This window comes from Comamonas sp. Tr-654 (genome assembly GCF_011752915.1).
Classification (GTDB): domain Bacteria; phylum Pseudomonadota; class Gammaproteobacteria; order Burkholderiales; family Burkholderiaceae_C; genus Comamonas.
Genome location: NZ_VWWQ01000004.1, coordinates 1 through 228,729 on the forward strand (window position 1 = coordinate 1; position 228,729 = coordinate 228,729).

The 228,729-nt window shown below is 64.2% G+C and carries 201 protein-coding genes, 1 tRNA gene and 1 riboswitch (1 of these 203 only partly in view); of the genes, 85 read left to right on the top strand and 117 right to left on the bottom strand.

The features are described from left to right. The 8 genes from F3J24_RS13345 to F3J24_RS13380 form a co-directional block, all read right to left on the bottom strand. On the bottom strand, window positions 1-676 hold a 676-nt coding region (locus F3J24_RS13345), incomplete at its 3' end, for an aldehyde dehydrogenase family protein (protein ID WP_167007044.1). A gap of 190 nt (window positions 677-866) precedes the next feature. After that, complete coding sequence (locus F3J24_RS13350) at window positions 867-2,204, bottom strand: enolase C-terminal domain-like protein (protein ID WP_167007048.1); 1,338 nt, start codon at window positions 2,202-2,204, stop codon at window positions 867-869. Window positions 2,205-2,252: 48 nt separating this feature from the next. Further along, entirely contained in the window at window positions 2,253-3,218 is a 966-nt protein-coding gene (locus F3J24_RS13355) for a 2-hydroxyacid dehydrogenase (protein WP_167007051.1), read from the bottom strand. Between the two features lie 92 nt (window positions 3,219-3,310). Beyond that, a complete protein-coding gene (locus F3J24_RS13360) occupies window positions 3,311-4,276 on the bottom strand; it encodes a tripartite tricarboxylate transporter substrate binding protein (protein ID WP_240154330.1) in 966 nt (321 codons plus the stop codon). A gap of 96 nt (window positions 4,277-4,372) precedes the next feature. Next, window positions 4,373-5,332, bottom strand: coding sequence for a tripartite tricarboxylate transporter substrate binding protein (locus F3J24_RS13365; protein WP_167007054.1), 960 nt, complete (start codon window positions 5,330-5,332; stop codon window positions 4,373-4,375). 56 nt (window positions 5,333-5,388) lie between these two features. Next, a complete protein-coding gene (gene kdgD, locus F3J24_RS13370) occupies window positions 5,389-6,300 on the bottom strand; it encodes a 5-dehydro-4-deoxyglucarate dehydratase (protein WP_167007057.1) in 912 nt (303 codons plus the stop codon). A 40-nt stretch (window positions 6,301-6,340) separates the two neighbouring features. Beyond that, window positions 6,341-7,318 (bottom strand): tripartite tricarboxylate transporter substrate binding protein, encoded by a 978-nt coding sequence (locus F3J24_RS13375; RefSeq protein WP_003059547.1) that lies wholly within the window; start codon window positions 7,316-7,318, stop codon window positions 6,341-6,343. A gap of 308 nt (window positions 7,319-7,626) precedes the next feature. Further along, window positions 7,627-8,382, bottom strand: coding sequence for a FadR/GntR family transcriptional regulator (locus tag F3J24_RS13380; protein ID WP_167008198.1), 756 nt, complete (start codon window positions 8,380-8,382; stop codon window positions 7,627-7,629). A 143-nt stretch (window positions 8,383-8,525) separates the two neighbouring features. Here F3J24_RS13380 and F3J24_RS13385 point away from each other — a divergent pair, with 143 nt between their 5' ends. The 3 genes from F3J24_RS13385 to garD all read left to right on the top strand — a co-directional run bounded on the left by F3J24_RS13385 (window position 8,526) and on the right by garD (window position 12,667). Further along, complete coding sequence (locus F3J24_RS13385; RefSeq protein WP_167007060.1) at window positions 8,526-9,821, top strand: glucarate dehydratase family protein; 1,296 nt, start codon at window positions 8,526-8,528, stop codon at window positions 9,819-9,821. 117 nt (window positions 9,822-9,938) lie between these two features. Further along, window positions 9,939-10,940 carry a tripartite tricarboxylate transporter substrate binding protein gene (locus tag F3J24_RS13390; protein WP_167007063.1) on the top strand — a complete coding sequence of 334 codons (1,002 nt, stop codon included), beginning with the start codon at window positions 9,939-9,941 and terminating at the stop codon, window positions 10,938-10,940. A 161-nt stretch (window positions 10,941-11,101) separates the two neighbouring features. Then, complete coding sequence (gene garD, locus F3J24_RS13395) at window positions 11,102-12,667, top strand: galactarate dehydratase (protein WP_167007066.1); 1,566 nt, start codon at window positions 11,102-11,104, stop codon at window positions 12,665-12,667. A gap of 88 nt (window positions 12,668-12,755) precedes the next feature. On the opposite strand, the gene F3J24_RS13400 is transcribed toward garD, so the two are convergent. Next, a complete protein-coding gene (locus F3J24_RS13400) occupies window positions 12,756-14,294 on the bottom strand; it encodes an acetyl-CoA hydrolase/transferase family protein (protein ID WP_167007069.1) in 1,539 nt (512 codons plus the stop codon). A 369-nt stretch (window positions 14,295-14,663) separates the two neighbouring features. Between F3J24_RS13400 and F3J24_RS13405 the strand changes: the two genes are divergently transcribed. Next, the gene (locus F3J24_RS13405) at window positions 14,664-15,644 is read left to right on the top strand and encodes a YihY/virulence factor BrkB family protein (RefSeq protein WP_167007072.1); all 981 of its coding nucleotides are present in this window, start codon (window positions 14,664-14,666) and stop codon (window positions 15,642-15,644) included. Window positions 15,645-15,747: 103 nt separating this feature from the next. On the opposite strand, the gene F3J24_RS13410 is transcribed toward F3J24_RS13405, so the two are convergent. Continuing rightward, entirely contained in the window at window positions 15,748-16,521 is a 774-nt protein-coding gene (locus tag F3J24_RS13410; RefSeq protein ID WP_003059561.1) for a ferredoxin--NADP reductase, read from the bottom strand. Window positions 16,522-16,918: 397 nt separating this feature from the next. Between F3J24_RS13410 and F3J24_RS13415 the strand changes: the two genes are divergently transcribed. From F3J24_RS13415 to F3J24_RS13430, 4 genes are all read left to right on the top strand, one after another. Next, complete coding sequence (locus F3J24_RS13415; protein ID WP_167007075.1) at window positions 16,919-18,121, top strand: ABC transporter substrate-binding protein; 1,203 nt, start codon at window positions 16,919-16,921, stop codon at window positions 18,119-18,121. Between the two features lie 94 nt (window positions 18,122-18,215). Beyond that, window positions 18,216-20,129: an ABC transporter permease gene (locus F3J24_RS13420; RefSeq protein WP_167007078.1), complete on the top strand. Its 1,914-nt coding sequence runs from the start codon at window positions 18,216-18,218 to the stop codon at window positions 20,127-20,129. Then, window positions 20,126-20,887 carry an ABC transporter ATP-binding protein gene (locus F3J24_RS13425; protein ID WP_167007081.1) on the top strand — a complete coding sequence of 254 codons (762 nt, stop codon included), beginning with the start codon at window positions 20,126-20,128 and terminating at the stop codon, window positions 20,885-20,887. The genes F3J24_RS13420 and F3J24_RS13425 overlap by 4 nt, the downstream gene beginning before the upstream one ends. After that, on the top strand, window positions 20,884-21,654 hold the full coding sequence (locus tag F3J24_RS13430; protein ID WP_167007084.1) for an ABC transporter ATP-binding protein: 771 nt from the start codon (window positions 20,884-20,886) through the stop codon (window positions 21,652-21,654). Before F3J24_RS13425 ends, F3J24_RS13430 begins: the two co-directional genes overlap by 4 nt. Before the next feature lie 9 nt (window positions 21,655-21,663). On the opposite strand, the gene F3J24_RS13435 is transcribed toward F3J24_RS13430, so the two are convergent. From F3J24_RS13435 to F3J24_RS13475, 9 genes are all read right to left on the bottom strand, one after another. Beyond that, on the bottom strand, window positions 21,664-22,182 hold the full coding sequence (locus F3J24_RS13435; RefSeq protein ID WP_240154331.1) for a YiiX/YebB-like N1pC/P60 family cysteine hydrolase: 519 nt from the start codon (window positions 22,180-22,182) through the stop codon (window positions 21,664-21,666). 68 nt (window positions 22,183-22,250) lie between these two features. After that, window positions 22,251-22,679, bottom strand: coding sequence for a DUF4878 domain-containing protein (locus F3J24_RS13440; RefSeq protein WP_167007091.1), 429 nt, complete (start codon window positions 22,677-22,679; stop codon window positions 22,251-22,253). An 82-nt stretch (window positions 22,680-22,761) separates the two neighbouring features. Further along, window positions 22,762-23,619, bottom strand: coding sequence for an SDR family NAD(P)-dependent oxidoreductase (locus tag F3J24_RS13445; RefSeq protein ID WP_167007094.1), 858 nt, complete (start codon window positions 23,617-23,619; stop codon window positions 22,762-22,764). A gap of 70 nt (window positions 23,620-23,689) precedes the next feature. Beyond that, complete coding sequence (locus F3J24_RS13450) at window positions 23,690-24,562, bottom strand: CoA ester lyase (protein ID WP_167007097.1); 873 nt, start codon at window positions 24,560-24,562, stop codon at window positions 23,690-23,692. Window positions 24,563-24,639: 77 nt separating this feature from the next. Beyond that, on the bottom strand, window positions 24,640-25,635 hold the full coding sequence (locus F3J24_RS13455) for a tripartite tricarboxylate transporter substrate binding protein BugD (protein WP_167007100.1): 996 nt from the start codon (window positions 25,633-25,635) through the stop codon (window positions 24,640-24,642). A 184-nt stretch (window positions 25,636-25,819) separates the two neighbouring features. Continuing rightward, complete coding sequence (locus F3J24_RS13460; RefSeq protein ID WP_167007103.1) at window positions 25,820-27,184, bottom strand: MmgE/PrpD family protein; 1,365 nt, start codon at window positions 27,182-27,184, stop codon at window positions 25,820-25,822. 34 nt (window positions 27,185-27,218) lie between these two features. Beyond that, entirely contained in the window at window positions 27,219-28,412 is a 1,194-nt protein-coding gene (locus tag F3J24_RS13465; RefSeq protein WP_167007106.1) for a CaiB/BaiF CoA-transferase family protein, read from the bottom strand. A 156-nt stretch (window positions 28,413-28,568) separates the two neighbouring features. After that, on the bottom strand, window positions 28,569-29,735 hold the full coding sequence (locus F3J24_RS13470) for an acyl-CoA dehydrogenase family protein (RefSeq protein WP_167007108.1): 1,167 nt from the start codon (window positions 29,733-29,735) through the stop codon (window positions 28,569-28,571). A gap of 63 nt (window positions 29,736-29,798) precedes the next feature. After that, on the bottom strand, window positions 29,799-30,680 hold the full coding sequence (locus tag F3J24_RS13475) for a MaoC family dehydratase N-terminal domain-containing protein (RefSeq protein ID WP_167007110.1): 882 nt from the start codon (window positions 30,678-30,680) through the stop codon (window positions 29,799-29,801). A gap of 247 nt (window positions 30,681-30,927) precedes the next feature. Between F3J24_RS13475 and F3J24_RS13480 the strand changes: the two genes are divergently transcribed. Further along, the gene (locus F3J24_RS13480; RefSeq protein ID WP_167007112.1) at window positions 30,928-31,824 is read left to right on the top strand and encodes a LysR substrate-binding domain-containing protein; all 897 of its coding nucleotides are present in this window, start codon (window positions 30,928-30,930) and stop codon (window positions 31,822-31,824) included. Window positions 31,825-31,843: 19 nt separating this feature from the next. Here the strand turns inward: F3J24_RS13480 and F3J24_RS13485 are convergent, their stop codons facing one another. Further along, complete coding sequence (locus F3J24_RS13485) at window positions 31,844-32,473, bottom strand: Crp/Fnr family transcriptional regulator (protein ID WP_370527731.1); 630 nt, start codon at window positions 32,471-32,473, stop codon at window positions 31,844-31,846. Between the two features lie 207 nt (window positions 32,474-32,680). Here F3J24_RS13485 and F3J24_RS13490 point away from each other — a divergent pair, with 207 nt between their 5' ends. From F3J24_RS13490 to F3J24_RS13505, 4 genes are read left to right on the top strand one after another with little or no spacing between them, the layout of a single operon-like run. Then, window positions 32,681-33,619 carry a 3-keto-5-aminohexanoate cleavage protein gene (locus tag F3J24_RS13490; protein WP_167007115.1) on the top strand — a complete coding sequence of 313 codons (939 nt, stop codon included), beginning with the start codon at window positions 32,681-32,683 and terminating at the stop codon, window positions 33,617-33,619. A gap of 48 nt (window positions 33,620-33,667) precedes the next feature. Then, the gene (locus tag F3J24_RS13495; RefSeq protein WP_167007118.1) at window positions 33,668-34,876 is read left to right on the top strand and encodes an ABC transporter substrate-binding protein; all 1,209 of its coding nucleotides are present in this window, start codon (window positions 33,668-33,670) and stop codon (window positions 34,874-34,876) included. Further along, window positions 34,873-35,820 (top strand): 3-hydroxyacyl-CoA dehydrogenase NAD-binding domain-containing protein, encoded by a 948-nt coding sequence (locus F3J24_RS13500; protein WP_167007121.1) that lies wholly within the window; start codon window positions 34,873-34,875, stop codon window positions 35,818-35,820. Before F3J24_RS13495 ends, F3J24_RS13500 begins: the two co-directional genes overlap by 4 nt. Window positions 35,821-35,840: 20 nt before the next feature. Beyond that, window positions 35,841-37,646: a feruloyl-CoA synthase gene (locus F3J24_RS13505; RefSeq protein WP_167007124.1), complete on the top strand. Its 1,806-nt coding sequence runs from the start codon at window positions 35,841-35,843 to the stop codon at window positions 37,644-37,646. Window positions 37,647-37,777: 131 nt separating this feature from the next. On the opposite strand, the gene F3J24_RS13510 is transcribed toward F3J24_RS13505, so the two are convergent. Together F3J24_RS13510 and F3J24_RS13515 are read right to left on the bottom strand one after the other, a co-directional pair. Next, window positions 37,778-38,845, bottom strand: coding sequence for a nitronate monooxygenase family protein (locus F3J24_RS13510; protein WP_167007127.1), 1,068 nt, complete (start codon window positions 38,843-38,845; stop codon window positions 37,778-37,780). 34 nt (window positions 38,846-38,879) lie between these two features. Continuing rightward, window positions 38,880-40,061, bottom strand: coding sequence for a YbfB/YjiJ family MFS transporter (locus tag F3J24_RS13515; protein ID WP_167007131.1), 1,182 nt, complete (start codon window positions 40,059-40,061; stop codon window positions 38,880-38,882). Window positions 40,062-40,171: 110 nt separating this feature from the next. On the opposite strand from F3J24_RS13515, the gene F3J24_RS13520 reads away from it, so the two are divergent. Continuing rightward, window positions 40,172-41,101, top strand: coding sequence for a LysR substrate-binding domain-containing protein (locus F3J24_RS13520; RefSeq protein WP_167007134.1), 930 nt, complete (start codon window positions 40,172-40,174; stop codon window positions 41,099-41,101). A 12-nt stretch (window positions 41,102-41,113) separates the two neighbouring features. Here the strand turns inward: F3J24_RS13520 and F3J24_RS13525 are convergent, their stop codons facing one another. Further along, window positions 41,114-42,652, bottom strand: a complete 1,539-nt coding sequence (locus tag F3J24_RS13525) for a YifB family Mg chelatase-like AAA ATPase (RefSeq protein WP_167007137.1) — start codon at window positions 42,650-42,652, stop codon at window positions 41,114-41,116. Window positions 42,653-42,737: 85 nt separating this feature from the next. Beyond that, window positions 42,738-43,286, bottom strand: coding sequence for a MarR family winged helix-turn-helix transcriptional regulator (locus tag F3J24_RS13530; protein ID WP_167007140.1), 549 nt, complete (start codon window positions 43,284-43,286; stop codon window positions 42,738-42,740). 92 nt (window positions 43,287-43,378) lie between these two features. Between F3J24_RS13530 and F3J24_RS13535 the strand changes: the two genes are divergently transcribed. The 9 genes from F3J24_RS13535 (at window position 43,379) to F3J24_RS13575 (ending at window position 53,168) form a co-directional block, all read left to right on the top strand. Continuing rightward, entirely contained in the window at window positions 43,379-44,350 is a 972-nt protein-coding gene (locus tag F3J24_RS13535; RefSeq protein ID WP_167007143.1) for a tripartite tricarboxylate transporter substrate binding protein, read from the top strand. Between the two features lie 128 nt (window positions 44,351-44,478). Then, window positions 44,479-45,471, top strand: a complete 993-nt coding sequence (locus F3J24_RS13540; protein WP_167007146.1) for a Bug family tripartite tricarboxylate transporter substrate binding protein — start codon at window positions 44,479-44,481, stop codon at window positions 45,469-45,471. 112 nt (window positions 45,472-45,583) lie between these two features. Further along, the gene (locus F3J24_RS13545) at window positions 45,584-46,912 is read left to right on the top strand and encodes a sulfatase (protein WP_167007149.1); all 1,329 of its coding nucleotides are present in this window, start codon (window positions 45,584-45,586) and stop codon (window positions 46,910-46,912) included. A 373-nt stretch (window positions 46,913-47,285) separates the two neighbouring features. After that, on the top strand, window positions 47,286-48,038 hold the full coding sequence (locus F3J24_RS13550; protein WP_003059647.1) for a TorF family putative porin: 753 nt from the start codon (window positions 47,286-47,288) through the stop codon (window positions 48,036-48,038). 17 nt (window positions 48,039-48,055) lie between these two features. Beyond that, a complete protein-coding gene (gene glnK / locus F3J24_RS13555) occupies window positions 48,056-48,394 on the top strand; it encodes a P-II family nitrogen regulator (RefSeq protein WP_003059648.1) in 339 nt (112 codons plus the stop codon). 39 nt (window positions 48,395-48,433) lie between these two features. After that, a complete protein-coding gene (locus tag F3J24_RS13560; protein ID WP_167007152.1) occupies window positions 48,434-49,786 on the top strand; it encodes an ammonium transporter in 1,353 nt (450 codons plus the stop codon). 133 nt (window positions 49,787-49,919) lie between these two features. Further along, complete coding sequence (gene glcE / locus F3J24_RS13565; protein ID WP_167007155.1) at window positions 49,920-51,068, top strand: glycolate oxidase subunit GlcE; 1,149 nt, start codon at window positions 49,920-49,922, stop codon at window positions 51,066-51,068. A gap of 17 nt (window positions 51,069-51,085) precedes the next feature. Continuing rightward, window positions 51,086-52,339, top strand: a complete 1,254-nt coding sequence (gene glcF / locus F3J24_RS13570) for a glycolate oxidase subunit GlcF (protein ID WP_167007158.1) — start codon at window positions 51,086-51,088, stop codon at window positions 52,337-52,339. A 76-nt stretch (window positions 52,340-52,415) separates the two neighbouring features. After that, window positions 52,416-53,168 (top strand): ProQ/FinO family protein, encoded by a 753-nt coding sequence (locus F3J24_RS13575; protein ID WP_167007161.1) that lies wholly within the window; start codon window positions 52,416-52,418, stop codon window positions 53,166-53,168. A 54-nt stretch (window positions 53,169-53,222) separates the two neighbouring features. Here F3J24_RS13575 and F3J24_RS13580 read toward each other — a convergent pair whose 3' ends face one another. Together F3J24_RS13580 and F3J24_RS13585 are read right to left on the bottom strand one after the other, a co-directional pair. Then, window positions 53,223-54,653 carry an aldehyde dehydrogenase family protein gene (locus F3J24_RS13580; RefSeq protein WP_167007164.1) on the bottom strand — a complete coding sequence of 477 codons (1,431 nt, stop codon included), beginning with the start codon at window positions 54,651-54,653 and terminating at the stop codon, window positions 53,223-53,225. Window positions 54,654-54,757: 104 nt separating this feature from the next. Further along, a complete protein-coding gene (locus tag F3J24_RS13585) occupies window positions 54,758-56,884 on the bottom strand; it encodes a PQQ-dependent dehydrogenase, methanol/ethanol family (protein WP_167007167.1) in 2,127 nt (708 codons plus the stop codon). Window positions 56,885-57,045: 161 nt separating this feature from the next. Here F3J24_RS13585 and F3J24_RS13590 point away from each other — a divergent pair, with 161 nt between their 5' ends. Further along, a complete protein-coding gene (locus tag F3J24_RS13590) occupies window positions 57,046-58,197 on the top strand; it encodes a helix-turn-helix domain-containing protein (RefSeq protein ID WP_167008205.1) in 1,152 nt (383 codons plus the stop codon). Between the two features lie 117 nt (window positions 58,198-58,314). Continuing rightward, the gene (locus F3J24_RS13595) at window positions 58,315-58,830 is read left to right on the top strand and encodes an AmiS/UreI family transporter (protein ID WP_003071779.1); all 516 of its coding nucleotides are present in this window, start codon (window positions 58,315-58,317) and stop codon (window positions 58,828-58,830) included. Between the two features lie 129 nt (window positions 58,831-58,959). Here F3J24_RS13595 and F3J24_RS13600 read toward each other — a convergent pair whose 3' ends face one another. Both F3J24_RS13600 and lplT read right to left on the bottom strand, forming a co-directional pair. Then, on the bottom strand, window positions 58,960-59,844 hold the full coding sequence (locus F3J24_RS13600) for a DMT family transporter (protein WP_167007170.1): 885 nt from the start codon (window positions 59,842-59,844) through the stop codon (window positions 58,960-58,962). Window positions 59,845-59,925: 81 nt separating this feature from the next. Next, window positions 59,926-61,227: a lysophospholipid transporter LplT gene (gene lplT, locus F3J24_RS13605; protein WP_167007173.1), complete on the bottom strand. Its 1,302-nt coding sequence runs from the start codon at window positions 61,225-61,227 to the stop codon at window positions 59,926-59,928. 132 nt (window positions 61,228-61,359) lie between these two features. Between lplT and alr the strand changes: the two genes are divergently transcribed. Further along, entirely contained in the window at window positions 61,360-62,466 is a 1,107-nt protein-coding gene (gene alr / locus F3J24_RS13610; protein WP_167007176.1) for an alanine racemase, read from the top strand. A 27-nt stretch (window positions 62,467-62,493) separates the two neighbouring features. Here alr and F3J24_RS13615 read toward each other — a convergent pair whose 3' ends face one another. The 12 genes from F3J24_RS13615 to F3J24_RS13670 form a co-directional block, all read right to left on the bottom strand. Beyond that, window positions 62,494-63,447, bottom strand: coding sequence for a porin (locus F3J24_RS13615; protein WP_167008208.1), 954 nt, complete (start codon window positions 63,445-63,447; stop codon window positions 62,494-62,496). Between the two features lie 209 nt (window positions 63,448-63,656). Further along, window positions 63,657-64,853, bottom strand: coding sequence for an 8-amino-7-oxononanoate synthase (gene bioF / locus F3J24_RS13620; protein ID WP_167007179.1), 1,197 nt, complete (start codon window positions 64,851-64,853; stop codon window positions 63,657-63,659). After that, window positions 64,850-65,533 (bottom strand): dethiobiotin synthase, encoded by a 684-nt coding sequence (gene bioD, locus F3J24_RS13625; RefSeq protein ID WP_167007182.1) that lies wholly within the window; start codon window positions 65,531-65,533, stop codon window positions 64,850-64,852. Before bioD ends, bioF begins: the two co-directional genes overlap by 4 nt. Continuing rightward, window positions 65,530-66,873: an adenosylmethionine--8-amino-7-oxononanoate transaminase gene (bioA, locus tag F3J24_RS13630; protein WP_167007185.1), complete on the bottom strand. Its 1,344-nt coding sequence runs from the start codon at window positions 66,871-66,873 to the stop codon at window positions 65,530-65,532. Before bioA ends, bioD begins: the two co-directional genes overlap by 4 nt. Before the next feature lie 131 nt (window positions 66,874-67,004). Next, window positions 67,005-68,078, bottom strand: coding sequence for a biotin synthase BioB (bioB, locus tag F3J24_RS13635; RefSeq protein WP_370527732.1), 1,074 nt, complete (start codon window positions 68,076-68,078; stop codon window positions 67,005-67,007). A gap of 464 nt (window positions 68,079-68,542) precedes the next feature. Then, window positions 68,543-69,538 carry a porin gene (locus F3J24_RS13640; protein WP_167007188.1) on the bottom strand — a complete coding sequence of 332 codons (996 nt, stop codon included), beginning with the start codon at window positions 69,536-69,538 and terminating at the stop codon, window positions 68,543-68,545. A gap of 258 nt (window positions 69,539-69,796) precedes the next feature. Continuing rightward, the gene (locus F3J24_RS13645) at window positions 69,797-70,942 is read right to left on the bottom strand and encodes a Fe-S oxidoreductase (RefSeq protein ID WP_167007192.1); all 1,146 of its coding nucleotides are present in this window, start codon (window positions 70,940-70,942) and stop codon (window positions 69,797-69,799) included. A 188-nt stretch (window positions 70,943-71,130) separates the two neighbouring features. Continuing rightward, entirely contained in the window at window positions 71,131-72,207 is a 1,077-nt protein-coding gene (locus F3J24_RS13650; protein ID WP_167007195.1) for a homocysteine S-methyltransferase family protein, read from the bottom strand. Between the two features lie 66 nt (window positions 72,208-72,273). Further along, a complete protein-coding gene (gene alkB, locus F3J24_RS13655) occupies window positions 72,274-72,948 on the bottom strand; it encodes a DNA oxidative demethylase AlkB (RefSeq protein ID WP_167007198.1) in 675 nt (224 codons plus the stop codon). A 10-nt stretch (window positions 72,949-72,958) separates the two neighbouring features. Beyond that, window positions 72,959-74,428, bottom strand: coding sequence for an efflux transporter outer membrane subunit (locus F3J24_RS13660; protein ID WP_167007201.1), 1,470 nt, complete (start codon window positions 74,426-74,428; stop codon window positions 72,959-72,961). Continuing rightward, on the bottom strand, window positions 74,421-77,615 hold the full coding sequence (locus tag F3J24_RS13665) for an efflux RND transporter permease subunit (protein ID WP_167007205.1): 3,195 nt from the start codon (window positions 77,613-77,615) through the stop codon (window positions 74,421-74,423). Before F3J24_RS13665 ends, F3J24_RS13660 begins: the two co-directional genes overlap by 8 nt. A gap of 12 nt (window positions 77,616-77,627) precedes the next feature. After that, complete coding sequence (locus F3J24_RS13670; protein ID WP_167007209.1) at window positions 77,628-78,827, bottom strand: efflux RND transporter periplasmic adaptor subunit; 1,200 nt, start codon at window positions 78,825-78,827, stop codon at window positions 77,628-77,630. Window positions 78,828-79,168: 341 nt separating this feature from the next. On the opposite strand from F3J24_RS13670, the gene soxR reads away from it, so the two are divergent. After that, entirely contained in the window at window positions 79,169-79,645 is a 477-nt protein-coding gene (gene soxR / locus F3J24_RS13675; RefSeq protein ID WP_167007212.1) for a redox-sensitive transcriptional activator SoxR, read from the top strand. 22 nt (window positions 79,646-79,667) lie between these two features. Here soxR and hutG read toward each other — a convergent pair whose 3' ends face one another. From hutG to F3J24_RS13720, 9 genes are all read right to left on the bottom strand, one after another. Further along, window positions 79,668-80,474 (bottom strand): N-formylglutamate deformylase, encoded by an 807-nt coding sequence (hutG, locus tag F3J24_RS13680; protein ID WP_167007216.1) that lies wholly within the window; start codon window positions 80,472-80,474, stop codon window positions 79,668-79,670. Window positions 80,475-80,515: 41 nt separating this feature from the next. Beyond that, window positions 80,516-81,943 carry a formimidoylglutamate deiminase gene (locus F3J24_RS13685; protein ID WP_167007219.1) on the bottom strand — a complete coding sequence of 476 codons (1,428 nt, stop codon included), beginning with the start codon at window positions 81,941-81,943 and terminating at the stop codon, window positions 80,516-80,518. Continuing rightward, window positions 81,940-83,169, bottom strand: coding sequence for an MFS transporter (locus F3J24_RS13690; RefSeq protein ID WP_167007222.1), 1,230 nt, complete (start codon window positions 83,167-83,169; stop codon window positions 81,940-81,942). The genes F3J24_RS13685 and F3J24_RS13690 overlap by 4 nt, the downstream gene beginning before the upstream one ends. 3 nt (window positions 83,170-83,172) lie before the next feature. Beyond that, a complete protein-coding gene (locus F3J24_RS13695; protein WP_167007225.1) occupies window positions 83,173-84,315 on the bottom strand; it encodes a histidinol-phosphate transaminase in 1,143 nt (380 codons plus the stop codon). Next, entirely contained in the window at window positions 84,312-85,700 is a 1,389-nt protein-coding gene (locus F3J24_RS13700; protein ID WP_167007228.1) for an FAD-binding oxidoreductase, read from the bottom strand. The genes F3J24_RS13695 and F3J24_RS13700 overlap by 4 nt, the downstream gene beginning before the upstream one ends. Window positions 85,701-85,725: 25 nt before the next feature. After that, a complete protein-coding gene (gene hutI, locus F3J24_RS13705) occupies window positions 85,726-86,988 on the bottom strand; it encodes an imidazolonepropionase (protein WP_167007231.1) in 1,263 nt (420 codons plus the stop codon). A gap of 139 nt (window positions 86,989-87,127) precedes the next feature. Then, entirely contained in the window at window positions 87,128-87,694 is a 567-nt protein-coding gene (locus tag F3J24_RS13710; protein WP_167007234.1) for a HutD family protein, read from the bottom strand. Between the two features lie 180 nt (window positions 87,695-87,874). Next, window positions 87,875-89,596, bottom strand: coding sequence for a urocanate hydratase (gene hutU, locus F3J24_RS13715; RefSeq protein WP_167007237.1), 1,722 nt, complete (start codon window positions 89,594-89,596; stop codon window positions 87,875-87,877). Between the two features lie 31 nt (window positions 89,597-89,627). Next, complete coding sequence (locus tag F3J24_RS13720) at window positions 89,628-91,100, bottom strand: cytosine permease (protein WP_167007240.1); 1,473 nt, start codon at window positions 91,098-91,100, stop codon at window positions 89,628-89,630. Between the two features lie 145 nt (window positions 91,101-91,245). Between F3J24_RS13720 and hutC (F3J24_RS13725) the strand changes: the two genes are divergently transcribed. Further along, window positions 91,246-91,962, top strand: a complete 717-nt coding sequence (gene hutC, locus F3J24_RS13725) for a histidine utilization repressor (RefSeq protein WP_167007243.1) — start codon at window positions 91,246-91,248, stop codon at window positions 91,960-91,962. A gap of 93 nt (window positions 91,963-92,055) precedes the next feature. On the opposite strand, the gene hutH is transcribed toward hutC (F3J24_RS13725), so the two are convergent. The 6 genes from hutH to F3J24_RS13755 all read right to left on the bottom strand — a co-directional run bounded on the left by hutH (window position 92,056) and on the right by F3J24_RS13755 (window position 98,282). Then, a complete protein-coding gene (gene hutH, locus F3J24_RS13730; protein ID WP_167007246.1) occupies window positions 92,056-93,615 on the bottom strand; it encodes a histidine ammonia-lyase in 1,560 nt (519 codons plus the stop codon). A 66-nt stretch (window positions 93,616-93,681) separates the two neighbouring features. Then, a complete protein-coding gene (gene hutC / locus F3J24_RS13735; RefSeq protein WP_003059699.1) occupies window positions 93,682-94,449 on the bottom strand; it encodes a histidine utilization repressor in 768 nt (255 codons plus the stop codon). Between the two features lie 10 nt (window positions 94,450-94,459). Continuing rightward, window positions 94,460-95,239: an ABC transporter ATP-binding protein gene (locus F3J24_RS13740; RefSeq protein ID WP_034375140.1), complete on the bottom strand. Its 780-nt coding sequence runs from the start codon at window positions 95,237-95,239 to the stop codon at window positions 94,460-94,462. Further along, window positions 95,239-96,102, bottom strand: coding sequence for an ABC transporter permease (locus F3J24_RS13745; protein WP_043002909.1), 864 nt, complete (start codon window positions 96,100-96,102; stop codon window positions 95,239-95,241). Before F3J24_RS13745 ends, F3J24_RS13740 begins: the two co-directional genes overlap by 1 nt. Before the next feature lie 17 nt (window positions 96,103-96,119). After that, entirely contained in the window at window positions 96,120-97,088 is a 969-nt protein-coding gene (locus F3J24_RS13750; protein ID WP_034363122.1) for an ABC transporter substrate-binding protein, read from the bottom strand. A gap of 261 nt (window positions 97,089-97,349) precedes the next feature. After that, window positions 97,350-98,282: a LysR substrate-binding domain-containing protein gene (locus F3J24_RS13755; RefSeq protein ID WP_167007248.1), complete on the bottom strand. Its 933-nt coding sequence runs from the start codon at window positions 98,280-98,282 to the stop codon at window positions 97,350-97,352. Between F3J24_RS13755 and F3J24_RS13760 the strand changes: the two genes are divergently transcribed. The 8 genes from F3J24_RS13760 (at window position 98,261) to F3J24_RS13795 (ending at window position 108,678) form a co-directional block, all read left to right on the top strand. Then, on the top strand, window positions 98,261-99,550 hold the full coding sequence (locus tag F3J24_RS13760; protein ID WP_205244783.1) for a CaiB/BaiF CoA-transferase family protein: 1,290 nt from the start codon (window positions 98,261-98,263) through the stop codon (window positions 99,548-99,550). The genes F3J24_RS13755 and F3J24_RS13760 overlap by 22 nt on opposite strands. 32 nt (window positions 99,551-99,582) lie before the next feature. Further along, window positions 99,583-100,731, top strand: coding sequence for an acyl-CoA dehydrogenase family protein (locus F3J24_RS13765; protein WP_167007254.1), 1,149 nt, complete (start codon window positions 99,583-99,585; stop codon window positions 100,729-100,731). A 45-nt stretch (window positions 100,732-100,776) separates the two neighbouring features. Continuing rightward, window positions 100,777-101,511: a histidine utilization repressor gene (hutC, locus tag F3J24_RS13770; RefSeq protein ID WP_240154334.1), complete on the top strand. Its 735-nt coding sequence runs from the start codon at window positions 100,777-100,779 to the stop codon at window positions 101,509-101,511. 137 nt (window positions 101,512-101,648) lie between these two features. Beyond that, window positions 101,649-103,559 carry a DNA helicase RecQ gene (gene recQ / locus F3J24_RS13775; RefSeq protein WP_167007256.1) on the top strand — a complete coding sequence of 637 codons (1,911 nt, stop codon included), beginning with the start codon at window positions 101,649-101,651 and terminating at the stop codon, window positions 103,557-103,559. A 250-nt stretch (window positions 103,560-103,809) separates the two neighbouring features. Beyond that, window positions 103,810-105,183, top strand: coding sequence for an aminotransferase class III-fold pyridoxal phosphate-dependent enzyme (locus F3J24_RS13780; protein ID WP_167007258.1), 1,374 nt, complete (start codon window positions 103,810-103,812; stop codon window positions 105,181-105,183). Window positions 105,184-105,371: 188 nt separating this feature from the next. Then, window positions 105,372-106,433, top strand: coding sequence for a peptidogalycan biosysnthesis protein (locus F3J24_RS13785; protein WP_167007261.1), 1,062 nt, complete (start codon window positions 105,372-105,374; stop codon window positions 106,431-106,433). Continuing rightward, window positions 106,430-107,329, top strand: a complete 900-nt coding sequence (locus F3J24_RS13790) for a hypothetical protein (protein ID WP_205244784.1) — start codon at window positions 106,430-106,432, stop codon at window positions 107,327-107,329. The genes F3J24_RS13785 and F3J24_RS13790 overlap by 4 nt, the downstream gene beginning before the upstream one ends. Window positions 107,330-107,376: 47 nt before the next feature. Continuing rightward, window positions 107,377-108,678 carry a cyclopropane-fatty-acyl-phospholipid synthase family protein gene (locus F3J24_RS13795; RefSeq protein WP_167007264.1) on the top strand — a complete coding sequence of 434 codons (1,302 nt, stop codon included), beginning with the start codon at window positions 107,377-107,379 and terminating at the stop codon, window positions 108,676-108,678. A 75-nt stretch (window positions 108,679-108,753) separates the two neighbouring features. Here the strand turns inward: F3J24_RS13795 and F3J24_RS13800 are convergent, their stop codons facing one another. From F3J24_RS13800 to F3J24_RS13840, 9 genes are read right to left on the bottom strand one after another with little or no spacing between them, the layout of a single operon-like run. Beyond that, window positions 108,754-109,971, bottom strand: a complete 1,218-nt coding sequence (locus F3J24_RS13800) for a DegT/DnrJ/EryC1/StrS family aminotransferase (RefSeq protein WP_167007267.1) — start codon at window positions 109,969-109,971, stop codon at window positions 108,754-108,756. A gap of 1 nt (window position 109,972) precedes the next feature. Next, window positions 109,973-110,359 carry a multidrug efflux SMR transporter gene (locus tag F3J24_RS13805; RefSeq protein WP_003069549.1) on the bottom strand — a complete coding sequence of 129 codons (387 nt, stop codon included), beginning with the start codon at window positions 110,357-110,359 and terminating at the stop codon, window positions 109,973-109,975. A gap of 12 nt (window positions 110,360-110,371) precedes the next feature. Continuing rightward, window positions 110,372-110,740: an EamA family transporter gene (locus F3J24_RS13810; protein ID WP_003071857.1), complete on the bottom strand. Its 369-nt coding sequence runs from the start codon at window positions 110,738-110,740 to the stop codon at window positions 110,372-110,374. Next, complete coding sequence (locus F3J24_RS13815) at window positions 110,733-111,641, bottom strand: carboxylesterase (protein ID WP_167007270.1); 909 nt, start codon at window positions 111,639-111,641, stop codon at window positions 110,733-110,735. Before F3J24_RS13815 ends, F3J24_RS13810 begins: the two co-directional genes overlap by 8 nt. Continuing rightward, window positions 111,638-112,351, bottom strand: a complete 714-nt coding sequence (locus F3J24_RS13820; protein WP_167007273.1) for an MtnX-like HAD-IB family phosphatase — start codon at window positions 112,349-112,351, stop codon at window positions 111,638-111,640. Before F3J24_RS13820 ends, F3J24_RS13815 begins: the two co-directional genes overlap by 4 nt. Then, window positions 112,344-113,279: an HlyD family secretion protein gene (locus F3J24_RS13825; RefSeq protein ID WP_167007276.1), complete on the bottom strand. Its 936-nt coding sequence runs from the start codon at window positions 113,277-113,279 to the stop codon at window positions 112,344-112,346. Before F3J24_RS13825 ends, F3J24_RS13820 begins: the two co-directional genes overlap by 8 nt. Before the next feature lie 2 nt (window positions 113,280-113,281). Continuing rightward, window positions 113,282-114,034, bottom strand: coding sequence for an ABC transporter ATP-binding protein (locus F3J24_RS13830; RefSeq protein ID WP_167007293.1), 753 nt, complete (start codon window positions 114,032-114,034; stop codon window positions 113,282-113,284). Between the two features lie 10 nt (window positions 114,035-114,044). Beyond that, the gene (locus F3J24_RS13835; protein WP_167007296.1) at window positions 114,045-115,193 is read right to left on the bottom strand and encodes an ABC transporter permease; all 1,149 of its coding nucleotides are present in this window, start codon (window positions 115,191-115,193) and stop codon (window positions 114,045-114,047) included. Continuing rightward, window positions 115,190-116,566: an efflux transporter outer membrane subunit gene (locus F3J24_RS13840; protein ID WP_167008221.1), complete on the bottom strand. Its 1,377-nt coding sequence runs from the start codon at window positions 116,564-116,566 to the stop codon at window positions 115,190-115,192. Before F3J24_RS13840 ends, F3J24_RS13835 begins: the two co-directional genes overlap by 4 nt. 233 nt (window positions 116,567-116,799) lie before the next feature. Here F3J24_RS13840 and F3J24_RS13845 point away from each other — a divergent pair, with 233 nt between their 5' ends. Both F3J24_RS13845 and F3J24_RS13850 read left to right on the top strand, forming a co-directional pair. Then, window positions 116,800-117,549: a response regulator gene (locus F3J24_RS13845; RefSeq protein WP_003059738.1), complete on the top strand. Its 750-nt coding sequence runs from the start codon at window positions 116,800-116,802 to the stop codon at window positions 117,547-117,549. Then, entirely contained in the window at window positions 117,534-118,706 is a 1,173-nt protein-coding gene (locus F3J24_RS13850; RefSeq protein ID WP_167007299.1) for a cell wall metabolism sensor histidine kinase WalK, read from the top strand. The genes F3J24_RS13845 and F3J24_RS13850 overlap by 16 nt, the downstream gene beginning before the upstream one ends. On the opposite strand, the gene F3J24_RS13855 is transcribed toward F3J24_RS13850, so the two are convergent. Beyond that, window positions 118,681-120,237, bottom strand: a complete 1,557-nt coding sequence (locus tag F3J24_RS13855; protein WP_167007302.1) for a DUF3482 domain-containing protein — start codon at window positions 120,235-120,237, stop codon at window positions 118,681-118,683. The two genes, F3J24_RS13850 and F3J24_RS13855, sit on opposite strands and share 26 nt — an antisense overlap. Next, on the bottom strand, window positions 120,237-121,673 hold the full coding sequence (locus F3J24_RS13860; RefSeq protein WP_167007305.1) for a DUF2868 domain-containing protein: 1,437 nt from the start codon (window positions 121,671-121,673) through the stop codon (window positions 120,237-120,239). Before F3J24_RS13860 ends, F3J24_RS13855 begins: the two co-directional genes overlap by 1 nt. Window positions 121,674-121,858: 185 nt before the next feature. Here F3J24_RS13860 and trpB point away from each other — a divergent pair, with 185 nt between their 5' ends. Both trpB and F3J24_RS13870 read left to right on the top strand, forming a co-directional pair. Next, window positions 121,859-123,061 (top strand): tryptophan synthase subunit beta, encoded by a 1,203-nt coding sequence (gene trpB, locus F3J24_RS13865; RefSeq protein WP_167007308.1) that lies wholly within the window; start codon window positions 121,859-121,861, stop codon window positions 123,059-123,061. 132 nt (window positions 123,062-123,193) lie between these two features. Further along, window positions 123,194-124,558, top strand: a complete 1,365-nt coding sequence (locus F3J24_RS13870; RefSeq protein ID WP_167007311.1) for a glycerophosphodiester phosphodiesterase family protein — start codon at window positions 123,194-123,196, stop codon at window positions 124,556-124,558. A gap of 114 nt (window positions 124,559-124,672) precedes the next feature. On the opposite strand, the gene F3J24_RS13875 is transcribed toward F3J24_RS13870, so the two are convergent. Both F3J24_RS13875 and F3J24_RS13880 read right to left on the bottom strand, forming a co-directional pair. Further along, complete coding sequence (locus F3J24_RS13875; protein WP_167007313.1) at window positions 124,673-124,993, bottom strand: hypothetical protein; 321 nt, start codon at window positions 124,991-124,993, stop codon at window positions 124,673-124,675. Between the two features lie 26 nt (window positions 124,994-125,019). Beyond that, window positions 125,020-126,252 (bottom strand): ammonium transporter, encoded by a 1,233-nt coding sequence (locus F3J24_RS13880; RefSeq protein WP_167007316.1) that lies wholly within the window; start codon window positions 126,250-126,252, stop codon window positions 125,020-125,022. 208 nt (window positions 126,253-126,460) lie between these two features. On the opposite strand from F3J24_RS13880, the gene cls reads away from it, so the two are divergent. From cls to F3J24_RS13895, 3 genes are all read left to right on the top strand, one after another. Next, on the top strand, window positions 126,461-127,906 hold the full coding sequence (gene cls / locus F3J24_RS13885; RefSeq protein ID WP_167007319.1) for a cardiolipin synthase: 1,446 nt from the start codon (window positions 126,461-126,463) through the stop codon (window positions 127,904-127,906). 246 nt (window positions 127,907-128,152) lie between these two features. Continuing rightward, on the top strand, window positions 128,153-129,493 hold the full coding sequence (locus F3J24_RS13890) for a C4-dicarboxylate transporter DctA (protein ID WP_167008223.1): 1,341 nt from the start codon (window positions 128,153-128,155) through the stop codon (window positions 129,491-129,493). 8 nt (window positions 129,494-129,501) lie between these two features. Next, complete coding sequence (locus F3J24_RS13895; protein ID WP_167007322.1) at window positions 129,502-130,194, top strand: GntR family transcriptional regulator; 693 nt, start codon at window positions 129,502-129,504, stop codon at window positions 130,192-130,194. A 75-nt stretch (window positions 130,195-130,269) separates the two neighbouring features. On the opposite strand, the gene metH is transcribed toward F3J24_RS13895, so the two are convergent. After that, a complete protein-coding gene (gene metH, locus F3J24_RS13900) occupies window positions 130,270-133,029 on the bottom strand; it encodes a methionine synthase (RefSeq protein ID WP_167007325.1) in 2,760 nt (919 codons plus the stop codon). A gap of 36 nt (window positions 133,030-133,065) precedes the next feature. Next, window positions 133,066-133,175, bottom strand: a riboswitch (S-adenosyl-L-homocysteine riboswitch). 418 nt (window positions 133,176-133,593) lie between these two features. On the opposite strand from metH, the gene gltS reads away from it, so the two are divergent. Continuing rightward, complete coding sequence (gene gltS / locus F3J24_RS13905) at window positions 133,594-134,832, top strand: sodium/glutamate symporter (RefSeq protein WP_167008225.1); 1,239 nt, start codon at window positions 133,594-133,596, stop codon at window positions 134,830-134,832. A 106-nt stretch (window positions 134,833-134,938) separates the two neighbouring features. Here the strand turns inward: gltS and F3J24_RS13910 are convergent, their stop codons facing one another. Further along, on the bottom strand, window positions 134,939-135,442 hold the full coding sequence (locus tag F3J24_RS13910; protein WP_167007330.1) for a PACE efflux transporter: 504 nt from the start codon (window positions 135,440-135,442) through the stop codon (window positions 134,939-134,941). Window positions 135,443-135,535: 93 nt separating this feature from the next. On the opposite strand from F3J24_RS13910, the gene F3J24_RS13915 reads away from it, so the two are divergent. Beyond that, on the top strand, window positions 135,536-136,459 hold the full coding sequence (locus F3J24_RS13915; RefSeq protein ID WP_167007333.1) for a LysR family transcriptional regulator: 924 nt from the start codon (window positions 135,536-135,538) through the stop codon (window positions 136,457-136,459). A gap of 15 nt (window positions 136,460-136,474) precedes the next feature. Here the strand turns inward: F3J24_RS13915 and F3J24_RS13920 are convergent, their stop codons facing one another. Then, window positions 136,475-137,371 carry a LysR substrate-binding domain-containing protein gene (locus tag F3J24_RS13920; protein WP_167007336.1) on the bottom strand — a complete coding sequence of 299 codons (897 nt, stop codon included), beginning with the start codon at window positions 137,369-137,371 and terminating at the stop codon, window positions 136,475-136,477. A 150-nt stretch (window positions 137,372-137,521) separates the two neighbouring features. On the opposite strand from F3J24_RS13920, the gene F3J24_RS13925 reads away from it, so the two are divergent. From F3J24_RS13925 to F3J24_RS13935, 3 genes are all read left to right on the top strand, one after another. Beyond that, the gene (locus F3J24_RS13925) at window positions 137,522-138,736 is read left to right on the top strand and encodes a muconate cycloisomerase family protein (RefSeq protein ID WP_167007339.1); all 1,215 of its coding nucleotides are present in this window, start codon (window positions 137,522-137,524) and stop codon (window positions 138,734-138,736) included. Between the two features lie 42 nt (window positions 138,737-138,778). Then, a complete protein-coding gene (locus F3J24_RS13930; protein ID WP_167007342.1) occupies window positions 138,779-139,774 on the top strand; it encodes a tripartite tricarboxylate transporter substrate binding protein in 996 nt (331 codons plus the stop codon). Window positions 139,775-139,868: 94 nt separating this feature from the next. Continuing rightward, the gene (locus F3J24_RS13935) at window positions 139,869-140,732 is read left to right on the top strand and encodes a PPK2 family polyphosphate kinase (RefSeq protein WP_167007345.1); all 864 of its coding nucleotides are present in this window, start codon (window positions 139,869-139,871) and stop codon (window positions 140,730-140,732) included. Between the two features lie 166 nt (window positions 140,733-140,898). Here F3J24_RS13935 and F3J24_RS13940 read toward each other — a convergent pair whose 3' ends face one another. Next, window positions 140,899-141,822, bottom strand: coding sequence for a fumarylacetoacetate hydrolase family protein (locus F3J24_RS13940; protein WP_205244786.1), 924 nt, complete (start codon window positions 141,820-141,822; stop codon window positions 140,899-140,901). Window positions 141,823-142,031: 209 nt separating this feature from the next. Here F3J24_RS13940 and F3J24_RS13945 point away from each other — a divergent pair, with 209 nt between their 5' ends. Continuing rightward, window positions 142,032-143,339: a Glu/Leu/Phe/Val dehydrogenase gene (locus F3J24_RS13945; RefSeq protein WP_043003323.1), complete on the top strand. Its 1,308-nt coding sequence runs from the start codon at window positions 142,032-142,034 to the stop codon at window positions 143,337-143,339. Between the two features lie 212 nt (window positions 143,340-143,551). Here F3J24_RS13945 and F3J24_RS13950 read toward each other — a convergent pair. Continuing rightward, window positions 143,552-143,628 (bottom strand) — tRNA-Met (locus F3J24_RS13950). A gap of 181 nt (window positions 143,629-143,809) precedes the next feature. Between F3J24_RS13950 and radA the strand changes: the two genes are divergently transcribed. From radA to F3J24_RS13970, 4 genes are all read left to right on the top strand, one after another. Next, window positions 143,810-145,195, top strand: coding sequence for a DNA repair protein RadA (radA, locus tag F3J24_RS13955; RefSeq protein ID WP_167007351.1), 1,386 nt, complete (start codon window positions 143,810-143,812; stop codon window positions 145,193-145,195). A 180-nt stretch (window positions 145,196-145,375) separates the two neighbouring features. Further along, window positions 145,376-145,831, top strand: coding sequence for a glycerate kinase (locus tag F3J24_RS13960; RefSeq protein ID WP_167007354.1), 456 nt, complete (start codon window positions 145,376-145,378; stop codon window positions 145,829-145,831). Window positions 145,832-145,912: 81 nt separating this feature from the next. Then, on the top strand, window positions 145,913-146,851 hold the full coding sequence (locus F3J24_RS13965; RefSeq protein WP_167007357.1) for a branched-chain amino acid transaminase: 939 nt from the start codon (window positions 145,913-145,915) through the stop codon (window positions 146,849-146,851). A gap of 143 nt (window positions 146,852-146,994) precedes the next feature. After that, window positions 146,995-147,204 carry a zinc-finger domain-containing protein gene (locus F3J24_RS13970; RefSeq protein WP_003059801.1) on the top strand — a complete coding sequence of 70 codons (210 nt, stop codon included), beginning with the start codon at window positions 146,995-146,997 and terminating at the stop codon, window positions 147,202-147,204. 46 nt (window positions 147,205-147,250) lie between these two features. On the opposite strand, the gene F3J24_RS13975 is transcribed toward F3J24_RS13970, so the two are convergent. After that, window positions 147,251-148,216: a glycosyltransferase family 32 protein gene (locus tag F3J24_RS13975; protein ID WP_205244798.1), complete on the bottom strand. Its 966-nt coding sequence runs from the start codon at window positions 148,214-148,216 to the stop codon at window positions 147,251-147,253. A gap of 64 nt (window positions 148,217-148,280) precedes the next feature. Between F3J24_RS13975 and F3J24_RS13980 the strand changes: the two genes are divergently transcribed. After that, window positions 148,281-149,414, top strand: coding sequence for a glycosyltransferase (locus F3J24_RS13980; protein ID WP_167007360.1), 1,134 nt, complete (start codon window positions 148,281-148,283; stop codon window positions 149,412-149,414). Here F3J24_RS13980 and F3J24_RS13985 read toward each other — a convergent pair. Next, window positions 149,404-150,168, bottom strand: coding sequence for a glycosyltransferase family 25 protein (locus F3J24_RS13985; RefSeq protein WP_167007363.1), 765 nt, complete (start codon window positions 150,166-150,168; stop codon window positions 149,404-149,406). The two genes, F3J24_RS13980 and F3J24_RS13985, sit on opposite strands and share 11 nt — an antisense overlap. Window positions 150,169-150,243: 75 nt before the next feature. Between F3J24_RS13985 and F3J24_RS13990 the strand changes: the two genes are divergently transcribed. Beyond that, complete coding sequence (locus F3J24_RS13990; RefSeq protein WP_167007366.1) at window positions 150,244-151,548, top strand: O-antigen ligase; 1,305 nt, start codon at window positions 150,244-150,246, stop codon at window positions 151,546-151,548. Here the strand turns inward: F3J24_RS13990 and F3J24_RS13995 are convergent. Both F3J24_RS13995 and F3J24_RS14000 read right to left on the bottom strand, forming a co-directional pair. Continuing rightward, window positions 151,539-152,438, bottom strand: a complete 900-nt coding sequence (locus tag F3J24_RS13995; RefSeq protein ID WP_205244799.1) for a lysylphosphatidylglycerol synthase transmembrane domain-containing protein — start codon at window positions 152,436-152,438, stop codon at window positions 151,539-151,541. The genes F3J24_RS13990 and F3J24_RS13995 overlap by 10 nt on opposite strands. 32 nt (window positions 152,439-152,470) lie before the next feature. Then, on the bottom strand, window positions 152,471-153,487 hold the full coding sequence (locus F3J24_RS14000) for a glycosyltransferase family 2 protein (protein ID WP_167007372.1): 1,017 nt from the start codon (window positions 153,485-153,487) through the stop codon (window positions 152,471-152,473). Window positions 153,488-153,752: 265 nt separating this feature from the next. On the opposite strand from F3J24_RS14000, the gene F3J24_RS14005 reads away from it, so the two are divergent. Both F3J24_RS14005 and F3J24_RS14010 read left to right on the top strand, forming a co-directional pair. Beyond that, window positions 153,753-155,132 (top strand): glycosyltransferase family 39 protein, encoded by a 1,380-nt coding sequence (locus tag F3J24_RS14005; RefSeq protein WP_167007375.1) that lies wholly within the window; start codon window positions 153,753-153,755, stop codon window positions 155,130-155,132. Then, a complete protein-coding gene (locus F3J24_RS14010; RefSeq protein ID WP_167007378.1) occupies window positions 155,129-156,139 on the top strand; it encodes an NAD-dependent epimerase in 1,011 nt (336 codons plus the stop codon). The genes F3J24_RS14005 and F3J24_RS14010 overlap by 4 nt, the downstream gene beginning before the upstream one ends. 154 nt (window positions 156,140-156,293) lie before the next feature. Here F3J24_RS14010 and F3J24_RS14015 read toward each other — a convergent pair whose 3' ends face one another. The 3 genes from F3J24_RS14015 to F3J24_RS14025 all read right to left on the bottom strand — a co-directional run bounded on the left by F3J24_RS14015 (window position 156,294) and on the right by F3J24_RS14025 (window position 159,747). Further along, window positions 156,294-157,514, bottom strand: a complete 1,221-nt coding sequence (locus F3J24_RS14015) for an ATP-binding protein (protein ID WP_167007381.1) — start codon at window positions 157,512-157,514, stop codon at window positions 156,294-156,296. Continuing rightward, window positions 157,514-158,263 carry a response regulator gene (locus F3J24_RS14020; RefSeq protein WP_003059830.1) on the bottom strand — a complete coding sequence of 250 codons (750 nt, stop codon included), beginning with the start codon at window positions 158,261-158,263 and terminating at the stop codon, window positions 157,514-157,516. The genes F3J24_RS14015 and F3J24_RS14020 overlap by 1 nt, the downstream gene beginning before the upstream one ends. Window positions 158,264-158,388: 125 nt before the next feature. Then, window positions 158,389-159,747 (bottom strand): MFS transporter, encoded by a 1,359-nt coding sequence (locus tag F3J24_RS14025; RefSeq protein WP_167007384.1) that lies wholly within the window; start codon window positions 159,745-159,747, stop codon window positions 158,389-158,391. A gap of 103 nt (window positions 159,748-159,850) precedes the next feature. On the opposite strand from F3J24_RS14025, the gene F3J24_RS14030 reads away from it, so the two are divergent. The 4 genes from F3J24_RS14030 (at window position 159,851) to F3J24_RS14045 (ending at window position 164,171) form a co-directional block, all read left to right on the top strand. Beyond that, complete coding sequence (locus tag F3J24_RS14030) at window positions 159,851-160,546, top strand: AraC family transcriptional regulator (protein ID WP_167007387.1); 696 nt, start codon at window positions 159,851-159,853, stop codon at window positions 160,544-160,546. Between the two features lie 114 nt (window positions 160,547-160,660). Beyond that, window positions 160,661-161,533, top strand: a complete 873-nt coding sequence (locus tag F3J24_RS14035; protein ID WP_205244800.1) for an EamA family transporter — start codon at window positions 160,661-160,663, stop codon at window positions 161,531-161,533. A 37-nt stretch (window positions 161,534-161,570) separates the two neighbouring features. Next, entirely contained in the window at window positions 161,571-162,398 is an 828-nt protein-coding gene (locus F3J24_RS14040) for a M48 family metallopeptidase (RefSeq protein WP_167007393.1), read from the top strand. Window positions 162,399-162,494: 96 nt separating this feature from the next. Continuing rightward, complete coding sequence (locus F3J24_RS14045) at window positions 162,495-164,171, top strand: acyl-CoA dehydrogenase family protein (RefSeq protein ID WP_167007396.1); 1,677 nt, start codon at window positions 162,495-162,497, stop codon at window positions 164,169-164,171. 6 nt (window positions 164,172-164,177) lie between these two features. On the opposite strand, the gene F3J24_RS14050 is transcribed toward F3J24_RS14045, so the two are convergent. Beyond that, the gene (locus tag F3J24_RS14050; RefSeq protein WP_167007399.1) at window positions 164,178-165,080 is read right to left on the bottom strand and encodes a helix-turn-helix transcriptional regulator; all 903 of its coding nucleotides are present in this window, start codon (window positions 165,078-165,080) and stop codon (window positions 164,178-164,180) included. Between the two features lie 167 nt (window positions 165,081-165,247). Here F3J24_RS14050 and F3J24_RS14055 point away from each other — a divergent pair, with 167 nt between their 5' ends. From F3J24_RS14055 to F3J24_RS14085, 7 genes are all read left to right on the top strand, one after another. Further along, window positions 165,248-166,810 (top strand): 3,4-dehydroadipyl-CoA semialdehyde dehydrogenase, encoded by a 1,563-nt coding sequence (locus F3J24_RS14055; RefSeq protein ID WP_167007402.1) that lies wholly within the window; start codon window positions 165,248-165,250, stop codon window positions 166,808-166,810. A gap of 3 nt (window positions 166,811-166,813) precedes the next feature. Continuing rightward, window positions 166,814-168,376, top strand: a complete 1,563-nt coding sequence (locus F3J24_RS14060) for a benzoate-CoA ligase family protein (protein WP_167007405.1) — start codon at window positions 166,814-166,816, stop codon at window positions 168,374-168,376. Between the two features lie 190 nt (window positions 168,377-168,566). Next, window positions 168,567-169,730 carry an ABC transporter substrate-binding protein gene (locus F3J24_RS14065; protein ID WP_003071960.1) on the top strand — a complete coding sequence of 388 codons (1,164 nt, stop codon included), beginning with the start codon at window positions 168,567-168,569 and terminating at the stop codon, window positions 169,728-169,730. Window positions 169,731-169,887: 157 nt separating this feature from the next. After that, window positions 169,888-170,757 (top strand): branched-chain amino acid ABC transporter permease, encoded by an 870-nt coding sequence (locus F3J24_RS14070; RefSeq protein ID WP_043370423.1) that lies wholly within the window; start codon window positions 169,888-169,890, stop codon window positions 170,755-170,757. A gap of 142 nt (window positions 170,758-170,899) precedes the next feature. Then, the gene (locus tag F3J24_RS14075) at window positions 170,900-171,994 is read left to right on the top strand and encodes a branched-chain amino acid ABC transporter permease (protein WP_167007407.1); all 1,095 of its coding nucleotides are present in this window, start codon (window positions 170,900-170,902) and stop codon (window positions 171,992-171,994) included. Then, entirely contained in the window at window positions 171,987-172,757 is a 771-nt protein-coding gene (locus F3J24_RS14080) for an ABC transporter ATP-binding protein (protein ID WP_167007410.1), read from the top strand. Before F3J24_RS14075 ends, F3J24_RS14080 begins: the two co-directional genes overlap by 8 nt. 103 nt (window positions 172,758-172,860) lie before the next feature. After that, complete coding sequence (locus tag F3J24_RS14085) at window positions 172,861-173,562, top strand: ABC transporter ATP-binding protein (RefSeq protein WP_167007413.1); 702 nt, start codon at window positions 172,861-172,863, stop codon at window positions 173,560-173,562. Between the two features lie 128 nt (window positions 173,563-173,690). Here F3J24_RS14085 and F3J24_RS14090 read toward each other — a convergent pair whose 3' ends face one another. The 4 genes from F3J24_RS14090 to F3J24_RS14105 all read right to left on the bottom strand — a co-directional run bounded on the left by F3J24_RS14090 (window position 173,691) and on the right by F3J24_RS14105 (window position 179,534). After that, complete coding sequence (locus F3J24_RS14090; RefSeq protein WP_167007416.1) at window positions 173,691-174,164, bottom strand: PaaI family thioesterase; 474 nt, start codon at window positions 174,162-174,164, stop codon at window positions 173,691-173,693. A gap of 242 nt (window positions 174,165-174,406) precedes the next feature. Next, a complete protein-coding gene (locus F3J24_RS14095; RefSeq protein WP_043003225.1) occupies window positions 174,407-175,921 on the bottom strand; it encodes an acetyl-CoA hydrolase/transferase family protein in 1,515 nt (504 codons plus the stop codon). A gap of 147 nt (window positions 175,922-176,068) precedes the next feature. Next, entirely contained in the window at window positions 176,069-177,391 is a 1,323-nt protein-coding gene (locus F3J24_RS14100; RefSeq protein WP_043003226.1) for a solute carrier family 23 protein, read from the bottom strand. 232 nt (window positions 177,392-177,623) lie between these two features. Further along, window positions 177,624-179,534 carry a radical SAM protein gene (locus tag F3J24_RS14105; RefSeq protein ID WP_167007419.1) on the bottom strand — a complete coding sequence of 637 codons (1,911 nt, stop codon included), beginning with the start codon at window positions 179,532-179,534 and terminating at the stop codon, window positions 177,624-177,626. 142 nt (window positions 179,535-179,676) lie between these two features. Here F3J24_RS14105 and F3J24_RS14110 point away from each other — a divergent pair, with 142 nt between their 5' ends. Further along, complete coding sequence (locus tag F3J24_RS14110) at window positions 179,677-181,842, top strand: acetoacetate--CoA ligase (protein WP_167007421.1); 2,166 nt, start codon at window positions 179,677-179,679, stop codon at window positions 181,840-181,842. Here the strand turns inward: F3J24_RS14110 and F3J24_RS14115 are convergent. After that, window positions 181,839-182,588: an enoyl-CoA hydratase/isomerase family protein gene (locus F3J24_RS14115; protein ID WP_167007423.1), complete on the bottom strand. Its 750-nt coding sequence runs from the start codon at window positions 182,586-182,588 to the stop codon at window positions 181,839-181,841. The genes F3J24_RS14110 and F3J24_RS14115 overlap by 4 nt on opposite strands. 149 nt (window positions 182,589-182,737) lie before the next feature. On the opposite strand from F3J24_RS14115, the gene minC reads away from it, so the two are divergent. From minC to minE, 3 genes are read left to right on the top strand one after another with little or no spacing between them, the layout of a single operon-like run. Beyond that, window positions 182,738-183,472 carry a septum site-determining protein MinC gene (gene minC, locus F3J24_RS14120; protein WP_167007425.1) on the top strand — a complete coding sequence of 245 codons (735 nt, stop codon included), beginning with the start codon at window positions 182,738-182,740 and terminating at the stop codon, window positions 183,470-183,472. 56 nt (window positions 183,473-183,528) lie between these two features. Beyond that, on the top strand, window positions 183,529-184,341 hold the full coding sequence (gene minD / locus F3J24_RS14125; protein ID WP_003059885.1) for a septum site-determining protein MinD: 813 nt from the start codon (window positions 183,529-183,531) through the stop codon (window positions 184,339-184,341). 5 nt (window positions 184,342-184,346) lie between these two features. Beyond that, window positions 184,347-184,613 carry a cell division topological specificity factor MinE gene (gene minE, locus F3J24_RS14130; protein ID WP_003059887.1) on the top strand — a complete coding sequence of 89 codons (267 nt, stop codon included), beginning with the start codon at window positions 184,347-184,349 and terminating at the stop codon, window positions 184,611-184,613. A 100-nt stretch (window positions 184,614-184,713) separates the two neighbouring features. On the opposite strand, the gene gorA is transcribed toward minE, so the two are convergent. The 6 genes from gorA to F3J24_RS14160 all read right to left on the bottom strand — a co-directional run bounded on the left by gorA (window position 184,714) and on the right by F3J24_RS14160 (window position 190,623). Beyond that, on the bottom strand, window positions 184,714-186,078 hold the full coding sequence (gene gorA / locus F3J24_RS14135; protein WP_167007428.1) for a glutathione-disulfide reductase: 1,365 nt from the start codon (window positions 186,076-186,078) through the stop codon (window positions 184,714-184,716). A 129-nt stretch (window positions 186,079-186,207) separates the two neighbouring features. Then, complete coding sequence (locus tag F3J24_RS14140; RefSeq protein ID WP_167007431.1) at window positions 186,208-187,119, bottom strand: TauD/TfdA family dioxygenase; 912 nt, start codon at window positions 187,117-187,119, stop codon at window positions 186,208-186,210. Window positions 187,120-187,250: 131 nt separating this feature from the next. Further along, entirely contained in the window at window positions 187,251-187,775 is a 525-nt protein-coding gene (locus F3J24_RS14145; RefSeq protein ID WP_034406713.1) for a flavin reductase family protein, read from the bottom strand. A 198-nt stretch (window positions 187,776-187,973) separates the two neighbouring features. Beyond that, complete coding sequence (locus F3J24_RS14150; protein WP_167007434.1) at window positions 187,974-188,615, bottom strand: PolC-type DNA polymerase III; 642 nt, start codon at window positions 188,613-188,615, stop codon at window positions 187,974-187,976. Window positions 188,616-188,641: 26 nt separating this feature from the next. Further along, complete coding sequence (hpaR, locus tag F3J24_RS14155) at window positions 188,642-189,133, bottom strand: homoprotocatechuate degradation operon regulator HpaR (protein ID WP_034401205.1); 492 nt, start codon at window positions 189,131-189,133, stop codon at window positions 188,642-188,644. 113 nt (window positions 189,134-189,246) lie between these two features. Then, window positions 189,247-190,623, bottom strand: a complete 1,377-nt coding sequence (locus tag F3J24_RS14160) for a D-amino acid dehydrogenase (protein ID WP_167007437.1) — start codon at window positions 190,621-190,623, stop codon at window positions 189,247-189,249. Between the two features lie 42 nt (window positions 190,624-190,665). Between F3J24_RS14160 and F3J24_RS14165 the strand changes: the two genes are divergently transcribed. Continuing rightward, window positions 190,666-191,580, top strand: a complete 915-nt coding sequence (locus F3J24_RS14165) for a LysR family transcriptional regulator ArgP (protein WP_167007442.1) — start codon at window positions 190,666-190,668, stop codon at window positions 191,578-191,580. Window positions 191,581-191,740: 160 nt separating this feature from the next. On the opposite strand, the gene F3J24_RS14170 is transcribed toward F3J24_RS14165, so the two are convergent. The 3 genes from F3J24_RS14170 to F3J24_RS14180 are packed head-to-tail and all read right to left on the bottom strand — an operon-like array spanning window position 191,741 to window position 194,065. Continuing rightward, window positions 191,741-192,163, bottom strand: a complete 423-nt coding sequence (locus F3J24_RS14170) for a universal stress protein (RefSeq protein WP_167007445.1) — start codon at window positions 192,161-192,163, stop codon at window positions 191,741-191,743. Window positions 192,164-192,192: 29 nt separating this feature from the next. Continuing rightward, complete coding sequence (locus tag F3J24_RS14175; RefSeq protein ID WP_167007448.1) at window positions 192,193-193,071, bottom strand: metallophosphoesterase; 879 nt, start codon at window positions 193,069-193,071, stop codon at window positions 192,193-192,195. A 13-nt stretch (window positions 193,072-193,084) separates the two neighbouring features. Next, the gene (locus F3J24_RS14180; protein ID WP_043003240.1) at window positions 193,085-194,065 is read right to left on the bottom strand and encodes a LysR family transcriptional regulator; all 981 of its coding nucleotides are present in this window, start codon (window positions 194,063-194,065) and stop codon (window positions 193,085-193,087) included. 135 nt (window positions 194,066-194,200) lie between these two features. Between F3J24_RS14180 and F3J24_RS14185 the strand changes: the two genes are divergently transcribed. Beyond that, entirely contained in the window at window positions 194,201-194,629 is a 429-nt protein-coding gene (locus tag F3J24_RS14185; protein ID WP_003059907.1) for a hypothetical protein, read from the top strand. 187 nt (window positions 194,630-194,816) lie between these two features. Here the strand turns inward: F3J24_RS14185 and F3J24_RS14190 are convergent, their stop codons facing one another. From F3J24_RS14190 to F3J24_RS14200, 3 genes are all read right to left on the bottom strand, one after another. Continuing rightward, complete coding sequence (locus F3J24_RS14190) at window positions 194,817-196,673, bottom strand: phosphoenolpyruvate carboxykinase (GTP) (protein WP_167007451.1); 1,857 nt, start codon at window positions 196,671-196,673, stop codon at window positions 194,817-194,819. A 350-nt stretch (window positions 196,674-197,023) separates the two neighbouring features. Next, window positions 197,024-197,161, bottom strand: a complete 138-nt coding sequence (locus F3J24_RS14195; protein WP_167007454.1) for a hypothetical protein — start codon at window positions 197,159-197,161, stop codon at window positions 197,024-197,026. Between the two features lie 90 nt (window positions 197,162-197,251). Continuing rightward, window positions 197,252-198,454, bottom strand: a complete 1,203-nt coding sequence (locus tag F3J24_RS14200; RefSeq protein WP_167007456.1) for a threonine ammonia-lyase — start codon at window positions 198,452-198,454, stop codon at window positions 197,252-197,254. A gap of 304 nt (window positions 198,455-198,758) precedes the next feature. Here F3J24_RS14200 and boxC point away from each other — a divergent pair, with 304 nt between their 5' ends. The 4 genes from boxC to F3J24_RS14220 all read left to right on the top strand — a co-directional run bounded on the left by boxC (window position 198,759) and on the right by F3J24_RS14220 (window position 204,167). After that, the gene (gene boxC / locus F3J24_RS14205) at window positions 198,759-200,417 is read left to right on the top strand and encodes a 2,3-epoxybenzoyl-CoA dihydrolase (protein WP_167007458.1); all 1,659 of its coding nucleotides are present in this window, start codon (window positions 198,759-198,761) and stop codon (window positions 200,415-200,417) included. Window positions 200,418-200,591: 174 nt separating this feature from the next. After that, complete coding sequence (boxB, locus tag F3J24_RS14210) at window positions 200,592-202,016, top strand: benzoyl-CoA 2,3-epoxidase subunit BoxB (RefSeq protein WP_167007461.1); 1,425 nt, start codon at window positions 200,592-200,594, stop codon at window positions 202,014-202,016. 108 nt (window positions 202,017-202,124) lie between these two features. After that, window positions 202,125-203,426 carry a benzoyl-CoA 2,3-epoxidase subunit BoxA gene (gene boxA / locus F3J24_RS14215; RefSeq protein WP_167007464.1) on the top strand — a complete coding sequence of 434 codons (1,302 nt, stop codon included), beginning with the start codon at window positions 202,125-202,127 and terminating at the stop codon, window positions 203,424-203,426. A gap of 138 nt (window positions 203,427-203,564) precedes the next feature. Further along, the gene (locus F3J24_RS14220) at window positions 203,565-204,167 is read left to right on the top strand and encodes an HD domain-containing protein (RefSeq protein WP_167007467.1); all 603 of its coding nucleotides are present in this window, start codon (window positions 203,565-203,567) and stop codon (window positions 204,165-204,167) included. A 127-nt stretch (window positions 204,168-204,294) separates the two neighbouring features. Here the strand turns inward: F3J24_RS14220 and F3J24_RS14225 are convergent, their stop codons facing one another. Together F3J24_RS14225 and F3J24_RS14230 are read right to left on the bottom strand one after the other, a co-directional pair. Further along, window positions 204,295-205,023, bottom strand: coding sequence for an aspartate/glutamate racemase family protein (locus tag F3J24_RS14225; protein WP_167007470.1), 729 nt, complete (start codon window positions 205,021-205,023; stop codon window positions 204,295-204,297). Between the two features lies 1 nt (window position 205,024). Next, window positions 205,025-205,906 (bottom strand): amino acid ABC transporter substrate-binding protein, encoded by an 882-nt coding sequence (locus tag F3J24_RS14230; protein WP_043003247.1) that lies wholly within the window; start codon window positions 205,904-205,906, stop codon window positions 205,025-205,027. Window positions 205,907-206,176: 270 nt separating this feature from the next. Between F3J24_RS14230 and F3J24_RS14235 the strand changes: the two genes are divergently transcribed. Beyond that, window positions 206,177-207,400 (top strand): D-amino acid dehydrogenase, encoded by a 1,224-nt coding sequence (locus tag F3J24_RS14235; protein WP_167008230.1) that lies wholly within the window; start codon window positions 206,177-206,179, stop codon window positions 207,398-207,400. A 12-nt stretch (window positions 207,401-207,412) separates the two neighbouring features. Here the strand turns inward: F3J24_RS14235 and F3J24_RS14240 are convergent, their stop codons facing one another. Further along, window positions 207,413-208,321, bottom strand: coding sequence for a LysR substrate-binding domain-containing protein (locus tag F3J24_RS14240; RefSeq protein ID WP_167007473.1), 909 nt, complete (start codon window positions 208,319-208,321; stop codon window positions 207,413-207,415). Window positions 208,322-208,342: 21 nt separating this feature from the next. Further along, on the bottom strand, window positions 208,343-208,909 hold the full coding sequence (locus F3J24_RS14245) for a cob(I)yrinic acid a,c-diamide adenosyltransferase (protein ID WP_167007476.1): 567 nt from the start codon (window positions 208,907-208,909) through the stop codon (window positions 208,343-208,345). Window positions 208,910-209,093: 184 nt separating this feature from the next. Between F3J24_RS14245 and F3J24_RS14250 the strand changes: the two genes are divergently transcribed. After that, complete coding sequence (locus tag F3J24_RS14250) at window positions 209,094-209,462, top strand: EF-hand domain-containing protein (protein WP_167007478.1); 369 nt, start codon at window positions 209,094-209,096, stop codon at window positions 209,460-209,462. A 24-nt stretch (window positions 209,463-209,486) separates the two neighbouring features. Here F3J24_RS14250 and F3J24_RS14255 read toward each other — a convergent pair whose 3' ends face one another. Both F3J24_RS14255 and F3J24_RS14260 read right to left on the bottom strand, forming a co-directional pair. After that, window positions 209,487-210,458 (bottom strand): BMP family protein, encoded by a 972-nt coding sequence (locus F3J24_RS14255; RefSeq protein WP_167007481.1) that lies wholly within the window; start codon window positions 210,456-210,458, stop codon window positions 209,487-209,489. Between the two features lie 15 nt (window positions 210,459-210,473). Continuing rightward, window positions 210,474-211,472 (bottom strand): tripartite tricarboxylate transporter substrate binding protein, encoded by a 999-nt coding sequence (locus F3J24_RS14260; RefSeq protein WP_167007484.1) that lies wholly within the window; start codon window positions 211,470-211,472, stop codon window positions 210,474-210,476. A gap of 288 nt (window positions 211,473-211,760) precedes the next feature. Here F3J24_RS14260 and F3J24_RS14265 point away from each other — a divergent pair, with 288 nt between their 5' ends. Beyond that, window positions 211,761-213,188 carry an FAD-binding oxidoreductase gene (locus tag F3J24_RS14265; protein WP_167007486.1) on the top strand — a complete coding sequence of 476 codons (1,428 nt, stop codon included), beginning with the start codon at window positions 211,761-211,763 and terminating at the stop codon, window positions 213,186-213,188. A gap of 83 nt (window positions 213,189-213,271) precedes the next feature. On the opposite strand, the gene F3J24_RS14270 is transcribed toward F3J24_RS14265, so the two are convergent. Both F3J24_RS14270 and F3J24_RS14275 read right to left on the bottom strand, forming a co-directional pair. After that, window positions 213,272-214,099: a hypothetical protein gene (locus tag F3J24_RS14270; RefSeq protein ID WP_003059942.1), complete on the bottom strand. Its 828-nt coding sequence runs from the start codon at window positions 214,097-214,099 to the stop codon at window positions 213,272-213,274. A gap of 46 nt (window positions 214,100-214,145) precedes the next feature. Further along, a complete protein-coding gene (locus F3J24_RS14275) occupies window positions 214,146-214,769 on the bottom strand; it encodes a tetratricopeptide repeat protein (RefSeq protein WP_167007489.1) in 624 nt (207 codons plus the stop codon). Between the two features lie 205 nt (window positions 214,770-214,974). Between F3J24_RS14275 and F3J24_RS14280 the strand changes: the two genes are divergently transcribed. Continuing rightward, complete coding sequence (locus F3J24_RS14280) at window positions 214,975-215,727, top strand: class I SAM-dependent methyltransferase (protein WP_167007491.1); 753 nt, start codon at window positions 214,975-214,977, stop codon at window positions 215,725-215,727. Window positions 215,728-215,733: 6 nt separating this feature from the next. Here the strand turns inward: F3J24_RS14280 and F3J24_RS14285 are convergent, their stop codons facing one another. From F3J24_RS14285 to F3J24_RS14305, 5 genes are all read right to left on the bottom strand, one after another. Beyond that, complete coding sequence (locus F3J24_RS14285; protein ID WP_167007494.1) at window positions 215,734-216,069, bottom strand: cytochrome c; 336 nt, start codon at window positions 216,067-216,069, stop codon at window positions 215,734-215,736. An 89-nt stretch (window positions 216,070-216,158) separates the two neighbouring features. Beyond that, window positions 216,159-217,370 carry a sulfite oxidase gene (locus F3J24_RS14290; RefSeq protein WP_167007497.1) on the bottom strand — a complete coding sequence of 404 codons (1,212 nt, stop codon included), beginning with the start codon at window positions 217,368-217,370 and terminating at the stop codon, window positions 216,159-216,161. A gap of 48 nt (window positions 217,371-217,418) precedes the next feature. After that, window positions 217,419-218,006, bottom strand: coding sequence for a hypothetical protein (locus F3J24_RS14295; RefSeq protein ID WP_167007499.1), 588 nt, complete (start codon window positions 218,004-218,006; stop codon window positions 217,419-217,421). After that, window positions 218,003-218,563: an RNA polymerase sigma factor gene (locus F3J24_RS14300; protein ID WP_167007502.1), complete on the bottom strand. Its 561-nt coding sequence runs from the start codon at window positions 218,561-218,563 to the stop codon at window positions 218,003-218,005. The genes F3J24_RS14295 and F3J24_RS14300 overlap by 4 nt, the downstream gene beginning before the upstream one ends. Before the next feature lie 101 nt (window positions 218,564-218,664). Continuing rightward, window positions 218,665-219,558, bottom strand: a complete 894-nt coding sequence (locus F3J24_RS14305) for a helix-turn-helix domain-containing protein (protein WP_167007505.1) — start codon at window positions 219,556-219,558, stop codon at window positions 218,665-218,667. A gap of 78 nt (window positions 219,559-219,636) precedes the next feature. On the opposite strand from F3J24_RS14305, the gene F3J24_RS14310 reads away from it, so the two are divergent. From F3J24_RS14310 to F3J24_RS14320, 3 genes are all read left to right on the top strand, one after another. Then, window positions 219,637-220,914: an MFS transporter gene (locus F3J24_RS14310; protein ID WP_167007507.1), complete on the top strand. Its 1,278-nt coding sequence runs from the start codon at window positions 219,637-219,639 to the stop codon at window positions 220,912-220,914. A gap of 214 nt (window positions 220,915-221,128) precedes the next feature. Continuing rightward, window positions 221,129-222,415 (top strand): M20/M25/M40 family metallo-hydrolase, encoded by a 1,287-nt coding sequence (locus F3J24_RS14315; protein WP_167007510.1) that lies wholly within the window; start codon window positions 221,129-221,131, stop codon window positions 222,413-222,415. Between the two features lie 254 nt (window positions 222,416-222,669). Beyond that, window positions 222,670-223,443: a class II aldolase/adducin family protein gene (locus tag F3J24_RS14320; RefSeq protein WP_167007512.1), complete on the top strand. Its 774-nt coding sequence runs from the start codon at window positions 222,670-222,672 to the stop codon at window positions 223,441-223,443. A gap of 64 nt (window positions 223,444-223,507) precedes the next feature. On the opposite strand, the gene F3J24_RS14325 is transcribed toward F3J24_RS14320, so the two are convergent. The 6 genes from F3J24_RS14325 to mnmG form a co-directional block, all read right to left on the bottom strand. Continuing rightward, complete coding sequence (locus tag F3J24_RS14325; protein ID WP_167007515.1) at window positions 223,508-224,437, bottom strand: ParB/RepB/Spo0J family partition protein; 930 nt, start codon at window positions 224,435-224,437, stop codon at window positions 223,508-223,510. A gap of 15 nt (window positions 224,438-224,452) precedes the next feature. Beyond that, window positions 224,453-225,001: an alpha/beta hydrolase gene (locus F3J24_RS14330; protein ID WP_167007518.1), complete on the bottom strand. Its 549-nt coding sequence runs from the start codon at window positions 224,999-225,001 to the stop codon at window positions 224,453-224,455. Window positions 225,002-225,053: 52 nt separating this feature from the next. Next, window positions 225,054-225,824 (bottom strand): ParA family protein, encoded by a 771-nt coding sequence (locus F3J24_RS14335; RefSeq protein ID WP_003072073.1) that lies wholly within the window; start codon window positions 225,822-225,824, stop codon window positions 225,054-225,056. 12 nt (window positions 225,825-225,836) lie between these two features. Further along, window positions 225,837-226,448, bottom strand: a complete 612-nt coding sequence (locus F3J24_RS14340; RefSeq protein ID WP_167007528.1) for a LysE family translocator — start codon at window positions 226,446-226,448, stop codon at window positions 225,837-225,839. A gap of 144 nt (window positions 226,449-226,592) precedes the next feature. Beyond that, a complete protein-coding gene (gene rsmG, locus F3J24_RS14345; RefSeq protein WP_167007530.1) occupies window positions 226,593-227,255 on the bottom strand; it encodes a 16S rRNA (guanine(527)-N(7))-methyltransferase RsmG in 663 nt (220 codons plus the stop codon). Continuing rightward, window positions 227,252-228,729 carry the 3' portion of a tRNA uridine-5-carboxymethylaminomethyl(34) synthesis enzyme MnmG gene (gene mnmG, locus F3J24_RS14350; RefSeq protein ID WP_167007532.1) on the bottom strand. 487 nt of this gene lie beyond the right edge of the window, so 1,478 of the gene's 1,965 nt are visible here — the last part of the coding sequence; its start codon lies beyond the right edge, outside the window; its stop codon occupies window positions 227,252-227,254. The genes rsmG and mnmG overlap by 4 nt, the downstream gene beginning before the upstream one ends.

The following is a 228,729-nucleotide window of genomic DNA, read 5'->3' on the forward strand; positions in this document are numbered from 1 at the left end:
AGCCCGTGAAGCTGATGGCTGCCACGTCGGCGTGGTTGACCAGGGCTTCACCGATCACACGGCCGCGGCCCATGACCAGGTTGAACACACCGGCGGGGATGCCGCTGCGGTGGATGATGTCGGCCAGAGCCCAGGCGCTGCCGGGCACCAGATCAGCGGGCTTGAGCACCACGCAGTTGCCGAAAGCCAGGGCCGGAGCGATCTTCCAGGCCGGGATGGCGATGGGGAAGTTCCAGGGCGTGATCAGGCCGACCACCCCGATGGGCTCGCGCGTGATTTCCACGCCGATGCCGGGGCGCACCGAAGGCACGGTCTCGCCGCTCAGGCGCAGGCATTCACCGGCAAAGAACTTGAAGATCTGGCCGGCGCGGCCGACTTCGCCAATGGCTTCGGGCAGGGTCTTGCCTTCTTCGCGGGCCAGCAGCTCGCCGAGCTCGGCCTTACGCGCCAGGATTTCCGTGCCGATCTTGTCCAGAGCGTCGGAGCGCGCCTGGATGCCCGAGGTGGACCAGGCGGGAAACGCGGCCGTGGCGGCAGCCACGGCGGCCTGCACGTCGGATGCACCGCCCTGGGCGTACTCGCCGATCACATCGGACAGGTCGCTGGGGTTGGTGTTGGGGCTGTAGGTGGTGGCGGCCGTCCATTGGCCGTTGATGAGGTTGTCGTAGCGGGACATGAAATGCTCCAAAAGAGAGATTCGATAAAAGAGGGTGAGCTAGTTGGGCGCTGCATTTGAAGCAGGCGCGGCCCAAAGCGATGGACACCGAGGAAGGGCCTAAGCCGGCCGCGCCGCCCCGCACCGAAGGTGTCGTCCCCCTCCCGCACAGCGAGAGAGGGGGAAGGCGCGTAGCGCCTCAGGGGGAGCATCACCTCACCATGCAAGGCCGTTTGTTGTCGAACTTCCAGCCGGGGATCAGGTGCTGCATGGCGATGGCATCGTCGCGGGCGCCCAGGCCGTGTTCCAGGTACAGGGCGTTGGCGCGCTTGAGGGCTTCGCGGTCCACGGTCACGCCCAGGCCGGGGGTCTTGGGCACTTCCACAAAGCCGCCCTTGATCTGCAGCGGGTTCTGCGTGAGGTACTGGCCGTCCTGCCAGATCCAGTGCGTGTCGATGGCGGTGACCTTGCCGGGCACGGCGGCGGCCACGTGGGTGAACATGGCCAGCGAGATGTCGAAGTGGTTGTTGGAGTGCGAACCCCAGGTCAGGCCCCAGTCGCGGCAGGTCTGGCCCACGCGCACCGAGCCGGCCATGGTCCAGAAATGGGGGTCGGCCAGGGGGATGTCCACGGACTGCAGCGACAAGGCGTGCACCATCTGGCGCCAGTCGGTGGCGACCATGTTGGTGGCCGTGGGCAGCCCCGTGGCGCGGCGGAATTCAGCCATGACTTCACGGCCCGAGAAGCCGCCTTCGGCGCCGCAGGGGTCCTCGGCATAGGCCAGCACGCCGCGCATGTCGCGCATGAGGCGAATGGCATCCTTGAGCAACCAGCCGCCGTTGGGGTCCAAGGTGACGCGGGCCTCGGGGAAGCGTTTCGCCAGGGCCGTCACGGCCTCAACCTCCTGCTCGCCGGCCAGCACGCCGCCCTTGAGCTTGAAGTCGTTGAAACCGTAGCGGGCATAAGCGGCTTCGGCCTGGCGCACGATGGTCTCGGGTGTCATGGCCGTCATGTGGCGCACTTGGGTCCAGTCGTCCGTGCCCAGCTTGTCTTCGCCGGCCTTGACGTAGTCCATGCCGGTCTTGTCGCTGGGGCCCACGAAGAACAGGTAGCCCAGCATTTCCACGCGCTCGCGCTGCTGGCCTTCGCCCAGCAGTGCGGCCACGGGCACGCCCAGGTGCTGGCCCATCAGGTCCAGCAGGGCAGATTCGATGGCGGTCACGGCGTGTACGCCGATGCGCAGGTCAAAGGTCTGCAGGCCACGGCCGCCGGTGTCACGGCCTTCCAGGGATTTCTGCACCTCTTGCAGCAGCTGCAGGTGCTGGCCGATGGAGCGGCCGATCAGCACCTGCTTGCTGTCCTCCAGCGCCTGGCGGATGCCTTCGCCGCCCGGTACCTCGCCCACCCCCGTATGGCCCGCGCTGTCGTGCACCAGCACGATGTTGCGGGTGAAGTAGGGCGCATGGGCGCCGCTGAGGTTCATGAGCATGCCGTCGCGGCCGGCGACGGGAATGACTTCAATGGCGGTAATGGTCGGGGTAGTGGACATAGGAAGGCTCTTCAACAGACGCGGAGGAAAAGGGGGATCACAGGGCGATCACTGCGCGGCGGACCAGGGCACTTCGGCCGCGGGACGGCCCGTGGCGATGAACTGCTGCAGGTTGTGCAGCACCAGGTCGGCCATGGCGCGGCGGGTTTCGTGGGTGCCGCTGGCGATGTGGGGGGCCAGCACCACGTTGTCCAGGGCCAGCAGGGCGGGCAGGGGGCGGGGCTCATCCTCGAACACGTCCAGGCCGGCGCCGGCGATGTGCTTGTTCTCCAGGGCATCGGCCAGGGCAGCTTCGTCGACCACGCTGCCGCGGGCCACATTGACCAGGAAACCTTGCGGGCCCAGGGCCGCCAGCACCTCGGCATTCACCAGGTGGCGCGTGCCTTCACCGCCGGCTGCGGTGATGACCAGGATGTCGGCCCAGCGCGCCAGCTCCAGCAGCGAGGGCAGGTACTGGTGGGGCGAGCCTTCGACGGGGCGACGGTTGTGGTAGGCCACTTCCATGTCGAAGCCCGAGGCGCGGCGCGCCACGGTGGAGCCGATGCGGCCCATGCCGAAGATGCCCAGGCGCTTGCCGCTGGCGCGGGTGCGGATGCCGAAGCGGCTCTTGCTCCAGTCGCCTCGGCGCACGAAACGGTCGGACTCGCTCAGGCCGCGCGTGGCATCCAGCAGCAGGGCAAAGGCCAGATCGGCCACGCAGTCGTCGAGCACGCCGGGCGTGTAGCCCACACGTGCGCCACGGCGCAGCAGGGCGTCCTTGTCGAGGGCGTCGAAGCCCACGCCGAAGCTGCTCACGAACTTGAGATTGGGCAGGGCGTCGACCACGCCCGCAGGCAGGCCCATGGCGGCTGAGGTGACCGCATATTCGAACTGTCCGCCATGCTCGGCAAGAAAGCGCTCGGGATCGGGCTGCTCGGAGAGGATGCTCACCTCATAGGCCTGAGCCAGTTCGGCATCAAGCTGGGTCAGCGGCATCTTGCCGTATTGAAGAACGCGTGGTCGGGTGGTCGCCATGCCGGGAATTCCTTGCTTTGGTCAATGGTGGAGGCCGCAGCCTCCAGGGGGAGAAAGCGGCCCGCTTGTACGGGCCGCCAGGGGTTTAAAGCTTATTCGGCCTTGATCCCCTTTTCGGCAATGAGCTGGGCGTAGGTCGTGTAGTCGGACTCGATCAGCGCGGCGAACTGCCGGGGTGTGGTGGTCCTGGCGACGGCGCCCTGTTCATTGAGCCGCTGGGCGATGTCGGGCTGGGCCACGGTATCGCGGATGGCCGCTGCCAGACGGTCGATGGTGGCCTGCGGCGTCTTGGCCGGAGCCAGCACGCCCACCCAGGAGATGGACTTGAAGCCTGGCACGGTCTCGGCCACCGTGGGCACATCGGGCAGTGCCGGTACACGCTTGTCACCAGTCACGGCCAGGGCGCGGAGCTTTCCGGCCTTGATGTGACCCAGACTTTCGAGCACGGTGGCAAACGTGATCTGCACGTGGCCGGACAGCAGGTCCACGATGGCCGGCCCGCCACCTCGATAGGCCACATGCTGGATATCGGTCTGGGTGGCGCTCTTGAACATCTCGCCGGCCAGGTGCATGGAGCCGCCCGGGCCCGAGGTGCTGTAGCTGAACTTGCCTGGCTGGGCCTTGAGCAGGGCGATCAGGCCGGCCACGTCCTTGGCCTGTACGCCGGGATGCACCAGCAGCACCTGGGGCAGCTCGGCGACCAGGCTGACGGGGGCGAAAGCCGTCTTGGCGTCGTAGGGCAGCTTCTTGTAGAGGATGGGATTGATGGACTGGGTGCCGATATTGCCCAGCAGGATGGTATTGCCGTCGGCCGGCGCTCGGGCCACCTGGTCGGCACCGATCACCCCCGCAGCGCCGGGCTTGTTCTCGATGACCACGGTCTGTCCCAGGCGGCTGGCCAGGGCCTGGCTGAGCAGGCGGGCACTGGTGTCGCTGCCGCCACCGGGCGCGAATGGAACGACCAGGGTCAGGGGCTTGCCGGACTGTTGTGCGCTGGCGGCGCAGGACAGTCCGGCCAAGATCAGTGTGAGCAGCAATCGGCGGGAAGGGTGTCGCATGCCTTGTCTCCGTTATCGGTTTTGTGGGTGCATGGGCCGCGGTTCGCGGCAGGAAAAGCCGGTAGGCGCAGAGCGCCCGTCGGCGACGGACCGCCTTCAGTCGGCGGTGATCTTGCGGCTCTGGATCAGCTGCTTCCAGCGCTCGTTCTCCTGGGCCTGAAAGCGCGTGAATTCCTCGGGCGTGTTGCCCACGATTTCCAGCCCCTGCTCCACAAAGCGCTTGCGGATGTCGGGTTGCTGCACGGCGACAATGGCAGCCTTGGCCAGTCTGGCCTTGACATCGGCCGGCAAGCCCTTGGGCGCGGCCATGCCTTGCCAGGAGTAGACCTCGGCACCCTTGACGCCGGACTCGGCCAGTGTGGGAACGTCGGGCAGCACGGGCGAACGCTGGCTGCCGGTCACGGCAATGGCACGCAGCTTTCCGCTACGCAGATGGGGCAGCACGGCATTGACGTTCTGGAAGGAGAAATCCACCTGTCCGCCCAGCAGATCGGTGATGGCCGGTGCTCCGCCCTTGTAGGGCACATGCACTGCTTCAGTACCCGTTTGCTGCCAGAACAGCTCGGCCGACAGATGGTCCGAAGAGCCATTGCCTGAGCTTGCAAAACTGATCTTGCCGGGATTGGCCTTGAGCGCGGCAATCACCTCGCTCACGCTGCGGGCCTTTTGCGTCGGGCTGGCAACGAGCACATTGGGCGCCTGCACGGGGATGGTGATGTAGTCGAAATCCTTGCTGGCGTCATAGGGCACGTTCTTGACCATATGTGGGGTGACCACAAAAGGGCCCAGCGAGGCCACCAGCAAGGTGTAGCCGTCGGCCGCTGCACGCTTGACGGCTCCCGCACCGATGGTGCCCGTGGCACCAGGGCGGTTTTCCACGACAAAGGGCTTGCCCAGTTGCTCGGCCATGCTCAGGGCCACCGCACGCGCCACGGTGTCGGTGGAGCCGCCGGCCGGGAACGGCACGATGATGTTGACGGGCCGGTCGGGAAAGTTGCCGGCCGCCTGGGCGGCCAGGGCCAGGGTGGCACCCAGCGTGATCAGTATCTTTTTCATGCTTTGTCTCCTGAAGACGCGGGGCCCGGTTCTTGGCCTGACCCCTGCATCGGGTCTTACTGGGGGCCGAGCTTGTCGATCAGGACCTTGAGCTCCTCCAGCTCGGCAGGCTTGAGGTCGGTCAGGGGAGCGCGCACGGGACCGGCATCGTGGCCGACCAGCTTGGCGCCGGCCTTGATGATGCTCACGCCGTAGCCTTCGACACGGTTGCGGATCTTCAGGTAGGGCATGAAGAATTCCTTGAGCAGCTTGTGCTGCGTGGCCATGTCGTCGGTGCGCACGGCTTCGTAGAACGCCATCGCCGTCTTGGGGATGAAGTTGAAGACGGCGGACGAGTACACGGGCGTTCCCAGAGCCTTGTAGGCCGCGGCATAGACCTCGGCCGTGGGCAGGCCGCCCAGGTAGGCGAAGCGGTCGCCCATCTTCATGAAGATGGAGGACATGGTTTCGATATTGCCCATGCCGTCCTTGAAGCCCACCAGATTGGGGCAGCGCTCGGCCAGGATGGCCAGGGATTCGGGCGTGAAGCGGGTGCGGTCGCGGTTGTAGACGATGACGCCGAACTTCACGCTCTTGCAGACCTGCTCAACATGGGCGATCAGGCCTTCCTGGCCGGCTTCGGTCAGGTAGTGGGGCAGCAGCAGGATGCCGTGGGCGCCCAGGCGCTCGGCTTCCTGGGCATGGGCAATGGCAGTGCGGGTGGGGCCGCCGGCGCCGGCAATGATTGGCACCTTGCCGCGGCAGGTATCCACGGCGGTCTTGATGATCTGGCCGTATTCCTCGCCATACAGCGAGAAGTATTCGCCCGTGCCGCCGGCCGCGAACAGCGCACTGGCGCCGTAGGGAGCCAGCCATTCAAGGCGCGCGGCATAACCCTTGGCATTGAAGTTGCCCTGGGCGTCGAAGTCCGTCACGGGGAAGGACAGCAGGCCGGAGCTCATCACGTCTTTGAGGTCTTGGGGTGTCATGGTAATCCTTGAATAGAGGGGGCAAAAAAGATCTGGCAGCTCAATCCAGCTGCAGTTGGGCGGCTTGCACCACGGCGCGCCAGCGCGCGCGTTCGGCGTTGAAGAATTTGTCGGTTTCGGCGGGCGTCATCGTGACGACCTCGGCACCCTGACCTGTCAGCCGGGAGCGGACCTCGGTGGAGCGGATGGCACCGAGCAGCACCTGGTTCACACGCTGCACCACGGCTTCAGGCGTCTTGGCGGGCAGCACCACGCCCTGCCAGGTGCCCGAGGCAAAACCCTGTGCGCCCTGCTCTGCCAGCGTCGGCACATCGGCAATCAGGGGCATGCGGGTGTTCTTGGAGATGCCCAGCAGCTTGAGCTTGCCGCTTTGCACATGCGGATAGGTGGCCAGCATGCCGTTCATCAGCACCTGGGTCTGGCCAGCCACCGTGTCCTGCACCGACTGCACGCCGCCCTTGTAGGGCACATACACCCACTTGGCGCCGGTGATGCGGGCCAGCTCCACGCCGGCCAGATGGGGAGCACTGCCCGATGCGGTAACGGCAAAGTTCAGGTCCTGCTTCTTGGACAGCTCCACCAGCTCCTTGAGATTGCTGGCCTGGACGGAGGGGTGCACCACCAGCATATGGGGCGAATAGGCCAGCATGGCCGCACCGCGCAGTGCCTTGGACGGATCGAAGCTGAGCTTGGTATAGATCGAGGGAGAGATGGCCAGTGCGCCGAGATCGCAGAGCAGCCAGGTGTAACCGTCGGCCGGCGCGCGGGCGACGAATTCAGCGCCCAGATTGCCATTGGCGCCGGGCTTGTTGTCGATCACCACGGTCTGCTTGAGCTCCTGGGAGATCAGTTGCCCGATGGAGCGCGCAATGATGTCGGAGCTGCCGCCGGGCGGATAGGGAACGACAAGGCGGATGGGCTTGCTGGGCCAGGCATCGGCAGCCAGCAATGTGGACGACAGCAAACCGCCGGCCGCCAGGGCCAGCAGAGAGCGCAGAAAGTGCGAGCGTCGGACCATGGTGAAATGTCTCCTTGTTGTGATCAGTCATCATACAACTAGGTTTTTTTGAACACCAAGACATTTTTTCTAAGGGTAAGCACGGGTCACCGCTGTTGATCAGGCTTCAGCGTGTGCCACTTTCATCCATTGAATATGCTTCAAACTCAATACTGAAGAGCGCTTCAAGCTATTATTTTTAAAGCACCTTCATATGTTTGGCGCAGCGGAGCCACAGCGCCCGCCGCATGCCGCGGGCAGTCCGTCGCCCGTTGCTGCGGTCAGCCTCTTCAATCAAGCGCCCGCCCAGGTGCCTGGGCATGGCGGGCTCAGGACTCGGCGCTCAGGCTCAGACGCTGGGCCAGGCGCAAACGCTCCCGCGAGTTGGTCAGATGGATGCGCATGGCGGCACGGGCCGAATCGGCATCCTGGCGCACGATGGCGGCATAGATCTCCTCGTGCTCGCGGTTCACACGACGCAGATAGTCGGGATCGCGTGCCGGCGTATGCATGGAGGCGATGCGATTGCGCGGAATCAGCAGCGTTCCGAAATGCTGCAGGATGTCCTGAAAATACCGGTTGCCTGTGGCCTGCGCAATGCTCAGGTGAAAGGCCAGATCATGCTCGACGGTGTCGTGCCCCAGGGCGAAATGATGCTCGAACTCCTGCAGAGCCTCGCTCATGACCTGCAGATGGGCTGCGCTGCGGCGCTGGGCAGCCAGACCGGCTGCCTCGGTCTCCAGACTGATGCGCAGCTCCAGCACAGCCAGCACGTCGACGGACTCGCTGAGCTCGCGCGCGCTGAGCATGGGGCTTGCGCTCTGGCGCGCGGGCAGCACAAACGTGCCTATGCCATGGCGGGTCTCGACCAGACCCGCAGCCTGCAATTTTGACAGCGCCTCGCGCACCACGGTGCGGCTGACGTCATAGCTGCGCACGAGTTCGGACTCGGTGGGCAGCTTGTCCCCCTCATGCAGCAGGCCCTGGCGGATCTTGTGCTCGAACTCCTCGGACAACAGATTCGCCAGACTGCGGCTGCCCTTGCTGGTTTTGCTGCGCAGCGCGTACCCCTCCGTCAGCGGCAAAGACGGGGTTGATTGGGGTAATTCCGATGTCTGAGTACTCATGAGCCTGATGATAATGGCTTTCAGTTGTACGACAACATACCACAAAGACTCCCTATTTCAACCTCGGCCCGCAACTCCTGCGCCGCATCAGTCATCTCAAGATGAGCACTTCTCACCAGATCCGCCACATCCGCATCACGCCGATTGCCTTCCGTGATCCGCCGCTGCTCAACGCCGCCGGCATTCACGAGCCCTGGGCGTTGCGCTCCATCATCGAGATCGAGACTGCTTCCGGTCTGGTCGGCATCAACGAGAGCTATGGCGACCAGCCCATGCTGGATGCTCTGGCCAAGGCCGCACCGGCCCTGGTCGGGCTTTCGCCCTGGGCCCTCAATGAAATGGAGGCCCGTGTCGCCGCCCTGGTTACTCCGCCCAAGCTCACGACCTCGGAATTTCTGGGTCAGCAGGTCTCGCTGGCCCCTGGCACCCATGTCTCCAAGACCGTGGCCAAGGTGGTCAGCGCTTTCGAAGTCGCCATGCTGGACCTGCAGGGCCAGATGGCCCAGGCTCCCATCGTCGACCTGCTGGGCGGACCCGCACGCGACCGCGTGCCCTACTCGGCCTATCTGTTCTACAAATACGCCGAGCATGTGGGCCAGCCCTATGCACCCGACGCCTGGGGCGAAGCCCTGACGCCGGCCCAGCTCGTGGCCCAGGCCCGGCGCATGATCGACCAATACGGTTTCCAGAGCATCAAGCTCAAGGCCGGCACGCTGCCGCCCGAGCAGGAAGCTGCCGGCATCCTGGCGCTGGCCGAGGCCTTCCCCGGCACACCGCTTCGCATCGACCCGAATGGCAACTGGACCGTGGAGACCAGCCTGAAGATCGTGCAGCAGTTGCGCGGCGTGCTTGAGTACTACGAGGACCCGGCCCCGGGCCTGGACGGCATGGCCGCCGTGGCCCGCGAGTGCGATGTGCCCCTGGCCACGAATATGGTGGTGACGGACTTTGCCGAGTTCCGCCGCAACGCCGACATGGGCTGCCCCGTGAAGATCGTGCTCAGCGATCACCATTACTGGGGCGGCCTGCGCGCCACACAGCGCCTGTCCACGCTGTGCCGCACCTTCGACCTGGGCCTGTCCATGCACAGCAACTCCCATCTGGGCGTGAGCCTGGTGGCCATGACTCATTTGTGCGCCAGCGTGCCCCTGCTGACCTATGCCTGTGACACCCACTATCCATGGCAGGACGAGGAGGTCGTCGAAGGCGGCCGCCTGCAGTTCGAGCAGGGTAGCCTGCGCGTGCCCACCACGCCCGGCCTGGGCGTGACCCTGGACCGCGAGGCCCTGGCCCGACTGCACGACAACTATCTGCATTGCGGCATCCGCAACCGTGACGACCTGGGCCAGATGCGCAAATACGACCCGGAATTCACCGGCAAGCAACCGCGCTTCTGAACTCCAGCCCCTCCACATAAAGACCGCAAAGAGCAAACATCCAGCCCAAGCCGAGCTGGTTCGATCGCCCCCCTTTCCACAGCGCAAAAAGACGCTTTTCAACCGGAGACAATCATCATGCAACGCCGCACCCTGCTTCAATCCACCCTCGCCGCCAGCGCCCTGTTGCTGGGCACCTCCCTTGTCGCCGCACCGGCCCTGGCACAGGGCAATTGGCCCACGGGCAAGCCCATCACCTATCTGGTTCCGTTCCCCCCCGGCGGCAATACCGACACCCTGGCGCGCGTGATTGCGCAGCCGCTGAGCAAGGCCCTGGGCACGCCCGTGGTCATCGAGAACAAGGGCGGCGCCGGCGGCAGCGTGGGTTCGGCCCTGGCGGCACGCGCCCCGGCCGACGGCTACACCATTCTGGGGGGCACCATCAGCTCGCACGCCATCAATGTCAGCCTGTACTCCAAGCTGGACTATGACCCCGTCAAGTCCTTCACGCCCGTCGCCATGCTCGGCTCCGGCCCTCTGGTACTGGTAGTGCCAGCGTCCAGCCCCTACAAGACACTGGCCGACGTGCTGGCCGGCAGCAAGGCCAAGGCCTCGTCGGGCGGCCTGACCTCGGCCTCTCCTGGCAACGGCACCTCCAACCACATGGCGCTGGAACTGCTGGCATACCAGACCGGCGTGAAGTTCACCCATGTTCCCTACAAGGGCAGCGGTCCCGCCGTGCAGGATGTCATGGGCGGACAGGTGGACATGATGTTCGACACTGCCCTGGTTGTCGGCCCGCACATCCAGTCCGGCAAACTACGCCCCATCGCCGTGAGCAGCTCCAAGCGCCTGGAATCGCTACCCGATGTACCGACGATCGCCGAAGCCGGCGAGAAGGGTTTCGACATGGGCTCCTGGCAGGCCGTTTTCGCCCCTGCGGGCACGCCCAAGCCCATCGTGGACCGCCTGCATGCCGAAATCCTGAAGATCGTCGCCACCCCCGAAGTCCAGGCCCGCCTCAAGAACTTCGGCATGCTGCCGTCGAACATGACGACCGTCGAGCTAGCCGACTACCAGAAGGCCGAGGTGAGCAAGTGGGCCAAGGTGATCAAGTCTGCTGGAATAAAAGCTGAATGACCCCCTGAGGCGCTTCGCGCCGTCCCCCTTCTCACTTCGTGGAGGGGGACAACGCCTTCGCCGCAAGGCGGCTCTTGCTCGGCGTTCCTGAGTTGGGAACCTGAAGTCTGCGAGGGCTGCACTCCGATTGCGACAGGCACCTAGAAAATTGAGACATTGACATGAGTACCCCACTTCCGCTTTCCATCAGCATGCATCCGGCCGACAACGTGGCCATTGTTGCCAACGACGGCGGCCTGCCTGCGGGCACCGTGCTGCCGTCCGGCCTCACGCTGCTCGACAAGGTGCCACAGGCGCACAAGGTGGCGCTGGTGGACATTCCCGAAGGCGGTGAGGTGCGCCGCTACAACGTGATCATCGGCTATGCACTCAAGCCCATTGCTGCCGGCAGCTGGGTGCATGAACGCTTGCTGCAGATGCCCGAGGCACGCTCGCTGCAGGGCCTGCCCATTGCCACCGTCAAGCCGCCCGTGCTGGAGCCGCTGGCAGGCTATACCTTCGAGGGCTACCGCAATGCGGACGGTACGGTGGGCACGCGCAACATCCTGGCCATCACCACCACGGTGCAATGCGTGGCCGGGGTGCTCGACTTTGCGGTGCGCCGCATCAAGTCCGAGCTGCTGCCCCGATACCCTAACGTCGACGACGTGGTGGGCCTGGAGCACAGCTATGGCTGCGGCGTGGCCATCGATGCCGTGGGAGCCGAGATCCCGCAGCGCACGCTGCGCAACATCAGCCGCAACCCGAACTTCGGCGGCGAGGTCATGGTGGTCAGCCTGGGCTGCGAAAAGCTGCAGCCCGAGCGCCTGCTGCCGCCGGGCAGCTTTCCCATCGTCGACGAGCGTGAACCAGCACTCGATGTGGTCTGCCTGCAGGACGAGGCCCATATGGGCTTTATGTCCATGATCGACTCCATCATGCGCCAGGCCGAGCAGCATCTGCGCCGCCTCGACGCCCGCCGCCGCGAGACCGTGCCCGCCAGCGCCCTGGTGGTGGGCGTGCAATGCGGGGGCAGCGACGCCTTCAGCGGCGTCACCGCCAACCCCGCCGTGGGCTTCTGTACCGACCTGCTGGTGCGTGCGGGCGCCACCGTGATGTTCAGCGAGGTAACCGAGGTGCGCGACGGCATCGACCAGCTCACCTCGCGCGCCGCAAGCCCCGAAGTGGCTGAAGCCATGATCGAGGAAATGGCCTGGTACGACGCCTATCTGGACAAGGGCCGTGTGGACCGCAGCGCCAACACCACGCCGGGCAATAAAAAAGGCGGATTGTCGAACATCGTCGAAAAGGCCATGGGCTCCATCATCAAGAGCGGCACGGCCCCCATCACCGGCGTGCTGTCGCCGGGTCAGCGGCTTGCCGATCGTGGCATCAGCCAGGGTCTGGTCTATGCGGCCACGCCGGCCAGCGACTTCATCTGCGGCACGCTGCAGCTGGCGGCCGGCATGAACCTGCATGTCTTTACCACGGGCCGCGGCACGCCTTACGGTCTGGCACAGGTGCCGGTGATCAAGGTGGCCACGCGCAGCGACCTCGCGCGACGCTGGCACGATCTGATGGATATCAACGCCGGACGCATTGCCGACGGCGAGGCCACGATCGAAGACATAGGCTGGGAAATGTTCAGGCTGATGCTCGATGTCGCCAGCGGTCGCAAAAAGACGTGGGCCGAGCATTGGCAGTTGCATAACGCACTGGTGCTGTTCAATCCGGCACCGGTGACCTGAAGCCACGCACTGCACATGCTTCTGAAGCTGTAGCAGCTTGTGCAAGCAATTCCTTGGCAGCGTTTTTCATGGGTGCTTCAGCAAGCGATCAAGCCTGCATGGAGCCCGTCTTCAGATAGCGCTGATGCCAGGCATAGGCTTCATCCAGCAGATGCGGCGTGTGCTTGCCCTGTGCATCGCGCAGCGCGCGCTCCAGATACTCGCTCATCGCGTCCTTGTAGTCGGGGTGCACGCATTTCTCGATGATCAGATGTGCGCGCTGCACCGGCGCCAGGCCGCGCAGATCGGCCAGACCCTGCTCGGTCACGATGACCTGCACATCATGCTCGGTGTGATCGACATGGGAGACCATGGGCACGATGCAGCTGATCTTTCCGCCCTTGGCCGTGGAGGGCGTCATGAAGATGGACAGATAGGCGTTGCGCGCAAAGTCACCGCTGCCGCCAATGCCGTTCATGATGGACGAGCCCATGACATGCGTGCTGTTGACGTTGCCGTACATATCGGCCTCGATCAGCGCGTTCATCGAAATCAAACCCATGCGGCGGATCAGCTCGGGGTGGTTCGATATCTCCTGCGGGCGCAGCATGATGCGCTGGCGGTAATAGTCGATGTTGGCCAGAAAGCGCTCCATGGCTGCAGGGCTCAGCGCCAGCGAGGTGGTCGATGCGGTATCGAGCTTGCCCGACTCCAGCATGTCGAGCATGCCGTCCTGCAGCACCTCGGCATAGGCGTTCAGGTGGTCGAACGGGCCGTTGTTCAGCCCCGCCAGCACGGCGTTGGCGATATTGCCAACGCCCGACTGCAGCGGTAGCAACTCGGGCGGCAGGCGGCCCACTTTCACCTCGTGCTGCAGAAAGTCGATGATGTTCTCTGCAATGCGCATGGAGCCCTCATCGGGTGCCGTGAACGCTGCCAGCCTGTCGCGCTGCGCTGTGGGCACCACGGCAATCACTTTGCTCGGGGCGCAATGCAGATAGGGCTCGCCAATACGGTCGAACGGGTGCTCCATGGGTATGGGCTTTCGCCTGGGCGGCACGGCCGCGCCATAGTAAATGTCGTGCATGCCTTCGAGCTCGGCGGGCTGGGCGCTGTTGACTTCGAGAATGATCTTGTCGGCTTCCTCCAGCCAGGTCTTGTTGTTGCCCACCGAGGTCGATGGAATCAGGCGACCGTCCGGCAAGATTCCCGCCACCTCGATCACCGCCACGTCAAGATGACCGAGGAAGCCGAACCACACATGCTGCGTCACATGCGGGAGGTGGATGTCCACATACTGCATGCCGCCCTCGTTGATCTCCTTGCGCACCGTGGGATCGCTCTGGTAGGGCAGTCGGCGTTCGATGCCATGCACCTTGGCCGGTGCGCCATCGAGTTCGGGAGAGGTCGAAGCACCCGTCCACAAGCTGATACGGAAGTTGCCGCCATCGGCGTTCTGCGCTTCTATCCGGCGTGCCAATGCCTGAGGCACGGCCTTGGGTGCGCCTGCGGGAGTGAAGCCGCTCATGCCCAGGGTCATGCCGGATTGAATCAGGCGGGCGGCCTGGTCCGCCGTCATGATGCGTTCGCGCAAGACAGGGCAAAGCACGCGATCTGCAGGAGAAGCGGTGGTGAAGGAAGTCTTCATGAAATGTGTCTCGTCTCCCCAGCTTTCGTGAAACGAAAGGGATTTTTTTGTAGTTAAATAGTTGCACTTTGACTGGTGCAAACCCGGATCGAACTACGACACACAGAAGGTCTCTAAGCGTAGTTGACTAGAGAAAACCCAACCCCCGGTGCGCTTTCCTGGAGGAAGCCAGCGCAATTGAGCTCATCTTCAAAAAAGTGAGCATTCATCGCTCAGTAGATAAAGGATGAGAACCTGAAGCTGCTGAAGCCCACCGCCATGGCAGAGTTGCCAGAGCCCCGGCGGCAATTACAAAATATTTGCCTATCCTCAATGCCAGCCGACATAGGCTGACAAGCCTTCCGTGTTTCCGCTACCAGAATTCGACACATGGCTTTTGATACCTCCGGCTGGCAGCACAAGCTGCGACGCATCACCCAGCCTCTGCAACCGCTCATTGATTCCGTACAGCTCTGGTTGCAGGCCGATGGTCTGCGCATGAGTGCCGCCATGTCTTTCTACGGCATGCTGAGTCTGGCGCCGCTATTGCTGGCCGTCGTGGGCCTGCTGGGCTGGTGGCTGGACCGCAGCTATGTGGAAAGCACCTTGATCAGCCAGATACAGAGTGTGGTCGGAGAGCGCGCGGCACAGGTCGTCAAGAGCGCGCTGGCCAGCGCCCAGAATGCCAATCAGGGATCGCTCGCCTCCGTGCTCGGTCTGGTGATGATGCTCTCGGGCGCCACGGGCGTGTTTGTGGAGCTGCAGGCTTCGCTGGACAAGCTCTGGTCCATGGGTGAAGAGTCGCGCCCGCAGGAAAACAAGCCGTGGTGGAGCATGGCCATCTCGCGCCTGTGGGGGCTGAGCTATGTTGTGGGTCTGGGCTTTTTGCTGCTGGTGTCCATGGTGCTTTCAACCGCCATCCAGATGATCACCAAATGGGCCAATGACGAGCTGCAGCTTGTACCGCTGGGTCCGCTGATGGGGCTGATCAACGAGGGCCTGTCCTTTGCCATTGCAGTGCTACTGTTCTGGGGTCTGATGCGCATGGGTACCGGCATCAAACCCGTCACCAGATATCTGCTGCTGGGCTCATTGACGGGAGCAGCCCTGTTCACCATCGGAAAGCAGGCCCTGGCCTGGTACCTGTCCACCGCCGCCGTGGTCTCGGCCTATGGAGCTGCCGGCTCGCTGGTGGTGGTGTTGATGTGGTTCTACTTCACCTCGGCCATCCTGCTGTTCTCGGCCGCCACGGCCAAGGCCTGCAGCAAGTCCAAGGTCCAACTGGGCATCCCGTTTGTCTCGCGAAAGCAGTCCAATACCACACTCATGGATGTGCAGCGCCTGCCCGAGAACGCAGGGGAGAACATCTAGGTCAAGCACAACAGCGGCCATACATGGGCTCTCCGCCATCTTCTCCTCAGCGGAAATGCAAAAGGCCTGCGGATGCAGGCCTTTTGTCAGGGACAAGCCGGAATTACTTTTCCACGAAAGCGCGTTCGATGACAAAGTCGCCGGGCGTAGTGGTGTTGCCTTCCTTGAAGCCGCGCTTTTCCAGCAGCTCCTTGAGCTCGGACAGCATGGCGGGGCTGCCGCACAGCATGACGCGATCGGTCTCGGGATTCAGATCGGGTAGACCCAGATTCTGCGGGAAGGTGCCGTTGTTGATCTGGGCCGAGATACGGCCCTGGTTGCGGAAGGGTTCGCGTGTCACGGTGGGGTAGTAGTGCAGCTTGCCCTTGACGATATCGCCGAGGAATTCATGCTCGGGCAATTCCTTCTCGAACAGCTCCTGATAAGCCAGCTCCTGCACCTGACGCACGCCATGCACGACGACCACATTGTCGAAACGCTCATAGGTCTCGGGGTCGCGCGCCACGGCCAGCCAGGGAGCCAGGCCCGTGCCCGTGCCGATCAGATACAGATTCTTGCCGGGCAGCAGATAGTCGATCAGCAACGTGCCTGTAGGCTTCTTGCCCACGATGATGGTGTCACCCACCTGGATGTTCTGAAGCTTGGAAGTCAGAGGGCCCTCGGGCACCTTGATGGACAGAAACTCCAGATGCTCCTCATAGTTGGGGCTGGCGATGGAGTAAGCGCGCAGCAGGTTCTTGCCATCCACCTTCAGGCCGATCATGGTGAAGTGGCCGTTGGAAAAGCGCAGCGATGTGTCGCGGGTGGTGGTGAAGGAGAAAAGACGGTCGGTCCAGTGGTGGACGGACAGCACGCGTTCTTCAAGAAAAGCACTCATGATTCGTCTGAAATAAAAACTCTAAGCAGAAAACCTGCGCGGCAAATGCTGGGCGGTGGCGGGGCACTGCAGGTCAGGGCTGCTAGCGCGTTGGCTGCCGGTTGCCAAGCGGGACAAGACCTATATTGTCCGGCAATTGCACAGAAACGGGGGAATCACCCACCAATGTCTTGAGATCGAATAGTGATAAGCAGAATGAAGCGCTCCGATACCGCCCGAACGCAGGAAAACTGGCTCGCCCTTCTTGACTCAGGGAAAACGCTGTTCTAGGATCAGCCCTCACGCGCTTGGAACAAGCGCTTTATTTGTCTATATAAATGCTCAGATTGAGCATTATTGGTGGCAGAGACCCTGTGTCTCGAACCGTGGTCGCCACCTAGCACCGAGGAGAATGACGATGCAGCTGCGCTGGTCCCTGTCCCTGCTGACACTGGCCGCCCTGCCCGCCTGGGCACAGGGCGTGATCAAGATTGGCGAAATCAACAGCTACAAGGCTCAACCCGCGTTTCTGGAACCCTACAAAAAGGGCATGGAGCTGGCGGTGGAGCAGGTCAATGCCGCAGGCGGCATTGCCGGCAAGAAGCTGCAGCTCATCGTGCGCGACGACAACGCCACGCCGGGCGATGCCGTGCGTGCCGCCGAAGAGCTCTACACGCGCGAAAAAATCGATGTGCTCACGGGCAGCTTTCTCTCGCATGTGGGCCTGGCGCTGACCGACTATGCCAAGCAGAAAAAGCGCTTCTTCCTCGCCTCCGAGCCGCTGACCGACAAGATCGTCTGGGCCGACGGCAATCACTACACCTACCGTCTGCGCGGCTCCACCTATATGCAGACCGCCATGCTGGTGGAGGAAGCACTCAAGCTCAAGAAGAAGCGCTGGGCCATCGTCTACCCCAACTACGAATACGGGCAGTCGGCGATTGCCACCTTCAAGGCGCTGATGAAAGCCAGGCAGCCCGACATCGAGTTTGTGGCCGAGCAAGCGCCGGCACTCGGCAAGATCGACGCCGGCTCCGTCGTGCAGGCACTCGCTGATGCCAAGCCCGATGCCATCTTCAACGTGCTGTTCGCCACTGACCTGGGCAAGTTCGTGCGCGAAGGCAATACACGCGGCTTGTTCAAGGGCCGCGAAGTCGTGGGCCTGCTGACGGCCGAGCCCGAGTACCTGGACCCGCTCAAGAAGGAAGCGCCTACAGGCTGGACCGTGACCGGCTACCCCTGGTATTCCATCAACACCCCTGAGCACGCAGCCTTCCTCAAGGCCTATCAGGCCAAGTTCAAGGACTACCCGCGCCTGGGCACCATCGTGGGCTACAACGCCATCCAGTCGATTGCTGCGGGCCTGCGCAAGACCAAGGGCGACCCCGACACCGAGAAACTGATTGCGGCCTTCAGGGGCCTGGAAGTCGCCACGCCCTTCGGCCCCATCACCTATCGCGCACAAGACAACCAGTCCACCATGGGGGCCTATGTCGGCAAGACCGCCTATGACGAGAAGCTGGGGCACGGCGTGCTGGTCGACTACCGCTATGCCGACGGCAAGAACTACCAGCCCACGGACGAGGAAGTGAAGAAGCTGCGTCCCGCGACAGCGAACTGATTTTGCTTCGGCGAAAATGCCTGGCCACCTGCACTGCAGCAGGTGGCTTTTTCATCTCTGAACACACTATGTCGAGCTTCAGGAGCTACGCAGCATGAGTGCATCCGGCCTGCTGGCCCAGTTGCTCAACGGACTGGCCAGCGCATCGTCGCTGTTTCTGGTTTCGGTCGGGCTGTCGCTGATCTTTGGTGTCACCCGCACCATCAACTTCGCCCACGGCTCGTTCTATATGCTGGGCGCCTTCATCGCCTACAGCAGCGTGGACCGGCTCTCACCCCATATCGGATTCTGGCCCGCGCTGCTGCTGGCTCCGCTGGCCTGTGGCGCACTCGGGGCCCTGACTGAGACACTGCTTCTGCGTCGCATCTACAAGGCGCCCGAGCTATTCCAGTTGCTGGCCACGTTTGCACTGGTACTGGTCATCAAGGATGCTGCGCTGTGGCTGTGGGGCCCCGAGGAACTGTTCGGCCCGCGTGCCACAGGACTTGAAGGCTCGGTGGAGTTTTTGGGCCGCCAGTTCCCCACTTACGATCTGTTTTTGATAGCAGTCGGCCCCTGCGTACTTTTGGGCCTGACGCTTTTGTTGACCAAGACCCGCTTTGGGACCCTGGTGCGTGCCGCCACGCAAGACCGCGAAATGGTAGGCGCCCTGGGCGTGAACCAGGCCTGGCTGTTCACCGCCGTCTTCGCACTGGGTACGCTGCTGGCAGGCCTGGGCGGCGCGCTGCAGCTGCCGCGTGAGCCCGCCAGTCTGGAGATGGACATGCTCACCATTGGCGCCGCGTTTGTGGTGGTGGTGGTCGGCGGCATGGGCAGCATACCGGGCGCCTTCATGGCCGCGTTGCTGGTGGCAGAGCTCAAGGCGATCTGCATCTGGCTGGGCGTGCAGGAGATCGCGGGCTTCGAGCTGTCGTTCTCCAAGCTCACGCTGGTGGTGGAGTTCCTGGTCATGGCCGTGGTGCTGATCTGGCGACCCTGGGGCCTGCTGGGCAAGCCCCAGGCACTGGCACGCAACGCTGGCGAGCCAGAGCAGCCGCTGCGCCGTTCAGGGCGTGGTGCAACGGCCGCATGGCTGGGCCTGCTGAGCGCGCTGGTGCTGCTGCCGCTGACGGCAGGTGCCACCGAAGGCGGCAGCTACGCCACCGTGCTGCTGGCCGATATCTTTGTCGCCGCGCTGTTTGCGAGCAGTCTGCACTTCATACTCGGGCCTGGCGGCATGCACTCCTTCGGTCACGCGGCCTACTTTGGCCTCGGCGCCTACGGTGCTGCACTGCTGGTGCGTATGCTGGATCTGCCCATGGAAGCCGCACTGCTGCTCGGCCCCCTGGCCGCCGCTGCGGGCGCCCTGCTCTATGGCTGGTTCTGCGTGCGGCTGTCGGGCGTCTATCTGACCATGTTGACCCTGGCGTTTGCGCAGATCAGCTGGGCCATCGTCTTTCAGTGGGATGACTTCACGGGCGGCAGCAATGGCCTGACTGGCGTATGGCCCCCCGAATGGGCATCGCAGGGCCCGGCGTTCTACTGGCTGGCTCTGGGCATCTGCGCGCTGGGCATCTATCTGCTGCGTCGCCTGCTGTTTTCTCCTCTGGGCTATGCGCTGCGCGCATCTCGCGACTCGGCTCTGCGGGCCGATGCAATCGGCATCGACGTGCGCCGCGTGCAGTGGACGGCGTTCGTGATCGCCGGGCTGTTTGCCGGCCTGGCCGGGGCGCTATTTGCCTTCAGCAAGGGCGGCGTTGCGCCCGATGCCATGTCGGTCACCAAATCGGTGGATGCACTGGTCATGGTGCTGCTGGGCGGCGTGCAGACGCTGGCCGGCCCCCTGGTGGGGGCGGCAGCCTTCACCTGGCTGCACGACACCGTGGCACGCAACACCGAATACTGGCGCGCGTTGATGGGAGCGACCATGCTGATTCTGGTGCTGCTGGCACCGCAGGGTATTGCAGGCTATGCGCAACTGCTGTGGTCGCGTGTGAGCGCCAGGAACAAGGCAGGAGCAAGAACATGAGCCTGCTGCAGGTACAGAACGTCAGCAAGGCCTTTGGCGGCGTGAAGGCCGTGCAGCAGGTCTCATTCGACCTTCAGGCGGGCGAGCTGCTGGCCCTCATCGGCCCCAACGGCGCTGGCAAGAGCACCACCTTCAATATGGTCGGCGGCCAGTTGCCACCCGACAGCGGCCAGGTTCTGCTCAATGGCCAGTCCATCACCGGCCTGCCGCCGCGCGCCATCTGGCGCAAGGGCGTGGGACGCACCTTCCAGATTGCACAGACTTTTGCCTCGCTCAGCGTGGTGGAAAACGTGCAGATGGCTTTGCTGTCGGCCGATCGCAGGATCTTCAGCTGGTGGCCGCGTGCCGCCAGCCACCGGCGCTCCGACGCATTGGCCCTGCTGGAGCAGGTGGACATGGCGGCACAGGCCGATCGCCCCTGCAGCGCCCTGGCCTATGGCGATGTGAAACGAGTGGAGCTGGCCATGGCGCTGGCCCATGATCCGCTGCTGCTGCTCATGGACGAACCCACGGCCGGCATGGCCCCGGGCGAGCGTGTCGCGCTGATGCAGCTGACCCGCCAGCTTGCGCAGCAGCGCCACATGGGCGTGCTGTTTACCGAACACAGCATGGACGTGGTCTTCGGTCAGGCCGACCGTGTGGCTGTGCTGGTGCGCGGCCAGTTGCTGGCAGAAGGTACACCGCAAGCCATTCGCGACGACGCGCGCGTGCAGCAGGCCTATCTCGGTACCGGCCTCGTTCTTGAAAAACAGCAATGAATCAAATGCATAGCAACCAGCGCTTGATGGATAAGGGCAAGAGCCCAAAATTGCTTGAAGTCCAGGACCTCAATGCTTGGTATGGCGCGGCCCATATCCTGCATCAGGTATCTCTGGCCGTGGGGCGCGGCGAAGTCGTAGCGCTGATGGGTCGCAATGGCGCTGGCAAGTCCACCACGCTCAAAAGCATTGCCGCCCTGGTGCCGCACCGCGAGGGAAGTATCCGCTTCATGGGAGAGGCGATAGAGAAAAAAGCCTCGCACCAGATCGCGCAGCGTGGCCTGGGCTATGTGCCCGAGGATCGCCGCATCTTTACCGAGCTGACGGTGCTGGAAAACCTCGAGGTCGGCAAGCAAAAGCCTCGCCGATGGCCCGATGGCTCCGCCATGCCGCACTGGACGCCCGAAAGGCTTTTTGCGCTGTTCCCCAACCTGGGAGAGATGCCCGACCGTCTGGGCGGGCGCATGAGCGGTGGCGAACAGCAAATGCTGAGCGTGGCCCGCACGCTGATGGGCCAGCCCTGCCTAGTGCTGCTGGACGAGCCCTCCGAGGGGGTTGCTCCGCTGATCGTCGAGCAGATGGCGCGCACGATTCTCGAACTCAAGGCACAGGGCATAGGCATCTTGCTCAGCGAGCAGAACCTGCCGTTTGCCGAGGTCGTGGCCGACCGTGCCTATGTGCTGGAAAAAGGCCAGATCGTGCACACAGCCAGCATGGCCGAACTGGTGGTCGACAAGGCCGTGCGCCAGCAATATCTGGGCGTGTAGAACACGGGTCTAGCGCAAGGACAGCAAGGGCGTCAGCGGGCGCAAACGGGTTGAGCGCAGCAGCGTGCTGGGCAGAAGGTAGCGCCCGCCGAGAATCGGCAGCTCCACCTTGGTGAACACCACTCCAAGATCCATGCCGCCTTGTTGCCAGGCCTGCCAGACCAGCGTGGTGCAGTACAGATCCTCAGTGTCTCCCTGCAGCTTAAACGGCTTGCCCTGCTGCGCCATGGCCCAAGCCACAGCCCGCTCGCGCGTGCCGGGGTCGGCAGCGACCTGATACAGGCGATAAGCCTGAGCGCGCTGCGCGTCCAGAAAAAAGTCCAGCGAATCAAGCACCACGGCATCCGCCTGACCCTGGCGCTCGGACGGCGTGGCATGCAACACCTGCCATTGACCGGGCCGCCCCACCAGCATGCCCACATGGCTGAAGTCTCCATGGTCCACGGCTTGCACCAGGTGGCTGACGTTTTCCGTTCCCCGGCGAAAGATCAGATCGCCCGGCGCAGCCTGCGGCGGCAACGGCGGCATTGCAAAAGCCAGGCCGGCACAGCAGGCCGACAGCACCATTACAGCGGCCGTTGCCAGCCGCCGAGAAATCACAGCTGCACTTTCCAGACGCCGTCTTCCTGGAACAGATTGATGCGCTCTCGGCGACTGCTTCCATCGCGGTAGTGAACCTGAACCCTGAGCTTGGTGACCTGTTCTTTCTGGGACACGGTTCGCTCCAGCACCTCGACCTTGAGCAAGCCGCCTCGGGACTTGATCAACTCCTGGCCGCTGGCCATGATCCGGCGCAGCTTTTTATCGAAACCTGCCAGCTCTTGCTTGGAGATGTTTTGTGCGGAGATCAAACGCATGCAGGCGTCGAAATCGCCTTCGGCAATCAGGTGGTAGAAGCGCTGGATCAGCTCGTCCTGGCTTTGTTCAGGGGTGGTCGTAGCACAGGCCGACAAACCCAGTGCCAGGGGCAGTGAAAAGGAGATATGCAGACAGCAGCGACGGGAAAGGAAGACAGAAGCAGACACGGACCGGGTACAGCAAAAACAAGGAAGGCCGCAGTGTAGTCGCCACGGCGGCCCTGCTCTTGCGTGCTGTCAGTGCGCCGGCTTAATCGACCACCACCGGACTGAACTCCGGTGGCGCGCCGAAATAGGCACGCGGCGACGCAGGCTGCGCGCCATCGATGTCCTGCACTCCATACTCGCTGGCCAGCTCGGCCGTATAGAACACGCCGCCGGAGCGGCGCTCCAGGCAGTCGGCATCGCCATGCAAGGCCAGCACGACCCGGCCAATGAACTGCGGCGTTTCGGCGCTGTCGAAGCTGTTGCCGTACTTTTCGGGTTCGGCCGCGCAGACGCGTTCGGAGCGCTCGGTCCTGACCAGTCCGGGCCAGAGCGAAACCACGCTCACGCCGACAGGCTTGAAATCGTGGGCCATGTCGAAGCTCATCTTGTCCGTGCCGGCCTTTCCCGCGCCATAGGCCGGCCCGTGCATATAGCAGCGGCTGCCGGCTGACGAGATATTCACCACCAGGCCGCGCGCCCCTATCAGCAGGCCGGCCGCGCAATGGCTGGCCACGTAGGTGGAACGCAGGCCCACATCAAGCAGCCCGGTCATCTCCAGCGGCTTTTGCCAGAACGGGCCTGGAACGGTCAGCGGATCGGGAATCGCAATCGCACAATTGACCAGAATGTCGAGCCGGCCATGCTCGCGGCGCACTCGCTCGAACAGCGCTGCCACCTGGGCATCATCGCCATGATCACAGGCCACGGCAATGCCGTTGCCACCGGCTGCCGTCACATCGGCGGCCGTTCTGCCCACCGTGCCGGGCAGCGGCGAGTCGCCCTCCTTCACGCTGCGCCCAGTCACGTAGACGGTTGCCCCCGACGCCCCCAGCGCCAGCGCCACACCGCGGCCCACGCCACGGCTGGCCCCCGTCACCACACATACCAAAGCCTGGTTCATGCCGTCCCCCTGTTTCATGAAGCAGCATGAATCTGAACCAGATGACGGCGCCCGGCAACGTCCGATGAGACTAGGTGTCGCGCTGCATGCGCTGCCGGGCCCAGTCGTGGCGGGCCAGTGTCTGCTGTGCCAGATGGAGCACGGGCGCATCCACCATCCTGCCGTTGACGGTGCAGACGCCGCCGCCAGAGGCCTGCATGGCCTGCACCACCGCACTGGCCTGGGCCACGGCCGGGTCGCAAGGCGCAAACACGCGGTTGACTGGGCCGACCTGGTCGGGGTGTATGCACAGCTTGGCGCCAAAACCCATGCGCAGCGCGCGCCGGGTGTCGCTCTCCAGGCGGGCCGCATCCTTGGTGTCGATGGTGACGCCATCCACGGCGCGGGCCAGGCCCCGCCGGCGCGATGCCAGGATCAGCGCCAGACGCACCGGCAGCAGCTCGGCTTCGTCCGGCTCGCACTGCATACCGGCATCGACCTGGAAGTCCAGATGCCCGAAAGCCAGCCGCACCACCTGCGCGGCACCGGCCAGCGCATCGCAGGCATCGAGGCCAGCCACGCTTTCCACCAGAGGCAGCAGCGCGCAGCGTGGGCCGGCTGCATCTGCAATCTGCTGCAGCACGGCCGCGCTTTCCGCCTTGGGCACCACGGCCCCGGCCACGCCAACGGCCACCAGCCGCGCCAGCGCCTGCAGATCTTCATCGAACCATGGCGTTCCCCAGGCATTGATACGTACCAGCAGCCGTTCGCGCTCGGACATGGAAAGCTGCTGTACGGCCTGCTCCAGGGCCAATCTGGCGGCCGGCTTGTCGCCGGGCGCCACGGCATCCTCGCAGTCGGCAATCACCATATCGGCGCCGCTGGCGAGGGCCTTGGCAAGCCGCTGCGGCCGGGTGGCGGGGACGAACAGAAAAGTGCAGGCGTTATGCAGCAAGGTGCTCATGGCGTCTCTTGGGAATGCGGGATTTCAATCGACTGACGGGGCCCTCGCCGGGCGCGGGCCTCATGCCGTGCGCAGCCTCACTCGGCCGATACGCCGGCGGCCTTGATGACGGTGCGCCAGCGTGTGACTTCGGCTTCCAGGTGCTTGCGCAGTCCTTCTGGTGTGGCCTTGTCGGGCGTGACGAGATCGGAGCTGAGTTCGGCGATGCGCTTTCTGACGTTATCGTCCTTGAGCGCCACATTCAGCGCCTTGTTCAGCTGCTCTAGCGCTTCCCTGGGCGTGCCCTTGGGCGCATACATGCCATGCCAGACCTTGACATCGAAGCCCTTGAGGCCCTGCTCGTCCAGCGTCGGGATATTGGGCAGCGACGACAGGCGCTGAGGTGTGGTCACGCCGAAGACCTTCGCGCGCTTGCCGTCCTGGATCACGGGCACGGTCTGGGTTGTCTGGTCGCACAGCAGGTCGACCTGCCCGCCCATCAGGTCGTTCATGGCGGGACCAGCCCCCTTGTAAGGCACCACGGTCAGCTTCACGCCCGCCTGGTGCATGAACAGCATGCCGCACAGCTGCGACACAGCACCCACACCTGCATTGGCCAGCGACACCTTGTCCTGGTGCTTTTTCACATAGTCCAGCAGCTCGGCAAAGTTGTTGGCTGGAAAGTCCTTGCGCGACAGCAGGGTCATGGGGACATCGAGCACTTGGCCGATGTACTCGAAGTCCTTGAGCGGGTCGTAGGGCAGCTTTTTGTACAGCGAGGGTGCGGTGGCCATGCCCATGTGGTGGATCAATATGGTGTAGCCGTCGGGCTTGGAGCGCACGATGCGCGCCGGCGCCAGCGTGCCACCTGCGCCCACGGTGTTTTCGACAAGCACCGACTGCCCCAGGTACTGCCCCATCGGCACGGCCAGCAGCCGCGCCACCACATCGGTAGGCCCGCCGGCGCTGTAGGGAACGACCAGGGTCACGGGCTTGTCCGGCCAGCTTGCGGCCATGACGCCGCTGCTCGCGGCGAACGCGCAGGCTGCGGCCGCGGCGCAGATCAGGCGGCGGCGGATGGATCGATATGGCATGTTTTGTCTCCTTTGCACTTTGTGGAAGCGGGAGGCGCTCTGTGGTGGCGCCTTTGCCCGAGGGATGCCGGCCTTGCCTGCACCGGCGGAAAGAAACTCAATGAGACTTACGCAAACAAGAATGCAGCAACGGCCTGCCTCCTGCGGCAGTCGTCTGGCCTGAACCTGTTTTGCGTAAGTGGTGTCAATCCAGCAGACGCCGCACCTGCGGCCATTGCGCGACCTGCCACAGCCTTGCCACCGCGTCCTGGGCGCGCTCGGCGGGCACCTGGCCGCCATAGGCGATCAGCCGCAGCGCCTTGGCCGTGATCTCCTCGCGCGACAGCGTGTTGCCGGGGTCGCCCTTGGGTTCGTCGACACGGCCCTTGAGCAGGCGGCCATCCGTGGTCTGCACGCTGACCTTGCCTATCCAGCGCCTGGGATAGGCCTCATCGACCTCGGCATCAAGCTCCATGCTCACCTTGTCGCGCAGCTCCACGGTTTCCTGTGTCAGATAGTCGCGGTCGAACTCCGTCAGACCCGCATGACCGTGACGCGCCGCCAGCGCCAGCACGGTACCCATGGAGAACTTGCTCTGGTGCACGGTGCTCGGCCTGACCACGGGGCCCAGCACATCGATGGCGCCCTGGTGCACATGGCAGGTGATCCGTGCCAGATCGGCAGGCACCAAGCCGTGCTGCTGCATGAGCTGCAGCAGCGCATCGGCGGCAGGATGCGTGTGGCGGCATGAGGCATGCCATTTGAACGAGGTCTCGGCCGTGGCCCAGCGCGTGCCCAGCCCATCGCTGAGCCGGACCGGGTCGGCATCCGTGGACATGCCTGCAGCCAGTCCCTGAGGCCCCGTGAAGATGTCCTGCGCGCCCGTGAATCCATCCTGAGCGAGGAAGGCGGCCGTCAGCCCTGCTGAGGCAGCATGCGCCGTGTGCAGCTGCTTGCTGTCGGCGCCCGTGCGCAGAAACTCCCACAGCCCCGCCGACTGCGTGCCGGCCGAGCCGAAGGCATGCTGCATCTGCTCGGGCGTCAGCTTGAGCAGGCGACCCACGGCAGCAGCCGCCGCCAGCGTGCCGGCCGTGGCCGTGGTGTGGAAGATGCGGTAGTGGCTGCGGCCCAGAAACTCGCCCACCCGGATGCCGACCTCATAGCCGGCCACACAGGCCTGCATGAGCTCGACGCCGCTGGCACCAAGGCTCTGCGCCACGGCCAGCGCGGGCGGGAAGACCACGGCAGCGGGGTGGAAGACCGAACCGTTGTGCACATCGTCCTGTTCGGCCACATGCGAGGCTGCGGCATTGGCCTGGGCCGCCATCAGAGGTGAACTGGTGGCGGCACTGCCCAGTATCTCGCAGGGGCCCGCAGCCGGCCCCTGGGATAGTGCAAAGCGCGCGATGCTCTGCACAGGGCGCGCGTTCTGGCCGGCGAGCGCGGAGCCGAACCAGTCCACCCACAGATCCTCGGCGCGGCGCTGCACCTGCAGCGGGACATCCTCCCAGCACAATGTGGCCGCGAACCGGGCCAGCGGATGAATGCTCACTTGGGTCTCGTTCTTCATGGAATCACTCCCGCGCATACGCTGCGCACAGCTTTCACAGAGTTGCTTCTTCGGCGTACAGAGCACGGATGCGCTCGGCCGACCAGCCCAGCTCGGCCAGGATGGCCGCGCTGTGCTCGCCTACGGACGGCACCGCGTCCATGCGGTAGTCAAAGGCGCTGTTGGCACCGGGCGGCAGCAGCGCCTGCACCGGACCGGCCGGCGTGCCCACGCTGCACCAGCGCTGGCGTGCGGCTAGTTGCGGATGGGCCCACAGCCCCGCCATGTCGTTGACGCGGGCGTTGGCAATGCCGGCCTGCTCCAGGCGCTGCACCACCTGCGGTGCGTCAAGCCCGGCAAACACGCTCAGGATCAAGGCCTGCAACTCCTCGCGGTGTGCATTGCGCTGTGCATTGCTGTCGAAGCGCGCATCGCCGGCCAGCGCAGGCTGCAACAGGACCTGCTCGCAGAAAAGCTTCCATTCACGCTCGTTCTGCAGGCCCAACATCACCGTACCGCCGTCGCCCGCCATGAAGGGGCCATAGGGATAGATGCTGGCATGCGAGGCACCCGTGCGCGGCGGCGGCGGCGCGCCGTCCCAGGCGTAGTACATGGGATAGCCCATCCATTCGCCCAGTGCCTCGAGCATGGAGACATCGATATGACTGCCCTCGCCCGTGCGCCCGCGCAGCAGCAGGGCCGAGAGAATATTCGTATAGGCGTACATCCCGGCCGCGATATCGGCCACCGAGATGCCGGCCTTGGACGGTTCCTGCTCCGTGCCCGTGACCGAGAGAAACCCCGCCTCGCTCTGGATCAGCAGGTCGTAGGCCTTCTTGTCCCGGTAGGGACCGTCTGCGCCGTAGCCGCTGATGTCGCAGACGATGAGTTGGGGGTTGCGGGACTTCAGCACCTCGTAGGACAGCCCCATGCGCGCGGCCGCGCCCGGTGCCAGGTTCTGCACCAGCACATCAGCCGTGGTCAGCAGCTGCAGCAGGGCTTGCAGGGCCTCCGACTGCTTGAGGTCCAGGGCCAGGCTCTCCTTGCTGCGGTTGATCCAGGTGAAGTGCGAGGACTGGCCGTTGACACGCTGGTCATAGCCGCGCGCAAAGTCGCCCGAGCCGGGGCGCTCCACCTTGATCACGCGCGCCCCCAGATCGGCGAGCTGGCGGGTGCAGAAAGGCGCAGCCACCGCATGTTCCAGCGAGACCACGGTGATGCCGTCAAGCGGTCGTTTTCTTTCAGTCATGTCGGTCTTCCATAGCGCAATCCACGGCACGCCGGGCACGGCCCATCTTAGAGACAGCGAGCAAGGGCCGCCCCGCAGCGAGGCTGTCGTCCCCCTGCCCGCGCACAGCGCGAGAGCGGGGGGAAGGCGCGCAGCGCCTCAGGGGGGTGTCGCCCATCAAAACGAACGTGGCAGACCCAGCAGGTGCTCGGCCACATAGGAATAGATCAGATTGGTGGAGATCGGGGCCACCTGATAGAGGCGGGTTTCGCGGAACTTGCGCTCCACGTCGTACTCGCAGGCAAAGCCGAAGCCGCCGTGGAACTGGATGCAGGCATTGGCCGCCTCCCAGCTGGCCTTGGCCGCAAGATACTTGGCCATATTGGCCTGAGCGCCCATGGACTCTCGCGCATCGAACAGCTCACATGCCTTCCAGCGCATGAGATTGGCGGCCTCGACCTCAATGAAGGCATCGGCGATCGGGAACTGCACGCCCTGGTTCTGGCCGATGGGACGGCCGAACACCTGGCGGTCCTTCACGTAATTCGTCACACGGTCCAGGAACCAGTAGCCATCGCCTATGCACTCGGCCGCAATCAGCGTGCGCTCGGCGTTCAGCCCGTCGAGGATGTACTTGAAGCCCTTGCCTTCCTCGCCGATCAGGTTCTCCTCGGGAATCTCCAGATCCTCGAAGAACAGCTCGTTGGTCTCGTGGTTGACCATATTGAGGATGGGGCGCACGGTCATGCCCTTTTTCTCGGCCTCGCGCAGATCGACCATGAAGATGGACATGCCCTCGCTTTTCTTCTTTACCTCGGCCAGCGGCGTGGTGCGCGCCAGCAGGATCATGAAGTCGCTGTGCTGGATGCGGCTGATCCAGACCTTCTGGCCATTGATCACATAGCGCCCGTCCTTCTTCACGGCGCTAGTCTTGATCTTGGTGGTGTCCGTGCCCGTGGTGGGCTCTGTGACACCCATGGACTGCAGCCGCCATTCGCCCGAGGCGATGCGCGGCAGGTATTTTTCCTTCTGCGCCTGCGAGCCATGGCGCAGCAGCGTGCCCATGTTGTACATCTGGCCGTGGCAGGCGCCCGAGTTGCCGCCGCAGCGGTTGATCTCCTCCATGATGACGCTGGCCTCGGTCAGGCCCAGGCCGCTGCCGCCGTACTCCTGCGGAATCAGCGCGGCCAGCCAGCCCGCGTTCGTGAGCGCGTTGACGAAGGCTTCGGGGTAGACGCGCTGCTCGTCGATCTTGCGGAAATACTCGTCGGGAAACTCCGCACACAGCGCACGGATGGCATCGCGGATCTCGTGGTGGTTACTGGAGCTGGTGTGTTCGATCATTTCAAGCCTTTTTGACCTAGAGCGCTTATCCATCAAGCGCTATAAGCTATGGTTTTTAATTCTTCAGGACACCGTGGCCGTAGCCTGCATGGTGAGAAAGCCGTCGTGATCCCGCGCCCACAGGTCGATGGTCCTGCCGTCCTCGCGCGGCTTGCCGTGGACGCTGAAAGGGTGCAGGTCAAAGGTCGGCCGCAAGGCCTTGAAGTCGAACGTGACCACCTTGGCATCGGGCAGCTTGCGGCGCAGCAGATCGAGCAGCAGCGTGGCGATCAGCGGACCATGCACGATCAGGCCCGGGTAGCCCTCGACCTGTGTCACATACTGGCGGTCGTAGTGGATGCGGTGGCCGTTGAAGGTCAGCGCCGAATAGCGAAACAGCAAGATGTCGTCGGGCACGATGGTGCGCGACCAGGCAGCCTGGCCCGCCAGCGGCGGCTGTTGCGGTGGCGGCACCGGATCGCCGGGACTGGCGGCGGCCCGGTAGACGATGTCGTGCTCCTCGACCAGCGCCAGACCATCCTTGTTCGAGAAACGGTGTTCCACCAGCACGAACAGCAGCTCTCCCGAGCGTCCGGTCTTGTGCTGCACGCTGCGGATGGTGGAGACACGCTGCACCTCCTGCCCCAGGCGCAGCGGATTGTCTGTCTCCCAGCGCAGCCGTCCGCCCGCCCACATGCGGCGCGGCAGCGGCACGGGAGGCAGGAAGCCGCCGCGCCTGGGATGCCCGTCGGGGCCGATCTCGCTCTGGCGCGCATGCGGCAGGAAATACAGCCAGTGCCACAGCGGCGCCACAGGCGTGCCGGGTGCGGGAGTCGGGTCGTCCCGGTCCAACGTGGCCGACAGCGCCCGCAGGGGAGCCGCGGTGATGAGGTCGAGCGCGGTTTCGCTTTTTCCCTGCCAGGTCTGCAGGTGATCCAGGGCCGTGGGGTGAATGCTGCCGGTCATGCGCGGCCTGCCCGGTTGACGGCACCAGTTGCAGGTCGGTCCAGGAGCCAGGGACTCAAGAACGGGCGGATGCGGGCTATGTGAAGGGGCACGGGCGAAACGCAGCAGGCATGCACGACAGGGTCTCCTCGTTGAAATCTGTCGCCTATGCTCGCTGCCTCCGGCACACCGCACAATCTGTCATATTGGAAGCGAGACTTTTGTTTTTTCGAAACCTACCCAGATTCAGCACATACCCGAAGGCGCCATGCAGTTCGACCTCAAAGATCTAAGACTCTTTGTTTTGATAGCACAGACTGGAAGTTTGACAAGGACTTCAGAGCAATCACATCTATCTCTGGCGGCCACCAGTGCACGCATCCGGGCGCTGGAGGAACAGGCAGGCATGCCTTTGTTGATTCGAGAGGCTAGAGGGGTACGGCTGTCGGCCCCCGGTGAGGCCTTTCTGCACCATGCACGGGCCATGCTGCAGCAGTCACGCCAGCTTCAAGCCGATCTGCAGGAGTATGGCGCGGGGCTGCGCGGCCATGTGCGTGTGTTCGCCAACACCACGGCAGTCACGGATTTCATGCCCGACATCCTGGCCGCCTACCTCACTGCACATCCCCATATCAACGTGGATCTGCAGGAGCGCCCGAATGCAGGCATTGCTGCCGATATCCGCGACGGCCGGGCCGACCTGGGCATTGTTGCCGGAACCGTGGACACCCATGGACTGCGCGCCATGCATTTCAGCACCGACCGACTGGTGCTGGTAACACCCAATGCGCCACGCTGGGCCGAGCTGGATCACGTGGCTTTCTCCGAGGTACTTCACGAGCGCTTTGTGGGCATGCACCGCGGCAGCACGCTGCAAACCTTTCTCGACCAGTTGAGCCAGCAACTCGGAGCTACGCTGAAGCTGCGCATACAGTTGTCCAGCTTCGACACCATGTGCCGCATGGTCGCTGCCGGCGTAGGCATTGCTGTCGCGCCCGAGACGGCAGCACTGCGCTATCGCGGCACGCAGCGCGTATGCCGTGTGCCGCTGACCGATGCCTGGGCCGTGCGTCCCCGCTATATGCTGGTGCGCGCAGAGCAGCCTGTATCGGCGCAGTTGCAGGAGCTGATGGAGGCCATCGCGGTCTATCACGAGCGCATGTGAAGAAGCGCAGTCCTGGCGGTTAGAACGATGCGGCAGCGAGCACGCGCGTGCGCAGACGCGGCAGCTCGATGACGGTGATGCCACCGTATTCGATCTCGATCAACCCTCCTGCTGCCAGGCGGCGCAGCGCCGCGTTGCAACGCTGGCGTGACAGACCCGAGAGATTGGCGATCTCCTCCTGGGACACACGCAGGCGCGGGTCGCTGCCCGGGTGCAGCCAGGGGTGAAACAGGCCTACCAGTGCACGCGCCACCTGACTGTCGGTATCAAGCAAATGGTGGGCCGCAAAGTTGCCTAAAAACCAGTGCATGCGCTCGTTGATCTGGCGCAGCAAAAAGGCTTCGAAGCTGCGCTCGCTGCCGCGCAGCCATTCGAAGACCTCGGCAGGCATCAAGGCAACGCGGCTGTCTCGCAGAGCGATCACGTCCGCCGTGCGCGCCACTCCGCGCAGCACCGTGCCCTCGCCGAACCAGCTACCCACGGACAGGCCGCCCAGCGTGACAGAGCGGCCGTCGGCGCTGCTCACCGACCATTTGAGTAACCCTTCGATGGCGCCATACCAGTGCCGAGGCGCATCGCCCATACGGCACAGCGCAGTGCCCGCGGGCAAGTCCACCTCGCGCATCTCGGCACGCACGCGTTCGCGCACGGCAACGTCGAGCGCAGGAAACCAGGCTGATCCGGACAGCAGTTCATCGAGGGTGGGACGGGCCGCGGCCGTTGAGCGGTAATGGCGGGCGATGGTGAAGCTCCTTGCGTACTTACCCCGAGGTCAAATGTCATCGCAACGACTGATTCGTGAAGGGGTGAAAAAAAATAATAGCTGACGACCCAACCCCACGCATCAGGAGACGCCATGAGCAAGCGCAAGGTGATCGTGACCATTGCCCCCACGGGCGGCATGGCCCACAAATCGCAGAACCCCTATCTCCCTACCCAGCCTGACGAGATCGCCGAGGACGTGGTGCGCTGCTGCAATGCGGGCGCCAGCGTGGCAGCCATCCATGCGCGCCGCCCCGACGACGGCGCCACCTGCAATGCCGACATCTACCGCGACATCAACACCCGCATCCGCGCTGCGGGCTGCAACATCGTGATCAACAACTCCACGGGCGGCGGCGTGCACGGCGACATGGTGCGCGAGCTGCAGGGCGGGCGCTGGGAAATCGCCTGGGAGGAGCGCATCAAGGGCATGGACGCAGGCGCCGAAATGTGTACGCTGGATGCAACCACGCTGAACCTGAGCTTCGGCGGGCGCGAGATCCTCATGGACACACCGCTGTCCCGGGGCCGCGAGCTGGCCGTAGGCATGAAGGCACGCGGAATCAAGCCAGAGTGGGAGGTCTTCGCCCACACCCACATCCTGCAGGACGTGACGACGCTGATCGAGGAAGACCACGATGCCGCACCGCACTTCATCAACCTGGTGATGAACGTCCACCGCAACTTCCAGAACGCCATGCCGTTCTCTCCGCGCTACCTGCAGCAGATGGTGGACGTTCTGCCCGCTAACAGCATCTTCTGCGTCAGCGGCATCGGTCCCTCGCAGCTGGAGGCCAATGTGGCTGCGCTGCTGCTGGGCGGCCATGCGCGTGTGGGTTTGGAGGACAACCTCTACTACCGCCAGGGCGAGCTGGCCACCAATGTACAGCTGACCGAGCGCATCGTGCGCCTGATCCGCGAGCTCGACATGGAGCCCGCCACACCCGAGGAAGCGCGTCAGATCATGGGACTGCAACGCAGTGGCATGCCCCTGCCCGCGTTCGCACCCGCAGCCATAGCATCGGCGGCCTGAGCCCCACACGACGCAGCACAGTTCGCAAAACAACTAGGAGACAGCATCATGAACTTCGCATTCAAGGCCCTGGCCGGCGCTGTGACGCTGGCCGGCGCGGCCACGGCAGCAGCTCAGATTTCGGACGATGTGATACGCATAGGCTTCATCAGCGACATGTCGGGCGTGTACCGCGACTACGACGGACCTGCAGGCGCAGAGGCCATACGCATGGCCATCGCCGACATGGGCGGTGCCATCAACGGCAAGAAGATCGAGCTGGTGGCGGCCGACCACCAGAACAAGGCCGACATCGCCGCAGCCAAGGCGCGCCAATGGTTCGACGTGGAGCGCTTCGACATGCTGATCGGCGGCGTGAATTCGGGTGCGGCCATTGCAATGGCGGGCGTGGCGCGCGATAAGCGCAAGCCCTATTTCGTGGTCGGCTCGGGCGCCTCCAGCCTCACCAACGAGCAGTGTTCCCCCTACACGGTCATGTATGCCTACGACACGGTGGCCATGGCGCGCGGAACGGCCAGCGCCGTGCTCAAGAGCGGCGGCAAGCGCTGGTTCTTCGTGACGGCCGACTATGCCTTCGGCAATGCGCTTCAGGCCGATGCCGCCAAGGTCCTCGAAGCCGGCAGCGGCAACGTGGCCGGTGCGGTCAAGCACCCGCTGGGCGCCAGCGACTTCTCGTCCTTCATGCTGCAGGCTCTGGCAGCCAAGCCCGATGTACTGGCCCTGGCCAATGCGGGTGGCGACACGGTCAACGCCATCAAGTCGGCGGCGGAATTCGGGCTGGCGCAGAAGATGAAGCTCGCGGGCATGATCATCACCATTCAGGACGTGCACGCCCTGGGCCTGAAAACGGCACAGGGCATGTATCTCACCGACAGCTGGTACTGGAACCAGAGCTCCGAGGCCAGCGCATGGGCACGGCGCTTCTTCGACAAGCACAAGCGCATGCCCACCTCCTTCCATGCGGGCGACTACTCCGCCACGCTGCAGTACCTCAAGGCCGTGCAGGCCGCAGGCACGGACGATGGCACCAAGGTGATGGAACAGCTCAGGAAGACCCGTTTCAACGACATGTTCGTCAAGGACGGCTGGCTGCGCGCCGACGGCCTGATGGTGCATGACATGCATCTGATGCAGGTGAAGACGCCGTCCGAATCCAGAGAACCCTGGGACTACTACAAGGTGGTCGAGACCATCCGGGGCGAGGCCGCCTGGACCACCCGCGCCGAGACGCGCTGCGTGCAATGGAAGACATCATGAGCGCGGCCGCACCCGCGATACGGCGCGTGGCCGTGGTTGGCACTGGCGTGATCGGTGCCAGCTGGGCAGCATTCTTCCTGGCGCGCGGCCTGGATGTGACGGCCACCGATCCCGCACCCGGCGCCGGGCAGCACCTGCACGAAGCGGTACAGCGCCACTGGCCGACCATGCAACGCATGGGGCTGGCGGATGGAGCATCGCCCGAACGCCTGCGCTTCGACACCGAACTTGAGCGTGCACTGGACGGCTGCGACTTCGTGCAGGAAAGCGGCCCCGAGCGCGCCGACTTCAAGGCTGACCTCTATGCGCGCATGGACGCGGCCACGCCGCCGCAGGTGCTGCTGGCCAGCAGCAGCTCGGGTCTGCCGGTCAGCGGCATGCAGGTACGCTGCAAGACGCCGCAGCGCGTGGTTCTGGGTCATCCCTTCAATCCGCCGCACCTGATTCCGCTGGTGGAAGTGGGTGGTGGCGATGCCACCTCGCCAGACAGCATCCAGCGTGCCATGGATTTCTACGCGGCGCTGGGCAAGCGCCCTATTCATGTACGGCGCGAGATCGCTGGTCACATCGCCAACCGTCTGCAGGCCGCGCTGTGGCGCGAGGCCTTTCACCTCGTTGACCAGGGCGTGGCCAGCGTCAGTGACATCGACACAGCCATCGCCCAGGGTCCCGGCCTGCGCTGGGCGCTGATGGGGCCATTCATGAACCTGCATCTGTCTGGCGGACAGGGCGGCATGCAGCATCTGCTGGAGCACTTGGGCGGCCCCATCGAGAGCTGGTGGCGCGATCTTGGCAATCCGGCCATGACAGCGGCGCTCAAGGACAGTGTGGTGCAAGGCGTGACCGAGGCGCGCGGAATGCGCCGCGAAGAGGAGCTGGAGCGCACGCGCGACGAACTACTGTCCGACCTGATACGGGCCAAGGCCCAGGGCTCGCTGTTCTGAGCCCACATGGAGGAGCACCCATGCAAGCCATAGACTTTCTGTCCGACCCGCAGCAGGTCGCCCCGCCGTGCAGCCTGCGCACCGATTTTGACGACGGCAGCTTCGTACTGCGATCACCCGTGGCACTCAAGCCCTATGCACGTTGCGTGGGCGAGTGGGTGGAACGCTGGGCCTGCGAGACACCCGAGGCCCCGGCCCTGGCCGAACGCACACCCGACGGCTGCGGCTGGCGCCAGCTGCGCTGGGGCGAGCTGCGCGAGGCCGTGGGACGCACGGCCCAGGGGCTGCTGGACCTGGACCTGCCTCCCGGCCCGGTGGTCATCCTTTCGGACAACGCCATCGATCACGCGGTACTGATGCTGGCCGCCATGCACGTGGGCCGGGCAGCGTGCTCGCTGTCCAGTGCCTACTCGCGCACGGCGCGCGACTTTGGGCGGCTGCGCCAGATGCTCCTGGTGCTGCAGCCTGCGCTGATCTACGCATCGGACGCGCGCGTGTACGGACCGGCGCTGGCGGCCTGCGAAACCCGCGCACCCTGCGTCTTCAGCGCGCATGCACAGCACTGGCCCGACGGGCTGGATTTCGGAGCGCTCATGGCCAGACCCGAGACGGCCGCCGTGCGCACCGCCTATGAGGCCATCGCGCCCGACATGCATGCCAAATACCTGCTGACCTCGGGCTCCACCGGCACGCCCAAGGTGGTCATCAACACGCACCGCATGCTGTGCGCCAACCAGCAGCAAATGGCGCAGACCTGGCGCTTCCTCGAGCAGGAAAAGCCCGTGCTCGTGGACTGGCTTCCCTGGAGCCACACCTTCGGCGGCAACCACAACCTGCATCTGGTGCTTGCACATGGCGGCACGCTTTACATAGACGAGGGCCGGCCCGCTCCGGGCCTGATCGAAAAGACGGTGCGCAATCTGCGTGAAGTTCGACCCACCCTGTGGTTCAACGTGCCGCGCGGCTTCGACATGGTGCTGCCGCTGATGGAGGCCGACGACGCGCTGGCGGCGGACATGCTCTCGCGCCTTCGCCTGGCCTTCTACGCGGCTGCGGCGCTGGCCCCTTCGACCTGGAAGCGGCTGGAGGCGGTGGCCCAGCGCGTGCGCCCGGGCCGCCCCCTGTGGCTGACCACTTCCTGGGGCTGCACCGAGACCTCGCCCGCGATCACCTCGGCCCACTGGCAGCTCGACGGCGCAGGCTGCATAGGTGCGCCGCTGCCCGGGCTGGAGCTCAAGTTCGTGCCCAACGGCAACAAGCAGGAAATGCGCGTCAAGGGCGTTTCGGTGTTTCCCGGCTACCGCGATGCAGCGCCCGAAACGGCCGCGGCCTTTGACGAGGAAGGCTACTACCGCATAGGCGACGCCGGCTTCATGGTCGACGAGCAGCGGCCCGAGCGCGGCGTCATCTTCAACGGCCGCGTGGCCGAGGACTTCAAGCTCTCCAGCGGCACCTGGGTCTCGGTGGGAACGCTGCGCGTGGAGCTGGTGTCGCGCCTTGCCCCACTGGTACAGGACATCGTCATCGCAGGCCACGACCGCGACGAGCTCGGTTTGCTGGTGTTTGCCGCGCCCGCGGGCGCGGCAGACCCTGCAGCCCTGGCACAGGCACTGCGTCGCGTGATGCACGAGCAGCGCGACGCAGGCGCGGGCAGCTCGCAAAGCCCCGGCTGCGCGCTGGTGCTGGCCGATCCGCCGGATGCGGAGGCCGGAGAGATCACCGACAAGGGCTATATCAACCAGCGCGCGGTGCTGACGCGACGCGCCGATGCGGTGCAACGCCTGTTCGCCCCAGCGGATGCGGCGGTCATCCGCTGGAACAACTAAAACCAGAGCAACCTTCACTGGTCAGCAAACAAAAATTGCCAAAAACAATCCAGATTCGATACATGCAAAGCGACACCAGCTATCAAATCTGATGGCTGCTCCAGACAAATCTCGCCTCTGCTCAAGCCCGCTCAGGTGTGAACCGCATGCTCCAGCTCCTGCGCCAGCGTGTGCACGAGTTCGGCGGCAGGCAGGGCGCGTGCCAGCGGCGCGCCCTGGCCGGCCCAGTGCGCGGCATAGTCGCTGCTGCCCTGTGCGCTGGCTGCCTGGTGCAGCGCCTTGCCTGCGTCATACACCATGGGATAGGCGGGCAGTGCTCCCGCATAGTCTCGTCCCAACTGGTGCAGACGGTTGAACATGCCGCGCGCAGGACGGCCGGAAATGGCGGCGGTGATGGCCGTGTGCTGTGCGCTGTCGCCTTGTAGCTCGGCGCGGTAGGCCTGACTGGCTGCGGATTCCGGGCAGAGGATAAAGGCCGTTCCCATCTGCACGGCACAGGCTCCGAGCTGCAGCGCAGCGGCAATGCCCGAGCCGTCCATGATGCCGCCTGCGGCGACCACGGGCAGGCGGGACTCGCGCGCCAGCAGCCGCACCAGCGCCAATGTGCCCATCAGTCTGTCCTGCTCGGGCACGAAAGCGCCGCGATGGCCGCCCGCCTCCATGCCCTGGGCCACGATCACATCCACCCCGGCCTGCTCGATCTGGCGCGCCTCATCGAGACTGGTGGCACAGGCCAGCGTGGTGATGCCGGCCGCGCGCAAGGCATCGACAAAGCCCTGCTCCGGCAGGCCGAAATGAAAGCTCACCACGGCGGGATGCAGCTCCAGCAGCATGGCCTGCAACCGCGCATTGCCCAGCGCTGACTCGTAGATGCAGCGCAGGCCAGACGGCACGGACGCGCCGTAGCGCTCGAACTCCGGCGCCAGGTAGCGCAGCCACTGCGCTTCGCGCTCTGCATCTGCTGCTGGCGCACGGTGACAGAAAAGGTTGACGTTGAAGGGGCGATTGGTCAGCGCACGCGTCTGTTCGATGTGCTGGCGCGCCTGCTCAAGGCCGTAGGCGCCTATGCCGACCGAACCCAGGGCGTATGCATTGCTCACGGCAGCCGCCAGCTGCGGGGTCGAGGTCCCGGCCATCGGGGCCTGAATGATGGGATGCTGCAGACCCAGGCCTGCCATCCACAAAGGTAGTTTGCTCATCGTGCGTCTCCTGGTTGTCACTTCTCGATATGGATCATTGCGCCGCGCGGGCCAGGCGGCTGGAGGCCACCAGCAGCGCCCCGAGGCCCAGCGCCGCGCAGCCCAGCACGAACAGCTGGCGATAGCTGCCGCTGCTGGCGTAGACAAATGCCATCAGATAGCCGGAGCTGGCCTGCAACAGCGCAAATGCTGCCGTGGCATAGCCCCACATTTTCTTGTGCCGGCCGGGGCCAATGAGCTGCATCAGATAACCCGAGGTGATGGCCGCCATGCCCGGTGACAGCGCCCCCACCACAAAACCCGACAGCGCATGACCGCCGAAACCGGCCCAGACCAGCGGCAGGCCGATGGCCACGGCCTTGAGGGCATAGGCGCCCGTGGTCGTTCCCCACCAACCCCAGCGCGTGGCGCAGTAGGCCGCACACAGCGGCCCGATCATCGCGCCAAGCCCGAAGAATGCCCATTGCGTCGATGCATAGGCGCCGCCCAGCTGCAGCTCGCGATCCAGGTAGTCCACCCAGAACACGGTGTGCGGCACAAAGCCGAAGGCGTCGCAGGCATAGGCGGTCAACACCAGGATCACAGCCAGGCTCCATGGCGTTGCACCGGAAGTTGCGGCCGTCGCCGTGGGCTGGACCGCCACCGGCGCATGCAGCGAGATCTGGCGCGCAGCATGCCAGCCGCTGTAGAGCGCCAGCGCACATAGCGCCGTCAGTGCCCACCAGACGGCGCTCAGGCTGCTGCGCGCAAACATGGGCACCAGGGTGGCGGCCAGCAAGGCGCCCACGCCAATGCCGCAGAACATCAGCGGGCCCAGCGTGGCACGGCGCTGCGGCGCGGCCGCAGCCATGGCCACCGACGGGCCCAGCACCATCAGCGCGGCCCCGGCAATGCCAGAGATCAGCCGCCAGACAAAGAACAGGGCCATGGGCTGGGGCAGGCTGCAGCCGGCAAAGCTCAGCATTACGGCCACCCAGCAGATCACCAGCACGCGCAGCGCGCCCATGCGCTCGGCCAGCGGCGCGGCGACCAGAGCCCCGATCAGATAGCCCAGCAGATTGGCGGCCCCCAGATAAGCCACCTGCTCGCCGCTGAACCAGCCCGCATGAACCATCTGCGGCATCAGCGCCGTATAGGCGAAACGGGCCAGGCCGACGCCGCTCAAGGTGGCCATGAAACCGGTCAACAGCAGGGGAAGTTCTTTGCGCTCGATCACAGCTCGGGTTCCGGAGGGAAATTGGTATCAAGCCTAAACGCTGCGACTCGATCATGTCCAATGATTCAAAATGATGACCTGCATCTCATTTCAAGATATTGGAGCCGCATATGCAACTCAAATCCCTGCGCATGTTCGAAGCTGTCTGCGAAAGCGGCAGCTTTGGCGCCGCTGCCCAGCGGCTGCACACCGTGCAATCCAATGTCACGGCCCATATCAAAAAGCTTGAGGACGAAGCAGGGGTGCAGCTGCTGATGCGGGCCAACCCGGTCTTTCCCACTCCAGCCGGACGCACGCTGCTGGAATCTGCGCGGCAGATGCTGCAGTCGCATGACCAGGTGCTGGCCACGCTGCAAACCCGGCAGTTTGCCGCCGGCCAGGTCAAGGGCGCCTTGCGCATAGGCTCCATGGAAACCACGGCCGCCCTGCGTCTGCCGCCCCTGCTGGCCGAGTTGCGCAGGCTGCATCCGGACATCGACCTGGAACTGGATGCCCAGCCCACGGCCGCATTGCTGATGGAGCTGACGGCTGGTCGCATCGACTGCGCCTTCATCAACGGGGCAGCACCGCAGAGCGAGCTGCATTCCTGGCCGCTGTTCCGCGAAGAGCTGGTGCTGGTCAGCGGACAGCCGCTGACGCGCTTTCCCACCGCTGCGGAGTTCGGCAACGCTGTGTTCCTGGCCTTCCGCCAGGGCTGCAGCTACCGCCAGCGCATTGAGCTGCTGATGGCCTCGATGGGGGTGACGGCGGTGCGCATTATGGAGTTGGGCATGCTGGACACCATCCTCGGCTGCGTGGCCGCCGGCATGGGTTATGCGCTGCTGTCGCGCTCTCTGGTCGAAGCCCAGCAGCAGCGCTTTGGCGTGCACTGGATGACCTTGCCAGGCAGGAGCGGACAGGAGCTGGCCTTTGTCGACACCTGTTTTGTCACCGCAGCCGTTGATGGCTGGTCCCCCGCACTGCATGCGTTTGCCCAGGTGCTGGGCGTCGATCCCCGAACCGCGCAGGCACGGCCCGTGCCGCTGGCCCTGGCTGCCTGAGTACACCAGGCATCACGGCTGCATCAGCGCACGGCGGTATTGCAATGCCTCGGCCAGGTGGGTCTGGGTGATGGAATCGGAGCCAGCCAGATCGGCAATGGTTCGTGCCACCTTCAGGGCCCGGTGCGTGCCGCGCGCCGACCAGCCAAGGCGCGCTGCAGCCTTGTGCGCAAAGGTCAGCGCCTCGGGCTCCAGCTTCAGATGCGTGTCAAGCTGCCCCCCCTGCAACTGATGATTGGGCAGGCCCTGGCGCTGCAAGGCCTTGTCCCTGGCCGCACTCACGCGTTGCTGCACGGCAGCGCTGCTCTCCCCTTCGGGCGCTGCCAGAAGCTCCTCGGGCGACAGTGCCGCCACCTCCACATGCAGATCGATGCGGTCCAGCAAGGGCCCGCTGATGCGTGCCTGATAACGTGCCACTTGATCGGGGGAGCAGCGGCAGGCCCTGACGCGCGAGCCCCAGTAGCCGCAGGGACAGGGGTTCATGGCTGCCACCAGCTGGAAACGGGCCGGAAACTCCGCCCTCTGCACGGCCCTCACGATGGTGATGCGCCCGGTCTCCAGCGGCTCGCGCAGGGCCTCCAGGGCACTGCGTGCGAACTCGGGCAGCTCGTCCAGGAAAAGCGCCCCGCAATGAGCATAGGAGATCTCGCCAGGCCGGGGTGGAGAGCCGCCGCCGACCAGCGCAATGGAGCTGGCCGTGTGATGAGGCGCGGCAAACGGCCGCTGGCGCCACAGCTGCGGCGTGAAACGACCGCTGAGGCTGGCAATGGCTGCTGCTTCGAGCGCTTCCTCATCGGTCATGCCCGGCAGCAAGCTGGCAAAGCGCTGGGCCAGCATGGATTTGCCCGAACCCGGAGGGCCGATCATCAGCACACCATGTGCGCCGGCAGCTGCAATTTCAAGCGCGCGCTTGGCCTGCATCTGGCCGCGCACCTCGCGCAGATCCAGCGACTGCGAAGAGGCTTCGGCAGGTCTGGAGTGCACCCGCTGCCAGCCCTCCGCGTCATCGCCCTGCTCCGCCAGGGTGGCGTCATGCGCGATGAACTGCCTGACCACATCCAGCAGATGCGCAGCGCTGAAGACTTCGATTGCCGGTACGAAAGCGGCCTCCTGCGCACTGTCCGGCGGCAGCACCAGCCGCACGCGGCGCTGCTGACGCTGCAAGGCCAGCGCCGTTGCCAGGGCCCCGCGCACCGGGCGCAGCGCACCGGTCAGGGACAGCTCACCCGCAAACTCATAGTCGGCGAGCCGCTGTGCATCGATCTGCCCGCTGGCCGCCAGAATGCCCAGCGCTATCGGCAGGTCGAAGCGGCCGGAGTCCTTGGGCAGGTCTGCCGGAGCCAGGTTGACCGTGATGCGCTGGTTGTTCGGAAACTGCAGCCCCGCATTGACGATGGCCGCGCGCACACGCTCGCGTGCCTCCTTGACCTCCACATCCGCCAAGCCCACCAGGGTGAACGAAGGCAGGCCGTTGGCCAGATGGACTTCCACAGTGACGCCTGGTGCCTGCAAGCCCAGCAAGGCACGACTTTGAACCAGAGCCAGACCCATCACGCCCCCTCCCCTTCAAGCCGGACTGTAGGGCCTAGCGTATGCGCCAGCGGCTCAAACAGGCAATAGGGGTGTGCGCAGGCCGTCAGCCGGCGGCGTCATCATGGGCGGGCTGCCTGCCGGCGGCCCGGCCACGGCGGCGCTCGGCCTTGGGAAAGCTGCCCTGCTCCTGCATGCGGGCCGCCCGATTGCGCACGCGCTCGAACACCTGCGACAGCACCTGCAGCTCGGCATCGCTGCAGTCGCTCAGCAACTCCTGGTTGATTGCCTGAATCTGCGGAAACAGCTGCACATGCAGCGCCAGCCCGGCGGCCGTCAGCTGCACCATGGCCTGGCGCCCGTCGCCGGCCATGCCCTGCTTGTGCAGCAGCCCCTTGGCAATCAGCGTGGAGATGGTGCGCGAGGTGCGCGTGCGATCGAGCTGTGCCAGCTCCGCGAGCCGGGACGGCTGCATGGCGCCCTTGGTGGCCAGCAGGCCGATCATGCGCCACTCGCGCCGGGTGATGCCGAAGCCGCCCTCGCACAGGCGTACCACCATGGTCCCGGCCGAGCTCATCAGGCGGGCCAGATGGTAGAGGAACAGATCGTCCAGCTCGGACGGCTGCCGCCAGGGGTGGCGCTGCACCTTGGTCATGGGTGTTTGTGGGTTTTCTCTAGGAATGATGGATTAGATCCATTATCGAGTCACTGCTTACAGTGGCTCCAAAGAAAACGACAGGAGACACCATGCCTTGCACCCGTACCGCCCGCCGCACTCTGGCCGGGCTGGCGGCCGCCGCGCTGCTCACGGCAGCCCATGCGGCCGACACCTGGCCCGCCAAGCCCATACGCATCATCGTTCCCTCCCCGCCCGCCGGCCCCTCCGACATCGCCGTGCGCCCGCTCGCGGCTGCCGTGCAGAAGGCACTCGGGCAGGCCGTGATCGTGGAAAACCGGGCCGGGGCCAATGGCAATATCGGGGCGGCCGAAGTCGCCCGCGCCCCGGCCGACGGCTACACCTGGCTGTGGGCCATGGACCCGGTGCTCACCGTCAACAAGCATATCTACAAGAACATCGGCTACTCCAGCGATGCCATCGTGGTGCTCAATGCCGCTGCCAGGTTCTCGCAGACCCTGATCTGCAACCCCGGCCTCGGCTTCAAGTCCGTCAAGGACATGCTGGAGGCCGCCAAGGCACGCGAGCTGACCTATGCCACGGGCGGCGCTGGCTCGCCCGGCCATCTGGTCATGGAGTCCCTGCTGTCCAGCACCGGCGTGAAGATGGTGCATGTGCCCTACAAGGGGCCGGCGCCGGCCATGCAGGATCTGATGGGCGGTCAGGTGGACTGCGGCTTCCTGGCCGCCCCCACGGTGCTGCCCCAGATCCAGAGCGGCCGGGTCACCGCCCTGGCCACCACGGGGCGCACCCGCTCGCCCCTGCTGCCGGCATTGCCAACGATTGCCGAGTCCGGCTACCCCGACTTCGACGGCACCTACTGGCTGCTGCTGGCCGCCCCCAAGGGCGTTCCTGCCGAGATCCAGAAGCGCTTTCTCGCCGCCATGGATGCCGCCATCCGCTCGCCGCAGCAGCAGGAGCGGGTCAAGTCCGTGGATATCGAAATGGTGGGCAGCAGCCCCGAGCAGGCCCAGGCCAGGGTGCGCGAGATCTCCGAAAAATGGGAAGCGCTGGCCCGCAAGATCAATCTGAAGCCCGATTGAGGCCGCGGGCCCGGACGCAGCCCGTCCGAGCTGTCAGGCTTGTGCCGGCACGCACTTACACTGCCCACTTTCCAATCAGCAATGGCGTGAGCCCGCGGCGCGGATCACAGACCAGGAGAGACATGACGATGCAAAGAAGAATCTTCGGCAAGCTCGCGGCGGGGCTCGGCCTGAGCGCAGGATTGCTGGGCAGCGGCGCGCTGCAGGCCCAGGAGACCCATGCCCTGTTTCCCAACAAGACACCGCTGCGCATGGTGGTCGGCTATCCGCCCGGCGGCGCCACCGACCGCGTGGCGCGCATCGTGGCCGACCGGCTGCAGGCCCGGCTGGGCAGCCCGGTGATCGTGGAAAACAAGCCCGGCGCCGGCGGCCGTCTGTCGGCCCAGTACGTGAAGAACGCGCCCGCCTCCCAGCCCGCCGTGCTGCTGGCCAATCCCGCCGTGATGGTGGTGGCGCCGCTGGTGTTCCCGGACTCGGGCTACGACCCGGAAAAGGACTTCCGTCCCATCAGCGAGGTGAACCGCTACGAATTCGGCCTGGCCGTCGCCAGCGCCGTGCCTGTGAAGGAGCTGCCGCACCTGCTGGCCTGGCTCAAGGCCAATCCGCAGCAGGCCAATTTCGGCGTGCCGGCCACGGGCAGCCTGCCGCACTTTTTCGCGCTGATGCTGGGCGAGACCGCCAAGGTGCCGGTCGAGGTCGTGGGCTACAAGGGCTCGGGCCCGCTGCTCACCGACCTGATGGGTGGGCAGATCCCCATCGCCGTGGACACCTTCGACACCCAGATTGCCCAGCACGAAGCGGGCAAGCTGCGCGTGCTGGCCACCTCGGGCGAGCGTCGCAGCACCATGGCGCCCAACATTCCCACGCTCAAGGAGCTGGGCGTGAACCTGGTCGGCACGGGCTGGAACACCTTGTTCGCGCCGCAAAGCATGGCGCCGGCCACGGTGCAGCGCCTGTCCCAGCTGGTGCAGGAGGTGATGAAGGAAGCCGATACGCAGCACAAGTTCGCCGCCTCCAACCTGGTACCTGTGGTCAGCAGCGCGCAGGACACGGAAAAAATGCTCAAGGCCTACCGCGCGCAATGGGCGCCGGTGGTGCAGCGCTCGGGCTTCAAGCCCTGATATTTGAGGAGCGCCTATCGCTTGTTACCAAACATTTTCAGCATCAAAGCTATTCAGAATCCTTTCATAACAAGCGATAGAAGCTCCTTTTTTTGAACGTTCCCGCTCTCCCATGACCGACTCCCGCCCCAATCTGATCTTCATCCTGGCCGATGACCTCGGCTATGCCGACCTGGGCTGCACCGGTGCGCGCGATGCACACAACAACGCCACCGACGTCTCGCCGCGCCTGGACGCCATGGCCGCCCAGGGCCTGCGCTTCACGCGCGGCTACTCCAACTCCTCGGTGTGCTCGCCCACGCGATTTGCGCTGGCCACGGGCCGCTGGCAGTACCGCCTGCGCGGTGCGGCCGAAGAACCCATCGCCAGCGTGCACGGCGACAAAGTGCTGGGCCTGCCGCCCGATCACCCCACGGTGGCCTCGCAGCTGCGCGATGCCGGCTACGCCACGGCCCTGGTCGGCAAATGGCATCTGGGCTACCCGCCGCATTTCGGCCCGCGCCTGTCGGGCTACGAGGAGTTCTACGGCTTTCACGCCGGCGGCGCCGACTACTTCGCCCACTGCGATCCACGCGGGCGCCCCGACTTCTGGCGCAACGAGGAGCCGCACACCGAAGACGGCTACCTGACCGATCTGCTGAGCCGCCGCGCCGTGGACTTCGTCAAGCGCCAGACGGCCGAGCAGCCTTTCTATCTCTCGCTGCACTACAGCGCGCCGCACTGGCCCTGGCTGACGCGCGAGGACCGCGCCGAGTCCGAACGCCTGCAAGGCATGGGCAAGCATATCGACGGCGGCTCCATCGACACCTATCAGCGCATGATCCATCACATGGACGAAGGCATAGGCTGGCTGCTGGATGCACTGGAGGAAAAAGGCATGAGCGAGAACACGCTCATCGTCTTCACCAGCGACAACGGCGGCGAGCGCTTCTCCAATACCTGGCCTTTCGTGGGCCAGAAGATGGATCTGCTCGAAGGCGGCATCCGCGTGCCTTTGCTGGCACGCTGGCCGGCGCGCATGACGGCCGGCGCCGTCTGCGACACGCCCAGCCTGACTATGGACTGGTCGGCCACCTTCCTGGCTGCAGCGGGCGTAGCCGCACATGCCGACTATCCGCTGGACGGCATCAGCCTGCTGCCCTTGATGCAGGATCAAAGCTGGATGCCCGAGCGCGACCTGGCCTGGCGCATGAAGCACCGCGAGCAAAAGGCCTTGATACGCGGCGACTGGAAATATCTGCAGATCGAGGGCTTCGAGTACCTGTTCCACATCGGCAACGACCCGCGCGAGCGCGCCAATCTGCGTGATCGTGAGCCCCGGAAGCTGGCCGAGCTGCGCAGCGCCTGGGAGCTCTGGAATCAAGACTTGCCGCCGATTCCCGAAGAGGCCAAGGTTTCGCTGGTGTTCACCAAGGCAGACCTGCCGCAGGCCAGCTTCTGAGCTGCACGCGACCTGCAAGCCCATCGCCCTGGCGATGGGCTTTTTTGCGCCCGCGCCCAAGCAAAGAGCATGCACTTACTTGCAAATCACCTGTTTGGTGCAAAAAGCCGCGCAAAAGCCGGGCCATGGCGGTGCATCGAAAAAACGCACCATCTTGGTGCAACCCATCCAGCCCGCCAGTCAGGTGGCGAAAGTTGCGCTCAGTGATTGTGAAAATTCGTAGCTTTTTGTACTCGGCAGCTATGGCCCGCTGCCTGTTTTAGACCGATGACTGCGAACCGCGCCGCGGCGGCCGCAGAGACTGGCACGGTCTGTGCTTTGAGAGTTCATCCGAGATTTTTGCCACGAAATTTTCAAACCGGAGGAACCCTGAATGCCCAGTCCCGCTGCTAGCCGTTTCAAGACTTTCGCCAAGACCGCCGCCCTGGCCTGTGCCGTTGTCGCCCCCATGTGGGCCCATGCCCAGCTCTCCGCCAACGTTGCCTTGACCACCAACTACAAGTTCCGCGGGCAGGATCAGGACGCCAGCCGAACCAAGGCCATCAAGCCTGCGCTGCAAGGCGGCTTCGACTACACGTTCGGCGACAGCGGCTTCTACGTGGGCAACTGGAACTCTTCCGTGGACTGGCTGCCCGGCAACTCGCTGGAAACCGACTTCTACGGCGGCTACAAGTTCAAGGCCGCCGATGTGGACTGGGACGTGGGCATGCTGACCTATGTCTACTCGGGCAATGCCAACGGCAACACCACCGAGATCTACGGCTCCGGCACCTATGGCCCGTTCACGGCCAAGTATTCGCACACGGTGTCCAAGGACTACTTCGGCTGGGCCGGCGCCAAGGCGGGTTCGGGTCTCAAGGGTCGCAACACCGGTTATCTGCAGTTCTCCTACAGCCAGGAAGTGATGCCCAAGGTGACACTGAAAGCATCAGTTGGTTACACCCATTTCTCCAGCGACATCAAGGACCTGGGCGTTCCCAACTATGTGGACTACAGCGTCGGTGGTGCCTATGACCTGGGCGACGGCTTCTCTGCAGCAGCAGCGGTGACCGGCGCCAACAAGAAGGCCTACTTCGGCGATGTGAACAAGGCGCGTCTGATTCTGACGCTCTCCAAGACTTTCTAATTTTTCAGGAGCCCGTCATGAAAATGGTGATCGCCATCATCAAACCCTTCAAGCTCGACGAAGTGCGTGAAGCTCTTTCCCAAATCGGTGTCCAAGGCATCACCGTGACCGAAGTCAAGGGCTTCGGCCGTCAGAAAGGTCACACCGAGCTGTACCGCGGTGCCGAGTACGTGGTGGACTTTCTGCCCAAGCTGAAGATCGAGGCCGCGATTGCCGACGATCTGGTGGACGCCGCCATCGACGCCATCGAGGGCGCGGCCCGCACCGGCAAGATCGGCGACGGCAAGATCTTTGTGCAGGCGCTGGAGCAGTCGATCCGTATCCGTACAGGAGAAACCGGCGACGCGGCCCTGTAAAGGCTCAGTCTCTCTGGAACCGTTTTGAGAAAGATTGCCATGACCAAGAAATTATTGAGTGCAGGCCTGGGACTGGGCCTGCTGGCTGCAAGCGCTGCCGGTTTTGCCCAGGAAGCAGCCACCGCTGCCGCCGCCGCAGCCCCTGTGGCCGAAGCCGCAGCCGAGGCCGTTCCCACCCTGAGCGCCGGCGATACCGCCTGGATGCTGACCTCGACCATGCTGGTGATCCTGATGGTCATCCCCGGCCTGGCGCTGTTCTACGGCGGCCTGGTGCGCAGCAAGAACATGTTGTCCGTGCTGGCGCAGGTCTTCGTGATCTTTTCGCTGATCACCGTGCTGTGGGCCATCTACGGCTACTCGCTGGCCTTTGGCGGCGAAGGCAAGTTCTTCGCGGGCTTCGACAAGCTGTTCCTCATGGGCATCACGCCTGACACGCTGTCGTCCATGCTCAAGACCATCCCCGAATACGTGTTCGTGGCCTTCCAGTCCACCTTCGCGGCCATCACCGTGGCGCTGATCGTGGGTGCGTTCGCAGAGCGCATCAAGTTCGCGGCCGTGATCGTGTTCTCCGTGCTGTGGTTCACCTTCAGCTACATCCCCATGGCCCACATGGTGTGGGGTGGCGGTCTGCTGGGTGCCGATGGCGCGCTGGACTTCGCTGGCGGTACCGTAGTGCACATCAACGCCGCCGTGGCCGGCCTGGCGGGTGCCTACATGCTGGGCAAGCGCATCGGCTTCGGCAAGGAAGCCCTGCCTCCGCACAGCCTGACGCTGACCATGGTGGGCGCTTCCCTGCTGTGGGTGGGCTGGTTCGGCTTCAACGCCGGCTCCGCCGGTGCCGCCAACGGCATTGCCGGCCTGGCCTTCATCAACACCATCCTGGCGACCGGCGCTGCCGCCATCTCCTGGATCGTGGCCGAAGCGCTGCTGCGCGGCAAGGCCTCCATGCTGGGCGCCGCCTCGGGTGCCGTGGCCGGTCTGGTGACCATCACGCCCGCCGCCGGCTTCGTCGGCCCCATGGGCTCCATCGTCATGGGCATCATCGCCGGCCCTCTGTGCTTCTGGGGCGTCTCCGGCCTCAAGCACCTGCTCAAGGTCGACGACGTCTGCGACGTGTTCGGCGTCCACGGTGTCGGCGGTATCCTGGGTGCCATCCTGACCGGCGTGTTCTGCGCCAAGGGCCTGGGCGGTATCGAGCCCGAGGGCTACAACATGGCCCATCAGCTGTGGGTGCAGGTCGAGAGCGTGCTGGTGACCATCGTCTGGTCCGGCGTGGTCTCCTACGTGGCCTACAAGATTGCCGATCTGACCGTGGGTCTGCGTGTCTCGGAAGAGTCAGAACGCCAAGGCCTGGACATCACTTCCCATGGTGAGGTGGCCTACACCCGCTAAGCGGCAGGCTCTTCGCAAGTTCAGTTTCATTACGTTGCCCCGCAGTGCAAGCTGCGGGGCTTTTTTTATTCACGCCTGCTTTTCAAAAAAATCAAAGATCGGCCCTTCCTGCTCCGGGGGCGCCCCGGCTACCATGCAGGCCATGGATTCAGCCACCAGCCAAATCAATCAGCTCAGCGAGCGCATTCGCGCCGCTGCCAGTGACAAGACCCCGCTGCGCATCTGCGGCGGCGGCAGCAAGGACTTCTACGGCCTGCGCCTGCAGGGCGAGCCGCTGTCCACGCGCACGCTCAGCGGCATCGTCAGCTACGAGCCCAGCGAGCTGGTTGTCACCGTACGCGCCGGCACGCCGCTGGCCGAGCTGGAAGCGATCCTGGCCGCCCAGGGCCAGTGCCTGGCCTTCGAGCCGCCGCACCTGGGTGCCGGCAGCACCGTGGGCGGCATAGTCGCCGCTGGCCTGTCGGGCCCGTCGCGTGCCAGCGTGGGCGCAGTGCGCGATTTCGTGCTGGGCCTGGAGATGATCAACGGCCAGGGCGAGCGGCTGCGCTACGGCGGCCAGGTCATGAAGAATGTGGCCGGCTATGACGTCTCGCGCCTGATGGCGGGCAGCTGGGGAACGCTGGGCCTGATCACCGAGGTCAGCCTCAAGGTCCTGCCCGTGGCTCCGGCCGAAGCCACGCTGCGCTTTGACGCCTGCAGCCAGGCGCAGGCACTGGACTGGCTCAATCACTGGGGCGGCCAGCCGCTGCCGCTCAATGCCAGCAACTGGCTGGAAGAAGACGGAAAGGGCACGCTGTATCTGCGCCTGCGCGGCGCCCGCGCGGCGGTGCAGGCCGCCACGCTGCGCCTGGGTGGCGAACGGCTGGACAGCGACGCCGTTGCCGCCGACTGGAGCGCCAGCCGCGATCTGAGCCTACCCTGGTTCCAGCAGCGCGCTGCCGATCATTGTCTGTGGCGTCTGTCCGTTCCCGCGACCGCAGCACCGCTGCAATTGCCCGGCGATGCCATCGGTCCCCTGATCGACTGGCATGGTGCACAGCGCTGGGTGCAGGCCCCGCGTTCGGCCGCCGCAGCCTTGCAGCAGCTGGCGCAGGCAGCCGGTGGTTCCGCCTCGCTTTTCAGGGCCGAGGAAGGCAGCCAGACAAGCGCCAACAGCGATCTCGATACGCACGCACAGGCCAGCCCGGCAGGCCGCACAGCGGCACAGCTGCATGCCCGCCTCAAGCAGGCGTTCGACCCCGCCGGCATTCTCAATGTGAACCGTCTCTCGGCGCATTGGTAAGAACAAGGACAGCACCCATGCAAACCAATCTCGCGCCCGAATACCGTGCCACGCCAGAAGGCCAGGAAGCCGAAGCCATCTTGCGCAAATGCGTGCATTGCGGCTTCTGCACCGCCACCTGCCCCACCTACCAGACCCTGGGCGACGAGCTGGACGGCCCGCGCGGCCGCATCTATCTGATCAAGCAGGTGCTGGAAGGGCAAACACCCACGCGGGCCACGCAGCTGCACCTGGACCGCTGCCTGACTTGCCGAAACTGCGAATCCACCTGCCCCAGCGGCGTGCAGTACGGCCACCTGGTCGATATTGGCCGCAAGATCGTCGATGAGCAGGTCGAGCGCCCCACAGGCGAGAAGATGCAGCGCTGGCTGCTCAAGGAGAGCATGAACTCCCCACTGTTCGCCCCCGCGCTGAAGCTGGGCCGCGCCGTGAAAGGCCTGCTGCCCGAGACCCTTGGCGAAAAAATACCGGCAACCCAGGATGCCGGAACCTGGCCCGCGCGGGAACATGCGCGCAAGGTACTGCTGCTGGCAGGCTGCGTGCAGCCGGCCATGATGCCGCGCATCAACTACGCCACGGCCCGCGTGCTGGACGCCGTGGGCGTACAGACCGTGATTGCCGACAAGGCCGGCTGCTGCGGCGCGGTGAAATTCCACCTCAACGACCAGGACGGCGGCAAGGCCCAGATGCGTGCCAATATCGACGCATGGTGGCCGCTGGTGGAGCGCGGCGAGGTCGAGGCGATCGTGATGAACGCCTCGGGCTGTGGTGTCACCGTCAAGGAGTACGGCCATCTGCTGCGGCTGGAGCCGCAATACGCCGACAAGGCCGCGCGCATCAGCGCCTTGACCCGTGACCTCAGCGAACTGCTGCCCGACATGCTGCCCGAGCTGGTGGACAAGCTCAAGGACCGCATCACCGCGCCCCGGGCCCCCGTGGCCTACCACCCGCCCTGCACGCTGCAGCATGGGCAGAAACTGCGTGGCGGCGTGGAGGCGGGCCTGCGCGAGCTGGGGTTTGACCTGCGCGTGGCACGCACCGAATCCCATCTGTGCTGCGGCTCTGCCGGCACCTACTCGGTGCTGCAGCCCGAAATCTCGCACCAGTTGCGCGACCGCAAGATCGCAGCACTGGACGAGCCGTTCGCGCCCGAAAAGCCCGCAGCGATTCTCTCGGCCAATATGGGCTGTATCGTCCATCTGCAAAACGGCACCGAGGTCCCGGTCATGCACTGGGTGGAGCTGCTGGATCAGGCGCTGGCCACCGGCTGACACCCCCGCATGCCACTGCAGTTTGCAATGCTGGCATGATTGGGGGTTTTGTTTTCCCAGGCCCACGGGCTTTGCCATGACTGAAATCGTGTCTGAATCACAAGAGCAGAAAGCCACGCAAGCGGCATCGCAGCACAGCGTGCAGGACTCGCAGCCCGGCTCACGCTCGCGCCGAGGCGGCCGTGGCCGCCAGAACCCGGCTCCTGCAGCCAAAGCCGCCCCGCAGGCCGCACGTCCGCAACACCCCTTGCTGGAGCAGCTAGCGCAGTGGCACCCGGCCTTGTTCGGCGAGCAGTTGCTGCCCTTCAAGCGCGGCATTTTTGAAGACCTGCTGGCCGCCCACCCTGAGCTGGACAAGGACGCGCTCAAGAGCGCGCTGCAGCAGCACACCCGCTCCGGTCGCTATCTGGCCGCCATGGCAAGCGGCCAGCAGCGTCATGACCTGAGCGGCCAGCCCGTGGAAGCCACGCTGCCCGAGCATGTTCACCACGCGCTGATCGAAGTCTTCCGCCGCCGCCAGCAGCGCACGCAGGAAGATCTGACGCCCAAGCTGCGCAACCGCATCGTCATCGCCTACGAGGCCTCCGGTCTCACACGCGAGGAATACGCCGAGCGCGTGCAGGGCCGTGACGAAAAGACCAATGCCCTGGTGGCTGATGCGCTGGCCGAGGCCGACGCCCGCGCCGCCAAGGACGAAGCGCTGCTGCGCTCCTTCCAGCTCAGCGGCCAGACTTCGGAGCAGGAGTTTGCCGAGATGTACGGCATGAATCCGCGCCAGGTCGCCCAGCAGCTGGAACGCGCGCGTCGCCGCCAGCAGAATATTCAATAAAAAAGCTGCTGGTGACCATCAGATGGTCACCAGCAGCTTTTGATTTTGAATAGATCAGGCCGCGCTGTAGCCCATCACGGCCTTGGTTTCCAGGAAATCGCGGAAACCGTGCTCGCCCCATTCACGGCCATTGCCTGACTGCTTGTAGCCGCCGAACGGCGCAGTAAAGTCAGGCCCCGCGCCGTTGAGGTGCACCATGCCGGTACGCAGTCGCGCGGCCACGCGGCGCGCACGCTCCAGGCTGCCTGACTGCACATAGCCCGAGAGGCCGTACACCGTGTCGTTGGCCATGCGAATGGCGTCTTCCTCGTCATCGTAGGGAATCATCACCAGCACGGGACCGAAGATTTCCTCGCGCGCGATGGTCATGTCGTTGCTCACGTCGGCAAACACCGTGGGTTTGACAAAGTAGCCCTGAGCCAGCCCCTCGGGGCGGCCCGTACCGCCGGCCACCAGGGTCGCGCCCTCTTCAATTCCCTTGCGGATCAGGGCCTGGATCTTGCCCCATTGCGCCTCGCTGACCACGGGCCCCATATGCATGCCCTCCGCCAGCGCATCGGCCACGGTCGCTGCTGCTGCGGCGCCACGGGCGATCTCCACAGCCTGCCCATGCAGGGCGCGCGGCACAAACATGCGCGTGGGGGCATTGCAGCTCTGGCCCGAGTTCATCAGCACCGCCTGCACTCCCTGGGTCACGGCCTTTTGCAGGTTGGCGTCGTCCAGCACGATGTTGGCGGACTTGCCGCCCAGTTCCTGGGCCACGCGCTTGACGCTGTCGGCCGCGGCCTTGGCCACGGCAATGCCCGCGCGCGTGGAGCCCGTGAAGGTCATCATGTCTATGCCGGGGTGGGAGGACATGGCCTCGCCCACGCCCGGGCCGTCGCCGTTGACGAGGTTGAAGACACCGGGCGGCACGCCCGCCTCGTGCAGCACCTCGGCCACGAGCAGGGCATTGAGCGGGGCGACCTCCGAGGGCTTGAGCACCATGGTGCAGCCTGCGGCCAGGGCCGGTGCAACCTTGCACATGATCTGGTTGATGGGCCAGTTCCAGGGCGTGATCATGCCGACCACGCCCACGGGCTCATGCACGATGGCCGTGCTGCCCTGCACATGTTCGAAGGCGAAGTTCTTGAGGACCTCGATGGTGGAGCCCAGATGGGCCACCCCCATGGCGGCCTGCGCCGCCTTGGACAGCCACAGCGGCGCCCCCATCTCCTGCGAGATGGTCTGTACAAAGTCGCCGTAGCGGCGCTGGTAGACCTCCAGCACCTTGGCCAGCAGGGCCAGGCGCTCTTCGCGGCTGGTGCGCGAGTAGCTCTCGAAGGCGCGGCGCGCGGCAGCCACGGCCTTGTCCACGTCGGCCGCCGAGCCCATGCTGATGCGGGCGATGGCTTGCTCATTGGAGGGATTGATGACGTCCAGGCTGCGCGGGCTGATCGGATTCACCCATTGGCCGTCGATGTAGAACTGCAGATGGTCTTGCATAAGGCTATTTCCTTGGTATCGAGTCAAAAGAAGAGGTTTGCGATCTGGGACCGCCGGTGCGTGGCTCGGATGCACCAGCGGTCCGGCTGGGTGAAGTACAGGCTTCAGGGCTTAGGCCGGATGGCGTCCGCCGTGCCCTGGATGAAGGCCTTGAGGGACTCCACGTCATCGCCAGACAGCTTGCCCGTGAAGTCCGGCATGCCGCGCGCCATGGCCGGGCCCTTGAAGACGAAGTTGGGCAGGTTCTCGATATAGCTCGCGTCCATATAGCCCAGATTGGGAATGTTGCCGCCACGGTCCACGCCCGGCACGCCGTGACAGAACACGCAGTTGGCTACATACAGCATGGTGCCGGCCTCGACCTTGGCAGGGTCGTATTTCACGCCCTGCAGCAACTGGCCCGTGCGCTGGGCCACAAACTCCGGCATCTTGGCCTTGCCGCCCACGACGAAGGTATAGACCGTCCCCGGGCCCTGGCGCTCGGTGGCGCGCGCAGCCAGACCGTAGACACCGCCCCAACCCACGGCCACCGAGACATACTGCTTGCCGTCCACCATATAGGTGCTGGGCGCAGCCACCACCCCGGTGCCCGTGGGCGCTTCCCACAGCTTTTCGCCGCTGGCCGCGTGATAGGCCACGAGGCGGCCATCAGCCGTGCCCTGGAACACCACATTGCCCGCCGTGGTCAGCGTGCCGCCGTTCCAGGGCGAGACATGCTCCACGCTCCAGGCGGCCTTTTGCGCAACGGGGTCCCAGGCCAGCAGGCGACCGAAAGGCTTGCTCTTGGGCGGCTCGGCATTGAAGAACTTGGCCGTGTTCCAGCCGGTGCCCGACTGGGGCTTGCCCGGTCCGGCCTGGTTGAACTCCCATTTCTTGTCGTCCATCAGGTTGACGGGCACGTTCTGCGCAGGCAGATACACGAGGCCCGTCTGGGGGTTGAAGGACATGGGGTGCCAGTTATGCGCGCCATATGGGCCCGGCACCGCGTCCTGAGGCTTGCTGCCGTCGCGCGCTGCTGCAATGCCGATGGGCTTGCCGTGCTTGTCGTAGCCGCTGGCCCAGTTCACGGGCACGAAGTTCTTGGCCGAGATGAACTTTCCATTGGTGCGGTCGAGCACGAAGAAGAAGCCGTTCTTGGGCGCATGCAGTATGACCTTGCGCGGCTTGCCGGCGATCTTGATGTCGGCCAGGATCATGGGCTGGGTGGAGGTGTAGTCCCAGTTGTCGCCCGGTGTTTCCTGATAGTGCCACTTGTATTTGCCGGTGTCGGGATCCAGGGCCACGATGGAAGCCAGGTACAGGTTGTCGCCGCCCTTGGGGCTGCGCACCTTGTGCGACCAGGGCGATCCATTGCCCGTGCCCACATACATGGTGTTGAGCTCGGCATCGAAGGTCATGCTGTCCCACATGGTGCCGCCACCGCCGGCCTCCCACCATTTGCCGCTGGGGTCCCAGGTCCTGGCGGCGCGTTTCATGGATTCGTCCTCGAAGGGCTTGGACGGATCGCCGGGTACGCTGAACCAGCGCCATTTCTGCTCGCCGGTCTCGGCGTCATAGGCTGTGATGTAGCCGCGCACGCCATACTCGGCGCCGCCGTTGCCGATGATGACCTTGCCCTTGAACACGCGCGGCGCGCCGGTGATGGTGAGCGACCCCTTCTGCCCCTCGAAGGTATTCTTGTGCCAGACCTCCTTGCCGGTGGCGGCGTCCAGCGCAATCAGGCGGCCATCCCATGCGCCCACATAGACCTTGCCCTTCCACAGCGCCACGCCGCGGTTGACGACGTCGCAGCACCCCTTGAAACCGGTGCTGCGGTCGATCTGCGGGTCATAGGTCCAGATCCTGTTGCCGGTACGGGTGTCGATGGCATGCACCACGCTCCATGAGGCGCTGACGTACATGATGCCGTCCACGACGACAGGCGTGGCCTCCACACCGCGCGTGGATTCAAGGTTGTACGACCATGCCAGGCCCAGGTCCTTGACGTTGCCAGCATTGATCTGATCGAGGCGGCTGTAGCGGGTCTCGGCATAGTCCACGCCGATGGTGGGCCAGTCAGGCGTCTTGGCAGCATTGGCACGGATGAAAGCGCCGTCGACGCGCTGCACGGCGGCAGCGGCCTGCGCTGCGGGGTCGGTTTGCGCGAAAGCCGCTGCGCTCCCCAGGCAGGCGGCCAGCATCCAGGCTATGCGGCCGGGCCGTCCATGAGAGTTGTCGATCAGCCGTTCCATCGAGGTCTCCTGTTGTGATTGCTATGCCGCAAAGCATGGTGTATCGACTGTTTTTCTTCATGATCGGGATTTCCCCAGGCTCGAAGTGTTCCATTGCGGAACACATTGACCGCTCCTGCGAACAGCCCGGACATAACATGAGCGTTGATGAGCCACGCGCGATGGACGCGCTACAGCTGTGCTTCTCGAGCACCGGTGCGGAGCGTGCTCTGCAGGCTCGCCGCCAGTTCTTCGAGGCCGGCATACGCCCCTCGGGCCTGGTCAGCGAGGCGGTCATCCAGTCCTGGCTGCGCAGCCAGCGCCAGCACTGCAATGGACGGCGGCTGGCTCTGGCTCCCGTCAGCCCCAGCCGGCTGCATGCCACGCAGGAGCGCTGCCGCGGCCTGCTGCAGGCACTGCAGCACGAGCTGCCGACCCTGGAGCAGGCACTGGCGGGCACCGGCACGCGCGTGATGCTGACGGACAACAAGGGCATCGTGCTCCATGTCTCCCCGGCATCCATGCGACCCCGTGACGAGCGGGTCGGCCTGAACATGTCCGAGCAGGCCATGGGCACGAACGCACCAGGCATCGTCGCCGCCACCGGCCAGGCCTGCACCGTCACCAATGGCGAGCACTATTTCGACGAGCTGCACGCCTTCCGCTGCGCGGCGGCACCCATACGCGACGTGCACGGCCGCCTGGCCGGGGTGCTCAATCTGATGGTGGAGGAGCAGCATTTCAGCTTCGACGCCAGCCCCGTGGTCGGCATGTACGCCACGACCATCGAAAACACCTTGCTGCAGGCGCAGTCCCACGAGCATCTGGTGCTGCGTTTTCAGGTAACGCCTGCCCTGCTGCATACGCCGCTGCAGGCGCTGATGGGGGTGGCTGCCGATGGCCGCGTCGCCTGGATGAACGGCATCGCCGCCCAGCTCATCGGCCAGCCCGGGCATGCAGCTCGCAGCGCGCAAGAGCTGCTGGGCCACGATCTGTCGCGCTTGCTGCAACTGAGCGGCCAGCCCGGCCCCGCGCCGCTGCGCCTGGCCAGCGGCCTGGGCGTCTGGATGCAGGCGCATCTGCAAGCCTCGCACGGCCTTGGCTCGCACCTGGACACCAGCAGCGCGCAAGACCAGGCCAGCCCCGTCGCCACCGAAGCAACGCACGTCGCCGAAGCGCCCACCCTGGCCACGCTGCGCGAGCACAGCACGCAGCTGATCAGGGAGACGCTGGACCAGCATGGCGGCAATGTCTCCCAGGCCGCGCGCGCCCTGGGTATCTCGCGCGGCACGCTTTACCGCCGCCTGCGCGGCGGTCGGGATGGGGGGTTCTGAGCCCATTCCCGACCCATGGCGCAAGACTCTTTTGCGTTCACCCAGGGTTACGCCCCGCCCCGCACGGCCCCACAATCCTCGCCGCGCTGCACCAGCCTGCAGCCAAGGAGCTTTTGTATGTGGTTGGGTTTGTCGCTGTTTTATGTGGGTGCCGTGCTGTTTCTCAACGGCCTGTGGATGCTAGGCAAGATTGCCGACAAGGAAATCTGGGTCATCAACATCTTCACCGGCGTGGTGTCCCTATGCATTGGCCTGGCCAGCATCTTCGGCCCGGCGGCCGACGCAGCATCGGTCAAGAGCGGTGCGCTGACCCTGCTGTTCGCCTTCACCTATCTCTGGGTGGCTTTCAATCGCTTCAGCGGTGCCGATGGCCGCGGTCTGGGCTGGTTCAGCTTGTTCGTGGCGGTCACCGCCGTGCCCGTGGCCCTCGATACGCTGACCAGCGCCAGCTCGGGGCTGGACTGGTGGATGGGCGTCAACTGGGCCGCCTGGGCCGTGCTCTGGGCCTTGTTCTTCGCACTGCTGGCCCTGAGGAAGAGCATTGAGCGCCCCACGGGCTGGCTGTGCATCGCACAAGGCGTGCTCACAGGCTGGGTGCCCGGATACCTGATCCTGGCAGGGAAGCTGATGTGACCCCCTGAGGCGCCGTGCGCCTGGGCGGCCCCGCCTTCCCCCTCTCTCTTCGGGAGGGGGACGACACCTTCGGTGCGGGGCGGCGCGGCCGGCGTAGGCGCTTCCTCGGTGTCCTTGATGTGGTTTGGGCTATTTTTTCGGGGCTCTGCCCAAGGTGGCCAGCAAGGCCGCGCCCATGATGAGCGCGCCGCCGGCCAGCGTGCGCGCCGAAAGCGCCTCATGGGCAATCAGCACCGAGGAGACGCTGGCAAACACCACTTCGCTGAGCATGACCACCGAGGTCACGCCCGAAGGCAGATGAGCGGCACCGAATTGCAGGGCCCAGTTGCCCAGCATCAGCAGCACAGCCAGACCCATCGCCACCAAGGCCCAGCTGCCATCGAAAGCCGGAAAGCCAGGCACCACGCCCAGGCTGCTGGCAGTCAGGGCTGTCAGCAGGCCCATGCTCATGCAGCCGGCAAACATGGCAAGCATGCGGGCCTGGGCCGGAATGCCTTGAAAGCGGCGCAGCAGCACATTGGTCAGCGCAAACATGAAGCCGCCAAACACGGCCAGCGCATCGGCCAGGGTCAGTCCGGCAAAAAGCCCGGAGAGCGAGGCATCGGCGGGCAGCAGCACCAGCACCACACCGCCAAAGGCCAGTAACAGCCGCAGCAGCGCCATTGGCGTGGGTTTTTCTCCCAGCAGCTTCCAGGCCAGCAGTACCGCCCAGGCCGGCATGAGATAGAACAGCAGAATGACGCGCACCACATCGCCCACGGTCACTGCCCAGTTGAAGGCCACGTTGTTCAGGCCCGAGCTGGCCGCCAGCAGCAGGAGCACCGGGTAATGCCAGGCCTGCCTGAGGCTGGCCGGGCGCAGCGTCAGCAGACCGGCCAGCACCAGAGCATACATCAATGCCGTGGCCCATAGCGGATGCAGTCCGGCTTCATGCATGAGGCGAAACGGCCACCATGACAGACCCCAGATCAGGGCATTGAGCAGCAGCGCAAATACAGGCAGTGGACTATGCATAAAAAAGGCTTCTAACGCTTACTCTGCAAGCGTTAGAAGCTATTGATTGTGTAGTTAATGCAGCGCGCAGGCTGCAGGACTTCAATGGCAGTCGCGACGCGCGATGTCCAGCAGTTTCTCGACCTCTATTGGGTGTTTCTTGCAATTATTCCAGTGCCAGAGGCCGATCAGCACCATGGTAGCGGCGACCAGCAGACCGAATACCGTGATCGCACCAAAAGCAGTCAATCCCATTTTGGTGGACAGACTGTAGAAGCCACCCATGGCCAGGATGGCCAGCTGCTCGTTGAAGTTCTGCACCGCAATCGAGCGGCCCGCACCCATGAGGTTGTGGCCGCGGTGCTGCAGCAGCGCATTCATGGGAACAACCAGAAAGCCGCCCAGACCGCCAAGCAGAATGAGGAAGGGCACGGCCACCCAGAGATTGTCGATAAAGATCATGCAGACCACGAGCAGGCCCATGAGCACGCCCATGGGAATCACCCGCGTGGCGTTGTCCAGACGCATGCGCATGGAGGCCAGCACCGCACCGACGGCCGTGCCTATTGCAACCACCCCCACCAGGGCCGATGCCTGGGTGGTGCTGTAACCCAGGGCCGCAGCACCCCAGGCCAGCACGATATAGCGCAGATTGCCCGATGCACCCCAAAACAGCGTGGTCGTGGACAGCGAGATCTGACCCAGCTTGTCAGCCCACAGGCGTTTGCTGCAGCGCCAGAAATCGGGCAGCAGGCCCAGCAGATTGGCCATCAGGCTCTTGCTCGGGTCTTCACGCAGCGGACGCATGGCCACGCCCGTCAACGGGATGTGCAGGTTGAACCAGGCCGCCACGATGTAGATCAGGATCAGCACGGCAATCGCTGCTTCTGCCGGGCTATCCACGCCGGTGTTGAAATACGGGAAGTCAAAGCCCAGCAGATGCTCTGAGATGGTCGGCCCCACCAGTTGGCCGCCCACCAGCACCCCCAAAATGATGGAGGTGATGGTCAGGCCTTCGATCCAGCCATTGGCCTTGACCAGCTGTGAGGCCGGCAGCAGCTCGGTCAGGATGCCGTACTTGGCCGGAGAATAGGCCGCTGCGCCCAGGCCGATGACGGCGTAGGCGATCAGCGGATGATGGCCGAAAAGCATCATCAGACAGCCCACCACCTTGATGGCGTTGCTGATGAACATGACCCGCCCCTTGGGCAAGGCATCCGCAAAGGCTCCGACAAAGGGCGCCAGAACCACGTAGAACAGTGCGAACATGGGCACCAGGGCAGCACGTTGCCACTCGGGGGCACCATTGGCACGCAACAGCTCTACAGCGGTCACAAACAAGGCGTTGTCTGCCAGCGAGCTGAAAAACTGCGCTGACATGATGGTGTAGAAACCGCGCTTCATGAATTAGCTGTAACTGGCACCGGGCGGACCGATGCCAAGAAATAAGAGACCCCGTGGCAAGTGACTGGCGGTTATATCACGCAGGCTCCGGCTGACAGTGCCAGAATCCCACTGGTCTGATTGAGAAAAACCATGCCTCGTCCCATTACTGTCACCATCCATCCTGAAGCCGTTCGCCACAATCTGGAGCGGGTACGGCAAGCCGTCCCGGATGCCAAATTGTGGTCCGTGATCAAAGCCAACGCTTATGGCCACGGTATCGAAAACGTGTTTGAGGGGCTGCGAGCGACGGACGGTTTTGCCATGCTGGACCTGGATGAAGCCCAGCGCGTGCGCCAACTGGGCTGGCGCGGCCCCATCCTGCTGCTTGAAGGCGTGTTCGAGCTGCGCGACCTGGAAATCTGCTCGCGCCTCGGTATCTGGCATGCCGTGCACTGCGACGAACAGATCGACTGGCTGGCCGCCCACAAGACCCAGGTCGGCCACCGTGTATTCCTCAAGATGAACAGCGGCATGAACCGGCTGGGCTTTACACCCGAGCGTTTTCGTGCGGCTTATGCGCGGCTGAACGCCCTGCCCCAGGTCGACGAGATCTCGTTCATGACCCATTTCAGCGATGCCGACGTGGCGCATGGCATCGACCATCAGCTCAAGGTCTTTCACGAAACCACGCTGGACCTGCCCGGCGAGCGCAGTATCAGCAACAGCGCCGCCACCTTGCTGTATGGCGATGAAGGCAATGTGCGCTGCGACTGGGTGCGCCCCGGCATCGTGCTCTACGGCAGCTCGCCCGACTTCCCCGCTCACGACGCGGCCCACTGGGGGCTTGAGCCGACCATGACGCTGTCGTCAAAAATCATTGGCATTCAGGAGCTGCAACCGGGCGATACCGTAGGCTATGGCTCGCGCTTCCAGAGCGACGCTCCGCTGCGTCTGGGCGTGGTGGCCTGCGGCTATGCGGACGGCTATCCCCGCGTCTGCCCCACAGGTACGCCGGTGCTGGTGGAAGGTGTGCGCACCCGCACGCTGGGCCGCGTCAGCATGGACATGCTGGCCGTGGACCTGAGCCCCGTGCCCAAGGCCAGACTGGGCAGCGAGGTCACGCTCTGGGGCCGCGCCAGCAATGGGGTCGTGCTGCCCATCGACGAGGTGGCCGCTGCCGCCGGCACGCTGGGCTATGAGCTGATGTGCGCCGTGGCTCCCCGCGTGCCCAAGCTGGTGGAGGGTGCGGGCAAGTAGGCCGCGGCCAGCAACTTCTTGATGGGCTCAGAAGGCGTGCGACATGCCTGCGCCCAGCGAGGTGCTGCCGCCTTTGTGGTCCGGCCGCTGGTGGCCCAGGCTGAGGTATAGCGTGGTGCGCCTGGACAGCGCATGGTCTGCGCCCAGCGAATAGAACAGACGGGTATCGCCATCGAGCTTCTGCCGCCCCACGCCAACCCTGAGCGTGGTCTGTGCGACCAGCTTGTGCGTGGCACCAACCGAGAGCACGCGCGAGCGCCCCAGGCCGTGTGCCCTGCGGCTGTCGTCGGTCGAAGCCATCAGCGTGGTGTCGCCCAGCGAGGTGACGCCCAGCCGGTACTTGATTGCCCCAAACAACGCACGGTCGCCGCTGCCGTTGCGGTCAAGCGCCAGCAGGCCTGACAGCGGGCCCTGGGCGTATTCCAGCGATGCCGCATAGGGCTTGCCACCGCCCGCGCCCTGGGTATGCTCGGGCGATCCGCTCAGATGCAGGGTGAAGCCGCCAAGCGTGGGCGAATCATAGAAAATGCCGTTCGGCGTACGGCCGAATTCGGGCGCACCGTTGTTGCTGACACGATCCGTGGGCGCGTAATAGAACCACTGGTACCAGGCCGAGGAGGCCACGCGATTGATATGGCCCCAGGGATCAAACTTCCAGTCATGGGCCCAGAGTGCGGACAACGCCCGCCCCATGCGCACATGACCCCAGTCGCCGCGCAGGCCGACAGTGGATTCACCGTGCCAGAAGGGTTTTTGCCCAAAGCCTTCGTTCAGACTGGTGTCCAGATCCAGCCGGTGGCTGAGGCGAAACGTGGTCTTGAGTCCGCTCCCCAGATCCTCGACACCCGAAAACGTGATGTGGCTGCGTTGAATCGTGCCCAGTTGCGCCGTGCCCTTGAAGTCGCGGTAAATGCCCAGATCAAGCAGACCGCTGATCTGAACCTGGGAAGACTGGCCCCATGCTGCACCCAGCGCAAACATGCCCAGCGACGCGGCCAGACCTCGAGAAAAACCTATCAAAATCGCTCCTGACTGCGAGGAGAGAACCAAGAATCCGCACGCACCCAGGCGCAATCGCACCACCAGCCCGTGAATGGGCCACGGGTCGGAAAGTTCGGTTTGATAGCGGTCAAATCGGCGAAGAATGAGGCCAGGGCCTGGTGCGGCACAGGCCCCGCCGCTCGGCAGTGTCAGCCTGCCAGCTCCTGCAGCGCCGCCAGCAGCCGGTTCACGTCTGCCTCGGTGTGCAGCGCCGACAGCGCGATGCGAAGTCGCGCCGTGCCCACAGGCACGGTGGGGGGACGGATCGCCGGCACCCATAGGCCATAACGGCGCAACCCATCCATAAGGCTGAGCGCAGCGTCGTTGCCGCCCACCACCAGCGCCTGCACGGCGGTGTCCGATGGCAAAAGTCGCCAACCCTTGCCTTGCAACAAGGGCTGCAGACCCGCGCGCAACTGGGCGATACGGGCCTGCAGCTGCAGACGCAGGGCGCTTTGCTGCTCTATCAGCTGCAAACTGGTTTGCAATGCACGCGCCAGCATCGCGGGTGCAGCCGTCGCAAAGGTGTAGCTGCGCGTTTTCTGCAGCAGCCACTCGATCAGCAGTTCATGGCCTGCCACAAAGGCACCCGAGACGCCGGCCGCCTTGCTCAGCGTGGCCATGTACAGCACACGTGGCGAAGCCTTGGCCCCCGCCAGTCCTGCGGCTGCCAAGCTGCCTCGGCCTTGCGGGCCGAGCACGCCAAAGCCGTGGGCATCATCGAGCAGCAGCAGGGCGTCGTAGCGCTCGCACAGCGCCAGCAACCCCTCGATATCGGCCACATTGCCGTCCATGCTGAAGACGGCATCGCTCACCACCAGCTTGCGCTGCACCGGGCAAGCAGCCAGCAACTGCTCCAATGCGGCCAGGTCGCCATGCCCGAAACGATGGATCTGTGCGCGCGACAGGCGGCAGCCATCGATCAGGCTGGCGTGGTTCAGAGCGTCCGAAAAAATGGCATCGTCCGCGCCCACCAGCGCCGGGATGATGCTGGCGTTGGTGGCAAACCCGGCATAGAAGTAAAGCGCACGGGGCAGTTGCACAAAGCGAGCCAGCTCCTCCTCCAGCGCGGCATTGGCCGTGCTGTGCCCGTTGACCATGGGAGAGCCGCCCGAGCCCACGCCAAAGTCCTGCGCACCGGCGCAGGCGGCCTCAATCATGGCTGGGTGCTGGGCCAGCCCCAGATAGTCGTTGCTGCAGAACTGCAGCATGGGCTGCCCGTCAACCAGAATGCGCGCACCTTGCAAGGGCGCCACGGTACGACGGGTGCGGCGCAGTGCGGCGGCGTCCAGGGCAGCCAGCTGCTGCGGAATATCCTGCAGCCAGAAATTGGAAGATGTGGTCATTGCCATTCCTTGGGCAAAGAGAAGCTGGTCAGGCGAGGATCGGGATTGGTCTGCCAGGGAATATCGGCCAGCAGCGGCGCGCCCAGCCTTCCCAGCTGATGACGCAGCCAGTCCATGTTTTCCTCGGGCACCAGCATCTGCGGCTCCACGCGGCTGGCCACCCAGCCCGCCAGCGGCAAGCCGGCCGCACGAATCGCCTCGGCGGTCAGCACCGCATGGTTCAGGCAACCGAGCTTGAGGCCCACCACCAGCACCACTGGCAGCTGCAGCGCCACGGCCAGATCGGCAATGCAAAGAGTCTCCGACAGCGGCACACGCCAGCCGCCCGCGCCCTCGACCACCACGGCATCGGCCTGCGCGGCCAGTTGCCGGTAGGCGTCCAGAATCGGCGCCAACGTCACCTCCACGCCCGCGCGCCGGGCCGCGATATGCGGCGACATGGGGTCTGGCAGCAGCACGGGGTTGTCCAGCACTGCCGGCACGGCCAGCGTGGAGGCAGCGCGCAAGGCCACCGTGTCTTCGTTGACCCAGCCGCCCTGCCCGTCGGGATCGGCGCCTGCGGCCACGGCCTTCATGCCCACCACGCGCGGATGATGGGCTGCCAGTGCGTGCAGCAGCGCACAGCTGGCCAGGGTCTTGCCCACACCGGTATCGGTGCCCGTGACGAAACAGCCGATCATGCTTTTCCCTTCTTGGCGGCAAGCTCCGCTTCCTGCTGCAAGGTGGTGTTCAGCGCGACCAGCGCGGCCTGACCCAGGTGGGTGATATCGGCATCGTCCAGCACATAGGGCGGCATGCAGTACAACGTGCGTCCTATGGGGCGCAGCAGCAGGCCCAGATCCAGCGCTGCCTCGTGGTAGCGCTGTGCAAAGTCCGGCAAGGCTGTATCGATGTCCCAGGCCCAGATCATTCCCTGCTGGCGCGCGTTGCTGACGCGGGGGTGGGCATTCAGCCCGGCGAATGCAGCACTGATCTTTTCAGCCAGTTGCCGGTTGGCAGCCAGCTGATCCAGTTGCTCGAACAGCTCCAGCGTGGCCACGGCAGCGCGGCAGGCTAGCGGGTTGCCGGTATAGGAATGCGAGTGCAGAAAGCCGCGCGCAGCATCGTCGTCATAAAAAGCGGCATAGACCTCATCGGTCGTCAGCACGGCAGACAAGGGCAGCGTCCCGCCCGTCAGGCCTTTGGACAGGCAGATGAAGTCCGGCCTGATACCTGCCTGCTGATGGGCAAACAGGCTACCGGTACGGCCAAAGCCCACGGCGATCTCATCCACCACCAGATGCACCGAATAGCGATCGCACAGCGCCCGGGCCAGGCGCAGGTATTCGGCGTCATGCATGGCCATGCCGGCTGCGCACTGCACCAGCGGCTCCAGAATCAGGGCAGCAGTCTCCTGGTGATGCGCTTGCAGCCAGGCCTCCAGGCCCTGTGCTGCGCGGCGCGCCACGTCGGCAGCAGATTCGCCGGGCCTGGCCTGGCGTGCATCGGGGCTGGGCACGGTGGCCGACAGACGCACCAGAGGCCCATAGGCGTCGCGGAACAGCGCAATATCGGTGACCGACAGCGCGCCTACGGTCTCGCCGTGGTAGCCGCCGGCCAGACCCACGAAACGGTGCTTGGCAGGCTGCCCCTGGTTGCGCCAGTAATGCGCACTCATCTTCAGCGCGATTTCGGTGGCCGAAGCGCCGTCGCTGCCGTAGAACGCATGACCGAGGCCGGTCAGGCCGGCCAGGCGCTCGGACAACTCGACCACGGGAGCGTGGGTGAAACCGGCCAACATCACATGATCGAGCTTGCGCAACTGCTCGGTCAGCGCCGCCCGGATATGCGGATGCGAGTGACCGAACAGATTGACCCACCAGGAACTGATTCCGTCCAGATAGCGACGGCCCTCGGTATCCACCAGCCAGGGACCGCTGGCATGGTCGATGGCAATCGGCGGCGCGGTTTCGTGCCGCTTCATCTGGGTGCAAGGGTGCCAGACATGGCGCACGCTGCGGCCGGCAAGGCTGTGGTCCATCAAAAACTCCTGAGGCGAATCACCGGCCTTGTCAAAACGCAGGCGCAGCGCGGCCTGGCCTGCACCGGAGGCAGGGCCATGCAATTTGCAACGAGAAAACCCCGGTGCGATGACCGGGGGAGATTCAGGGATCAGCTTGCGGCCGATGTCCCCAGGCCCTTGAGGCCCAGCTTGCGCATCAAGCCTGTATCGGCCTCCACATCGGGATTGCCGGTCACCAGCAGCTTGTCGCCGTAGAAGATGGAATTGGCTCCCGCCATGAAGCACAGGGTCTGCACGGCCTCGCCCAATTGCTGGCGGCCCGCCGACAGGCGCACACGGGCCTTGGGCATGGTGATGCGCGCCACGGCGATCACACGCACGAAGTCCAGCGGGTCCACCGGCTCACTGTCGGCCAGCGGCGTGCCGGGCACGGGCACCAGGCTGTTGATGGGCACGGACTCGGGATAGGGCTGCATGTTCGCGAGCTGGGCAATCAGGCCGGCACGGTGGACCTCGGTCTCGCCCATGCCGATGATGCCGCCGCAGCACACGCTGATGCCCGCATCGCGCACGGCCGCCAGCGTGTCCAGCCTGTCCTGGTACTGGCGTGTGCTGACCACATCCTTGTAGTACTCAGGCGCGGTATCGAGATTGTGGTTGTAGTAGTCAAGACCCGCATCGCGCAACGATGCCGCCTGGTGCGGCTGCAGCATGCCCAGCGTGGCGCAGGTCTGCATGCCCAGCCCCTTCACGGCACCGATCAACTCGTTCATCTTCTCGATGTCGCGGTCCTTGGGCGCGCGCCAGGCGGCGCCCATGCAAAAGCGGGTGGCTCCGGCATCCTGGGCCGCCTTGGCGGCGCGGGTGACTTCCTCCACGCTCATCAGCTTCTCGGCCTTCACGCCCGTGTCGAACTCGGCCGACTGCGGGCAGTAGCCGCAGTTCTCGGGGCAGCCGCCGGTCTTGACGGACAGCAGGGTCGCCAGCTCGATCTCACCGGCAGGCCAGTGCTCGCGATGCACGCTCTGGGCGCGGTGCAGCAAATCCAGAAATGGCATATCCAGCAGGGACTGCACGGCCTCCACGGGCCAGCGCTGCGCTTGAGCGGCCGCGGCGGGCTTGGCCGGCGAATGCCAGTGCACGGTCTGGCCGCCGCCGGCGGCGGCTTGCTGTGCGTCGGCGCTGCGCACTGGGTGGTCTTGCTCGGGCATGGAATAGGACATCGCGGTCTCTCCTCAATCGGGGGAATGCCGCGCATTTTGGGCAAAAAAATCAAGGATTTACAGAGCCCGCATGCAAATAATTGGTCGCCAAAGAGTTGTCGCAAGAAGCGCTATCTTTGAATGCTATTTCATTGCATTTGACAGATTTTCAGCACACGTTCGAAACAGCCAGCCATAACTTCCGTCAACTGCCGCCCTTGTGCACTCAATTCAGCGCAATGCATCGGATTCACACATTGGATTTCAACGAGGAAGAGCGTAGATATCGGCAAAAAGCACGGTTTTTGGCGATTTTTAGCCAGGCAAGGCCCGGGGCAGGGCCTGAAACGGTGCTGCGCCGTCCGTGCAAAGGCGGACAAACACCCAAAATTGGCGGATTTAATTCCCTCAACTCTTGTTGGACATTCGCACCGGGCACAAAAAAGCCGCAGCAAGGCTGCGGCTGGAGGGCAGGAGGCAGGGGTTCAGAAAGCGTGAGCCATGCCCACGCCGAACGAAGTTCCCGAGTCCGCACCGTACTCGTAGCTCTTGCGCCCCAGGCTGGCATAGAGCGTGGTGCGCTTGGACAGCGCGTAGTCGGCCCCCAGGGAATAGAAATGGTTGGTCTGCTCCTGCATGCGCTGGCGCCCGTAGCCGGCCTTTAGCGTGGTCTGCCCCATCTGGTAGGTAGCACCCAGCGTCAGGGCCTTGGCCGAGAGTGCCGTCTGGGCCACGCGCGAATAGTCCCAGGCGGCCATCACGGCGGCCGCGCCAAAGCGGTATTTGCCGGCCACGAAAGTGTCCTTGTCACCGCTGCCGTTGCGCTCGAAGGCCAGCATGCCGCTCAGGCTGTCAGAGTCGTAGTTGAGGGAGGCCGAATAGCCACGCCCCTCACGGCGCAAGGTCAGCGGCACCTCGGTTCGCTCCGGCGAGGCGCTCAGATGCAGAGTGAAACCGCCCACCGTGGGCGAGTCGTAAAAGATACCGTTGGCCATGCGCCCATATTCGGCCGTGCCGTTGTTGCTGTAGCGGTCGGTAGGCGTGAGGTAGTGCCACTGGTACCAGGCCGGCGAGGAAATGCGGTTGAAGTTGGCCCAGGGGTCGAACTTCCAGTCCTGCGACCACATGGCCGACAGGGCGCGGCCCAGGCGCAGATGGCCAAAGCCGCCCTGCAGGCCCACCGTGGACTCGTCATGCCAGAACGGCTTGCTGCCCTGATCCTCCAGACGCCCGGTATCGATATCGAAACGTGCGCTCAGACGGAACGTGGCCTTGAGACCGCCGCCCAGATCTTCCCAGCCCGCAATCGCAAGATTGCTGCGCTGAATCGTGCCGGCCTGAGCCGTGCCATCAAAGCCGCGATAGATACCGCCGTCAATCAGACCTCCAATGCTGACGTTGGAGGACTGGGCTGCCGCAGGCAAAGCGGCAGACAAAAGAGTGAAACATGTGGAACAAGCAATGCCAGTACGCAAGCGCATGCCGGTGGTTCTCCTTGAATTGTGAAGTCACTGCCCCCGCAGCCAGCCCATGGCGCAGCAGAAGACAGAGAAGGTCGAAGACCTGTGAGATGAGGCGATGACAGGCAGTCAGGCACTGCCTGATGCACTGAAGACAGCCGGAACATGGCTGGCAGCGGGGCTGCCAATTCCGACCCGACAAGCCTGCTCAAAAAGCAGGCAACGAGACGCATTATGAAAGTCTGGCCTGCGCAGAGTCCAGTCCGTCGTCAGCTTGGTTCAGCCGCTGCGCGCCACGCCGGAAGCGGCCCAGATGCGATTCATCTCGCTGCAAAAAGGCTGGGCACAGGGTGCCAGACCATGGTACTGACAGCCTTCGGTCATGCACAAATGCGAACGGTGCTCGCTATTGCGGCGCGGCACAGGCAGGGCATTGGCAGCCTGGGCCGCTGCCATCATCAGCCAGGGATCGGACTTGTTCTGCAGCAGCTGCTGCACCTCCTGCGCCAGCGCCGGTGCGGGCATTGCCAGAGGCAGACCGGCCATCTGTGCCGGCGTCGCCTGAGCAGTGCTCGCCGTGACGGGTTGCAACTCCAACCACAGCAATGTGCTGGTAGCAAGCGTGCTGGTCGCCGCAGGCGACTGCGGCTGCACCACCAGAGCCAGAGGACCGCTACTCAAGACACCCGGATCTGCCATGGGCAGGCGCAGCGTCATCCCCGTTCCCTGGGCTGCCGGAATGCTTGCCGCACCCACAGCCTGCGCCCAGGCGGCAGGCACCTGCAATGTCAGAGAAAAGCTGCGCTCGCCTTGCGGCGTGACCAGCGTGCCCTGCTGCACCAGCCAGTTTTGCAGCTGGGGCAGACGCGGTGTGGCAGCGCCGCCAGCAGCGGTTGCAACCATGCCCTGCTGTACCTGCTCCAGCGCCACGGCCGCCGTGGGCGACAGGGCCGCAGCCGTCTGCAAAGCCGAGCTGGGCGGCTGCGCGCCAGACACCGCAGCCTGCGCCAAGGCCTGCATCAGCGCAACCGATCCCTGCTGGCCGGCCAGCAGTTGCAAGGGCTGGGCCTGCCCCTGCAGGCTGACCTGAACCTGCGCGAGCAGGCTTTGCACAAACTGCTGCACCGCCGCTGGCAGGCCCTGACTGGGCCAGCTCGCCGCAGGCGCACTGGGCTGGGCCTGTACCTGCAGGGCCAGTTGCGCAATCAGATGTTCAAAGGCCTGGAGCTTGAGGTTCTGCAAGGTTTGCGGCGACCACTGCACGATGCTGGTCGCCGGGGGCGTCGCCTGAGCGGCGGGCAGCTGCTGCGCTGCGGGAAGATCCGGGACAGCGGCTGCAGCCACATTGCCGGCCTGCGCAGCCGCCTGGCCCGTGGGCACGGACACGGGCAGTACGGAGGCAACGGGTTGCAGTGGTGCAGTCATGCGGTCGTCGGTGGCGGGGCATCAAAGCCGGAATCAGGCCATTGTGCCCGCCCCTGCAGATAAGCATCGGAAAAAGAGCTACCGGTGCTTGCAGCTCAAGCACCAGGGCTGCCCGGATCGTGCCGGGGCCGCATGGTTCACGCCTGCGATCCGAAGCGCGGGTCAGGGGCGAACCATTGCGGGCGGAATCAGGCTTCGGCCGGGTAGAACAGCATGCGCGTGGCCGTGGCCTGCACGGCCTTGGCAATGGCACCGATATGGTCGGGTGTGGTGCCGCAGCAGCCGCCCACGATATTGACCAGACCTTCGGCCGCGAATTCGTGTACCAGACGGCTGGTGATCTCGGGCGTTTCGTCAAAGCCGGTGTCGCTCATGGGATTGGGCAGGCCGGCATTGGGGTAGCAACTGATAAAGGTGTCGGGAGCCGCCTTGGCCAGCTCCTGCACATAGGGACGCATCAGCGTGGCACCCAGGGCGCAGTTCAGGCCCACGGACAGCGGGTTGCTATGGCGCACGCTGTGCCAGAAGGCGGTCACGGTCTGTCCGCTCAGAATCCGGCCCGAGGCATCAGTCACCGTGCCGCTGATCATGATGGGCAGGCGCTCGCCGGTCTGCTCGAAGGCCTCGTCCACGGCAAACAGCGCGGCCTTGGCGTTGAGGGTGTCGAAGATGGTCTCGACCAGGATCACGTCGGCACCGCCTTCAATCAGCGCCAGCGTCTGCTCCAGATAGGCCTGGCGCAGCTGCTCGAAGGTGATGTTGCGCGCAGCCGGGTCGTTGACATCGGGGCTGATGGAGGCCGTCTTGGGCGTGGGGCCCAGGGCGCCGGCCACATAGCGCTTGTGATCGGGCGAGCTGTACTTGTCACAGGCCGCACGCGCCAGCTGCGCGCTCTTGAGGTTCATCTCATAGGCCAGATCGGCCATGTGATAGTCCTCCTGCGCAATCGTGGTCGCACCAAAGGTATTGGTCTCGATCAGATCGGCACCGGCAGCCAGGTATTTCTCATGGATGTCGCGAATCACGTCGGGACGGGTCAGAGACAGCAGCTCGTTGTTGCCCTTGACGTCATAGGCGAAGTCCTTGAAGCGCTCGCCCACAGCGTCGGCACCGGCATAGCCTTCGCCGCGGTACTGCGCCTCGCCCAGCTTGAAACGCTGAATCATGGTGCCCATCGCACCGTCAAGAATGACGAGGCGCTTGGCAAGCGTTGCGGGCAGCTCCTGGGCTCGGGTGTAGGCGGGGGTGGGATGCGACTGGCTCATAGACCGCCATTGTAGGAAAGCTGGCAGGCTTTGCCGGGCAGCCGGGCATTGCCCTGCCGCCAGCGCCTATTCCGATGGCTGGCCTGCCGGGTAGCGAGCCTTGGCCATGCGGAACGTCAGGTTCCAGCGCTCACTGCCAAGCAGCGGGTGCTGGCCCGGCTTGAGCGGGGCAACGCCATGAAACACCAGGCGCGAAGGCCCTCCCCAGACCAGCACATCGCCATGGTTGAGCGCAAGGCGCCGGGTGGAACTCTGGCGCGTCAGCCCGCCCCAGAGAAAGCTGCAAGCCAGGCCCAGCGAGACCGAAACTATGGGCGCCGCAAAGTCATGCTCGTCCTGGTCGCGGTGCAAGCCCATGCGCGCACCCGGCTGATAGCAGTTGATCAGGCAGGCGTCGGGCGCAAAACCCGGATAGCCGGCCAGCGCCGCGGCCCTGGCGGCCTGCTCGCCCAGAAAAGCGGGGATGGCAGGCCAGGGCTTGCCGGTCTGCGGATCGGCAGCGCTGTAGCGGTAACCCTGCAGATCCGAAATCCAGCCCCAGCCGCCGGCGTTGGTGATCGCCACCGACATGAACTTGCCGCCGGGCACCTGCATGGAGCGAAACGCTGCCCGGGTCTGCAAGGCCCTCACCTCGGCCACCCAGCGCTGCTCCTCGGCTGTCGCAAACCCGCGCAGCAGCACGGCACCGTCATCAATGATTTCGGCGGGCAGGGGTTCGTCAGGAAACAGCGAAAGCGTCATTGCAACGCCATCATAGGCCTGACCGGGGCTGCCCCTCCCAGCCGCCAGCCAGCGCCTGATACAACGCCACGGAGGCACGCAGGCCACGCACACGGCTGTCGGCCGCCGCGTCCTGGGCCGCGTAGAGGTCGCGCTGCGCGTCCAGCACCTCGTACAGGCCCACGCTGCCCAGGCGGTAGCGGCGCTGCGCGAGCTGCTCGGCCCGTGCTCGCTGCTCGGCGGCCTGGGCCAGATGGGCATCCTCGGTGCGGGTGCGCGCCAGGCCCACCAGGGCATTCTCGGTGTCCTCCAGTGCCAGCAGCACGCTTTGCTGGTACTGGGCCAGCGCGACCTGGGCACCGGCCTCGCTGGCAGCGATACGCGCACGCACGCGGCCCACGTCGAGAAAAGACCAGTCCACACCCAGGAACACGCTGCGGCTCGCGCTATCGGCCTCGAACAGCGCGCCCGCGCCAAGGGCGGAGCTGCCCAGCAGACCGCCTAGCGACAGGCGTGGGAACAGCTCTGCCGTGGCCACGCCCACTCGCGCCGTGGCGGCATGCAGACGCGCCTCGGCGGCGGCCACATCGGGACGACGGCGCAACAGCTCGGCGGGCGTGCCAGGAGCGATGCTCTCTGGCAACTGCGGCAACGCCGCCGGCGCGTCCAGCGCCGCGATCAGAGCCTCGGGCACCTGGCCGGTGAGCACAGCCAGCCGGTGCTGGGCCACGGCGATCCGGGCCTGCAGCGCCGGAATGCGCGAGCGCGTGGTCTCCAGCTGCGCCTGGGCACGCGCCAGGTCGAAGTCGGTGCCGCTGCCATGCGCCAGCCGCAGCTGCACCAGGCGCAACGTGTCCTGCTGATTGGCGGCATTGGCCTCGGCCAGATGCAGGCGCTGCTGCCAGCCGCGCAGATCGGCGTAGCCGGCCGCCACCTGGGCCGCAATGGCGACCCGCAGCGCAGCCAGATCGGCGGCACTGGCGCGCAGGTCGGCGCTGCCGGCCTCGATGTTGCGACGTACGCGACCGAACAGGTCCAGCTCCCAGCTCGCGTTGATGCCGGCGCTGTAGCTGCGCTGGCTGCGCGGCCCGCTTTGCGCCCCGCTTGGTGCCTGGCTTTCGCTGAGTCTTTGCTGCAGCGCCTGGCCCGACAGGGTAAGCGTGGGCAGCTGATCAAAACGGCTTTCTCCCAGCAGGGCCTGGGCCTCATCGAGTCGCGCCAGTGCACCGCGCAGCTCCTGGTTGGCCCGCAGGGCCTGCTCTACCAGTTGCGTCAGTTGCCTATCCTGGAACTGGCGCCAGAACGCGGCATCGGAGCCGATCTCGGGGGATGCCAGCTGCGGGACTGCAGACGGCTCGGCCCGCGCGAACTGCGCGCCGGCCGCGGGTAACTCGGGCGCACGAAAATCGGGGCCGACGGCGCAGCCTGCCAGCAGGGCCGAAAGGCCTGTCACGGCCCATGCCAGCGCATGCCGGCGCAAGGGTTTGCAGATCTCAGACATGGCTGCCCTCCAGGGATGCAGGTGACACTGCAGAAGCCGGTTGGGCGGGCGGGCGAGCCGCCAGCGAACGGCCCGACAGACGGCGCAGCGTGACGTAGAACACAGGCGTGAGGAAGAGGCCGAACAGGGTCACGCCCAGCATTCCCGAGAACACCGTCACGCCCGTGGCCGCCCGCACCTCGCTGCCCGCGCCACTGCCGATCAGCAAGGGCACGGCGCCCGCGATGAAGGCGATGGAGGTCATGACGATGGGCCGCAGCCGCAGACGGCAGGCCTGCAGCGCGGCATCGACTGTTGCCGAACCGCGCATCTCCAGTTCGCGTGCGAACTCCACGATCAGAATCGCGTTCTTGCAGGCCAGCCCCATGAGCACCACCAGACCGACTTGCACGAAGACATTGTTGTCCCCCCCGGCCAGCCATACGCCGAACAGCGCCGCGCAGATGCACACGGGCACGATCAGGATCACGGCCAGCGGCAGGGTCCAGCTCTCGTAGAGCGCGGCCAGCACCAGAAACACCAGCATCACGGCGATCACGAAGACCACGGCTGCGGCATGGCTCTGCTCGACCTGCTGGTAGCTCAGATCCGTCCAGGCCAGCTCGATGCCGCGCGGCAGCGTGCGCTGCGCGATCTCCTGCAGCTTGGTCAGCACCTCGGCCGAGGACAGCAGGCGAGGATCAGAATCGCCGATCAGGTCGGCGGCCGGAAAGCCGTTGTAGCGCAGCACCGGATCGGGTCCGTAGCTGGGCACCACGGTGACCATGGAGCCTATGGGCACCATCTCGCCGCGCGCGTTGCGCGTGCGCAGCTGGGCGATGTCCTCCACGGCCTGGCGGTAGTCGGCATCGGCCTGCAGCATCACGCGCCAGACGCGGCCGAAGGCGTTGAAGTCGTTGACGTAGACCGAGCCCAGATAGGCCTGCAGGGTCTGGAACAGGTCGGTCAGCGCCACACCCTGGGCCTTGGCCTTGATGCGGTCTACCTTCACTTCCAGCTGCGGGATGTTGGACTGATAGCTGCTGACCGGATAGGTCATGCCCGGTGTCTTGGCAATCTCGGCCTGAAAGGCCTCAAGCGCCTGCTGCAGCGCTGCATAGCCCAGGCCTGCGCGATCCTGCAGGAACAGCGAATAACCAGATCCGTTGCCCAGGCCCTGGATGGGCGGCGGCATCAGCGCATAGGCGAAACCGCCCTCGATCTGCGCGAACTTGGCGCCCAGCTCGGCATTGATGGCCTCGGCGCTGCGTGTGCGCTCGCCGAAGGGTTTGAGCATGATGTAGGAGCTGGTCAGATTGGGCGTGGTCGTGGACTGCAGCGCATTGAAGCCCGCGAAGGCGGCGACCATGTCCACGCCATCCACGCTCTTGGCCGTCTCCACCATCTGGCGCGTGACCGCATCGGTGCGGTTCAGCGATGCGCCCTCGGGCAGCTTGGCACCGGCAAACAGGTAGAGCTTGTCCTGCATGGGGATGAAGCCCCCGGGCACGGCATGGAACAGCACGGCGGTGCCGGCCAGCAGTGCCGCATAGACCGCGAACACCAGGCCGCGTCGGTGCAGCGAGCGCCCCACCGAGTTCTGGTAGCCATGGGCGCTGCGATCGAAGAAGCGGTTGAAGGGCCGGAAGAACCAGCCCAGGCCCTTGTCGATGACGCGTGCCAGCGCGTCGCGCGGTGCGCCGTGCGGCTGCAGCAGCCTGGCCGCCAGTGCCGGCGACAGGGTCAGCGAGTTGATGGCCGAGATCACCGTGGAGATGGCGATGGTCACCGCGAACTGCTGGTAGAACTGGCCCGTGACGCCGCTGAGAAAGGCCATGGGCACGAAGACCGCGCACAGCACCAGGGCGATGGCGATGATGGGCCCGGAGACCTCCCTCATGGCCAGATGGGCCGCCTCCTGCGGGCTATGGCCCTGCTCGATGTAGCGCTCCACGTTCTCGACCACGACGATGGCGTCGTCCACCACGATGCCGATCGCCAGCACCAGGCCGAACAGCGTTAGCGTGTTGATGGAATAGCCCAGCAGGTACAGGCCCGCGAAAGTGCCGATGATGGACACGGGCACGGCCAGCAGCGGAATGATGGAGGCGCGCCAGGTCTGCAGAAAGACGATGACCACCAGCACCACCAGGACCACGGCCTCGATCAGCGTACTCTGCACGGCCTTGATCGAGTCGCGCACAAAGACCGTGGGGTCCCAGACGGATTCGAAGGCCACGCCTTCGGGCAGGTCCTTGGAGAGCCGATCCATGGCCGCGTAGACCTGCTCGGCCACGCCCAGTGCATTCGCGCCCGGCGACAGGAAGATGCCCACGGCCGCCATGTTCTTGGTGTCGCTCCACGAGCGCAGCGTGTAGTCGCTGGCGCCCAGCTCGATGCGCGCCACGTCGGCCAGACGCACGACCTGGCCGCCTTCGCCGCTCTTGAGCACGATGTCGCCGAACTCCTCGGCCGTCTTCAGCCTCCCGCGCACATTGATGGACAGCAGCTTGTCGGACTTCTGCGCACTGGGCTCGGCGCCCAGCTGACCGGCCGAGACCTGTATGTTCTGCTCGCGGATGGCGGCGATCACCTCGCCGGCCGTGAGCTGGCGTGCTGCCACCTTGTGCGGGTCCAGCCAGACGCGCATCGCATAGTCGCCCGCGCCGTAGATGCCCACGTCGCCCACGCCGGGAATGCGCGCCAGCACATCCTTGATCTTGAGCGTGACATGGTTGCGCAGGTACAGCGCATCATGCTGGCCATCCTTGGAGACTAGGCCCACGTACATCAGCGGCGTGGACGCCTGCTTCTGCGTGGTCACGCCGAACTGCCGCACCTCCTCGGGCAGCCGGCTCTGGGCCTGGCTGACACGGTTCTGCACGCGCACGGCGGCGGTATCCGGGTCGATCTCGGGGCGGAAGGTGGCAACCACCTGCAGGCTGCCGTCCGAAGCCGCGACCGACTTCATGTACATCAGGCCTTCGACCCCGTTGATGGCCTCCTCCAGCGGCACGGCCACCGACTCGGCGACCTCCTTGGGATTGGCCCCCGGATAGGTGGCGCGCACCACCACGCTGGGCGGCACGACCTCGGGATATTCGCCCACAGGCAGCTGCGGAATGGCCACCAGGCCGACGGCGAACATGATGATGGAGAGCACGACCGCGAAGATGGGCCGGTCTATGAAGAATTTGGAGAAGTCCATGGCACTCCCCCCTTACTGCGCAGCGGCGGGCACGGGCTGCGCGGCCGCTGATGCCACCGGCATGGGATTGACGGGCATGCCGGGGTAGTAGATGCGCTGCACGCCACCCACCACCAGCCGGTCACCCGCGGCCAGGCCTTTTTCCACCAGGCGCCGGCCATCGACCATGCGACCCAGCGTAAGGTCGCGGCGCTCGGCCAGATTGCCTTCGCCCACCACATAGACGTACTTGCGGTCCTGGTCGGTGAGCACGGCCTTGTCGTCGATCAGCAGCGCCTGGGGCTCAGGCTCTTGCCGGTCCGTGCCGCTTTGCATCTGCACGCGTGCGAACAGGCCTGGCGTCAGCATCCGGTCGGGGTTGGCCAGGCGCGCGCGCAAGCGCATGGTGCCCGTGCCAGGCTGGAGCTGGTTGTCGCTGAAGTCCAGCGTGCCCGCATGGTCAAAACCGCTGTCGCCGACCAGGGCCACGCGCACCGCGCGGCCCTGGCCGCTCAGGCCGGCCAGACCTGCCTTCTGGTAGCGCAGAAAGCTGTGCTCGTCGGCATCGAAATACGCATACACCGGATCCTGCGAGACCAGGGTGGTCAGCACACTCTGGTCGGCCTGGGCCATATTGCCCACGGTGAGCAGGGCGCGGCTGGCACGGCCCGTGATGGGCGCACGCACCTCGGTGAAGTCGAGCTGCAACCGTGCGGTGGCCAGTTCGGCCTCTGCCGCACGCACCTGGGCCGTGGCCTGGGCCAGCGTTGCTGCCCGCGTGTCGGCCTCCTCGCGCGAGACCGCATTCTCGGCCACCAGTTGGCGCGCGCGCTGGTCCTGCGTCTGCGCCAGCCCGGCAGCGGCGCGTGCGCGTTCGAGCTGGGCCTGGGCGCTGGCCAGGGCCGCGCGATAGGGCCGCTGGTCGATCACGAACAGCAGCTGGCCCTTCTTCACCTCCTGGCCCTCGGCGAAGGCGATGCGCTCGATATAGCCCGACACGCGTGAGCGCAGCTGCACCGACTCCACGGCCTCGATGCGGCCGTTGAACTCGTCCCAGGGGCGTATGGCCTGCAAGGCGACCTCGGCCACCTGCACCTCGGGCGCGGGCGGCGGGCCGTTGCTGGCATGGGCATCGCCTGCGCCGGAACGACCGCAGCCGGAAAGCAGGGCCAGCGCCGCGAGGCCGCCGGCCAGCAGCAAGGGCCGCAGCGGCGGCGTGGAATGGACTGACATATGAACTCTCCCTGAATGAATGCGCCCGCCCTGCTGGCGGCAGCAGGCCTGACGGAACGACCGCCTCTGCCGATAAGACGCAGGAGCGGCCATGCTTGTGACAAGCATTGGCAGGTGGCTGGAAGAGATTCAATAAAGATAGCTGCTATCGCTTTTCAATAAACAACTTCAAGCGTAAAACTATCTGAAATCGTTTTTCATCAAGCGGATGCAGCTATGAATAGCAGAAGAACTCCGACCAGCGCATGGGCCGTTGATTGCGGCTCCACCGGCTATCGATCACAATGGCGGCATTCTTCAAGTTCAAGTGAACTTTAAGTCAAGCCACGGAGAAAGACATCATGAAAATTGAGGATGATCCGCTGATGAGCATCAGCGACTTCGCACAGCGCAGCGGAGTCAACGCATCAGCGTTGCGCTACTACGAGTCGCTGGGTCTGATCGAATCGGTGCGAAGCAGCAGCGGAAGGCGGCGCTACCACCGCTCGGGCCTGCGGCGCATCGCCTACATCGTGTTTGCACAGCGCGTGGGCTTCACGCTGGAGGAGATCGCCGCGCAGCTGGCGCGGCTGCCGACGCGGCATGTGCCCACAGGCGGCGACTGGCAGAAGATGTCGCGCATCTGGCAGCAGCGGCTGGACGAGCGCATCGACGAGCTGCAGCGCCTGCGCGACAGCCTCAACCAGTGCATAGGCTGCGGCTGCCTGTCGCTCAAGGTCTGCAACATGTACAACCCCGGCGACCAATGCCAGCGCGGCGGCCCTGGGCCGCGCCGCTGGATGGGCGATGCACTGCCAGCGGGGTGCGAAGGCCACTAGCGCAGCGGCTGCGCGGCCTGACTCAGCTGCGGGCGAACGCCAGCACGGCCTGCAGCAGACGCTGCATGGTGGGCTGGATGCGGGCCGCGACCTCGGGCAGGTAGTCGAACGGCATCTGCTCCTGCATATAGCTGGACTGCGTCATCTCCAACTGCACGGCGTGGAAGCCCTGCTCCGGCTGACCATAGTTGCGCGTGATGAAGCCGCCCTTGAAGCGGCCATTGAGCACGCTGGTGTGGTCCGGTGCCTGTCGTGCAATGTCCAGCAGCTGCTGGGCCAGCGCTGGCGCGCAGCTCTTGCCGTCGGCCGTGCCCAGGTTCAGGTCGGGCAGCTTGCCCTCGAAAAAGCGCGGCAGCACCGAGCGGATGCTGTGCGCATCCCACAGCATGGCCACGCCATGCTGGCTCTTGATGCGATCGAGCTCGGCGCGCAGCTGCGCATGATAGGGCTGCCAGTAGAGTTCGCGGCGGCGCGCGACTTCCGCCTCGTCGGGCTCCAGATCCTTGCTGGCATACAGGGGCTCGCTGTCGAAGCCATCGACCGGGCACAGCCCGGTCACGCTCTGGCCGGGATAGAGGCTGGCACCATCGGGCGGACGGTTCAGATCGATGACATAGCGCGAATGCGTGGCGGCCAGAATGGATGCGCCCAGTGCCTTGGCGAAGTCGTAGAGCTGCGGCATGTGCCAATCGGTGTCATGGACTTCGCGCCCTTCGGGCGTGAGCTTGGCCGCAATGTCGGCCGGCACATGGGTGCCGGTATGCGGCATGGAAATCAGCAGCGGTGCCGTACCCTGGTGAAAGACAAAGGGGGCGATGGCTTGGCTCATGGAGCGTCTCTCTTCTGTCAAAAATCTGAATGCGGCCGCCCTCAGGCGTTCTGCAGCAATGCCTTGCGGGTCTGCACAAAGCCTTGCTGAGCGACTTCGTGCAGCGCATGGCGGCCTGCCTGCACGCGCTGCTGGCCGCGAACCCAGACTTCGGCAATGGCCGAAGTGCGATGGCTGGCAAACACATGGGCCGCATGGCCGCTGTCGGCAGGCAGCCCGTTGAGGGCCACATGGCGGGCATCGAGCACCACGAAGTCGGCCTGCTGACCCACGGCCAGACCGGCAATGGAGCGGCCCGAGGCTTGGGCACCGCCGGCCACCGCCTGCAAGGTCATGGAGGTCGCCACCTGGGGCTGGGCGCCACCGCCAAGCACATTGCGCTGGCGCAGGTTCAGGCGCTGGCTGTATTCGAGCATCAGCAGCTCTTCGGCGGCATTCACCGAAGCATGGCTGTCCGAGCCAATGCCCCAGCGGCCGCCATGCCTGAGCCACAGCGGCATGTCGAAGATGCCGTCGCCGAGATTGGCTTCGGTGGTGGGACAGATACCAGCCACGGCAGCGCTGCGTGCCGCGCCTGCATATTCCTCGGGCGTCATGTGCGTGGCATGGATCAGGCACCAACGCGCATCGACAGGAGCATGGTCGAGCAGCCATTGCACGGGGCGTTGACCGCTCCAGGCCAGACAGTCATCCACCTCCTGGGTCTGCTCTGCGATATGGATGTGCACCGGAGCCTTGGGCAGCATGGCGTGCAGGCCTGCGAGCGCGGTCTTGAGGCTGTCCGGCGGCACGGCGCGCAGCGAGTGCGGAGCCAGGCCCAGCGCTGCCTGCTGCGCCCTGGTCACGGGCTCCAGCTGCTGCAGCAGGGCGAGCATGCTGTCCGTGCTGCGAATGAAACGGGCCTGATCCTCGCGAGGCGGCAGCCCCCCGAAGCCGCTGGTCTGATAGAGCACGGGCAGCAAGGTCATGCCTATGCCGGTCTTCTGCGCCGCACGCAGCAGCGCCAGGGACAGGCTGGCATCGTTGGCATAGGGCTTGCCACCGGCATCATGGTGCACATAGTGGAACTCGCACACCGAGGTGTAGCCCGCCTCCAGCATCTCCAGGTACAGCCAGGTCGCAATCGCCTCCAGGGCCTCGGGCGTCATGCGGTTGGCAAAGCCGTACATCAGCTTGCGCCAGCTCCAGAAGCTGTCCTGCGCCTGGCCACGGAACTCGGTCAGCCCGCCAAACGCGCGCTGGAAAGCATGCGAGTGCAGATTGGGCATACCGGGGATCACTGGACCAGCGGCACGGATGGCGGTATCGACCTCGCCGGCCTCGCCGCTTTGCGGATCTACATCGGTGAGCACCTCGGCCAGACGCCCGCTCTCATCCCAGCTCAGCAGGACGTTGCGCGCCCATCCCGTGGGCAGTAAGGCGTCTTCGGCAAAAAGTGTGCCGCTGGAGAAGGAAGAGTGCATGATCATTTCGAAATGCCTGAAGGGGATGAAGCCAAACGCTGGCCACGGGCCGCAAGCGCCAGCGCAGCCACAGCCAGCAAGGCCAGTGCGGCGCTGACCTGAATGGCCAGGGCGTAGCCGCCAGTCTGGTCGAACACCCAGCCGGACGCGCTGGCGCCGACGACTGCCGCCAGCCCCACGCTGATGTAAAGAATGCCCAAAATGGCCCCCAGCCGCAAGGTGCCGAACCACTGGGCGGCCAGGACGGGAAACAGGGCGATGCAGCCACCGTGCGCCGCGCCGAACAGCAGGGAAAAAACGGCCAGCGCAGCCCAGCCATGGGCCTGCCACCACAGCAGGTGCAGCAGGGCCAAGAAAATGCTCAGACCCATGAGCAGACGCAAAGCGCCCAGTCGGTCCCCGAGACCGCCCAGCAGCGGTCGGCCCAGCACATTGCCGGCGCCTATCAAGGCGATCAGCCACTGGCTTGAAACGGCATCGATATCCAGGCCCTGGGCCATGGGAGCGATATGCACCAAGGCGGCAAACAGGCTCACCGAAGCCAGGAAAATGGCCAGGAAAAACCAGCCGAAGCTGCCGCTGCGCACGGCCCGGGACAGCTCCATGCCCTGCGCCTGGGCTGCAGCCTGGGCAGGGTGAGGATCACCGTCGCAGCTCAGGCCCAGCTGCGAAGGCTGGCCGACCATGGACAGCGCGGCAGGCAGCCCCAGCAGCAAGATGGCCAGCGCGAACCACTGCATGGCGATCTGCCAGCTCTGCTGCTCCAGCAGCCAGCCCGCAAACAGTGGCGCGGCGAACGTGCCGACGCCGGTGCCCGCCGAGGCCAGGCCGGAGGCACGGCTGCGCAGCCGTATGAACCAGCGCTGCACGGCCACCAGGGCCGGTACGTAGATCAGACCCACGCCACCGCCCACGAACAGGCCAAAAACCACGAACAGCTGCGCCAGCGAGCGGGTCTGACTGGCCAGCGCAAAGCCTGTGGCCAGCAGCAAGACCCCCGCACCGGTCACGCGACGCAGGCCTATGCGGTCGGCCAGGGGACCGGCAATGGCTCCCACGCAGTAATACAGCAAAGCCGTCACGGCAAACAGCGAGCCCACCGAGAAACGGCCCGCATCGAACTGCGTCTGGATGCTCTTGAAAAAAGCGCCAAATGAATAAGCCGCACCGAAGGCCAGGGCGAGCAGGCCATGGGCCGCCGCAACAATCGTCCAACCCCGGAACAGCTTCATGGCTCAGGCCTCGAGCGCGGCCAGCAAGGCCTGCACAAAACGCGCGTTGTCGCCTTCGGTGCCTATGGACACGCGCAGGAAGTGCTCGAAGCCAGGCTCCTTCCAGGGCTTGACGATCACGCCCTTTCTGAGCAGCGCCTCGGTCACCGGCGCATTGGGACGGCCCAGGTCGAGAAACAGGAAGTTGGCTACCGAAGGCGCAATGCGCAGACCTTGCAGCGGCTGGCCCGGCGCTGCCAGCGCCAGCAGCTGCCTGCGCAGGTCCTCGCGCAGCGCCACCGTGGTCGCCACACCGCTGCGCATGTGCGCAGGATCGTTCCAGGCCGCCAGCGCCGCGCGCTGGGCCGCCATGTTCACGTTGAAGGGCGAGCGGACCTTATCCATCAGGCTCACCAGCTCGGCGCTGTCGGCCATGCCGTAGCCCACGCGCAGACCGGCCAGACCCCAGGCCTTGGAGAAGGTGCGCAGCACGATCCAGGGGCCGACCCGCGCATCCAGCATGGCCAGCACATCGGGGTAGTCATCGTCGTGCAGCGCGTATTCGTAATAGGCCTCATCCACCACCAGCACAGTGTTGGCGGGCGTGGCCTCCAGCACCTGCGCAAACTGCGCCGCATCCATCATGCAGCCCACGGGGTTAGACGGGTTGGGCAGGAAGGCGATCTTGGGGGCCTTGGCCATGGCAGCGCACCAGGCGCCCAGATCGAAGCCCAGCTCCTCGTTCAGCTCGAGGAGCTCGACCTCCGCGCCCATCATCTTTGGATAGATTTCGTGCAGGCCGAACACGGGACGCTGGGTCACCACCAGATCGCCGGGAGCGAGAAAGACCTCGCAGAGAATCTTGATCAGGTCTTCCGAGCCGTCGCCGAACACCAGACGCCCGGCGGGCAGCCCGGTTCGCTCAGCAATGGCTTCGCGCAAGGCCGTGCAATTGGCATCGGGATAGTTACCCACATCGTTGGCCACCTCGGCAATCGCGCGGCGCACCGAGGCGCTGGCACCGAAGGGATTTTCATTGCTGGCCAGTCGCGCAATATCGGTCACGCCGTAGCGCGCCCGCACCGCTTCATTGGACAGGCCGGCGTTGTATGCAGGCAGCGGGCGCACCTGGGCGCGGGCCAGCGAAGCCACCAGGGAATTCGTCATAGATCAAACACCTTTCCGGGATTCATCAGGCCCAGGGGATCGAGGGCCAGCTTGATGGCCCGCATCGCCGCCAGCTCTGCGGGCGTGCGGCTGTTGCTCAGATAAGGCTTTTTGTGCAGGCCGATGCCGTGCTCCGCGGAGACACTGCCCTGCATCTCGCCCACGATGCGATAGAGGATCTCCTCCACCTGCTCACATTCGCCGTTGACGGTCTTGCCATCCACCGAGACATGGAGATTGCCGTCGCCCACATGGCCGAAGTACAGCGCCTGGTGACCGGGCCAGCGAGTGGCAAAGGCCTGCATGCAGGCTTCGGCAAAGCGACCGATGTCGGCCTGGGGCAGGCTCACGTCGAAGTTGATTGCGGGGTGCATATTGTTGTTGAGCTCGGCCGGTGCCTCGCGCAGCTTCCACAGCTGCTGCACCTGGGCTCCCGACTGGGCCACGATGGCGTCGAGCACCTCGCCGGCCTCCATGGCCTTCTCAAGCACCTGCTGCACATCGCCTTGCAGCTGCGCCTCGTCCTTGCCGTCCACATTGATCAGGGCCAGCAAGGGGTAGCGCTGTTCAAAAGGCGCAGCGAGCTTGAGCCAGGCCATGGAGGCCTGCACAAAGCTGTCCCACATCAGCTCATAGGCCGCGACGCTGTTGCCGAAGTGCGATTGCATGCGCTTGAGCACGGCCAGCGCCGAGTCGAAATCGGGCATGGCCACCAGCGTCGTGGCCGTGGCCTGCGGCGCAGGACGCAGGCGCAGCAGCACGCGCGTGATGATGCCCAGCGTGCCTTCGGCACCGATGAAGAACTGCTTGAGGTCGTAGCCCGTGTTGTTCTTGATCATGGGACGCAGCATGGGCAGCACCGTGCCGTCGGCCAGCACCACCTCCAGGCCCAGCACCTGCTCACGCATCATGCCGTGCTGCAGCACGCCGTTGCCACCCGCGTTGGTGGAGACATTGCCGCCGATCTGGCAGCTGCCGCGAGCGCCGAGATCCACGCCGAACACCATGCCGACATCGACGGCAGCCTCCTGCACGGCTTGCAGCGTGACGCCGGCCTGCACCTGCATCAGCCCGGTCTGGGCATCGACGTCCTCGATGCGGTTCATGCGATCCAGCGACAGCGCGACAGCACCCTCCGTAGGGACTGCGGCACCGGCCAGCCCGGTCAGCCCACCCTGCGGAACCACCGCAATCCTGTGGGCGCTGCACAGACGCATGACGGCGCTGACTTCCTCCGTGGTGCGTGGGCGCACCAGCGCCAGCGGCTGCTGGGGCGGCGTGCCGCTCCAGTCGGTGCGGCACCGCTCGGGAGTGTCCGTGCCGCGCAGCGCCACATCGGCGCCCAGGGTGGAAATCAGTTCATTGAGAAATTGTTCGTGAGACATCAGCAACCTTTCGCGCTCCCCGCTTTCAGGCTTTGGCTTGCTGCGCAATCCGGCCCTGGCGCACCACCGTACAGTCAGGCTTGCTGCCGAACCAATAGGCCAGCTCTGCAGCCCGCTGCACGGGCCAGAGCACGAAATTGGCGGGACGGCCCACGGCAATCAGGCCTTGCTCGTCCTGCAGGCCCAGAGCATGCGCAGCATGCCGGGTGATGCCGGCCAGAGCCTCTGGAACCGTCAGACGGAACAGCGTGCAGGCCATATTGGCCATGAGCAGCAAACTCAAGCACGGGGAGGTACCCGGATTGTGATCGGTAGAAACGGCCATTGGGACCTTGGCAGCTCTTAAACCTTCAATGGGCGGCACTTTGGTGTCGCGCAGCGTGTAGAAGGCCCCGGGCAACAGCACGGCCACGGTACCGGCCTTCTTCATCTCGGTGATGCCGTGCTCGGACAGGTGCTCGATATGGTCGCAGGACAGCGCGCCATAGCGGGCCGCGAGGGCTGCACCCTCCATATTCGACAGCTGCTCGGCATGGAGCTTGACGGGCAGGCCCAATGCCTTGGCCGCTTCGAAGACCTGCTCGGTCTCGGCCAGCGAGAAGGCGATGCGTTCGCAGAACACATCGACGGCATCGATCAGGCCTTCGGCGGCGAGTGCCGGCAGCATGACCTGACAGACCAGATCCGTGTATTCCTGGCTGCGGCCCGCATACTCTGGCGGCAGCGCATGAGCCCCCAGAAAGGTGGTCCGCACGGTCACGGCACACAGCTCGCCCAGGCGCCTTGCGGCACGCAGTTGCTTGCGCTCGTGCTCCAGGGCCAGGCCGTAGCCCGACTTGATCTCTATGGCCGTCACGCCTTCGGCCAGCAACTGTTCAAGACGCGGCAGCGCCAGCGCCACCAGCTCGTCCTCCGACGCTTCGCGCGTGGCCCTGACACTGGAGACGATGCCGCCGCCGGCTCTGGCCACTTCTTCGTAGCTGGCACCGGCCAGGCGCATGGCGAACTCGTTGGCGCGCTCGCCACCATAGACCAGATGGGTGTGGCAGTCGATCAGGCCCGGCGTGGCCAGGCGCCCTGCGCCATCGTGCCTGGGCAGCGCCTGGTATTCGGCGGGCATGGCATCCTGCGGTCCCACCCAGACCATTCGGCCTTGCTGCACCACGATGCAGGCCAGCGTGCCTTCGGGAATATCCGCCACCTCGGAGACATACAGCTCTGGCGCCAGACGCAGGTTTTGCCAGCAGCCGTCGGCGGAGACTGCGGGATGGTGATTAGCTTGCGCCATGGCGATGCTCCTCGTGTTCGATGACGACAATCCAGGCCATGAAACTCCTGATTTCATAGCTGCAAGCGCCTACCCCTTCTAACTTTTCAAATCAATCTTCATTGAAATGTCCGGCACAAAGGCGCAAGCCGCTCCTGTTTCAGGTGTGCGCTGTCAGACTGACCAGGATCAGCCTGGCATCCTCGCCTTGCGCCACCAGCGGCTCGGCCCCGGTACTGCTCCACCAGAGGCCTTGACCGGTCTCCAGCACCCGGCCGTCGGCAGCTTTCCAGCTGCCCTGCAGCACCATGCAAAGTCCAGCAGCGCTCAGCCCCGCCTCGGCCTGGCCGGCGAGCAACTCCAGCCGTGCCGACCATTGTCCACGCCGGGTCATGACATTGAAATCGCTGGACGGGCCGCCCAGCAGATCGCAATCGAGAGCCATATCGCCCGAAAAGGCGAACGGCTGCCAGCGCTCGGTCAATGCATGTTCGAGCCCGGCCTGGGCGTTGTGCAACCGCACCCCGTCGCCATCGAGCAGCATGATCTGGCGGTCTATGCCCGGGAATGCGGAAAACGGGCCGGCTTGGGCAATCGTGGCCACGCTCACGCGCCAGCCAAAGCTGTCCATGCCCGCGCCCTGAGGCCAGCAGGCAATCTCGCGCGTGCTGCCGCCTCCGTTCTTCCACGGGCTGGGCGCAATCTGGTTCAGGTCAAAGCGTTGCATCGATCAAAAAGCACAAAAACTACAACAAAACGCAGTTTAAAACTGGCACGGCCAGACGAGAGACAGCGAGGAAGGGCCGCCCCGCACCGAGGCTGTCGTCCCCCTCCCCTAGCGCGCAGCGCGTAGAGAGAGGGGGAAGGCGTGGGGCCGCCTAGGCGTAAGCGCCTCAGGGTGTGACAGTTACTTCACCATCGGCAGATTCAAGCCATGGCGCTTGGACGCTTCCACGGCGATCTCGTAGCCTGCATCGGCATGGCGCATCACGCCGGTGGCGGGATCGTTCCAGAGCACGCGGTTCAGGCGGGCCGCAGCCTCGTCCGTACCATCGGCCACGATCACCACGCCAGCGTGTTGCGAGTAGCCCATGCCCACGCCACCGCCGTGGTGCAGGCTGACCCAGGTGGCGCCGCCCGCCGTGTTGAGCAGGGCGTTGAGCAGCGGCCAGTCGGAGACGGCGTCGGTGCCGTCCTTCATGGCTTCGGTCTCGCGGTTGGGGCTGGCCACCGAGCCGCAGTCCAGGTGGTCGCGGCCGATCACGATGGGCGCCTTGAGTTCGCCGTTCTTGACCATTTCATTGAAGGCCAGGGCCGCCTTGTGGCGCTCGCCCAGACCCAGCCAGCAGATGCGCGATGGCAGGCCCTGGAAGGCGATGCGTTCCTTGGCCATGTCCAGCCAGCGGTGGGTGTGCTTGTTCTCGGGGAACAGCTCCTTGATCTTGGCATCGGTCTTGTAGATGTCCTCGGGGTCGCCGGACAGTGCCACCCAGCGGAACGGGCCCTTGCCTTCGCAGAACAGCGGACGGATGTAGGCAGGCACAAAGCCGGGGAAGTCGAAGGCGTTCTTCACGCCTTCGTCCAGGGCCACCTGGCGGATGTTGTTGCCATAGTCCACCGTGGGAATGCCCATGGCCTGGAAGTCCAGCATGGCCTGCACATGCTGGGCGCAGCCCTGGGCGGCGGCCTTCTTGAGCGTGGGGTGCTGGCCGGGGTCGGCCGCAGCGGCGTTCCATTGCTCCACGGTCCAGCCCACGGGCAGGTAGCCGTTGATCAGGTCGTGGGCGGAGGTCTGGTCGGTCACGATGTCGGGACGGATGCCGCCGGCCTTGGCGCGCTTGACCAGTTCGGGCAGGACTTCGGCCGCATTGCCCAGCAGCGCGATGGAGACGGCCTCGCCCTTTTCGGTGTGATGCTTGATCAGGGCCAGCGCGTCGTCGATATCCTTGGCCTGCTTGTCCACATAGCGGGTGCGCAGGCGGAAGTCGATACTGGACTGCTTGCATTCGATGGCCAGCACGCAGGCGCCGGCCAGCACGCCGGCCAGCGGCTGGGCACCACCCATACCGCCCAGGCCGGCGGTGAGAATCCACTTGCCGGTCAGGTCGTTGTTGTAGTGCTGGCGGCCGGCCTCGACAAAGGTCTCGAACGTGCCCTGCACGATGCCCTGGGCACCGATGTAGATCCAGCTGCCGGCCGTCATCTGGCCGTACATGAACAGGCCCTTCTGATCGAGCTCGTTGAACTTCTCCCAGTTGGCCCACTTGGGCACCAGGTTGGAGTTGGCCAGCAGCACGCGCGGCGCATCGGGATGGGTCTTGAACACGCCCACCGGCTTGCCCGACTGGATCAGCAGCGATTCGTCGGCTTCGAGCTTCCTGAGCTGGGCCAGGATCTCGTCATAGCACTCCCAGTTGCGGGCCGCGCGGCCGATGCCGCCATAGACGACCAGGGCCTTGGGGTTCTCGGCCACATCCGGGTCCAGGTTGTTCTGGATCATGCGATAGGCCGCTTCGGCGAGCCAGTTCTTGCAGTGCAGCTCGCTGCCGCGGGGAGCGCGGATTTCTCGGCTGGCGTCGTAGCGGGGGTCTTGCTTGGCCGCGCTGATGATGGCGTCGTTGGCGTTCATGGTCGTATCCTTCAAGAATGGGTGGGAGGATTCAGCCGGCTTGCACGGCGTAAGTGGCACCAGCAAAGTTCCTGTCTGCGCCTGTGGTCGCGGCAGGAGCCGGGCTGGGGTAAATCATCTGGCTGGGCACGTTCATGCTTCTCCTGGCCAGCGGGTAGTAGACGAGCGAGGTGACGATCAGGCTCACGATCCAGGAGATGTCGGCGCCGTTCATGGCCTTGGCCAGCGGGCCCACATACATGGCCTGGTTGATGAAGGGGATCTGCACCACAACGCCCATCACATAGCAGGACAGGGCTGTCCAGTTGTAGGCGCCATAGCGGCCCTGGCTGTCATAGAGCGCCGGGATGTCCACTTTTTCCTTGGAGACCAGGTAGTAGTCCACCAGATTGACGGCGCTCCAGGGAACGAAGACGGTGAGCAGCAGCAGCACGAAATTCTTGAACGTGGCCAGGAAGTTGGAGCTGGCCAGCAGGGCCACCAGCACCGTCACCAGCACAAAGCCCAGGATGTAGAGCAGGCGCGATGTCGCGGTGAACTGCGTTTTCCGGTTGAAGGCGCTGACCGTTGTCAGCACGGTCATGAAGCCGCCATAGGCATTGAGGCAGTTCACGGTGAGCTTGCCGGTGACGATGACCAGATAGATCACCACCGCCAGCGGGCCAGCCAGCTGGCCCATGAAGCCGACCTGGTTCTTAATGAAGTTGGCGCCCAGGGCGGCCACCAGCACGCCGAAGGTCATGGCCAGCTGCGAGCTGATGACGCTGCCGCCGAACGTGGTCCAGAAGGTGGCGGCGGTCGAGGTCCTGGTGGGCAGATACCGCGAATAATCGGCCACATAGGGGGCGAACGTCATCTGCCAGCCTGCCGACAGGGCCATGGCGGTCAGAAAGCTGGCCCAGGTGAAAGGCTTCTGGCCGAACGCCGAGACCACATCGAACTGGTGGCACAGCTGCCAGGCCAGATAGCCAAAGCCCAGAATGCCGACCACGGTGGAAATGCGTCCCACCACATGGATGAGCCGATAGCCCACCACGGCGACCAGGGCCGTGAGCGCGCCGAAGATGATGATGCCGACCGCAGGGCTGTGGAAGCCGAACATCAGATTGATGGCCTGACCCGAGAGCACGGTGCCCGTGGCGGCGAAGCCCACATACATCAGGATCACCAGCACCAGCGGCAGGGCTGCGCCCTTGACGCCGAACTGCACGCGGCTGGAGATCATCTGGGGCAGCCCCAGGCGCGGCCCCTGGGCCGAATGCAGCGCCATGACGATGCCGCCGAGAATGTTGCCTATCAGGAGGCCGAGGATGGCTGTCATGGCTTCGGCACCGAACACCACGGCCAGGGCGCCGTCCACCACCGCCGTGATCTGCATGTTGGCACCGAACCAGAGGGTGAACTGGCTGGAGGGCGTGCCGTGGCGCTCGCTCTCCGGAACCATGTCGATGGTTCTGCTCTCGATGGCGCCAGAGGAACCCAGCGTTGCTGTATCAATACTCATGAAATTGCTCCGTCAATCCCTCTGGATGTCTCTTATATGTCCGAACAACTTTCAGTAATTTCCATAAAGTTGTCTATACGAATTTTGTGATTTACTCCTGCCAACGTCAATCATCTAGACAGCTTTTCTAATCCAAACAAACCCTATGTCGCGAACCGATACCACCGCCGCCGTACCTGCGTTCCAGCGCATCAAAGACCATGTGCTGCAGCAGATCCACAGTGGCGTATGGCAGGAAGGCCAGGCCATTCCCAGCGAGGCTGCGCTGGTCAAGCAGTTCAATGTGGCGCGCATGACCGTCAACCGTGCCTTGCGCGAGCTCAGCGACGAAAAGACACTGACGCGTGTCCAGGGCTCGGGCACTTTCGTTGCCCAGCAGAAGTACCAGGCCACCCTGGTAGAGCTGCGCAATATCGCCGACGAAATTGCGGCTCGCGGCCACCGCCATCGGGGGGAGCTGCAGCGTCTCGAGCGCTGTAAGGTCGACACCGCCCTGCTGCGCCAGTTCGAGCTGAACGCCGCCCCCCATCTGTTTCACTCCGTGGTCGTGCACTTCGAAAACGATGTCCCCATCCAGGTCGAAGACCGCTATGTGAACCCGGCCGTAGCTCCCGACTATCTGAGCCAGGACTTTGCAAGCCAGACGCCGAATGCCTATCTGGTGCGCGTGGCTCCGCTGCAGGGCGTGAATTTCTCCATCGAAGCGAGCATGCCCACGCCGGAGGTGGCGGAGCTTTTGCGTATGGAGGTCACCGAGCCCTGCCTGGTGCTGCGCCGCAGAACCCGCTCCCAGGGCCAGGTGGCCTCGGTTTCGGCCCTGTGGCACCCGGCATCTCGCTACCAGTTCGCGGGCAACTTCTGACCCGCCGCCCCGGCAAGCGCTGCCGGAATGCCGCCCCGCCGCGGCGAGAACCGCTACTGCCCGATGCTTGCGGCGTGACGACATGGCGCTGGCTCAGGCCGCGTTGCTCGGCAAAATGCTCTGCAACACCTCGGGCCAGGCGGTTTCCAGCGCCCACAGACGCATGATTTCGATATCGGGCGCCAGGTAGCGGTCCTTGTCCAGATAGGGCACCTGACTGCGGATCAGCGCGTACTGCTCCTCAATCAGCGGCGAGCTCTTGAGTCGGCGGTCGAAGTCCATGCCCTGGACTGCGGCCATAGCCTCCACGCCCACGATCACCGCCGTGTTTCTAGCCATGTCGGCCAGGCGACGCGCACCATAGGTGGCCATGGAGACATGGTCTTCCTGATTGGCCGATGTGGGCAGGCTGGTCACGCTGCTCGGGTGCGCCAGACACTGGTTTTCGGCCGCCAGGGCGGCCGCCGTGACCTGGGCAATCATGAAGCCCGAGTTGACGCCGCTATCCTCGATCAGGAAGGCCGGCAGGCGCGACAGTCCGGTGTCCAGCAGCAAGGCCATGCGACGCTCGGAGATGGCGCCGATTTCAGCGATCGCCAGTGCCAGGATGTCGGCCGCAAAGGCCACGGGCTCGGCATGGAAGTTGCCGCCCGAAATCACGTCGCCGTTATCGAACACCAGCGGATTGTCCGAGGCGGCATTGGCTTCTATGACCAGCACGCGCGCAGCATGGCTGAGGTTGTCCAGGCAGGCGCCCATGACCTGCGGCACGCAGCGGATGGAGTAGGGATCCTGCACGCGCCCGCAATTGGGGTGCGAAGGATCGATGGCGCTGCCGTCCAACAGGGAACGCACGGCGGCAGCCACGGCAATCTGCCCCTGCTGGCCTCTGGCCTCGTGAATGCGCGCATCGAAGGGCTTGATGGAGCCCTGAATGGCTTCCAGCGTCAGGCAACCGGCCACCAGGCCTGCAGCCAGCACGCTTTCGGCCTGGAACAGACCCGCCAGCGCCAGCGAGGTGGAGACCTGGGTTCCGTTGAGCAGTGCCAGCCCTTCCTTGGGGCCCAGCACAAAGGGCTCCAGGCCGATGTGTTTCATGGCTTCACGGCCGGAGACGAGCTTGCCGTCCACCTTGGCCTGCCCCTCGCCGATCAGCACACAGGCCAGGTGCGACAACGGCGCCAGATCGCCCGATGCGCCCACCGAACCCTTGGAGGGAATCACGGGCAGGACATTGGCATTGGCCAAAGCCAGCAGCGCATCCACCAGTGCCGTGCGGGCTCCGGAATGCCCGCGGGCCAGACTCACGGCCTTGGTGGCCAGCACCAGACGCACCACATGGTCCGGCAGCGGATCACCCGTGCCCACGCTGTGCGAAAGCACCAGATTGCGCTGCAGCTCGGCCAGACGCTCATGGGCGATCTTGGTCGAAGCCAGTTTGCCGAAACCGGTGTTGATGCCGTAGACCACCTGGTCTTCATCGACGATGTGCTGCACATGTGCCTCGGCCTTGCGCATTGCGCCATAGGCGGCCTGCGCCATGCTGAGCTGCACGCCGCCGTCCTGAATGCGGCGTAGCTGCGCCAGCGTGAGCTCGCCGGGATGCAGTTCCAGTTCGGAGTTCGAGAGCTCTTGGGTGGTGGTAGTGTTCATGGCTATACCTGTCTATACAGTCAAGAGAAACAAAAACGTACTGAGGATTCAAGGGCCTGGCCGGGATCAGCCGCCGTGCACTGAATCGGTTCGGAAACGGCTACCGAGTCGGTAGCGCATGCCTGGATGCACGCAATGCACCCAAGTGATCGGGACGCCGCGCAGCCAGGTACGGCGCGTGAGCATCAGGCAAGGCTGGTCGATAGCCATCTGCAGCAGCCGGGCCTGTTCGGCCGTCGGCAAGATCGCATCGACCACATGTTCGATCTGGTCGTACTGCACATTGCGCACCAGATAGACCGAGGGCTGCACGGCAGAGAAATCCTGGTCCATGAAGTCAGGGACCAGGCGGGGGTTCACATAGCGGTCTTCGATCTGGACCGGCAGCTCGTTTTCGAAGTGCACGCCGTGCAGGTGAAAGACCGAGGCGCCGACCGCGAGATCCAGCGCCGCAGCGACTTCGGGCGAGGCAGACTCGCGGCGCATATCGAGCAGCTCGAAGCGATGATCGTGGCCGCGCTGGGTGATCTCTTCACCGATATTGGCAATGCGCAGCAGGGTCGATTGCGGCTTTTCCTCGGCCACGAAGGAGCCTACCCCCGCCACACGCACGATCACACCCTGCTCGGCCAGCTCGCGCAGCGCGCGGTTCACCGTCATGCGCGCCACACCGAACTCGTTGACCAGCTCCTGCTCGGAAGGCACGCGCGCACCGGCCGCCAGCGAGCCGTCGCCGATCTTGCGCAGCACATGGTCCTTGACCTGCTGATACAACGCGAGCGGCATCTGGGCTGCAGGAGCCGTTTTGCGCTGGGCAGGATCTCGGACATTCATGATGCAGGCCTCAGTGAGCAGCCGCAGCCAGTGACTCGGCGCGAATCTCTTCCGTCAACCGGGCCTTGAGCTCCATGAACTCGGGCGAGGTCTTGACGGTGTAATGCCGCGGGTGCGGCAGATGGACCGGAATGTCTGCCTTGATGCGGCCCGGACGCGCGCTGAACACAGCCACGCGATTGGCCATGAAGATGGCTTCATCGATATCGTGGGTCACGAACATCACCGTCTTGCGTTCGGCCTCCCAGATGCCCAGCAGCAGCTCCTGCATCAGCACCCGGGTCTGGTTGTCCAGCGCACCGAAGGGCTCGTCCATGAGCAGGATCTTGGGGTCGTTGGCCAGCGCACGCGCGATCGCCGTGCGTTGCTGCATGCCGCCCGACAGCTGCTTGGGATAGTGATTCTCGAACCCGCGCAGGCCCACCTTGGCAATGAAGTAGTCGCTGCGCTCTTTCTGGACGGCTTCGCTCACGCCTTTCTCGCGCAGCCCGAAGCGGATGTTCTGGGCCACGGTCAGCCAGGGGAACAAGGTATAGCTCTGAAACACCATGCCGCGGTCGGCGCCGGGCTCCTGCACCAGCTTCCCGTCCAGCAGCACCTGCCCCGTCGTCGGGAAATCCAGACCCGCAACAATGCGCAGCATCGTCGATTTGCCGCAGCCGGAGGGCCCGAGAATGGTCACGAAATCGTTCTCCCGGACCTCGAAATCCACCGGAAGCAGCGCCTGGGTGCTGACGCCTTTGTGGCTGGTGAAGGTGCGCGAAACGCCTTGAATGGACAGCTGGTTCATCACAGGGAACTCCATTCGAACATGCGACGGTTGACGGTTTTGAAGATGAAATCCGACACCAGACCGATGAGCCCGATGATGATGATGCCGAAGATGATCTGTCCGGTATTGAGCAGTGCCTGACTGTCGGTGATCATGTGTCCGATGCCCGAGGACGAGCCGATCAGCTCGGCAACGATCACATAGGTCCAGGCCCAGCCCAGAACCAGGCGCAGGGTTTCCGCGATGCCAGGAGCGGCACCGGGAATCAGCACCCGCTTGACGATGCCGGTATTGCTGGCGCCCAGGGTGTAGGCAGCCTCCACCAGATCCTTGCGTGCACCGCCCACGGTCACGGCCACCATGAGGGTGATCTGGAACACCGAGCCGATGAAGATGACCAGCAGCTTCTGGGCCTCGCCCACACCGGCCCAGAGGATCAGCAGCGGGATGAAGGCCGAGGCGGGCAGGTAGCGGCAGAACGAGACAAAGGGCTCGAAGAACGCCTCCACGGGCTTCCAGGCCCCCATGGCAATGCCCAGCGGCACGGCCACGATGCTGGCCAGGATGAAGCCGCCCATGACGCGCCATACGGTCATGCCGATGTCATGGTGAAAGTCGAACTCCGTGAACAGCAGAATGCCTTCGCGCAGCATCGTCAGCGGGCTGGCGAGAAAGGTCGGCGAGACCAGTCCGCCAAAGGTGACGGCCGACCAGATCAGCAGGAACAGCAGGAAGAAGCCCGTGCCCAGCAGCCATTTGGCCTTGGGGCTGACAGGCTCCAGAGGGGCCATATAGCGCCGGCGAGCCGGCCTCACGGAAGGCGATGCCACCTGAACCGATGCGGGTGATGCAGACTTGATAGAAGGTGATACCGCTTCCATGTGCAACCTCTTTGCGCTTACTTGATGAAGCTGGCGTCGTACATGACGCCGTAGTTCTCAGGAATGCTGCGAATCACGCCGGCTTCCTTGAGGATGGCGGCAGACTCCTTCATGAAAGGCAGTAGATCGCTGGCAAAGAACTTCTGGTTGGCCTCCTTGTCCGACCATTTCAGAAAGGCTGCCGACTTGCCGAACTGCTCGCCGCTTTGCTTGACGGCCGCGCCCATGATTTCGTAGCTCTTTTCCTTGTCGGAATTGATCATGGCGATGGCATCGAAGTAGGACTGGGTCAGCGCCTTGGCGGCAGCCGTGTTGGCCTTGAGCCACTTGGGGTCGCAGCCCACGGTATCCATCACCATCGGGTAGTCGATGGTGGTGGCCAGAATCTTGCCGGCGCTGGGGTTGGCGCGCACGGTGGACAGGTAGGGCTCATAGGTCATGGCCGCATCGTTCTGCCCGGAGACAAAGGCCTGGGCCGCAGGCTGGGGCTCCAGTGACACAGTCTTGATGTCCTTCATGGTCATGCCGTTCTTGTTCAGCATCCAGGCCAGACCGAAGTAGGGAGCCGTGCCAGGCGCGCTGACGGCGACGGTCTTGCCTTTCAGATCGGCGAAGTTCTTGACGTCGTTGCGCACGGCAATACCGTCTGCACCGTAGGACTTGTCCATCTGGAAGATCTGCACGATGGGCACGCCATTGGTGTTCCAGGCCACATGCGTTTCCACGGTGGTGGCCGCACATTGCACGGCACCAGAGGCCAGCGCCAGATGCCGGTCCTTCTGGGGAATCATCTTGATTTCGACATTGAGGCCGTTCTTCTTGAAGATCCCGGCCTTGTCCGCAAGCGTCAGCGGCGCGAAGCCTGTCCATCCCGACATGCCCAGGACGATCTTGGTCTCCTGAGCCGCTGCATGTTGTGCAGCAGACACTAGAACGGTTGCGGCTAATGCCAGTTGCCAGATTGGAACGCGACGTGTCGATTTCATGGGACTCTCCTCGGTCAATGCCAGAGCAGTTCGGTTATTGATGCGGACTTCAAGCGTTGCACGACAGTGCAGGCAGCGAAGTTTGCGATTGCTGATTGAACATGTATATACAGGCTTACCCGAGCGTCATAGTTGCTGCATTTCCCAGCTGTATAGACATGAATCAACAATCCACAAGAGCAAGCTATGTGCCAACTCGCTCGCCCACAGACCGCCTCCGCCGCTTTGTGCGACGCGCACCAAAACAGCACCCGCGTTGCGCTAGTCGGGTGCAATCACGCTTTTTGCCACGGTCAGAAATGGTGCAATCAGCGCCGAGGCATTGCTCCTGGGCACCGACAGCACCACGGCCTGCTTGGCGACGCGGCCCTTGATTCTTTTGCAGACCAGCCGCTTGCCGTCGTGGGTTCGGTCGACCACCGGCCGCGTGGTCAGAACGCTGACGCCATGCCCGTTGGCGACCATGGAGCGGACAAGCTCTATCGACGCCAGTTCATAGTTCACCGTGGGAACCACGCCCGCTTCCCGAAACAGCGAGAGAAAGTATTCGCGGCTCTGCGGCAGGTTGATCAGCAGCAACGGCGACTGGGCCAGCTCCCCCAGGCTCACGCTGGGCGCCGCAGACAGGGCATGCCGGGCAGGCAGCAAGGCATAGGGCGGCAATGCGGCAACCGGATGCATGGTCAACAGAGGGCGGGCCAGGCCCAGGTCATATTGCAGTGCGGCATGGACCTCCCCGCGCTCCACTTGCCGCGTCAGGGAGGCGATGTCCCCTTCGACCAGCTCGATGTCGATTGAGGGGTGGCGCTTTTGCATCTGGGTGAGCAGCTGCGGAATCCACAGCGCGCCCAGCGTGCTCAGAAAGCCCAGCCTCAGCGTGCCGGAAACCGTCTGCTTGCGCGGCTCCTGAAGCAGTTGCGCTGCTTCGAGCAGGCTCAGGGCCTCCCGGCTTCTGGCCAGCCCTGCCGCGGTCAGGTCCAGTCCGATGGCATGTTTGCGCACGAACAGCTGCTCGCCCCATTGGGCTTCGAGGTCGGCAATCGCCTTGGAGATGGAGGGCTGTGAAACATTGATGGCCAGCGCCGCCCTGGCCGTGCTGCCGTGGCGTGCCGCAGCCACGAAGTACTCCAGCTGTCGCAAATTTATCTGAATCAATTTTTTGAATCCAGTGAATGGGAAATGAATATTTTCCATTGATTCATGTTTTGGGCAGCATGCAGACATCGCTTCAGATCAACAGCGGGAATCCCATGCCTGAATCCACCGAAAAAACTGCTTCCCGTCCACTGGACGGCATCCGCATCCTGGACTTCACCCGGGTTCTGGCAGGCCCCATGTCCACGGCCTTGCTGGCCGATCTGGGCGCGGAGGTCGTGAAGGTGGAGCCGCCCCAGGGCGACGACTACCGAGCCATCGGCCCCATGAAGAACGGACAAAGCGCCTTGTTCACGGTCATGAATCGCAACAAGCAAAGCCTGGTGCTGGATCTCAAGCATGCGGACGCGGTCACCGTGGTGCATGAGCTGGCCCGGCAGGTCGACGTGGTGGTCGAGAACTTCAGGCCTGGTGTGGCCGAGCGCCTGGGCATCGGCCCCGAAATGCTGCGCGCCCTCAATCCCCGGCTGGTGTATGTCAGCGTCTCGGGCTTCGGCCAGACCGGCCCGCTGGCCCACCGTCCAGCCTACGACATCATTGTTCAGGCCATGAGCGGCCTGATGGAGGCCACTGGCGAGCCTCAAGGCGCACCCACCCTGGTCGGCGAAGCGGTCAGCGATGTGGTTGCCGGCCTGTTTGCCTCCTGGGCGACTCTGGCAGCCCTGCTGCAGGCGCAGAGAACCGGAGTCGGCCAACATGTCGATGTCGCCATGTTCGACACCACGCTGAGCTTTCTGGCGACATCGATGTCGCGCTATCTGTTCACCGGCCAGCCTGCGCGGCGTGTGGGCAACCGGCATCCGCTCTCGGCGCCATTCGGCGTCTACAGGGCACGTGACGGCCATTACGCCCTGGCCGTGCTCAACAAGAAGCTGTTCGATGCCACCGCAGCCGCCATGGATCTGCCCGAGCTGGCCAGCGATCCGCGCTTTGCCAGCGACGAAGTCCGCTCGGCCAACGAACCCGCCCTGCGCGCCGCACTGGAGGGCTGGAGCACGCAGCACGATGTGGCCGATGTGGTCGCGCGGCTGGAGAGCGCAGGCGTTCCCGCAGCCCCGATCTGGAATATCGAGCAAGCCCTGAATTCCGAGCAGATCCGCTCGCGTGGCCTGCTCTGCGAAGTCGAGGACGAACGCCTTCCGGGCCTGCAGCTGCCGACACAGCCCGTGCACTTCAGCGGCGCACTGCCCAATCGCGCGCAACGCGCGCCGGCCCTGGGCGAGCACACGGAACTGCTGCTGCAAAGCTGGCTGGGCCGCAGCACGGACGCCATTGCCGCCTTGCGCGAAGCAGGCGCCCTGGGTTGATTTTGATAGCAAGAAAACAAGGAGAGAACGCCATGTCATTGATTCGTCTGGGCGCGACCGAAGAAGATCAGGCCGTTGCCGATGCTGTTGCACGATTTGCCGAGGAAACCCTGGCACCCTTGGCCCAGGCCATGGACGAGGAAGCCTTTTCCGCCACGCGCCATGTGCCCGGCCTTTCCGCGCTGGGCGTGATGGGCATGAATCTGCCGGAGCGCTTCGGCGGGCCGGGCGTCACCCCCACCGCCATGCTGATGTCGCTGGTCGCCATCTCGCGTGCCTGTGCCGCGACCTCGTCCATGATCGGTGCCCACTACCTGGGCACGGATGCCGTTCTCATCGGCGGCGACGAAACGCAGCGCGAGCAATGGCTGCCGCGCTGCGCCAGCGGAGAATGGCTGGCGGCCTTCGCGTTGACCGAGCCGCGTGGCGGCTCTCACCCTGCAGACATGCGCACCCGGGCCGTGCGCGACGGCGACGACTATCTGATCACGGGCGTCAAGCACTTCATCTCGAATGCGGCAGAGGCCCGCTTCATGGTCGTCTTCGCCAAGACCGATGCGGAAGCTGCGGCACGAGGTGTCAGTGCCTTCATCGTGCCGCGCGAGCTGCCCGGCATACAGATATCGTCGCCCGAAAAGCTCATGGGCATCCGCGGCGGCCATGCTTTTGAAGTTTCGCTGGACGGCGTACGCGTCCCGGCGGCCAACCGCCTCGGCGCCGAGGGCACCGGCTTCAAGACCGCCATGAAAGTGCTGGACAACAGCCGCCTGGACGTGGCAGCGACCTCTCTGGGCATCGCCGAGGCCGCGCTCAAGGCGGCGGCCGACTGGGCCAACCAGCGCCTGGTGGGCGGCGAGCCGATAGCCAGCAAGCAGGGCATACAGTTCAAGCTTGCCGACATGAAGCTGCGCCTGGAAGCCGCCTGGGGCCTGACTATGCAGGCCCTGGCACTGCGCCAGCAGGGACAGCCCTTCACCCAGCAGTCGGCCATGGCCAAGCTGTTCGCCTCGGAGATGGTGAGCTTCGTGACCGACGAGGCACTGCAGATCCATGGCGGCTACGGCTATACCCGTGAAATGCCGCTGGAGCGCTATGTGCGCGACGCCCGCATCCTTCGCATCTTCGAAGGCTCTTCCGAGATTCAGCGCACCATCATCGCGCGTGCCGTACTGAGCGCCTAGGAATCACAGCGGCACCCGGCCGGATTTGCTGGTGTAATCCACTCCATGGACAAACACTCTTCCATGTCGCTGCACGGGAAAATTCTCACCGAGATTGAACAGAACATTCTCAGTGGCCGCTGGCCGCCTGGCTATCGCATCCCGTCGGAGATGGAGCTGACCGTCCATTACCAATGCTCGCGCATGACGGTGAGCAAGGTGCTGAACAAGCTGGCAGAAGCCGGTCTGCTGGTGCGCAAGCGCAAGGCCGGAAGCTTTGTGACGAGCCCGCAAACCAGCTCTGCCGTGCTCGAGATTCCCGATCTGCGCCAGGTGGTGCTGGGCATGGGTCAGGAGTACTCGAGCAGGCTGCTGGGCCGCACGCAGCGGCGCAGCGCGCGCGAGGACATGGAGGCCATGCGCATGACGCAGCCGGCCTCCATCGTCCATGTGCTGTGCCTGCACATGGCGGGATCCCGGCCGTTCTGCATCGAAGACCGCCTGATCAATCTCGAATCCGTGCCGGACGCCGAGCACGAGCCGTTCACCGAACACAGCCCCAGCTCCTGGATGGTCAACCATGTGCCCTGGAGCTCGGCCGAACACCGCATCCGCGCCGAGGCAGCCAGCGAGGAAACCGCCGGCCTGCTGGAGATCAAGCCCGGCTTTCCCTGCCTGGTGATCGACCGCCGCACCTGGACCGGGCAGCTGCCCATCACCTTTGTGCGCCTGACCTATCCCGCCGATCTCTATGAGCTGGATGCGCATTTTTCACCCTCCACCATAGGGCAGGCTGGCTGATTGCGCATAACCCGGCCCGGGCAGCGCGTCGGGTCGCGGCGCACAATAGGGCCAGTCCTGATGCTTGCATCTGAGGTCAAATTCACCTCAATCCCATATACAGCAAGCGCTAATAGCTATCGATTCAAGAGTACCCGGTGTCTTCCGCGCAATCCATTCTGCAAGCCGTTTTTGGCTACGAGCAATTCCGTGGCCCCCAGCAGGCCATCGTCTCGCATGTCATCAACGGCGGCGATGCACTGGTGCTCATGCCCACGGGCGGCGGCAAATCGCTGTGCTACCAGGTTCCGGCCATTGCGCGCCAGCAGCTCGGCCATGGCGTGACGATCGTGGTCTCACCGCTGATCGCGCTCATGCACGACCAGGTCGGCGCACTGCATGAGGCCGGCATCAGCGCCGCCTATCTGAACTCCACCCTGAGCTACGACGAGACGCAGGAGGTGGAGCTGCGCCTGCAAAGCGGTGACATCACCCTGCTCTACGCCGCGCCCGAGCGGCTGAACACGCCACGTTTTCTGGGTCTGCTCGACGACCTGCACGCCCAGGGCAAGCTGTCGCTGTTCGCCATCGACGAAGCGCATTGCGTGAGCCAGTGGGGGCACGACTTCCGCCCCGAGTACCGCGCGCTGAGCGTGCTGCACCAGCGCTATGCCGATGTGCCGCGCATCGCGCTGACGGCCACTGCCGATGCGCTGACGCGCGCCGACATCATCGAGCGCCTACAGCTGGAAGCAGCCCAGCATTTCATCAGCAGTTTCGACCGCCCGAACATCCGCTACAAGATCGCCGAGAAAAAGGACGTCAGCAACCAGCTGCTGCGCTTTATCGAACGCGAGCACGAGGGCGAAGCCGGCGTGGTCTATTGCCAGTCGCGCAAGCGTGTCGAGGAGCTGGCCCAGACCCTGGTGCAGAACGGCATCAATGCCCTGCCCTATCACGCGGGCCTGCCCCAGGACATGCGCCAGAACCACCAGGACCGCTTCTTGCGCGAGGACGGCGTGGTCATGGTGGCGACGATTGCCTTCGGCATGGGCATCAACAAGCCCGATGTGCGCTTTGTGGCCCATGTGGACATGCCCAAGAACATCGAGGGCTACTACCAGGAAACCGGCCGTGCTGGCCGCGACGGCCTGCCCGCCGATGCCTGGATGGCCTACGGTCTCAGCGACGTGGTCAACCAACGCCGCATGATCGACGAAAGCCCGGCCGAGGAGCAGTTCAAGCAGGTGATGCGCGGCAAGCTCGATGCCCTGCTCGGTCTGGCCGAGGCCACGGACTGCCGCCGTGTGCGCCTGCTGGCCTATTTTGGCGAACAGTATGGACAGGAGCCGAGCCTGGATGGCAAGCCACTGCAGGCCGTTGCCCGCACCCATTGCGGCAACTGCGACAACTGCCTTGAACCACCGGCGCTCTGGGACGGCACGGATGCGGCGCGCAAGCTGCTTTCCACCATCTTTCGCGTGCACGAGGCCAGTGGCCTGACCTACGGTGCAGGCCACATCATGGACGTGCTGCGCGGCAAGGAGACGGACAAGGTCACGCAGTACGAGCATGACAAGGTGTCCACCTTCGGCATCGGCAAGGAGTATTCGGAGCCGCAGCTGCGCGCCGTGATGCGCCAGTTGCTGGCCACGGGGGCCCTGGGCCTGCACAAGGTAGTGAGCGAAAACAGCGGCCATGTGTTCGACACCTTGTGTCTGGCCGCAGGCTCGCGTGCCGTGCTCAAGGGCGAGATACAGGTGCAGCTGCGCGAAGCCGTGGCCGCTTCACGCAGCAAGAAGCAGAGCAAGAAGTCCGCTGCCAATGCAGCTGCGGTCAATCTGGGCCCCGATGCACAGGTTCGCTTCATCAACCTCAAGGCCTGGCGCGCCGAAGTGGCCAAGTCTCACAATCTGCCGGCCTATGTGATCTTCCACGATGCCACGCTGGCATCGATTGCCGAACTCAATCCCCAGAGCCTGCAGGAGCTCCAGGGCGTCAGCGGCATGGGCACCAAGAAGCTCGATGCCTATGGAGCCGAGGTGCTGCGCGTGGTAGCCCTGGGCTGATCGGCCCGCAGCAGCGCCCCCGGCGCCGCCTGGCCAGCCCGTGGCAGCTCGGCCCCGAACCTTGGGCCAGCAGAAACCGCAGCGGGAGGACTGCCAGGCCGGTTTCAACGTCCTTGATGCCGCAGGAAGCCGGCCAATAAGGACCTCTCCACAATTCCCACACAAATGCTCGACAGCCCGGAAATATTGCAAACGCACACTGCTGCCGCATACCGTTGACCGAATCCATTTTTGCGGAGCGCTTTCTGCTGTGATCAATACTGCCCAATTGCTGGCTGACGAAGCCAAATACTGCTCGTTTGGCGACACCGTCCACTACGTCAATCCTCCGAAGATCTTCACGGGCTGCGAAGGCAGCTACATGTACGACGATGCCGGCACGTCCTACCTCGATCTGCAGATGTGGTATTCGGCCGTCAACTTCGGCTACAAGAACAAGCGTCTTGAAGCCAAGATGATCGAGCAGCTGCAGGAGCTGCCCCAGGTGGCCAGCCAGTATCTGCACCCCACCAAGATCGAACTGGCCAAGTTCATTGCCGAAGACGCCAGGAGCAAATGGGGCCACGACGGCCGCGTGCACTTCAACGTGGGCGGCGCGCAAGCCATCGAGGACTCGCTGAAGGTCGTGCGTAACGCCAGCGGCGGCAAGAGCCTGATGTTCGCGTTCGAAGGCGGCTATCACGGCCGTACGCTGGGCGCATCGTCCATCACCTCCAGCTACCGCTATCGCCGCCGCTTCGGCCACTTCAGCGACCGCGCGCAGTTCATCCCCTTCCCCTACCCCTTCCGCCGCCCCAAGGGCATGACGGCAGAGGAGTACGCGGAATCCATCGTGGCCGACTTCCGTCGCAAGTTCGAAAACGAATACCACGCGGTCTGGGACCCCAAGACCAACCAGTGCGAATACGCAGCCTTCTACATCGAGCCCATTCAGGGCACCGGTGGCTACGTGATCCCGCCTGCCAACTTCTTTACCGGCCTGAAGAAGGTACTGGACGACCACGGCGTGCTGCTGGTGGTCGATGAAATCCAGATGGGCTTCTGGCGTACCGGCAAGCTGTGGTCGGTGGAAAACTTCGGCATCCAGCCCGATGTGCTGGTGTTTGCCAAGGCCCTGACCAATGGTCTGAATGCACTGTCCGGCCTGTGGGCTCGCGAAGAGCTGATCAACCCCACGGTGTTCCCGCCCGGCTCCACCCATTCCACCTTTGCCTCCAACCCGCTGGGCACGGCCCTGGGCCTGGAAGTCATGAAGATGACCCACGAGATGGACTTTGGTCGTCAGGTGCGCGAGTCGGGTGCCTACTTCCTCGAAGGCCTCAAGGAGCTGCAGAAGCGCCACAAGGAAATCGGCGATGTGGACGGCCTGGGCCTGGCGCTGCGTGCCGAAATCTGCACCGAAGACGGCTTCACGCCCAACAAGGCGCTGCTGGACAAGATGGTGGACATCGGCCTCGAAGGCGGTCTGGAATACCAGGGCCAGAAGCGCGGCCTGGTGCTGGACGTGGGCGGCTACTACAAGAACGTGATCACCTTCGCGCCTTCGCTGATGATTTCGCGCAGCGAGATCGACGAAGCCATGGTGCTGCTGGACCAGTTGCTGACCAAGGCTAAAAAGGCGTAACCCCCTGAGCGGCTTTGCCTAGGCGGCCCCGCCGCTTCCCCCTCTCTCTTCGGGAGGGGGACGACAGCATCGCTGTGCGGCGGCGGGGGCCGCCCAGGTCTTGCTCGCTGTCTCTTGCTTGGGTTGTGCCAGTTTTCTGCGCTGCAGACACACTCAGGCGCCATCAAAACCGACTACAAAAAGGCGAAATGGCGACGGAAAATTTCCGCAACCAGCTCGAACCCAGTGGCTTGCTGCAGCAGTTCACCAACCACCCTCCAGAAGGCTTTGCCTTGCTGAAGGAATGGCCGGCTCCAGCATTCACGGCCCCCTTCGATTTGCTGACCACCGCAGATGACGCGCTCAAGGCGCGTCTTTTGTCGTTGCCGGGCGGGCGCTGGCTGAGCACCAGGCTCAGGCTGAAGACGGACTTCATCGGCAGCACGGTCAGCGAGTATGCACCCCTGCCCCCGGACGTGGAGGCCGCCACGCTGGCGCGGCAACTGCGCACCGCTGCGGGCCAGACCATGCTCACCATCGTCAAGGATCTGCCGCAGGCATCGCCCCTGCTGAGCGCCAGCGACAATGACTTTGCCAGGGCCTTGTCCAAGGCGCTGGCGGAGCAGGGCTTTGTGGCGCTGGAAGGCCAGGCGCTGGCCTATGTACCTCTTGACTTTGCCAGCACGGATGCGTATCTGGCCGGCCTGTCCAAGAACCGCCGCAGCAGCCTCAGGCGCAAGCTAAAGAGCCGCGCCGGGCTTGACATTCGTCGCCTGCCGACCGGCGCTGCCTTTGCCGGTGAGAGCCGCATCGACGCCTACTACACCCTGTTCGAAGCGGTGTATGCGCAAAGTGAAATCCATTTCGACAAGCTCTCGCGCGCCTTCCTGGCCGGCCTGCTGCGCGATGCAGACAACGGCGGCATCGTGTTCGAGTATCGCGATGCGCAAAGTGATGTTCTGCTGGGCTGGAATCTGTGCTTCGAGCATGACGGCAGGTTGATCGACAAATACATAGGCCTGTCCTACCCGGCAGCGCGTGAGGCGAATCTCTATTTCGTGAGCTGGATGGTCAATCTCGAGTACGCACTGGAGCGGGGTCTTTCCCACTATGTGGCAGGCTGGACCGACCCCGAGGTCAAGGCCCAGCTCGGCGCCAGCTTCACCATGACGCAGCATCTGGTCTTCATCCGCAACCCAGTGCTGCGCGCGTTGGGGCGACGCTTCTCCGGTCTGTTTGAAAGCGATAGCCAGTGGGGCGACAAGCCATGATGCAACAAACACCTGTGGTGCTGGATGTCGATGGATCGGTAGGCCCGCTGGCACAAGAAAAGCGCCTGCCGCTGGCTGACTGGCAAGAGCTGGTGCGCTTTGGCTGCGGTCTGCGCAGCTTCAGGCGCTTCGGGCAGGCCATGCAGGAGCAGTTGCCCGCGCAGCACGGCACCGTGCTCATGGGCAGCGGCGACTTTCACCATCTGAGCTGGCCTCTGATCGAGCGCTGCATCGCCCAGAAGGGCTTCAGTGCCAAGCATCCGCTGCGCGTGGTGGTGCTGGACAACCACCCGGACAATATGCGCTTCCCCTGGGGCGTGCACTGTGGCTCCTGGGTGCGGCGCGTAGCCATGCACCCCGCCGTGTCGCAGGTCCATGTGGCAGGTATTACCTCGCAGGACATAGGCTCGGCCCACGCCTGGGAGAACTATCTGCGGCCGCTGCGCGCCGGCAAGCTCACCTACTGGAGCTGCGGCGTGGACACCGGCTGGGCCAGGCGTGTAGGCGCGGGCAAGGCGTTTCGCAGCTTTGCCGATATCTCCGAGCTGGTACAGGCGCTGTCCAGCCATTTGCATGACTGGCCGCAGGACACGTATCTGAGCATAGACAAGGATGTGTTCGCCGCCGAAGTCGTGCGCACCAACTGGGACCAGGGCCGGATGCTGGAAGAGCAGGCCGTGCAGCTGATCGATGCGCTGCGCGGACAGATCGCGGGCAGTGACATCACGGGCGACGTGTCGTCATGGCACTATGGCACCTGGTGGAAGCGACTGATGAGCGCGGGCGACGGCCAGGACACACAGATTGACGCCGCTACGCTGGCCGGCTGGCAGGCCGGGCAACATGCATTGAACCAGCGGCTGATACAGCGCATAGCGCTCAGCAGCACGAGTTAGGGCGATTTCACCGACCACTTTTCAACACTTCGCTTCAAGGAGCTGACATGCTGGATCGGTTGACCGAAAAATTGCTGCAACAGGCATTTGCACCTCTGGTCACCACGGGACGGCTCGAAGTCATCACTCCTTCAGGAAAGGCGCTGATCTTCGGCGACGGCGGCCAGCCTCAGGCGCGCATGCGCTTTGCAGACAGACGCGCCGTCCTTGCGCTGCTGCGCGACCCCGACCTCAACTTTGGCGAGCTGTTCATGCAGCAGCGCCTGCTGGTCGAGCAAGGCTCGGTCTACGACGTGCTGGAGCTGGTGCTGCGCGGCGCCAGACAGGTGCCCGTCAGCGCCACGGTGCGCATGCTCGATGCCTGGCGCATGAAGCTGCGGCCCTTGCTGCAGAACAATCTGCGCGGCAAATCGCGTACCAACGTGGCGCATCACTACGATCTGGACGACCGGCTCTATCAGCTGTTTCTCGACAGCGAGCGCCAATACTCCTGCGCCTATTTCGAGCAGGGCAATGAAGACCTGGAAACGGCACAGCTGGCCAAGAAGCGCCATATCGCCGCCAAGCTGCTGATCGAGCCGGGCCAGCGCGTGCTCGACATCGGCTGCGGCTGGGGCGGCCTCTCGCGCTATCTGGCCGAGGTGGCCGGCGCCGACCATGTCACCGGCATCACGTTGTCCACGGAGCAGCTGGCCGGCGCGCGGTCCAGGGCCTCGCAGTCCATCCATGGCGAGCGGCTGGAGTACCGGCTGGAAGACTACCGCGATACCCAGGGTCCCTTCGAACGCATCGTCTCTGTCGGCATGTTCGAGCATGTGGGCACGAGATTCCACGACGCCTTCTTCCGCCAATGCCATGAGCTGCTCAGCGAGGACGGCGTGATGCTGCTGCACTTCATCGGCAACAGCGATGTGCCCGACTTCAACAATCCCTGGATAGAGCGCTACATCTTTCCCGGCGGCCATATTCCGTCGATGTCGGAGTTCACGCCGGCCATCGAGCGGGCGGGGCTGGTGATCTGCGATATCGAGGTGCTGCGCCTGCACTATGCCCAGACCCTGCGCCTGTGGCGCGAGCGCTTCATGGCCCGCCGCGCCGAAGCCGCAGCCCTGTATGACGAGCGCTTCTGCCGCATGTGGGAGTTCTATCTGTCCATGTCGGAAACCGCGTTCCGCTACCAGGACATCGCCATCTTCCAGGTTCAGCTGGCGCGCAGGCAGGATGCCGTGCCGCTGACGCGCGACTATGTGCACCAGCGCGAAGGGGCACTCAAAAGCCGGGAAGCGGCCCTGGGCCTGAGCGCACCAGCCATGGCGGGCGCTGCGAAAATCAAAGCATCTACCGCTTGACTGCCATTGATTTCAGCATCAATACGGCCTGAAATCTTTTTATATCAAGCGCAAGCAGCTATTGTTTTATGAGAGTCAGGCACGCTGAACCACGGACCGGAGGTGGCCCGCCAGTTGGGCAAACCGTGCCTCATCCAGCCACGGGCTGTTGCTGATGGCCAGCAGGCGCTGCGCCCAGTCACGTGCCTGGCCGACGGTGTCGCCCCGCGCAGCACCCAGCACATGGTCGTAGCGGCCATAGTCGGGCAGCACATGGACAAAAGGCAGGGACAGACCCCAACCACCATCCCAGTGCGCGCGCAGCACGGCATCCCTTGCCTGCTGGCTGGGCATGCGCAGCAGGATCACCGGCCACACGCCCTGCGCCCCGGGCACGGCATCCTGCACGACCTCCAGCCCGCAGGCCTGCAGCTGCGCGATGCGCAGGCCGGCCTGCGCGGAGGTCTGCTGTTGAAATGCCGCCAGCCGCCGCAATGCCTTGGCACCCACGCTCTGGCGCCAGCGCCCCAGACGGTGCTGGGCAATGAGATCGTCGAAGTCATCGCCTGCGGCCTCCACCCAGTCACCGCGGGACAGTGATTTCTCCAGCGGCTTGCCATAGGCCATACGCAGCCCCGAGGGCCGGTAGAGCATGGCATAGCCCAGCAGCTCGATGCTGCGGCGCAGCTCCCACCACGGGTTGAAGCGCGTGGCGGCGCCGGCGGCGTGCAGCGCAGCACGCATGGAGGGCTCGCGCGCCACAAGCACGCCGCCTTCAAAGGTGCTCAGCCCCTTGCCCACGGCCAGGCTGAAGAAACCGATGTCGCCCTTGAGGCCCACCGAAGCTGCGTCGCTGCGCGCTCCAAGCGCCTGTGCCGCATCCTCGATCACATAGGCGCCCACGGCACGCGCACATTGCAGGGCAGCATCCACATCGGCCACACGCCCGCACAGGTGGGTTGGCAGCACTGCCAGCGTGTGGTCGCTGCACAGCTGCTGCAGGCAGACCGGGTCCATGTCCAGCGCATCGGCGCGCAGATCGCAAAGGCGCAGCTGCAGCCCGCACTGCGCGATCGCCAGCGCCACCAGCGGACAGGTATAGGCCGGTGCGACGACCTCGCTGCGCCCCGGACTGAGGGCCTGCAGACTGCGCAGAGCCACCATCAGGGCCGAGGTGCCCGAGCATTCGAGCTGCACCGCCTCCACGCCCAGCCACGCGGCCAGTTGCGCTGCCAGGCTGCCCGCCCCCGAGGGCCAGAGATCGCCGAGCTGCAGTGGCAGGCCTGCCGTTGGCGGCACGGTGGGCTGGCGCATCTCAGGCGGCCTGCTCGGCCTCTGGCTTCTCGCTCACAGCCAGGCACATGATGCCGGCCACGATGAACAGACAGCCAATGATCTGCGGCCAGCCAATGGGCTCGTTGAACAGCCAGTACGAAATCGCCAGCACCGAGATGATCTCCAGATGCGAGGCGGCGAACGCCGGGCCGATGGGAGCGTGCTTGAGCAGGCTCATCCAGGTGAAAAAGGCCCCGATGTAACCCACGAAGGCACCGTAGATCCAGGGCTGGCTGAACACGCGCAGCAGCCAGCCGGTCGAGAACTCCAGCGGCAATGCGGAATCACCGGCCTGCTTGAAGCTGAGCTGCGCCAGCGTGTCAAAGGCCATGAGAACCAGAAATCCGACAATGTAAAAACGCTTCATAGCCGACGGCCCTCAATGCAATCCAACGATGGCCACGCCTATGGACACCAGCACGATGCCGGCTACGCGCATGGGCGCGAGCTTTTCACGAAACAGCACCCGGCCCAGAATCATGATGGCGACGATGTTGATCGAGCCCAGCAGCACCCCGTCCGACAGCGGCACCAGCGACAGAAACGCCAGCCAGACCAGAAACTCCGCGACATAGCAGGCAATGCCCACCCACAGCCAGGGCCTGGCAAGCATGAAGCGCCAGCGCTCCGTGCCATTGCGATGCCCGGGCTCACTGGCCGCTGCCTTGAAAGCCAGCTGTCCGCCACTGTCCACCAGCACATTGAGTATCCACAGCGTCACCACCAGGGGCGAAAGATCACTACCCATTCGCACCCCTGGCAGGCGCCGCCGAGCTGGCAATGCGCGCAATGAATTCGTTGAGCTTGGCAATCACGGTACGGCGCTCGCGGTCGATGGTGATCATGTGATAGCAATTGTCCAGCAGCACCAGGTCGACATGGGCGTTGACCGCGCCGCGCTGGATATCGTGGGCATTGCTGACCGAAGAAATATCGTCTTCCCGGGCATGAATGACCAGACAGGGCGAGCGCAGCTGCGCCAGTCGGGTCTGCACATTCGAGGACAGCGCGCGCAGCTCGATGACGCTCCACCAGGGATTGCCGGGCAGGCCCGCAGCAGAGCTGTCGCCGCTGTTCATCTGCTCGACCACGCGCGCGCGCAAGGCCTCGTCCTTGATGCCGTAGGGCGGCGCCTCCATGAAGACGCTGTTGCGACCGATGCCCAGCAGGCGGAACAGCGGCAGCAGGAACGCCAGCTTGGTATAGGCCGGAATGCTCCAGCCGTCATAGCGGAAGGTAGTGGACAGCGCACAGACGCCGGCCACCTTGTCGGGATGGCGCTCTGCCACGGCCAGGGACAGCAGCGCCCCCATGGACAGACCGCCGACCACCACATGGTCCACATGCAGCGAAAAGCGCTGCAGACCCGACTCCACACTTGCCAGCCAGTCCGTCCAGCGGGCAGCCACCAGGTCTTCCATGCTGCCGCAATGTCCTGCCAGTTGCACCCCGTAGACCGTGAAGCCCTGCTTGTTCAGACCTTTGGCGAGCAGGCGCATCTCGGCCGGCGTGCCGGTCAGGCCATGAATCAGCAGCACGCCCGTACGGGCATTGCGGCCTTCGCCGGGCATGACGAACTCATGCGGCGTCACGCACAGCTGCTGCAAATCCGGCTGCTGCAGCAGCCCCAATCCATCGGCGGCATTCATGCAGTCTGCTCCATGCCGAGCAGAACCTGCTCCAGCAGCTGGGTGGCCTGCGCAAAATGCTCGAAGCGCGCATGGGCAATCCCCTGGCTCTCGCAATAGTCGATGAGCTTGTACTTGGCCAGCACGAAATCCGCCTTGCCGGAAACGCAGAAGTCCGAGGTGCTGTCGCCGATGTAGAGCACCCGCCCATGCTCCGCCTGCTGCTCGGCAAGGCGCTCGCACTTGCAGTTGCCGCTGGCCCGTGTGCAGCGATTGCTGGCCCAGGGAGAATCCAGTCGCCAGCTGCGCTCGCCCGTCTGCACCAGATGATTGGCGATGACTTCCAGATCCCCGAGGCCGTGGCGTGCGAGCACATGGCGAATCGCATAGTCGATGCCGTCGCTGACGACCTGTACCTTGATGCCATGCAACCTGGCCTCGGCCACGAAGCCGGCAAAGTGCGCGTCGATCTCGATACCGTCCAGATGGTTCTGCAGCTCTGCCTCGCTCATGTCCAGCAAGGACACCTGACCCTTCATGCATTCGCGCGAGCCGATCTCGCCACGCTCCCAGGCGTCTTCCAGCTCCTGCCAGCCCGGCTTGCCAAAGCGGTTGAGCAGGGTGTCGGTCACGTCCAGCAGGCTGATGGTGCCGTCGAAATCGCTTTGCACCATCCAGCCGGTCGAAGCTGTACCTGCAGGCGACGGGAAAATCTGAATGCGCTTATTCATGGAAACTGATCCTCACGTTCTGACCGACCTTGACATTGGCGGGCGGCTGGTCAAATGCCAGCACGCATTCCACAACTCTTACCGGGCCGCGCTGCGCGTCGTCCTGCAGCCGGGCCGTACCGTAGACAGGACTGATGCGCAGCACGGTCGCAGCGGGAAACTCCTGGCGAGCAGCGCTGCCGTCTGCGTCAACGACCACCTGGGCCTTCATGCCTTCGCGAATCGCCGTCACATAGCTTTCGTTGACTTCGGCCCGCACGATCAGGGGCCGCTTGGGCAGCAGCACCGCCACCGGGCTACCGCTTTGCAGCATGCTGCCGCCCTGGGCCAGCAGGCGCACCACCACACCGGCCTCGGGCGCACGCAGCTCGTGGCGCTGCAGCAGGGCCCTCAGTTGCTCGGCCTTGCGCTTGGCGACCGTGACTTCCGCAGCCGCAATATCCACTTCGGACTGTGCGTCGCGCAGGGCCTGCACGGCTTCGTCCACGCTCTGCAGATCCGCCGCTCCCTGTTTGGCTGCGGCCTGCCAGCGCGTCAGCGTGGCCTTGAGCGCGGGCAAGCGATCCTGGCGCGTCTTGAGCTTGGTCTGTGCCAGTTGCAGCTCGGACTCCGCCACCGCCAGATCGGCACGCGCCGCATCGTCGGCGAGACGCAGCACCAGTTGGCCTTTCTGCACGCTCTGACCTTCCTTGACCAGCAATTGCTGCACCACGCCCGATGCGGTCGACGAAAGGTCAAGCAGACCGCCTTCGACGTCGATCTTGCCCCGCGCAACCGCCACCTGGCTTTGAGGCTTGGTCTGGGCTGCAGCCGGTGTGACCACGGAGGCCGCGTCCTGAGACGGAGAGCACCCGCCCAGCATCAGCACGGCCGCCGCCAGCAGCGGCGCGCCCGACACAATGCTGAGACGAAATGGGCTTGGGTTCATGTTTATTCCTTGATGGGGCTGTTCTGGCGCCAGTCGCTGCGAATGGCGCCGTCTTCCATGCCCAGCACACGATCGGCGTGGCGCACCAGACGCGGGTCATGGCTGACGCAGAGCACCGTGGTGCCGTGCGTGCGCGCTGCACGGTGCAGCAAGTCGATGACGCGCTGGCCGCTCTCGGCATCCAGTGCACTGGTGGGCTCGTCGGCGAACAACAGACGGGGCTGCTTGGCCATGGCACGTGCAATGGCCACACGCTGCTTCTCGCCACCCGACAGCTGGGCCGGACGCATATGACTGCGGTGCGAGAGCCCCACTTCATCGAGCGCCTCCTTGGCACGGCGCAATGTCTCGGCGCTTTTGAGGCCCATGTAGCCCAGTGGCAGCTGCACCTGCTCCAGTGCCGTCAGGGCCGGAAACAGATTGAAGCCCTGGAAGACGAAGCCCGTATGGCGCAGACGAAATTTCTCCAGTGCCGCCGTACCGAGCTTGGCCAGGTCCTCGCCCAGTGCCAGCGCATGGCCGGCATCGGGCTTTTGCAGTCCCGACATCAGCGACAGCAGCGTGCTTTTGCCGCAGCCCGACGGGCCAGAGATCAGGCTCAGCTCACCCGCATAGAGGCTAACGGACAGCCCCTGCAGCACATGTACCTGGACGATGCCCGACACAAAGGATTTGTTGAGGCGCACGGCCTCGAGGCTGGGCACAGCATCCTTGGCTACAGGTGTTTTGACGCGTTCCATGGTCTCGGCTTGCATGTTTCAGGCCTTAACGCAACAGGGTTGCCGGGTCGGCACGCAGCAGGCTGCGCATAGCGCCCAGACCCGACAGCAGCGACAGCACGGCCACCAGAAAGCCGCAGGCGAGTACCGCGGACAGGTTGAGGGCCACAGGGACGCGATAGGCGGATGCAATGCTGAGCAGCAACGCGCTGGCCAATGCCGCCAGCACGAAGCCCAAACCGCCAATCCAGCAGGCCTGCTCTACCACCACGCGGCCCAGAGCTGCCCGGCTCACGCCCAGGGCATTGAGCACCGCATACTCGCGGGCGGATCCTGCCACCACCGCCTTGAGCGACTGGCTGGTCACGATGGCGCCCACCAGGCAGACGATGACGGCCATGAAGAGCACGCCGGCACCGGCGCCGGTATCGAGCATCCAGTAACGCTGGGAGCGGCGCGCAAAGGCATCCGCCGTCCAGACCTCGTACGGGCCGAAGCTGCTGCTGGACCGGCTCAATCGCGCCTGGGCCTCGCCTGCCTTGGCTCCTTGCTTGAGACGCGCCACGAAATAGGTGCTGCCATGCTCGGCACTGGTTTCTGCAATTTCGCGGGTCGTGCTGAGCGAGGCGATCACGTTGACGCCGCCCAGCCCGCGCAAGCCGTCGACGGCAGCCACGATCTTGACTGCATGGTTGTTAATCCAGGCCGTACGGCCTTCCTGCGCACCCAGAGTCCCCAGGTCCGCCCTGTCCACAATCACGGCACCGGGCTCGCGCAGCAGCTGTCGCTGCCAGGAGGTGAGCACCTTGGTGAACATCATGGAGTTGTCCGCAGTGCTGACGCCCGAGAGATAGACCGAGACTCCGCCTCCGGTCGCGCCCTGGGCACCGGCGCGAGCGCGCCAGTCGCCATCGACCCAGACATAGGATTCCACAGCCGCGACATCGGGGTCCATGCGCAGACGCATCTCCACATCGCTGCCGATATTGCGCCCGAAGTTCACGCTTTGCGTACCCGGATAGCCCACCCAGAGATCGGCTGAAGAAGCCGTCACATAGATCGCTGCAGAGCCAAAGATGCCCAGCACCAAGGCGGCCTGCATGGCCAGCAGAACGCCCGAAAAGCCCACGGCGAACACCGAGGGGACAAAGCGCCTCCACTCATAGATCAGCGTCTTGCGCGCCAGGGCAATCATGGCTGGACCTCGGAGACCGCTGCATCGATGGGCGCAGCGCCCACGGCCTTGTAGAGCGCCACATAGGCCAGCGCCTCGGCTGCCCTGGCGGTTGCCAGCTCGCTCTGGTTGTGCAGGCTGGCGCGCGCGTTGTCGATACCCGCGAATTCACTGGACAGGCCCAGTTGCTGGCGCACTGCCTGGGCCTTCTCGCGCCCGGCATGGATCTGTCTCTCGGACTGCAGCTGCTGCTGCCTTTGCTGCTGGGCGGCAACCGCCGCCAGCGCCGATTCCGCCTCGGCCATACCGTTGAGCACAGCCTGGCGATAAGCCTTGATGCTGGCCTGCAGCGCCAGCTCCTTGCCGTCCGCGACGGCACGGCGGCGACCCCAGTCAAAGAGCGGAATATCGATCTGCGGACCGACCATGGGGATGGAGTCCGAGGTCGTGCGGTGATTGCGCGTCAGGTTGTAGGCGTACAGCAGGGACCCCGTCAGGGTCAGCCGCGGGTAAAGCGCCGCGCGCGACACGCCGACCTCGGCCGCGGCCTGCTCCACCGCTGCTTCGGCACTTTGAATATCGGGGCGATTGCGCAGCAGGTCTGCCGGCAGCACGGAAAGTGCCTGCACTGCGGGCAATGCGGCATCGGCACTGGGCTGCAGCCATTGCGGCTCGGCGCGCTCGCGTCCCAGCAGGGCTGCCAGCGCATGGGCAGCGCGCGCCTGGGCTTCGTTCAGGGTGGATAGCTGGGACTCTGCGGTGCGCAGCTGCAGCTGTTGCTGCTCCAGAGACTGGGCATCGGCCAGCCTCTGCGCATGCCGAACCTGCAAGAGCTGCAGCTGTCGCTGCGCCTGCTGCAACTGCTTTTCGGCGAGACCGCGCTGTACCTGGGCCAGCCGGATATCGAGATAGCGATGCACCACATCGGCCACCAGGGCCACCCGTGCCGCATGCAGCTGGGCTTGCGCGTCCAGCACGCCGGCCGCGCCTGCTCGGCGTGCCGCGGCGGAATCGCCAAACAGGCCCAGATCCCAGCTCACATCGATGCTGGCATGAAAGTAGGTGTCAACGGCTGCAATATCCTGCAGGGTCCGCGCTCCGGTATTTACCGTGGGGCGAAAAGCCGCATCAGCCGTGCCTGCCAGCAAGCGCTGCTGACGCAGGCGCAGCACGGATTGGGCTACATCAAGGTTCTGGGACAGCGCCTCGTCCACCAGCGCATTCAGCGCGGGATCATTCCAGGCACGCCACCAGCGGGCCAGTTCCGCAGGGTCCGACTTTTGAGCCGACTCCTGCTGCTGCCACTGCGGTGGCGTGGTCCGGTCCAGCCTGACTGCCTCGGGCGCAGCACAGCCTGCCAGCAACGACAAGGCACACAGACACAGACTGCCCATGCGAAGACGCGAGACGTGGGAGGAAAAAATCACAGCGCAGTTGGCTCAAGCTATAGATGTCACCCGGGAACCTGCAGAAAGCGGAAACAGCTTTCCATCCTCGCCATTGGACGGCAGCAAGCTTTCGCCAGATTGCAGGGTTTATGTAGGAATTATGGAGAACCGCCGCCATTCGTTGATTGCAGCGGCAAAGCACATAATGTGCAAACAACAAGATTCAGGGAGTCCCGCAGATGCATGACTTTGCTGCACACAAAACCATGGCTACTTTTGCTCAACCCGCTTCCACGCCCCTGGTGCTCGTAGTCGAAGACGAACCCGCCATTGCCGGCGTACTCAGCGCCTATCTGGAACGCGACGGCCTGCGCATCCGCATGGCCCAGGACGGCGAGGAGGCCCTGCAGAGCTTTCGCCAGCTGCGCCCGGACCTGGTGCTGCTCGACATCCATCTGCCCAAGGTCGATGGCGTGGATGTGCTGCGCATGATTCGCAACGACAGCGATGTCCCCGTCATCATGGTGACGGCCCTGGCCGACGATGTGGACAAGCTGCTGGCACTGCGCCTGGGGGCGGACGACTATGTGGTCAAGCCTTTCAACCCTCCCGAAGTGGTGGCACGGGTGCGTGCCGTGCTGCGCCGCACCCAGGCCAAGCCTGCTCCGGTGGCCGCCCCCATCCGAGTCGGACCGATAGAAATCGACGTGGAAGCCCATAGCGCAGCCGTCTACGACGATGCGGGCCAGGCCGTTCCCCTGGCGCTGACGCTCACGGAATTTCGGCTGCTGGCCTGTCTGGCGGCCCAGCCGCGCCGCTGTTTTTCACGCGCCTACCTGATTGAGAACTGCCTGCCGGAAAGCGACGCGCTGGAGCGGGTGATCGACTCCCATCTCTCCAAGCTGCGCCGCAAGCTGCAACTGGCCGGACAGGACGGACTGATCGAGACCGTGCGCGGTATTGGCTATCGTCTATGGCCCTGGGACTGAACCGCATCTGGGTCCGCTTTGGTCTGTGGATCACGGCGGCCGTGCTGCTGGCCATTGCCTCGCTGGCGATTGGCGTGCTGGCGTTTTCCGAGCTGCAGTACCGCGAGTTCTATCGCCACCTGCCAAGCCCCGTCAAGACCGAGCTGGAAGCGCTGAAATCCCAGGATCTGGAGGACAGCCCCAGAGCCTTGCAGATCTACTCCGAGTACTGGGAAGGCGACCGCCTGTTCGGCGAGAAATGGTCGCTGGTCATCGGTCTGGCCGTCAGCCTGCCTTTCGGCATGGCCGTGGGCTTCTGGATTTCCCGTCGTATCACCAGTCCGCTGGCCTCCATGGTGGAAGTGGCTGCGCGCGTGGAGCGCGGCGACCTGGCCTCCAGAGCCGTCAAGGGCAATGCCCACGGCGAGATGGCAGAAATGATCGATGCCTTCAACGGCATGGTCGATTCGCTGGAGACGCTGGAAGCGGAGCGGCTGGCCACGGCCGCCTCCATCTCCCACGAGCTGCGCACTCCCTTGACGGTGCTGCAGGCAAGACTGCATGCGATCTGCGACGGCGTCATCGACTCCAGCCAGGCCGAAATGAAGACGCTGCTGGCCCAGGTCGAGCACCTGGGACGGCTGGTCGGCGACCTGCACACCCTGTCCATGGCCGACGCCGGACAGTTGTCCCTGCGCAAGGAACGCATAGACCTCGCCACACTGGTCGGCGATGTCGTCGAAGAGCTGCACCCGCAGCTGCAAAAGCTGGACATGGCCTTGTCACTGGATCTGCCCATGCAGGACGGCGATGGCAGCACCGACATCAAAGCCGACACCGACCGCTTGCGCCAGATCACCACCAACCTGATCAGCAATGTGCTGCGCCATGCCAGCAGCGGCCACTGGCTGAGCATCCGGGTGCATGCAAGCTCCGACCACCAGAACCAGTCATGGGTGATCCTGGAAGTGGGTGATGCGGGTCCCGGCCTTGCCCCCGAGGTCCAGGCCCATCCGTTCCAGCGCTTTGTCCAGGCCCCAGGCAAGCGCCGCCGGGAAGGCTCGGGCCTGGGCCTGTCCATCGTCAAAGCTCTGGTGACCTCACAGGGCGGCACCGTCAGCACGGGCGTCTCCGAGCGTGGCGGTGCCCTGTTTACGGTGCGCTTTCCGCGTCTCTGACTCCGGAGTCCGCGTTCAGCCCCGGATAGAGATCAGCCATGATCTGCTGCAGGCTTTGCGAGAGCAACTCCATGATGGCGACTTTTTGCGCATCGGTGGCCGCCCCTGCGGCATTTGCTTCACGCAGCTGCGCCCAGACTGCCGCCCATTGCGCAGCTTGTGCCTGCACCGCGACCTGGGCCAGCTCACTCCATTGGTTGGGCGCCGCAGGGCTGGTGTAACGCCCGCGACCGCGGCCAAAATGCGAGATCAACAGGTACTTGAGCAGTACCTGACTCACGCTGGCGTTCAGATAGTCGCCAGAGAGTCGAAAGCTCTGCAGCTCCTGGTCGAACATCTTGTTCGCTCCCCAGGCCGCACCACCAAAGGTGAGGGCCCCGAGCAGCGCGCCCACCAGGGCACCGGCACCCAGCGTCAAGCCTCCGGCCATCAGATCAGCCCCCAGTCCTGTGGCCGCACCGGCAGTCAACGCCCCCCACAAGCTGGCCGCCTGCGCATCCACAGGCGTGGTGATCTGCAGCTGGCTGCGCAGTTGCTCCTGAATCTGACTGGCCGCCTGACCGTCGAGTCCATGAATCTCGAGCAAGCGCTGCGTGGCATTCACATCGGCCTGACGCAAAGTCTGCAGCAGCCGCTGCACGGCCGCCCTGGCCTGGGCTCCGAGCCGCTCTTCACCCTCTGCCGATTTGCCGAGCTTGGCGGTGAGCTGACTCAGGCTTTGCCAGGCACGCGCCAGCAGCCGGCCTTGCTCGGGATCGAGTTTTTCATGCAGCCCCGCAGCTGTCAGCAACTGCTCTGCCATGACGGACAGGCTCGCCTGCTCGCGCTGTTGCTGCTGCCAGGCCCGCTGCTCCAGCAGACGCTGGTAGGCGGGCTGTTTGGAGCTAGGCAACAGTGGCGCAATGCTCTGCATCATCCTGCGCTCATGCCACCAGCTGCGCGTGAAGGCGTCGAGCACGAGTACGTCGCGCACCACGCTGTGAAAGCTCTGCGTCGCCTGCTGCCAGCGCCGCAGATCCTGCTGCGTCTGAGCGGCCGTGGTGTCGCTGCCGATCTGGTTGAGCAGCACGATGACCGGCTTGTTCAACCAGGCCAGTATGTTCATCTCGGCGCTCCAGTAACCGGCATCCGCCGGGTCTTCCGCCGCGTTGACAAGGTAGAGCATCACATCCGCATGGTCGCGTGCAGCGAGCAAGGCACGCTGGCTCAGGTAAAAGGGCTTGTCGCGCCACCGATCCCAGACATTGCTGAGAAACCAGCCCAGCGGATTGCCTTGCTGCCGCAGGCGCTCATACAGCCGCACGGAGTCGCCGAAACCCGGTGTGTCCCAAAGCCACAGCTCATCACCCTGCTGCGTCTTCTGAAGCAGATAGCGCTGTGACTGCGTGGTCACATGGGCGGCATCGTCAATCTCGCCGACGTCGTCGGCCATCAGCGTACGGGTCAGCGTGGTCTTGCCGATATTGGTGTGCGACAGCAGACACCACTGAATGCTGCTGTCGATCGGAACCAGTTCCTTGCTCTCGCTCATCATGACACTCCTGCGCCGGGCACCAAGGTCGCGTTCAATCCCGCGCTGCGCACAAATTCCCGCCATAGCTGCTCGCGCTCCTGCACGCGCGCCGGGGCACCGCTGTTGCGCGCACGAAAGTCCGCCGCCCATAGCCACACATCGGTCTGCGCACCCCAGCGGTTCAATACCTGCGCCAGCAGCACGCCATGGATTTCCGCCTCGGGCGTGGCAGCCAGATTGAGCAGCAGCACCTGCTGTGCGTCAACGGCCGAAGCGTCCGGCAAGGGCGATCCATAGGCCAGCACCGGCAACAGCGCAAGCTGCGCCCCAGCGCCGTAGCTCTGCGCCACATGGTTGCGCAGGGCGGCTTCGCGCTCGGGCGTGATGTCCAGGCTGTAGGGCTGCACCAGCAGCGCCGTGGCGCGCCCCGCCCAGTCACGCTGCAGCTTCTGGAAATAAGGCTGCTGCAGCGGCAAGGCCAGATGCTGGCTCAACCACCAGACCCTGGCACCCTGCCACAGCGCCAGCAGCAGGCGCGGCGCCACCACCATCAAGCCCAGCAGCCAGCTGTAGAGCTGCACCCAGCGCGGCCCCGCATCTGCGGCATCACCGGCCGACCAGCCCTGCAGCGCCTGGATCTGGGCCAGACTCCACGGTGCCAGACCCAGCAGATATTGCACCGGCGCAAACAGCAAATTCAGACAGGTCTGCACGGCGGGGGGCGAGAGAAAAGTGCTCTCCCAGCCCACTTGATAAGCCCTGGTCAGGCCGGTCAGCCATAGCGATGCCAGCGCTCCCAGTGCCAGCATGGCGGCTCCCAGATGCAGGCACACAAGCCATTGCGCATGGCGCGGCCGCTGGTTGATCTGCCACCAGTTGCGCTCGAAGTTCAGCGCCATCTTGCGCAGCCCCGTGCCGCGCGAAACACTCCACTTCCTTGCCTGCAGCTTCTGCAGCCAGCCGCCGGACGCTACGGCAACGCCCTGCCCCTGTTCAGGCTCCAGCGGTGCAATCACCGTCTTCTTGCGCCGCACCAGACTGCGCAGCCAGGTCAGCAGCAACAACGCATAGACCAGCAGATTCCACAGCACGATACCGATCAGGGAGGCAGAGAGCAGGTCCACACGATGCGGGTCGGTGATTGCATGGCCCGCAAAACCCAGCGCAAACGCCGCAGCCATTACGGCAAGCACCATCCAGCGCGAAATGCCGGCGCGCTGCCGGGCCATCGCGCGTATGTCGGCAGGCAGCTGCGCCGCAGCGATCACACGCTGCGCCCGCTCCTGCAAAAAGCCTTCGAACGCCGCACGGCCGCCGCCCCTGGTCTTGCCCTGGGCGTGCAGGCACTCCTGCGTGATGGCTGTGCAGCGCTCGGCCGTTGGCAGCGCCTCGTGCGCAGCGGCGGTTTCCAGAGCATGGGCAAAGACAATGTCGCGGGCTGAGCTGGCTTTCATGTCGCTATTGTGTTTCAGAGCAAGAGAGGGCGTTGCAAATATCAAAACAATAGCTGTCAGCACATTCTTCGTGGGCGCTGCAGGCATTTTTCATGACTCTTCCATCGGGACTTGCCTGCAAGCGCCCCAAGCCCGCTGTGTGCTATGAATGCAGCTTTGCTGCACAACACCCGAGGAGACAAGCCATGACCCAGAACCCCCAAGCCATGCCCGATGCCCAGGGCTTCTTTGGCCCCTATGGCGGCCAACTCGTGCCACCCGAGCTCAAGCAATGCATGGACGAGATCGCCGCAGCCTATGAAGAGATCGTCAAGCGCCAGGATTTCCAGGACGAGCTGGCCGCATTGTTTGCCGACTATGTGGGCCGACCCAGCCCCATCTTTCACGCCAGACGCCTGTCCGACCAGCTGGGCGGCGCGCAAATCCATCTCAAGCGCGAGGATCTGAATCACACGGGGGCGCACAAGATCAACCACTGCCTGGGCGAGGCACTGCTGGCCAAGTTCATGGGCAAGAAAAAAGTCATTGCCGAGACCGGCGCCGGCCAGCACGGCGTAGCTCTGGCCACGGCCTGTGCGCTGGTGGGCATTCCCTGCGAGATTCACATGGGCCAGGTGGATATCGAGAAGGAACACCCCAACGTCACCAAGATGCGCATTCTGGGCTGCAATCTGGTGCCCGTCACGCGCGGCGCAGCCACGCTGAAGGAGGCCGTGGACAGCGCCTTCGAGGTCTATCTGCAGGACCCCGTCAACACCATTTACGCGATTGGCTCGGTGGTCGGCCCGCACCCCTTTCCCATGATGGTGCGGGACTTCCAGTCCATCGTGGGTCGTGAGGCTCGCGAGCAGTTTCAGTCCCGGCACGGCAAGCTGCCCGATCATGTGGCAGCCTGCGTGGGCGGGGGCAGCAATGCCATGGGCATCTTCACGGCCTTCCTCGGTGACGCATCCGTGCACCTGGTGGGCGTGGAGCCTGCCGGTGAGGGCGTGGACAAGCCCGGCCGCCATGCCGCCACGCTGTCGGTTGGCAAGCCCGGCGAGATTCACGGCATGAAGTGCTATGTGCTGGAGAACGCCGACGGCACACCGGCCGCCGTGCACAGCATCGCCTCGGGCCTGGACTACCCCGGCGTGGGCCCGCAGCACAGCTATCTCAAGGACATAGGGCGCGTGGACTACCAGTCCGTGGACGACAAGGAATGCCTGAATGCCTTCATGACGCTGTCGCGTGTGGAGGGCATCATCCCGGCTCTGGAAAGTGCGCACGCCGTGGCCTGGGCCATGCGAGAAGCTCCCAAGCTCGGCAAGGACCAGCATATTCTGGTCAATCTCTCGGGCCGCGGCGACAAGGATGCCGATTACGTCGCCAAAAAGCTGGGGCTGTAACCGCCACGTTCCGCACAGGGCAGCCACCCCGCAGCCCTGTGCTTCGGAGCGTGAACACGCTCTGGGGGCACGGTCACACAACCGTCATCAACAACCGCAAGCATGAGGCGATCTCCATCCATGCCTGAAACCATGTCCCATACCCGCCACCCCGTCTTTGCTCTGACCTTGCTTGCCGCGCTTGCCATGAGCGCCTGTGGCGGTGGAGACGGCCCGACGCCGGCACCTGCGCCGCAATTTCTGACGCTGGACGGCAAACAGCCCCAGGTCATCGCCCACCGCGGCTATTCGGGGCTGTACCCCGAGCAGACACAGATGGCGTATGAGAAAGCCATCGATGCCGGTGCCGACATGATCGAGCTGGACATGCACCTGAGCCGCGACTGCCAGTTGGTGGCACGCCACAACGCCTGGCTCAGCGACAGCACCAATATCGCCGATGTCGCCAAGATCAATGCCTATGTAGCGGGCCGCAAGCGCAACACGCCCGGCGTGCTGGTCAACGTGAAGTACCCGGCCATTGCCGCCAACGGCCCCGCACAGTACCTGAGCGACCGCATCGATCCGAACAATCAGAAGTCGGTGCTGCAGGCTCTGGTGGTCGACGGCGAAGACCACACCGGCGACTGGTCCATCTCGGACTTCACCCTGCATGAGCTGCGCACGCTGTTTGGCGGCACCACGCTGGACAATCGTGCCGATCGCCCCAGCGAATGGAATGGCAAGCTGCCACTGATCAGCGCACAGGATGTGATCGATATCGCACTCGCCAAGGGCAAGGCGGCAGGCCGCACGATTTCCGTCTACGCCGAGACCAAGAACCCATACTGGAACAACCAGCAGGCCATTGCCAACAGCTGCGGGACGGGTGACCACCCCTTCGAAGACGCCGTGATGGCGCTGCTGGACAGGAACAACCTCAACCGCAAGGAAGCGCCGATCTACATCCAGAGCTTCGACCCCGACAGCCTGAAGTATCTGCGCAAGGCAGGCATGCGAGCCAAGGGGGTGCAACTGATCGATGGCAACGACTACAACTTCAGGGACGGCTCCGTAGGCTATATCACTGCCGACGAATGGACCTTCATCAGCGGCCGCCCCTATAGCTGGACTCTGACCGGCGACGCTCGCACCTTCGCGGTCATGCAGACGCCGGCAGGCCTGGCCGAGATCAAGACCTATGCCGACGGTATCGGCCCCTGGAAACCCCAGGTGCTGGCCCATTCCGTCGTTCCCTACAAGGACGGCGCGGGCCTCAAGGACGTCAACACGCTCAAGGACACCGGCCTGATCGCCAATGCCCACAAGGCCGGTCTGGTGGTGCACAGCTTTACCTTCCGCAGCGAGGCCAGCCGGCTCGCGGGCATCTTCAAGGGCGACCCGCTGCAGGAATATCTGGCTTACTACCGTCTGGGCATTGACGGCGTGTTCACCGACTTCACGGCCGATGGCGTGAAGGCCCGCGATGCCTATATTGCCGAGCTGAAAAAGCAATAGGCCAGGCTTGTTGCCGACACAGCCTGCTTCAGCGTGCTGCAGCGGACTGCCACGGATCACAGGCATTGTGATCCGTGGCACCAAGCCGTCCCGGCCTCGGATCCGGCTTGTGCCTCAGCGCAGCCCACCGATATAGCGTGCCGAGGTGCGCAGTATCTCGGCGGCCTTGGTGGTGACCGAACTATCGCTCTGCGTGGTCTCTGCAGGCGCTGCATGCCGGGGCTTGTCGCCGCTCCAGCTGTCCTGCAGACGCCGGGCCAGGCGCGCCAGCTCCTCGTCCTGTTGCTCTCGTGCACGCTCCAGCGCAAAAGCCACCATGGCCTGTGCATAGGCCTGGTTGCAGGCCATCCATTCGGTATCGGTCACCCGGCCGGTCTTGCGGCGCAACACCACATGCAGATGTGCAGCCACCGCCACTCGCTCGCTGTCCTCCATACACCGCTCCTGTCTTTGATGGATCACTAGTGCTGACGTTCCAGATGCAGGCTGATATCCAGGCCTTCCATTTCCTGCACGGCATCCACCCGCAACGGCATCAGCAGACGGATCAGCACTAGCACCCCGGCCGTGGCTGCGGCACTGTAGGCAGCCACCGCTGCCACCGCAATCAGCTGATTCAGCACCGTGGCGCCTGTGCCCGCGATCAGCGGATCGGCAAACACCGCCGTGAGGATAGAGCCTGCAATGCCGCCCACGCCGTGCACGCCGAAGACATCGAGCGAGTCGTCGGCCCCCAGCCTGCGCTTGAGCCAGGTTGCGCCCCAGAAGCAGACAGCGCCCGCAATCAGGCCTATCCACACCGCACTGCCCACCTGCACAAAACCGGCTGCAGGGGTGATGGCGACCAATCCGCCCACCATGCCCGAGAGCAGGCCCAGCAAGGTCGGAGCGCCGCGCACCAGCCACTCCACCACCATCCATGCCAGCCCGGCGGCCGAGGCCGCCACCAGCGTGACCACAAAGGCCAGCGCTGCACGCCCGTCGGCGGACAGGGCCGATCCGGCGTTGAAGCCGAACCACCCAAACAGCAGCAACGCTGTGCCCATGGCCGTCCAGCCCAGGCTGTGCGGCTCGAAGGGCTCTGTGCCATAGCCACGCCTGCGCCCCATCATGAAGGCACAGACCAGCGCCGCCACACCCGCGTTCACATGCACCACGGCACCGCCGGCAAAGTCCAGTGCGCCCAGCTGGTTCAGCCAGCCGCCGCTCTCCCACACCCAGTGCGCCACCGGGGCATAGACCACCACGCTCCACAGCGCGGCAAATACCAGCAGGGCCGCAAAGCGCATGCGCTCGACCACGGCCCCCACGATCAGCGAGGTGGTGATGATGGCGAATGCGGCCTGGAACAGGGCATAGGCCGCTTCGGGCAGATGCGGCGCCAGATGGCTGACCGAGATCACGCTGCGCCGGCCATCAAAGTGCAATGAGGCAAACCAGGCGCGACCCAGATTGCCGAGCCAGGGAGAATCAGCAGTAAACGCGAGCGAGTAGCCCAGGCCGAACCAGGTCAGGGTCACCACACAGGCCACCGCGAACACGGCCACCATGGTGTTGACCACATTCTTGCGACGCACCAGCCCTGCATAGAACAGGGCGATGCCCGGCAAGGTCATCAGCAAGACCAGCGCCGACGCAACCATGACCCAACCGGTATCTGCCTTGTCGATGGCAGTCAATGGCACCATTTCCATGCACTCCCCCCTGCTTGTTTGCTTTGACAAGGAAGGAAGCAGGTTCCATGCCAGTGCCATGTCTATCTTCTGTCGCTACATTACTGATAGCATTTCGCGCTTTTTCATCAATGAGTTCAAGCTCATTGCATATGAATCAGGGCTTGCAGCTTGTGCTTGGGGCAGAGCCCGTTATGCTCGACAAGGTCCATCGTTGCTGCACTGATTCATGACCTGGCTACTGCTGACTCTTCATGTATTGCTGATCACCGGTTTCGGCCTGCGCATCCTGCTGCGCCGGGACATGCGGCCCGACGTGCGCCTGGCCTGGCTCATGGTCATCGTGCTGCTGCCCTATGTGAGCTGCCTGCTGTACTACCTGTTTGGCGAGGTGGCCCTGGGCCGCGTACCAGGCCGCAGAAGACTCAATGTGCGCGAGTTCTGCCAGTCTCGCAGCGGCGCCGCGACCGATGCCGACCGCAGCCCGCAGGCACTGCCGACCATTCCTGATCAATGGCTGCCGGCCTTCCGCTATGCCTCGTCCATCAACGGCTTTGCGCCGCTGCCCGGCCACAGGGCCGAGCTGATGCGCGATGGTGCACATGCCCGTGCGCAGATGCTGGCCGACATGGATGCCGCGCGCCACGAGATCAATGTGCTGTACTACATCTGGCTGGACGACGGCACCGGCACCGATATGGCCCATGCCCTGATGCGTGCCGCACAGCGCGGCGTGACCTGCCGTGCCATGGTCGACGGACTGGGATCGCGCGCACTGACGCGCTCGCCACTGTGGCAGCAGATGCAGCAGGCCGGCGTGCACCTGGCGATTGCCCTGCCCATCAGCAATCTGCTCAAGGTCATGCTGACCAGCCGCATCGACCTGCGCAACCACCGCAAGATCACGCTCATAGACGGCAGGATCAACTATTGCGGCAGCCAGAACTGCGCCGACGAGGGCTTTCACATCAAGGCTCGCTACGCCCCCTGGGTGGACATCATGCTGCGCCTGCAGGGACCCGTGGTCATGCAGATGCAGCAGGCCTTTGCCAGCGACTGGGCGCAGTCCGATGCGAGCTTTGCACCACCGGCAATAGAGGCCGAGGCCGGTGCTGCCGCTGACGACGGCTTCCATGCCGTTGCGATTGCCGAAGGGCCGACGGAAAGAGCACGCTCAACACCCCAGCTGGTTGCCAGCCTGCTGGCCTGTGCGCAGCGCGAGGTCGTGATCTCCACCCCCTACTTCGTGCCAGACAGCACGGTGCTTGATGCCTTGTGCGCCGCCGCGCTGCGCCAGGTGCAGGTCACGCTGATCCTGCCCGCCCGCAATGACTCCTGGATCGTCGGCGCCGTCAGCCGCAGCCACTACTGGCGGCTGCTGAGCGCCGGCGTCCAGATCCACGAATTCCGCCCCGGCCTGCTGCATGCCAAGACCTTGTGCCTGGACGGCTCGGTCAGCCTGATCGGCTCCACGAATCTGGATCTGCGCAGCTTCGACCTGAACTTCGAAAACAATGTGTTGCTGCATGACGAAGCCATCACCGAGGCCATCCGTCAGCGCCAGCAAAGCTATCTGCGCGAGTCCGATGCGGTGACGCTGGAACAGGTGCGCGCCACTCGCTGGTGGAAACGCATCTGGGACAACCTGCTGGGTGCCCTGAGCCCTCTGCTGTAGACCCTGGTGCCCAAGCTTTGGGCACGCCCACCGCCTACGCACCACACGCGTGCACACAGGCTGCCGATCTCGCACCAGGACGGACAGCCCCCCGATTTCATGCATGAAAGTCAGGGCTGACCCTCTTCAAAATTACGGAAATCTGCAGGAATACCCTCTGCTGGCACGCCTTTCGCTTGCCTACATTCTTGTATGCAAGTTGCAGTCAACTTGCATACAAGATTCCACAACTTGCGAAAGACGACTATGCGCCGCTTTGTCAGATCACTGTTCGGACAGGTGGTGATCGCACTCATACTGGGTGTGCTCGCCGGACTACTGGCCCCTGAATGGGCCGTGAAACTCAAACCCCTGGGGGATGGCTTCATCAAGCTCATCAAGATGATCATCCCCATCCTGGTGTTCTGCGTGGTCGTGCACGGCATTGCTGGCGCAGGCGACCTCAAGCGCGTCGGTCGCGTGGGCGTCAAGGCCCTGATCTATTTCGAGGTGCTGACCACCATCGCCCTGGGCATGGGCCTGGTGCTGGCCTTTGTCTTCGAGCCCGGCGTGGGCATGAACGTGGACACCAGCAAGCTCGACGCCTCGGCCATGGCGGCCTACGCCAGCAATGCCGACAAGCTGACCAGCGGCGGCACGGTGGATTTCCTGATGAAGCTCATTCCCACCACCGTGGTGGAAGCCTTCGCCAAGGGCGACGTCCTGCAGGTGCTGCTGTTCGCCGTGCTGTTCGGCTGCGCGCTGACCATGCTGGGTGAGCGCGGCAAGCCCGTGTCCGATCTGGTGGACACCTTGTCCATGGCCCTGTTCAAGGTCATGGGCATCATCATCAAGCTGGCACCACTGGGCGTGCTGGGCGCCATCTCCTTCACCGTGGGCCAGTACGGCATAGGCTCGCTCAAGCAGCTGGGCATGCTGGTGGCGCTGTTCTACGTTTCGGTGCTGATCTTCGTGTTCGTGGTGCTGGGCCTGGTGATGCGCCTGTCGGGCTTCAGCCTGATCAAGCTGTTGCGCTATCTGCGTGAGGAACTGACCATCGTCTTCGCGACCACCTCCTCCGACAGCGTGCTGCCCCAGATCATGGCCAAGCTGCGCAACATGGGTGTGCGCGACTCCACCGTGGGCCTGGTGATTCCCACCGGCTACTCGTTCAACCTGGACGCGTTCTCCATCTACATCACGCTGGCAGCGGTCTTCATCGCCCAGGCCACCAACACCCCGATCAGCATGTCCGACCTGCTGACCATTCTGGCCATCGCGCTGGTGACCTCCAAGGGCGCGCACGGCGTACCGGGCTCGGCCATCGTGGTGCTGGCCGCCACCCTGCATGCCATCCCCGCCATCCCTGCGATCGGCCTGGTGCTGGTGCTGTCGGTGGACTGGTTCATGGGCATTGCACGCGCTCTGGGCAATCTGATCGGCAACTGCGTGGCCACCGTGGCCATCGCCGCCTGGGAAGGCGACATCGACCGCGAACGTGCCCATGCGGTACTTGACGGCAGAGCTGAGCCACGGACCGAGGAAGAAGAGCCTGCATCTGCTATGGTGCCGCCTGTCATAGTCCCCATCCCTCACTCCAGCCACTGAACCAAGCAATGACTCCTGCCTCTCCACAGCACATCGCGGAACGCGTCGTCGAAGCCATCCTGGCCCAGAAACTGGCACCCGGCGAACGACTGGGAGAGCAGGAGCTGGCCAACAACTTCGACGTCAGCCGCACCGTGGTGCGCGAAGCGTTGATGCAGTTGCAGGCCCGCGGCTTTGTCCAGGTCCAGGCCCGCAGGGGCTGGTACGTGGTCCAGCCCTCGGCGGCTGAGGCCATGGACGCCTTCTCTGCCCGGCGGATCATCGAGACCGGCATCTTGCAGGAAGCCGGCAAGCCGCTGCAGCGCGTCATCACCAGGCTGCGCCGCCATATCGCCCAGGAGCAGAAAGCCATCGCCGGTGCAGACAGTGCCACGCGTTCCTTCCTGCTTGCGGATTTCCATGTCTGCCTCGCCGAACAGATGGGTCACCGGCTGCTGGCCGACACGCTGCGCGATCTGACGGCACGCACCACCCTGGCTGCCACGCTCTATCAGTCCACGCACAGCGCCAGCCAGTCCTGCGCCGAGCACGAACGCATCGTGGCCGCCCTGGAACGCGGCGACACCGAGGGTGCCAAGGCACTGCTGCTGGAACATATAGGCATGGTGGAGCGCTCGCTGGAAATCCGCGCGGCCGAGACCGAGGAGCCCGGCGACCGACTGCGTGCCACGCTCGCCCCCGTGCTCAAGCAACGCCTCTGAGCGGCGCACTCCAAACGAAAAAAGCCAGGGTAGTCCCTGGCTTTTTCATTCGCAAAGCATGCCCGCGAAGCGGCTTCAGCCCAGATTCGGCGCCAGATAGCGGCGCAGCTCCTCGATATCCATCGCACGTCGCTGGGCCATATCGGCGAGCTGGTCTTCGCCGATCTGGCCCACGTTGAAGTAGCTGGCCTCGGGATTGCCGATGTAGAAGCCGCTCACGCTGGATGCCGGGTTCATGGCCAGGCTCTCGGTCAGAGTCATGCCGATCTCATCGGCCTGCAGCGCCTTGAACAGGTCGATCTTGGCCGTGTGATCGGGGCAGGCAGGATAGCCGGGCGCGGGGCGAATGCCCTTGTAGGCTTCCTTGATGAGCTCCTCGTTGCTCAGGTCCTCGTCTTCGGCATAGCCCCAGAGATCTGTGCGCACGCGCTGGTGCAGGCATTCGGCAAAGGCTTCGGCCAGTCGGTCGGCCAGGGCCTTGAACATGATGCCGCTGTAGTCGTCCAGCGCAGCTTCGAATTCCTTGTCCTTCTTTTCGGCACCGATGCCGGCTGTCACGGCAAACAGGCCGGCATAGTCGGCAATGCCCGACTCCTTGGTGGCCACAAAATCGGCCAGGCAGCGGCTGGGGCGCATCACGGGCCGTCCATCCGGGCCGTCCACGGCCTGCTTCTCGGTCTGCTGGCGCATGCCGTACCAGGTGGTCAGTACCTGGCTGCGCGATTCGTCGGTGTAGAACACGATGTCGTCGCCCACGCGATTGGCCGGGAACAGGCCCATCACGCCATTGGCCTGCAGCCAGCGGCCGTCGATGATCTTCTGCAGCATGAGCTTGGCATCGGCGAGCACCTTGCGCGCTTCCACGCCCACGACCTCATCGTCGAGGATGGCCGGATAGGGACCCGCCAGATCCCAGGTCTGGAAGAACGGGCCCCAATCGATGTACTGGGCAATTTCGGCTAGGTCGAAGTTCTTGAACACGCGGCGGCCCAGGGTGCGCGGCACCACGGGAGCATGGTTCACCACGGCAGCATTGGTGCGGGCCTGCTCCAGCGTCCACAGCGGCGTCTTCTTCTTGTTGGCATGCTGGGTGCGCACCTTGTCGTAGTCGGCGCTCAGCTCGTCCAGATAGTCCTGCTTGCCTTCGCCCAGCAGGCTCTGCGCCACGCTGACCGAGCGCGAGGCGTCGGGCACATAGACCACGGGGCCGTCGTACTTGGGCGCAATCTTCACGGCCGTGTGCACGCGCGAGCAGGTCGCACCGCCGATCAGCAGCGGAATCTTCTTGATGCGGAAGTAGTCGTCCTTGTCCATCTCGCCGGCCACATACTGCATCTCCTCGAGACTGGGAGTGATCAGGCCCGACAGGCCGATGATGTCCGCACCCTCGGCCTTGGCCCTGGCCAGGATCTCGTGGCAGGGCACCATCACGCCCATGTTGATGACTTCGAAGTTGTTGCACTGCAGGACCACGGTGACGATGTTCTTGCCGATGTCGTGCACGTCGCCCTTGACGGTGGCGATGACGATCTTGCCCTTGCTGGTCACGTCCAGGCCCGCTGCTTCCTGCTGGCGCTTCTCTTCCTCGATATAGGGCACCAGGTGGGCCACGGCCTGCTTCATCACGCGGGCGGACTTGACCACCTGGGGCAGGAACATCTTGCCTGCACCGAACAGGTCGCCGACGATATTCATGCCGTCCATGAGCGGGCCTTCGATCACGTGCAGCGGGCGGCCGCCGCCCTGCACCACGATCTGCTGGTAGGCCTCTTCGGTGTCTTCGGTGATGAAGTCGGTGATGCCGTGCACCAAGGCGTGCGACAGACGCTCGCCCACGGTCTTCGGTGCCTCGGCCGTGCCGCGCCACTCGAGCTTCTTGCTGTCGTCCTTGGCCGCTCCCTTGGCGCTGTCGGCGATCTCCAGCAGACGCTCGGCCGCATCGGGGCGGCGGTTGAGCACCACATCCTCCACGCGTTCACGCAGCTGTGGCTCCAGGTCGTCATACACACCGACCATGCCAGCGTTGACGATGCCCATGTCCATGCCTGCCCCGATCGCGTGATAGAGGAACACGGTGTGGATGGCCTCACGCACGGGGTCGTTGCCGCGAAAGGAAAAGCTCACGTTGGAGACGCCGCCCGAGACTTTGGCACCGGGCAGGTTCTGCTTGATCCAGCGCACGGCCTCGATGAAATCGACGCCGTAGTTGTTGTGCTCTTCGATGCCGGTGGCCACGGCAAAGATGTTGGGGTCGAAGATGATGTCCTCGGGCGGGAAGCCCACTTCGTCAACCAGAATGCGGTAGGCGCGTTCGCAGATCTCGATCTTGCGCGCAAAGGTGTCGGCCTGGCCTTTTTCGTCAAACGCCATCACCACGGCGGCCGCGCCATAGCGCTTGACCAGCTTGGCGTGCTTCTTGAACTCCTCGACGCCCTCCTTCATGGAGATCGAGTTGACGATGCCCTTGCCCTGCAGGCAGCGCAGGCCGGCCTCGATCACGTCCCACTTGGAGCTGTCCACCATCACCGGCACCTTGGCGATATCGGGCTCGGAGGCGATCAGGTTCAGAAAGCGCACCATGGCTGCCTTGCTGTCCAGCATGGCCTCGTCCATGTTCACATCGATCACCTGGGCGCCGTTTTCCACCTGCTGGCGCGCCACGGCCAGCGCTTCCTCGTACTGCTCGTTCAGGATCAGGCGCGCGAAGGCCTTGGAGCCGGTGACGTTGGTGCGCTCGCCCACGTTGACGAACAGCGTCTCATCGCCGATGAAGACGGGCTCCAGGCCCGACAGGCGCATGGGAGGAATGGCGGTGGAAGGGGTAGCAGCGGACATCAGCTCACCTGTGTGAAAACCAGAAACAGAATCGAAAACAGGTGAGCGCCGTTGTGGGTACGGGCAGATCGCCAACCGGATCTGCCACCCCGAGCCTGACGGGTCAAACATCTCTGGGATGACCGGCTGCAGCGCTCCTCGGGGGTGAAGCCCGACATTCTACGGCGAGGGCAGGCAATCAGGGGTTCAAGGCGTTTTGCCCCATTGGCGGCGCAGGCGCGCGGCTTGCGGATGGCTATAGCAGATTCGACTTTCCTCACCCCAAAAACAGGAGCACGGCAAAAGGTAATTTCGCAAAACACGAATGCAGCCATCTCATTTCAAGCATATTCGTGGCATGGTGCGCATCCGCAAGGAATGGCGCACATCGCTTTCCTGCTCTCAGCCAGCCCGCACCGCCGGGCCATCGGCCATGAGTGGACAAGCACCTACAGCCCCTATCTTTGAGTCTTTGGCACCATCGACAGCAAATGTCTGGTCCATATGCTCAGCCATGCACAGCCGATTGCCAGCCATGACCGGGCAGGCCGTTCGGCCATCGCATGGAACCCTCTGGAGATCCTCATGAACGTGACCTTCGGCGCGTACTACACCCTCATCATGGCCGTGCTTGTGCTCATGCTTGGCAAGCTCATGACAAGACATGTCCGCTTTCTGCGCGACTTCAATATTCCCGAGCCGGTATCCGGTGGCCTGGTCGTGGCGGCCATCATCTTCATGCTGCATCAGACCACGGGACTGGCGCTGAGCTTCGAGGGCAGCCTGCAGTCGGCATTCATGCTGGTGTTCTTCTCCTCCATCGGCCTGAGCGCGAACTTCGCCAAGCTGCGTGAGGGCGGCTCGGCGCTGTTCCTCTTTCTGGGTGTGATTGTCGTCTTCATCATCATGCAGAACATCGTGGGCGTGAGTCTGGCTTCTCTGCTGGGGCTGGATCCGCTGATCGGCCTGGTCGCGGGCTCCATCACGCTGGTGGGCGGTCACGGTACGGCCGGAGCCTGGGGATCGGTGCTGGAAAACCAATACGGTCTCACGGGCGCCACCACCCTGGGCATTGCCTGCGCCACTTTCGGCCTGATCATCGGCGGCCTGGTGGGCGGCCCGCTGGCCAAGCGGCTGATCACGCGCCATCAGCTGGCCCAGCCCCTGACCGAGTCCGAGCAACTGCGCGCCGATGCGCCCACCGTGAGCGAAGGCAGCGAGGTCGCCAACTTCGAGTCGCCCAACAAGGCTCCGCGCTTGATCACGGCCGATGCGGCGGTGGAGACGCTGGCCCTCTTCGCGGGCTGCCTGGCCTTTGCCGAATTCATGACCGGCCTGACCATGGGAACGGTCATCCAGCTGCCTACCTTTGTCTGGGCGCTGGGCGGCGGCGTGATCATCCGCAACGTGCTGGACTATATGTTCGGCTTCAAGGTCTTTGACCGCGCCATCGACGTGTTCGGCAATGCCTCGTTGTCCATGTATCTGGCCATCGCGCTGCTGTCGCTCAAGCTGTGGGAGCTGACCGACCTGGCCGGCCCGCTGATGGTTATTCTGGCCGCGCAGGCCATCGTCATGACGCTGTATGCAGCCTTCGTGACCTTCCGCATCATGGGCCGCAACTACGACGCCGCCGTGCTGGCCGCCGGCCACTGCGGCTTCGGCATGGGCGCCACACCCACGGCCGTGGCCAATATGCAGGCCATCACCAACCAGTACGGTCCTTCGCACAAGGCCTTTCTGATCGTGCCCCTGGTCGGAGCCTTCTTCATCGACATCATCAACGCCTTTGTGCTGCAGGCCATGCTCAGCATTCTTCGCTGATCGCTGCATCAGCCTAAAAAAAGCGTGTTCCTGCCAGACAGGAACACGCTTTTTTCATGGCGGCCTACGCTTGCCGGGCAAGCGCCGCAGGCAGCTCAGGCCGGGATCAGGCCGCCACTGCCTGGGCCGAAGCCGGCAGGCCGAAGAGGCGGTCGAACGCCCAGTTGAAGGCAAAGGTGTAGACCATGAAGAACACCAGCAGGCCGGCTTCCATGACGGCAGCTTCCCATAGCGAGATGCCGAACCACCAGGCCATCAGCGGGATCAGCATGGCGGCGATGCCGCCTTCGAAACCGATGGCATGCACCACGCGGCGCATCAGGGAACGGCCCTTGACGCTCTGGCGCGCTTCCCATTTTTCGAACAGGTAGTTGAAGCTCAGATTCCAGCAGATCGCGATCACCGAGGCGGCCACGGCCATGACGCCGGAATCACTGGCCTTCTGGCCGATGGCCATGAAGATCAGGCTGGAGACGATGATGGCAATGGTTTCGTACAGACCCACATAGAGGATGCGGCGCTTGGGACCTTGAAGGCCCTTGGCCTTGGCGGGGGCCGCAAAGGCGGCGGTATTTTTGAGAGACGCGGCAGAGGAAGAAGCGGATGCCATCGCTGAGGCTTGTTGAGACATGGGCCGCAGTGTATGTTCTGGAAATTGAAGATAAAAGTCAGTTCCTATCAATTTTTCTGACAGATCGACACCATGCCCTTTAGCGCCGACCAGGTCCCACTGTTTCTCGCCGTGCTTGATGCCGGCTCCTTCTCGGCGGCTGCACGCAAGCTGGGGCGTGTGCCCTCGGCCGTCAGCATGGCCATCGCCCAACTGGAGGCCGAGCTGGATCTGCAGCTGTTCGACCGCAGCGGGCGCGAACCCGTGCCCAGCGCCGCGGCCCGCGCACTCGAGCCCCAGGCGCGCCTGCTGGCCGAGCAGCTGCAGTTGCTGAACTGGCAGGCCCAGAGCCTGCACGCAGGGCTGGAAGAGCGGCTAACGCTAGCCATCGCCCCCGAGCTGCTGGCCACGCACTGGAGCGAGCCGCTGAACCAGCTGGTGCATGAATTTCCGGCTCTGCCCATCGAGGTGCTCGCGGCGCCCCAGGTCGATGCCCTGGAGCTTTTGCATGCGGGCCGCGCCCATCTGGCCCTGGTGTTCGAGCGGCCCGCCATGGACGGGCGCGAGGGTTTCCAGGAAATGGGCCGCGAGACGCTGGTGGCCGTGATGTCGCCGCAGTTCGAGCCCTGGAAGCAGGCGCTGGCCGAGCATGGCCCGGCCCGCTCTGCACCGCCGCAGCTCACGGTGGAGCAGTTGGCCGCCACGCGCCAGGTTCTGGTGGCCAGCCGCGACCCGCAGCAGACCGATCCGCGCTTTGTGTTTGCACGGCAGCTCTGGCGCACGGACAGTCACCAGGCAGCGCTGTCGTTGATCGCTGCGGGCCTGGCCTGGGGCTGGCTGCCCAAGGGCCTGGTGGAATCGCATATCGGCAGCGGCGCGCTGATGGAGATCCCTGTGCTCAATCTCAGCAACGGCACGACCTTGTTCGTGGACTGGGTCTGGTCCAAGGAGCGCCCCCAGGGTCTGGCCACGCGGCGCTTTGTGGAACTCATGGGTAGGCAGCCCAGGGGCCGCTGAGCCCAGCGCGCGGCACTAGGCTTCTCGCCCCAGGCTGGCGCGCGCTGCGGGCGCCAGCAGCGCCGCGAACTCGCGCGCCGCGGCGCTGTAATGGCTGCCGCGACGCCACAGCAGTCCGGCCGTGCGCACCAGCTGCGGGCCCACCAGATGTATGGCCACCATATCGCTGGCCTGCTGGGCCGCACGCTCGGGCACGATGGTGGCCATGTCGCCCCAGCGGCACAGCGCGATCAGCGATTCCACCGAGCCCATTTCCACACGCAGGCTGGGCGTGACGCCCGCGTCGCGCAGGCTGTTGTCGATCAGACCGCGCGTGTAGAAGCTGCGCGGCAGCAGGGCCAGCGGCACGCCGACCAGCGACTTGACCGCCAGCGTGCGCCGCCCGGCCAGCGCATGCGAGGGATTGACCAGCAGCATCATGCGTTCATCGAACAGCGGCAGGGCCTCGAGTTCGGTGCGCTGCGGCGGATGAAAGCTCACGCCCAGGTCCAGGCTGCCGTCGAGCAGGCCGGCCTCCACAGGCGGCGCCAGCAGCTCGCGCACCACCACGTTGACCTTGGGATAGGCGCGCGTGAAGGCCGCCACGGCCGGCGCGACCAGGGTGTTGAGAAAGGTGGGGATCACACCCAGGGTAAGGGCGCCGGTCTGCAGCTCGCTGAGATCGGCCAGCGCCATGCGCCCGGCCTCGATCTCGTGCAGTGCGCGCTCGGCATAGTTGCGGAACACCACGCCGGCCTGCGAGAGCTTGAGCCCGCGGCCTATGCGCTCGAACAGCACCATGCCCAGCTCCTCCTCCAGCTGGCGCAGCCCGTGCGACAGCGTGGACTGGGTCACGAACAGGTTGCGCGCCGAGGTCGTCAGGTGCTCGGTCTTGGCAATGTCGACAAAGTAGCGCAGCTGGCGCAGTTCCATGGGCGGCTTCCAGGTAGACACATCGATGCTATCGAACAATACCTCAAAAATAATTCAGTAGATCAACGGCATTCATGGATTTACGCTGGCGAGCATCGCAGCCATGCAGCTGCCCGCTCCAACGCCTTCTGCCCTCACGGCCTCTTGCCCATGACCACCAGCTTCCCCATCGAACGCATTACCGCGCGCATCCTGGACATTCCCACCATACGCCCGCACAAGCTGTCGTTCGGCGCCATCAACCGCCAAAGCCCGGTCATCGTCCAGCTGTGGCTGCGCAACGGCGCCACGGGCTTCGGCGAGGCAGCCACCATCGGCGGCCCGTCGTGGAACGAGGAGTCGCCCGAGAGCATCCACCACGCCATCACCAACCATCTGGCCCCGGCCCTCGCGGGCCAGGACGGCGCGCGCATCGAGGCTTGCCTGGCCCGCATGGACCTGGCCTGCCGCGGCAATGCCTTTGCCAAGAGCGCCGTGGAAATGGCCTTGCTCGACGCCGTGGCGCGCAGCCTGCAGGTTCCCGTGTGGCAGCTGCTGGGCGGCAAGCAGCACGACAGCCTGCCCCTGGCCTGGACGCTGGCCAGCGGCGATGTGGAACGCGACCTGGCCGAGGCCCAGCTGCGCCTGGACCAGGGCCGCCACCGCATCTTCAAGCTCAAGATCGGTGCCCGAACGCCCGAGGCCGATCTGGCCCACGTGAGCCAGATCGCGCGCGGCCTGCAGGGCCGCGCCACGCTGACGGTGGACGTGAACCAGGCCTGGGACGGTGCCACCGCACGGCGCTTTCTGCCGCCCATGATCGAGGCCGGCGTCAGCCTCATCGAGCAGCCCGTGGCCCAGTGGAATGTACCCGCGCTGCGCGAGCTCACGGCCACGCTGCCGTCCACAGCCCTGGTCATGGCCGATGAGAGCGTGTGCACGCCCCACGACGCCATGCGCCTGGCGCGCGAGCAGGCCTGCCACGTGTTCTCGCTCAAGGTCGCCAAGCACGGCGGTCTGCTGCGCACGCGCCAGGTCGCCGCCATCGCCCAGGCCGCCGACATCGGCTGGTACGGCGGCACCATGCTCGAGACCTCGATAGGCTCGGCCGCCTCGGCCCATGTATTCGCCACGCTGGGCGGGCGCCACCACAACTGCGAACTGTTCGGCCCCCAGTTGCTGGTGGACGACATCGTGGCCGAGCGCATGCCGATTGCCGACTTCGCCCTGCAATTGCCCGACGGCCCCGGCCTGGGCGTGGAAGTGGATGCTGCCCAGCTCGACCGCTTCGACCGCGCGCGCCAGGGCCTGCAACCCACGCACATCGACCTCGGTGCCGCGCCTTCATCCGCCCCCGTATCTGCGCCTGCCCCCTCAGCCCGCTGACACCGCACCAACTACAACATTCATCTTCAGGAGACATCCACCATGCAACGCCGCCTTCTCTGCACCCTCGCCGCCCTGCCCGCCGTCCTCGGCCTGAGCGCCCTGGCCTCCGCCGCCCATGCCCAGACGCCCGAGGCCAACTGGCCCAGCAAGCCCATTCGCTGGATCGTGCCCTTCCCGCCGGGCGGCGCCATGGATGCCATCGCCCGCACCCTGGGCGAGAAGGCCGCGCGCACGCTGGGTCAGCCCTTCGTCATCGAGAACCGCCCCGGCGCGGGCGGCAACATCGGCGCCGACTTCGTGGCTAAGTCCCCGGCCGACGGCTACACGCTGATGATCACCTCCATCGGCATGGCCACCAACAAGCCGCTGTACCGCAAGCTCAGCTATGACCCGATCAAGGACTTCGCGCCCGTGGGCGTGCTGGCCGTGGTGCCCAACATCCTGGTCACCAACTCCACCCAGCCCCAGGTCAAGAGCGTGGCTGACGTGGTGGCCGCGGCCAAGGCCGCGCCGGGCAAGCTGACCTATGCCTCGGCCGGCAACGGCACCTCCATTCACCTGGCCGGCGAAGTCTTCACCTCGCTGGCGGGCGTGGACATGCTGCACATCCCCTACAAGGGATCGGGCCCCGCCGTCTCCGACCTGCTGGGCGGCCAGGTCAACTACATGTTCGACTCCATCACCTCGGCGCGTCCCCACATCCAGTCGGGCAAGCTGCGCGCGCTGGCCGTGACCACGGCCAAGCGCTCGACCAGCATGCCCGACGTACCCACCATGGAGGAAGCCGGCATCAAGGGCTATGAAGTCTCGCCCTGGTTCGCCGCCTTCGTACCCGCCGGCACGCCGCCGGCCATCGTGAAGAAGCTCAATCAGACCTTTGCGGCCGCCATGAAGCAGCCTGACGTGATCGAGCGCTTCCAGGCCATAGGCGCCGAGGTCGTGGGCTCCACGCCCGAGGAAGCGGCGCGTCACCTACAGACCGAAAGCCAGCGCTGGACGCGGCTGATCAACGAGCGCGGCATCCGCATGGACTGAATGTGCCACGCCCGCGCGGGCCGACCGCCGCTTGAGCTGCCGCCGGCCATGCGCTAGGCTGGACGCCTCGTCACTCCATTGAGGGCCGCCGCCCATGCCGCAATCGATCTTCACCAGCAGCGATGCCGCGCTGCGCGAACGCTGGAAGGCCCTGCAGCCGGGCGCCGCCGCCGTCAAGGCCGGACGCTGCGAGCTGGCCGGGTTCGATCCCGGTGCCAAGCCTTTCTCGGGCGGCAGCAAGGCCCAGGACAAGGCCGGCGTCGAAGCCCTGGCCGAGGAGCTGGACACGCTGCAGAACCTGTTCTATGCCGACCGGCGCTTCAAGCTGCTGGTCATACTGCAGGGCATGGACGCAGCAGGCAAGGACGGCACGCTGCGCGCCGTCTTCGGTCGCATGTCGCCGCTGGGCGTGCGCTCCGTGGGCTGGAAGGCGCCCACCGACGTGGAGAAGTCCCACGACTACCTGTGGCGCATCCACCAGCAGACGCCGGGGGCGGGCGAGATCGTGCTCTTCAACCGCAGCCAGTACGAGGATGTGCTGGTGCCCGTGGTCAACGGCTGGCTCACGCCCGAGCAGCAGACCCAGCGCTATGCGCAGATCAACGACTTCGAGCGCATGCTCAGCGAGACCGGCACGGTGATCGTCAAGTTCATGCTGCACATCAGCAAGGACGAACAGCGCGAGCGGCTGCAGCAGCGGCTGGACGACCCCTGCAAGCACTGGAAGTTCGACGAGAACGATCTCAAGGTGCGCGCCCAGTGGGACGACTACCAGCAGGCCTATGGCCAGCTGCTGGCTGCCACGCACACGCCATGGGCGCCCTGGACCATTGTCCCCGCCGACTCCAAGACCCACCGCAATCTGATGGTGGCCACGGTGCTGCGCGAGGTGCTGGGCAATCTGGAACTGAAATATCCGCCCGGCGCACCAGGGCTGGATCACATCCAGGTCCGGTGACACGGACAGTGCCCGCAGCCATCGGCAATGGGCCATAAGCGCTCGCGCTTCGCTCCCATAAAAAGAGCTGCTGCCGCCTGTTATCAATGATTTTCAGATTGAAAAACATCTGAAATCGTTTATTTACAAGTGGAAGCAGCTCCTTTTTTTATTCCACCAGAATAGATCAGAACTGCCAGCCCAGTCCGCCCAGGCCGTCGAACTCCATCTCGAAGCGATCGCCGGCCTGTAGCGGCATGCAGCCGCACCAGGTCCCCGTCGTCACCACAGTGCCGGCAGGCACGCTGCCGTATTCGCGCGCCACATGCTGCAGCCAGTCCACGAGCAGCCAGGCCGGATCGCCCAGGCTGTGCGTTCCAGTGAAGCGCTGCGGCGAGCCGCCATTCACGGTCACCGTGCACAGCTGCTGCGCCCAGTCACGGCCGGCGATGACGGAAGCGCTCTGCCACTCGCCCAGCGCCAGTCCGCCATGGCACTGGCCGTCGGCCAGCAGAGCCAGGGCCGGGGCCTTGGTGCCGTCGCGCCAGCGCACATCCACCCATTCCACGGCCACGCAGACGGCGTCCACCAGCGCCAGCGCGCTGTCGTAATCGAGGGCAGCGGCCTGCTCTGCGCTCACCTCCCGGCCTATGCGCAAGGCGATCTCGGCCTCGGCATTGCGCAGATTGAAGACGGTGGCGGGCGCAGGTAACGGATTCAAGCCCTGGCGAATGCCGTCCTCGGGCAGCGGCACATGCAGCAGCGCGGCATTGCGCCCCGGGCCGCCTGACTTCCAGTAGCGCGGCGCGCGATCGGCGGGCCACCAGTTCCAGCTGCGCGCCAGCGCGCTTTGCACGGCACGGGCATCAGAGGCGTCGCGCATCAGGGCTGCCACATCGGCGCCACGCGCCTGAGCCGTGCCCAGCTTGCGCGACCACCACAGCGCATCGGCCGTGGCATAGCTGTCTTCGGGCAATTCGGGCCACAGTGCCTTCCAGTCAGGCAGTACCTCGTCCTGCGTCTGCAGCTCAGGCGCCAGGCCTATGGGCGGGGTATTCGCAAACGGTGCAGGGCCGCACCAGCCGCTTTGGCAATCTTGGTTTTCAGACATGGCGGCAATGATGGCAAATTTCCTGTCCCCACGCCACTGATCCGGCACCTGGACCGCATCCAGAGCGGCTTTCCGATGGTTATGCACAAAACGCATAGCATCTCAAACAAGAAGCCTTGGACAGGAAAATTCGGCGCGCGCACACTGTGAATCCCGGACAGCAAGGGCTTACAACGACCTTGCTCCACTCAGTCAACCAGGCCTACATCATGCAAGCCAAAGACTCTTCAGCGCTGTCCACAGCGCATGCTCTGCCCTCCTACCTCAACCCCGATCATCTCGGTCCCTGGGGCATTTATCTGCAACAGGTCGACCGTGTCACCCCCTATCTGGGCTCGCTGGCCCGCTGGGTGGAAACGCTCAAGCGCCCCAAGCGCATCCTGGTCGTCGACGTGCCCATCGAGATGGATGATGGCCGCATCGCCCACTTCGAGGGCTACCGCGTGCAGCACAACCTGAGCCGCGGCCCCGGCAAGGGCGGTGTGCGCTTTCACCAGGATGTGACACTGTCCGAAGTGATGGCCCTCTCGGCCTGGATGAGCATCAAGAATGCAGCCGTCAACGTGCCCTACGGCGGCGCCAAGGGCGGCATCCGCGTCGATCCGCGCCAGCTGTCCAAGGCCGAACTGGAGCGCCTGACACGCCGCTACACCAGCGAAATCGGTCTGCTGATCGGCCCCACCAAGGACATTCCGGCACCTGACGTGAACACCAACGGCCAGGTCATGGCCTGGATGATGGACACCTACTCCATGAACACGGGCGCCACGGCCACCGGCGTGGTCACGGGCAAGCCCGTGGACCTGGGCGGTTCGCTGGGTCGCGTCGAGGCCACGGGCCGCGGCGTGTTCACCGTGGGCGTGGAAGCCGCCAAGCTGACCGGCCTCAATGTGCAGGGCGCACGCGTGGCCGTGCAGGGCTTCGGCAATGTGGGCGGTACGGCAGGCAAGCTGTTTGCCGACGCTGGCGCCAAGGTCGTGGCCGTGCAAGACCATACGGGCACCATCCGCAACGCCAACGGCCTGGATGTGGCGGCCTTGCTGGAGCATGTGGGCAACACCGGCGGCGTGGGCGGCTTTGCTGGCGCCGAGGCCATGGATGCAGCCGACTTCTGGGGCGTGGATTGTGACATCCTGATCCCCGCGGCGCTGGAAGGCCAGATCACCAAGGACAACGCAGGCCAGATCAAGGCCAAGCTGGTGATCGAAGGCGCCAACGGCCCCACCACACCCGAGGCCGATGACATCCTCAACGAAAAAGGCGTGCTGGTTCTGCCCGACGTGATTGCCAATGCCGGCGGCGTGACCGTGAGCTATTTCGAGTGGGTGCAGGACTTCTCCAGCTTCTTCTGGACCGAGGACGAGATCAACGCCCGCCTCGTGCGCATCATGCAGGAAGCCTTTGCCGGCGTCTGGGCCGTGGCCCAAGAGCACAAGGTGACGCTGCGCACCGCCACCTTCATCGTGGCCTGCAAGCGCATTCTCCACGCCCGCGAAGCACGCGGCCTGTATCCATAAGCAGCCCCTGAGGGGCTACGCGCCCTCCCCTGGCCGGGCGCCCCTAGCCGGGCGCCCCTCTCTCCACACGCTTCGCGCCAAGGGAGGGGCGATGTCTTAGCCGGGGCGACCCGGCCGCAAGGCGGCACTTGCTCGGCATCTCTTTGTTGGGATGTGCCTGTTTAGTGCGAGCACAACGAAAAAAGCCTTCTGTTTCCAGAAGGCTTTTTTGTTGGTTGCGCGAGAAGGATTTGAACCTCCGACCTTTGGGTTATGAGCCCAACGAGCTACCAGACTGCTCCATCGCGCGGTAATTTGTTTCTCAACAGCAGCTGCTGTGTCGATAGCCGCAATTGTAGCCTAAATCGGCCTGTCATGCGGAGCAGTTATATAAACGCGCGCTTTTCATGGTTACTGCCTCTGAAATTTGTCGCCCGCTCCGCATGGGCGGCAGCATTTGCGATCCGGCCCAGTCGGTATAGTTGCCGCCCATGGCCAAAGAGAAAACCACTTTCACCTGCAACGCCTGTGGCGGCACCAGCCCACGCTGGCTGGGCAAATGCCCGGGCTGCGGCGCCTGGAACAGCCTGGTCGAGACCGTGGCCGACTCCGCCTCGGGCGGCAAGAACCGCCTGAGCCAGCCCCAGGGCTATGCGGGCCTGGCCAATGCCCAGCCCGTCACCCCGCTGTCGGCCATTGAGGCCCAGGATGTGGCGCGCACCCCCAGCGGCATCGAGGAGCTGGACCGCGTGCTGGGCGGCGGCGTGGTCGAAGGCGGCGTGGTGCTGATCGGCGGCGACCCCGGAATAGGTAAGTCCACACTTCTTTTGCAGGCCATGGATGCATTGCACCGTATCGGCCTGCCCACGCTTTATGTGACGGGCGAGGAAAGCGGCGCCCAGGTGGCGCTGCGATCGCGCCGCCTCGGGCTGGACAACAGCCAGGTCAATGTGCTGGCCGAGATCCAGCTCGAGAAAATCCTCGCCACCGTGGAAGCCACCCAGCCCGCCGTGGTGGTCATCGACTCGATCCAGACCGTGTATTCGGACCAGCTCTCCTCGGCTCCGGGCTCCGTGGCCCAGGTGCGCGAATGCGCGGCCCATCTCACGCGTGCGGCCAAGACCACGGGCATCACCATCATTCTGGTGGGCCATGTGACCAAGGACGGCGCGCTGGCCGGCCCGCGCGTGCTCGAACACATGGTGGACACGGTGCTCTACTTCGAAGGCGACACGCACAGCAACTTCCGCCTGGTGCGCGCCATCAAGAACCGCTTCGGTGCCGTCAACGAGATCGGCGTCTTCGCGATGACGGAAAAAGGCCTCAAGGGCGTAACCAACCCCAGCGCCATCTTTCTGAGCCAGCACAGCGAGCCCGTGCCTGGCAGCTGCGTGCTGGTGACGCTGGAGGGCACGCGCCCCATGCTGGTGGAAATCCAGGCCCTGGTAGACCAGGGCGGCCCGGCTGCGCGTCGCCTCTCGGTCGGCCTTGATCGCGACCGGCTGGCCATGCTGCTGGCCGTGCTCAACCGCCATGCGGGCGTGGCCTGCGCCGACCAGGATGTCTTCGTCAATGCCGTGGGTGGCGTGCGCATCAACGAGCCGGCAGCTGACCTGGCGGTGATGTTGGCAATCACTTCCAGTCTGCGCAGCAAGTCGCTGCCCAAGGGCTTTATCGCGTTTGGCGAGGTCGGTCTGGCCGGCGAGGTGCGCCCCGCACCGCGCGGTCAGGAGCGCCTCAAGGAGGCTGCAAAGTTAGGATTCACTATCGCCGTAGTTCCCAAGGCCAATGCCCCCAAGAAGCCCATCGCCGGCCTGACCATTCATGCTGTGGAGCGCGTGGATGAGGCCATCAACATCGTGCGCGGCATTGGTTGATGTATTTTGATAGCTGCTTGTGCTTCTCAGTCATCGATATCAGCTAATAAATGATCTGAAATCGTTTATTGAAATACGCATGCAGCTACTGTTTTTGAAAACCCCTTGGCCACAGCGGCCTGTGCGGGCATACGCACTGTCCGCAACCTCAAACCCATACCCTCGTAAGACAATAAGCCCATGAATTTGCGCAATATTTTGGTTCCCCTGGGCTTGATCGTGCTGATGATCGCGGCCTACAACTCTGCGGGCTGGCCTGGCGTGGCGGCCGTGGCAGGCGGCATCCTCATGTGGGGGCTGCTGCACTTCACGCGCCTGATGACCATCATGAAGAAGGCGTCGGACCGGCCTATCGGCTATGTGGGCAGCGCCGTGATGCTCAATGCCAAGCTCAAGCCCAAGGTCCCGCTGGTCCATGTGGTGGCCATGACCCGCTCCCTGGGCCAGCGCCTGTCCGAAGAAGGCCAGAGCCCCGAGATCTACCGCTGGACCGACGGTACCCAGTCCCATGTGACCTGCGAGTTTGTCGCCGGCCGTCTCATGAAATGGGAGCTGCAGCGCCCCGAACCCAAGGAAGACCTGAACCCGACTGCTGCGCAAGCAACAGCCCAGACATCGGAGCCGACCTCCCCCTAAAATGGCAGCTTCAGGAGACAAGCGCTGCCGCCTATCCGGCAGCAGCGCCCGCCGAACACACAACCCATAGAGGATGGTTTTATGAGCCCTGTTGTTCCCTCGATGTCCGACCGCGACGGAAAGATCTGGATGGATGGCCAGCTGGTGGAGTGGCGCGATGCCAAGATCCATGTGCTGACCCACACGCTGCACTATGGCTGCGGTGCCTTTGAAGGCGTGCGCGCCTACGAAACCGAACAAGGCACGGCCATCTTCCGCCTTGAAGAGCACACCAAGCGCCTGTTCAACAGTGCCAAGATCCTGCGCATGCAGATCCCGTTCAGCCAGGAACAGGTCAATCAGGCCCAGGTCGAGGTGGTCAGGGCCAACGGCCTCAAATCCTGCTATCTGCGCCCGCTGACCTGGATTGGCGACCGCAAGCTGGGTGTCTCGCCCAAGGGCAATACCATCCACCTGATGGTAGCGGCCTGGGCCTGGGGCGCCTATCTGGGCGAGGAAGGCATGCAGCGCGGCATCCGCACCAAGATTTCCAGCTACACCCGCCACCATGTGAACATCACCATGAGCCAGGCCAAGGCGGTGAGCAACTACACCAACTCCATCCTGGCCAATACCGAGGCTCTGGACGACGGCTACGACGAGGCCATCCTGCTGGACGCCTCGGGCTTTGTCTCCGAAGGATCGGGCGAGAACATCTTTGTGGTCAAGGACGGCGTGATCTACACCCCCGACCTGTCCGCCGGCGCACTCAACGGCATCACCCGCAACACCGTGCTGCACATCTGCAAGGACCTCGGCCTGGAAGTGGTGCAAAAGCGCATCACCCGTGACGAGTTGTATATCTCGGACGAGCTGTTCTTCACCGGCACCGCCGCGGAAGTCACGCCCATCCGCGAAGTGGACCGCGTACAGATCGGCGAAGGCCGCCGTGGCCCGATTACCGAGAAAATCCAGACGGCCTACTTTGACATCGTCAACGGCCGCAACCCCAAATACGCACACTGGCTCACCAGAGTGTGAATTCCCCTGAGCGACTTTTCCGCGTCCCCCTGGGGGGGCCCCATATCGTCGCTCAGGGATGGCCCTTGCTCGGTGCTTCTGACCTCAGTTGCGCCCGCATTGCCGGCCATGCTTCATTTTTGAAAACACGAAAGACACGAGAAATGACCACGAACGCCGTCGTCGAACTGGCCGCCAAAGACCTGAATGCTCAGGGTGGTGTGTTCTGCCCCAGCCCCAAGGCCGATATGAAGCTGTGGAATAGCCACCCCAAGGTCTACCTGGATGTTGCCAAGACCGGCGACGCCAAGTGCCCTTATTGCGGCACGACCTACCGCCTCAAGGCCGGCGAGGTGTTTGCCGGCGGGCATTGAAGCAGCCACTGCTCATGAAAGAGGCTCCCGCCAGGAGCCTCTTTTTTTATGCCTCGGGATTGAGGGCCCTATGCCAGGTACTGCCCGGCACGGCCCCGCCGTGCGCTTTGAACATTTCCGAAAAATGCCGCCTCTCCCCGCCTCTGAGCTTGACGATGGGTGCACTGATCTTCGGCCCCTGAACCCGGCACAGTTGGGGATATAGCAAATACCATTTCCAGCGCAAAGCATGGTGGTAGTAATAGGCAGAATCCTCGGCCTTGAACAATGCCATGCGTGAATATTGTCTTTGGTGCAGCACCTGCTGTGCCGTGACGTGGATCAGCAGGTAATGGGGATCGCCGATGTTTTGCCGGATACCGGCCCAGTCTGACCGGGCCTGAAGCCGCTGCAGATAGGCCTCGGTTCCCTCGACAATCAGGGCCTGATGGAATTCCCGCTGCCAGGCGACGATGAAATCAGAGCCGGCCAAAGCGCCAAATGCCCAGCTTTCAATGACAGGCGACCTCACCTGAGTGGTGAATTTTTCAAGATAGAAGCCCACAAACTCCGTCCTGGAGTCGGCAACTGCCTGCATCCAGCTCAGCGAGCGCGTCAGCAAGGTGCTGGCATCCAGCCAGAAGCCCCCATGCAGGGCCACGAGGTACAGGCGCAGCCAGTCGGACTGCTTGGTGGGATGCAGCTCATGGAACTGGGCAGGCAAAGACCCTTGCTCCACGTACTGGGCCAGATTGCCTGGATGCACAAGGCATACCTCATAATCCGGACACTGCAAATGCCAGCTCTGGATGCATTCGCGCACAAACGAATCAGGCTGAGGGTGGTTCCAGTAGGTCCACAGCTTCTTGGGAATCTGGACACTCTGCGGCACGGCCAATGTCGGCGCCGAGCCCAGCACCCCGCCTTCGACAACCAACGGTGCCGCACTGCCGTAGCTTGCTGAAGATTTCAGCGTCCGGGGCTGCACCAGCTTTAATGCGCTTTTGAATAAATGAGCAGGAATGCGGGTCATGGCACCGACAAACAATAAGAAACAATAAACACAAAATGATTCGCGCAGATTGTCTATCAGAACCATGAATTCAACCCCCTTTGCCCAGCCCTGTACCAAGGGCACAACACCGGTCCGTATTCTTCATTTCGTGACCGGAGGATTCTCCGGCGCCACCCAGGTCGCCGTGGACCTGAGCCTAGCCGCGCTGCGCACGCAAGGCTATGAAGTTCTGCTGGTGCTGCGCCGCAAGCCCAGCACGGATGCACGCAAGATCGACGCCCTGCGCCAGCAAGGCCTTCAGGTCGTCGTGGTGTCCAACTGGCTGCATGCTCTCACCGTCTGGGAGCTGCGCAAGATCATTCGCGAGTTCAAGCCCGATGCGATGTTCGCCCATGGTTTCAGCGACCATATCTGGGGCCGCCGCGCGGCTGCGGCCGAGGGGGTGGCGCATATCTTTCATGTGGAACACAACTCGCGTGAGCGCTACACGCCGCGTCGTCTGCGCCAGGCCTTGGCGCTGGAGCCGTTCACCCAGGCCCATATCGGCGTCTCCGAAGGCGTCAGGACCAGTCTGGTCGAACGTGGTTTTCCGGCCGAAAAATGCATTGCCATCTGCAACGGCATCGACCTGACGCGCTTTGCTCAAGATGCCATGCCCCAGCTCTGGCAGGAGCGCGAGCCGGCCATCTATATGGCCTCACGCTTTGCGCGCCAGAAGGATCACGACACGCTGATCAGGGCCATGGCCGCTCTCAGGCAACGCGGCCTGACGCCCACACTCTATCTGGCGGGCGCAGGCAAGAGTTCGCTCAGGGCCAGAGCCGAGCGGCTGGTGGCCGAACTGGGACTTGAGCAGCAGGTTCGCTTCCTGGGCAATGTCTCGGACCTGCCTCAGCGACTGTCCAGGACGCAGATCTTTGTTCTGGCGACACATTGGGAAGGCATGCCTCTGGCCCTGGTGGAGGGCATGGCAGCAGGCTGTGCCTGCGTCGTCTCCGACGTCATCGGAGCCCGGGAAGTCGTCACCCCCGAGGTGAACGGCCTGCGGGTGAAGGAGTCAGACCCCGGCTCCATGGCGGACGCGCTGCAAAGACTGCTCCAGGATCCGGCCCTGGCCGAGCGCCTGGGCTCGGCAGCGCGTGCTCATGCACTCAGCCACTATGGGCGCGAGCAGATGTGGGGCCAATATCAAGGGCTGCTGCCGGTCAAGGCTTGAGCACCGCCGAGACCTGAGGTTTTGCAGCCCGGAAATTGCCCCAGTTCAATGCCAGCTTCATCTTGAATTTGCGCATTTTCTGCAGGCGGCTCGTCGGTGCCGCCTGCTGGGCCCAGATGCTGCTGACCTCACTGGTGTCGTCCAGGGCAATGACCGAGGGATAGACACCGTAAACGCGCAGGTCGTTTTCAAACCAGAAGCGGATATCCACATCCACCGGCCGGTCGAAGGGAACACGCGCCTCCAGCATCTTGCGGGCACCGGAGCGGCTGATGACGTAACCAGCGGCAAAGCTAGGCACCCGCTGATAGGAGATCAGCTGCAAAGACCCTTCTACCAGCGGCCCTTGGTTGGCTATCTTTTCCGGCTCGCGCCCGTAGAGCTTGATCATGTCCCAGCTGCCATCGGCTGGCAGGGCTTCGACCGCCGCCAACGCCTTGGGCAAATCCGGCAGAAGCCGCACATCGTCCTCGAAGACCACCATGGCAGGCGCATCGCCATCCAATAGCTGCTGCCATGACCGCAGATGGCTGGCGTAGCAGCCCTTCTCTCCGTTGCTCAAGGGTTTGAAGTAGCGACCATGGCTTTGAGGCGCACAGAAGTAATGTCTTTGCTCGGCCTCGGGCAGATCCGCCCACCACACGGCAGGCAAGCGCGATGCCACCAGTCCCATTTGCGCGAACTGGGCAGTCATGCGCTCACGGCGCTCCGCGTCCTTGGACAAATTGATAAAGACAATGGGTAATGACGACATACACTTCTGCACCGAACACAAGACCTGCAGTGTAGGTTGAAGCCCATTGCCTCGCAGAAGAACCCGATTACAACTATGAATGTGCCTACATCCGTCGCGCCTCAACCCGGCCAGCCCGGCAAGCGGGCGACTGCCCTTGCTCATGCACTGGATGCCGCCTGCTTTGCATTCTTTGCACTGAGCCTTTGCGTGCCTTCGGGCTACTCCTACGGATCCACGGCCCTGGCTCTTCTGGCTCTGGCCGGTTCCGTCGCCGCGCGCCCCAAAGGCCCTGCTCGGCGTGAAACCTTGGTGCTGGTGGGGCTGATGCTGGTGCTGGGACTGCTCTGGAGCCTGTCCTTTGATCGCTTGTTCTCGGCGGCAGGCTGGGGCTACGGCGCGAAATATGCGTTGGCCGCTCTCAGCCTCTGGTATCTGAGCAAATCAGGTGTCCGGCTCTCGGCCATTGTCTGGGGCCTGGCCCTGGGCTGCGCGGGCGCCCTGGCCATTGCCGTGTACCAGGCCGGCGTGCTCAAGATGCCGCGTGTATCCGGCTTTACCAACGCCATCCAGTATGGCGGCATCGCCATGTACCTGGGTTTTGCCACCTTGTCGCTGGCCGTGCTGGGCCGCTGGAGCAAGTCCCGGGCTGCTGCCCTGGGCCTGCTGGGTGCCTGCGGTGTCTTTGCGTCCTTTCTTTCCGACTCTCGCGGCTCCTGGGTCGTGATACCGCTGCTGATCGTGGCCATCTGGCTGATGGCCTGGCTCAATGGCTACAAGCGTCTGGCCAGCATGGCTGCGGCAGCAATGCTCATGCTGGGGCTGATCGTGGCAGTGCCTGCCTACCAAAAGCTGGAGCAACGCAGCGCCGAAGCCGCCCGAGAAGTCTCACAGTATCTGCAGGATCCCCAGAAATATGCGGTGACCTCGGTCGGCCAGCGCCTGGAGCAATGGCGGCTTGCGATTCATCTGATTGAACAGCGCCCCTTCAGTGGCTGGGGACTGGCCGGCTACCCTGCGGCCAAGAAGCAGATGGTCGATCAAGGCCTGGCCCACCCCTCGGTCATGGAGTATGGGCATGCGCACAATGAAATCCTGGACATGTGGGTCAAGCGTGGGCTGCCGGGTCTGATCCTGCTGCTGGCGTTCTATGCCGTGCCTGCCGCCATTTTCTGGCCCACGCCGCGCCGTCTGGCACGTGCCGATGCGAATCAGCGCCCCAGGCTGCTGGCTCTGCGTGCAGCAGCCACCCTGCTGCCGCTGGCCTACTTCGGCTTTGGCTGGACCCAGGTATTCTTCGCGCACAACAGCGGCAACATGTTCTACATCTTCAGCCTGGCCGTGCTCTGGGGCGGTATCTGCAGACTGGAAGCCCGGGCTCCCACATCGGCTCAGTCCTGAGCCCTGCCCGGCAAGCCCAGGGCCAGGGCTCCCAGAGCCCCCTGGCCCAAGGCAAAGACACCATACAAAAGGCCGACTCCGACGGCCAGAACCGCAGGCACGCCGAACGGAGCCAGCGCCGCAACGGCTGCGGCTTCACGGGTGCCCCAGCCTCCCACACTCACAGGCAGCGCCGCCATCAGGAATATAGGGGCGATGACGAAGCCCCAGGCAGCTGGCGGCAAATGCAGGCCCAGAGCCATGGCGCCACAAGCCAGCGCTGCGGCGGACAGCAATTGCACCAGGGCCGAGGATGCGGCTTGCAGCCAAAGCTGGGACAGAAAGTCGGGGCTGTCGGCCGCCATGCGCACAGGCTCCAGCCAAGCGCCGGGCAGCTTGAACCAGTTGCTGCGCAGACCTTGCAGCAAAGCCCAGGGCAGCAGCAGCCAGATCACGGTGACGGCAAGCAGCAGCGTGATGAAGAGAGCGGTATTCAGGTGTATCCAGGGGGCCAACGTGGAAGCGCAAGCCACCGCACCCAAACCGCCGATCGCGCACAGCATCCACAGACCGCTGACCCTATCCAGAATCACCGAGAGATTGCTGGCCGCCTTGGCCTGCCCGGTCTTCTGCAGCGCAATCGCGCGATAGACATCACCGCCCACGACAGCGCCAGGCAGCAACACATTCAGGCCAATGGCCTGAAAGTACCAGCGCATGCTTGAGGCCACCGGCATCTGGGCCCCCAGCCACCGCGCCATGGCACGCCAGCGCCATGCCGAGACGACGTTGGAGGCAATGGAAATCCCGAAGCCTCCCAGCAGCCACCAGGGGTTGGCCTGCTGCAGCCGGCCCCAGAGCTGAACGGGGTTGGCGAAATAGACAACGGCGGCCAACAAAGCAATGCCCATCAGGGCCCGGACAAACGCCTTACGCGTCTTGCTCACAGGAGCGTGGTCTCGGTTTTCGCAGCCTTGTCTTCGGCCCTGTACTCGACGGAGCCGTAATCCTTGGCGTAGTACTGAAGACCGCTGCCCGACTCGTAATAGATACGCGTCAGCAGCTCGCCGATCAGACCTGCCGCGATGAACTGCATGCCCATCAGCACCAGCATGACCCCTGCCATCAACAGGGGGCGGCCTCCAATCGATTCGCCCATGATCTTCTGCGCCAGCAGCCACAGCAGAATCAGCACGCCAGGCGTGGCCATCCACAGTCCCATGCCGCCGAAGGCATGCAGCGGGCGCTGGCGAAAGCGCATGAAGAAGACAATGAAGATCAGATCCAGAATCACCCGGAAAGTGCGATCTATGCCGTACTTGGAGACACCGCGCGTGCGTGCATGGTGGCGCACCGGAATCTCCGTGATGCGCGCGCCGGCATCGCGCGCCAGCGAGGGAATGAAACGGTGCATTTCGCCATAGAGGCGAATGCGGTCGATGATTTCGCGGCGATAGGCCTTCAATGCACAGCCGTAGTCATGCAGCTGCACATTGGTGAATTTGGAAATCAGGCGGTTGGCCAGCACCGAGGGCAGACGGCGCGACAGCGCCTTGTCCTGGCGGTTCTTGCGCCAGCCCGAGATCATGTCCACATCGGGGTCGTTTTCCAGACGCTCCAGCAGCAGCGGAATATCGCCGGGTTCGTTTTGCAGGTCGGCATCCAGGGTGACCACATAACGGCCGCGCACGCGGTCAAAGCCGGCCTGCAGGGCACTGGACTGGCCGTAGTTGCGCACCAGACAGACGGCACGCACCCAAGGATGCTGCTCGGCCAGCTCGCGCAGACGCTTGGCACTGCCATCCGTCGAACCATCGTCCACTGCAATCAGTTCGTAGCTCAGCGGCTGGGTGCGCATGGCCTCGTCAATGCGGGCCACCAGGTCAGGCAGATTATCGAACTCGTTATAAACAGGAACAACGATGGAAACTTCGGGATTGGAATCGTGCACGGACGTCATGCTCAATGATTTTGGATAACAGTCACCTATACTAACTGAATACCCTAGGTGCCATTTGCGCCAGGCCCATTGTTTGGCCTGCAAAGCCAAGCGCAATCGTAAGTGCGCACTATCAAAACATGTGCACTCGCCAAATCCTATGGCATCAAACTCCTCGACTTCTATTCGCCCCGACTGGCAGCAAGCCCTATATGCCAAGCCATGGATATGGCTGGCTCTTTTAGTTTGTGCCCATATCGTTTCCCGCATCAGCATTTCTGCGGGCATGAAATGGGATGAGTCCGAACAGATTCTCTGGGCCCAGCAATTGCATCTGGGTTATGGCCCGCAGCCGCCTCTGTATACCTGGATGCAATGGGCGGTCTGCCAGATTTTCGGCCCCTCGGTGCTGGCACTGGCCCTGCTCAAACATCTGCTGATCGCCCTGACCTATTGCCTGGCCTGGCTGGCGGGCCGGGAGTTGCTCGATCGCAAAGGCGCTTGGTGGGTGGCCGCCGGTCTGCTGCTGATGCCGCCTTTCGGCTGGGACTCGCTGCGTGACCAGACCCATACGGTGATGGTGACGGCCATGACCATGGGCTTGTGGTGGTCGGTACTGCGCCAGGTTCAAAAGCCGCAGGCCGTCAATTTTGTATGGATCGGCCTCTTCTGCGGCCTGGGCATGCTGTCCAAATACAGCTATGCCATGCTCATTGGCGCCTTGTTCGTGGCCTCCATGACGGTAACGCAGGTACGTCGCGCCATCTTCGCCAGGGGCTGGTGGCTGGCTCCGTTGGTGGGCTTGCTGGTGTTTGCTCCCCATGCCTTCTGGCTGGCCTCGCACTGGGGCATGGCAACCACCGAGACCGTACAGAAGATGTCCATCTCCACCGAGGCTTCGCATCTCAAAGGTCTGGGCAATCTGCTCAAGGCCCTGCTTGCCACCCTGGGCCTGTGGCTGATTGCCACCTTGCTCAGCTATCGCTCCAGACTCTGGAAGCCCGGCACCGACGCGTCTTTGCCCAGCCAGGAATGGGCCAGGCCTTTGCTGCGCAACTACCTGCTCATCATTGCCGTCTGCCTGCTGGGCATGGTGCTGGCAGCCGATGTCACGGACTTCAAGCAGCGCTGGATGCTGCCTCTGACGGCTGTTGCACCCTTGGCCCTGTATGTCTGGCGCCCTGCACTGCTGGAACAGGGTGTGGGCCGCATGCTCACCGTCTTCGTCATCGTCTTTGCCCTGATCTTTCTGATCATGGCCACGCTGCGCCCCTGGCAGGGCGGCCGCAAGAACGATCCCGACGAGCTCAACCATCCGATCAAGACACTGGCCCAGGAACTGCGCAAGGCCGGTTATGACGGCAAGGGCGTCATCGTCGGCTCGGACCATATGATGGCGGCCATGCTGCATTCGCAGTTCCCGCAAACCTACGCCCTGGGCTGCTCCGACGGTGCACAGCTGGGGCAGTGCCTGTCTCAGGCCGGCGCCGATACCGCAGGCGGTCTGCTGTTGATCACACGCGCCGACAAACCCGTCGCGGGCTGGTGGGACGGCATCTTCACCACCCAGACAAAAACCGCGCTACAGACACTGAGCATGCCTTTCGAGAAAATGCCTGCCAGCGCAACACCTGCGCAATACCAATATCTCTGGATTGCCCCATGAATCCCGTTCTGATCACCGGCTGTGCCGGCTTTATCGGCATGCATTGCGCCAAGCGATTGCTTGAGCAAGGCGTGCCCGTGGTTGGCATCGACAACCTCAACAACTACTACGACGTGGCCCTCAAGCATGCCCGCCTTGCCGAGTTGCGCCCACATGCCCACTTCCGCTTTGTGGAACTCGATCTGGCGAACCGGCAAGGCATGGCCGAGCTGTTTACCGAGGTAGCTCCCAGCAAAGTTCTGCATCTGGCCGCACAAGCCGGTGTGCGCTACTCCATCGATCAGCCCGACGACTACACCGACTCGAATCTGCTGGGCTTTGGTAATGTCCTGCAAGGCTGCCGCAAGTACCAGGTCGAGCATCTGGTCTATGCCAGCAGCTCCAGCGTCTATGGTGGCAACACCAAGATGCCGTTTGCCGAAAGCGATGCGGTGGACCATCCCATCAGCTACTACGCAGCCACCAAGAAGGCCAATGAGCTGATGGCCCATAGCTATGCGCACCTGTACGGCATTCCCACCACAGGCCTGCGCTTTTTCACGGTATACGGTCCCTGGGGCCGCCCCGACATGGCCTTGTTCAAGTTCACCAAGGCCATGCTGGCGGGCGAGAGCATCGATGTCTATGGCGAAGGCCAACTGGTGCGCGACTTCACCTATATCGACGATATCGTCGAGGGCGTCATGCGCGTGCTGGACAAGCCCGCCACGCCCGACGCCAGCTATGACAGCCAGAACCCCAACCCTGGCACCAGCACCGCGCCCTATCGCATCTTCAATATCGGCAACAACGCGCCCACCGTGCTGATGGACTACATCGCCGCCTTGGAGGGCGCCCTGCAAATTACCGCTCGCAAGCAGATGCTGCCCATACAGCCCGGAGACATGCACAGCACTTCGGCGGACACACGAGCCCTGCAAGCCTGGGTCGGCTTCTCGCCAGCCATGCCCATGGCCACCGGCGTGCAGCATTTTGTGGATTGGTATCGATCTTTTTATCGCGTGTGAAGCTGATGTATTTGTGACTCTTGGGTGCCGCAAGATCTAGGAGCCAGCCATGGCCTGGGCTATGTCTCCATAGGCTGACCCGCCCAGCAGCCACGCTGAAACAAAAAGCCCCGCAGGACGAAATCTGCGGGGCTTTTTTTGGGGGGGAGCCGGATCAGACCAGCGGCAGACAGATCACAAAGCTCGCACCGCTACGGCCGTCCTTGCGTGCCTCGCAGTGCACCGTGCCACCGTGCCGCTCGGCAATCGAGCGCACCAGTGACAGGCCCAGGCCAACACCGCCGGATCTCTCGCTGGCGCCAGGCAGACGATAGAACTTCTCGAAGATTCGCTCACGCTGAGCCTGGGGAACGCCGGGGCCGTGGTCCTCGACACGAATCACGGCCATGCCGTCCTGCCTGGACAGGGACAGCGTGATCTCGCCCTCGCTGTAGCGGCGCGCGTTCTCCAGCAGATTGCGCACGGCACGGCGCAACAGTTTCGCGATACCTTGCACCTCCAGCGGACCATCGGTCTGCATCTCCAGATCGGCATCGATGCGCGCGCATTCCTCGGCCGCCAGACCGATCAGATCGACCGACTCCACCGTGCCCACATCAACCTCGCTCGAGTCCAGCCGGCTGGCCAGCAGGATCTCGTCGACCAGTTGGTCCAACTCGCCAATATTGCGCTGGATCTCGGCCTTGGCACGTGCACTGGCCGGGTCGTCGCCCATGAACTCCAGGCCCATGCGGATGCGCGTCAGCGGCGAACGCAGCTCATGCGAGGCATTGGCCAGCAGAGACTTGTGAGAGGTCATCAAGGTCTCGATGCGCGCGGCAGCGGCATTGAACTGATGGGCCAGATCCGCTACCTCATCATGACCATGCTCGGGTACGCGCACCGACAGGTCGCCCTCGCCGAAGCGCTTGACGCCGCGCTGCAGGTTTTCCAGACGCTTGAGCAAGCGGCGAATGATGGGGAACACGCCCACAACCACCGCCACGCCGACCAGGCCCAGCATCCACAGAAAGCCGAACGGTGGCCGCAGCCAGAAGGCGACGGCACCATCACGCGGTGGAGGGCGACCCTCACGCCACTCGCGCGGCGCCATCCACAGCTCATAGACCTGCCCGTCCCTGGCGGCAATTTCAAAACGCACGCCATCTACGGGTGAGCCGGAGATGCGGTTGCCACGCCCCTCCACCAACACCTCGCCCTCGGGGCCTTTGAGCACCATCTCGCGCGAGGGCGGTGTAGTACTGTTCTGCGCGCGCTGTTCCTCGGCAATATTCCAGGCCCAGGCCACGCACAGCGTGAGCACGGCCACACCGACCACCACGGCCAGCCAGATGCGCAGATACAGGCGCTGAGAGAAGACACGCAGCAGCTTCATCAGTCTTGTTGCTTGGCAAAAACATAGCCCACACCGCGCACCGTGAGAATGCGCTTGGGAGCCTTGGGGTCGGCCTCTATCGCGGCGCGAATGCGCCCCATGTGCACGTCGATCGAACGATCGAAGGCCTCCAGCTCGCGCCCCCTCACGGCTTCCATGATCTGGTCGCGCGTCAGCACGCGACCGGCGCGCTCGGCCAGCGCCACCAGCAGATCGAACTGGTAGGACGTGAGATCGGCCTGCTGCTCGCCCACCGACACGGTACGGGCATCACGATCGATTTCCAGGCTGCCGAAGCGCATGACGGCATTCGCGGGCGCCGCCTGGCTCTCGCCACCTTTGCGGCGCAGGATGGCGCGAATGCGGGCCAGCAGCTCGCGCGGCTCGAAAGGCTTGGGCAGATAGTCGTCGGCTCCCAGCTCCAGGCCGATGATGCGGTCCATGGGATCGCCCTTGGCGGTCAGCATCAGCACCGGGACCTGTGCGGGAGCACCGGGCATGGAACGTATGCGGCGGCAGACTTCAAGGCCGTCCATATCGGGCAGCATCAGGTCCAGGATCACCAGGTCGGGCAGCTCGACCGAGCCGCCATCGCTGGGCTGCAGCTGTTCCAGGCCGCTCTTGCCGTCGGCCATATGGGTCACTTCCAGGCCGTTATTGCCCAGATAATCGCTCACCATTTGCGCCAGGCGAACGTCGTCCTCAATCATCAGAAGTTGGTGCGTGCTCATAGGGGGCAGTGTAGTCATGCTCGCGCCTCGATATTTCTTCACGGCACCATGCTGCAGCACGCAGATGATCTGCTCTTGTCTGGCGCGTAAAGTTCGGTAAACGCTGCGCGCTCCAAAAAACAATAGCTAACAGCGCTTTCCCATCAAGTGCTAGAGCCTACTTTCACTCTTGATGCCAGGAAAATCAGCAACAGCACGGGGAAGCCCATCAGCGCCGTGGTGTGGAAGAACGCCTCGTAACCATAAGTATCGACAAACACCCCCGAGAAGCCCGCCAGCCACTTGGGTGCCAGCAGCATCATGGAGCTGAACAGTGCATATTGCGTGGCCGAGTACTGCACATTGGTCAGGCCCGAGAGATAGGCGATAAAGGCTGCCGAGGCGATCCCCCCGGCGAGATTGTCGGCGCTGACCACCCAGACCAGCGCCGCGACGTCATGGCCGCGCGTGGCCAGCCAGGCAAACAGCATATTGGTGCAGGCCGACAGCACGGCCCCCAGCATCAGCACACGCATCACGCCCCAGCGCACGGCCATGATGCCGCCCACGAAGCCGCCCAGCAGTGTCATGATGACGCCGAACACCTTGGTCACGGCGGCCACCTCTTCCTTGGTGTAGCCCATGTCCACATAGAACGGGTTGGCCATGATGCCCATCACCACGTCGCTGACGCGATACAGGCCGATCAGCGCCAGCAGCAGCAGCGCCTGCCACCGGTAGCGGCCGATGAAGTCGGCAAACGGCGCAATCAGTGCGCCCTTGATCCATTCGGCGGCATTGCGCGCCGGTGCCATGGGACGGGTTTCAGGCTCGGGCGAGAGCAGCACCGTGATCATGCCCACCAGCATGCTTGCCGCCATGGCCGTATAGGCCACATGCCAGGCTTGCACCATATAGCCCTGCACATCCCCTTGCACCTGTGCCGCCACCCACAGAACGCCGGCTCCGGCCCAGATCATGGCCAGGCGATAACCGGTCTGGTAGGTGGCCGCCAGGGCCGCCTGATCGTCGAGCTTGGCGGACTCTATGCGATAGGCATCAAGCGCAATATCCTGCGTGGCCGAGCCGAAAGCCACCAGCACAGCGCACCACACCAAGGGGTGAAGGGATTGCTTGGGGTCCATGAACGACATGCCGAGCAGGCCAGCCACGATCAGCAGCTGCGAAAACAGCAGCCAGCTGCGGCGACGGCCCAGCATCCGCGTCAGCGCCGGCAGGGGCAGACGATCCACCAGCGGGGACCACACCCATTTGAAGGCATAGGCCAGACCCACCCAGCTCAGGAATCCGATCGTCGTGCGGTCGATATCGGCCTCGCGCAGCCAGAAGCTCAGGGTGCCCAGCACAAGCAGCAAGGGCAGGCCAGCCGAAAAGCCCAGGGCCAGCATGCGCAGGCTGGCGGGCTGGGCGTAGACCTTGAAGGCCTGGCTCCAGCTGCGCTTGGGCTTGATGGCGACGTCTGCGGAAGAGGGCTTGCTGCTTGTTTGGGACGACTCGGTCATGGTCTGATTCTCTGAGGCAGAGGGCATTATCGGTTGCCCGCGCCAGTAGCCGGACGCTACCATTGCCCCGACCGCAGTCTCTTTCTGTAAGCAGGATTGACCCATGAGCCGTGACACCGCATCCCCGCGCCCTGTGCTTGACCAGGCACAGGCATCGGTGCGCAGCTACAGCGGCGAGCATCAGGCCCATGCCCACGACCATGCCCAGATCCTGTTTGCGCTGCAGGGCCGCATGGAACTGGAGGTGGCCGGCAGACCCAGCTTTGTAGACAGCGCCTGCGGTATGGTCATCCCCGCAGGGGCCGACCATGGTTATCTGGCTGCGCCGCAAACCCAGGTACTGGTGATCGATGCGCCCATGGCCCAGGGGCTGGACAAGCTGCGCCGCTTTGCCGTACCCCCGGCGCTGCGCTTTCCTCAGTCAAGCCTGTCGGCCGCCGCTCAAATGGCGCTGGTGCTACAGGCTCCCACCTTGCTGCAGCGGCGCGGACTGGATCTGCTGCGGCTGCAGCAGCAGGTCCAGGCCGCCTTGCACGAAAGCTGGCCCACGGCCAGACTGGCGGGCTTGATGCACCTGAGCGTGGCCCAGTTCCATGCCCGTTTTGTAGAGCTGACGGACCGCACCCCGCAGGACTGGCTGCGTGGCCTGCGTCTGGATGCTGCCATGCGGCAGCTCAAACAGGGGACGGCACTCGAAGCGACCGCCCTGCGCTGCGGCTACGCCTCGGCAAGCGCCCTGGCCTATGCTTTACGGCGCGAACGCGGCGTGACATCGCGTCAGCTGCGTGAGCCACGCTGAGCCGGACGCGCTCACTTCAAGCGTTTCTCGACAGATGGACGGCCAGGGCCCGCGCATGATGGCTCACTCATGTCTGCCACTTCCGTCATCTCTTCCTCATCGTCCCGCAGCGCTTTGGGTCCTGTCGGCCTGGTGCTGGCCGCCGCCATGCTTTGGGGCACCACGGGCACGGCGCAGCATTTCGCGCCTGCACAGCTCTCGCCCTACTGGGTGGGTGGCCTGCGCATGGTCATGGCCGCACTGTTCTTTGGCGCGCTGGCGCTGCTGCTGGACCGAGGCCATGCGCGCCAGCCCATGCGCTGGGCTCGGGTGCTGTTCTGCGGCCTCTGCATGGCCATCTACAACCTCAGCTTCTTTGCCGGAGTCAAAGCCAGCGGCGTGGCCCTGGGTACGGCGCTGGCCATAGGCAGCGGCCCCATCTGGGCCGGTCTGATGCAGGCCGTGGTGCAAAAGCGCATGCCCAGCCCTCAATGGTGGCTGGGCACCTGCACCGGCGTGGGCGGAGGCATTGTCATGGCGCTGGCCGCCAGCGACAGACAGCATCTGCCATGGGCGGGCATGGCCCTGTGCCTGCTCGCCGGTCTGTCCTACGCCGCCTACGCCCTGGTCAATCAGGCCCTGGTGATGCAATCGCGTGTGGCCACGGTCAATGCCTGGGTCTTTGCCTGTGCGGCCCTGCTGTCGCTGCCCGTTTCGGCCTGGCTGGGCGGGCCGCTGCAGATCAGCGCCGAAGGCTGGGCCGTGGTGATCTATCTGGGCATGGTCGCCACGGGCTTTGCCTATCTGCTGTTTTCCGTGGGCCTGCGCGGCATGTCTGCCGCGACCGGCGTGGCCCTGAGCAAGGCCGAACCGATCACCGCCTTTGCGCTGTCGCTGCTGGTGGTGGGCGAGCGACCGGCCTGGTGGTCCGTGCTGGGTCTGCTCGGCGTGATCGGCGGTCTGTGGCTGGTGGTTCAGGCAGAGCGCAAGACTGCAGAAACCGTCTGACCCGAGGCCGGCTGCAGCTCGCATAGACTTGGCGCTCATGCACGCCCTCATCTCATACCTGCGCCTGCCCGCCACCCGCAGTTGCCTGCTGCTTGCACTGGCCTGCGCGCCGCTGATGCCCGCACAGGCGCAGGTGGAGGTCGGCAAGGCATCCGTCATGCGTCAGCTGGTGCCTGCCGAGACGCTGGAGAACTCGGCGACCCAGCAATACCAGGAGCTGCTGCAAAAAGCCAAGGCCCAGGGGGCGCTGGCAGATGCCGGCAACCCGCAGCTGCAACGCCTGCGCGCCATTGCCCAGCGCCTCATCCCTTATGCCGCGCAGTGGAATCCGCGCGCCAGCCAATGGCGCTGGGAGGTCAACCTCATAGGCAGCAAGCAGATCAACGCGTTCTGCATGCCCGGCGGCAAGATCGCCTTCTACACCGGCATCATCGACCAGCTCAAGCTCACGGACGACGAGATCGCCATGATCATGGGTCACGAGATGGCCCATGCCCTGCGCGAGCATTCGCGCGAGCAGCTGGCCAAGAACCAGGCCACCAGCATAGGCATATCGCTGGGCGCGCAACTGCTGGGTCTGGGCGATATCGGCAATGCTGCGGCACGCCTGGGCGGCCAACTGCTCAGCCTCAAGTTCAGCCGCAACGACGAAAGCGATGCAGACCTGGTCGGACTGGAGCTGGCCGCCCGCGCCGGCTACAACCCGCAGGCCGCCGTGAGCCTGTGGCGCAAGATGGGCCAGGCCACGGGCGAAGGTGGCATAGGCTTTCTCTCTACGCACCCGACAGGCCCTGATCGCATACGTCAGCTGGAGGGCAATGTGCCGCGCGTCATGGGCTTGTACGAGCAGGCGCGCAGGCGCTGAACACCGGCGACAAGGCGGCTGAAAACCCGCTTTGCGCCAACAATGCGGCACTCTATATTGGGCTGTGACAAGCGCACAGCACAGGAGTGATCGCACATGCAGGCCCTGGACACCCATGAAGTCTTCAACCAGTTCGATGAGCTGACAGACATCAACCTGCTGCAGGCCGACACGGCCTTGCAAGAAGTGCTACAGCGCCAGCAGGCCCAAGGCTTTTTGCCGGCCCTGAGCCGCTTTGCCCAGCAGCTTGGCGAGAAGCAAAACTGGGAGCATGCCGAGCTCGCCAACCGCCATACCCCAGAGCTGCAGCGCTTCGACGCCCGCGGGCGTGTGCTCGATGCCGTGGAATTCCACCCCAGCTGGCATCGTCTCATGGAGCTGTATCGCGAGCAGGGCCTGATCTCTCTGCCCTTCGAGAGCCAGGGTCGCGGTCGCTGGAGCGCCTGGGCCGCGGGCTTCTACCTGCACGGCCAGGTGGAGCAAGGCACGCTATGCCCGGCCACCATGACCACGGCAGCCATCCCCGTGCTGCAAAAAGAGCCCCGGCTCTGGAGCCAGTTGCAGGCCCAGTTGTTCAGCCACGAGTACGACGCACGCGATCTCCCGCTGGCCCAGAAAAAATCCATCTGGATAGGCATGGGCATGACGGAGAAACAGGGCGGCTCGGATGTGCGCGCCAACACCACGGTGGCCCGCCCGGTGCATGAGGGCGGCCGCGGCGGCGAGTATCTGCTGCGCGGCCACAAATGGTTTTTCTCGGCCCCCATGTGCGACGCCCATCTGGTGGTGGCGCGCATGGCCACGGCAAGCGGTGAACTCGGCGGCCATGCGTGCTTTTTCGTGCCGCGCTGGCGCCCCGATGGCAGCAAGAACCCGGTGCGTGTGCAACGCCTCAAGGACAAGGTCGGCAACCGCAGCAACTCCAGCGCGGAAGTGGAACTGCAGGACGCCTGGGGCATTCTCATGGGCGAGGAAGGGCGCGGCATTCCCACCATCATCGAAATGGCCAGCTATACGCGCCTGAACTGTGTGCTGGGCAGCGCGGCCATTGTGCGCAGCGCCACCGTGCAGTCGATTGCCTATGCACGTCAGCGCTCGGCCTTTGGAAAGCATCTTTCGGATCAGCCGCTGATGACCTCCGTACTCGCGGATCTGGCCCTCGAAAGCGAAGCCTCCATGCAGCTCGCCATGCACCTGGCGCAGGCCTATGAGTCGGAGGCCGACGGTGACCTGCTGGCTCGTGCCTGGAAACGCATCATGACTCCGGCCGCCAAGTTCTGGGTCTGCAAGCGCTCGGTGGAGATCACGGGCGAAGCCATGGAGGTCTTTGGCGGCAACGGCTATGTGCAGGACAGCATCGTCTCGCGCCTGTTCCGTGAAGCGCCGGTCAATTCCATCTGGGAGGGCTCGGGCAATGTGATGTGCCTCGACGTTCTGCGCGCCATGGGCCGCGAGCCTGAAGCTGCGCGCCTGCTGCTGCAGGATCTCAGCGATATGGCTGCCGACCACCCCCTGCTGACGGCGATGGCGCAATCGCTGGCCAGGCGCTTGTCTGCCGCACCCGATGCACTGGAGTCGCAAGCGCGCCGACTGGTACAGGACTTGTGTCTGCTGGCCCAAGCCTGCCTGCTACACAGGCACGCGCCTGCGGCCATGGCCCAGGGCTTCATCCAGACCCGCCTGGGCGCACAAGGCGGGGCCATGGTGGTCGGAGCGTTCGACCCTGTGGGGCTCGATATCGCGGCCATACTTCAGCGCGCCCTGCCCGCCTGAATCCGCTCAGGCAGCGACCAGTGTCTTCAGCTGCCTGAAGCTTTGCGCCAGGCTTTTGCCGCTGGTGTCCAGCACATGGTCGGCCTTGGAATAAAAGGCCGATCGGCCGTCCAGAATCCGGCGCAAATCGTCCATGGCCTCGGGGTTGGCCGCCATGGGCCGCGTGTCGCCCTGGGCCACAACACGGCCCATATGCTCGTCGGGCTGAGCCTGCAACCAGACCGTGGTGCAGTGGCTGAGCAGCTCATTGAAGGTCGCGGGGTCCGAGACAATGCCGCCCGGCGTGGCAATCACCACATCGCTGTAGATCTGCACGGCCTCTTCGAGTGCACGACGCTCGTAACGGCGATAGGCACCCGCGCCATAGAGGTCGTAGATCTCGCGCACGCTGCAGCCGGCCACCCGTTCGATCTCCTGATTCAGTTCCAGAAACGGCACATTCAGTTGCTCTGCCAACATGCGGCCCAGCGTGGACTTGCCCGCGCCGCGCAGTCCTATCAGGGCAATGCGAGAAGCCCGGTGCGGGTCTCCACTGGGCGCCGTCCCCAGAATCTCTCCAGCCGCCAGCCGCACGCGCTGCAAATCGGCCTCGCTGCGGTCCTCGAGCAACTCGCGCAGAAGCAGCCATTCGGCGCTGGCCGTCGTCACATCGCCCAGCAGCTCGGCCATGCTGCACTGAAGTGCCTGTGCGATCTGCTGCAGCACGAGGATGGAGACATTGCCCGTGCCGTATTCGAGATTAGCCAGATGGCGCTCGGACACCACGGCCGCAGAAGCCAGCCCGCGGCGTGTGAGACCGCGGCGCGCACGCAGATTGCGCACCCTCTCGCCCAAGGCCTGCAGCAACGGGCTTTTGCCCGCCTCATCCCCTTCCGCAACCGACGCGGATGCCATGTCTAACTGATCCATAAAGCTCCTCAGAGACCGTGAATGATAAACAGTCGGGGTTAACGCGAATCATGCAATATATTGCTTGACACTGCATTGTCTCGTATTTATCTTTTGATTGCACGCACAATATTGCATGTTGCACCAAAGATTTGATGCTGATCAGAACAGCACTTCAGGAGACCCCCATGACTGAGTTACTGGCCAACCATGTGGCAGGCCGCTGGCAAACCGGCAGCGGCCCGGGCAGTTTGTTACGAGATCCGGTACTGGGGGCCGAGCTGGTGCGTGTCGACGCCACCGGGCTTGATCTGGCTGCCGCCTTTGCCTTTGCCCGCGACACCGGAGGCAATGCCTTGCGCGCCCTGAGCTACGCCCGGCGCGCCAGCCTCCTGGCCGATATTGCCGCCTTGCTGCAAAGCCGGCGTGACGCGTACTACGAGATCTCCACCGCCAACAGCGGCACCGTCAGAAACGATACCGCCGTCGATGTGGACGGCGGTATCTACACCCTGAATCAATACGCCAGATGGGGCGCAGCACTGGGCGACGCCAGACATCTGAGCGACGGCGAAGCCGTCGCGCTGGCCAAGGACGGAGCCTTTCTGTCCCGCCATATCCAGGTTCCGACGCGCGGCGTGGCGTTGTTAATCAACGCCTTCAACTTTCCTGCCTGGGGGCTGTGGGAAAAGGCGGCACCGGCCCTGCTCTCGGGCGTGCCCGTCATCGTCAAACCGGCCACGGCCACCGCCTGGCTGACCCAGCGCATGGTCAAGGATGTGATCGATGCCGGCATATTGCCGCCGGGCGCGCTATCCATCGTCTGCGGCAGTGCCGCCGGCTTGCTGGATCAGCTGCAGCCCATGGATGTGGTCTCCTTCACGGGGTCTGCGGACACGGCAGCGACCATCCGCTCTCACGCTGCCATCACCCGACATTCGGTGCGCAGCAATATCGAGGCCGACAGCGTGAACTGTGCGATGCTGCTGCCCGGCCATGGCCCGGACAGCGCAGCCGCCGCCTTGCTGGCGCGTGAAGTGGTGCGCGAAATGACGGTCAAGTCCGGCCAGAAATGCACGGCCATACGCCGCGTGCTGGTGCCGCAGGTCCTGTATGACAACCTGGCCCAGGCCATCAGTGCGCAGCTGGCGAAGATCTCCGTGGGCAACCCGCGCAACGACGCCGTGCGCATGGGATCTCTCGTCAGCCGCGAGCAGTACGACAGCGTGCAACAAGGCCTGGGCCGCTTGCTGGAACACACCACGGCCCTGCATGACGGACGGCGCAATGCGCTGATCGATGCCGACCCGGCGATTGCGGCCTGCGTCCAACCTGTGCTGCTGGGCACCCAAGACCCCGATGGCAGTGCACTCGTGCATGACATGGAAGTCTTTGGCCCGGTGGCCACGCTCCTGCCCTACCGTGACCTGGCCCATGGCCTGGCACTTGCGCATCGCGGCCAGGGCTCCCTGGTCTGCTCGATCTACGGTGAAGACGACCAGACCCTGGCCGCTGCCGCCACCGAGCTCGCCGCCAGCCACGGCCGCGTGCACGTGGTCACGCCCGCTGTCGCCAAGCTGCATACGGGCCATGGCAATGTCATGCCCCAGTCCCAGCATGGAGGTCCGGGCCGCGCCGGCGGCGGCGCCGAACTCGGCGGCCTGCGGGCACTGGATTTCTATCATCACAAATGCGCCATACAAGCTGCACCGCAGGTTCTGCAGGCACTGGCCGAAACGACGGGAGCATGAGCCATGACCGATTTCAGCCAAGCCTTCAACTTTGCCCAGCATCTGTTTGATCTCAACCAGGGGCGCGGTGACAAGAACGCCTACACCGATGACCAGGGCACGCTCAGCTATGCACAGCTGCAGGAGCAGGCCCGTCGCCTGGCCCATGGCCTGCTCGCGGCCGGCATCCATCGCGAAGAGCGCGTGCTGCTGGTCATGCACGATATGCGCGAGTGGGTGATCTCCTTTCTCGGAGCAATGTACGCAGGTGTGGTGCCGGTGGCGGTGAATACCTTGCTTACCGCAGCCGACTACGCCTATATGCTCGAGCATTGCCGTGCGCAGGCGATTCTGACCAATGGCGCGCTGGTTCCCGTGGTGCAGCAGGCCCTGGAGCAGGCGCAACATGAGGTCAACCATATCTGGGTCGCCAGACCCGAGGAAGCATTGCCAGGCCTGCCGCCGGCCTTCGAGGCACTGCAGCCTTGGCTGCAGCAGCAAACACCGCTGGCCCATGCCGCCAGGACCATGGGCGACGACCCCGGCTTCTGGCTCTATTCTTCAGGCTCTACCGGCAAGCCCAAGGGGGCCGTGCATACCCACGCCAACCCCTACTGGACGGCCGAGCTGTATGGAAAACCGGTGCTGGGTCTGAACGAAGACGATGTCTGCTTTTCCGCCGCCAAGCTCTACTTCGCCTACGGCCTTGGCAATGCCCTGACCTTCCCTCTGAGCGTGGGTGCCAGCGTGGTGTTGATGGCCGAGCGCCCCACTCCGGAAGCCACTTTCAGGCGCTGGACCGAGCACCGGCCCACGGTGTTTTTCGGCGCGCCTACGGGCTTTGCGGGCATGCTGGCTCACCCCGCCTTGCCGCCGCGCGAACAGGTCAGCCTGCGCATGTGTTCGTCGGCCGGCGAAGCCCTGCCGGCCGAGATTGCCCAGCGCTTCAAGAACCACTTCGGCGCCGATATCGTGGACGGCATCGGCTCCACCGAAATGCTGCATATCTTCCTCTCCAACCGCCCGGACGACATACGCTACGGCAGCACCGGAAAGCCTGTGCCCGGCTATGCGGTGGAACTGCGCGGCGAGGATGGACAGCCCGTGGCCGATGGCGAGATAGGCGACCTCTACATCAAGGGCCCGAGTGCGGCCCTGATGTACTGGGCCAACCGCGACAAGACGCGCGACACCTTCCAGGGCGCCTGGCTCAAGAGCGGCGACAAATATGTGCGCGACGCCGAGGGCTACTACACCTATGCAGGCCGCAGCGATGACATGCTCAAGGTCAGCGGCATCTATGTCTCGCCATTCGAAGTCGAATCCACGCTGCAGCAGCACCCTGCCGTGCTGGAAGCGGCCGTGATTGGCGTGCCCGACGAGCAGGGCCTGACCAAGACCAAATCCTATGTGGTGTGCAAGCCCGGGCAGAGCGCCAGCGAGGACGAACTCAAGGCCTTTGTGAAGAACCGGCTGGCGGCCTACAAATACCCGCGCTTCATTGAATTCGTGGACGAACTGCCCAAGACTGCAACCGGAAAGATCCAGCGCTTTCGCTTGCGGGAACTGGACACGAAGCCACGCTGACGGCCTGCTGCAAGCACGCAAAAAGCGTTAGCAACAGCGTCATCCAACTAGGGCAATCGCTGGTATTGCTTTAAACCTAAAGTTGTTAGAGTGCGCTCGTGCATCAGTGCGAACCCCAGCACCACAGCCAGTCATATCCCTTGATCTGAGAACAAGCCGGCATTCATCCATCAACCAGCAGGAGACAAGCATGAGCAAGCAATGGGCAATATGGAGCGCAATCGCACTGGCTGCCGCCGCAAGCGGCAGCAGCGCCATGGCGCAGGAGAAGATCAAGGTCGGCTTCATGCTGCCTTTCAGCGGCACTTATGCAGCGCTGGGCGTGGCGATCGAGAACGGCTTTCGCATGCAGGTCGCCGAACAGGGCGGCAAGCTGGGCGGACGCGAGATCGAATACTTCAAGGTCGACGACGAATCCGACCCCGCGAAGGCCACGGACAACGTCAATCGTCTCATCAAGCGCGACAAGGTCGACGTGATCATCGGCACCGTGCACTCCGGCGTGGCCATGGCCATGGCCAAGGCCGCCAAGGAAAGCGGCACCGTGCTCATCGTTCCCAATGCGGGAGCCGATGCAGTCACCGGCCCCATGTGTGCTCCCAATATCTTCCGCAGCTCCTTCTCCAACTGGCAGACGGCTTACCCCATGGGCGTGGTGGCAGCCAAGGAGGGCAAGAAAAATGCCATGACCCTGACCTGGAAGTACGCAGCCGGTGAAGAAGCCGTCAACGGCTTCAAGGAAGGCTTCGAGAAAAGCGGCGGCAAGGTCAGCAAGCAATTGACCCTCCCGTTTCCCAACGTCGAATTCCAGGCTCTGCTGACCGAGATTGCAGCAGCCAAGCCCGATGCGGTGTTCTCCTTCTTTGCGGGTGCAGGTGCCGTGAAATTCGTCAAGGACTATCACGCCTCTGGCCTGTCCAAGACCATTCCGCTCTACGGACCGGGCTTTCTGACCGACGGCACGCTGGACGCCCAGGGCGAGGCTGCCCAGGGCATGCTGACCACGCTGCACTATGCCGACGAACTGGGCACGGCGCGCGACCAGGCCTTCCGCACCAACTACGCCAAGAACTACAAGCTGCAGCCAGATGTCTATGCCGTGCAAGGCTATGACGCGGCGCAGATGTTGGCCGTGGGCCTGAAGGCGGCCGGCGGCGACATCGGCAAGAAAGATGTCTTCCGCACCGCCATCGAAAAAGCCACGATTGCCAGCCCGCGCGGCGACTTCACCTTGAGCAAGGCCCACAACCCCGTGCAGGACATCTATCTGCGCAAGGTCGATGGCAAGGAAAACAAAAAGATCAGCGTGGCGGTGAAGGCGCTAGCGGACCCGGCCCGCGGCTGCCGCATGTAACAGAAGCGAGCCATACCGCCCTGGATACGTCGCTGCTATGCGCATGCCGCACCTTTGGTGCCGGCCCAGGCAGAGCGCCTCGTCTCCAACGCGAATCCGTGATTCGCGGGGCGGTAGCTGCCGCTGCTTCAGCCCTCCCGCTTCAACAAGGATTGCCGTGGATCTCGCCACTTTTCTGGTGCAGTGTCTGAACTCGATTCAGTACGGACTGCTGCTGTTTCTGCTGGCCTCCGGCCTGACGCTGATCTTCGGCATCATGGGAGTGATCAACCTCGCCCATGGCAGCTTCTACATGATCGGAGCCTATGTGGCGTTCTCGCTGGCACCTTATCTGGGCCAGCATTTCATCACCATGCTGCTGGTCGGCGTAGTGCTGGCGGTGGTGCTGGGCTATTTTCTCGAATGGGCATTCTTCAGCTTTCTCTACGAACGCGATCACCTGCAGCAGGTGCTAATGACCTATGGCCTGATCCTGGTGTTTGAAGGCCTGCGCGCCATCCTTGTCGGCAACGATGTGCATGGCGTGGAAAAGCCGGCCTGGCTGGCCGGCAGCTTTCCTCTCATGGGCATGATGCAGTACCCCTGGTACAACGTGTTTGCCGCCGCCGCCTGCCTGCTGGTGGCGCTGCTGATGTACTACACCGTCAACCGCACGCGCCTGGGCATGATGATTCGCGCCGGTGCCAGCAACCGCGACATGGTGCGTGGCCTGGGCATCAACATCAAGCGCCTGTACCGCATCGTGTTCGCGGTGGGCGTGGCCCTGGCGGCCCTGGCCGGCATGATCGCGGCGCCCATGAGTTCGGTCTATCCGAACATGGGCTCCAGCGTGCTCATCATCTGCTTTGTGGTGGTGGTCATCGGCGGCATTGGATCGATTACCGGAGCGCTGATTGCCTCGCTGCTGGTGGGCTTTGTGGATACCTTCGGCAAGGTGTTCTTCCAGGAACTCAGCGGCATGAGCATCTATCTGCTGATGGCCGTGATCCTCGTATGGCGCCCAGAAGGCCTGATGGGAAAGAGATGATGAAGTTCACCCTGAGTCGCTTCGCGCCTTCCCCTGCTCTCGCTACGCGGGCGGGACAACACCTTCGCTGCGGGATGGCCCTTGCCCTGTGTCCCCTGCTTGGTTCGCGCCAGTTCTGCAAGCAGTGCCAAGGATCATTGATATGAGCGACACCTCCTATACGCCGCTACCGCAATCCAATCAGGCCTATGCAGAAGCTCCGGCAGTCACCAACCAGAGCCGCCCGATTCGCGCCCAAAGCGTCTGGGTAGGGGTGGTGCTGCCGCTGGCCGCCGCAGTGCTGCTGGCGGCCGCTCAACCCTTCTGGTCGGCCTATCTGTCCGATCTGGTGGTCAAGATCATGATCCTGTCCATCTTTGCACTTAGTCTTCACATTCTGGTGGGCGGCGCAGGGCTGGTCAGCCTGGGCCATGCCGCCTACTTCGGCCTGGGTGCCTATGCGGCGGTGAAGGCTGCCGGCCAGGGCGGCAGCAACTTTCTCGTCATGCTCGGCGCCGCCGTCGGCGTCTCGGGCCTGTATGCGCTGGTGGTGGGTGCCCTGAGTCTGCGCACCAAGGGCGTGTACTTCATCATGGTCACGCTGGCATTCGCGCAACTGGCTTTCTTTGTCGTGCACGACGTGGGCTACTTTGGCGGCAGCGACGGCATCTACCTGATGCAGCGCCCGGCCATCGGAACACTGGACATGGAAAGCAGCAGCACGCAGTACTTCGTGGTGCTGGCCTCACTGGTGCTGGTCTATGCCTTCATCGCCATGCTGCGCCATTCGCGCTTCGGCCATGCACTGGCCGGTATTCGCGTCAACGAGCAGCGCATGCGCGCTGCCGGCTTTGCCACCTACGGCTACAAGCTCGCCGGCTTTGTGATCGCCGGTGCGCTGGCGGGGCTGGCGGGCTTTCTGCTGGCCGCACGCGATGCCGTGGTCAACCCCGAACTGCTGGCCTGGCACCACTCCGGCGAGGTCCTGCTGATGCTGATTCTGGGCGGCGTGGGTTCGCTGCGCGGTGCGGTGCTGGGCACCATCACCTTTGTGCTGCTCAAGGAGCTGCTGAGCACCCATGCCATCGTGGGCAATGCCGCGGACCACTGGCAGCTAACGCTGGGCCTTGCCATCATCGCGCTGGTCGCGCTGCTGCCCAAGGGCCTGGTCGGCATCAACGATAAATGGCAGAAGAAGGCAGCAGCGCAGACCGGCAAGTCGCCAGAAGCTGTCGAGCAAGGAGCGGATCATGGCTGATGCAGGCAATGCTCCAAAGATGTCCGTGCGCGGCCTGACGCGGCGCTTTGGCGGGCTGGTGGCCGTGAACAATGTGGACCTGGATCTGCATCAGGGCGAGGTCCATGCCGTCATCGGCACCAACGGCGCAGGCAAGTCCACGCTGATTAACATGCTCTCGGGCGAGATAGCGGCCAGCAGCGGCAGCATTGCACTTGAAGGCCAGGACGTCACGCAGATGCCGCAGCCACTGCGCGCCAAGGCCGGCATCGGCCGCAGCTACCAGCGCACCACCATCTTCCCCGAGTTCACGGTGCTGGAGAACTGCCGGCTCACGGCCCAGGCCCAGGTGCTGCCCAGGCCCTGGCGCATCTGGGAGTCGGCCCAGCATTGCGCGGCCAGCATGCAGCGGGCGCAATCTGCGCTGCAGCGCGCCGGTCTTGCCCAGCATGCCGGGCGCATCGCCGGCAGCCTGAGCCATGGTGCCAAGCGTCAGCTGGAAGTCGCCATGTGCCTTGCCACAGCGCCGCGCGTGCTGCTGCTGGACGAACCTCTGGCAGGCATGGGCGCCGAAGAGACGGAACGCATGCTGGAGCTGCTGCAGGAGCTCAAGTCCGCGCATGCCGTCCTGCTGGTGGAGCACGATATGGATGCTGTCTTCCGCATTGCCGATCGCATCACCGTCATGGTCAACGGCAGCGTGGTGGCCACGGGCACGCCCGATCAGATTCGCAGCGACCCGGTCGTGCGCACCGCCTATCTGGGAGAGGAAGAGCATGCTTGAAACAAGGCACCCCCTGAGCGGCTCTGCCGCTTCCCCCTCTCTCGCTGCGCGGGAGGGGGACGGCACAGGCACGCGCCCACTTTCCGGGGCTTCGAACCATGCCATGTTCAGCCTGCAGGAGGTGCACAGCTTTTACGGCGACAGCCATATCCTGCACGGCATCTCGCTGGATCTGCCTCAGGGCCAGGCCGTGGGCCTGCTGGGCCGCAACGGCATGGGCAAGACCACGCTGATCCGTACGCTGATGGGCTATGTGCCGGCGCGTTCTGGCCGGGTGTTTGCCGATGGCAAGGAAGTCACGAATTCCGCCCCCGAGAAAATGGCGCGTCTTGGCATTGGCTATGTCCCAGAAGGGCGCGGCGTATTCCCCAATCTCTCCGTCAAGGAAAACCTCCTGATGAGCGCCAGATCCGGCCTGGACGGCAGCCGGGGCTGGACCTACGAGCGTGTGCTGGAAACCTTTCCACGCCTCAAGGAGCGGCTGTCCAACGGCGGCGATCAGCTCTCGGGCGGCGAGCAGCAGATGGTCTCCATCGGCCGCGCGCTGATGACCAACCCGAGCCTCATGATTCTCGACGAGGCCACCGAAGGGCTGGCTCCGCTGGTGGTGGCCGAAATCTGGCGCGTGATTGCCCAGATCCGCGAGACTGGCATCTCCACGCTGATCGTGGACCGCGACTACAAGAAGGTGCTGGCCCATACCGACAAGGCCGTGGTGATGGAAAAAGGCCGGCTGGCCTTGCAGGCTCAGTCCGCGGATCTGCAACAGCAGCCGGAGAAGTTGTCGGCGTTGCTGGGGGTTTGACTGTCGTCTTGTTTTGATAGCTGTTCACGCCTGATAGATAAGCGTTTGAAACCTGCTCTGTTTGATGTTTGGCGTGCAACCGTATGCCTGATTTATGGACAGAGGCCGGGACGAAACCCGGCCTCTAATTACTGCACCCCACCCAGCGAAGCCGCATCCAAGCGTACATTCTTCGCTGCCTCAGGCGGCAGGATCGCCATCGTCAGGCTGCAGTTGCAGGTCAGCTTGCCTTCCTCATCGCGCAACTCCACCGCCCAGACATGCGTGGTGCGCCCCAGGTGCGTGGGCCGCGCCGTGGCGGTGATCCAGCTGCCCTTGCGACCTGCGCGCACATGGTTGGCGGTCACGCCGAGGCCCACACAGCGGTAGCCTTCGGGAATGCTGCAGGCAGCGGCCATCGAACCCAGCGTCTCGGCCAGCACCACGCTGACACCGCCGTGCAGAATGCCGTAGGGCTGGCAGGTGCGTTCATCCACATGGATGCGGGCGCGCACATAGTCCTCGCCGTATTCGGTGAACTCAATGCCCAGATGGGAAATTGCAGTGTTTGCGCTGCCTGCGTTCAGCGCTTTCAGATCGAGCTCTCGGGTCCAGATCGCCATACCAGTCCTTGTGGTGCATGAAAAAAGGACGCTCCTTGCAGAGCGTCCTTCGATGCTAAGGACTTGGAGCAGCAGACGCCAGCACCAAGCGGACTAGGCAGCAGCCCCCAATCCACTCCCGCCCCAAGCCAGAGACACCCAGCAAGGGCCTAGGCGGCCCCGCCGGCCCGCAGCGAGGGGGTCGTCCCCCTTGGGGGAAGCCGCGGAGCCGCCCAGGCGCAGCGGCTCAAGGGGAGCCCTATTCAGGCTCGCATATCGCCCTTGTCCATGAAGCGCTGATGCCAGGACAGCGCCTCGGTCAGGATATGAGGCGTGTGCTGTGCACCCTGCTGGCGCGAGCGGTCGAAATAATCCTGCAACTGGGCACGGTAGTCAGGATGGACGCATTGGTCGATGATGACTTGTGCACGCTGCTTGGGCGACAGGCCGCGCAGATCGGCCAGACCCTGCTCGGTGACGATGATCTGGGTGTCATGCTCGGTGTGGTCCACATGCGAGCACATGGGCACGATGCAGCTGATCTTGCCGTCCTTGGCCACCGAAGGCGTGACGAAGAAGGACAGATAGCCGTTGCGTGCAAAGTCGCCCGAGCCACCGATGCCGTTCATCATGCCCGTTCCCATGACATGGGTGGAGTTGATGTTGCCGTAGATGTCGGCTTCGATCATCGAGTTCATGGCGATGATGCCAAGGCGGCGCACCAGTTCGGGATGGTTGGAGATTTCCTGTGGGCGCAGGATGATGCGCTCGCGATAGAAGTCGATGTTGTCCTCGAAATCCTTGTAGGCTGCCGCAGACAACGAGATGGAGGTGGCCGAGGCCTTACTCATCTTGCCGGCGCGCAGCAGATCCAGCATGCCGTCCTGCAGCACTTCGGTAAAGCCCAGCAGGTTCTCGAACGGGCCGGTCAGCAATCCGGCCAGCACGGCATTGGCCACATTGCCCACGCCAGACTGGATGGGCAGCATTTCCTTGGGCAGGCGGCCCATCTTCATCTCGTGGGCCAGGAAGTCGATGATGTAGCCAGCTATTTTTTGGGAATTCTCGTCCGGTGTGGCAAACACATTGTCGCGGTCGCCCTTGTGGGTCTCGACCACGGCGACGACCTTGGCAGGGTCCACCTTCAGATAGGCGTCGCCGATACGATCGTCGGCATGCGTCATGTTGATGGGCATGCGGCGCGGCGGAATGGCCGTGCCGTAGTAGATGTCGTGCATGCCCTCCATCCGGGCCGGCGGCTTGGTGTTGACCTCCAGAATCACCTTGTCGGCAATCTCCAGCCAGGTCTTGTTGTTGCCCACGGCCGTCGAAGGGATCAGCAGGCCGTCGGCGGTCACGCCCAGCACCTCGATCACGGCGACGTTCATGTGGCCCAGAAAGCCGAACCAGGCGTGCTGCGCCACGTGGGACAGATGCATGTCGATGAAATCGATCTCACCCGAGTTCACGGCCTTGCGCGCAATGGGATCGGTGTTGAAGGGCAGGCGCTGACCCAGGGCATGGGCTTCGGCCATCACGCCATCGCACTCGGCGGCGGTGGACGCGCCGGTCCAGACATTGATCTTGTAGGGCTTGCCCTGGGCATGCTCGGCCTTGGCGCGGGCCGCAATGGCCTGGGGCAATGCCTTGGGGTAGCCGGCTCCGGTGAAGCCGCTCATGCCGACATTGACACCGTGGGGAATCAGGGCGGCTGCCTCTTCGGCCGTCATGACGCGCGAGAGGAATTCTGGGTAACGTACGCGATCTGCGATGGACATTGCATGCTCCAACTAAAAAAAACCGCCCGGGTAGGGCGGCATATCTCCAGCGAGAAATGTTACCAGCGCGGAACATTAATACCGGAACTCTCGGCAAAGGCCCCGCGCTGCTGTCAGGGGAATGTTCCCCCGATTACATGTTGGCACTCACTTGGCCTGTACCTTGGTTTCAGATTTGCGCTCGCCCATGGCCAGCAGTGCGTACAGGATGATGGCGCCGAAGGTGGCGCAGCCGATGCCGCCCAGCGCGAATTCGCCGAACCTCAGCGTGAATTCTCCGGTGCCCAGAATCAGGGTGATGGCAGCCACGATCAGATTCTTGGTGTCGGAAAAGTCCACCTTGTTATCCACCCAGATCTTGGCGCCGGCAATGGCGATCAGGCCGAACACCACGATGGAGACACCGCCCATGACGGGCAGGGGAATGGCCTGGATCAGCGCTCCGAACTTGGGCGAGAAGCCCAGCAGCACGGCCAGCAGGGCCGCCACGAAGAACACGGCCGTGGAGTAGATGCGGGTCGCCGCCATCACGCCGATGTTTTCGGCATAGGTGGTCACGCCCGTGCCGCCGGCTGCGCCGGAGACCATGGTGGCCACGCCGTCACCGATGAAGGCCCGGCCCATGTACTGGTCCAGGTTCTTGCCCGTCATGGCGGTCACGGCCTTGATATGGCCCAGGTTCTCGGCCACCAGAATGATGACCACGGGCACGATCAGCAGCATGGCATTGCTGGTGAACACTGGTGCATGGAAGCTGGGAATGCCGAACCAGGCAGCATTGAGCACGCCGCTCAGATCCACAGGCTTGCCCCAGCCCAGGCCGTTGGTGAAGACGGCGTAGAGCACGCTGGCAATGATCAGGCCGATCAGAATCAGCAGGCGCTGCAGCATGCCGCGCGTGAACACGGCCACCAGCGCAACCGACACAAAGGTCAGCGCCTGCATCCAGGACTCGAAGTTGTTGGACGCCATGTTCTTGATGGGAATCGAGGCCAGGTTCAGGCCGATGATGGCTACCACAGCGCCCGTCACCACGGGCGGCATGAAGCGTTCGATCCAGGCCGTGCCCACCATCTGCACCAGCAGGCCGACCAGCATGTAGACAAAGCCGCAGGCAATGATGCCGCCCAGCGCCACGCCGATATTGGCGTTGGCAGGTCCCTGGCTGGCCACATAGCCGGTGGCGATGTTGACCACGCCGATGAAGGCAAAGGAAGAGCCCAGATAGCTGGGCACCTTGCCGCCGGTGATGAGAAAGAAGATCAGCGTGCCGATGCCGCTCATCAACACCGCCAGATTGGGGTCGAACCCCATGAGGATGGGAGCCAGCACCGTGGAGCCGAACATGGCGATCACGTGCTGGATACCCATCAAACCGGTCTGCGTCCAGGGCAGTCGCTCATCGGGGCCGATGACGCCACCGCCCTGCAAGACATCGGACGATCGCTCCGTCCATTGAAACATTCCCATCCCATCGCTCCTTGGAGATATAAAAAACGGAGCAGATTATGGCAAGCAGTGCTTGCCCGCTGGGGCCGTGCAAGCACTGGTAAACCAGGGACTGTGGTCTCTCGAACACGCGGGAAAACGGCTGCACCAGGACAAACTATCAAATACATAGCTTGCAGCGCAATGCCTTCAAGGAATTAATCAATAAACAGATCTAAAGTTGTTTATCAGAAAGCGCTAGCAGCTATCAAATTCACTGCTTCTGCTGCAGCGCACGTGCAATGCGGTCGCGCTTGACCGTGGGCTTGGGCACCTTGAACGGGAACCACATGCGCACATCCTCCTCCAGCCCGATGCCGTGCATGAAGTTGTAGATGGCCTTCTTGAGCGCCGCGCCCAATGCGTCGTGATCGACGCCCGTGGGATCGATGAAGGGGCGGTCGTTCTTGGCAAAGTTGCCCTCGGGCAGCGGCGGCAGCTCGATACCGTATTCCTCGGGGTTGAGACCCACGGGCGAGTGCACGGTACAGCTGAAACGGTGAAAGAAGCCGCTTTGAATACAACCGTTGAGAAACAGCTGGCGCACATACTCGAGCGCGTCCACCGTGTCCTGCACGGTCTGCGTCGGAAAGCCGTACATCAGATAGGCATGGACCAGAATGCCTGCCTCCGAGAACGCCTTGGTCACGCGTGCCACCTGATCCACGGTCACGCCTTTTTTCATCAGCGCCAGCAGCCGGTCGGATGCCACTTCCAGTCCGCCCGAGATGGCGATGCAACCGCTGTCGGCCATCAGCTCGGCCAGCTCTGGCGTGAAGGTCTTCTCGAAGCGCACATTGCCCCACCAGGAGATGCCGGCGTTGCGCGCAATCAGCTCCTGCGACAGCGCCTTGAGAGCCTTGGGCGGTGCGGCTTCATCGACAAAGTGAAAACCGGTCTGGCCGGTCTCGGCGACGATGGCTTCAATGCGGTCGGCCAGCACGGCGGCGCTGGCGCCCTCGTAGCGACCGATATAGTCCAGGCTCACGTCGCAGAAGCTGCACTTCTTCCAGTAGCAGCCGTGGGCCACGGTGAGCTTGTTCCAGCGCCCGTCGCTCCACAGACGATGCATGGGGTTGAGCATGTCCAGCAGCGACAGGTATCTGTCCAGTGGCAGGCCGTCCCAGGTGGGCGTTCCGACCTCGGCAAACGCGATGTCGGACTCCATCATGTTCACGTACTGCACCTTGCCGTCGTCACCGCGCACAAAGGTGCGCACCAGACGCGATCTGCCGCGCTCGCCGCGCAGATGCTCGAGCAGCGCCAGCAGCGGGCGTTCGCCCGCATCCAGCGTCACGAAGTCGAAGTAGTCGAACACGCGCGGCTCTGCCAGCTCGCGCAGCTCGGTGTTGACAAAGCCGCCGCCCAGCACGGTGGCAATCTGCGGAAAGCGCCGCTTGATGGTCTGGGCAATGCGAAACGCCGCATAGGCCGAGCCCGGAAAGGGCACGGACAGCAGCACCACCGTGGGCTGGTGACGCTCCACGGCCTCCCGTGTCAGGCGCTCCAGCACCTCGTCCACCAGATTGGGCTCTGCCGCAAGGGCATTGGCCAGCGGATCGAAAGTGGGCTGGCTGCCGGCCAGCGACTCGGCATAGCGCACGAACTCGAAGCGCTCGTCCACGGCATCGCGCAGCACATCGGCCAGATCGTTCAGGTACAGCGTGGCCAAATGCTTGGCCTTGTCGTGCAGTCCCAGGGCCCCGAAAGCCCAGCCCAGTGGATCGCCGCCTTCCTCGTCCTCATATACGTCCAGCGTGGAAAAGCGTGGTCCTTCGGGCAGAAAGTGGCGCCCCACGATACGGTGGGCCAGCGTGGAGTCTCGCCCCTGCAAAAACGCAATCGTAGGCGCAATCGTGGCCAGATAGCGCTCCTGCTGCTCCACAAAGGAGCTGACGGCAGGCGTGTGCTGCTTGGCAGGCAGGATCCGGATGCGCTCGGTCACTGCGCGCAGGCCATCGGGCGAGAGCAGCTGCAGCACCAGGGCCAGCGCCAGGTCTTCCTGCATGGCGGTGATGCCGCGTGAGCGCAGAAAGCCGGTCAGATAGGCCGTGGAGGGGTAGGGAGTGTTGAGCTGCGTCATCGGCGGAATGACGGCCAGCACGCGGGTGGGCAAAGCGGACATGGGGTGCGGGTCGCCGGCATGCGCCGTTGACGGTGTAGACAGGCCCCGATTATCGGTTTGACCGCGCATCCGTGCTGCACAGGTGACATCTGCGGGGGCCACCACCAATGACGTGAGCAGGCTGCAGCGCTAGGCTGGACCCATGTCCTCCGCACCGCAACACCCCGCTCCCTATATTCCTCAGATCCGGCTGTACCAGAACTGGCTGCGTGAAACGCGCGGCCTGAGCTTCGCCGACTATGACGCGCTGTGGCAATGGTCGACCAGCGATCTCGATGCTTTCTGGCAGAGCATCTGGGATTACTTCGACCTGCAGTCGCCCACAGCACACAGCGCGGTGCTGGCCAGCAACACCATGCCCGGTGCGCAGTGGTTCCCGGGCGCGCAGGTGAACTATGTGCAGCAGGTGCTACGCCATGTCCAGCCGGCCCATGCCGCCGGCATGCCGGCCGTCATCAGCCGCAACGAGCAGGGCCTGCAGCGCGAGCTGAGCTGGCCCGAGCTGCAGCGCCAGGTGGCGGCCCTGGCCCTGCATCTGCGCGCCCAGGGCGTCGCCAAAGGCGACCGCGTCGCGGCCTATCTGCCCAATATTCCCGAGGCCATGGTCGCCTTCCTGGCCTGTGCCAGCCTGGGCGCCATCTGGAGCATCTGCGCACCCGATATGGGCACTCATGCCGTGCTCGACCGCTTCAAGCAGATAGCGCCCAAGGCGCTGATCGCCGTGGACGGCGTGCACTACGCAGGCAAGGACATAGACCGCCGCGAGGTCCTGCAGGAGCTGCGCCAGGGCCTGCCCAGCGTGCAGCACGTGGTGCTGGTGCCCAATCTGAATACCTCGATAAAGATAGCTGACACCGCAGACTACACAAGCGTTACAGCGAGAAATGATGCTGATACCGCTGCCTTCGAGCCCGAATGGCTGGCGTTCGACCACCCGCTGTGGATCGTCTACTCCAGCGGCACCACCGGCCTGCCCAAGCCCATAGTCCACGGTCATGGCGGCATGGTGCTGGTGGCCCTGCAGCTCAAGGGTCTGCACAACGACATCGGCTGCAGCTACGAGCCCAATAGCTGGGGCGAGCGCTACCACTGGTACAGCTCCACGGGCTGGGTGATGTGGAATGCCCAGGTCTCGGGCCTGCTGGGCGGCACGACCTGCGTGATCTTCGACGGCAGCCCCGGCGGCAGCAAGGACAAGCCCGACTGGGGCACGCTGTGGCGCTTCGCGGCCGAGACCGGCGTGACCAGCTTTGGCTCAGGCGCGGCCTTCTACGCCAACTGCATGAAGGCCGGTGTCGACCTGTCGGCCTGCGGCGATCTGTCACACATACGCGGGCTGGGCAGCACGGGCTCGCCGCTGTCTGCCGAAGTGCAGCAATGGGGTACAGATCAATTCGAGAAACTGGGCCGCGCCAATATTTGGTGGAACAACCTGTCTGGAGGGACAGATTTTGCTGGTGCCTTTATCGGTGGCAACCGCGATCTGCCGCTGGTGCCCGGCGTCATGCAATGCCGCCAGCTGGGCGCGGCCGTCGAGGCCTGGAACGAAGAGGGCCAGCCCGTGATGGACGAGGTCGGCGAGCTGGTCTGCACCCAGCCAATTCCGTCCATGCCGCTGTTCCTGTGGGGAGACGTGAGCACCGCCGAGCCGCCTCAAGGTGCGAAGGCCCCCTCGGGGGGCAGTGACCCACACGCAGTGGGAGAGCGTGGGGGCAATCCATTCGGGAAAAGATACCTGTCCAGCTATTTCGACATGTATCCCGCCGGTCATGGCCGCCAACCCGGCGGCGGTGACGGCCCGGCCGAGATGGGGCCTGTCTGGCGTCATGGCGACTGGATCAAGCTGCTCGGCGAGGGCGGCTGCATCATCTACGGCCGCAGCGACGCCACCATCAACCGCCATGGCCTGCGCATGGGCACCAGCGAGATCTACAGCGCCGTCGAGGCCCTGCCCGAGGTGCTGGACAGCATGGTGGTGGACCTGGAATATCTGGGCAAGGACAGCTATATGCCGCTGTTTGTCGCCCTGCGACCGGGCGTGGAGCTGGATGCTGCCCTGAGCGAGCGCATCAACAAGGCCATCCGCTCGGCGCTGTCGCCCCGCTTTGTGCCCGACGATATCTTTGCTGTGGCAGAGATCCCGCGCACGCTCAGCGGCAAGAAGCAGGAGCTGCCCATCAAGAAGCTACTGCTGGGCCAGCCCCTGGCGAAGGTGGTCAACAAGGACGCCATGGCCAACCCCGGCTGCCTGGACTGGTACGAGGGCTTTGCCAGGGAATATCTGGCCAAGGCAGAGACGGTGGCCTAGCGCCCGGTAAACAGAGGCTGGCGCTTCTCGCGCCAGGCCGCGCCGCCTTCCTTCAGATCGGCCGATTCGATGGTGGCCTGCACGGCAGCATCGATGCCGGCCTTGTCATGCAAGCCGCGGGCAATGGCGTTGAGGTGTTTCTTCATGCCCAGCAAGGCCAGCGGCGCCATGCCGGACAGCGTGGTCTGCAGCTGCGCCACGCGCTCGCCGATATCTGCGCCGTCCGCCAGATCGGTCAGAAAGCCGCAGTCCTTCATCGCCTGGGCCTGTAGCTTCTCGCAAGTCAGAAACAGGCGCTTGGCCGTATCCAGGCCCAGCCGGGTCACATAGCGCTCCAGGCCCGAGCGGTAAAAATGCAGGCCCAGCCGCGCGGCAGGCATGAACATCTGGCTGTTGGCACCGCCGACGCGGAAATCGCAGGCCAGCGCCATATCGGTGGCGCCGCCAAACACCCCGCCCTGAATCGCGGCAATGGTCACGGGGCGGCAGTTCTCGATGGCGTCCACCATTTCACCGAAGGAGCTGCCTTCGTTCTGGCTGTTGGCAATCTCGGCGATGTCGTAGCCGCTGCAGAAATGCCGGCCCACCGCCTGCAGCGTCAACACCAGAACGGCCGGGTTGGCATTGACCTCATCGATCTGGCGGCGCAGCACGCTCAGGTCTTCGGGCAGCAGTTTGTTGGCAACTTCGGGGCGGCGCAAGGTGATGCTGGCACAGGCGCCCTGGATCAAAAGCTCTGGAGACATGACTGTATTTTCATCCAGACCTGTGCAGATAGGGCCCTCTGAGGTGCATCAAGTGTTGCAGTGCAAACACTCGGTGACCTTATCTTTTGCCGGTTGACAGGTACACTTTGTCGTCCTCATAGAGCACCTGATGTGCGCTGATCCCATCCATGTCTGTTGAACCGACCGGCGCCGAGCGCCCCAGCTTTGACCTCAAGAGCGCGCAACTGCCGGTGCTTTCCGTGGTGCTTCGCAGCACCGACATGCAGGCACTGACCCAGGATCTGGCACGTCGTCTGGCCGACGACCCCGATTTCTTCGACAACGACCCCGTACTGATCGATCTCAGCCAGGTGTGTGGAGCCGAGCAGGAGATCGACTTCCCGGCCCTGCTCGAGGCCCTGCGCAACCACCGCACCGTGCCGGTTGCCGTGCGCAGCGGCAGCGAGGCCCAGATGGAGGCCGCCAAGGCCCTGGGGCTGAGCGCAGCTCCCGATGCCATGCCGGCGCGTCGCGCCGAGCCGGAAATCCACGAGATCATTCGCGAGGTGGAGGTCGAAGTGCCCGCGCCTCTGGCCGATGCCGTCATCGTGGACCGGCCGCTGCGCTCGGGCCAGCGCGTCTATGCCAAGGGCACCGACATTGTGGTTCTGGACATGGTCAGCTATGGTGCCGAGGTGATTGCCGACGGCAACGTCCATGTCTATGCGCCGCTGCGCGGCCGCGCCGTGGCCGGGGCCAGCGGCAATACCAGCGCCAGAATTTTTAGCACTTGCATGGAGGCGCAACTGCTTTCCATTGCAGGTATCTACCGCACAATTGAAACCGATCTCCCCAAAGAAGTCGCCGGCAAAGCTGCCAAGGTGCGTCTTGAAGGAGAAAAAATCATTATCGAGCCGGTATGAGACACACCGGACACCCTATCAACCTGCCCCATTTGTCTTAAAGGAATCGTGCAAACATGGCCAAAATCGTCGTCGTGACCTCCGGCAAAGGCGGTGTCGGCAAGACCACCACCAGCGCCAGCTTCGCATCCGGCCTCGCTCTGCGCGGCCACAAGACCGCAGTGATTGATTTCGATGTGGGTCTGCGCAATCTCGATCTGATCATGGGCTGCGAACGCCGCGTGGTCTATGACCTCATCAATGTGATCCAGGGCGAAGCCAATCTGAACCAGGCCCTGATCAAGGACAAGCAGTGCGAAAACCTGTTCGTGCTGGCCGCTTCGCAGACCCGCGACAAGGAAGCCCTGACGCAGGAAGGCGTGAAGAAGGTGCTGGACGATCTGTCCGCCATGGACTTCGAGTTCATCATCTGCGACTCGCCCGCCGGCATTGAAAGCGGCGCGCTGATGGCCATGCACTATGCCGACGAGGCTCTGGTGGTGACCAACCCCGAAGTCTCGTCGGTGCGCGATTCGGACCGCATTCTGGGCATGCTCAGCTCCAAGACCGAACGTGCCGTCAAGGGCGAGAGCATCAAGGAACACCTGCTGATCACGCGCTACAACCCCAACCGAGTGGAAGACGGCCAGATGCTGTCGCTGGAGGACATCCAGGACATTCTGCGCATCGAGCTGATCGGCGTGATTCCCGAATCCGAAACCGTGCTCCAGGCTTCCAACCAGGGCATTCCGGCCGTGCACATGCAAGGTACCGATGTGGCCGAGGCCTATCAGGACGTGGTGGCACGCTTCCTGGGCGAAGAAAAACCCATGCGCTTTACCGAAGCCGTCAAGCCCGGCTTCTTCAAACGCATGTTTGGCGGGAGGTAAGCCATATGTCCATGTTGTCGTTTCTGCTCGGAGAGAAGAAGAAATCCGCCTCGGTCGCCAAGGAGCGTCTGCAGATCATTCTCGCCCGTGAACGCGTGGGCGGCGAAAGCGGCAAGCCCGACTATCTGCCGGCCCTGCAAAAAGAGCTGATGGCCGTGATTTCCAAGTATGTGGACATCAACCCCAATGACATCAAGGTACAGCTGGAGCGCCAGGAAAACCTTGAGGTTCTGGAAGTCAAGATCGAGCTGCCGGACGCCACACGCGGCTGATACCAACTCATCTAATCAAGAAAAATGGGCCTCTGAGGCCCATTTTTCATTGCGCTGTCGCCCGACGCCTTACGCAGTGCGAAGCGCGGGGTGTCACGCCTCATTCGCGCACCGGCTCCCGCATGGTCACCAGTTCCTCGGCCACGGTCGGGTGTATGCCTATGGTCGCATCGAACTGCTGCTTGGTCGCCCCGCATTGCAGCGCCACGGCAAAGCCCTGCATCAGCTCGCCCGCGCCCTCGCCCACCATATGCACGCCGCGCACGCGCTGGTCAGCTTTGGAGACGATGAGCTTGAGGAAGACGTTCTCGGGCTCGGCCCCCATGCGGTTGGTCAGCGGCCTGAAGCTGGACTGGAAGACCTGCACCGCGCCAAAGCGCACGCGCGCCGCCTCCTCGGACAGTCCCACCGTGCCCACCTGCGGATGGGAGAACACCGCCGTCGGCACCAGTTCGTAGTCGGGTGCACTCTTGTCGCCCTGACCGAACAGACGATGGGCGACCACCGAGCCCTCGGCCAGCGCCACGGGCGTCAGGGCCATGCGATCGACCACGTCGCCCACGGCATGGATGGAGGGCACATTGCTGCAGAAATGCTGGTCCACCTCGATGGCGCCCTGGTCGTTGACCTTGACTCCTGCCGCATCCAGCCCCAGTCCTTCGATCAGGGGTACGCGACCCGTGGCGTACATCACGCAGTCCACCACCAATTGCTCGCCGCTCTTGAGCTGCAGGTGCAGGCCGTCCGCCTGCTTGTCTATGGCCTGAATCTCGTCCTCCCAACGGAAGGTCACACCCAGTTGGGCCATCTCCTGGCCCAGGTGCAGACCGAGGTCGGCATCAAAGCCGCGCAGCAGCTGCTGGCGGCGGTGCAGCAGGGTGGTCTCGGCGCCCAGGCCGTTGAAGATGGAGGCGAACTCCACGGCGATATAGCCACCACCCACGACCACCACGCGCCTGGGCAGCTGCGGCAGATGGAAAGCCTCGTTGGAGGTGATGGCATGCTCGATGCCAGCAATATCGGGCAGACTGGGCGTGCCGCCCGTCGCGATCAGGATATGGCGGGCATGCAGGGTCTGCCCGTTCACCTGCACGCTATGCGGCCCTGAGAGCTTTGCACGGCCGTGGATGACGGTAACCCCTGCGCCGGCCAGCATGCGGCCGTAGACGCCGTTCAGGCGCTCGATTTCGCGGTCCTTGTTGGCAATCAGCGCAGGCCAGTCGAAACGCGGCTGCTCCAGCTGCCAGCCAAAGCCCCGCGCCTCCTCGGCCAGCTGGCTGAAATGCGCTGCATGGCTGAGCAGCTTCTTGGGGATGCAACCCACGTTGACGCAGGTACCGCCCAGCTGGGCGGCTTCCACCACTGCCACACGGGCCCCCAGGCCGGCAGCCACGCGGCTGGCGCGCACGCCCCCCGAGCCGCCACCTATGACCAGAAAGTCGTAATCAAAGTCTTGTTGCTGCATGTTCTGTCTCGCTGGTTGGGAGGTTCAAAGCAGATGCTTGCTGCTTTGAACTCTACAAGACAAGACTGCCGCAGGTGGTTTAACGCAGCGTTAAACCACCTGCACGACCCAGTTTGGCCGGCGCACGGCCTAGAACGGCTTATCGCCCTTGATCGTGGCGCGGTGCATGCGGCGCACGGCCGGGAAATAGTCCTGAATCGCGTAATGCTGGGTGGAGCGGTTGTCCCACATGGCAATGGTGTTGGGCTCCCAGTGCAGGCGCATCTGGTATTCCAGAATCGCGGGCTGGCGCAGCAGATAGCTCATCAGATCCTGCTGCTGGGCATGAATTTCGTTGGCCGAGCGGAAGCTGTCGAAGTGCGAGCTGAAGTTGGCGAAATGCGTGACGAAGGTTTCGTTGACGTAGAGGATCTTGCGGCCGCTTTCGGGATGGGTGCGCACCACCGGGTGCACCACGGGCGGATATTTGCCGCGTGCCTGGGCCTGCTGCGCGGGCGTCATGCGCGCGCCGAACGAGGGCAGGATGTCATGCACGGCATACAGGCCGGCGATCTGCTGCTTGCGCGTCTCGGGCAGTTGCTCGTAGGCCTGCTCCATATTGATCCAGACCGTGTCGCCGCCGACCTCGGGGCATTCCACGCAGCGCAGCACCGAGGCCATGGATGGGGTCTCGCGCCAGGAGACATCGGTGTGATAGACGTTCTCGGTGCCCGGGATCTTGCTGTTGCCCCCGAGAAGCACCAGCTCGGCATGGTCGGGGTGATGGGGAAACACCGGGTGCAGCTCCAGCTCGCCGAAGCGGCGCGCAAACGCCACATGCTGGGCAGGCGTGATGTTCTGTTCGCGAAACACCAGCACCTTGTGCGCCACCAGCGCCTGGCGCAGCTCACGCGTCTGCTCCTCGCTCATGGGCTGGCGCAGGTCTATGCCCGAAACCTCCACGCCTATGGCGGGGGAGATGCGCCTGAGCTCGATCCCCGTGCTGCTTGCCGCAGCCACCTTGCGCTGGGTATGGGCCGGCCTGTCTTCACAATCGATCATGATATGTCTCCAAAGCGTTGCAACCACTGTCCTGCGGCCTGACGCATGCAGGCCAAGACACAATCTAGGGCGGGCCTTGGAGATCGGTATCGTTCAAGCCGACTAGGTAGGGTTCCCAGTCGGCAGCCGGCTTACCGGACGAAGCCGTGGGCGTGCATATGGCCCGAGTGGTAGAGCAGCGGCGCGCGGTCGGCATGGTGCTCGCAGCGCTCCACCTCGCCGATGAAGAGCAGATGGTCGCCCTCCTCATGCTGACGCAGATTGCGGCACTCGAAGACCGCGCTGCAGCCCTCGAGCAGCGGCACGCCATGCTCGGAGTCATGGTGCTGCGTATGGCTGAACCGATCCGCTCCCTTGCGTGCAAACAGCTCGGCCAGCGGCTTTTGCGAAGCCGCCAGCACATGGATCGCGTAGTGGGTGCTGTGGCGGAACACTGGCAGGGAATTGGCCTTCAGACCCAGGCTCCAGAGCACCAGCGAGGGCGCCAGCGACAGCGCGTTGAAGGAGCTGACCGTGGAGCCCACCGCATGGCCCTCTGCACTGCGCGCCGTGATGATGGTCACGCCGGTGGCAAATTGCCCCAGCGCATCGCGAAATTCGCGCTGCGAGAAAGGCAAGGCCGAACGCAAGACGGAGGTAGGCAAGGCGGAGTTCACGAAATTCAGAGCTCAGGTCAGCGACCACAACGGTGCGCCACGGTTCAAGATCAGCAGATCACAGGGAACATCTGCAGGGCTTGAGCAATTATCAACTTGAACCTAGCCAGTCACAATCCGTAAGGGCTTAAGGCCAGAAGCATCAATTTTGATAGCGCCTTACGCATGACTGCAAAAGCCTACAGGCCAAAATACTCGTCAATCCTGGGTCTGAACTGCCAGCAGCCCCTGACCGGCCTGCTGCGCCAGCCAGCCTCCGACCTTGGCCTTGCTGCAGCGCTGCAGCTGCATCAGCAGCGCATGCTCGGGCCAAGGCAGGGCATGGCGCTCGCACAGGTCCTGCTGCATGCGAGCCAGCAGGGCCGCCGCCATCTCGGCATCGGCCAGTGCCCGGTGGGCGCGGCCCGTGGAAGGCAGTTGCAGATAGCGCGCCAGATTGCCCAGGCTGTGACTGGGTGCCTGCGGGTAGATGCGGCGCGACAGCAGCACGGTACAGGCAAACAACTGGGGAGCGGCTTCGCCTGCCAGCGCCAGTTCGGCCTGCCAGAACTTGCTGTCGAACGATGCGTTGTGGGCCACCATGGGCGCACCGCCCACAAAGCGGGCGGCATCGCGCATCACCTCGGCGGCAGGCGGCGCGGTGCGCAGCATCGCGTTGGTGATGCCGGTGAGCTCGGTGATAAAGGGCGAGACCCAGGCTCCGGTCTGCATCAGGCTCTGGAAGCGGTCCACCACGCGGCCCTGCTCCAGCAGCACGATGGCCACCTCGGTGGCCCTGGCGCCCTGGGCGGGCGTCATGCCCGTGGTTTCAAAGTCGATGACGGCGATCGCAGCACTCATGACTGCATTGTGCCGTGGCCGGCGCCTCAGTCCGTGCCCAGCTCGTCTTCGCCGGGCAGGCCCAGGCTCTGCACCACATGCTCGAGAATGCGGAACAGCTGCTCGCTCTCGGCGCTGCCCAGCTGCTCCTCGATCTCGGTGTAGATGGTTTCGAAATGCGGCACGATCTGCGCCACCATCTCCTGGCCGGCGGGCGTGAGGGCGAACTCGGAGCCCCGCAGATCGGCCACATGGCGACCGCGCTTGATGAGCAAACGCCCTTCCAGCGTCTTGAGCAGGCGCGAGAGGCTGGGCATGCTGATGAAGGTCAGCTGCGACAGCTCCATGGGACGCAGACGCCTGTCGGCCACCGACATGATGCGCAGCACGCGCCATTGCTGCTCGGTCAGTCCGTGCGCACGCAGCGAAGGACGAAAGCGCACCATGACCGCCTCGCGGGCCTTGAGCAAAGCCATGGGCAATGAGCGCGCGAAGGAGCGTGAGGTGTCAAGGGCAGGAGTGATGTCGTGCTGGGTCATGGCATGGACGAGTTGCTGGCGTGATTGTATGTAAGAGCCCCACGCAGCGATACCGTCAATCCGGGCAAAAGAGTCAGCCAGCCCGTACTCGTCCTGCAGTCCTATGCCCTGTCTCAGGCCGACGCAATCCGCGCGCCGCGAGCGACCTCGGGGACCGGCTCATCCCAGAACCGGAAATCCAGCGCCGGGCGCTCGCCGCTCATCAGGGCTGCCATGGCCTTGCCCGAGCCCGCGCCATGCGTCCAGCCCAGCGTGCCATGACCGGCATTGACCCAGATTCCGGCAGCCTGGGTTGCACCGATGCAGGGAATGTTGCTGGGCGTGGCGGGCCGCAGACCGCACCAGAACTGCGGATCGCCGCCTTGCTCGGGCAGGCGCGTGTCGCAGACACCGGGCATCAGCTCCTCCACGCGCCTGACCAGCATCTCGCAGCGCGCCCTGGCCGTGGGCGTGTCCAGACTCAGATCGAAGCCGCCCAGCTCAATGGTGCCGGCCACGCGCAGGCGATTGCCCAAACGGCTCATGGCGACCTTGCGGCTGTCGTCGATGGTGGAGACGACGGGAGCTTTTTCGGGCCGCAGCAGCGGCAGGGTGGCGCTATAGCCCTTGCCAGGGTAGATCGGCACATGCACGCCCAGAGGCCTGAGCAGCAGTGGCGTGTAGGAGCCGCAGGCGACCACCACGGCATCCGCGCTCAGCATGCGTCGGGCGCCATCGCTGCGGTCGCAAATCTGCACCTGGGCAGGCTTGCCCCGGCGCGCCGGCTGCAGCCTCAGGATGTCGTGGCCGTAGAGGAACTGCACACCGGACTGGGCACAGAGACCGGCCAGCTTTTCGGTGAACAGACGCGCATCACCGGACTCGTCGGTGGCGGTGAACGTGCCACCCGCAATCTGCGCAGCATAGGGCGTGAACGCAGGCTCGATGGCAAGCAGCTCGTCGCGGCTGACCAGACGGCGCTGCACGCCGTATTGCCGCATCAGCTCCACGCCTTCGGCGGCCTCGGCAAACGCCTGCCGACTGCTGTAGAAATGGGCAATGCCACGCTCCAGCCGCTCGAACTCGATGCCGGTCTTCTGGATCATGTCCTTGAGCGCCAGATGGCTGTAGGCGCCCAGGGCCACGATCTGCTGCACATTGCGCGCAAAGGCGCGGTCATTGCACTGGGCCAGGAACTGCAGGCCCCAGCGCCATTGGGCAGGATCGAGCTGCGGCCTAAACAGCAGCGGAGCCTGTTTGTCGAACATCCATTTCAGCGCCTTCCAGGGTGCCTGACGATTGGCCCAGGGCTCGCAGTAGCTGACCGAGATCTGGCCGCCATTGGCATAGCTGGTCTCCAGGGCCGGACCGCTCTGGCGGTCCACCACGGTGACTTGATGACCGCGCTCGCGCAGATGCCAAGCGGTGCTGATGCCGATGATGCCGGCGCCCAGGACGATGATGTTCATGCGGCCAGTGTCTGCACTCTTGCAGGCAAACAAAAGCAGCATTAAATTTTCAGCAGTTTCATCAGAAATGCTAATGGAATTGCCATGAGTTCCTGGGACCCTGCTGCGCTGGAATGCCTGGCCGCCATCGTGGAGGAAGGCGGCTTCGAGCGCGCCGCGCAAAAGCTGCACATCACCCAGTCGGCCGTGTCCCAGCGCCTGCGGGCACTGGAGGCACAAGTTGGCTCGGTGCTGGTGGAGCGCACGCGCCCCGTCAAGCCCACGAGCGCCGGGAGGCTGCTGCTCAAGCATGCCAAGCAGCTGCGCCTGCTTCGCGCCGATCTCGCGCACGAGCTGCAGGAGCTGGCACCGCAGACCGGACAGAGCCTGGCCGGCGAAATCGTCTCCATCGCCATCAATGCCGACAGCATTGCCACCTGGGCCATGACGGCCCTTGACGAGCTGGTGAAGAGCGGCCTGCCGCTGGAGGTGGTGGTCGACGACCAGGACTTCACGCAGGAGCTGCTGCGCTCGGGCCAGGTCATGGGCTGCGTGACCACGCTGGGCCAGGCCCTGCGCGGCTGCACGGTGCAGCCCCTGGGCGCCATGCGCTATGTGGCTGTGGCCTCGGCCGAGTTTGCCCGGCAAGGACTGCCGCAGGGGCTGACGCGCAAGAACTTCAACCAGCTGCCCTATCTGTCCTTCAACCGCAAGGACGATATGCAGGCCGAGTTCGTGGCGCGCTGCCTGGGCCTGCGCAATGTGTCGCTGCAGCACCAGATCCTGCTGCCCAGCTGCGAGGCACAGGTGCGCGCCGTGCGTGCCGGCTGGGGCCTGGGCGTGCTGCCGCAGCTGCTGGTGCAGCCTGCACTGGAGGCTGGCGATCTGGTCGAGATAGCGCCCGGCCATGCGCTGTCCATCGCGCTGTTCTGGCATTGCTGGAATCTGGAGTCGCGCGTGCTGGCCCATGTCAGCCAGGCCTTGCTGGGCAAGGCCCGGCAGCTGCTGCAGGCCGATTGATGCCGGCCACAAAAAAGGCCGTGCTTTTCAGCACAGCCTTGCGAGATCGGTTCAAACGGAGGTACTTTGGTTTTTGTAGCTGTGGACGCTCATCTATCCTTGATTTGACGCTGTTTTATGCCTGATGCGTATGTAAATCAGGCGCAATAAGCTATGAGAATCAGCGAATCAACAGCACGGGGATGGTGCAGCCCGCCAGCACCTGAGAGCTGACCGAGCCCATGACCAGGCGGCCCAGCGCGCCGTGGCCATGCGTGCCCATGGCGATCAGGTCGAACTTGCCGTCCTGCGCGGCGTGGATGATGGTGTCGGCAATGGGGCCGACCTTGGAGATGCTGTGCGCCTCGACGCCACGCGCCTTCAGGAACTCCTGCACGGGCTGCAGGATCTTGGCGGATTCTTCGTCGTAGTACTGCTCCACCACTTCCTTGCCCAGCGCAGCGCGTGCACGCGGAGGCAGCAGCGGCTGCACGGTGATGATGGTGTACTCATGGCCCGTGCCCAGCATCTCCTGATGCGAGGTCAGATAGGCCAGCATTTTCTGAGTGTAGGCACTGCCGTCCACAGCGAGCAAGATCTTCATACCAATTTCTCCTTGTTGATGTCTCGAGCCTAAGGGCTGGGGACAGTCAGCATCTTGACTTGGCTCAAGTCAATTGTCGATGCCGGCAGAAAGTCCTCCTGCTCTCCCTTGCGGGCATAGCCGAGAGGATTGGCCACCACGCGGCATTGCCAGGCGCTGCCGTCCTCGCGCCGACCGCTGGCGATGTAGTCGCTGGCGCAATGCAGATGGCCGTGCAACCAGAGCTGGGCATGGGGCAGAAAGTCGTCCATCACATTGCAGAAACCGGCCGTGCCAGGCACCAGCCCGTAGCGCGGATCGGCGCTGCGCAGACTGGGCGCAAAGTGGGTCACGGCTACCGTGGGCCCATCAAACGGCTGCTGCAGTGCGGCGCGCAGCCAGTCCTGGCAGAGCAGGCTTTCCTCGCGCATGGGCGCGGCCAGAAACGGCTCGCCCTGGCGGCTGCCGCCGGTCTTTTGCAGATAGAAATTGGCTGCGCGAAAAGCCTTTTCGCGCAGCCTGTGCAAACGCGTGGCATCGCTCACGCCCTCATGCATGGCCATGGCGTCGAAGTCGCTCCACAGCGTGGTGCCGATGAAACGCACGCCGTCCATGACCACGGTTTCACGGTCGAGCCAGATCAGGCCCAGCTTGTCGCACACACGCTGCAGGCGCAGTCTCGCCTCGTCGAAGTCCTGCATGTCGTACTCGTGATTGCCGGGCACGAACAGCACGGGCGTGGGCCAGGCCGCGTATTGCGGCAGCGGCGAGAAACGCTCCAGCCCGAAGTTCTCGCCATCGACCTGGCTGCTGCTCTGGTAGGAGCCGATATCGCCGGCCAGCACCAGCACATCGGCACCGGCCGCCGGCTGAGCAACGAATTGGGGGTGGACTTCAAGGTGCAGGTCGGACAGCAGCTGGATCTTCATGCGGCTAGTTTAGTCAACCATGCTGGGTGACCTGGGCCGAACCATTGGCAAAGGTGATCTCGGCCGAGCGCGTCAGCGTTTTCAGCAGCCAGTCATAGGCCTGCGGGTGCGGGCCGCGCCGGCGCCACAGCGCATCCACATGCACGGGCGTGACATCGAAGGGCAGATCGCGCAGCTCCAGCTGATCACCCATACCGGTCACGGGTACGAAATGGCGCGGCAGGATGGTCAGCAGATCGGAGTTGATCACTACACGCGCTGCGGTGAAGAACTGGTTGACGGTGAGCACCACTTCGCGCGAACGCCCCAGCGAGGCCAGGGCCTCGTCGATGAAGCCGAAGGAGCGGCCCGAGAAGCTGACCAGCATGTGGCGGGCCGCACAGTAGTTGTCCAGCGTCAGCGGAACATGCGCCAGCGGATGGTCCTTGCGCATCACGCACAGGTACTCGCCCTCATAAAGGCGGCGGCTGTCAAACGCCACCAGACCGCCGGCCTGTGCACGCGCCGTCAGATCGGCCAGCACGGCGGGGAAATAGCCCACGGCCATATCGGCCTCGCCATCGTCGAGCAAGGACCTGGGATCGCGCGTGGTCAGCGGCAGCAGGCGTATGCCCAGGCCTGGCGCCTCGCGCGCCAGGATCGGGTACAGCGGCGGAATCAGCGTGGCGGCCGTGGCATCGGCCATGGCAATCACGAACGTGGTGCTGGCCGTCTCGGGATCGAACTCGTCGGGTGCGAGTGCCCCTTCCAGATGCTGAAGGGCCTCGCGTATCACCGGCCACAGGGCCTGGGCGCGCGGCGTGGGCTCCACGCCCTGTCCCTGGCGCACCAGCAGCTCGTCGCCCAGGACCTCGCGCAGCCGGCGCATGGCATTGCTGACCGCCGGCTGGGTGATGCTGAGCTTGTGAGCCGCGCGCGTGAGGCTGCGTTCGGACATGACCTCATCGAAGACGCGCAGCAGATTCAGATCCAGAGAGCGAAAGTTCAAAGACATGGCATCACCCGATACATCACTGCTGTGAATGCTACAGATTCAAAATATAAATTTGAACATACCTAGGGTAATCCCTATAGTTACACCTATTCCCCGGGCAATTCGCCAAAAGCGTGGGTCAAAGGGTTAACTGCCATGAGCAACTTTATTTACAACTCCTACTGTGTCGAGCACCCTGGTGTGGTGCGTATTTATCAAGCCAGCGACGAACGCATGGCCGCCATTGCCGCCGAGCATGAAGCGCAATCCCAATCCCGGTCGCACTGGATGGTGCTGGCTGTGGTGCTTGCCGCTCTGGCCGCCGGCGTCTTCCAGGCCACCGAGACCTGGAGCGACGGCCATATGATGGCTGCCTGGATGGTCCTGTGGGCCATGGCCTTTGCCAGCATCGCCCTCTTCTCCCAGCCCGCCCGCCGCGCCATCAATCTGGTGCGTACCGGCTACCGCGCCTGGGTCAAGAGCCGCCAGCAAGCCGCTGCCGATGAACGCGTCTGGAACGCAGCGCTGCAAGATGCCCGCCTGATGGCCGATCTGGCCCGTGCCATGGATCGCCAGAGCCGCTAAGCGCCCGGACCGCTTCCCTCGAAAAGCCGCTGCCCACAAGGCCAGCGGCTTTTTTCATGCCCTCTCGACGCTTCATGAAATGAGCGTCCACCCCTTGTCCGGCAAGCGCCAACAGCTATCAAAACAACGGTTCAAAAAAAAGCCCTGCGGCCAGCGGCCTGCAGGGCTTTTTTATTCCATCAAAGGCTTAGGCGGACAGGCGCTCTTCGAGCTTGGCCTTGGTGTCCAGCATGGCCTTGGGCAGGTTGTAGGCCAGCTTGTCGAAATGCTCGCCATGCAGCTTCATTTCCTCGGCCCAGGCGGCCTTGTCGATATTGGTCACGCTGTCGAACTGGGCGGCGTTGAAGTCCAGGCCGCTCCAGTTGATTTCAGCGTACTGGGGAGCAATACCGAAGGCGGTTTCCTGGCCTTGGACCTGGCCTTCCAGACGGTCGATCATCCACTTCAGAACGCGCATGTTCTCACCGTAGCCGGGCCAGACGAACTTGCCTTCGGCGTTCTTGCGGAACCAGTTGGTGGTGAAGATCTTGGGCAGGGTTGCGCCCTGGCCTTCAATCTTGGCGCCCAGGTCCAGCCAGTGCTGGAAATAGTCGCTCATGTTGTAGCCGGCAAAAGGCAGCATGGCGAAGGGGTCGCGGCGCACCACGCCTTGTGCGCCAAAGGCAGCGGCGGTGGTCTCGGAGCCCATGGTCGCTGCCATGTACACGCCTTCGGTCCAGTCGCGGGCTTCGGTCACCAGAGGCACGGTGGTGGAGCGGCGGCCGCCGAAGATCATGGCATCGATCTTCACGCCGGCGGGATCGTCCCAGGCTTCGTCCAGCGCAGGGTTGTTGGTGGCAGCCACGGTGAAGCGGGCATTGGGGTGGGCGGCCTTGGCGCCGGTTTCCTTGGCGATCTGGGGCGTCCAGTCCTTGCCTTGCCAGTCGATCAGGTGATCGGGCAGCTTGCCCTGGTCCTTTTCCATGCCTTCCCACCACACGTCGCCGTCATCGGTCAAGGCCACGTTGGTGAAGATCACGTTCTTGTCCAGGCTCAACATGCAGTTCGGGTTGGTCAGCATATTGGTGCCGGGAGCCACGCCGAAGTAACCGGCTTCGGGGTTGATGGCGCGCAGCGAGCCGTCGGCCTGGGGCTTGATCCAGGCGATGTCGTCGCCGATGGTCGTGACCTTCCAGCCGTCGAAGGCCTTGGGGGGCACCAGCATGGAGAAATTGGTCTTGCCACAGGCCGAGGGGAAGGCGGCAGCCACGTGGTACTTCTTGCCTTCGGGGTTGGTGACGCCCAGGATCAGCATGTGCTCGGCCAGCCAACCCTGGTCGCGGCCCATGGTGGAGGCGATACGCAGCGCAAAGCACTTCTTGCCCAGCAGCGCATTGCCGCCGTAGCCCGAACCGTAGGACCAGATTTCGCGGGTTTCGGGATAGTGAACGATGTACTTGGTCTTGCTGCAGGGCCAGGTGGTTTCGTCCTTCTGGCCTGCGGCCAGAGGTGCGCCGATGGTGTGCACGCAGGGCACGAACTCGCCGCTGGTGCCGATCACGTCATACACGGCCTTGCCCATGCGGGTCATGATCTTCATGTTGACGGCCACATAGGGGCTGTCGGACAGCTCGATACCCACGTGGGCGATGGGCGAACCCAGCGGGCCCATGGAGAAGGGCACCACGTACATGGTGCGGCCAGCCATGCAGCCGTCGAACAGCGGGTTCAGCGTGGCACGCATTTCCGCAGGTTCCATCCAGTTGTTGGTGGGGCCTGCGTCTTCCTTCTTGGCGGAGCAGATATAGGTGCGGTCTTCCACGCGGGCCACGTCCGAAGGATCGGTCCAGGCCAGGAAGGAGCCAGGGCGCTTGGCCAGGGGCTTGAAGGTACCGGCATCCACCAGTTGCTGGCACAGCGCGTCATATTCGGCTTGCGAGCCGTCGCACCAGTGAATCTGGGCGGGCTTGCACAGCGCAGCCATTTCGGCGACCCAGGCGATGAGCTTGGGGTTCTTGACGTAATCGGGAGCCTGGATGTTCAGGCTTTGCACAGCGGCGTTCATGGGGAAGTCCTTCAATTAAAAACCAATTTTTCAAAGAAGCATCCTCTGTAGTCCGAGCCGGATGCGTCTTTGAAAAAAGGCTTTTGAAGGTGTCTCGCTTGCTTTCCCTAGCGCCTGTTGGCGCCTGCAGTCCATCCGATTAAGTCAAAACAACCTTGTTTTGAATAGCGGCGGGACATCGATTCTAGGGAGGGGCTTCGAATTTGTCAGCAATTCACTGGCAATAACTATGCATCTTATGCATCAAAGTATGTGCATTTCAAACATTGATGACGTGTTCGGATATAAAAAAACCCCGCATCGCGGGGTTGGGTCAGCCAGGGTTGGAATGCCTTGAGCAGGTGTCGGCCTCAGGCCATGTTCACGGCAATGAAAGCCAGCAGAAACATCATCACCGCACCGGCGGCCGGAATGATGACGGGGATGTAGGGCACCACGGCTTCGGCCGCATCCTGCGGCTCGTGGTCGACGGCGGGATCATGTGACATGCGATCAATGCTCCTTTCAACAATGGTTGCCAGGCATTCTGGCGCAGAGGCCGCTGTCACCCGCTAGGGGAAAGCCCGCCAGCGAGCACATCAGCCAATGCGCTCGGCTTCCATGCCCGCAGCGCGCAGAGCCTGCAGCACCTGCTCTACATGGGGCTGATTGCGAGTCTGCAGCACCAGTTCGATCTCCACATTCTGCGCAGCCAGCATGGTGAAGGCACGCTGGTGGTGCACCTCCTCGATATTGGCGCCGGCAGCGGCCACGGTGGTGGTGATCTGGGCCAGCACGCCGGGCACATCGCGCGCGCTGACGCGGATGCGGGCCAGACGGCCGGAGCGCACCATGCCGCGCTCGATGATGGCGGCCAACAGCATCGGGTCGATGTTGCCGCCCGACAGCACCAGGCCCACCTTCTTGCCCTTGAACTGCGCCGGATAGCGCAGCAGCGCCGCCAAGCCTGCCGCACCCGCGCCTTCGACCAGCGTCTTTTCGATCTCCAGCAGCATGAGCACGGCCTGCTCGATATCGCCCTCGTCCACCAACAGCAGATCATCCACGCAGCGCTGCACCACTTCCTGGGTGATGAGGCCTGGCTGGGTCACCGCAATGCCTTCGGCAATTGTCGACATGCCCATGGGCAGATCGGTATGGCGCAGCGCGTTGACCATGGAGGGAAAACGCTGGGTCTGCACGCCCACGACTTCGATCCCCGGCTTGATGGCCTTGGCCGCCGTCGCAATGCCCGCGATCAGGCCGCCGCCGCCAATGGCCACCACCAGCACATCCAGATCGTTCTGGGCCTGCAGAATTTCCAGTGCCAGCGTGCCTTGGCCGGCGGCGATCGCTTCGTCGTCATAGGGATGGACAAAGGTCAGTTGCTGCTCCTGCGCCAGCTGGTAGGCATGGGCACGGGCCTCGGCCAGGGTGTCGCCATGCAGCACCACCTCGGCGCCGAAGCCGCGCGTGCGCTCCACCTTCACACCCGGGGTGAAACGCGGCATGACGATGACGGCACGCAAACCCAGACGTTGCGCGTGATAGGCCACGCCCTGGGCGTGATTGCCCGCACTCATGGCGACCACGCCACGTGCGCGCTCGGCATCGCTGAGCATGAGCAGCTTGTTCAGCGCGCCGCGTTCCTTAAAGGATGCCGTGAACTGCAGGTTCTCGAACTTGAGATAGACCTGCGCCCCCGTGATCTGCGAGAGCGTGCGTGATTCCACAAAAGGAGTTTGAAGGACGGCGCCATTCAGGCGCGCAGCGGCGGCTTGGATATCTGCAAAGGTCAGCATGGTGAAGCCATTTTGCAAGCAGCCCATCATCCCGCGCCAGTGCCGGGTTTGCCGATCAGCAGCCTCGGACTCGAACGCTCTCCAATTGATAGCTTCAAACCTTTTATACAAAAGGGATTACTTGCAAAAACATTTGAATTTCAGAGTCGTGCAGCGATTGGCAAACAGCTAAGGATTTCCCTTAGTTAGCGCAAAACATGCAACATAGTGCCTAAAGCAGCGTGCATTTTTTTGAGTAATCTGCATAATTGTGCCTACATCCAGTCAATAACTGCACTATTTTTCATCTCAGCAGGAGCCGAGCATGCAGCAGCAAACCGTCGTCGATTACCGCACCGACCCCAGCCAGTACCGGCACTGGTCGTTTGAAGTGGATGGCAATATCGCCCGGCTCAAGCTGGACATTGCCGAGGACGGCGGCATACGCCCCGGCTACAAGCTCAAGCTCAACAGCTATGACCTGGGCGTGGATGTGGAACTGCATGATGCGCTCAACCGCATCCGCTTCGAGCACCCGCAGGTGCGCTCCGTCATCGTCACCAGCGGCAAGGAACGCATCTTCTGTTCCGGCGCGAATATCTTCATGCTCGGTGTCTCGTCCCACGCCTGGAAGGTGAACTTCTGCAAGTTCACCAACGAGACCCGCAATGGCATGGAGGACAGCTCCCGGCACGACGGGCTCAAGTTCCTCGCCGCCGTCAACGGCGCCTGCGCGGGCGGCGGCTATGAGCTGGCTCTGGCCTGCGACGACATCGTACTGATCGACGACCGCTCTTCCTCCGTATCGCTGCCCGAGGTCCCGCTGCTGGGCGTGCTGCCCGGCACGGGCGGGCTGACGCGCGTGACCGACAAGCGCCATGTTCGCCATGACCTGGCGGACATCTTCTGCACCAGCGTGGAAGGCGTGCGCGGCCAGCGTGCCGTGGACTGGCGACTGGTGGATGCGATCGCCAAGCCTGCGCAGTTTGCCGAAGTGGTGCAACAACGTGCGGCCGCACTGGGCGAGAGCAGCCCGCGCCCGGCTTCCGCCCAGGGCGTACAGCTTGCCAGGCTGCAGCGCGAGCAAAGCCCGGACGGCCTGCACTATCGCCACGTCAGCGTGCAAATTGATCGCAGCAAGCGCAGCGCCACCATCACGGTCAAGGCACCCCATGGCGAACAGCCCGCCAGCCTTGCAGCCATAGAAAGCGCAGGCGCCACATGGTGGCCGCTGGCCATGGGCCGCGAGCTCGACGACGCCATACTGCATCTGCGCACCAACGAGCTCGATGTGGGCACCTGGATTCTCAAGACCGAGGGCGATGCGCGCACCGTGCTGGCGGCGGGCCAGACCCTGGTGACGCACCGCGATCACTGGCTGGTGCAGCAAACCACAGGCCTGCTGCGCCGTACCTTTGCACGCCTCGATGTGTCGTCGCGGTCGCTGTTCGCCTTGATCGAGCCCGGCTCCTGCTTTGTCGGCATGCTGGCCGAGCTGGTCTTCTGCGCCGATCGCGCCTACATGCTGGTGCTGCCCGACGAACCCGAGCGCGAGCCCGTCATCGAGCTCGATGAATTCAACTTCGGACTACTGCCGCTGGTCAACGATCAAAGCCGTCTGCAGCGTCGCTTCTACGAGGAGTCTGAGCCCCTGGCAGCCGCGCGCGCTGCCGTGGGCAAGCCGCTCAACGGCGATGCGGCGCAGCAACTCGGACTGGTCACCGCCGCGCTTGACGATATCGACTGGGAAGACGAGATCCGCATCGCCATGGAAGAGCGCGCCGCGATGTCGCCCGACGCGCTCACCGGCCTCGAAGCCAATCTGCGTTTCGCCAGCCAGGAAAACATGGTCACGCGCATCTTCGGGCGTCTGTCGGCCTGGCAGAACTGGATCTTCAACCGCCCCAACGCGGTGGGCGAAAAAGGGGCGCTGAAGCTCTACGGCACCGGACAGAAGGCCGGCTTCGATTTCAACAGGGTATGAGGAAACTCCCCCTGAGCGGCTATGCCGCTTCCCCCTCTCTGGCACTGCGTGCCGGAGGGGGACAACGCCCTCGCAGCGAGGCGGCCCTTGCTCGGCGTTACTCGCCTGGGCTGCACCAGTTTCGAAGCGACTACACGGCTTCATGAATCGGCAAAACATCACAGGAGACTCCCCATGAGCAGCATCGACTACAGCCAGAAGATTCCCAACAACGTGGACCTCAGCGGTGACCGTACGCTGCAGCGTGCGCTGGAGAGCTGGCAGCCCAGCTTCATCCGCTGGTGGGACGATGTGGGCCCCGAAGGATCGACCAACTACGATGTCTATCTGCGTACCGCGGTGAGCGTGGATCCGCAGGGCTGGGCGCAGTTCGGCTACGTCAAGATGCGCGACTACCGCTGGGGCATTTTCCTGAACCCGGCGGATCAGGAACGCAGCATTCATTTTGGCGATCACAAGGGCGAGAAAGCCTGGCAGGACGTGCCCGGCGAGCACCGCGCCAACCTGCGTCGCATCATCGTCACGCAAGGCGATACCGAGCCTGCGTCGGTGGAGCAGCAACGCCACCTGGGCCTGACTGCACCATCCATGTACGACCTGCGCAATCTGTTCCAGGTCAATGTGGAAGAAGGCCGCCATCTCTGGGCCATGGTCTACCTACTGCACAAGCATTTCGGGCGTGACGGACGCGAGGAAGCCGAGGCGCTGCTGGAGCGCCAGAGCGGCGATGAAAACAACCCGCGCATTCTGGGCGCCTTCAATGAAAAAACGCCGGACTGGCTGGCCTTCTTCATGTTCACCTACTTCACCGACAGAGACGGAAAATTCCAGCTCGCAGCGCTTGCCGAGTCGGCCTTCGATCCGCTGGCGCGCACCACCAAATTCATGCTGACCGAAGAGGCGCACCATATGTTCGTCGGCGAGTCCGGCGTTTCGCGCGTTCTGGCACGCACCTGCCAGGTCATGAACGAGCTCAAGACCGACGATGTGAACAAGCTGCGCAATGCGGGCGTCATCGATCTGCCCACGATCCAGCGCTATCTGAACTTCCACTACAGCGTCACCATCGACCTGTTCGGCGCCGACCAGTCCAGCAATGCCGCCACCTTCTACAGCTCGGGCCTCAAGGGCCGCTACGAAGAAGGCAAGCGCGAGGACGATCACAAGCTGCACGAGCAGAACTACAAGGTGCTGGAGGTGGTGGACGGCAAGTTGCAGGAGAAGGAAGTGCCCATGCTCAACGCCTTGAACGAGGTGCTGCGCGACGACTACATCAAGGACAGCAATGCCGGTGTGGGACGCTGGAACAAGGTGATGGAAAAGGCCGGCATCGACTTTCGCCTGACGGTGCCGCACAAGGCCTTCAACCGCCAGATCGGCGCGCTGGCAGGCGTGCGCATCAGCCCCGACGGCCGCCCCGTGAGCGAGCAGGAATGGCTGACCAGAAAGAACGAGTGGCTGGCCACCGAGGACGACCGCAACTTTGTCGCATCGCTGATGAAGCCATGCCTGGAGCCCGGCAAGTTTGCCGGCTGGATTGCGCCCCCCGTCATGGGCATCAATCGTCAGTCCGTGGACTTCGAGTACGTGAAGTTTTGAGCCCCCCTGAGCGGCTGAGCCGCTTCCCCCGAGGGGGACGACATCCTCGCGGCGGGGCGGCCCTTGCTCGATGTCACTGAGTTGGGTTGCCCTGGTTTGGAGAACAAAATGAGCACCATCACGCTGATTGAAAACGGCATCCTGAAGCAGCATCTGATCGACCCGGAGATCTGCATTCGCTGCAACACCTGCGAGGCGACCTGCCCCGTGGACGCCATCACGCATGACGACAACAACTATGTAGTCATGGCGGACAAGTGCAACGGCTGCATGGACTGCATCTCGCCCTGCCCCACCGGCTCCATCGACAACTGGCGCCTGGTGTCGGCAAGCAAGCCCTACAGCGTGACCGAGCAACTGGGCTGGGAGAGCCTGCCCGAAGAACTTTCTGCCGACGTGCTGGCCGCCGCGCAGACAGCCGAGAATGCCGTCGATGTGCAGGACCTGAGCCAGGCCCAGGCCGTGATTGCGGCCGCAGCCGGTCTGGCCGAAAGCGGTGCTGCGGAAGTGTTTCGCGCAGCCAGCTATGGCGCCACCACGCCGCCCTGGTCTGCCGCCCATGCCTACACCAATCTGCATGGGCCCAAGGCTCCGGTGACGGCCACGGTGGTGGGCAATCTGAACTGCACGGAAGCCGGCTTCGACAACGAGACCCACCATATCGTGCTGGACTTCGGCGCCTTGCCTTTTCCGGTGCTCGAAGGCCAGTCGCTGGGCATTGTCCCGCCCGGTGTGGATGCCGGCGGCAAGCCCCATGTGGCGCGCCAGTACTCGATTGCCAGCGCCCGCAACGGCGAGCGCCCCGGCTACAACAATCTGGCACTGACCGTGAAACGCGTGGTCGAGGATCACCACGGCCAGCCCGTGCGCGGCGTGGCCAGCAACTATCTCTGCGATCTGCAGGTGGGTGACAAGGTGCAGGTCATAGGTCCGTTCGGCAGCAGCTTTCTCATGCCCAACCACCCGCGCTCGCACATCGTGATGATCTGCACGGGCACGGGCAGCGCGCCCATGCGCGCCATGACGGAGTGGCGCCGCCGCCTGCGCAAGAGCGGCAAGTTCGACAGCGGGAAACTGCTGCTGTTCTTCGGTGCGCGCACGCCTCAGGAGCTGCCCTATTTCGGCCCCTTGCAGAACCTGCCCAAGGATTTCATCGACATCAACTTCGCCTTCTCGCGCGTGGCCGGCCAGCCCAGGCGCTATGTGCAGGACGCCATGCGTGAGCGCTCGGCCGACCTCATGGAGCTGCTGCGCGACGACAACACGCACATCTATGTCTGCGGCCTCAAAAGCATGGAGGACGGCGTCGTGCTGGCCCTGCGTGATGTGGCCCAGCAAGCAGGACTGGGCTGGGATGAACTGGGCTCAAGGCTCAAGCGCGAAGGACGTCTGCACCTGGAAACCTACTGACGCCTCAAGCCCTCGCGGACCCTGTTAGCAGCAAACAGGATTCGCGCATCAAGGCGGCGGCGGCATGTCATGCCCTTGACAGCGCAGCCCCTGCCAGCGCCCTACAGTGCAACGACCATAACCCACGAAAGACATGGCATGAATGCACGGGCGAACTTTCTGCGCATGCAAGACAGCACGCGTGAAGACTGGCAATTGATCGGCGGCGAATTCGCACACTTCACCAGCGGCCTGCCCGACAGGGTGATGGCCCATCTGAAGCTGCTGGAAGGCGACTATGGCGGCTTTCCGGTGGACCGCTACACCCACTCCCTGCAAACCGCCACGCGCGCGCTGCGCGACGGCCGCGACGAGGAGTATGTGGTGTGCGCACTGCTGCACGACATCGGCGACACCCTCGGGTCTTTCAACCACCCCGACATAGCCGCAGCAGTTCTCCAGCCCTTTGTGAACGAGGCCAACCACTGGATGGTCCAGCATCACGGCATCTTCCAGGGTCACTATTTCTTCCATCACATCGGCCTGGACAGGGACATGCGCGAGCAGTTCCGAGACCATCCGCACTACACACGCACGGCCGAGTTCTGCGAACTCTATGACAACCCGGCCTTCGATCCCCGGGCCGAGACCCTGCCCATGAGTGAATTCGAGCCCATGCTGCGCCGCCTGATGCAGCGGCCCCGGCAAAGCATCTACAAGGCCGCCATGGACTCGGAGATGCAGGACGCCCGGAAGTCTTAGCAAACCATCGTTAAAAGATGAGCTGGTACCGCATACCCATCAACAGATCTGACCTGAATTCGATACATATCTGTTTTATGGCAAGCGATTGCAGCTCATCTTTTTACAGGCCTCTGCCCCGTCGCCGTTAGTGCGCGTAGGCATCCTGCGCCAACGCACAGGCCAGTATCCAGGCCGGGTCCACCAGCTCGGCGCCGCAGGCCTGCGATGCCTGCGGCAGGGCCAGCGGGATTTCGGTGCAGCCCATGATCACGGGCACGGCGCCATGGCGCTGCAGCAGCGGCGCCAGCGCCTCGCCGAAGCATTGCACGGCCAGCGGCATATCGCCCTGCTTCACGCCCTCGTAGATGCCTTGCATGAGCCGGGCCCGGCCCGCCGGTCCGGGCCGCAGCGCGGCAATGCCGCAATCGGCCAGCGCTGCGTCGTAGAGCCCGCTGTCATAGGTGCCGTCCGTAGCCAGCACCAGGGCCTGGCGCGCGCCACCTGCCTTCAGATGCAGCGCCGTCTGCTGCGCGATGTGCAGCACACGCAACTGCGGGAAAAACGCCTGTATCTGCCCATGCCAGGCATGGGCCGTGTTGCAGGCCAGGGCCACGCTGCGCACACCCAGGGCCGCGAGCCGGCCCGCACCCTGCAGCAGATGCGCAGCCGGGCCCGCAGGGGACTGCGGATCGCTGCGCAGCGCCTGTGTGCGATCGGGCATGGGCAGCTGCACCAGCCAGTGCTCGGGATAGGCCTGGTCGTGCACGGGCAGGCCCTGGCCCTGCAGGTGCCGGGTACAGGCCTGCACGAACAGGCGCACGAAATCCGCGCCCGCTGCAGGCCCCATGCCGCCAAGAATGCCGACCGCGCGCATCTCAGAACGCCGGCTTGTCGCCGCGCTCCTGCACGTTGCGCTGCAGCTGCTCGCTCATGGGCAGGCCCAGGGCCGCGTTCTTGGGCGGGATGGGCTGCATGAACCATTTGTCGTAGAGCCTGGCGAAGGCGCCAGACTTCATCATGTCGCCGATCACGCCATCCACCAGCTGCTTGAACTGCGGGTCGTCCTTGCGCAGCATGCAGGCATAGGGCTCGACCTGCAGCGCATCGGCCACGACGTGGAAATCCTTGGGATTCTTGGCGTTGGCGATCAGGCCGTAGAGCAGGATGTCGTCCATGCCAAAGGCCGCGGCACGGTCGTTCTCGACCAGCAGAAAGCCGTCGGCATGATCCTTGGCCATGACGATGTTCATGCCCCAGCCCTGCTCGGCGTTGGCCTTGCGCAGCACCTGCAGATTGGTGGTGCCGGTGGTGATGGCCGCTGTCTTGCCCTTGAGGTCGGCATAGCTCTGGATGCCCGAGCTCTTCTTCACCAGCAGCCGCGTGCCGGTGTAGAAGTGATTGATGGCAAAGCCCACCTCCTTGGCCCGCACCGTATTGTTGGTGGTCGATCCGCACTCCAGGTCTATGGTGCCGTTGGCCAGCAGCGGCATGCGGTTCTGCGAGGTCACGGCCTGCCAGCGCACCTCCAGCGCGGGCAGGTTCAGCACCTTCTTCACGGCTTCGGCGACTGCCTGTGAAAGCTCCACGGTCATGCCTATGGGCTTGCCGTTGTCCAGGTAGCTGAAGGGCACGGAGGACTCACGGTAGGCCAGCGTGATGCGCCCGCTGTCGCGCACTTTGGCCAGAGTATCGGCATGGGCAGCGCCCAGAAAACCCAGGCCAAGTGCCGCACAAAGCACGGTGGAGTGAAGTTGCATGCGGTGTCTCCTCTTCGGTGGTGGATGTGCCGCCAGTGTAGAAAGCGCGCCCGGCTCCGAGGGATGACAATATCGGGCTGATCCATGCCCCTGGTTTATGGGTGGCAGCCCAGGCACTGCCATGCTCCGGGTAAACACCGCGACGGAGGGCCAGCCCGCTGCACTCATCACTCGGGCTGCCCATAACCTGAGTGCATACCCTGCATGCCAAATGCCATGGCTGCCCGGCCCCGCATGGGCCTACAGTGCGACAGCATGGAGAAACGATCAATGCATGTCTGCATCGTGGGCGCCGGCATCGTCGGCCTGGCCACTGCCTATGCGCTGCAATGCGCGGGCTGCCGTGTCACGGTGCTGGAGCGCGGGCCTGGCCCGGCGGCGGGCGCAAGCGGCGGCAACGGCGCGCAGCTCAGCTATTCCTACGTGCAGCCGCTGGCCGATCCCGGCATCTGGAAAATGCTGCCGCAGCTGCTGCTGGAAAAGGACTCGCCGCTGGCCCTGCGCCTGCGCGCCGACCCCGCCCAATGGGCCTGGGGACTGCGCTTTCTGGGCGCCTGCAATGCGCGCGCCTCCATGGCCGGCACGCAGGCGCTGCTGAGGCTGGCCGCCGAAAGCCGGCAGGCCTTCGAGAGCCTGCATGCGCAGGAGTCCCTGAGCTGCGCACTGCACACGCCGGGCAAGCTGGTGCTGTACCAAACGCAGCAGGGCCTGGATGCCGCGGCCCGGCAGGTGGCCCTGCAATCGCGCCTTGGTGGCGCCAGTCAGCAGGTGGTGGATGCAGCCGCCGCAGTGCGCCTGGAGCCCGCGCTGGCAGGCTACTCGGGCCGCATGGCGGGCGCCGTTCACACCCCCAGCGAAAGCGTTGCCGACTGCCGCCAGCTGTGCGAGCAGCTGGCGGCGCTGCTGTCCGCACGCGGCGCCGAGTTGCGCTACGACACCGAGGTGCTGGGCTTCGAGCGCCAGGGCGACGCCGTCACCGGCCTGCGCACCGCCGCCGGCCTGCTGCAGGCCGAGCACTACGTGCTGGCCAGCGGCTGGGAAAGCCCGGCCCATGCGCGCCAGCTGGGCCTGCGCATTCCCGTCTATCCACTCAAGGGCTACAGCATCACCGTGGACATCCCCTCCGACCACACCCAGGCCGCGCCGCGCGTGAGCGTGACCGACACCGCGCGCAAGGTGGTGTTCGCGCGCCTTGGCGAGCGCCTGCGCGTGGCCGGCATGGTGGAGATCATCGGCCGCGACACACGCATCGATACGGCCCGCATCGACAGCCTGCGCCGCTCCACGCAGCAGGTCTTTGCCCAGTTGCCGCTGCAGGGCTCGCTGCATCCCTGGAGCGGCATGCGCCCGGCGACCCCCACGGGCCTGCCCATCACCGGCCGCCAGCGCGGCGGACCGCGCAATCTGTGGCTGCAGACCGGCCATGGCGCGCTGGGCCTGACGCTGGCCTTCGGCTCAGCACAGCGGCTGGCTGCGCAGATGCGCGCAGCCTGAACGCGGGCCTGCTCAGGAGGCGCTCAGAAGCTCCCGCAGGGCCTTGTTCATTTCCTGGGTCATGGCGCGCGCCAGCACCGATCCCGGGCGCTGGGGCAGGCTCAGTGCATTCACGCCCACGGTGATGCGCGGCAAGAGCGGCACCACGTGCACGCGGCGCCGGTCGGCCGCCAGAGCCGTGCAGCCGTCCATGATGGCCGCTCCCAGCCCGTATTCGGCCATGGACAGTGCGGCGTGGTAGGTCTGCACCGTCACCACGGGCGACAGCCCCACGCCATGCTCGCGGCAGGCCTGGCCCAGGCGCATGCCCAACGGGTCGCGCGCATCGAGCGCGACCACAGGCAGCTCGGCCAGATCCTTGAGTTCCATGCCTTCGGCGCGTACGCGCGAAGGCGGCAGCAGCCCCTTGGGCAACACGCAGAACATGTCCACCTCGGCCAGCAGTTCGTGCTCCAGCGCGGGCTGGCCCGCGGAGCTGATCACGAAGCCCACATCGGCCTCCTGCAGCAGCAGGGCCGACACCACCTGCGGCGTGTGCAGCGCCTGCACATGCACCTGGACCGTTGGATGGCGGCGCCTGAAGCCCGCCACGGCGCGCGGCAGCACCTCGCGGCTGAGCGCAAACACCGTCAGCACATTGAGCCGGTCGGCCGACTGGCCGTGGCGCAGGTTAGCGGCCAGACGCTGCACCTCGTCGAGCTGCTCGAAGAGCTTCTCGATATGCGGAAACAGGGCCAGCGCTTCATTGGTCGGCGTCAACCGCCCCCGCGCGCGCTGGAACAGCGCAAAGCCCATCTGCAACTCGGCATGCTGCAGCGTGCGGCTGACCGCGGGCTGGGTGACGTTGATGAGGCGCGCAGCCGCGCTGACGCTGCCGGTCTGCATCACGGCATTGAAGACTTCGATATGTCGCAGACGCATGCCAGGTCTCCTGCCCCTGCCTCACTCGGACTGGGTGCGCGCCAGGCGTTCACTCTTCCAGTACACATCGTCGCCGCCGTCGATGCGGTTGAGCACGCGGGCCAGCACGAACAGCAGATCGGACAGACGATTCAGATACTGGCGCGGAGCGGCTCGCATGGCCTCGGCCTGCTCCAGCGCCACCACCTGGCGCTCTGCACGGCGCGCCACGGTGCGACATACATGGGCCTGCGCGGCAGCGCGCGTGCCGGCAGGCAGGATGAACTCCTGCAGGCGCGGCAACTGTGCGTTGTAGTGGGCCAGCGCGTTGTCGAGCTGCAGCAGCGCATCGTCCTTGAGCAGCTCATAGCCCGGCATGGACAGCTCGCCGCCCAGGTTGAACAACTGGTGCTGGATGTCGATCAGCAGGTCGCGGACATCCTGGGGCATCGACTCGCACAGCAGCAGGCCGATATGCGAGTTCAGTTCATCCACATCGCCCATGGCATGCGGGCGGCCGCTGCTCTTGGAAACGCGGGTGTTGTCTCCGAGGCCGGTGGTTCCGTCATCTCCGGTGCGGGTGGCGATTTGCGTGAGGCGGTTGCCCATGGGTCATCCCTTGTCAAAGCTGCGAGTTTTCGGGGCCGGCACGGCCCTCAGATACGGCCGCCATTGTGCGTTACAGCCCGCAGGCAAATGTAGTCTGAGGCAACAGCAGGCAAAAGTGCTGGCCCTTTGCCGCCTCACAGGGTGCAATGCAGTCCTGCTATCGCATAGAGAAGGAATGCCATTCATGAACAAGAAGAATCTGCTCAATTGCAAGGTCTCGTCATTCGAAGTCGTCAGCGTGGTGCTGTTCTCCGCACTCACCCTCGGCGGAGGCATGGCTTTTGCGCAAACCGGCAGCAGCAATCCCGGCGAGAACAAGGAGCCGGCGCGCATCGTGCAATCGGGCGCGGCCACCGGCGTGCAGCAGGCCCCTACTGCCAAGAACAGCGTGCAGGCGGCCTTCGAGCGTGCCGACGCCAATCGCGACGGTCAGCTCAGTGCGCAGGAAGCGCGCCAGCTGCCCGCCATTTCCCAGCGCTTCGAAGAGATTGACAGCGACCGCAACGGCCAGCTGTCACGTGCCGAATTCGACAAGGGCGCTCAGCAGTACTGAGGCCTTGTCGCGGCGCTTTCCGGATCACGCCGCAGCGCTGAGTTCCTCCTGCGGCAAGGCGAACTCGGCCCCGGCATAGTCCAGGTGAATCTCGAACTCGCGGCGCAGCAAACGCTGCGCCCAGTCTTCGACCAGGCTGCGCTGCGCAGCACTCACCCCGGCCCCCATTTCCAGCCGCACCAGGCTCGGCTCCTCGAGGCCGAAGGCACGATAGCCACCCAGCGGCAGCAGGCCCCGTGCATGGTCCTCTACGGCGCGAAACAAGGCCTCGCCGGAATCGCAGATCGCCGAGGCTACAAACACCTCGGGGTCGCGCGCCACCCAGTCCAGCACATTGCCGATCTGCACCACGCCATGTGCGCGGCACGCTTGCGTCACACCGGGGCGGCCGCCATCAATCATGGCAAACACAATGTCCAGGTCCGTCTGCTCGACCATGGCCGAGACACAGGTGCGGGCCCAGCCCGGACGATGCTGGTGGCCGCAGAACTGGGTGACGAGTTGCCCCTCAAAACCGGCGCGCCTGAGGCCGTCCGCATAGGCAGCACGGCCACGCAGACCCGGCGGCACCTTCTCGCCCGAGAAATGCCCCACCTTGCCCGTCCTGCTCCACTGGCTGGCAAGCACCCCGGCGAGGAAGGCCGACTGCTCCTGCAGCACCTCGTAACGCGCCACATTGGCTGCCGTCCAGCTGCCCTGCATAACCGCAAAGGCCTGCTCGGGCCAGCGCTCGGCCAGGATCTGCACCGGACCGTCACCCTGACCGCCATGCGCCAGAATCAGCGCGTAGCGACCGCCGCACAAGACGGACATTTCGGCTGCACGCTGCTGGGCCGACTGGCCGGCCACCCAGAGCACGTCGACCTCGTGGCCGGCCTCTCTGGCCTTGTGCGCTCCGCGCAGTCCCGACTCGTTGAAACTGCCCTGTCCTTCGGGGCCAAACAGCACCACGGCATAGCGTGGCTTACGGGGTGAATACAGTTTCTCGCTGCTCATCGTTGTCTCTTCTGCTTAAAGTTTTGCACCTGTTTTCTTCGCGATATCTCCCCAGGCCAGATGCTGGTCCGCAATCAGTTGGGTGAAGGCTTTGGATTCCATGTCCCGGGTCACGAATCCCTGGGCTTCCAGCGTCTGCGCAAACTCGGGACGCGCGCTGATCTGCCGCACCGCGCTGGCGATTTTTTCGGCCAGCGCCCTGGGCAGGCCAGCCGGTGCCGAGATGCCGACGAAGTTCTCGGAGACCAGCTGTGCCAGTCCCAGTTCGGCCACGCTGGGCACCGTCGGTGCCTGCGCCACGCGGCGTGAGGATGTCAGCGCCAGCAGCTTGAGCCGGCCCTGCTTGTGCAGCGCGATGTTCTGCGGCAGCGCATCGATGGCCAGCTTGATATGGCCGCTGAGCAGATCCGCACGCATGGGGCCGGCGCCGCGGTAGGGGACATGCTCCATGGACAGATTGAGCGTCTGTGCAAACTGCTCGCCCACCAGATGGCCCACCGAGGCGGCACCGCCGCTGCCAAAGGCGACGGGAGCAGGCTGCTCCTTGATCCAGCTCACCAGCTCGCTCAGGCTGTTGACGGGCACCGAAGGGTGCGCGGCAAACACCGTGGGCACCGCACCGATGTAGGCCAGATGTTCGAAGCTGCGCAAGGGGTCGTAGCCAGGGCTTTGCAGCAGCGATGGCGCTATCGACAGCGCCGCCGAATTGGAGACCAGTAGCGTGTAGCCGTCGTTGGCGCTGTGCGCCACGATCTGCGCGCCAATCGACGAGCCCGCACCGGGCTTGTTGTCTATGATCACGCTCTGGCCCAGCTTCTCGGCCAGCGCGGGAGCCAGCACCCGGGCCACGATATCGCTGGAGCCGCCGGGCGGAAAGGTCACGACCAGCTTGATGGGCCGCGCCGGCCAGGCCTGCGTCTGCGCCGCACGCACATGCCATGCCGCGCCCAGCATGCCTGCTGCCGACACCCCGGCCAGCCCCTGAATGAATGATCTGCGACCCGTATCGCGCATAGCTCCGCCCTCCGAACTGCTTTTGGTTTGAAGCGAGCTCTGCAGCGCACGCCATGAGGCTTGCCAATATAGGCACACCTGGCACAAACCCTAAACACTGAATTCTCATTAGCTAGGGCGAAACTTATCTATGTGCTCGCGCAAGGCGGCTGCGCCGCGGCGAAAGCCACGATGTCTGCCAAGGCATGCGCAAAACCAGCCGCCGCCGCCTGCGCCCTGGCCTAGTGCGCAATACGTACACGCCCGGATCGGACCTGGTGGTATTCTTTTTCTCCTCTGGAGACCCCGATGAATGCACCCGTTGCCCATACCTCGCTGCAGCCCGATTTCGTGCAGCGCCCCATCCCCGAAGAATTTTTGCAGGCTCTGCAAACACGTTTCGGCAGCCAGTGCTCCACGGCCTTGGCCGTGCGCGAGCAGCATGGCCGCGACGAAGGCGCGATTGCCGCGCCCCCGCCGGCAGCCGTGGTGTTTGCCGAGTCCACCCAGGACGTGCAGGACGCCGTCAGGCTCTGCGACCAGTACGGCGTGCCCGTGATTGCCTATGGCGCCGGTTCGTCGCTGGAAGGCCATCTGCTGGCCGTTCAGGGCGGCATTACCATCGACGTCAGCCGCATGAGCCGTGTGCTCTCGGTCAACACCGAAGACCTGACCATCACCGTGCAGCCCGGCATCACGCGCAAGGCCCTGAACGAGGCCATCAAGGACACCGGCTTCTTCTTCCCCATCGATCCCGGTGCCGACGCATCGATTGGCGGCATGACCTCGACCCGCGCCAGCGGCACCAACGCCGTGCGCTACGGCACCATGCGCGAGAACGTACTGGCCCTGGAAGTGGTGACGGCCAATGGCGAAGTGGTGCGTACCGGCAACCGCGCCAAGAAGAGCGCTGCTGGCTACGACCTGACCCGCCTACTGGTGGGCAGCGAAGGCACGCTGGGCATCTTCACCGAGATCACGCTGCGCATCTACCCGCTGCCCGAAGCGGTAAGTGCGGCCATCTGCTCTTTTTCCAGCATCGAGAACGCCGTGCACACGGTGATCCAGACCATCCAGATGGGCATTCCCATCGCCCGCGTGGAACTGGTCGATGTGAATTCCGTACGCATGGTCAACGCCTACAGCAAGCTGTCCCTGCGTGAGGAGCCCATGCTGCTGATGGAGTTCCACGGCTCGCCCACGGGCGTGAAGGAGCAGGCCGAGATGGTTCAGGACATTGCCCATGAATTCGGCGGCAATGCCTTTGAATGGGCCGAACGCCCTGAAGACCGTACACGTCTGTTCACCGCGCGCCACAACGCTTATTTCGCGGCCGTCTCCAGCGTGCCGGGCTGCCGCTGCATTACCACCGATGCCTGCGTGCCCATCAGCCGCCTGGCCGATGCGCTGCTGGAATGCGTGACCGAGGCCGATGCCAGTGGCATACCCTACTTCCTGGTCGGCCACGTGGGCGACGGCAACTTCCACTTCGGCTATCTGATCGACCCCGACAACGACGCCCAGCGCGAGCAGGCCGAGCAACTCAACCACACGCTGGTGGCACGCGCGATTGCGTTGGGCGGCACCTGCACGGGCGAGCATGGCATCGGCATCCACAAGCAGGGCTTTTTGCTCGAAGAGGCGGGAGCCGGTGCGGTGCAGATGATGCGTGCCATCAAGCAGGCTCTGGACCCCAAGAACATCCTGAACCCGGGCAAGATCTTTCAGCTGCAGTGAGCCTCGCTCGCGCTGACTGAAAACACGCCAACCAAGAAAAAGGGCCTGCAGCTGCAGGCCCTTTTCTGTTCTCGGATCGATGCTTATTTGCCGACCTTGAGCTGACCGCCGCGACCCAGGCCGCCCTTGACTTCCTGCGCCTTGTAGTTGCGCAGCGAGATCACCATATTGTTGTATGCGTCCATGAAGGCAGCCACGGTGGCCTTGCCTTCGGGTGTGCGCGAGAAGCCGCCCAGACCGCCGCCCACGCCGCCGCCGAAGGCACCCAGTGCAGCGCCGAAGTTAGTGGCCGTGGAGTTGCCTTCGGAGATGGAGATCTGCACGCCCGAACGGATGTCGAACATGCTCAGCGTCACCACCGAAGCCTTGCTCTGCATGGCGCCGCCGATCAGCGTGCCCACATTGCCGAACAGACCGCCCACACCGGCAGCCAGCTGGCCGGTGGCATCGTTGTCGATGATGATGGAGGGCTCCATGTAGTAGTCAGCGGCCACGCGCTGGCCCTTTTGCTGCCTGGAGCCGGCACGGAACTCACCGGAATTGCGCTGCTTGTCGGTGATCGCCGACATCTTGCTTTCGGTACGGTTGTTGCCCACGGAAGTGATCACAAAGCAGTTGGACTGCTGCACGGCCAGACGGATCAGAGGCTCGATGGTGGTGATCTTGGTGGCGGCGCCGAAGCTGGCATACCACTCCTTGCCGCGACCGTCGTCCACGGCCAGCGTGCCCAGAGGCGCATCGCAACGCTCGAGAGAAGCGTTGGCATTCACGCTGGTGGCGCCGCCCGCTGCGCCCGTGGCAGCCGTGGGAGCCGTGCCGGTGGAAATGGTGCCGCCGCCGGGGGTCACGCAACCGCCCAGTGCCAGGGCCGATGCGATGGCTGCCAGACGCAGCGTTGTCTTCTTGGACATAGAGATGCTTTCTACAAATGAAAAATGTTGAAGCGCTCGACGCGCTTCAGCGGTAATACCAGCCCGACGAACCCCACACCAGGTAGTAGGGCGCGCTCACGTACCAGCGATTCCAGGACTTGCGTTCGTCCTCGATGGCCTGATAGCGAGCATGAGCATTCTGTTTGGCGGCCTGCGCCTGGGGCAGCAGAGACTTGGCTTCCTTGAAGCCCTTGGCGGCGGCGCGCGACAGCCAGGCCTCGGCTTCGGCGGGGTCCGGACCCATTTCTTCAAAACCCAGCAGATACAGACGGCCGAGCGCGAACTGAGCCGGGCCATGACCGGCATCACCGGCCTTGCGCATCCACTCGATAGCCTGATAGCTGTTGCGCTCCACGCCGTCGCCGCGCAGATAGCGCAGGCCCAGGTCATAGGCGGCGCGCGGATCGGGCTGGGTCTTCTGCAGATCGGCTTCGGCCTTTTGCACCAGAGCGGCCTGACGGCGTTCGGCTTCCGGATTGACCGGCTCGCCACGGAAGGTAGCGACATTGCGCGGCAGCTCGGAGCAGTTGTTGCCTTCGCACAGACGCACCGTGGGCGACGCCGGTGCCAACTGATCCTGCGGCGTCTGTGCCGCGCATGCCGTCAGCGCAAGAGCTGCCAATGAAAGGCTTGGTAGAGCCAGGCGCATGAATCACTCCTCTTGATTTTCCGCCGGTGAAAGCCGAAAAGTATACATAAGCAAAAAATGGTAATTTTTACGGCGAGATGAACGCTCGCATACCCCCCCAAAGGGGGGTAATTTGCACAATATACAAGTGGCTGTGCAGTGAGTGCTTGCGTTGCATCACCCGGTTGCACGCTTGCCCAAGATTCCTAACAAAATTAACAATCTGATGGAAAACAAATCGTCTTTCCTGGTATGGCCTCTGCCTGCGCTGCTGACCTGGCTGCTGGCCTGGGTCGCCTTCTTTGCGCTCGGCCATATCGTCGTCTGGTGGCTGGCCTTGCTGCTGGCAGGCGCCGCCAGCTCGGCCGCCAGTCTCTGGGGCCACAGCTGGTGGCGCCGTCTGCTGATTGCCGCAGGCTTTCCGCTGTCGTTTCTGGTGCTCAGCGCCAGCCAGCTGCCCGCATGGGGCTGGTTGCTGCCGCTGGCCTTGCTGTTGCTGATCTACCCGCTCAATGCCTGGCGCGATGCTCCCGTCTTTCCGACGCCGTTGCAAGCCCTCAAAGGATTGGCAAAGATCGTGAAGCTGCCCGACCAGGCTCCGGTGCTGGATGCCGGCTGCGGTATGGGCGACGGCCTGCGCGCGCTGCGCAGCGAGCTGCCGCAGGCCCGTCTCCAGGGCCTGGAGTGGAGCTGGCCACTGGTGATTGCCAGCGCCCTGCGCTGCCCCTGGGCACGCGTGCGGCGTGGCGATATCTGGCTGGCCGACTGGGGCGGCTATCAGCTGGTCTATCTGTTCCAGCGGCCCGAGAGCATGGGCCGCGCCGCCGTCAAGGCCGCCACCGAGATGCAGCCCGGCAGCTGGCTGGTCAGCCTGGACTTCCAGCTGCCCGGCGTGGAAGCGACGGCCTGCCTGCAAGGCAATAGCCGTCACAAGGTCTGGATTTACGCCATGCCGCTGGATGGCGCAGAACGCGGCTGAACCGCCTTATTTGGCTGCGCCGCTGGCCTTGCTCACGTAGAGAGAAACGGCAGCGATATCGGCTTCGCTCATTGTGGCCTTGAAGGAGGGCATGGAGCCGATGCCGTCCTTCAGAGCGCGCGCCACGCGGGCCGCATCGGGCTGCAACTCGTCCAGCACAGGGCCAATGGCACCTTCGGCTCCGGCATCCTTGAGGGTATGACACACTGCGCAGGCAGGGACGGCAGCAGTGGTGAACAGCTCTTTGCCGCGCGCCATCTGGGCAGCCTGATCGGCGTGAGCGGCAGTGCCCGCAAAGGCGGTCAACAACAGGGCGGCGAGGGTGTGGTTTGTCTTCATCATTGTTATTGGAGAAATGCGATGCATCGGGGTTGGATCCCATACCCTGCGTCCCTTCTTCTGGCACCGGGCATGGGCAGTGATTGCGGCGCTCAGGCCACGGTGACTGTCACGGCGTGGTCGGCCCAGCTGGTGTTGTTGTAGCCGCTCTGGTTTTCACCGCGCGCCTCGGGCTGCACATTGCCCTTGATGTCGGTGGCGCGGCTGGCCAGCTGGTAGGTGCCCTTGGGCAACTGGGCCGGGAGCACGAACTGGCGCCAGGCATACCTGCCCATGTCAGGGCCCACCAGACGGGCCTGCTTCCAGCTCTTGCCGCCGTCGATGGAAACTTCCACTCCCTTGATGGCGTGCATGCCGCCGAAGGCCACGCCCTGAATCTGCACCAGGCCGGCAGCCTGGTTGCCGTCTTCAGGAATGGGGCTGTTGATCCAGGACTTGACGCTCATCTCCTGCACCGAGGGCTGGCTGGGATCGCCCTTGCTGCCCGGAGGCGAGATGCGGTAGCCGTGCGACATGATGTGCGCTTCGCTTTCCTTGGCGGTAAAGGCCAGCTGCTTGATGTACTTGATGTTGTTCACGCCGGTGTAGCCCGGCACGATCAGGCGCAGCGGTCCACCGTGGGCCAGGGGCACGGGCTCACCGTTCATCTCCCAGGCCAGCAGCGCGTCCTCCATGGCCGACAGGGGCACGGAGCGCTCCACCAGCACGCTCTTGGGGTCCAGGCCTGCAGGCAGCACCTCGCCGCCCGTGCCCGTCATGTAGAGCATGCCGCCGGCCACGCCACCCAGGGCCTTGACCACATCGCGCACGGGCACACCGCTCCAGACCACGCAGCCTGCAGCGCCCACCGTCCATTGCGTGCCGCTCGGCTTGGAAGGGAAGAAGCCGCGGCCGTTGCCCGAGCATTGCAGCACCATGGGCACGGTCTCCAGCCCCATGGTCTTGAGTTCACGCAGGCTCAGCTGACGAGGCCGGTTCACGCCATCGATCTGCACCGCCCATGCATCGCGATCGGCCACGATGCTCTCGGGCGGCGTCGGCAGGTTGTTGCGCACATAGAGCTGGCTGGTGGGCGTGACCACGCTGGAGCCAAAAGCGCTGCGCCGGGTCTCGATGGTGGTGGAGCTGTGCACGATCACGGCATCGGCATTCTTGAAGCCGGCATAGCCGGGCAGAGGCTTGGCGGCGGGCGCAGCTGCCTGTGCCATGGCCTGACCCTGGAAGCTGGCCAGACCGGCCGCAGCCAGTGCACTGGCGCTACCGGCGAGCAGGCGACGACGCGGCAGGGATGTAGGTTGTTGCATGATGTCTCCTCGTTGATTGTGGTGAATGAGCAGGGCGAGAGATCCGGTTCAGCCATCGACTTTCTCGGGGGCTCCCAGGGCGCGTGATGCCACGGCCAGAGCCTGTTTCTTCTGCGCGATCAGCACCAACGGGCGACCTTCGCGCGAGCGCACCACCTGCCAGTAGCTGTTGGCCCACCAGCCCTGGCCGTCGGCAATCCGCTGGGGCTGCTCGAAGGCCAGCACGGTAACGATGCCGCCTTTCTCGAAAAAGGTGGTCAGGTGATAGGCGCGGCGGCCGTCGATGTCGCAGGGCCGCATGAGCTGGGTGTAGCCGGGCAGCTTGCGGTCGGCAGGCCAATCCATGTGCCGGGCCAGCTCGGCTTCGCCAATGAACTGGCCGCGCAGCGTGCGTTCGTAGTATTCGTGTTCGATGGCCGAGCGCACCATCTGCGGCGGGCGCAGGCCGAGCACGCTGCCCCATGCGGCGCTGCCGAGGATCGCTGCCGCACACAACGCCTGCAGCCCACGGCGGGCATACCAGGGCATGTGGCGCAACAAATGGGCCGGCGGCTCGCCGGGCTCGAAGGCCAGCGCCAGCTCGGCACGGGCGCGCAGGTCGAAATCGGTGTCTTCGGGGCGGTCTTGGTGTTTCATGGTGAGCGCTTTCTCAGCGGTATCACGCTGGCAGCAACGCAAGATTCGATGGCGGCCCCGGCGGGATGCGGCGTCGGCTCCTGCAACACCGTCTTGAGCGCTTCACGGGCCCGCGCCAGGCGCGAGAGCACAGTGCCCGGTGCAATATCCAGCGCCTCGGCCATCTGGGCCGTGGGCATATCGTCAAAGTAGTACAGCACCAGCACTTCGCGATGGATGGGGGCGATGCGGCTCAGCGCCTTGACCACGTCCAGTTGCGCATCGAGTGCCTCATGGTGATTCACGCCCTGCTCACAGGATTCGTCCAGCGGCTGAGCCTGCAGCTGCCCGGGATCGAAATGCCTGAAGGCATGGCGGCGCATGATCTGGAACAGCCATGCCCGGGCCATGCTCTGGTCGCGCAGCTGGTGGCGAAAACGCCAGGCGCTGGTGAAGCAGTCCTGCACCACATCCTCGGCCGTGGCGCGCGAGCCCGTCAGTGCCCAGGCACTGCGCAGCAAGAAGCGGTAATGCTCGCGCACCCACTGGTTGTAGCGCGACTCGGCAGAGAAGATCATGGTGATAAAGAGCGCAAGCCTGCTGCTTTCATTCCATGCCGCCGCAAATATTTTCCGCAGGCCCCCGGAGACGGGGAGAGAAGACCTGCAGCGCTGTCAGATCAATCGCTGGCAGCCGTGACCTTGGTGTGCATGCCGAAGAACTGCGCCGGCGGCATGCCCACGGTGCGGCGCACCATCGCGCTGAAGGCGCTGGGGCTGTAGTCCAGCTCGGCCGCAATGCGCTGAATCGGCCAGTTGCGCGCCGCCAGACTGACGGCATGGGCCAGCACCACCTGCTGACGCCACTGGGTAAAACTGCATTCCAGCTGCTGGCGAAACAGCCGCGCTACGGTACGCGGGCTGGCCCCGGTATCGCGCGCCCAGTCCTCCAGCGTCTCGTTGCGTGTCGGGTCGGCCAGCACGGCCTCGCACAGCAGGCGCAGGCGCTTGTCCTGGGGCAGGTTCACACCGAGCTGCACGGCGCTGGCGCGGCGCAGCTCTTCAAGCAGCAGCTCGCTCAGATGGTGCTCGCGCACCCTGTCTTGCTCGGACAGCTGCAGGCTGTCATCGGGCAGGGTGGGCAGCTCTCGCGCCACGGCACGCAGCAGATCCGAAGCATTGAGCACCCGGCATTGACGCCAGACCGCCTCCTGACCTGGCCCGACATCGGGGCCGCAATGCCCATCGGACTGGAAGAAGTAAAGCGTGCGCAGATCAGCGCTTTCCACCATGGTCACCGTATGCTCCATGCCGGGCGGCACCCACAGCGCACGCGACGGCGGCACGATATAGGTGCCCTGCGCCACTGTCAGGCGGATGGTGCCCGTGGTGGAGATCGCCAGCTGCCCCCAGGGATGACGGTGGGGCCTGACCTGGGTGTCGGCCTCCAGCCAGCGACATTTGGCGCGGACCGGGCGCTGTGCCGTGGGTATGTAGAGATGGGGCGTCAGCGTCTCCACATAGGCGGAGGCCTTGCCTGCACGCAGGGGTCCGGGGTCTTGGAGGCTGGGCATATGGGGTTGGCTGGTTTGCGATAGCAATTGGCAGACTATCGCATACAAGACGAGACCGCTCTGCCTAAGATGCGATATATGAACCGCCCTGCCTCCACAACATCCCAAAACCAGGCGCCAGAGACACTGCGCAGTGACGCGCGCACCATTGGCCTCATCGGCCTGGCCCATGGCTCGTCGCACTTCTTCCACCTGCTGCTGCCGCCGCTGTTCCCCTGGCTGATCCAGGAATTCGGCTACAGCTATGCCGAGCTCAGCGTCATGGTTTCGCTGTTCTTCATCGTCTCTGGCACCGGCCAGGCGCTGGCCGGCTTTGCCGTAGACCGCTTTGGTGCCCGTCCCATCCTGTTTGCCGCCCTCGGCAGCTTTGTCGTGGCCGGCCTGATTGCGAGCACGGCGCAGGGCTACAGCATGCTGCTGGCCGCAGCCTTTTTTGCGGGCCTTGGCAATGCGCCTTTCCACCCCGTGGACTTCACCATTCTCAACAAGCGCGTGTCGCAGCAGCGCATAGGCCATGCGTTCTCGGTGCACGGCCTGTCGGGCAATATCGGCTGGGCGCTGGCGCCGCTGTTCATGGCCGGCATCACCACGGCCACGGGCTCCTGGCGTCTGGCCTGCCTGTGCGGTGCCATCTGCGCCGCCGTGGTGCTGGCCATCATGGTCTTCAACCGAGATGCGCTCGACGACCGTGCCGAAGCTGCTGGCGCTGCCGCCAAGCCAGCCGCCGGTGCCGTTGCCGCCCCTCAGGAACACCCCATGGCCTTCATGAAGCTGCCATCGGTGTGGCTGTGCTTTTCCTTCTTCTTCTGGAGCACCTGCGCGCTCAGCGCCATCCAGAGCTTTGCCAGCCCAGCCCTGCAATCCATGTACGGCCTGCCGCTGTCCGTGACGGCGCTGATCGTCACCGGCTATATGCTGTGCGGCGCTGCAGGCATGGTGGTGGGCGGCTTTCTGGTCGGCCGCGTGCAGCGTCTGGAGAAGGTGATCTCCATCTGCATGCTGGGCTCGGGCCTGCTGCTGTTCGTCGTCGGCACGGGCTGGCTGCCCGGCATGGCGGCCGTGATCGTGGCGTCCATCGCCGGTCTGGGCACGGGTCTGGCCGGTCCCTCGCGCGACATGCTGATCAAGCGCGCAGCGCCCCCTGGCGCCACGGGCCGTGTCTACGGCACGGTGTATTCCGGCCTGGATCTGGGCTTTTGCCTGGCCGCGCCCGTCTTCGGCTACATGCTGGACCACCAGATGACGAACGCCGTGTTCTACGGCTCGGCGATTGCGCTGGTGCTGTCCGTGGTCTCGGCCGTCATCGTCGGCGACGGCGTGAGCAAGAAGACCAAGGCCCATCTGGCCGCGGCCTGAGCAGCAGACGCAACCCATCAAGCCCTGCCTGCGCAAGCAGCAGGGCTTTTTTGTTGCCACGAGAAATCAAGTTACCCTGGTATTTATCCCTAGTCCCTCAGCGCTGAGGCCGCAAACACGGCTGCTAAGCTGAATTCCCCGAGCGGTGCATCAGGCCGCCTTTCCTGCCGTGGCCCTATCCGGGAGCGGCCCGCCCCCTTCTAGGAGAATTTCTATGCGTTGGAACACGCCCTCTGCCCCTTTGCTGCGCGCCATGCCCCTGGCCCTGGTGCTGGCCTTCGGCTCTGCCCAGGCTGCCCCTCAGGCCGAATGGCTGGAGCATGCGAAAAAGGAGCAGCAGCCCTACCTGGATACGCTGCGCGATCTGGTGCATATCGAGTCCGGCAGCAAGGATGTGGCAGGCGTGAAGAAGATTGCCGAATACATTGCCGGCAAGCTGCGCGCGCAGGGCGGCAAGGTCGAGGTGATCGAGCCCAGCGACATCTACCGCCTCGATGACACGCCCGAGAAGGTCGGCCCCATGGTGCATGCCGAATTCAAGGGCAAGGGCAGCAGCCGCATCATGCTGATCGCGCATATGGACACCGTCTATCTGCCCGGCATGCTCAAGGACCAGCCCTTCCGCGTTGACGGCGACAAGGCCTATGGCCTGGGCATTGCCGACGACAAGCAGGGCGTGGCCCTGATCATGCATATCGTGCCCCTGCTCAAGAAGCTGGGCATTGAGGACTACGGCACGCTGACCGTGCTGATCAACGGTGACGAGGAAATCAGCTCGCCCGGAGCACGCAGCACCATCACCCGCCTGGGGGCCGAGCAGGACGCCGTGTTCAGCTTTGAAGGCGGCGGCACCGACGGCAGCCTGCGCCTGGCCACCAGCGGCATCGGCGCCGCCTACCTCAAGGTCACGGGCAAGGCATCGCATGCGGGCGCCAAGCCCGAGGACGGCGTGAATGCACTGTACGAGCTGTCGCACCAGTTGCTGCAGATGAAGGATCTGTCCCAGCCCCAGGACGGCCTCAAGCTCAACTGGACGGTGTCCAAGGCCGGCACCAACCGCAATGTGGTTCCCGCCGAAGCCACGGCCCAGGCCGATGCCCGCGCGCTGCGCGTGGCCGACTTCACGGCGCTGGAAAAAGCCATGCAGGACAAGATCGGCAGCAAGCTGCTCCCCGCCAGCAAGGTGGAGCTGAAGTTCGAGGTGCGCCGCCCGCCGCTGGAAGCCAATGCCACGGCGCGCAAGCTGGCCGCCCACGCCCAGGGCATTTATGAGCAAGAGCTGAAGCTGCCCATGAAGGTCATGGACAAGGCCACGGGCGGCGGCACGGATGCGGCTTTTGCGGCCCTCAAGGCCAAGGGCGGCGTGATTGAGGGCTTCGGCCTGTCGGGCTATGGCGCGCACTCCAACGATGCCGAATACGTGCAGATCAACACCATCGTACCGCGCCTGTATCTGGCTGCCCGCATGATCCAGGACCTGTCGGGCGGTCAGATCAAGTAAGCGCTTTTGATAGCTGCTTGCGTCTGATCTGCTTCGGTTTCCGTAAAGAAGCGATCTGAAAATCAACAGGAGCTTGCGCTGCAAGCTCCTGTTTTTTATTTTCCGGACTCGGGCCAACACCTGCCACGGGCGTTGCCAGCGCACCTGATCCGAACCGGCCTCGTCCGTGTTTCCAGGGTTCTGTCGCCTAGCCAACAGACCGCCGGCGCACGAGTGTCTACATTCATCGGATCAACGATGAAGGAGAGTCGCCCGTGAGCCAAGAACCCTTGAACATCCCCAGCGTGCAGCATCTGGTCAGCCCCGAGGAATGGCAGCTGCGCGTGGACCTGGCCGCCTGCTACCGGCTGGTGGCACTATACGGCTGGAGCGATCTGGTCTTCACCCACATCAGCGCGCGGCTGCCGGGCGCCGAGCACCACTTTCTCATCAACCCCTACGGGCTGATGTTTGACGAGATCACGGCCTCCTCGCTGATCAAGGTGGACCTGGGCTGCAACAAGCTCATGGAGTCGCCCTTCCCCGTGAACCCGGCCGGCTTCGTCATCCACAGCGCCGTGCATGAGGCCCGCGCCGATGCGCAATGCGTGATCCATACCCACACGCGCGCCGGCGTGGCTGTGGCCGCCCAGAAGAACGGCCTGCTGCCCATCAGCCAGCAGAGCACCTTTGTCCTGGGATCCCTGGCCTATCATGTCTACGAAGGCGTGGCCTTTCGCGAGGACGAGAAGCCGCGCCTGCTGGCCGACATGGGCGAGGCCAACTTCCTCATGCTGCGCAACCACGGTCTGCTGACCTGCGGCCCCACGATTGCCGATGCCTTTCTGTCCATGTACGTCTTCGAGTCCGCCTGCCAGATCCAGATCGCGGCCCAGTCCGGGGGCACCGAACTCACCGAGGTCGACCCGCAGATCCTGCAGGGCATCGCCCATGCCATGAAGGTGCAGACCGGCGGAATGGGCGGCCAGTTTGCCTGGCCTGCCCTGCTGCGCAAGCTCGAACGAATCGACCCTGGCTATCGCAGCTGAACGCTGCGCGCGCACAAAAAAAGAGCATCCGTGGATGCTCTTTTCGCTTGCTTGGGCCCAAAAATCAGACTTCGCCGCGCAGCTTTTCGATAAGGCCGTTGAGCTCCTCCAGCGAACCGAACTGGATGGCGATCTCGCCCATTTCCTGCTGCTTGCCGTGGCGGCGTACGGTCTTCTTGATACGCACTTCGACATCGGCGGTGAGCAGGTCGGACAGCTCTTCCTCGATGCGTTTCACGTCGCGCGACTTGCCATCTTTCTTGGCTTTCTGGCGCGTCAGATTGAACTCGGCACCGATCTTCTTGACCAGCGACTCGGCCTCGCGCACCGACATCTTCTTGGCCGCGATCTGGTTGCCTGCCGTGATCTGGGTGGCGCGGTCCAGCGTCAGCAGCGCCCGCGCATGGCCCATGTCGATATCACCGGCCATCAGCATGGTCTGCACGGGCTCGGCCAGATTCAGCAGGCGCAGCAGATTGGTGGCAGCACTGCGCGAGCGGCCCACGGCCTGCGCGGTCTGTTCGTGGGTCAGGCCGAATTCCTTGACCAGCCGGGCCAGGCCCTGCGCCTCTTCCAGCGGATTCAGGTCTTCGCGCTGAATGTTCTCGATCAGCGCCATGGCCGCCGCCGCCTCATCGGGCACCTCGCGCACCAGCACCGGAACCTCCGACAGACCCGCGATATGCGCAGCACGGAAGCGCCGTTCGCCGGCAATGATCTCGTACTTGCCGGCGTTGTCGCCCCGGGAGAGCTGGCGCACCAGAATCGGCTGCATGATGCCCTGGGCCTTGATGCTCTCGGCCAGTTCGTACAAGGCGCCTTCGTCCATGCGGGTGCGCGGCTGGTACTGGCCGGCCACCATCACATTGAGTGCCAGCGTGCTCGGCAGATTGGCCTGAGACCCGCTCGCTGCGACCTGCTCTGCTTCGCTGACCTTGGGGCCCAGCAGGGCTTCCAGACCACGTCCCAGGCCCTTGGGTTTCTTAGTCACCATTGCTGAATTCTTTCTTTAAAGGGAGAGCAGCAGCTCATGCCCGGCTTCCCACAGTCCCAGTCCGCTGGCCGTGTTGATATGGCCTGCGGCACCCGCATTCACAAAACGGCTGCCCCAGCCCTCAGCCATGGTCTGTGCGCGTGCTACAGAGCAGTTGGGGTCGTTCTCGCTGCCCACCAGTATCGACGGGAAGGGCAGCTTTTGCAGCAGCACAGGTGACCAGCCGGGCAAAGCGCCACGCAGGCTTTCCTGCTCCGTATCGCCGGGGGCAACCAGCAAAGCGCCGCGCACCTTGGTTTTCGCGACCTGAGAATGCGCCGCCCACCATGCCACCAGAATACAGCCCAGGCTGTGCGCCACCAGCGTCACGGGGGCGGGTGCGTCGAGCACGGTTTCCTGCAGGCGAATGCTCCAGTCACCACGCAGCGGATGCTGCCAGCTGTGCTGCTCCAGCCGCTGGTAGCCGTACAGGTCCTGCCAGAGACTCTGCCAGTGGCCGGGGTCGGAGTTCTGCCAGCCGGGCAGCAACCAGACATGCTGCGGGTTCAGTGCTTCAGAGGTCATGGTCGTTGGCGATGGCTGGATGGGGGACGGTGAGCTGTTTCACGTGAAACACTCACATTTTCTTGATGCGGCGCACCATCTCTTCGGCGAACTCGACAAAGGCCTTGCTGCCCTTGGCCGAGGCATCGAACACTACGCCAGGCAGACCGTAGCTGGGGGCTTCGGCCAGGCGCACATTGCGCGGGATCACGGTATCGAACACCTTGTCGCCGAAATGCTCCTTGAGCTGGTCGCTGACCTGCTGCTGCAGCGTGGTGCGCGGATCGAACATCACGCGCAGCAGACCGATGATCTGCAGGTCGGGATTCATGTTCGCATGCACCTGCTTGATGGTGTTGACCAGGTCGGTCAGGCCTTCCAGCGCGAAGTACTCGCACTGCATGGGCACGATCACGCCATGCGCCGAGCACAGACCGTTCAGGGTCAGCATGGACAGCGAAGGCGGGCAGTCGATCAGCACGAAGTCATAGTCGGCAGCCACGGCCTGCAGGGCCGTCTTGAGGCGCTCGTTGCGACGCTCCAGCGAGACCAGCTCGATCTCGGCACCCGACAGCTCGCGGTTGGCACCCAGCACGTCATAGCCGACCTGCTCGGACTTCTGGGCTACTTCCTTGATGCTGGCGTTTTCCAGCAGCACGTCGTAGACCGTCAGCTCCAGCGCGCGCTTGTCCACGCCGGAGCCCATGGTGGCATTGCCCTGCGGGTCCAGGTCGATCAGCAGCACACGCTGGCCGACCTTGGCCAGACCGGCGGCAAGATTGACCGTGGTCGTGGTCTTGCCCACTCCACCCTTTTGATTGGCAACGCAGAAAATTTTGGCCATTGAACTTCTCTTTTAGTTGGCGGCCAGCTTGAGGCCAAAACCGATCAGAAACACACCGGCTGTTTTTTCCAGCCACTTCACCACGGCCGGATTGGCACGCAGACGCTCTGCCAGCACCGTGGTCAGCGTCACCACGATGACGCTGTAGATAAAGGTAATTGCCGCCACCGTGGCAGCCATCACGCCAAAGGTAATGGCGCCCTGGTGATTGGCAGGGTCTACGAACATGGGAAAGAACGCCATGTAGAACACGATGGCCTTGGGGTTCATCAAAGTGATCAGAGCACCCTGACGGAAATACTGGCGCGGCTGGATTTCGATGGCCGGTGCATCGCCAAGCCTGGCCGTAAGCAGCTTGTAGCCCAGCCAGGCCAGATAGGCTGCACCCACCCATTGCACGGCGTGGAAGGCCGCCGGATAGGCGGCCAGCACCGCTGCCACACCGGCCACGGCCAACCACATCAGTACCTGGTCGGCAGCCATCACCCCCAGGCAGCATGCAAGGCCCGCTCTCCATCCGCCCTTGCCCGTGGAGGTAATCAAGGCCAGATTGCCTGGTCCAGGGATCAGCAAGAAAACGGTAACGGCGGCTGCAAAAGCGCCGTAATCAGAGATTCCAAACATTCAAACCCTGCGCGATGGAAAACAGCAAGTTTATGCGAGGGCCATGACCGGCGCATCTGCATTGCGCAGATGTTGCCTGACACAGTATGTAAAAAGGCACTTTGTTCCCCTTGGAAACAAAGTGCCTCGACCAAGCTTTACCGCTCAAGAAGCCAGCTTCAACCAGATCACACAGCGCTCCGCATCCAGACCGGGAACCTGCAATGGTTCCACGTGAAACACCTTCACGTCGGCAGGCAGCGCAGCAATTTCCTCATCGGGGTGCTTGCCTTTCATGGCAAACCAGATGCCGTCCTCGGCCAGAGCCTTGCGCGACCAGGTGGTGAAATCCACCAGGGACGCAAAGGCCCGGCAGCTGATGACAGGATAGCGGGTCTTGAGGTTTTCCACCCGATCATGAATGCCGCGCAGATTGGGCAGACGCAAGGAGGCAGCCACCTGCTGGATGAAGGCGGCCTTCTTGCCCACGGTATCCACGCAGTTCACATCGATCTGCGGACAGCAGATGGCAAACACCACACCGGGTAGACCTCCGCCCGAGCCCACGTCCAGCAGCGGCAGGCGCTTGCCCTCTTCCACCGGCAGCTGGTTCACATGCCGCAGCAAGGCGGGCACGGCGGCCAGGCTGTCTAGCAGGTGATGCGTCAGCATCTCCTGGGGATCACGCACCGACGTCAGGTTGTAGACCTTGTTCCACTTCTGCAGCAGATCCATGAAGGACATCAGCAGATCGATCTGGGCCGGGGCCAGCTCCAGCTTCAGTGCCTGGATGCCCTGCTCCAGTTGGGTACGCAAAACCTGGCTCATGCGGAAGCCTCTTCGTTCTGAGTGGCAAAGCCCTTGAAGCCACCTTTTTTCAGATGCACCATGAGCAGCGAGATCGCTGCGGGCGTGACCCCCGAAATACGCGAAGCCTGACCCAGGGTTTCGGGCCTGTGCTTTTGCAGCTTCTGGCGCACCTCGAAGGACAGCGCTGCCACCTGCATATAGTCAAAGTCCAGCGGCAGCCGCAGACGCTCGAAATGCGCAGCACGCTCCACCTCATCCTTCTGGCGGTCGATATAGCCAGAATACTTGGCGGCGATCTCCACCTGCTCGATCACCGGGGCACTAAGTTCACCCAGTGCCTCGGGCTGCACATCGGCACTGGTGTACTTGCCCTGGTTCATACCCATGAGCTTGTCGTAATCCACACCGGGGCGACGCAGAAGGTCGAACAGGTTGTATTCGCGCTCCATGGCCTTGCCCAGCACGCGCTCGGACTCTTCCGCAGCAACGACACGCGGATTCACCCAGGTGGACTTGAGGCGCTCTGTTTCACGTGAAACAGCATCACGCTTGCGGCTGAAGGAATCCCAGCGCACATCGTCGACCAGGCCCATCTGGCGACCCGCTTCGGTCAGGCGCATGTCGGCGTTGTCTTCACGCAGCTGCAGGCGGAACTCGGCGCGGCTGGTGAACATGCGATAGGGCTCGGTCACGCCCTTGGTGATCAGATCGTCAACCAGCACGCCCAGATAGGCTTCGTCACGGCGCGGCATCCAGGGACCTTCGCCACGGCACTGCAGTGCAGCGTTCAGGCCAGCGAACAGGCCCTGGGCTGCAGCCTCCTCGTAGCCGGTCGTGCCATTGATCTGGCCCGCAAAGAACAGGCCTTGGATCTGCTTGGTCTCGAAGCTGCTCTTGAGCGAGCGCGGATCGAAGTAGTCGTACTCGATGGCATAGCCTGGACGCAGGATATGCGCGTTCTCCAGCCCTTTCATGCTGCGCACCAGCTCGTACTGAATGTCGAACGGCAGGCTGGTGGAGATCCCGTTGGGGTAGAACTCGTGCGTGGTCAGGCCTTCGGGCTCGAGGAAGATCTGGTGGCTTTCCTTGTCCGCAAAGCGGTTGATCTTGTCTTCCACGCTGGGGCAGTAACGCGGACCCACGCCTTCGATCTTGCCGGTGAACATGGGGCTGCGATCAAAGCCGCTGCGGATGATCTCGTGCGTGCGCGCATTGGTGTGCGTGATCCAGCAAGGCATTTGCCGGGGATGCATGGCACGGTTGCCCATGAAGCTGAACACGGGCACTTCACCCTCGTTCACGCCGCCAGGCATGCCGTCGCCAGGTTGCTCCTCGCACTGGCTGAAGTCGATGCTGCGGCCGTCGATGCGCGGCGGCGTGCCGGTCTTCAGACGGCCCTGAGGCAGCTGGAGCTCCTTCAGGCGTGCCGACAGGCTCACGGCCGGAGGATCGCCCGCACGGCCAGCTGCATAGTTGTTCAGGCCCACATGGA

Bases quoted from the DNA above. Each gene is read 5' to 3' on its own strand.
- F3J24_RS13850 (WP_167007299.1), top strand. From the start codon at position 117,534: ATGGCCCTGGGACTGAACCGCATCTGGGTCCGCTTTGGTCTGTGGATC.
- F3J24_RS13745 (WP_043002909.1), bottom strand. From the start codon at position 96,102: ATGGAAGCGGTATCACCTTCTATCAAGTCTGCATCACCCGCATCGGTT.
- F3J24_RS13925 (WP_167007339.1), top strand. From the start codon at position 137,522: ATGACCACCAGCTTCCCCATCGAACGCATTACCGCGCGCATCCTGGAC.
- F3J24_RS14065 (WP_003071960.1), top strand. From the start codon at position 168,567: ATGAGCAAGCAATGGGCAATATGGAGCGCAATCGCACTGGCTGCCGCC.
- F3J24_RS14270 (WP_003059942.1), bottom strand. From the start codon at position 214,099: ATGTCCAAGAAGACAACGCTGCGTCTGGCAGCCATCGCATCGGCCCTG.
- F3J24_RS13880 (WP_167007316.1), bottom strand. From the start codon at position 126,252: ATGGAAATGGTGCCATTGACTGCCATCGACAAGGCAGATACCGGTTGG.
- F3J24_RS13895 (WP_167007322.1), top strand. From the start codon at position 129,502: ATGACTCCTGCCTCTCCACAGCACATCGCGGAACGCGTCGTCGAAGCC.
- F3J24_RS14255 (WP_167007481.1), bottom strand. From the start codon at position 210,458: ATGAGCAGCGAGAAACTGTATTCACCCCGTAAGCCACGCTATGCCGTG.
- F3J24_RS14085 (WP_167007413.1), top strand. From the start codon at position 172,861: ATGTTCAGCCTGCAGGAGGTGCACAGCTTTTACGGCGACAGCCATATC.
- F3J24_RS13825 (WP_167007276.1), bottom strand. From the start codon at position 113,279: ATGAACCCAAGCCCATTTCGTCTCAGCATTGTGTCGGGCGCGCCGCTG.
- F3J24_RS13750 (WP_034363122.1), bottom strand. From the start codon at position 97,088: ATGAAATCGACACGTCGCGTTCCAATCTGGCAACTGGCATTAGCCGCA.
- F3J24_RS13830 (WP_167007293.1), bottom strand. From the start codon at position 114,034: ATGCAAGCCGAGACCATGGAACGCGTCAAAACACCTGTAGCCAAGGAT.
- F3J24_RS14170 (WP_167007445.1), bottom strand. From the start codon at position 192,163: ATGAAGATCTTGCTCGCTGTGGACGGCAGTGCCTACACTCAGAAAATG.
- F3J24_RS13860 (WP_167007305.1), bottom strand. From the start codon at position 121,673: ATGAAAGCCAGCTCAGCCCGCGACATTGTCTTTGCCCATGCTCTGGAA.
- F3J24_RS13970 (WP_003059801.1), top strand. From the start codon at position 146,995: ATGACCACGAACGCCGTCGTCGAACTGGCCGCCAAAGACCTGAATGCT.
- F3J24_RS14040 (WP_167007393.1), top strand. From the start codon at position 161,571: ATGCACGCCCTCATCTCATACCTGCGCCTGCCCGCCACCCGCAGTTGC.
- F3J24_RS14220 (WP_167007467.1), top strand. From the start codon at position 203,565: ATGAATGCACGGGCGAACTTTCTGCGCATGCAAGACAGCACGCGTGAA.
- F3J24_RS13835 (WP_167007296.1), bottom strand. From the start codon at position 115,193: ATGATTGCCCTGGCGCGCAAGACGCTGATCTATGAGTGGAGGCGCTTT.
- F3J24_RS14265 (WP_167007486.1), top strand. From the start codon at position 211,761: ATGAATGCACCCGTTGCCCATACCTCGCTGCAGCCCGATTTCGTGCAG.
- F3J24_RS14190 (WP_167007451.1), bottom strand. From the start codon at position 196,673: ATGAACGCCGCTGTGCAAAGCCTGAACATCCAGGCTCCCGATTACGTC.
- F3J24_RS14025 (WP_167007384.1), bottom strand. From the start codon at position 159,747: ATGACCGAGTCGTCCCAAACAAGCAGCAAGCCCTCTTCCGCAGACGTC.
- F3J24_RS13575 (WP_167007161.1), top strand. From the start codon at position 52,416: ATGACTGAAATCGTGTCTGAATCACAAGAGCAGAAAGCCACGCAAGCG.
- F3J24_RS14010 (WP_167007378.1), top strand. From the start codon at position 155,129: ATGAATCCCGTTCTGATCACCGGCTGTGCCGGCTTTATCGGCATGCAT.
- F3J24_RS14230 (WP_043003247.1), bottom strand. From the start codon at position 205,906: ATGCAACTTCACTCCACCGTGCTTTGTGCGGCACTTGGCCTGGGTTTT.
- F3J24_RS14105 (WP_167007419.1), bottom strand. From the start codon at position 179,534: ATGTCCGCTTTGCCCACCCGCGTGCTGGCCGTCATTCCGCCGATGACG.
- F3J24_RS13400 (WP_167007069.1), bottom strand. From the start codon at position 14,294: ATGAAGACTTCCTTCACCACCGCTTCTCCTGCAGATCGCGTGCTTTGC.
- F3J24_RS14225 (WP_167007470.1), bottom strand. From the start codon at position 205,023: ATGCGCGCGGTCGGCATTCTTGGCGGCATGGGGCCTGCAGCGGGCGCG.
- F3J24_RS13685 (WP_167007219.1), bottom strand. From the start codon at position 81,943: ATGATCATGCACTCTTCCTTCTCCAGCGGCACACTTTTTGCCGAAGAC.
- F3J24_RS13965 (WP_167007357.1), top strand. From the start codon at position 145,913: ATGAGCCCTGTTGTTCCCTCGATGTCCGACCGCGACGGAAAGATCTGG.
- F3J24_RS14340 (WP_167007528.1), bottom strand. From the start codon at position 226,448: ATGTTTGGAATCTCTGATTACGGCGCTTTTGCAGCCGCCGTTACCGTT.
- F3J24_RS14005 (WP_167007375.1), top strand. From the start codon at position 153,753: ATGAAATGGGATGAGTCCGAACAGATTCTCTGGGCCCAGCAATTGCAT.
- F3J24_RS14335 (WP_003072073.1), bottom strand. From the start codon at position 225,824: ATGGCCAAAATTTTCTGCGTTGCCAATCAAAAGGGTGGAGTGGGCAAG.
- F3J24_RS13985 (WP_167007363.1), bottom strand. From the start codon at position 150,168: ATGTCGTCATTACCCATTGTCTTTATCAATTTGTCCAAGGACGCGGAG.
- F3J24_RS14020 (WP_003059830.1), bottom strand. From the start codon at position 158,263: ATGACTACACTGCCCCCTATGAGCACGCACCAACTTCTGATGATTGAG.
- F3J24_RS13790 (WP_205244784.1), top strand. From the start codon at position 106,430: ATGATGCAACAAACACCTGTGGTGCTGGATGTCGATGGATCGGTAGGC.
- F3J24_RS13810 (WP_003071857.1), bottom strand. From the start codon at position 110,740: ATGGGTAGTGATCTTTCGCCCCTGGTGGTGACGCTGTGGATACTCAAT.
- F3J24_RS14030 (WP_167007387.1), top strand. From the start codon at position 159,851: ATGAGCCGTGACACCGCATCCCCGCGCCCTGTGCTTGACCAGGCACAG.
- F3J24_RS13365 (WP_167007054.1), bottom strand. From the start codon at position 5,332: ATGAAAAAGATACTGATCACGCTGGGTGCCACCCTGGCCCTGGCCGCC.
- F3J24_RS13975 (WP_205244798.1), bottom strand. From the start codon at position 148,216: ATGACCCGCATTCCTGCTCATTTATTCAAAAGCGCATTAAAGCTGGTG.
- F3J24_RS13585 (WP_167007167.1), bottom strand. From the start codon at position 56,884: ATGGAACGGCTGATCGACAACTCTCATGGACGGCCCGGCCGCATAGCC.
- glcF (WP_167007158.1), top strand. From the start codon at position 51,086: ATGCAAACCAATCTCGCGCCCGAATACCGTGCCACGCCAGAAGGCCAG.
- F3J24_RS14165 (WP_167007442.1), top strand. From the start codon at position 190,666: ATGAGTTCCTGGGACCCTGCTGCGCTGGAATGCCTGGCCGCCATCGTG.
- bioB (WP_370527732.1), bottom strand. From the start codon at position 68,078: ATGTCCTATTCCATGCCCGAGCAAGACCACCCAGTGCGCAGCGCCGAC.
- boxC (WP_167007458.1), top strand. From the start codon at position 198,759: ATGCAGCAGCAAACCGTCGTCGATTACCGCACCGACCCCAGCCAGTAC.
- F3J24_RS13920 (WP_167007336.1), bottom strand. From the start codon at position 137,371: ATGGAACTGCGCCAGCTGCGCTACTTTGTCGACATTGCCAAGACCGAG.
- F3J24_RS13445 (WP_167007094.1), bottom strand. From the start codon at position 23,619: ATGAACCAGGCTTTGGTATGTGTGGTGACGGGGGCCAGCCGTGGCGTG.
- gorA (WP_167007428.1), bottom strand. From the start codon at position 186,078: ATGCAGCAACAAGACTTTGATTACGACTTTCTGGTCATAGGTGGCGGC.
- F3J24_RS13580 (WP_167007164.1), bottom strand. From the start codon at position 54,653: ATGCAAGACCATCTGCAGTTCTACATCGACGGCCAATGGGTGAATCCG.
- F3J24_RS13560 (WP_167007152.1), top strand. From the start codon at position 48,434: ATGACCAAGAAATTATTGAGTGCAGGCCTGGGACTGGGCCTGCTGGCT.
- F3J24_RS13415 (WP_167007075.1), top strand. From the start codon at position 16,919: ATGCAGCTGCGCTGGTCCCTGTCCCTGCTGACACTGGCCGCCCTGCCC.
- lplT (WP_167007173.1), bottom strand. From the start codon at position 61,227: ATGAAGCGCGGTTTCTACACCATCATGTCAGCGCAGTTTTTCAGCTCG.
- F3J24_RS13470 (WP_167007108.1), bottom strand. From the start codon at position 29,735: ATGATCGAACACACCAGCTCCAGTAACCACCACGAGATCCGCGATGCC.
- glcE (WP_167007155.1), top strand. From the start codon at position 49,920: ATGCAGGCCATGGATTCAGCCACCAGCCAAATCAATCAGCTCAGCGAG.
- F3J24_RS13420 (WP_167007078.1), top strand. From the start codon at position 18,216: ATGAGTGCATCCGGCCTGCTGGCCCAGTTGCTCAACGGACTGGCCAGC.
- F3J24_RS14055 (WP_167007402.1), top strand. From the start codon at position 165,248: ATGACTGAGTTACTGGCCAACCATGTGGCAGGCCGCTGGCAAACCGGC.
- F3J24_RS13645 (WP_167007192.1), bottom strand. From the start codon at position 70,942: ATGACTGCACCACTGCAACCCGTTGCCTCCGTACTGCCCGTGTCCGTG.
- hpaR (WP_034401205.1), bottom strand. From the start codon at position 189,133: ATGACCCAGCACGACATCACTCCTGCCCTTGACACCTCACGCTCCTTC.
- F3J24_RS13940 (WP_205244786.1), bottom strand. From the start codon at position 141,822: ATGTCTGAAAACCAAGATTGCCAAAGCGGCTGGTGCGGCCCTGCACCG.
- F3J24_RS13695 (WP_167007225.1), bottom strand. From the start codon at position 84,315: ATGACGAATTCCCTGGTGGCTTCGCTGGCCCGCGCCCAGGTGCGCCCG.
- F3J24_RS13475 (WP_167007110.1), bottom strand. From the start codon at position 30,680: ATGACCGGCAGCATTCACCCCACGGCCCTGGATCACCTGCAGACCTGG.
- hutC (WP_003059699.1), bottom strand. From the start codon at position 94,449: ATGAATGTCCGAGATCCTGCCCAGCGCAAAACGGCTCCTGCAGCCCAG.
- F3J24_RS13450 (WP_167007097.1), bottom strand. From the start codon at position 24,562: ATGAGCACCTTGCTGCATAACGCCTGCACTTTTCTGTTCGTCCCCGCC.
- F3J24_RS13720 (WP_167007240.1), bottom strand. From the start codon at position 91,100: ATGAGTATTGATACAGCAACGCTGGGTTCCTCTGGCGCCATCGAGAGC.
- F3J24_RS13530 (WP_167007140.1), bottom strand. From the start codon at position 43,286: ATGACCAAGGTGCAGCGCCACCCCTGGCGGCAGCCGTCCGAGCTGGAC.
- hutU (WP_167007237.1), bottom strand. From the start codon at position 89,596: ATGAACGCCAACGACGCCATCATCAGCGCGGCCAAGCAAGACCCCCGC.
- F3J24_RS13700 (WP_167007228.1), bottom strand. From the start codon at position 85,700: ATGTCTCACGAACAATTTCTCAATGAACTGATTTCCACCCTGGGCGCC.
- F3J24_RS13640 (WP_167007188.1), bottom strand. From the start codon at position 69,538: ATGCGCTTGCGTACTGGCATTGCTTGTTCCACATGTTTCACTCTTTTG.
- F3J24_RS13995 (WP_205244799.1), bottom strand. From the start codon at position 152,438: ATGGGCATTGCTTTGTTGGCCGCCGTTGTCTATTTCGCCAACCCCGTT.
- F3J24_RS14280 (WP_167007491.1), top strand. From the start codon at position 214,975: ATGGAAAACAAATCGTCTTTCCTGGTATGGCCTCTGCCTGCGCTGCTG.
- F3J24_RS14150 (WP_167007434.1), bottom strand. From the start codon at position 188,615: ATGAGTGCTGCGATCGCCGTCATCGACTTTGAAACCACGGGCATGACG.
- F3J24_RS14175 (WP_167007448.1), bottom strand. From the start codon at position 193,071: ATGAAGATCCAGCTGCTGTCCGACCTGCACCTTGAAGTCCACCCCCAA.
- F3J24_RS13500 (WP_167007121.1), top strand. From the start codon at position 34,873: ATGAGCGCGGCCGCACCCGCGATACGGCGCGTGGCCGTGGTTGGCACT.
- F3J24_RS13350 (WP_167007048.1), bottom strand. From the start codon at position 2,204: ATGTCCACTACCCCGACCATTACCGCCATTGAAGTCATTCCCGTCGCC.
- F3J24_RS13360 (WP_240154330.1), bottom strand. From the start codon at position 4,276: ATGCGACACCCTTCCCGCCGATTGCTGCTCACACTGATCTTGGCCGGA.
- F3J24_RS13595 (WP_003071779.1), top strand. From the start codon at position 58,315: ATGTGGTTGGGTTTGTCGCTGTTTTATGTGGGTGCCGTGCTGTTTCTC.
- F3J24_RS13755 (WP_167007248.1), bottom strand. From the start codon at position 98,282: ATGGAAAATATTCATTTCCCATTCACTGGATTCAAAAAATTGATTCAG.
- F3J24_RS13650 (WP_167007195.1), bottom strand. From the start codon at position 72,207: ATGAGCCAGTCGCATCCCACCCCCGCCTACACCCGAGCCCAGGAGCTG.
- F3J24_RS13490 (WP_167007115.1), top strand. From the start codon at position 32,681: ATGAGCAAGCGCAAGGTGATCGTGACCATTGCCCCCACGGGCGGCATG.
- F3J24_RS13815 (WP_167007270.1), bottom strand. From the start codon at position 111,641: ATGAATGCCGCCGATGGATTGGGGCTGCTGCAGCAGCCGGATTTGCAG.
- F3J24_RS13670 (WP_167007209.1), bottom strand. From the start codon at position 78,827: ATGTCAGTCCATTCCACGCCGCCGCTGCGGCCCTTGCTGCTGGCCGGC.
- boxA (WP_167007464.1), top strand. From the start codon at position 202,125: ATGAGCACCATCACGCTGATTGAAAACGGCATCCTGAAGCAGCATCTG.
- F3J24_RS14195 (WP_167007454.1), bottom strand. From the start codon at position 197,161: ATGTCACATGATCCCGCCGTCGACCACGAGCCGCAGGATGCGGCCGAA.
- F3J24_RS14050 (WP_167007399.1), bottom strand. From the start codon at position 165,080: ATGGATCAGTTAGACATGGCATCCGCGTCGGTTGCGGAAGGGGATGAG.
- F3J24_RS13505 (WP_167007124.1), top strand. From the start codon at position 35,841: ATGCAAGCCATAGACTTTCTGTCCGACCCGCAGCAGGTCGCCCCGCCG.
- cls (WP_167007319.1), top strand. From the start codon at position 126,461: ATGACCTGGCTACTGCTGACTCTTCATGTATTGCTGATCACCGGTTTC.
- F3J24_RS14240 (WP_167007473.1), bottom strand. From the start codon at position 208,321: ATGCGTCTGCGACATATCGAAGTCTTCAATGCCGTGATGCAGACCGGC.
- F3J24_RS13435 (WP_240154331.1), bottom strand. From the start codon at position 22,182: ATGCCGCCGTTGCCGCCGCAGGCTGCGCCGGGCGATCTGATCTTTCGC.
- radA (WP_167007351.1), top strand. From the start codon at position 143,810: ATGGCCAAAGAGAAAACCACTTTCACCTGCAACGCCTGTGGCGGCACC.
- F3J24_RS13465 (WP_167007106.1), bottom strand. From the start codon at position 28,412: ATGACTGAAAGAAAACGACCGCTTGACGGCATCACCGTGGTCTCGCTG.
- F3J24_RS13870 (WP_167007311.1), top strand. From the start codon at position 123,194: ATGTCCCATACCCGCCACCCCGTCTTTGCTCTGACCTTGCTTGCCGCG.
- F3J24_RS13390 (WP_167007063.1), top strand. From the start codon at position 9,939: ATGCAACGCCGCACCCTGCTTCAATCCACCCTCGCCGCCAGCGCCCTG.
- F3J24_RS13930 (WP_167007342.1), top strand. From the start codon at position 138,779: ATGCAACGCCGCCTTCTCTGCACCCTCGCCGCCCTGCCCGCCGTCCTC.
- F3J24_RS13875 (WP_167007313.1), bottom strand. From the start codon at position 124,993: ATGGAGGACAGCGAGCGAGTGGCGGTGGCTGCACATCTGCATGTGGTG.
- F3J24_RS13960 (WP_167007354.1), top strand. From the start codon at position 145,376: ATGAATTTGCGCAATATTTTGGTTCCCCTGGGCTTGATCGTGCTGATG.
- F3J24_RS13935 (WP_167007345.1), top strand. From the start codon at position 139,869: ATGCCGCAATCGATCTTCACCAGCAGCGATGCCGCGCTGCGCGAACGC.
- F3J24_RS14075 (WP_167007407.1), top strand. From the start codon at position 170,900: ATGAGCGACACCTCCTATACGCCGCTACCGCAATCCAATCAGGCCTAT.
- F3J24_RS13660 (WP_167007201.1), bottom strand. From the start codon at position 74,428: ATGTCTGAGATCTGCAAACCCTTGCGCCGGCATGCGCTGGCATGGGCC.
- F3J24_RS13910 (WP_167007330.1), bottom strand. From the start codon at position 135,442: ATGGCATCCGCTTCTTCCTCTGCCGCGTCTCTCAAAAATACCGCCGCC.
- F3J24_RS14160 (WP_167007437.1), bottom strand. From the start codon at position 190,623: ATGCTGCTTTTGTTTGCCTGCAAGAGTGCAGACACTGGCCGCATGAAC.
- hutI (WP_167007231.1), bottom strand. From the start codon at position 86,988: ATGGCGCAAGCTAATCACCATCCCGCAGTCTCCGCCGACGGCTGCTGG.
- F3J24_RS14295 (WP_167007499.1), bottom strand. From the start codon at position 218,006: ATGAAACACCAAGACCGCCCCGAAGACACCGATTTCGACCTGCGCGCC.
- rsmG (WP_167007530.1), bottom strand. From the start codon at position 227,255: ATGAGCCAGGTTTTGCGTACCCAACTGGAGCAGGGCATCCAGGCACTG.
- boxB (WP_167007461.1), top strand. From the start codon at position 200,592: ATGAGCAGCATCGACTACAGCCAGAAGATTCCCAACAACGTGGACCTC.
- F3J24_RS13840 (WP_167008221.1), bottom strand. From the start codon at position 116,566: ATGGGCAGTCTGTGTCTGTGTGCCTTGTCGTTGCTGGCAGGCTGTGCT.
- alkB (WP_167007198.1), bottom strand. From the start codon at position 72,948: ATGACGCTTTCGCTGTTTCCTGACGAACCCCTGCCCGCCGAAATCATT.
- F3J24_RS14235 (WP_167008230.1), top strand. From the start codon at position 206,177: ATGCATGTCTGCATCGTGGGCGCCGGCATCGTCGGCCTGGCCACTGCC.
- F3J24_RS14260 (WP_167007484.1), bottom strand. From the start codon at position 211,472: ATGCGCGATACGGGTCGCAGATCATTCATTCAGGGGCTGGCCGGGGTG.
- F3J24_RS13690 (WP_167007222.1), bottom strand. From the start codon at position 83,169: ATGAAGCTGTTCCGGGGTTGGACGATTGTTGCGGCGGCCCATGGCCTG.
- alr (WP_167007176.1), top strand. From the start codon at position 61,360: ATGCCTCGTCCCATTACTGTCACCATCCATCCTGAAGCCGTTCGCCAC.
- F3J24_RS13545 (WP_167007149.1), top strand. From the start codon at position 45,584: ATGACCGACTCCCGCCCCAATCTGATCTTCATCCTGGCCGATGACCTC.
- F3J24_RS13945 (WP_043003323.1), top strand. From the start codon at position 142,032: ATGCAAGCCAAAGACTCTTCAGCGCTGTCCACAGCGCATGCTCTGCCC.
- F3J24_RS13355 (WP_167007051.1), bottom strand. From the start codon at position 3,218: ATGGCGACCACCCGACCACGCGTTCTTCAATACGGCAAGATGCCGCTG.
- F3J24_RS13540 (WP_167007146.1), top strand. From the start codon at position 44,479: ATGCAAAGAAGAATCTTCGGCAAGCTCGCGGCGGGGCTCGGCCTGAGC.
- hutC (WP_167007243.1), top strand. From the start codon at position 91,246: ATGTCGCGAACCGATACCACCGCCGCCGTACCTGCGTTCCAGCGCATC.
- F3J24_RS13915 (WP_167007333.1), top strand. From the start codon at position 135,536: ATGCCCTTTAGCGCCGACCAGGTCCCACTGTTTCTCGCCGTGCTTGAT.
- F3J24_RS13820 (WP_167007273.1), bottom strand. From the start codon at position 112,351: ATGAATAAGCGCATTCAGATTTTCCCGTCGCCTGCAGGTACAGCTTCG.
- minC (WP_167007425.1), top strand. From the start codon at position 182,738: ATGTCTGTTGAACCGACCGGCGCCGAGCGCCCCAGCTTTGACCTCAAG.
- F3J24_RS14100 (WP_043003226.1), bottom strand. From the start codon at position 177,391: ATGGGAATGTTTCAATGGACGGAGCGATCGTCCGATGTCTTGCAGGGC.
- F3J24_RS13410 (WP_003059561.1), bottom strand. From the start codon at position 16,521: ATGAGTGCTTTTCTTGAAGAACGCGTGCTGTCCGTCCACCACTGGACC.
- F3J24_RS14325 (WP_167007515.1), bottom strand. From the start codon at position 224,437: ATGGTGACTAAGAAACCCAAGGGCCTGGGACGTGGTCTGGAAGCCCTG.
- F3J24_RS13405 (WP_167007072.1), top strand. From the start codon at position 14,664: ATGGCTTTTGATACCTCCGGCTGGCAGCACAAGCTGCGACGCATCACC.
- soxR (WP_167007212.1), top strand. From the start codon at position 79,169: ATGAAAATTGAGGATGATCCGCTGATGAGCATCAGCGACTTCGCACAG.
- F3J24_RS14060 (WP_167007405.1), top strand. From the start codon at position 166,814: ATGACCGATTTCAGCCAAGCCTTCAACTTTGCCCAGCATCTGTTTGAT.
- F3J24_RS14200 (WP_167007456.1), bottom strand. From the start codon at position 198,454: ATGCTGACCTTTGCAGATATCCAAGCCGCCGCTGCGCGCCTGAATGGC.
- kdgD (WP_167007057.1), bottom strand. From the start codon at position 6,300: ATGACACCCCAAGACCTCAAAGACGTGATGAGCTCCGGCCTGCTGTCC.
- F3J24_RS14250 (WP_167007478.1), top strand. From the start codon at position 209,094: ATGAACAAGAAGAATCTGCTCAATTGCAAGGTCTCGTCATTCGAAGTC.
- F3J24_RS13805 (WP_003069549.1), bottom strand. From the start codon at position 110,359: ATGAAGCGTTTTTACATTGTCGGATTTCTGGTTCTCATGGCCTTTGAC.
- F3J24_RS14305 (WP_167007505.1), bottom strand. From the start codon at position 219,558: ATGCCCAGCCTCCAAGACCCCGGACCCCTGCGTGCAGGCAAGGCCTCC.
- F3J24_RS13460 (WP_167007103.1), bottom strand. From the start codon at position 27,184: ATGAAGAACGAGACCCAAGTGAGCATTCATCCGCTGGCCCGGTTCGCG.
- F3J24_RS13495 (WP_167007118.1), top strand. From the start codon at position 33,668: ATGAACTTCGCATTCAAGGCCCTGGCCGGCGCTGTGACGCTGGCCGGC.
- garD (WP_167007066.1), top strand. From the start codon at position 11,102: ATGAGTACCCCACTTCCGCTTTCCATCAGCATGCATCCGGCCGACAAC.
- F3J24_RS13480 (WP_167007112.1), top strand. From the start codon at position 30,928: ATGCAGTTCGACCTCAAAGATCTAAGACTCTTTGTTTTGATAGCACAG.
- F3J24_RS13760 (WP_205244783.1), top strand. From the start codon at position 98,261: ATGGGAAATGAATATTTTCCATTGATTCATGTTTTGGGCAGCATGCAG.
- F3J24_RS13600 (WP_167007170.1), bottom strand. From the start codon at position 59,844: ATGCATAGTCCACTGCCTGTATTTGCGCTGCTGCTCAATGCCCTGATC.
- F3J24_RS14090 (WP_167007416.1), bottom strand. From the start codon at position 174,164: ATGGCGATCTGGACCCGAGAGCTCGATCTGAAAGCGCTGAACGCAGGC.
- F3J24_RS14290 (WP_167007497.1), bottom strand. From the start codon at position 217,370: ATGCAACAACCTACATCCCTGCCGCGTCGTCGCCTGCTCGCCGGTAGC.
- F3J24_RS13510 (WP_167007127.1), bottom strand. From the start codon at position 38,845: ATGAGCAAACTACCTTTGTGGATGGCAGGCCTGGGTCTGCAGCATCCC.
- F3J24_RS13890 (WP_167008223.1), top strand. From the start codon at position 128,153: ATGCGCCGCTTTGTCAGATCACTGTTCGGACAGGTGGTGATCGCACTC.
- F3J24_RS14245 (WP_167007476.1), bottom strand. From the start codon at position 208,909: ATGGGCAACCGCCTCACGCAAATCGCCACCCGCACCGGAGATGACGGA.
- F3J24_RS14275 (WP_167007489.1), bottom strand. From the start codon at position 214,769: ATGCGCCTGGCTCTACCAAGCCTTTCATTGGCAGCTCTTGCGCTGACG.
- F3J24_RS13795 (WP_167007264.1), top strand. From the start codon at position 107,377: ATGCTGGATCGGTTGACCGAAAAATTGCTGCAACAGGCATTTGCACCT.
- hutH (WP_167007246.1), bottom strand. From the start codon at position 93,615: ATGAACACTACCACCACCCAAGAGCTCTCGAACTCCGAACTGGAACTG.
- F3J24_RS13375 (WP_003059547.1), bottom strand. From the start codon at position 7,318: ATGGTCCGACGCTCGCACTTTCTGCGCTCTCTGCTGGCCCTGGCGGCC.
- F3J24_RS14285 (WP_167007494.1), bottom strand. From the start codon at position 216,069: ATGATGAAGACAAACCACACCCTCGCCGCCCTGTTGTTGACCGCCTTT.
- minE (WP_003059887.1), top strand. From the start codon at position 184,347: ATGTCCATGTTGTCGTTTCTGCTCGGAGAGAAGAAGAAATCCGCCTCG.
- trpB (WP_167007308.1), top strand. From the start codon at position 121,859: ATGACCCAGAACCCCCAAGCCATGCCCGATGCCCAGGGCTTCTTTGGC.
- F3J24_RS14115 (WP_167007423.1), bottom strand. From the start codon at position 182,588: ATGTCTCCAGAGCTTTTGATCCAGGGCGCCTGTGCCAGCATCACCTTG.
- F3J24_RS14315 (WP_167007510.1), top strand. From the start codon at position 221,129: ATGCGTTGGAACACGCCCTCTGCCCCTTTGCTGCGCGCCATGCCCCTG.
- F3J24_RS13845 (WP_003059738.1), top strand. From the start codon at position 116,800: ATGCATGACTTTGCTGCACACAAAACCATGGCTACTTTTGCTCAACCC.
- F3J24_RS14310 (WP_167007507.1), top strand. From the start codon at position 219,637: ATGAACCGCCCTGCCTCCACAACATCCCAAAACCAGGCGCCAGAGACA.
- metH (WP_167007325.1), bottom strand. From the start codon at position 133,029: ATGTCCGCTGCTACCCCTTCCACCGCCATTCCTCCCATGCGCCTGTCG.
- F3J24_RS13785 (WP_167007261.1), top strand. From the start codon at position 105,372: ATGGCGACGGAAAATTTCCGCAACCAGCTCGAACCCAGTGGCTTGCTG.
- bioA (WP_167007185.1), bottom strand. From the start codon at position 66,873: ATGGACCACAGCCTTGCCGGCCGCAGCGTGCGCCATGTCTGGCACCCT.
- F3J24_RS13520 (WP_167007134.1), top strand. From the start codon at position 40,172: ATGCAACTCAAATCCCTGCGCATGTTCGAAGCTGTCTGCGAAAGCGGC.
- F3J24_RS13710 (WP_167007234.1), bottom strand. From the start codon at position 87,694: ATGCAACGCTTTGACCTGAACCAGATTGCGCCCAGCCCGTGGAAGAAC.
- minD (WP_003059885.1), top strand. From the start codon at position 183,529: ATGGCCAAAATCGTCGTCGTGACCTCCGGCAAAGGCGGTGTCGGCAAG.
- F3J24_RS14095 (WP_043003225.1), bottom strand. From the start codon at position 175,921: ATGTCCATCGCAGATCGCGTACGTTACCCAGAATTCCTCTCGCGCGTC.
- F3J24_RS13980 (WP_167007360.1), top strand. From the start codon at position 148,281: ATGAATTCAACCCCCTTTGCCCAGCCCTGTACCAAGGGCACAACACCG.
- F3J24_RS14300 (WP_167007502.1), bottom strand. From the start codon at position 218,563: ATGATCTTCTCTGCCGAGTCGCGCTACAACCAGTGGGTGCGCGAGCAT.
- F3J24_RS13615 (WP_167008208.1), bottom strand. From the start codon at position 63,447: ATGTTTGCGCTGGGTGCAGCATGGGGCCAGTCTTCCCAGGTTCAGATC.
- F3J24_RS14000 (WP_167007372.1), bottom strand. From the start codon at position 153,487: ATGACGTCCGTGCACGATTCCAATCCCGAAGTTTCCATCGTTGTTCCT.
- F3J24_RS13765 (WP_167007254.1), top strand. From the start codon at position 99,583: ATGTCATTGATTCGTCTGGGCGCGACCGAAGAAGATCAGGCCGTTGCC.
- F3J24_RS14330 (WP_167007518.1), bottom strand. From the start codon at position 225,001: ATGACCTCTGAAGCACTGAACCCGCAGCATGTCTGGTTGCTGCCCGGC.
- hutG (WP_167007216.1), bottom strand. From the start codon at position 80,474: ATGAGCCAAGCCATCGCCCCCTTTGTCTTTCACCAGGGTACGGCACCG.
- F3J24_RS13425 (WP_167007081.1), top strand. From the start codon at position 20,126: ATGAGCCTGCTGCAGGTACAGAACGTCAGCAAGGCCTTTGGCGGCGTG.
- F3J24_RS13430 (WP_167007084.1), top strand. From the start codon at position 20,884: ATGAATCAAATGCATAGCAACCAGCGCTTGATGGATAAGGGCAAGAGC.
- bioD (WP_167007182.1), bottom strand. From the start codon at position 65,533: ATGATCGGCTGTTTCGTCACGGGCACCGATACCGGTGTGGGCAAGACC.
- F3J24_RS13855 (WP_167007302.1), bottom strand. From the start codon at position 120,237: ATGAGCGAGAGCAAGGAACTGGTTCCGATCGACAGCAGCATTCAGTGG.
- F3J24_RS13385 (WP_167007060.1), top strand. From the start codon at position 8,526: ATGAGCACTTCTCACCAGATCCGCCACATCCGCATCACGCCGATTGCC.
- F3J24_RS14080 (WP_167007410.1), top strand. From the start codon at position 171,987: ATGGCTGATGCAGGCAATGCTCCAAAGATGTCCGTGCGCGGCCTGACG.
- F3J24_RS13590 (WP_167008205.1), top strand. From the start codon at position 57,046: ATGGACGCGCTACAGCTGTGCTTCTCGAGCACCGGTGCGGAGCGTGCT.
- F3J24_RS14110 (WP_167007421.1), top strand. From the start codon at position 179,677: ATGTCCTCCGCACCGCAACACCCCGCTCCCTATATTCCTCAGATCCGG.
- F3J24_RS13740 (WP_034375140.1), bottom strand. From the start codon at position 95,239: ATGAACCAGCTGTCCATTCAAGGCGTTTCGCGCACCTTCACCAGCCAC.
- F3J24_RS13525 (WP_167007137.1), bottom strand. From the start codon at position 42,652: ATGGGTCTGGCTCTGGTTCAAAGTCGTGCCTTGCTGGGCTTGCAGGCA.
- F3J24_RS13800 (WP_167007267.1), bottom strand. From the start codon at position 109,971: ATGCGCCAGCCCACCGTGCCGCCAACGGCAGGCCTGCCACTGCAGCTC.
- F3J24_RS14140 (WP_167007431.1), bottom strand. From the start codon at position 187,119: ATGATCGATTGTGAAGACAGGCCGGCCCATACCCAGCGCAAGGTGGCT.
- gltS (WP_167008225.1), top strand. From the start codon at position 133,594: ATGAACGTGACCTTCGGCGCGTACTACACCCTCATCATGGCCGTGCTT.
- hutC (WP_240154334.1), top strand. From the start codon at position 100,777: ATGGACAAACACTCTTCCATGTCGCTGCACGGGAAAATTCTCACCGAG.
- F3J24_RS13455 (WP_167007100.1), bottom strand. From the start codon at position 25,635: ATGCCATATCGATCCATCCGCCGCCGCCTGATCTGCGCCGCGGCCGCA.
- bioF (WP_167007179.1), bottom strand. From the start codon at position 64,853: ATGACCACATCTTCCAATTTCTGGCTGCAGGATATTCCGCAGCAGCTG.
- F3J24_RS14015 (WP_167007381.1), bottom strand. From the start codon at position 157,514: ATGAAGCTGCTGCGTGTCTTCTCTCAGCGCCTGTATCTGCGCATCTGG.
- F3J24_RS13550 (WP_003059647.1), top strand. From the start codon at position 47,286: ATGCCCAGTCCCGCTGCTAGCCGTTTCAAGACTTTCGCCAAGACCGCC.
- F3J24_RS14185 (WP_003059907.1), top strand. From the start codon at position 194,201: ATGAGCAACTTTATTTACAACTCCTACTGTGTCGAGCACCCTGGTGTG.
- F3J24_RS13535 (WP_167007143.1), top strand. From the start codon at position 43,379: ATGCCTTGCACCCGTACCGCCCGCCGCACTCTGGCCGGGCTGGCGGCC.
- glnK (WP_003059648.1), top strand. From the start codon at position 48,056: ATGAAAATGGTGATCGCCATCATCAAACCCTTCAAGCTCGACGAAGTG.
- F3J24_RS13665 (WP_167007205.1), bottom strand. From the start codon at position 77,615: ATGGACTTCTCCAAATTCTTCATAGACCGGCCCATCTTCGCGGTCGTG.
- F3J24_RS14045 (WP_167007396.1), top strand. From the start codon at position 162,495: ATGCAGGCCCTGGACACCCATGAAGTCTTCAACCAGTTCGATGAGCTG.
- F3J24_RS14180 (WP_043003240.1), bottom strand. From the start codon at position 194,065: ATGTCTTTGAACTTTCGCTCTCTGGATCTGAATCTGCTGCGCGTCTTC.
- F3J24_RS13990 (WP_167007366.1), top strand. From the start codon at position 150,244: ATGAATGTGCCTACATCCGTCGCGCCTCAACCCGGCCAGCCCGGCAAG.